This is a genomic window from Pseudomonas baetica, assembly GCF_002813455.1.
Taxonomy (GTDB): domain Bacteria; phylum Pseudomonadota; class Gammaproteobacteria; order Pseudomonadales; family Pseudomonadaceae; genus Aquipseudomonas; species Aquipseudomonas baetica.
Window position 1 is genome coordinate 2,123,520 of the sequence record NZ_PHHE01000001.1, and the last position, 230,686, is coordinate 2,354,205.

The window sequence follows — 230,686 nt, forward strand, 5'->3', positions numbered from 1 at the left end:
CCGGCGTCTCGTACGGATGACTGAGCTTCAACGCCGCCACAACAGCAACAATCAACTCATCCGCAACAACAAGCTCAACCTTCCATTCCTCAACCTGCTCGACCTGCCCTGCCTCACCAATAAACGGCTGACTCCCGTCCAAAGGCCGAAACTGACCCAAACCAAGCACCTGCCACGCACAGTGGTCATAGTCACCGATCTGCCCACCACCGGCAGCGAACACAGCCCCTTTGACCACCTCGACATGACTGTCAGGAACAAAAAACGCCAGCTTGTACACAGGCCTTAGTTCACCCAGACGCGAGCGTTACGGAACATACGCATCCAAGGTGCGTCCTCGTTCCAGTCTTCCGAACGCCACGAGTTCTGCACTGCACGGAACACACGCTCCGGGTGCGGCATCATGATCGTCACACGGCCATCACGGCTGGTGAGACCGGTAATCCCGCGCGGCGAACCGTTCGGGTTGGCCGGATAACGCTCGGTGACCTTGCCATGGTTGTCGACGAAACGCATCGCCACACAACCCGACAGATCCGCTTCCAGCAGCGCTTCTTCGCTGGAGAATTCGGCGTGACCTTCACCGTGAGCGATGGCGATCGGCATACGCGAACCGGCCATGCCCTGCAGGAAGATCGAGTTCGACTCCTGAACCTGAACCATCGCCACGCGCGCTTCGAACTGCTCGGAGCGGTTGCGCACGAAGTGCGGCCAGAACTCGCTGCCCGGGATCAGCTCGTGCAGGTTGGACATCATCTGGCAACCGTTGCACACGCCGAGGGTGAAGCTGTCGTTACGTTCGAAGAAACCCTGGAACGCATCGCGGGCGCGGCTGTTGAACAGTGCCGACTTGGCCCAGCCTTCACCGGCACCCAGTACGTCGCCGTAGGAGAAACCACCGCACGCCACCAGACCTTTGAACTCGTTCAGGTCGACACGGCCGGCCAGAATGTCGCTCATGTGCACGTCGATCGCGTTGAAACCGGCGCGGTCGAACGCGGCCGCCATTTCCACCTGACCGTTGACGCCCTGCTCACGCAGCACGGCAACCTGTGGGCGGATGCCTTTCTTGATGTAAGGCGCGGCGATGTCCTGGTTGACGTCGTAGCTGAGCTTGACGCTCAGGCCCGGGTTGTCTTCTTCCAGCAGCACGTCGAACTCTTGTTCGGCGCAGTCGGCGTTGTCGCGCAGACGCTGGATCTGGTAGCTGGTCTCAGCCCAGGTACGCTGCAGCAAACGACGCTGGCCTTCGAACACAGTGTCACCGTTGAAGGTGATGTTGATCTGGCCGTTGTTGATTGGCTGACCGATCACCGACACGCAATCGCCCAGACCGGCAGCGCTGAACTGCGCGAGGATGTCCGGCGTGGCGTCCTGACGAACCTGGATCACGGCGCCCAGTTCTTCGTTGAACAGGATCGCGGCGATGTCGGCCGACGTTTCAGCCAGACCGTCGAGGTTCAGGCTCAGACCGCAATGACCGGCGAAGGCCATTTCCACCACGGAGGTCAGCAGACCACCGTCGGAACGGTCGTGGTAAGCCAGCAGGTGACCGTCGGCGTTGAGGCCCTGGATCACGGCGAAGAAGGCTTTGAGATCTTCAGCATCATCGACGTCCGGCGCTTGCGAGCCGAGCTTGCCGTGCACCTGAGCGAGGATCGAAGCGCCCATGCGGTTCTGGCCGCGACCGAGGTCGATCAGGATCAGGTCGGTGGTGCCCTTGTCCATGCGCAGTTCCGGAGTCAGGGTCTGACGGATGTCAGCCACTGGCGCGAAACCGGTCACGATCAACGACATCGGCGAGGTCACGGTTTTTTCTTCGCCGTTATCGTTCCAGCGGGTGGCCATGGACATCGAGTCCTTGCCCACCGGAATGGTGATACCCAGCTCAGGGCACAGTTCCATGCCGACCGCTTTCACGGTGTCGTACAGACGCGCGTCTTCACCCGGGTGGCCAGCGGCGGACATCCAGTTCGCCGACAGTTTGATGTCGGAGAGCTTGTTGATGCGCGAAGCGGCAATGTTGGTCAGGGTTTCGCCGATGGCCATGCGGCCCGACGCCGGGGCGTCCAGCAGCGCCAGCGGAGTACGCTCGCCCATCGCCATCGCTTCACCGGTGTAGACGTCGAAACTGGTGGCGGTGACAGCAACGTCAGCCACCGGAACCTGCCACGGGCCAACCATTTGGTCACGGGCGACGAGGCCGGTGATGGTGCGGTCGCCGATGGTGATCAGGAAGCTCTTGCTCGCCACGGCCGGGTGATGCAGAACGCGTTCGATGCTTTCGCTGATGTCGAGGTTCGACGGATCGAAGTCATCGCCCAGCTCGGCTTCACGCACCACCGAACGGTGCATGCGCGGCGCCTTGCCCAGCAACACTTCCAGTGGCATGTCCACCGGGTTGTTGCCGAAGTGGCTATCGGTCACGGTCAGTTGCGGCTCGGCGGTGGCTTCACCAACGACGGCAAACGGGCAACGCTCACGTTCGCAGATCGCCTGGAAGCGCGCGAAGTCTTCAGGGCCGACGGCCAGAACATAACGCTCCTGGGATTCGTTGGACCAGATTTCGTGCGGGGCCATGCCCGGCTCGTCGTTAGGAATGTTGCGCAGTTCGAAACGGCCACCGCGCTCGCCGTCGTTGACCAGTTCCGGGAAGGCGTTGGACAGACCGCCCGCGCCGACGTCGTGGATGAAGCTGATCGGGTTTTTGTCACCCAGTTGCCAGCAACGGTCGATGACTTCCTGGCAGCGACGTTCCATTTCAGGGTTTTCACGCTGAACCGAAGCGAAGTCCAGATCCGCCGAGCTGGTGCCGGTGGCCATGGAGGAAGCCGCGCCGCCGCCCAGACCGATCAACATCGCCGGGCCGCCAAGCACGATCAGCTTGGAGCCAACGACGATTTCGCCTTTCTTGACGTGTTCTTCGCGGATGTTACCCATGCCGCCAGCGAGCATGATCGGCTTGTGGTAACCGCGAACTTCGTCACCGTGCGGGGTGGTGATCGACTGTTCGAAGGTACGGAAGTAACCCGTCAGGGCCGGACGACCGAATTCGTTGTTGAACGCGGCGCCGCCGAGCGGGCCTTCGATCATGATGTCCAGCGCCGTAACGATGCGCTCAGGCTTGCCGTACGGCACTTCCCACGGCTGTTCAAAGCCCGGGATCTGCAAGTTGGATACGGTGAAACCGGTCAGGCCAGCCTTTGGCTTGGCGCCACGACCGGTTGCGCCTTCGTCACGGATCTCGCCGCCGGAACCGGTGGATGCGCCCGGGAACGGGGCAATCGCGGTCGGGTGGTTGTGGGTTTCAACCTTCATCAGGATGTGCACCGGCTCCTGCACCGCGCCGTACTGGCGGGTTTCAGGATTCGGGAAGAAACGGCCGGCAACGTTGCCGACGATCACCGAAGCGTTGTCCTTATAAGCCGACAGAACGCCTTCGCTGTGCATCACGTAGGTGTTCTTGATCATGCCGAACAGGCTTTTTTCCTGGTTCTCACCATCAATATCCCAACTGGCGTTGAAGATCTTGTGACGGCAGTGCTCGGAGTTGGCCTGGGCGAACATCATCAGTTCGATGTCGTGCGGGTTGCGCTTGAGACCGTTGAAGGCGTCGACCAGGTAGTCGATCTCGTCTTCGGCCAAGGCCAGACCCAGCTCGGTGTTGGCTTTTTCCAGCGCGGCGCGACCGCCGCCGAGGATGTCGATCGCCGTCAGCGGCTTCGGCTCGGCGTGGCTGAACAGACCGGCGGCCTGCTCAAGGTTGCCGAGGACGATTTGCGTCATGCGGTCATGCAATACATCAGCAATCTGCTGGGCTTGGGCGTCGCTGAACTGACCGGCCACGTAGAACGCAATACCGCGCTCCAGGCGCTGGATCTTGCTCAGACCGCAGTTGCGGGCGATGTCGCTGGCCTTGCTCGACCATGGCGAGATGGTGCCGAAACGTGGCAACACCAGAAACAGACGGCCGGTCGGCTCTTGTACCGGAACACTTGGACCGTACTTCAGAAGGCGCGCAAGCACCTGCTGTTCGTCGCCGGTCAGGACGCCGGTGACTTCGGCGAAGTGAGCGAATTCAGCATACAGGCCACTGACAGACGGAACCTTCTGGCTCAGTTGCTCAAGGAGTTTGCTGTGGCGAAAGGCAGAAAGGGCAGGAGCGCCGCGCAGGATCAACATCTTCGGGACAGCCTCGGGAAGGGGTGTGCTTTGAGGCCGTGCATTCTAGCCTAAACCGACCTCAACATCACCCGAAACGCTACGCACGGTTGCACTCGGGTGTCGATCTGTGTTTCTGCCTCGAGAGTCAAATTTATGCAGCATCTGAGTGCGGCTTATTTTTACTGTAACAAAATGCCTTTCGGCCCTATTACTGCGGGGTTTCGGTCGGTTTTGTGATCTCTAGCAGACAACCCCTTAACTGTCGAGATATGGCGCCCGCAGTCCTTTGCGTATACTGCGCAAATGTTTTTCCCAACGGCTTTGCGTCCGCGGTACGCCAAATGGCTGATCGCAACCGGACTCTTCCTGGTGCTCGGTGGCTGTGTTGATAAACCCAACACACTCGAGCGCGTAAAGGAGGATGGCGTGCTGCGGGTGATTACCCGAAACAGCCCCGCCACCTACTTCCAGGATCGCAGCGGTGAAACCGGCTTCGAATACGAGCTGGTGAAGCGCTTTGCCGACGATTTGGGTGTGGAGCTTAAAATCGAGACCGCCGACAACATCGACGATCTCTTCAACCAGATCGGCAAGCCGAACGGCCCGGTGCTGGCTGCCGCAGGACTGGTCAGCAGCGACCAGCGCAAGCAGCAAGTGCGGTTCTCCCACTCCTACCTCGAAGTCACGCCGCAGATCATCTATCGCAACGGCCAGTCGCGGCCGACCGACGCCGGTGATCTGGTCGGCAAGAAGATCATGGTGCTCAAGGGCAGCACCCACGCCGAGCAACTGGCTGAGCTGAAAAAGAAGTATCCCGGCATCGAATACGAGGAATCTGACGCCGTTGAAGTCGTCGATCTGCTGCGTATGGTCGATGAAGGCCAGATTGACCTGACCCTGGTCGATTCCAACGAAGTGGCGATGAATCAGGTGTATTTCACCAATATTCGCGTGGCCTTCGACCTCGGCGATGCGCGCAGCCAGAGCTGGGCGGTGGGCCCCGGCGAAGACAACAGCCTGCTCAACGAGATCAACAGCTATCTGGACAAGGTGCAGAAGAACGGCACCCTGCAACGCCTGAAAGACCGTTATTACGGGCATGTCGACGTCCTCGGCTACATGGGCGCCACGACCTTCGCCCAGCACTTGCAGCAGCGTCTGCCCAAATACGAACAGCACTTCAAGAATTACGCCAAGAAAGAGAAAGTCGACTGGCGTCTGCTCGCCGCCATCGGTTATCAGGAATCGCTGTGGCAGCCGACGGTCACCTCGAAAACCGGTGTGCGCGGTTTGATGATGCTGACCCAGAACACCGCGCAGGCAATGGGCGTATCCAATCGCCTCGATCCGAAGCAGAGCATCATGGGCGGCGCCAAGTACCTGGCTTACATGAAAGATCAGCTCGACGACTCAATCAAGGAACCGGACCGGACGTGGTTTGCCCTGGCCGCGTATAACGTCGGCAGCGGCCATCTGGACGACGCGCGCAAACTGACCGCCAAGGAAGGGTTGAACCCGGACAAGTGGCTGGATGTGAAGAAAATCCTGCCGCGCCTGTCGCAGAAGCAGTGGTACAGCAAGACCCGCTACGGCTACGCCCGGGGCGGTGAGCCGGTGCATTTTGTGGCGAACATTCGTCGCTACTACGACATTCTCACCTGGGTGACCCAGCCGCAGCTCGAGGGCGATCAGGTGGCCGAGGGCAACCTGCATGTTCCGGCCATCGACAAGTCGAAACCGGCTCAAGAACCCGCCCCGCTCTAACCAACACCCCAAAAACAAATGTGGGAGCGAGCCTGCTCGCGAAGGCGTCGTGTCAGTCGACATCATCTTTGACTGAATACACCGCTTTCGCGAGCAGGCTCGCTTGTATGGTAGGACTTGAAGGGAGGAGGAGGGACAAGGCTCGATTCTGACTGTTGACGCAGCACAGACCGTGGGAGATTTCGCCCCTCCTCCTTTCACCCAAGCGCCGATAAAGAATGTAGTGGTCAACTAATCCCGGACACGACGTTAAGTTTTTTCTCGGCCTGAGCTGGGGCCAGTCCGTTGTTGAATTGGTGCGGTCTAATCCAGTTGTACCGATGCATCAGGTAATGACTGATGTCGCGGTGCGCTTCTTGAGCTGTCATGTAGCCCACGGTCGGTATCCATTCAGTTTTCAAGCTGCGAAACACACGCTCCATCGGCGCGTTATCCCAGCAGTTTCCACGACGGCTCATGCTTTGGCGCATGCGGTAACGCCAGAGCCGTTGGCGAAACTGGCGACTGCCATATTGCGAGCCCTGATCCGAGTGAAACAGAAGCCCTTGAGGCCTGCCACGCTGTTCGTAAGCCATGTCCAACGCCTTGATGACCAGATCCGCATCCGGCTTGTTCGACAGCGCCCAGCCCACCACTCGGCGCGCGTAAAGATCCATAACGACAGCCAGGTAATGCCATTTCCCTTGAGCCCAGATGTAGGTGATGTCGCCACACCAGACCTGATTCGGCGCCGGCACATCAAACTCTCGATTCAATATGTTCGGAATGTCAGGCCGCTCAACCGTCGCTTGTTTGTAGGCATGTGATCCAGGTTGTTTACTGACCAACTCCAGTTCCCGCATCAGGCCTCGCACCTTGAACCGCCCAATTTGCTCGCCGTCTTCCTGCATCATCGACACGATGCTGCGGCTACCGGCGGCGCTTCGACTTTGCGTAAACAGTTCGTTAACCAGGCTGCGCAACCGAAGCCGCTCAACGTCTGGAGTTCGGCGCCTGAGACGATGGGCGTAGTAACACGAACGAGTGACGTCAAAGACTGCGCAAAGCCAATCAACCGGCTCTTGGGGGCTCAGTTGATCAATCAGCGCGTGCGCTCGTGCTCTTCCGACATCAAGAGCGCGGTAGCCTTTTTTAAAATGGATTTCTCCCGCTCAAGTCGAGCGATTCGAGCTTCCAATTCCTGGATTTTCTGTTGCTCTGGCGTCAGCGCTTTACTCTGCGGAGTAACGCCAGTGCGCTCCTGCTGAAGCTGATTAACCCAGCGGCGCAACGCGGACTCAACCACACCAAGCGAGCGGCTGGCTTCGATATGGCTATAGCCTTGATCGAGCACGAGGCCTGCGGCCTCGCGTTTGAATTCAGCGGAAAAAGAACGACGTTGTTTGGTCATCAGACACCTCTATCTGGCGAGCATTCTCGCCTAAATGGGTGTCCGGTTTCATTAGACCACTACAGAATGCATCTGGCTAGACCGACGATAGGAACAAGCCTGCGCCTCTGGGTGAACCCTTCAAGTGCTCAAACCTTATCCCGGAGGAAATCCTGTGGCAATGCCAGTCGCTCTATCAAATCCGATCGTTGGCGTGGATGTCGCCAAAAATGAACTGGTGATTTATCAGGCCGATAGCGATCTGCTTGAAGCGATTCCCAATACCAAAACATCCATCAAGCAGTGGCTGAAGGCCTTGCTCGTCCCCGTGTCTATTGCCATTGAGGCAACCAACATCTACCACCTGGAATTCGCTGATTTGGCCTATGCGGCCGGTTGCACGATTTACATGGTGGGCGGCTATGAACTCAAACACTACCGCGAAGGCGTGAAGATCCGCGCCAAAACCGACGCCTTGGACGCCAAGCTGCTGGCCCGTTACCTGAAGAACGAAGCCGAGGAGTTGCACCCCTGGACCCCGCCATCACCGCTGTACCGCCAGCTCCTGAGCCTTTTCCGCCGCCGCGCGGCTTTGGTCCAGGCAAGGGTCGGCCTGGTGCAGAGCTGGTCGAATGAGCCGCTGTTGAAGGCAGCTTTTGCTGAACAAATAAAATCCATGCAGCGGCTTGAAACGATGATCGAAAAGACGATCAACGATCAGCTCAAACAAGCCGGTTTGCTCGGCCAATTGAAGCGTTGCCTGAAAGTTGAGGGCATTGGATTTCTGACCGGAGCGCGCCTGCTCACGGCGTTTCAGCGGGGAGAATTTAGCAACGCGGATGCGTTTATCGCCTTCCTGGGCATGGATTTACGGGTATCGAAATCAGGGCAAAAGGACGGTCGCCGCAGCTTGACCAAGCGCGGAGACCCCGAGGCCCGCCGACTTTTGCACAACGCAGCGATGTCGGCTAGCCGTACGATAGCCTGGAAAGGGTTTTACGAAGCCCAGAGAGCACGGGGTTTCAGCACCACGCAGGCGTTGGTGATGCTGGCTCGCAAACTTGCTCGGGTGGTATTCGCCTTGCTGAAAGGGCAAAGCGAATATCAGACAAAAGTCAGTTGAGGGCTTCCCCTCAACCATAGAATCTCCCACAGGTGGGGCTGTGTTGCCGCTTAGTGTTTTGCAGCTGCGAGAATCAACGCTTTCATCTCGGACACTGCGGACTTGAACCCCACGAACAGAGCATGCGCCACCAACGCATGGCCAATGTTCAGTTCATTGATGCCCTTGATCGCCGCCACCGCCTCAACGTTGTGGTAGTGCAGGCCATGGCCGGCATTGACGATCAGGCCCTGGGCCAGACCAAACGCAACACCATCCGCCACGCGCTTCAATTCTTCGGCAACTTCAGTCGGTGTTTCGGCGTCGGCATAACGCCCGGTGTGCAGTTCGATGGCCGGCGCACCGACGCGCTTCGAAGCGGCAATCTGGCGCTCATCGGCGTCGATGAACAGCGACACTTCGCTGCCGATCTTCGACAGACGCTCAACCGCAGCCCTGATCCGTTCCTCCTGCCCCGCTACGTCCAGACCGCCCTCAGTGGTCAGCTCCTGACGGGTTTCCGGAACCAGGCAGATGTGCGCCGGCCGGATGCGCTCGGCGAACGCCATCATTTCTTCGGTGACGCCCATTTCGAAGTTCATGCGGGTTTGCAGCACATCCTTGAGCAACAGCACGTCGCGCTCCTGAATGTGTCGGCGGTCTTCACGCAGGTGCACGGTGATGCCGTCGGCGCCCGCCTCTTCCGCGTCCAGCGCCGCCTTGACCGGATCCGGGTAGCGCGTGCCACGGGCCTGACGCAGGGTGGCGACGTGGTCGATGTTCACGCCAAGAAGAATGCGATTGCTGGTGGTCACGGGTGCGCGCTCCTGAAGGAAAAGATTCGGCGCACAGCATACGTGAGATCAGGGCTTGCGAAACAGCTCGCGACTGACAAGAGGACGACCGCCCAAATGAACCGCCAATGCCTGACGCATCAAGCGCTTGGCGGCGGACAGTGCGCCGGGCGCGGTCCAGTCGGCTTCGGACATGGCCAGTAATTCGGCGCCATTGAACAGGCCGGGTTGCAGCAGGTAGACACGCTCAAGCCCGGCATCGACTTGCAGCCGATAGAGGCCGTCCGGCGCGACAGGTTCGCCGTGAATATCGCTGTTCATGGAAAAGCCGTAGCCGAGATCATCCAGCAGGCGCCATTCGAACGAGCGCAACAGCGGCTCCAGCGCTCGGCCTTCAGCCAGGGCCAGCAAGGTCGCAGCGTAATGATCAAACACGGCCGGATGCGGGTCTTCGGCGGGCAGCAAGCGGATCAGTAACTCATTGAGGTAGAGGCCACTGAACAGGGCCTCGCCAACCATCCAGGTCGCGTTGCCGGCACTTTCCATGCGCCCGACATTCTTCAGCTCGCCCTTGCCACGAAACTCTACTTCCAGCGGTACGAACGGTCGCGCCAGCGTCCCGGCCTTGCCCCGCGCACTGCGCAACACCGCCCGCAGCCGACCTTGCGGCGTTAGGAAATCGACCAACGCGCTGGTTTCGCGGTAGGCGCGAGAATGCAGAACGTAGGCGGGTTGGGCGGGAGGTGGGGTTTGCGACATTGAGTTCTCGATGAAGAAACGCAGCTTTGTAAACAACCCAAAACCAAATGTGGGAGCGGGCTTGCTCGCGAATGCGGTGTAACAGTCAACATCAATGCTGAATGCTACACCGCATTCGCGAGCAAGCCCGCTCCCACAGGGGGTTCTGGTGTACTGGAAAACCGGTATTTACAAGTCGCCGTAACCCAGCGAACGCAGTGCGCGCTCGTCGTCGGACCAGCCGCCCTTCACCTTGACCCACAGGTTGAGCATGATCTTGGAGTCGAACAGCAGCTCCATGTCCTTGCGCGCTTCGGTACCGATGCGCTTGATGCGCTCGCCCTTGTCGCCAATGATGATTTTCTTCTGCCCGTCACGCTCGACGAGGATCAGCGCGTGGATGTGCAGGGTTTTGCCCTGCTGCTTGAACTCTTCGATTTCGACGGTGATCTGGTACGGCAGCTCGGCGCCCATCTGACGCATGATTTTCTCACGCACCAGTTCGGCGGCGAGGAAACGGCTGCTGCGGTCGGTGATCTGGTCTTCCGGGAAGAAGTGATCGTTTTCCGGCAGGTGATCGGCAATCACCTTTTCCAGCGCATCAAGGTTGTGACCGTGCTGAGCGGAGATAGGGATGATCTGCGCGTTCGGCAGCTGTTCCTGCAACCAGCTCAGGTGCGGCATCAGCTCGGCTTTGTCTTCGATGCGGTCGGTCTTGTTCAGCGCGACGATCAGCGGGCCGGTCACGTACTGCACGCGCTCCAGGACCATCTGGTCTTCTTCAGTCCACTTGGTGCGATCGACCACGAAGATCACCACGTCGACGTCTTTCAACGCCGCCGAAGCGGTCTTGTTCATGTAACGGTTGAGCGCTTTTTCGCCACCTTTGTGCATGCCGGGGGTGTCGACGTAGATCGCCTGCACGTCACCTTCAGTCTTGATCCCGAGCATGTTGTGACGGGTGGTCTGCGGCTTGCGCGAGGTGATCGCCAGCTTCTGGCCGAGGATGTGGTTCAGCAGCGTGGACTTGCCCACGTTGGGACGGCCGACGATGGCAACGTAGCCACAGCGAGTTGCGTTTGTATCAGTCATTGCCATTCTCCACGCCTAGGGCAATCAGTGCTGCGGCGGCCGCTACCTGTTCGGCAATACGACGACTCACACCTTGACCTCGGCTTTTTTCATTCAGTAAGACAACTTCGCACTCGACGAAGAAGGTTCGGCAGTGCGGCTCACCCTGGATGTCCACGACCTCGTAACGAGGCAGTTCGCAACCGCGCGATTGCAGGTGTTCCTGCAGGCGGGTCTTGGGATCCTTGTTGGTGTCGACCAGCGTCAGGCCTTCGAACTCGCCGGTCAGCCAGGCCAGTACGCGCTCGCGGGCGACGTCCATGCCGGCGTCAAGGTAGATCGCACCGATCAACGCTTCGAGGGCATCGGCCAGAATCGATTCGCGACGGAAACCGCCGCTTTTCAATTCACCGGAACCCAGACGCAGGTAATCACCCAGGTCAAAACCGCGCGCCAGTACAGCCAGCGTCTCACCTTTCACCAGACGTGCGCGCAAACGCGACAACTGGCCTTCGCGGGCCAGCGGGAAGCGATCGAACAGCGCCTCGCCAGCGACGAAGTTGAGGATGGCATCGCCGAGGAATTCCAGGCGTTCATTGTTGCGCCCGGCAAAACTGCGGTGCGTGAGGGCCAGGAGCATCAGCTCCTGATCCTTGAAGGTGTAACCGAGCTGTCGCTCGAGACGGCTTAATGAGGCGCTCACGGTTTACCCACGCTGATATCAAAGCTGGATTCCACCGCCATCGCCGGGATACGGCGCAGGCCTGGGACAATTAACGCTGTGTTCAAAAATTACGTCCTGAATATCGTGGCTTCATGCCCTGAAGTCGATTGTAGCGACTCCAGAAATGCATTCGGCGCTGTGGTCAACAGCGCCGTGTGTGATTACTTGATCAGGCCAACCCGCGAAAAATTCGGCAGGTGACTGAGTTTCGGTTCCGGCCAGCTCATCCAGACCGCGAAGGCCTTGCCGACGATATTCCGGTCGGGAACCATGCCCAGCAGATCCTTGGGAATGTTCGGGTCATCCCAGTAGCGACTGTCGTTCGAGTTGTCGCGGTTGTCGCCCATCATGAAGTAGTGCCCGGCCGGCACGGTCCACGAATGGTCCGGGGTGGCGCGGTAGCGGCTCATTTCCTTGCGGATCAGGTGCTCGGCAGCGCCGAGTTTTTCCTTGTAGAGCTCTGCGCTGCCCAGCGTGCCCGGCTCGGAGCCGACCAGTTGCTCGGCAATCGACTCACCATTGACGAACAGACGCTTGTCAGCGGTATAACGAATGGTGTCGCCCGGCAGGCCAACGACACGCTTGATGTAGTTGACGTTCGGGTCGCTCGGGTAGCGGAACACCATCACATCGCCGCGCTGCGGATCACCGACTTCGATGATTTTCTTGTCGATCACCGGCAGGCGGATCCCGTAAGAAAACTTGTTCACCAGAATGAAGTCGCCGACGTCCAGGGTCGGTTTCATCGAGCCGGACGGAATCTGGAACGGCTCCACCAGGAACGAACGCAGCACCAGTACGATGAACAACACCGGGAAGAACGACTTGCCGTATTCGACCAGCAGCGGCTCTTTGTTCAGCTTCTCGACCACCACGACGTCGGGCTGGCTGACACTGCCTTGATAAGAGGCAATGGCGGCACGCCGACGCGGTGCAAGAATCAACAGATCGAGCAACGCCAACAGGCCGCAGACGAACACGGCGATGACCAGCAACAGCGGGAAATTTAGTGACATAGGACCTAACTATCCAACCTGAGCACTGCAAGGAAGGCTTCTTGTGGAATTTCCACGTTGCCGACCTGCTTCATGCGTTTTTTACCGGCCTTTTGCTTCTCGAGCAGTTTCTTCTTACGGCTGACGTCACCGCCGTAGCATTTGGCCAATACGTTCTTTCTGAGCGCCTTGACGGTTGTCCGTGCGACGATCTGACCGCCAATGGCGGCCTGGATGGCCACGTCGAACATCTGACGAGGAATCAGTTCTTTCATCTTCTCGGTCAATTGGCGACCTTTGAAGTGCGAGTTGTCACGGTGCACGATCAACGCCAGGGCATCGACCTTGTCGCCGTTGATCAGCACGTCCAGTTTCACCAGATTAGCCGATTGGTAACGATCGAAATGGTAGTCCAGCGAAGCATAGCCGCGGCTGGTGGATTTCAGGCGGTCGAAGAAGTCCAGGACCACTTCGTTCATCGGCAGGTCATAAGTGACTTGCACCTGATTGCCGAGGAACAGCATGTCGACTTGAACGCCACGCTTCTCGATGCACAGGGTGATGACGTTACCCAGGTGTTCTTGCGGCACGAGGATATTGGCGCGCACGATTGGCTCGCGCATGTCTTCGACGGCCGAGACATCCGGAAGCTTGGACGGGTTGTCGACGTAAATCGTTTCACCGGTTTTCAGCACCAGTTCGAAGATTACGGTCGGCGCCGTGGTGATCAGGTCCAGGTCGTATTCGCGCTCGAGACGCTCCTGGATGATTTCCATGTGCAGCATGCCGAGGAAGCCGCAACGGAAGCCGAAGCCCAGCGCGTCGGAGCTTTCCGGGGTGTACTGCAGCGACGAGTCGTTCAGGGTCAGCTTCTGCAGCGCTTCGCGGAAATCTTCGAAGTCGTCGGAGCTGACCGGGAACAGGCCGGCGTAAACCTGTGGCTGAATGCGCTTGAAGCCCGGCAGTACCGGAACATCCGGGGTCGAGCTCAGGGTCAGGGTGTCACCGACCGGCGCACCGTGAATGTCCTTGATGCTGGCAATGATGAAGCCCACTTCGCCGGCCTTGAGGTCAGCGGTGGCGGTGTGTTTCGGGTTGAATACACCGACGCTGTCGACCAGGTGGATCTTGCCGGTGGACTTGACCAGGATCTTGTCGCCCTTCTTAACGCGGCCATGACGCACGCGCACCAGGGAGACAACGCCCAGGTAGTTATCGAACCAGGAGTCGATGATCAACGCTTGCAGCGGATCTTCGATGTTGCCGGTTGGCGCAGGAATGGTCGTTACCAGACGCTCGAGCACCTCGTCGACACCCAGGCCGGTCTTGGCGCTGCAGGTGACGGCGTCAGTGGCGTCGATACCGATGATCTTCTCGATTTCGTCTTTGACGCGATCAGGATCAGCCTGTGGCAGGTCGATCTTGTTCAGCACCGGCATGACCTCAAGGCCCTGCTCGATCGCGGTGTAGCAGTTGGCCACGGACTGGGCTTCTACGCCCTGACCGGCATCGACCACCAGCAAGGCACCTTCACACGCGGCCAGGGAACGGCTGACTTCGTAGGTGAAGTCGACGTGCCCCGGGGTGTCAATGAAGTTCAGCTGGTAGGTGACGCCATCTTTGGCTTTGTAATAGAGGGTAACGCTGTGGGCCTTGATGGTGATCCCGCGTTCACGCTCCAGATCCATGGAATCCAGTACCTGGGCTTCCATTTCACGCTCGGCCAGGCCGCCGCACATCTGGATGAAGCGATCGGCCAGCGTCGACTTGCCATGGTCAATGTGGGCGATGATGGAGAAATTGCGGATATGACTCAAATCACTCACGGATCAACACTCAAAAAGGCTGCAGGCATGGCCCGCCGAAAAATAGCCGGGAATTGTACCTGATACACGGCGCAAGCGTCACGTTCGCCTGTCACCCGGATTGCATGCAAAAACGCCCCGATCTGTTGATCGAGGCGTTTTCAGGGTTCAAGCGCAGGATGAAAGCTTGTTCATCACCCGGCTCGTCGCAGCAGCCAGACACCCGCCAGCGCACACACACCGGCCGGTACCAGCACCGCAAACAGTGGCGAGAAACCGAACACCAGACTCGACGGGCCGAGCAAATCCTGGACGATGCGGAAGGTGAAGCCCACCAGCACGCCGGTGAATACCCGCTGACCGAGGGTCACCGAACGCAGCGGACCGAAGATGAAGGAAATCGCCATCAGCACCAATGCTGCGGTCACCAACGGCTGCAACACCTTGACCCAAAATGCCAGCCAGTAACGGCCGTTGCTCAGGCCCTGCTCCGACAGATAGTGGATGTAGCCCCACAGCCCGCTGATCGACAGTGATTCCGGCGCCATGACCACGGTGCTGAGCAGTTGCGGGCTCAATGCCACATCCCACTGCTCGCTCGGGGCATTGACGACTTCAGTGCTGCGCTCATGGAAGAGCGTGGTGGCAACGTCGGTGAGCTGCCAGTTAGTGCCGTCGAACTCGGCCTTCTTGGCAAAACTCGAACTCAGCAGATGGCGTTCCTTGTCGAAGTGATAGCGGGTCACGCCATACAACAGACCGTTGGGTTGAACGGCGTTGATGTGGATGAACTCCTCACCCTGACGGTGCCACATACCGTGCTTGGCGCTTTGCGCGTCGCCGCTGCCCTGCGCCAGAGAGCGATTGGCCTGAGCCATGCTTTCGGTGGCCGGGGCGACGTATTCGCCAATCAAAACGCCGGCCAGCATCAGCACCAGCATCGGCTTCATCACCGCCCAGACGATCCGGCCGATCGACACGCCAGCGGCGCGCATGACGGTCAGTTCGCTGCTGCTGGCCAGACTGCCGAGGCCGATCAGGCAGCCAATCAACGCGGCCATCGGCAACATTTCGTAGAGCCGGCGCGGCGCGGTCAGCAGAACAAAACTCAGCACGTCGACCAATGTGTAGGTTTCGCTGACGTCACCCATCTCATCGATAAAGGCAAACAGGGTCGCCAGACCGAGAATGATTGCCAGCACGGCGATGATCGCCATGAACACGCTGCTGCCGATGTAGCGGTCGAGTTTAACCACGGGCCACCTCCAGCGTTGCAGCGCGACGGCTGGCCATCTTCAGGCGCAGCGGCTCCCAGTACAACAGGCCGAGGCCAATGACCAGGAAGATCGCATGCACCCACCATAAGCCGAGCGCCGGTGGAATCTTGCCTTTTTCAAGGGCGCCGCGGGCGGCAATCAGGATGGTCAGGTAAGCCATATAAAGAAGAATCGCCGGCAGCAGCTTGAGGAAACGCCCTTGACGTGGGTTGACTCGCGACAGCGGCACCGCCATCAGGGTCACGATAAATACCAGCAACGGCAGGGACAGGCGCCATTGCAGTTCGGTCTTGGAGCGGATGTCGTCACTGCCCAGCAGAGACGACGTCGGCATGGCGTCACGGTCGGTGACTTCTTCGCTGACGTCCGGCTTGGGCAGCAATACGCCATAGTTTTCGTAATGAATGGCGCGGTAATCGGCCTGGCCCGGGCTGCCGTCGTAGCGGTAGCCGTTATCGAGGATCAGGTAGCGATTGCCATCGGGGCGGACTTCCTGACGGCCCTTTTCGGCCACCAGCACGGAAATCCCACGGCCTTTCTGATCGGCGCCGAGGTTCTTCTGCGAGATGAACACGCCGCCCAGATTGACGCGATCGTCGCTCAGGGTTTCGGTGTATGTCACCCGGGTTCCGTCACGCAGGGCCTGGAAGCGACCCGGCTCGAGGGTGTCGAATTCGGTCAGGGCGTCCTGCTTGTTCAGCAGCAACTGGAACTGATTGGCGCCTTGCGGGGCCAGGCCCAGGCTCAACCAGGCCACGACCAGTGCCACCAGCGTTGCCGGAAACAGGGTCATGCGAAACAGCTTCTGCTGACTCATGCCCGTGGCCGAAAGCACGGTCATTTCGCTTTCCAGGTACAGGCGACCGTAGGCCAGCAGGATCCCGAGGAACAGGCCCAGCGGCAGGATCAGTTGCATGAAACCCGGCAGGCGATAGCCCATGATCAGGAACAGCGAGCCCGGGTCGAGCTGACCGGCAGCGGCCTGAGCGAGGTATTTGATGAAGCGACCGCTCATGATGATGACCAGCAGCACGGCACTCACGGCACTGAGGTTCAACAGGACTTCGCGGGACAGATAACGGAAGACGATCAAACCAGACACTCCAGGGTTGTCAGGCTAAGGCGGCCAAACAAGCAAACACATCGACCGGCCCGCAACGCAGAGCCGTCGAAAAAAGATGCGGCATTATCCTGTGATTGAGGGCGCCTGTCACTGCGCACACTCATCCATGCGTGCAATCCTTTGAAGATCGTCCAACCTAGGGGGCGTTCTCAATTAGTTTTCACACCGCGCCGGGTCTGCTGTTGTGCAGGGCAAGGCGCGAGAAGCGTGGTTTGGTCATTCCAAATAAGCTTCGAGCAACGCAGCCCTGCACAACAGCAGGCCCGGCCCTTCGGGTTGTGCCTTAAAGCCGGCCAGTCTGCGTTGCAGGCCTTGGAAAGGGAACAACCATTTCCAGCGGCCTGCGCCTTGCCTGGCTGGCTTTAAGGCGACAACGCGGTGTGGAAACTAATTGAGAACGCCCCCTAGGGTTGTCAGGCGCGGGGAGCGAGGTTCAAACTGCGGCCCTTGTCGCAGGCTTCGGCCTGCGCCTCTTCTATCTATAAGCAGGCGACTGCGGACACCGTCGAACGCCTGCGTGTTGACCATTCATTCAGGGATCCGGACATGGAACTGGTTGTAAAAAGCGTTAGCCCAGAAACGTTGAAAACCGCCACCCTGGTGGTTGCCGTCGGCGAAGGCCGCAAACTCGGTGTCGCCGCCAAACAGGTCGACGAACTGAGCGGTGGCGCGATCAGCGCCGTACTCAAGCGTGGCGATCTGGCTGGCAAGGTCGGTCAAAGCCTGCTGCTGCACAGCCTGCCAAACCTCAAAGCCGAGCGCGTGCTGCTGGTCGGCGTGGGCAAGGATGAAGAACTGGGCGACCGCCCGTTCCGCAAAATCGTTGCCGGCATCCTCAACACCCTCAAAGGCCTGGGCGGCAGCGACGCCGTGCTGGCGCTGGATGAAGTCATCGTCAAAGGCCGCGACAGCTACGGCAAGACCCGCTTGCTGGCAGAAACCCTGGTGGACGGCGAATACACCTTCGACCAGTTCAAGAGCCAGAAAGCCGAACCGCGCGCCCTGAAGAAAATCACCCTGCTGACCATCAAGGCTGCACAAGCCGAAGTGCAGCGCGCCGTGAATCACGCTACCGCGATTGCCAATGGCATGGCGTTCACCCGTGATCTGGGCAACCTGCCGCCGAACATCTGCCACCCGACCTTCCTTGGCGAGCAAGCCAAGAATCTGGGCAAAGAGTTCAAGGATCTGAAAGTCGAAGTGCTCGACGAGAAGAAGATCAAATCCCTGGGCATGGGCTCGTTCTATGCCGTCGGCCAGGGCAGCGAACAGCCGCCCCGCCTGATCGTCATGCAGTACAACGGTGGCAAGAAATCCGAGAAGCCGTACGCGCTGGTTGGTAAAGGCATCACCTTCGACACTGGTGGTATCAGCCTGAAACCGGGCGCCGGCATGGACGAAATGAAGTACGACATGGGCGGCGCTGCCAGCGTGTTCGGCACCCTGCGTGCCGTGCTTGAGCTGAAACTGCCGATCAACCTGGTGTGCATCCTTGCTTGTGCGGAAAACATGCCGAGCGGCAATGCGACCCGTCCGGGCGACATCGTCACCACCATGAGCGGCCAGACCGTGGAAATCCTCAACACCGACGCCGAAGGCCGTCTGGTGCTGTGCGACGCCCTGACGTACTCCGAGCGCTTCAAGCCGCAAGCGGTGATCGACATCGCCACCCTGACCGGCGCTTGCGTCGTTGCCCTGGGCGCGCACACCTCGGGCCTGCTGGGCAACAACGACGAGTTGATCAATCAACTGCTCAGCGCCGGCAAGGCTGCCGACGACCGCGCATGGCAACTGCCGTTGTTCGATGAGTACCAGGAGCAACTGGACAGCCCGTTCGCTGACATCGCCAACATCGGCGGGCCGAAGGCCGGCACTATCACCGCCGCATGCTTCCTGTCGCGCTTTACCAAGAACCTCAACTGGGCGCACCTGGACATCGCGGGCACCGCATGGACCAGCGGCGGCAAGGACAAGGGCGCCACCGGCCGTCCGGTGCCACTGCTGACCCAATACCTGCTGGATCGCGCCAAAGCCTGAAACCGATGACTGCGGGCGGCGCTTCTTTTTTGCAGCGCCGCTTTCAGCTCAGGAACCGCAATGACCAAAGTCGACTTTTATATCCTGCCCAGCGCCGATCCCTCGGCACGCCTGGACTTTGCCTGCAAGCTCACCGAGAAAGCCTGGCGCATGGGCCACCGCATCTACCTGCATTGCAGCGATGCCGCCCAGCGCGAAGATCTCGATGCGCGGCTGTGGGCGTTCAAGGGCGAAAGCTTCGTGCCCCACGGCCCGGCCGACAGCGAACCGGAAGGTTTGATTGTGTTGGGGTTGGGCGATGACTGCGGCGAGCATCAGGATTTGCTGGTCAATCTCGACCTGAAAGTCCCGGCCTTCGCCAACAAATTCGCCCGTGTGGCGGAAGTGGTGGTCGAAGATCCGACGATTCGCGCGGCTGCGCGGGAGAGTTTCCGTTTCTACCGCGAACAGGGCTATCCTCTGCAAGATCACCGTTTACAGCGACTCTGAGCATTCCTATGGACACTCCGAAACCGCAGCAAAAGTCCGCACACCTGTTGGACGATCTCGAATCGATCCGCCAGTTGCTCGGCGATGACAACCTGCAACCGCCCCTGCTGACCGACACGGTCGATGACGGTGAACAGGAACAGATTCCGATGTTGTTCGAGGCAATCGGCTCCGAGCCAGCCGCCGTCGAACCACCACCGGCTCCCGCCCCGGCACCTGCAGCGCAACCTGCAGCGACCGTCGACAAAGGCCCGGATGCCCTGCTGCACCTGGACAGCGAACTGCGCGCCGCCGCGCAATTGATCATGCAAGACGTGATCGACGACTTCGCGCCGCACATCGAGACCGAAATCAAACGCCGCCTCGATGCGCGGATGGAACGGTTGCTCAGCCAGTACGAATAACCCCCCCGATCCCTGTAGGAGCTGCCGCAGGCTGCGATCTTTTGACTTTGGTTTTAAAAAAACAGAATCAAAAGATCGCAGCCTTCGGCAGCTCCTACAGAAAGCTTGCGTCCACCCGCCCCTCCCCCGCTCGCCCTCGGCCCCATGCCCCGCTATACTTCCCGGCTTTTCCTGAATAAATGCCAATAGGGTCCCGCCGCGCATGGATAAGACCTACCAGCCGCACGCCATTGAAACTTCCTGGTACAACACCTGGGAGTCCGAGAACTATTTCGCACCGCAAGGCGCGGGCGATTCCTACACCATCATGATCCCGCCGCCGAACGTCACCGGCAGCCTGCACATGGGTCACGGTTTCAACAACGCGATCATGGACGCCCTGATCCGTTTCCGCCGCATGCAGGGTCGCAATACCCTGTGGCAGCCGGGCACCGACCACGCCGGTATCGCCACGCAGATGCTGGTGGAGCGCCAACTCGAAGCCCAAGGCCAGAACCGCCACGATCTGGGCCGTGAGAAATTCCTCGAGAAAGTCTGGGAGTGGAAGGATCAGTCCGGCGGCAACATCAGCCGTCAGATCCGCCGCCTCGGCTCATCCGTGGACTGGAGCCGCGAGCGCTTCACCATGGACGACGGCCTCTCGGAAGCCGTTAAAGAAGCCTTCGTGCGCCTGCACGAAGACGGCCTGATCTACCGCGGCAAGCGTCTGGTCAACTGGGACACCAAGCTGCACACGGCGATTTCCGACCTCGAAGTGGAAAACCACGACGAGAAGGGTTTCCTGTGGAACCTCAAGTACCCGCTGGCTGACGGCGCAAAAACCGCTGAAGGCAACGATTTCCTGATCGTCGCGACCACCCGTCCGGAAACCATGCTCGGCGACTCCGCCGTCGCGGTTAACCCGAACGATGAGCGCTACAAAGCCCTGATCGGCAAGTTTGTCGAGCTGCCACTGGTTGGCCGCCGCATCCCGATCATCGCCGACGATTACTGCGATCCTGAGTTCGGCACCGGTTGCGTGAAAATCACCCCGGCCCACGATTTCAACGACTACGAAGTCGGCAAGCGCCACAACCTGCCGCTGCTGAACATCTTCGACAAGAACGCCAACGTGCTGCCAGCAGCGCAGGTGTTCAACCTCGACGGTACGCTGAATGACAGCATTGACGGCAAGATCCCGGCTGAATACGCCGGCCTTGAGCGTTTCGAAGCGCGCAAGCAGATCGTAGCCGCGTTCGACGCCGCCGGCCTGCTGGTCAGCGTCGACGACCACGGCCTGAAAGTGCCGAAAGGCGACCGCTCCGGCACCATTATCGAGCCGTGGCTGACCGACCAGTGGTACGTGTCGACCAAGCCTTTGGCCGAGCCTGCGATTGCTGCTGTCGAAGACGGCCGCATCCAGTTCGTGCCGAAACAATATGAAAACATGTACTTCTCGTGGATGCGCGACATCCAGGACTGGTGCATCAGCCGTCAGTTGTGGTGGGGCCACCGGATTCCGGCCTGGTACGACGAGTCTGGCAAGGTCTACGTCGGTCGCGACGAAGCCGAAGTACGCGCCAAGCACAACCTCGGCCCGGACGTTGCACTGCAACAGGATAACGACGTACTCGACACTTGGTTCAGTTCGGGTCTGTGGACGTTCTCCACCCTCGGCTGGCCGGAAAAAACCGAGTTCCTGAAAAAATTCCACTCCACCGACGTGCTGGTCACCGGTTTCGACATCATTTTCTTCTGGGTCGCCCGGATGATCATGCTGACGATGCACTTGATCAAGAACGAGGACGGTACCCCACAGGTTCCGTTCAAGACTGTGTATGTGCACGGTCTGGTGCGTGATGGCCAGGGCCAGAAGATGTCCAAGTCCAAGGGCAACGTCCTTGACCCGCTGGACATCATCGATGGCATCGAGCTGGAAGAACTGGTGCAAAAGCGCACCTCCGGCATGATGCAGCCAAAACTGGCGAAGAAGATCGAGAAGCAGACCCGCGACGAGTTCGCCGACGGCATCGCCAGCTACGGCACCGACGCCCTGCGCTTCACCTTCTGCTCGCTGGCGTCCACCGGTCGCGACATCAAGTTCGACATGGGCCGCGTCGAAGGCTATCGCAACTTCTGCAACAAGATCTGGAACGCTGCGCGTTATGTTCTGGACAAGGGCGAAGACTGCGGCCAGAACGGCGAAGCCTACGAGCTGTCGCTGGCGGATCGCTGGATCATCTCGCAACTGCAACGCACCGAAGCCGAAGTGACCCGTCAACTCGATCAGTTCCGTTTCGACCTCGCCGCGCAAGCGCTGTACGAGTTCATCTGGAACCAGTACTGCGACTGGTACCTGGAACTGTCCAAGCCTGTGCTGTGGGACGAAAACGCTCCGGTCGAGCGTCAGCGCGGCACTCGCCGTACGCTGGTGCGCGTACTGGAAGTGGCGTTGCGTCTGGCACATCCCTTCATGCCGTTCATCACTGAAGAAATCTGGCAGCGCATCGCGCCGCTGGCCGGCATTCAGGGCAAGACGATCATGCTGCAACCTTGGCCAGTGGCCAATGAAGAGCGCATCGATCCGGCAGCCGAAGACGACATCGAATGGCTCAAAGCGCTGATGCTCGGCACGCGTAACATCCGTGGCGAAATGAACATCGGCCCGGGCAAGCCACTGCCGATCTACCTGAAGAACGTCAGCGTTGAAGACCAGCGTCGCCTGACCGAGAACGAAGCGCTGCTGAAGAAGCTCGCGCGTCTGGAATCGATCACCGTTCTGGCCGCTGGCGAAGAAGCACCTCTGTCCGCTACCGCTCTGGTTGGCGAGATGGAAGTGTTGGTGCCCATGGCCGGCCTGATTGATAAGGGTGCCGAACTGGCGCGCCTGGACAAGGAAATCCTGCGTCTGCAGGGTGAAGTCCAGCGTGTTGGCGGCAAACTGTCCAACGCCGGTTTCGTTGACAAGGCCCCAGCCGAAGTCATCGAGAAAGAACGCGCCAAACTGGCCGAGGCTGAACAAGCCTTGGGCAAACTGGCCGAGCAGCACGCGCGGATTTCCAGCCTGTAACGGTAAACCGCAATGAAAAAGGGAGGCCCGCAATGGCCTAATGCTGATCAGTTAAGCCCTTTTGCTTGACCTTTGGCCGCAAGAAATCAAAATCCGATGCCTGAATAGGCATCGGATTTTTTTATGCGTCTGGCTCGGGCACTGGAACTCACCCACAACTTCGTCTCGACTCCCAACTCCCTCGAAGGGTTGGACTCGTTGCTTGATCCATCTCTGGTCGAACAGGCATTGGAGCAGGCCGGTGTAGCCACTTTGCGCAGGCGACGCTTACCTTTGGAAATGATGCTTTGGTGCGTCATCTCCATGGCGTTTTTTCGACGCATGTCGGCGTGGGATGTGGTCAGTCGCATGAACATCATGCTGCCTGGGCAACGTCCGCTGGTCGCGCCCAGCGCCGTAGTCCAAGCCCGTCAGCGGCTGGGCAGCGAGGCCGTACGACAAGTCTTCGATCTGACTCAGAAAAGCTGGCATGAAGCGGCCAGTCATCCGACCTGGGCCGGGTTGCGCTTGCTGGGTGTCGACGGCGTCGTCTGGCGTACGCCCGATACACCGGAAAACCGTGCGCGTTACGACTCCGCCAGCAACCAGCATGGCGATACTGGTTTTCCTCAGGTGCGCATGGTTTGCCAAATGGAATTGACCAGTCACTTACTGATTGGCAGCGCGTTTGACGGCTATCGCAGCAACGAGATGAAACTGGCGGAGCAACTGATCGAAACCACCCCCGATCACTCGCTGACGCTGTTCGATCGCGGCTTTTATTCCTTGGGGTTGCTGCATCAATGGCAGCAAGCAGGCATCGAGCGACATTGGTTGATGCCGCTGAAAAAAGGCTCGCAGTACGAAGTGCTTCAGCGTTTGGGGCGCCACGATGCTGTGGTCTCGTTGAGTACTTCGCCGCAGGCCCGCAAGCAATGGCCTGGATTGCCGGAGCGCCTGACTGCGCGGCTTCTGAGCAAAACCGTCAAGGGCAAGGTTTGTCAGATACTGACGTCGATGGCCGACTCATTACGCTTCCCGTCCGACGAAATCGTCGATCTCTACAGCCAGCGATGGGAGATCGAGTTAGGGTTTAGAGAAATGAAGCAGACCCTGCTGAACAGCAGCTATACGCTGCGCAGCAAGACGCCCGAAATGATTGAGCAGGAACTGTGGGGCGTGTTGTTGGGCTACAACCTGTTGCGTTATCAGATGGTGGAGATGAGCCGCCATTGTCCAGGCATCCATCCATGCGAACTGAGCTTCACCGCGTGCACTTGGGCGATCTTGGGGTTTATCAACGGCGTTTCTGCGGATCGTTCGGGGAACATCCCCAAATATCTCGCAGAGTTGCATGCCTCAGCCCCGCATTATGTCCTGCCACATCGACGCGAGGAGCGCATTTATCCTCGGGCAATCAGGCTCAAATCGCCGAAGTATCCGATCAAAAACAAAAATGCCAGTCAGCTTAACTGACTGGCATTACCCGCAATGGCCTCCCTTTTTTGTATCTGTTGTCCCGTCCTGAATAAGGTTTACACCTTCTGACCCATTCTCAGGAGGGAGTAATGAATACGGGAGAAAGGCGCAGTCAGCGTGATTACACGCTGACCTTTAAATTGTCGGTCGTCGATCAAGTCGAAAAAGGTGAGCTGAGTTATAAAGAGGCTCAAGAGCGTTATGGCATTCAGGGTAAAACGACCGTACTGAACTGGTTACGCAGGCATGGTCGGCAGGACTGGAGTCAAGGCGCGTCCATTCGCTCCAAGAGACCCCGTTCCATGGATAAGCCCGATAAACCGCTGACACCCGAACAGCGAATCAAAGAGCTTGAAGAAAAGCTTGCCCAAGCCAACCAGAAAGCTCAGTTTTTCGAAGCCGTCGTTGATGTTTTGAAGAACGACTTCGGTGTTTCTGTCGTAAAAAAGCGATCCGGCAAGTCCTCTCCCAAGAGCAGATCCAAGGCCTGAGCATTAGTCGGGCTTGCCAATTCATGGGGATTTCCCGTCAGGCTTATTACAAGCGCAACCGGGCGTGTGATGCCCGGGCCCGTCATGCTCAGGAAGTGATGGGATTCGTGAGGGAAAAGCGACTCAGGCAACCGCGCCTTGGCACCCGAAAACTTCACAATCTAATGCGCACTGAGCCAGAAATGTCCGTAAAGGTTGGTCGAGACCGTTTATTCAATATCTTGCGAGATCGGCGCGAACTGGTTCCTCGCAGGCGGGCCTATCACAAAACAACAGACAGTCATCATCGCTTTCGCCGGCATCCAAACCTGCTCAAAGATGGGCCGATTCAGGTAGTCGCCAAGGCACCAGAGCAAGTATGGGTTGCGGACATCACCTACTTACCAACGCAAACGGGTGTGGCTTATCTGAGTTTGATCACCGATGCGTACTCTCGAAAAATCGTGGGTCACCATGTCCATGAAAGCTTGCACACCGAATCGGTGATCCAGGCGTTCAACAAAGCCCTGAAGCAGCGGACAACGGAACAACACTTGGTGCACCACTCGGACAGAGGCGTTCAATACTGCTCCGAGCTTTATCAGCGGCTGCATGCCAAGTACGTGTCCCGTCCTGAATAAGGTTTACACCTTCTGACCCATTCTCAGGAGGGAGTAATGAATACGGGAGAAAGGCGCAGTCAGCGTGATTACACGCTGACCTTTAAATTGTCGGTCGTCGATCAAGTCGAAAAAGGTGAGTTGAGTTATAAAGAGGCTCAAGAGCGTTATGGCATTCAGGGTAAAACGACCGTACTGAACTGGTTACGCAGGCATGGTCGGCAGGACTGGAGTCAAGGCGCGTCCATTCGCTCCAAGAGACCCCGTTCCATGGATAAGCCCGATAAACCGCTGACACCCGAACAGCGAATCAAAGAGCTTGAAGAAAAGCTTGCCCAAGCCAACCAGAAAGCTCAGTTTTTCGAAGCCGTCGTTGATGTTTTGAAGAACGACTTCGGTGTTTCTGTCGTAAAAAAGCGATCCGGCAAGTCCTCTCCCAAGAGCAGATCCAAGGCCTGAGCATTAGTCGGGCTTGCCAATTCATGGGGATTTCCCGTCAGGCTTATTACAAGCGCAACCGGGCGTGTGATGCCCGGGCCCGTCATGCCCAGGAAGTGATGGGATTCGTGAGGGAAAAGCGACTCAGGCAACCGCGCCTTGGCACCCGAAAACTTCACAATCTAATGCGCACTGAGCCAGAAATGTCCGTAAAGGTTGGTCGAGACCGTTTATTCAATATCTTGCGAGATCGGCGCGAACTGGTTCCTCGCAGGCGGGCCTATCACAAAACAACAGACAGTCATCATCGCTTTCGCCGGCATCCAAACCTGCTCAAAGATGGGCCGATTCAGGTAGTCGCCAAGGCACCAGAGCAAGTATGGGTTGCGGACATCACCTACTTACCAACGCAAACGGGTGTGGCTTATCTGAGTTTGATCACCGATGCGTACTCTCGAAAAATCGTGGGTCACCATGTCCATGAAAGCTTGCACACCGAATCGGTGATCCAGGCGTTCAACAAAGCCCTGAAGCAGCGGACAACGGAACAACACTTGGTGCACCACTCGGACAGAGGCGTTCAATACTGCTCCGAGCTTTATCAGCGGCTGCATGCCAAGTACGGCATCACCTGCTCAATGACCGATGGCTACGACTGCTACCAAAATGCATTGGCTGAGCGTGTGAATGGAATTTTGAAAAACGAGTTAATGCTGCATCGGCCCAAAGATTTTGCAGATGCCATCCGGATGGTGGACGAGTCGGTGCAGATCTATAACAACGAGCGGCCTCATCTGTCGCTGAAATACAAAACGCCCGATGCGGTGCATCGGGCGTTTTGAGGTTGAAACAGGTGTAAACCTATTTCAGGACTAGACACTGCTATTTACTCAGGGCATGTCCCACCCTCTGGGTTCATCACGTCGACTTTTACTAATGCTCTTTGCGACACCCCAATAACATTTCCATCACGTATCACTGAATACCGGGCATCTAACGATCCGCTCCCAATCGGTTTGATCTTCGTTGCGTAGGGCTCGACATTGAGATCCACGAACCGCTCTCCGACAATGGAATCGATCATGTGGACAACCTTAAAATCGGTCCCCGGGACAGGCTGCAATCCGTTGGTGGTCGAGTAACCCTGCGTCACCAACTCGATGACGTCCCCAATCATAATGGACTTTTGAATCTCAATACGAACAGGAACACCCGTGACAGGACTGGGCTCACTGAAACATGAGATGTATCCAAACCGGTTCGCGCTTGGAAAGGTGGCATCACTCAATGCAATCATTAACATCACTCCTTGAAAGTGTCCTGGATTCGACAAAATCCCAGATCGAGTAAAACCAAATTTTCGAGCGCCGCCAACTGTTACTTATGACAGGTCAAAGAGACTATTTTGGAATAAAAAGTTTGCTTTACCCCCGCCATTCACTCGTTTGGTCGCGCATGGTTTAGATGTGGGACAATACCCGCCACTTTCAGCCATACCCGAATCGACCACGCCCATGAACGCCCCCCGTACACCCAAACCTGCGCGCAAGAAGCCTGACTCCGCGACCCCGGCCAAGACCGTCGAGCCGCGTGAAAAGGCCAGCCTGCACCCACGCAATCGCCATCAGGGTCGTTACGACTTCCCGGCGCTGATCAAAACCACGCCGGAACTGGCGAAGTTCGTGATCATCAACCCGTACGGCAAGGAAAGCATCGACTTCGCCAGCCCCGACGCGGTACGCGTGTTCAACCGGGCGCTGCTCAGGTCGTTCTATGGCATTCAGCATTGGGACATCCCGGCGGACTACCTCTGCCCACCAGTGCCGGGCCGTGCCGATTACGTGCACTTCCTCGCTGACCTGCTGGCCAGCATGAACGACGGCAAGGTTCCGCGTGGCGCGATTGTCAACGTGCTGGACATCGGTATGGGTGCCAACTGCGTTTATCCGCTGATCGGCAACAGCGAATACCGCTGGCACTTCCTCGGCTCGGAAATCGACCCGACGGCCGTTGCAGCGGCCAAGGCGATTGTCCAGTCGAACGACCTGAGCAAGGTCATCCAGCTGCGCCAACAGGAGAATCGCAAGCACATCCTGATCGGTTTGCTGGAACCGGGCGAACGCTTTGACCTGACCATGTGCAATCCGCCGTTCCACGCTTCAATGGATGAAGCGACCAAGGGCAGTGAGCGCAAGTGGCGGGCACTGGGTAAAGCCGACCCGAAACGCAAACTGCCGGTGCTGAACTTCGGTGGCCAGTCGGCCGAGTTGTGGTGTGAAGGTGGCGAAGCACGTTTCGTGACGCAACTGATCGCCGAGAGCGCGAACTTCCAACACAAAGTGCTGTGGTTCAGCACACTGGTGTCGAAAGCTTCCAATCTGCCGGCCATCGAAACCGCGCTGAAGAAGGCTGGCGTGCTGGAAAGCCAAGTGGTGGAAATGTCCCAAGGGCAGAAACAGAGCCGCTTCGTCGCCTGGACCTTCCAGACCAAGTCTGAACAGCAGATCTGGCGCCGCGAGCGCTGGACGCGCTAAACATCGCATAGACCGACGCAGGTCAATTGTGGGAGCGAGCCTGCTCGCGAAGGCGGAGTGTCAGTTAACTTAAATATCGACTGACACAGCGCTTTCGCGAGCAGGCTCGCTCCCACATTGGATGGCGTGGCATCGCCAAATCGCAGACACAAAAAAACCGTGCCCGGATCGCTCCGGAGCACGGTTTTTTTTATCGCTGCGTCTTACTTGTTCACAGCGTCGGTCAGGCCTTTGGCCACAACCAGCTTGATCACTTTCTTTGCAGGGATTTCGATGGCAGCGCCAGTCGAAGGGTTACGGCCAGTGCGGGCAGGACGCTCGGTCACTTTCAGCTTGCCGATACCTGGCAAGGTGATTTCGCCGCCGTTTTCCAGCTGATCGGCAACGATTTGGCCCAGTTGGTCCAGAGCGTTACGCGCGGTGGTTTTCGGCGCGTCGATAGCTTCAGCGATGTCGGCGATCAGTTGGTCTTTAGTAAGAGCCATGTAGTGTTCCTTCCCTATCAAATTCATATGGATTGCAGAGTGCAGTGTCAGCCATCGAGCCCGATCTTCTGGATCTGGCACCCTCGGCGATAACCACGACGAGTCGGGTTATAGATACCGAAATCAGGGTTTGGTTCGACCTGACAAATGCTGATTGCACGCTTAACGCAGTGACTTCGCGTAAGACCGGGCAAAACTAGCACAGAGACGGGGAAATATCCGCCTCTAGCTACCCATTTGGTCAGCTTTATTGCTCTAAACCGGTAAAAAACCGCATAAGGACGAGTACCTGCCCCGGATTTGCCCTCCACCCCGCGCCAAAACCAGTGGTTGCGGTACACTGGGCGCTTTTTCGGGGGAGCCTGCCCTCCTCCCTTCCAACAGCCGAGAAGCCCATGCCGATCCGTCATTGCATCGTCCACCTGATCGACAAAAAACCCGACGGCACGCCCGCAGTTCTGCACGCTCGTGACTCCGAACTGGCGGAGTCCGCGGCCATCGAGAACATGCTTGCCGACCTCAACGAGAGCTACAACGCCAAACAGGGCAAAGCCTGGGGTCTGTTCCATCCGGAATCCGGCGCGTTCCCGTTCAGCGGCTGGCTGAAGGAGTACATGGAAGGCGGCAAGGACTTCACCGCGTTCAGCAAAGTGGCGGTCGAGCACCTGCAGAAGCTGATGGAAGAGTCGAACCTGTCGGTAGGCGGCCACGTGTTGTTCGCCCACTACCAGCAAGGCATGACCGATTACCTGGCGATCGCCCTGCTGCACCACAGCGAAGGCGTGGCGGTAACCGATTCGCTGGATGTGACGCCGTCGCGCCACCTGGACCTCGGCCAATTGCACCTGGCAGCGCGAATCAACGTTTCCGAGTGGCAGAACAACAAGCAGTCCAAGCAGTACATCTCGTTCATCAAGGGCAAGAACGGCAAAAAGGTGTCGGAATACTTCCGCGACTTCATCGGCTGCCAGGAAGGCGTCGACGGCCCGGGCGAGACCCGCACCCTGCTCAAGGCCTTCAGTGACTTCGTTGAAAGCGAAGACCTGCCGGAAGAGTCGGCCCGCGAGAAAACCAAGACCCTGGTGGATTACGCCAGCAGCCAGGCCAATCTTGGCGAACCGATGGGCCTGGAAGAACTGTCGGAGTTGATCGACGAGGAACGCCCGAAAGCCTTTTACGATCACATCCGCAACAAGGACTACGGCCTGTCGCCGGAGATTCCGGCGGATAAACGCACCCTCAATCAGTTCCGCCGCTTCACCGGTCGCGCCGAAGGCCTGTCGATCAGCTTTGAAGCGCACCTGCTGGGCTCGAAGATCGAGTACGACGAAGAGGCCGGCACCTTGGTGATCAAGGGCTTGCCGACGTCGCTTACCGACCAGCTGAAGCGCCGCAACTGATGCTCGGCAACGTGCTGAAGAAGGTCGCGCTGGTTCTGCTGGTGGTGGTGGTCTATCAGAACTGGGGCAAGATCGAGCGGGTGTTTAATCCGGCGCAGATGGTTTCCGAGCAGACCCGCGCTCAGGCCAGTGTCGTGCTGTACGCCACTGACTGGTGCGGCTACTGCAAGCAGACCAAGCGCTTTCTCGACAGCAAGGGCATTCCTTTCAAGGAATTCGATATCGAGAAGGATGCCGAAGCGCGCAAGGCCTACGAGGCGCTCGGCGGACGCGGGATTCCGCTGATTGATGTCAACGGTACGTTGATTCGCGGGTTTGACCCGGACGAGATCCTCGCTGCCCTGAGATAACCAATGTAGGAGTGAGCCTGCTCGAGAAGACGGCTGATCATTCAACACTGTTGTTGTCTGACACAGCGCTTTCGCGAGCAGGCTCGCTCCCACAATGGATCTTTAGCGGGCTTCGATGCGGAAGCCGAAGCGCGGGAAGTGCACATGCACCACACCGCCACGCTCGTCATCGCGACGTATGATCAACTCTTCACTGCCAGCAAACAGCAACTCACCCACCACCGGATCAACCCCGTAATCCGTCGCAGCAATCGCCACTTGTTGCCCAGCCTTGAAGCCATTCGGATCTACGAACTGCTCGTCAGGCAATGCCGCTGGTGTCGAGTTGCGTGCAACCTCCAGCGCCTCTTCGGAGGTCATTTCGCTTGCCGCGCCATGGCCGAACCCCAGCACTCGGCCCAACCACGCGGAGACAGCCGGATACTCATCCACCAGCGGCGCGGTGACGTGCGTGGCCTTGAGGAACCACAGCGGGTGCGCCAGCGCAAAGTCGGCAATCGATGGCTCACCGAACAGGAAGTCGCCCTGCTCGCGCTGGAGCTGCTGCTCCAGACGCGCCATGATCGTCGGCCACTGGTGCTTGGCCTGCTCGGCAGATAAACGCGTGGCGCTGCCACCGCTGAACAGCCCGGCACGGTCGGCCAGAAACGCCTTGATCGCCTCCGGCGGCAACTTGCCGAAACGCACCGCTACCGATTCCGGCTGGAACACCAGACTGACGGCATGTTGGAACACCACCGAGTCAGCCCACGCGGCGAAACTGGCGGCGATCATTTCCTGTCCTTCAGGGAAGAACGACGGCTGGGCTTTTTCCTGCTCCAGTCGGCGGGCGATCAAGGACGTGTCGCAATAGATGTCGGCGCCGATCTGCAGCACCGGCGTCTTGCGGTAGCCGCCAGTCAGAGCGGTCAGATCCGGTTTCGGCATCACCGGCGAGATATGCACCGAGCGCCAGGACAAGCCTTTGAAACCCAGCAGCAGGCGGGCCTTTTCCGCGAATGGGGACGTCGGGTAGTGGTGCAGAATCAACTCGGACATACTCGGCTCCGCCGCTCAGATAGTGAGTTGGCAGCTTAACGCGCATTTGCTTAGCAGCCTACAGATCTGCCTGATGGGAACCCATCAGGCAGATTGATAAGACGCCACCAGGCATTCCTTGGCGCTCTTGCGCAGTTTTTTGATCAACCGTTCCTGGCGCAACGCATCGCTTTTGTCGCGACAAAGCTCGGTGTAGACCAACGCCATGGCCGGGCTGGAGAGGAAGAACCGTGCGCCCTTGCCGCTTTGATGCTTGGCGAAACGGCGGACGGGATCGTCGCTGATCCCGCAATACAACGAACCATTGGCCGCGCGCACGAGGTAGACGAACCAGGACTTGCTCACAGGCTCGACAACTTCGACAGATTTTTCGCTAAGGCTGGTCACTTTGGGATCAAGGTGTGTAGGAAACAGGCCGCGATCTTATCAGCGACCGGCCTGAAATGCCTTCAGTCCCTTCAGCGCCTGAGCACGAACAGCGTTGCGCACCAAAGGCGTCCACCCGAGTAACACGCCTTTGAACCCCAGAGCCTGACGCGACCAGCGCCACAGATCGAAGTGATCGTGGTGCTCGCAAATCTTGCCGTCACGAAACACGAAGCGCGCCTGGATATCGTTGACCACCACGTTGCCGGTCTGGCTGAACAGATAGGTCGCCACCCAGTGCGCGCCACCGCTACGCTCATCGGCACGGACGTTGTCGAAGGTCAGTGAGAAGTCCTTGGCGCGGGTGGTGAGCATGCGCCACATGTCGCCGGCATCGCGCCCGCGCAGCTCGCCGAAGGCCGGGTCGCTGAACACCACGTCGTCGGTGTAGCACGCAGCCATGGCCTCGGCATCGAGTCGCTGGAAGGCCTGGTAGAAGCGGGTGATCAACGCGGCGTGGGCTTCGCTCATGGGCAAACTCCGGAAAGTGGACAGATTGCCAGCACGATAATCTGCAACGCCGGGAAACACTATCGGCATTCGCACAGCGAATACCCGCAGTACACAAATCCAGTGTGGGAGCGGGCTTGCTCGCGAATGCAGTGGGTCAGCCAACATTGAGGGTGACTGATACACCGCATTCGCGAGCAAGCCCGCTCCCACCTTTTGAAATCAGTGGATTCAGATTTTTTCGCTTTGCACTTGCACGAACAGTGCACGCCCGGCACCCAGGCCGGCGAGGATCGCGCCACAGCCAATGATGCCGAAAATCCAGCCCACCGCATTCCAGCCGCCCGTCCAGTCATGCACCACGCCGACTGCGAACGGCCCCATCGAAGCCAGCGTGTAACCGAAGCCTTGAGCCATGCTCGACAAGTTTGCTGCGACATGGGCGTCACGCGAGCGCAGTACGATCAACGTCAGCGCCAGACTGAATGCACCGCCCTGCCCCAGACCCAGCAGAATCGCCCAGCCCCACAGGCCTTCGATCGGCGCATACAGGCAACCGAACAGACCGCCGAGGGTCAGCGCCATCACGACCACGATTGCCAGACGCTGATCCTTGCCGCGGGTCGCCAGCCACGGAGCGGCCAGCGAACTGGCGAGCTGGATGATCACTGAGCCGGAGAGCACCAGACCGGCCTGTGTCGGCGTCAGGCCACGGCCAATGAGGATCGATGGCAGCCAGCCGAACACGATATAGGCCAACGACGACTGCAAACCCATGTACAAGGTCACCTGCCACGCCAGCGGATCACGCAACAGACCGCGCACGCGGTAAGCAACGTTGTGCGCACCGTGCTTTTGCCCGACTTGCGGCAGCCAGAACACTGCGGCCAACAGCGCCGGGATTACCCAGAAGCCCAGGCCCAGCGCCCAGTTGTTGTCGAAGTGTTCGCTCAACGGCACGGTCGAACCCGCCGCCATTGCCGCGCCCAGGCACAGGGCCATGGTGTAGACGCCGGTCATGGTGCCGGCGTGTTTGGCGAAATCGCGCTTGACGATGCCCGGCAGCAGCACGCCGATAATGCCGATGCTCGCACCGCCCAGCACGCTGCCGGCGAACAGACCTATCTCACCGAAGTTGCTGCGCAGGATGATCCCGCCGGCGAGTGTCAGCAGGATGCCAAGCACCACCCGTTCGGCGCCGAAGCGCCGCGCCAGAATCGGCGCCAGCGGTGCGAACAAGCCCAGGCACAGCACTGGCAGAGTGGTCAGCAGACCGGCCTGCGCGGCAGACAAGCCTAGGCTTTTCGACACTTCGCTGAGCAGCGGCGCCATGCTCGACAGTGCCGGACGCAGGTTCAGCGCCACCAAAATCAATCCCAGCAGCAACAGCCACGGGCGCCGGACCAGCGGGTGACTTTGCTGCACTTGCTCGTCATCCGCCTCGGCATCGATCAGCAGCTCTTCAAGCTCTGCCGTGCGTTTCGGGGTTGTGGATAACTCACTGCGGGACATGGACTTCTCGGTTTCAAGGTTCATTGATCAACTGCCTCGATAAAGCTTTGGCCCGCTCCGGGTCACGTTGTTCGACGGCATCGAGCAACTCGATGTGCAAGTCGAACACTTCCTGGCGGCGCGGGACGATGTTCAGGGTCTGACGCAATTGCGCGCCGACGATGCTGGAGAAATAGCGATACAGCTCGCTGAGGGTCGGGTTGTGTGCGGCGTCGACCAGTCGGCGGTGGAACACCAGATCGCAGGCGATGTAGGTGTCGAGGTCGCCGTGGTAGTGGCTGCCGCTGGTGCCGAGTGCTTCACGCAAGGCGACCAGATCCTCATCCGTGCGGCGCAACGCCGCCAGGCCAATGGCCTCGACTTCAAGGATATGCCGGGTCTCGCGCGCCTGTTCCAGCGAGCAACGGGACAACGCCTTGAGCGTGTCCAGCGGATCAACCACCGCGCGCAGATAACTGCCGTCGCCCTGACGGATCTCGATCAACCCGGAAAACGCCAATACGCGCATGGCTTCGCGCACGGTGTTACGGCTGATGCCCAGCTCGGCGCACAGCTCGGGTTCGGTCGGCAATCGCTCGCCGACCTGCCAGGTGCCGCTGTTGATGCGCTGACGCAATTGATCCAAGGCCTGATCGACCAAGGACCGCTTAACAAGAGGAGAAATGTCTGACATAGGATTCGCCCTTTCATCCAATCATAGGATGAATTTTCCGACATGGTAGTCAGACCCGTGTAGGACGGCAACCACCTAGGGTGAATGGGAGGGAAATGGAGCGGAATTTTCGATTAGTCAAAATTACCCTTTAAGGGTAATTTCAGGGACAGGGTTTTGGTTTCTTATGGAGAAGAACACGCCCCATTACGACTTGGCGGTGATCAAGGCTGAGGTCCGGCGGCTTGGAAAAAAAGCCTTTACCAAGACCTCGGCAGATTCAGGCGAGTATCTCGGCTTTAGCATCAGCGAGATGCAAGAGATCGTTTTCGAATTGCAGAACAGGATGTTGTACAAATCGATGACCAGCTACGACGATCATCGGGTCTGGCAAGACGTGTATCACACCCATTCACAAGATCTGGAGATTTACATCAAGGTGACCTACCGCCCCGGTGGCGGCCCACCGGTAATCTCCTTCAAGGAGAAAAACCCATGAAAACCCAGCAATGTGTCAGCTGCGGTGCACGTGAGGGAATGAGACATTTTGCAGGGCGCGGCGAAACCCTGAGTGTCAAAGGCATGGAGCGCCGTGTAGATGATCTTTCTGGTTGGGAATGCCAGCAGTGCGGAGAGGTTGAGTGGGATCACGATACCGATAGCGCGGAACGTTATTGTGATGCAGGGGATGAGCTGGTTTTCGCTGCCAGGCAAATGATCGGCGCCGAGATGAAGCGTATTCGGCGCAAATTGCACCTTACGCAAAAAGAGACGGTGCAACTGCTGTCCGGTGGAGGGCATAACGCGTTCTCTCGCTACGAACGCGGCGAAATACTACCGCCCAAGGCGTTGATGCTGCTGATGCGACTATTGGATCGTTACCCGTACTTGCTGACCGATGCGAAAATTCTCGGTGAAGGTGCAGACTTGAGAGGCTTCAAGCACACCATCCACAAAGAACACGAAACCCTCACCGTATCCTGACCCCAAAAAAACAAACCCGGCACAAGGCCGGGTTCGTTTTACTCACAAACCATCAATGCAAAATCTGACTCAAGAACAACTTCGTCCGCTCATTCTGCGGATTGTCGAAGAAGTCATTCGGCGCCGCCTGCTCAACGATCTCCCCCTTGTCCATGAAGATCACGCGATTGGCCACGGTGCGGGCGAAGCCCATTTCGTGGGTCACGCAGAGCATGGTCATGCCGTCTTCGGCCAGGCCGATCATGGTGTCCAGAACCTCTTTCACCATCTCAGGGTCGAGTGCCGAGGTTGGTTCGTCGAACAGCATGATTTTCGGTTTCATGCACAGTGCGCGGGCGATCGCCACACGCTGCTGCTGGCCGCCGGACAGTTGCCCCGGGAATTTATGCGCCTGCTCCGGAATGCGTACGCGCTCCAGGTAATGCATGGCGATTTCCTCGGCCTTGCGCTTGGGCATCTTGCGCACCCACATCGGCGCCAGGGTACAGTTCTGCAAAATGGTCAGGTGCGGGAACAGGTTGAAGTGCTGGAACACCATGCCGACTTCACGACGGATCGCTTCGATCTGTTTGAGGTCATTGGTCAGTTCCACGCCATCCACAACGATGCGGCCCTGCTGGTGTTCTTCCAGACGATTGAGGCAACGGATGGTGGTCGACTTGCCGGAACCCGACGGGCCGCACAGGACGATACGCTCGCCCTGTTTTACGTTGAGGTTGATGTCTTTCAGCACGTGGAACTGGCCGTACCACTTGTTGACGCCCTGCATCTGAATGATGCCTTCAGGACCCACAGGCTTTTTGATTGCTTCGCTCATTTACAGAGAACTCCTAACGCTTGTGGCCAGTGTCGAGCTTGCGTTCCAGATGCATGGAATAGCGCGACATACCAAAACAGAAAATCCAGAACACCAGGGCGGCGAACACGTAGCCTTCGGTGGCCATGCCCAGCCATTTCGGATCGGCAGCGGCTTGCTTGACGCTGTTGAGCAGGTCAAAGAGGCCGATGATGATCACCAGACTGGTGTCCTTGAACAGCGCAATGAAGGTGTTGACGATGCCGGGGATCACCATCTTCAGGGCTTGCGGCAGAATCACCAGGCCCATCGAACGCCAATAACCGAGGCCCATCGCGGCAGCGGCTTCGTACTGTCCTTTGGGAATCGCTTGCAGACCGCCACGCACCACTTCGGCGACGTAGGCCGACTGGAACAGGATCACGCCGATCAGCGCCCGCAGCAGCTTGTCGAAGTTCATGCCTTCGGGCAGGAACAGCGGCAGCATCACCGAGGACATGAACAGCACCGTGATCAACGGCACGCCACGCCAGAACTCGATGAAGGTCACGCAGACCACACGAATCGCTGGCATGTTCGAACGTCGACCCAGCGCCAGCACGATGCCAAGCGGCAAGGCGCCAGCGATACCGACGGTGGCGATCACCAGAGTCAGCATCAAGCCGCCCCATTGGCTGGTCGCGACGGTTTGCAGGCCGAATACGCCGCCGTGCAGCAGGCACCAGGCGACAATCGGATAGATCACCAGAAAGCTCAACCCGTACACCGCTTTACGCGGGAAGCGCGAGATGAACAGTGGCGCCACGCCGATCACTGCCAGCCACACGGTCAGGTCCACGCGCCAGCGCAGGCCGGTCGGGTAATAGCCATACATGAACTGACCGAAGCGTTGCTGGATGAACACCCAGCAGGCGCCCTCCTTGGTGCAATCGGCCTGGGTGGTGCCGACCCAGTTGGCGTCGAGGATCGCCCACCCCAGAATCGGCGGAACGATCAGGTAGATCAGGTAGAACGCGAACAGCGTCAGCAGGGTGTTGAGCCAGCTGGAGAACATGTTCGCGCGCATCCATGCCACTACGCCGATGCTACTGCTCGGTGGGGGCATGTCGGGTTTGAAAGTATGAGTACTCATGCGCTTTTCCTTACCGCTCGATCAGCGCAATGCGCTTGTTGTACCAGTTCATCAGCAGGGAAATGCTGATACTGATCGCCAGGTACACGCTCATGGTGATCGCAATCACTTCGATCGCCTGACCGGTCTGGTTGAGCACGGTGCCGGCGAACAGCGAAACCATTTCCGGATAACCGATACCGGCGGCCAGCGAGGAGTTCTTCGCCAGGTTCAGGTATTGGCTGGTCAGCGGCGGGATGATCACCCGCAGCGCCTGGGGAATTATCACCTTGCGAAGGGTCGGGCCTTCACGCAAACCGAGCGAACGGGCCGCTTCGGTCTGGCCGTGGCTGACCGACTTGATCCCCGAACGCACGATCTCGGCGATGAACGCCGCGGTGTAAACGGTCAGGGCCAGGGTCAAGGCCAGCAGTTCCGGGATAAGCACCCAGCCGCCAACGAAGTTGAAGCCCTTGAGTTCGGGCATTTCCCAGTGCAGCGGAGCGCCGAAGATCAGCGCGCACAAACTCGGGATCACCAGCAGAATCGCCAGACCTACCCAGAACTTGTGGAACGGCTCACCGGTCGCTTCAAAGCGTTTGTTGGCCCAGCGGCACATCAGCACGATGCCGACGATGGCCACCACTACGCTGATCACGAACGCCCAGAAACCATCAGCTGCCAGCGCGGCCGGCATGTTCAGGCCACGGCTGCTGACAAAGAAAGTGTCGCCGAAGTTGTGGCTGTTCCGCGGTCCCGGCATGGTCAGGAACACCGCGAAGTACCAGAACAGGATTTGCAGCAGGGGCGGAATGTTGCGGAAGACTTCCACATACACGGTCGCCAGCTTGCTGATGATCCAGTTCGGCGATAGACGCGCGACACCAATGATGAAGCCCAGCAGAGTCGCCAGGATCACGCCGATGATGGTCACCAGCAATGTATTGAGCAGACCGATCACAAACACGCGGGCATAGCTGTCCGCTTCGGTGTAGTCGATCAGGGTTTGAGCGATGCCGAACCCGGCACTGCGCTCCAGAAAGCTGAAGCCGGAGGTGATGCCCCGGTGTTCAAGGTTGGTTTGTGTGTTATCGAACAGGAACCAGCCCAGGGAGACGACTGCCACGATGGTGACGATCTGAAATACCCAGGCGCGCACTCGCGGATCGCTGAGGCTGAGCCTCTGCTTTGGTGCGCCGATTGATTTTTGCATGAAGTGCCCCGGAAAAAATGGAACAAGAACATCACCCGGCGGTTGGCCCGCCGGGTGATAGAACCATTAGCGCACTGGTGGTGCGTACTGAATGCCGCCGTTGTTCCACAGGGCGTTCAGGCCACGGTCGATTTCCAGCGGAGTGTTCTTGCCGAGGTTTTTCTCGAACACTTCACCGTAGTTGCCGACCTGCTTGACGATCTGCACGACCCAGTCCTTCGGCAGTTTCAGGTCTTTGCCGTATTCACCGTCAGCACCGAGCATACGAGCGACGTCCGGATTCTTGGTGGACTTGGCTTCAGCTTCGACATTCTTCGAAGTGATGCCGGCCTCTTCAGCGTTGAGCATGGCGTAGCCAGTCCAGCGCACTACAGCCAGCCACTCGTCGTCGCCGTTACGCACGACCGGACCCAGTGGTTCCTTGGAAATGGTTTCCGGCAGAACCACGTAGTCTTTCGGCGAAGCCAGTTTGCTGCGCTGGGCGAACAGCTGGGATTTGTCGGAAGTCAGCACGTCGCAACGACCGGATTCCAGCGACTTGGCGCTTTCATCGGAGGTGTCGAAAGTGATTGGGGTGTATTTCAGACCGTTGCCGCGGAAGTAGTCGGAAACGTTGAGCTCGGTGGTAGTACCGGCCTGGATGCAGATGGTTGCGCCGTCCAGCTCTTTGGCACTCTTCACGCCCAGCTTGTTGTTTACCAGGAAGCCGATGCCGTCATAGTAGGTAATGAAGCCCGGGAATTTCAGGCCCATGCCCGCATCACGGGAGCTGGTCATGGTGGTGTTGCGCGACAGGATGTCGATCTCGCCGGACTGCAGCGCGGTGAAGCGCTCCTTGGCGTTCAACTGACTGAATTTGACCTTGGTTGCGTCGCCGAATACGGCAGCAGCTACTGCGCGGCAGAAATCAGCGTCGATGCCGAGGATCTTGCCGGTAGCGTCCGGAACCGAGAAGCCCGGCAGACCGTCGCTCACGCCACACTGCACGAAACCTTTCTTCTGCACGGCATCCAGGGTTGCACCCGCCTGAGCGAACCCGCTGACGCCGAGTACTGCTGCTGCAGTCACGATCGCCAGAGTGGATTTCAACATCTTCATTCAAACCTCCAGTTTTGCTCTTGTTGTGTCGGAGCTTGAGTCCAGTCGCACCCTTTTGAGGCGGTGTTGACCCTAGTTGGCTTTTTATTGGGTCAACCGACGTAAAGACCTTCGCTATGAGTGTTTCAGGAGAAAATCCACATCATGGACAACTCACTTCTCACCAATTGGCCGAACGGGCTGTAGCCCTTTCATATTCGCTAAGCCCATGGCGGCCATTGGCGAACATCCATTACCGGATTCTTTGCATCCCATCGTCAGGCGTTCACTGATAGTGTTACCGCCAGGCGCGAGATCGATTGCACGACTACCTCATAGCAAAGCCCGTACCACACAGGGCACTGATGCGATTGAGCGACAGGTCAATAGCAAAACTTGTAGCCTTGCGACATCTTCTTAACGGATCAACCGGGCGCGCACGCAAATCACGCACTCATTGAGAGCGCCCGCACATAATTGGAGCAGCCATGACTGAGCCCTTGATTCTTCAGCCTGTTAAGCCCGCAGACGCTTGCGTGATCTGGCTGCACGGCCTCGGCGCCGACCGCTACGACTTCCTGCCAGTGGCCGAAGCCTTGCAGGAAAACCTGCTGTCGACGCGCTTCGTGCTGCCTCAGGCACCGACACGTCCGGTCACCATTAATGGCGGATATGCCATGCCGAGCTGGTACGACATCAAAGCCATGAGCCCGGCGCGAGCGATCGACCGGGATGAACTGGAAGTGTCCGCCGGGCACGTCATCGAATTGATCGAGAACCAGCGCGCCAGCGGAATAGACGCCTCGCGGATTTTCCTCGCCGGTTTTTCCCAGGGTGGCGCCGTGGCCTTGCACACCGCTTTTCTGAAATGGCAGGGGCCGTTGGGTGGCGTCCTGGCATTGTCGACGTATGCGCCGACGTTCAGCGATGAACTGGAGTTATCCGCCAGCCAGCAGCGCATTCCGGTGCTGTCGCTGCACGGTCAGTTCGATAACGTCGTGCAGAACTCGATGGGCCGCAGCGCCTACGAGTACTTAAAGAAGCATGGTGTCACCGTGACATGGCAGGAATACCCAATGGAGCACGAAGTGTTACCCGAAGAAATTCGCGACATCGGCGTGTGGTTGAGCGAGCGATTGCGCTGATTCATCAGTCACAAACCGCCCTTTGATCCCTCCCACTACGCCGCGCCCGATTCTTGCATTACACTGGCCGGCGTACATTCCTTAACCAATTGATGAGATGACCGTGCTCAAAGCACTCAAGAAGATGTTCGGTAAAAGCGAGGCTGAGCAGCTCGCGCCAGTTCCCAGTGCGCCGTCGCACGCCCCCGGTCATCGCAGCGATGCCCGCCAGGCCGACCGCCCCGCTACCGTAGCGGCACCGAAACAAGACTCACAACCGGCCGCCGTCGCCACTTCAGTAGCAGCGCCTGTTGCAGACAGCGTCAGCAGCGAAGCGCCGAAACCGGCCAGACCGCGGCGCGAACCGAAGCCCAAGGCTGCGGTTATCCCGTGGAAACTCGAAGACTTCGTCGTCGAGCCGCAGGAAGGCAAAACCCGCTTTCACGATTTCAAACTGTCCCCGGAACTGATGCACGCCATCCAGGACCTGGGCTTCCCGTATTGCACGCCGATCCAGGCGCAGGTGCTGGGCTTCACCCTCGCCGGCAAAGACGCCATCGGCCGCGCGCAGACCGGTACCGGCAAGACCGCCGCGTTCCTGATCTCGATCATCACCCAACTGCTGCAAACGCCGCCGCCGAAAGAACGCTACATGGGCGAACCCCGTGCACTGATCATCGCGCCGACCCGTGAGCTGGTGGTGCAGATTGCAAAAGACGCCGCTGACCTGACCAAGTACACCGGCCTCAATGTGATGACGTTTGTCGGCGGCATGGACTTCGACAAGCAGCTCAAGCACCTCGAAGCGCGCCATTGCGACATTCTTGTGGCAACGCCGGGCCGTCTGCTCGACTTCAACCAGCGCGGCGACGTGCACCTGGACATGGTCGAAGTGATGGTGCTGGACGAAGCCGACCGTATGCTCGACATGGGTTTCATCCCGCAGGTTCGGCAGATCATTCGCCAGACCCCGCCGAAAAGCGAACGTCAGACGCTGCTGTTCTCCGCGACTTTCACCGAAGACGTGATGAATCTCGCCAAGCAGTGGACCACCGACCCGTCGATCGTCGAGATCGAATCGCAAAACGTGGCCAACGAAAACGTCGAGCAGCACATCTATGCCGTGGCCGGTGCCGACAAGTACAAACTGCTCTTCAACCTGGTCAACGATAACGGCTGGGAGCGGGTGATCGTGTTTGCCAACCGCAAGGACGAAGTACGCCGCATCGAAGAACGCCTGGTGCGTGACGGCATCAACGCTGCGCAACTGTCCGGCGACGTGCCGCAGCACAAACGCATCAAAACCCTGGAAGGCTTTCGCGAAGGCAAGATTCGCGTATTGGTCGCCACCGATGTCGCCGGTCGCGGCATCCACATCGACGGCATCAGCCACGTGATCAACTTCACCTTGCCGGAAGTCCCGGACGACTACGTGCACCGCATCGGCCGTACCGGTCGCGCTGGCGCCGACGGTGTGTCGATCAGCTTCGCCGGCGAGGACGACTCCTACCAGTTGCCGTCCATCGAAGAGAAGCTCGGTCGCAAGATCAGCTGTGAAACGCCGCCAACGCATCTGCTGCGGGCGGTTGAGCGTAAGCGTGCGCAGTAAGCGACGCAAATAAAGAGAAGCGCAGCCGGCAACGGACTGCGCTTTTTTTTTGCCCGGCATTTCATCAGGTCTTGCGAGAAAGAACTAAAAGTCCATAATGGACAAATTAGTTTAGATGCACAGTCCGGAGTCCGCCATGTCCAGTACGCCCTACGTGATCGACCAAGCCAAAGCCCATGAGCTGCTGGCACGCATCGACGTGCCGCAGATTCTGCGCAAGCTGTTTAGCGATCTCGCCGCCGGTCACGCCGTGCAGCCGGCGCAGCAACTGGTGGAATTCCCGCAGGGCGCCGGTGACTTCATCAATTACTTGGGTGTGTTGGCCGAAGATGGCGTGTATGGGGTGAAGACTTCGCCGTACATCGTTCGCGAGCAGGGCCCGTTGGTCACCGCGTGGACGTTGCTGATGTCGATGCAGACCGGCCAGCCGCTGCTGCTCTGCGATGCAGGCGAACTGACTACGGCGCGCACGGCAGCGACCACGGCGGTGGCCGTCGACGCCCTCGCCCCGCTGGATACGCGGCGGCTGGCGATTATCGGCAGCGGCAAAGTTGCGCAGGCGCATCTGCATTACGTGAAGTCGCTGCGCGATTGGCAAAGCATCAGAGTGTATTCGCCGAGCCTGCAGGAGGATCCTGAAACTCAGGCGCGGCTCAAAGCCCTTGCTCCCGAACTGACGATTGCCACAAGCCGTGAAGCCGCCCTCGTGGAGGCCGACGTGATCATGCTCTGCACCTCCTCCGCAGTCCCGGTGCTCGACCCGGCAACATTGAGTAAACCCGCGCTGATCACCTCGATCAGCACCAACGCCCCTCGCGCCCATGAAGTACCGCCGCAGAGCTTGGGCGACATGCAGGTGTTCTGCGACTACCGTCTGACCACGCCGGGGTCGGCGGGCGAGATGCTGATTGCCGTTGAACAGCATGGCTGGAGCAAGGATTCGATTGTGGGTGACCTCGCCGATCTGCTCAGCGAAAAAGTGCAACGGCCCGGCTACGACCGTCACGTGTTTTTCCGCTCAATCGGCCTGGGTCTGGAAGACATCGCCCTGGCCAATGCGGTTTATCACTTAAGTAACTGACACCACAAATCCCCTGTGGGAGCGAGCCTGCTCGCGAATGCGGTCTGACCCTCACTGAAAATGTCGACTGATACACCGCCTTCGCGAGCAAGCCCGCTCCCACAGGGAGATCAGCGGACGCCTCGATAATGCATACACACTGGAGAACTTCATGAGCCAGGCAGATTTCATCATCATCGGCGGCGGGATCGCCGGCGCTTCCACCGGTTTCTGGCTGTCGCCGCACGCCAAAGTGATTGTGCTCGAACGTGAATCGCACCCGGCCTATCACTCCACCGGACGCTCCGCCGCACTGTTCACCGCCGCTTACGGCACACCGCAAGTGCGCGCGCTGACCCAGGCTAGTCGGGAGTTCTTCGACAATCCACCGCCCGACTTCTGCGAACACCCTTTGCTGACCCCGCGCGGTGAAATGACCGTGGACTTCACTGGCGACGCCGCCGAACTGAATAACCAGTACTTCAGCGCCAAAGCCACAGTGCCACAGATGCAACTGCTCAGTGCCGATGAAGCCTGCGCGCGGTTGCCGATCCTGCGTCGGGAAAAGGTCCACGGCGCGATTTACGATCCCACCGCCTGCGACATCGACACCGACGCCCTGCATCAGGGTTACCTGCGCGGCATTCGCCGCAATAAAGGCGAAGTGCATACCGATTGCCACGTGTTAAGCCTTGATCGCGACGCCAACGGTATCTGGCAGGTGCAGACCAATGGCCAGACCTTCAGCGCTCCGGTGATCATCAACGCCGCCGGCGCCTGGGCCGACAAGGTCGGTGAAATGGCCGGCGCCCGATCGCTGGGCCTGCAACCGAAACGCCGTGCCGCGTTCATTTTCGCCGGCCCCGAAGGCGTGGACATTCACCGCTGGCCAATGCTGGTCAGCCTCGACGAATCGTTCTACATGAAGCCCGACGCCGGGATGTTCCTCGGCTCACCGGCCAATGCCGACCCGGTCGAACCCCACGACGTACAACCAGAAGAACTGGACATCGCCATGGGCATCTACCAGATCGAGGAAGCCACGACCCTGACCATCCGCCGTCCGACCCGCACCTGGGCCGGCCTGCGCAGTTTCGTGGCTGATGGCGACTTGCTCAGCGGGTTCGATCCGCAGGTGTCCGGGTTGTTCTGGGTCGCGGCGCAGGGCGGCTACGGCATCCAGACCTCACCGGCGATGGGCCAGGCCAGTGCGGCGCTGGTGCGCGGTCTGCCGCTGCCCGAACCACTGCGCGAGTTCGGCCTGGACAGCAACATGCTCTCCCCTGCCCGCCTCATCTGATCCGTCGTCGGGATGACGCGTCCAACCGATTGCGGCACACTCGCAGCGCCCCCTGTTCACGGGGGCGCTGACGCTGCCTGGAGCTCCACTGTCATGACCGCCCCCGAACTCGACCCGGCACTGGATAACTTCCGTGCCATCGCCGATGCCATCGCCACGCTGTTTTTCCCCCACGCCGAAGTGGTGCTGCATGACTTGCGCACACAGAGGGTCGATTACATCGCCAACAATCTGTCCAAACGCGAAATCGGTGACGAGTCGTCGCTGGAAGACATGCTCAGCGAAGACGTGAGTGAGCGAAACATCGGCCCGTATGAAAAGCTCAACTGGGACGGCCAGAAGATCCGCAGCCTGAGCACCGTGCTGCGCGACCACGAAGACCTGCCGCTGGCCGTTTTGTGCATCAATCTGAATATTTCGCTGTTCGAGAATGCCAAGGCAGCGCTGGATCTTTTCCTCTCACCGAGCAAACTGATTCCGCAGCCGGACTCGCTGTTTCGCGATGACTGGCAAGAGCGAATCAACACCTTCCTCCATGCCTGGCTACGCGAGCGACAGCTGAGCCTGAATCTGCTGACCCGCGATCACAAAAGGGAACTGGTGCTGGCGCTGCACGCCGAAGGCGCGTTCAAGGGCAAGAGCGCCTCGAACTATGTGGCCAACGTGCTGAACATGGGGCGGGCGACGGTGTACAAGCATTTGAAGGAATTGAAGGGCTGAAGATCTGCAGTGATTGATCTGGCCCCATCGCTGGCAAGCCAGCTCCCACAGGGATTTTGATGTACACAAAATATGTGTACGACTCGATCACTGTGGGAGGGGGCTTGCTCCCGAAGACGAACGATCAGTCGCCGTAGATATCGGACTTGAAGTACTTCTCGGAAATCTTCAGATACTCGCCACTCGCGCGAATCCCGTCGATCGCGGTGTTCAACTCGCTGACCAATTCTGTATTGCCCTTGCGCACCGCAATCCCCGCGCCCTCACCCACGTACTTCGGATCCTTCAACTCAGGCCCGACAAACGCATAGCCCTTGCCACGCGGCATTGTGAGGAAGTCATTCAGCGGAATGGTGTCGGCAAAAATGGCATCAAGCCGCCCGGCTGCCAGGTCCATGTAGATTTCTTCGTTGTTGCTGTAGCGCTTGACGTTGATGCCCTTGGGCTCGAACACCTCAGTGGCATAGCGGTCGGTGGTGGTCGCGCGCTGCACGCCGACGTTCTTGCCCTTGAGGCTGGCGTACTGATCATCGACTGTGGCGCCTTCCTTCATTACCAGCCGCGACGAAGTGAAGTAGTACTTGTGGGTGAAATCCACCGACTTCTTGCGGTCTTCGTTGATCGTCATGGACGACAGGGCCATGTCGATTTTCTTCACCTTCAGCGATGGAATCAGACCGTCGAATTCGCCTTCGACCCACACGCATTTGACCTTCATCTGCGCGCACAGGGCGTTGCCGATGTCGTAGTCGAAACCGACGATCTCGCCTTTGTCGGTCTTCGAGGCGAAGGGCGGGTAAGCGGCTTCGATGCCGATGCGCAAGGTTTTCTCGGCGGCGAACACGCTGGTGGAGGCCAACAGGCTGAGGGCCAGACCGGTGATGAGGGGGAGTTTCTTCATGTTCGTTCTCTCGCGGGTTGTTGTTGGTTTGGCAAGAAAGAGCTGAAACGGAGGGAAATGCTTTTTGTACTTATAAATCCATATTGGACTTATATGTATAGACAGTCAATCGGGCAAAGAGATAGGTTTTTGGTGTTGCAGATGGCCTCTTCGCGAGCAAGCCCGCTCCCACACGGGATTTGTGAACGACACAGATCCAATGTGGGAGCGGGCTTGCTCGCGAAGGCTGACTAAAGGGCGCTACAGGGCCTACTTTTTCCAGCGATCCGCAGCAGCATGATCACTGTCACGCCCTTCAACCCAACGCGGGCCGTCGCTGGTGTTTTCTTTCTTCCAGAACGGTGCACGGGTTTTCAGGTAATCCATGACAAAGGCGCAGGCATCGAACGCAGCCTGGCGATGGGCACTGGCGGCACCGACGAAGACAATCGGCTCGCCCGGTTCCAGTGCGCCGATGCGGTGCAGCACTTCCAGCTTCAGTAACGGCCAGCGCTGTTCGGCTTCCACGGCAATTTTGCCAAGGGCTTTTTCGGTCATGCCTGGATAGTGTTCAAGGAACATCCCCGCCACATCCAGCCCATCGTTGAAGTCACGCACGTAGCCGACAAAACTCACCACCGCACCCACGCCAACATTGGCCGCATGCATCGCGTTGACTTCAGCCCCCGGATCGAATGGCGTGGCCTGCACACGAATCGCCATGGCTCAGCCTCCGGTCACGGTGGGGAAAAACGCCACCTCGTCGCCATCGACCACCGGTTCGCCGAGCTGGCACAAGTCTTCGTTGCGCGCGCACATCAAGTTCTGCTCGCTCAACACCTCGGCGCCGTCACGTTGCGCGAGCAGTGCGCGCACGTCATCGACGGTGGCGAAATCACCTTCAACCTTTACCGAATCCACGCCCAGCGCTTCACGGTAACGGGCGAAAAACTTCACGGTTACGTTCATGGCTGCTCCGCCTGAAAATGCCCGCTCTTGCCACCGACCTTCTCCAGCAAACGCACGCTTTCGATGGTCATGCCGCGATCCACGGCTTTGCACATGTCATAGATGGTCAGCGCGGCGACGCTGGCAGCGGTCAGGGCTTCCATCTCGACCCCGGTCTGCCCGGAGAGCTTGCAACGGGCGACGATGCGTACGGCGTCTTCGCCTTCAGCGCTGAGTTCGACTTTGACGCCGGTGAGCATCAGCGGATGGCACAGGGGAATCAGATCGCTGGTTTTCTTCGCCGCCTGAATGCCGGCAATGCGCGCCACGGCAAACACGTCGCCTTTCGGATGGCCGCCGCTGACGATCATCTGCAGGGTTTCGGGGAGCATGCGCACCAGCGCTTGGGCCGTCGCCTCACGGAACGTCACGGCTTTTTCGGTGACGTCGACCATGTTGGCGCGACCTTGGGAATCGAGATGAGTCAGCACGGGATTACTCCTGATCAGGAGCGTGGATTGTAAACCTGTGGGTCAAATTTCCGCACGCACGAATATCCGAACACTGAAGAACCTTGTGGGAGCGAGCCTGCTCGCGAATGCGATGCATCAGGCAACATCGATGCTGACTGACACACCGCATTCGCGAGCAGGCTCGCTCCCACATTGGCTATTGTGTTCAGGCATAAAAACCGGGCGGCTGTTGGGCCGCCCGGTTCTGTTGGAAGGATTACAGATGCGATTCGGCGTATTCGGCCAGAATCGAGCGAGGCACCCCTTGCAGGGTGATGTGCACACCGTTGGGGAAATCCTTGAAGCGTTCGGTCAGGTAGGTCAGCCCGGAGCTGGTCGCGGACAGGTAAGGGGTGTCGATCTGCGCCAGGTTGCCCAGGCACACCACTTTGGAACCGGCGCCGGCCCGGGTGATGATGGTTTTCATCTGGTGCGGCGTAAGGTTCTGGCATTCGTCGATCAGGATCAGGCTCTGCTGGAAGCTGCGACCGCGAATGTAGTTGAGCGATTTGAACTGCAACGGCACTTTGCTGAGGATGTAGTCAACGCTGCCATGGGTGTTTTCGTCATCCATGTGCAAGGCTTCGAGGTTGTCGGTGATGGCGCCTAGCCAAGGCTCCATTTTTTCCGCTTCGGTGCCCGGCAGGAAGCCGATCTCCTGGTCCAGACCCTGCACGCTGCGGGTGGCGATAATGCGGCGATAACGCTTGCTGACCATGGTCTGCTCGATCGCAGCGGCCAGCGCCAGAATGGTTTTACCGGAACCGGCCGCGCCGGACAGGTTGACCAGATGAATGTCAGGATCCAGCAACGCATACAGCGCCAGGCTCTGATAGATGTCGCGCGGCTTGAGGCCCCACGCTTCCTGGTGCAGCAGCGGTTCCTGATGCAGGTCGAGGATCAGCAGCTTGTCTTCCTGGATTTCCTTGATCCAGCCGACAAAGCCCTGCTCATCGATAATGAACTCGTTGATATGCACCGCCGGCAGGTTGTCGATCAGTTGCACCTGATGCCAGGTGCGGCCGTGATCCTGGCGGGTTTCGACCTTGCTCACGCGGTCCCAGAAAGAGCCGGTCATGTTGTGATAGCCGTTGGGCAGCAAGGACACGTCGTCGACCAGTTGGTCGGTGCTGTAGTCCTCGGCGGCGATCCCGCAGGCGCGCGCCTTGAGGCGCATGTTGATGTCTTTGGTGACCAGCACCACAGGTTTTTGTGGGTCGCGAGTGTGCAGGTCGATCAACTGGTTGATGATTTTGTTGTCGTTCAGGTGCTCGGGCAGAATCAGGTTCGACTCGGCCTTTTTGCTCATCAGAATTGACAGCAAGCCCTTTGGCCCGCTCTTGCCGCGCTGGATCGGCACACCCAGTTCGACGTCCTCGGGGGAGGCGTCACCCAGGGTCTTGTCGATCAGCCGGATCGCCTGACGGCATTCGGCAGCAACGCTGTGATGTCCGCTCTTGAGCTTGTCCAGCTCCTCAAGCACGGTCATCGGGATCGCGACGTGGTGTTCTTCGAAGTTAAGCAGGGCGTTTGGATCGTGAATCAATACGTTGGTATCGAGTACATAAAGGATTGGCTGGCTGGAAGAAGGGCTACGTCCGTGATCATCCATACTCGGTCACCTTTGTGGGAGCCATTCGACGCAATACCTTGACAGTGCTGCGCCTCGAAGTGACTGCCGAATTCACCTGTGAGGGCTCAGGTGAACTGCACACAAAATGGGTCTTGGAAGACGCCACCTGTGTTGCAGGTTTCGGCGGTCTGTCTTCGTAATACTCCAAAACCCATGACATAAAAAAGCACTTTGACGGTTTTTTTAAGTTTATTTTGCAAAGTGACGAAAAGCCCTTGGCGGACTCCTTCGACACCGTTAGAGTCGGAAGTCCACCTGCATCGATTCCCTCAAAAAAATTGCCCCAAGCCCAATGTTTACGGGCTTTCTTCGTTTCTCAGCGAAACGCATCCTGACAGTCTTCCCAGCCGATCCCGCTTTGCGCGGTCTGCGTGATCAGCCACGGCATCGCGGTCTTCACCGCGTCCTGTTTCAGGTTGAAATTGATCACCCCGTGGCGCCACAACAGCATCAGGGTCAGCACCCGCTGCGCGCTCTGTGGGCCCTTGAGCTTACCCGCGCCATCCTGGGCATCAATGTCCCACAGCGCCACTTGCAGACCCTGGCTGTTGAAGAAGCCTTGCGCGTCGCTGCGGCGCTGCCCATCTGGCGGACGGAACAGCGGCACATAGTTTTCCGGCAGTTTGTTTCTCACCAGATCAGCGCTGCGCCGCACCGAGTCCTGCCAGTCCTGCCAATGGCTGTGGGAACGGAACTCCCAGCCCTGCACGCCGACGCACTGTTTGGAGAACCCGGCTTGCAGGCTACTGACCGAACGATCGGCCAGCCGCGCCTGAATATCCTTGCCCAATACGAAGAACGTACCGCTCAGGTTAGATTTGCGCAGGTACTCGGTGAGCCAGTCAGTGTTGTCCGGTTGCACATTGGCGGCGCTGTCGAAGCTCAGCAGGAACAGCCGGTCATGCATCTCCTCGCCGTTGCGCTCGTAGTCGCCAAAACGATCGAATTCGTTGCTGGTCTGAGGCGACAGCGCAGCCTTGCGCATCAACTCGTCCAGATAGAGCAAATGGAAGATCCGGCTTGGCTCGGCCCACTTGGTGTAATAGCTGTCATCGCTGACCACGAACTTGGCGGCTTGCTCGCGCAGAGTCGGCAAGTCTTCAACGAGGAAGCAGAACGAGGCGTCCTGATCGCAGCTTTGCTGGGCGAAGTTGTAGTTGGCCAACAGCCGCTGCCAGAGGCGCTGACGCAGACTGTTAACCGCATCGATATTGACCGTGCGCAGGCCCAGACGCTGGGCCAGTGCCGCCTCGTCCATAGACTCGGTACCGAGCAGGCCACGGGCGAACATGAGAATTTCCGCCCGGGACGCAACGTCGAACAGGGTCGGGCTGGTCAGTTGCTCCGGCCAGGTGCTGCGATCCAGCGTCGCCACATCGCCCGGCGCCGCGACGGCACCGAAGCTCAACAGCCACGCGGTGAATAAAAGAACAATGCGCAATGGGGTGTCTCCGTAACAAAACCCGGGCGGCACTATAGCTGATCCCACTCGGTTCCCTCAGCAACACCGATCCCGATGTGGGAGCGGGCTTGCTCGCGAATGCGGTGCGTCATCCAACAGATGGGCAGGCTGATACGGCCCCTTCGGGAGCAAGCCCGCTCCCACAAGGGGATTGTGGCAGGCCGTCGATCACCTATCACGCTCATAGCTGGAGTCATCAAGGACAACCCCCTAGAATCGCCCCCACGATTAAAGGAGACGACTTCATGCTGATGGTGATTTCCCCCGCCAAGACCCTCGATTACGACACGCCGCCGGCGACCCAGCGCTTCACCCAGCCGCAGTACCTCGACCATTCTCAGGAGCTGATCCAGCAATTGCGCGAGTTGTCGCCAGCGCAAATCAGCGAGTTAATGCACGTCTCCGACAAGATCGGCGGGCTCAACGCCGCGCGTTTTGGCAGCTGGACCCCGGCGTTCACGCCGGAAAACGCCAAGCAGGCCCTGCTCGCGTTCAAGGGCGACGTCTACACCGGACTCGATGCTCAGTCCTTCAGCGAAGCCGATTTCGATTACGCGCAAAAACACCTGCGCATGCTCTCCGGCCTGTATGGCCTGTTGCGTCCACTGGACCTGATGCAACCGTATCGTCTGGAAATGGGCACCAAACTGGCCAACGCTCGCGGCAAGGACTTGTATGCCTTCTGGGGCACGCGCATCAGCGAGTGGCTGAACGAAGCCCTGGCCGATCAGGGTGACGACGTGCTGCTCAACCTGGCGTCCAACGAGTACTTCTCCGCCGTCAAACGCACTGCCCTGAACGCGCGGATCATCAATGCCGACTTCAAGGATCTGAAGAATGGTCAGTACAAGATCATCAGCTTCTACGCGAAGAAAGCCCGTGGCCTGATGAGCCGCTTCGTGATCCAGGAAAGAATCAACGATCCAGCCCAGCTCAAGCAATTCGATGTGCAGGGTTATCGCTACAGCGCCGAGCAATCGAAACCGGACAATCTGGTATTTTTGCGCGACCACGCCCCCGAATAAAGCATGCCCATTGCACGACTCTTTCTATAAGGAGTCGTGCAGCTCGCACGATGTCAAAAATCCCCCGCCTGTTTTCGCCATTTTTATGGCGCCAAAATAATACCCCCATCTTTTCTAATATTAGTTTCACTCGACACTGATCATTTTTTTCAGTAGTGGCACCTAAATTTTTTCACCGTAGTGGCACAAAACTATCTAATGTGATTATTCGCCTGTTATTAAAGGTCGAAAACGAAAGTGCTATCAAATTGAGACCAGTGCCATCTACGACAATATTTCAAGAAATTTCAGATTTCGCGATGAGCGGGCAGGAACTTCGTCCAAATGCATAGCTCATACCACCGGTAACGATTCTCGCCGAGTTTGTACGAGATAACTTACGTTAGGCAGATAGCCATGTAACCAAGTTGTCACAGCAACTTGCCTAGATGACTAACCAGTCTGAAAACAACTAGATGGACAGGAGATAGGCACTATTTATATCCCCTGCAAGGCCATGGCCGCGCCCCCACAAACGTGCTCGCCTGAGCACCCAACCGCTTGATCTAAAAGGCCAAAGTCTGACATCAAGCGCGTAAGAACGACTGCGCCAAGATCTTCAAACATGAAGATTGGCTGCAAAACAGGGCAAGTCATAACAACAAGGCCTGGTTGCGCACATCTTGAGTGCACTTATTTAGACACTCGGAACTTAGTATGCCTGCACACGGCATTGTGGCGCCTGCATGCCGCACTTTCGAGTGCACTAGTGAACGCTGAACACCATTAACTCCGGCCCTTTAACGGCCTGATATATACAGAGGTAATTGCGATGCGCATCAGCATATTTGGTTTGGGTTACGTTGGCGCAGTATGTGCCGGTTGCCTGTCTGCACGCGGCCATGACGTGGTTGGCGTCGATGTTGCCAAAGACAAGATCGACATGATCAACGCTGGCAAATCCCCCATTGTTGAACCGGGTCTGGGCGAACTTCTGCAACAGGGTATTCAGACCGGTCGTCTACGTGGCACGACCAACTTCGCCGAGGCGATTCGTGACACCGACCTGTCGATGATCTGCGTCGGCACGCCGAGCAAGAAGAACGGCGACCTGGAACTGAACTACATCGAAGCGGTATGCCGTGAGATCGGTTTTGTCCTGCGTGAAAAATCCACCCGCCACACCATCGTCGTGCGCAGCACCGTGCTGCCGGGCACCGTCGCCAATGTGGTCATCCCGATCCTCGAAGATTGCTCCGGCAAGAAGGCTGGCGTTGATTTCGGCGTCGCGGTCAACCCAGAGTTCCTGCGTGAATCCACCGCCATCGCCGACTACGACCTGCCACCGATGACCGTCATCGGCGAGTTCGACAAGGCTTCGGGTGACGTTCTGCAATCGCTGTACGAAGAACTCGATGCGCCGATCATCCGCAAGGACATCGCTGTCGCCGAGATGATCAAGTACACCTGCAACGTCTGGCACGCGACCAAAGTGACCTTCGCCAACGAGATCGGCAACATCGCCAAAGCCGTCGGCGTCGATGGCCGTGAAGTGATGGAAGTGGTCTGCCAGGACAAGACCCTCAACCTGTCCCAGTACTACATGCGTCCGGGCTTCGCGTTCGGCGGCTCGTGCCTGCCAAAAGACGTGCGCGCGCTGACCTACCGTGCAGGTTCTCTGGACGTCGAAGCGCCGCTGCTCAACTCGCTGATGCGCAGCAACGAATCGCAAGTGCAGAACGCTTTCGACATCGTTGAAAGCCACGACAAACGCAAAGTCGCCCTGCTTGGTCTGAGTTTCAAGGCCGGCACCGACGACCTGCGCGAGAGCCCGCTGGTAGAGCTGGCCGAAATGCTGATCGGCAAGGGTTACGACCTGAGCATCTACGACAGCAACGTCGAGTACGCCCGTGTTCACGGCGCGAACAAGGACTACATCGAGTCGAAAATCCCGCACGTATCGTCCCTGCTCAACGCGGACTTCGATTCGGTGATCGACAACTGCGACGTGATCATCCTCGGCAACCGCGACGAGAAATTCCGCGCGCTGGCTCAGCAAGCACCGCACGGCAAACAGGTCATCGACCTGGTCGGCTTCATGGCCAAAGCCACCGACGCTGGCACCCGTACCGAAGGCATCTGCTGGTAAAGCAGCCCTGTAGGAGCTGTCGAGTGAAACGAGGCTGCGATCTTTTCGGGAACACCAAAATCCCAAGCGAAAGATCAAAAGATCGCAGCCTTCGGCAGCTCCTACATGTCCTTGCAAGTTTTTGTAAGCCTGCCTTAACCCCATCGGGCCCGGCCCGAGATAGAGACGGATGCAGATTATGCACAGGCTAAAGCACGGCCTACTTCAGGCCGCCGGTTGGCTGTTTTACCTAAGTTTGTTGATGGGCCTGGCCTTGATGCTGCCCACGTCCACATTCGACTCCGAGTCGAAGGACTTCATTTTCCTGATTGGCGCCGTGGGTATCTGGCGCTACTCGATGGGTGCAACGCACTTTGTGCGAGGCATGATTTTTCTCTACATCGTCTACCCGCATCTGCGCCGTAAAGTGCGCAAGCTGGGTAAGGCGGCGGATCCGTCGCATGTGTTTCTGATGGTCACCAGTTTCCGTATCGACGCGCTGACCACGGCGCAGGTCTACAGCTCGGTGATCCGCGAAGCCATCGACTGCGAACTGCCGACCACCGTGGTCTGCTCGATCGTCGAAATGTCCGATGAGCTGCTGGTCAAGGCACTGTGGGCACGGATGAATCCGCCGGAACGCGTGAAGCTCGACTTCGTGCGCATTCCCGGCACCGGCAAACGTGATGGCCTGGCCTACGGTTTCCGCGCGATCTCCCGTCACCTGCCGGATGACCGCGCCGTGGTCGCCGTGATCGATGGCGACACCGTGCTCGGCGAAGGCACCGTGCGCAAAACCGTGCCGTGGTTCCAGTTGTTCGGCAACGTCGGCGGCCTGACCACCAACGAGTTCTGCGAAGTACGCGGCGGCTACATCATGAGCGAATGGCACAAGCTGCGTTTCGCCCAGCGTCACATCAACATGTGCTCGATGGCCCTGTCCAAGCGTGTGCTGACCATGACCGGGCGCATGTCGGTGTTCCGTGCCACCGTGGTCACCAACCCGGAGTTCATCGCCGACGTTGAAAGCGACTCGCTGCAACACTGGCGTCTGGGCCGTTTCAAGTTTTTGACCGGCGACGACAAGTCGAGCTGGTTCAGCCTGATGCGTCTGGGTTACGACACCTTTTACGTGCCTGACGCGGCGATCAACACCGTTGAACACCCGCCGGAAAAGAGCTTCATCAAGGCCAGTCGCAAACTGATGTTCCGCTGGTACGGCAACAACCTGCGACAGAACTCCCGCGCCTTGGGCCTGGGTGTGAAACGCCTCGGCGCCTTCACCTCGGTGGTGCTGTTCGACCAGCGCGTGTCGATGTGGACGTCGCTGCTCGGCCTGACCGTGGCGCTCATCGCCAGCTTCAAGTACGGCACCGCGTTCATCCTGGTGTACCTGCTGTGGATCGGCATCACCCGCCTGATCCTGACCTTGCTGTTGTCCTGCTCAGGTCACCGCATCGGCCCGGCTTACCCAGCGATTCTGTATTACAACCAGATCGTCGGTGCGCTGGTGAAGATCTACGTGTTCTTCCGCCTCGACCAACAATCCTGGACTCGCCAGCCCACTTCCCTGACCCGTGATCTCGCCAGCTTTCAACGTTGGTTCAACACCTGGTCGTCTCGGACCATGACCTTCTCCGCCGGCAGCATTTTCGTCGCCGTGCTGCTGATGATGGTCTGACCGCCCCCTTATTGAATTAACAAGGAAATCGCCCCTATGAATACCGCCGTCAACGCCAACGTAGTGCATGAATCCGAAGCCCAGCGCCAACACGCCCGCGTGAAAATCCCGGCCAAACTGCGCTTCTTCGGTCCCGACCGGACGCCGATGGAAGCGCGGGTCCTCGACCTGTCCGCCGGTGGTCTGGCGTTCAACGCCGGGCAAATGCCGCTGACCATCGGCGAGGTGTACAAGGCCCGCCTGCAATTCGTCATCGACAACCTCGGCCTGGCCATGGACGTTGAACTGCAAGTGCGCTCCTTCGACCGCCAGACCGGCCGTACCGGCTGCCAGTTCCAGAACCTCGAGCCGCAGGATATTTCCACCCTGCGCCACTTGATCACTTCGCACCTGGCCGGCGACATCGTCAGCATGGGTGAGGTGCTGGCAACTCTGCAGCGTGACAACTTCACCAAGGCGCGCAAGGTCAAGGACGGCGGCAGCGGCATGACCCCGTTCGGGCGTTTGAAAGCAGTGACCTTCAGTGCCGGTATTTTTGCGGTCGGCCTGGTTGCAGCGGGTTTCATTTTCAAATCGGTGTACGGCATGTACTTCGTCAGCCATGCGCAGGCTGGCCTGGTCAGCGTACCGGGCATGAACATCACCATGCCGCGTGACGGCACCGTGCAGAGTCTGGTCAAGTCCGACGGCGTCGCCGCCAAAGGCGCACCGCTGGCGACCTTCAGCACCAGCATGCTCGACGTGCTCAAAGGGCATCTGGAAGAAGACCAACTGTCCCCGGCCAAGGTTGAAGAACTGTTCGGCAAGCAAATGACCGGCACCCTGACCTCGCCGTGCGATTGCACCGTGGCCCAGCAACTGGTGGCCGACGGTCAATACGCCAGCAAGGGTGACGTGATCTTCCAACTGGTACCGCGCAACACCCAGGCCAATGTGGAAGCGCGCTTCTCCTATCGCCAGTTTGGCGACGTGCGTCCGGGCACCCCGGTGAGCTTCCAGATCGCCGGCGAAGACAAGATCCGCACCGGCAAGATCGTCAGCAGCACCAGCCTGAAAAGCGCCGACCTGTCCTCCGATATCCGCGTACAGATCCAGCCTGACGAGCCGCTCGACAGCAGCCTCGCCGGCCGCCCGGTGGAAGTGAACAGCGACCGTGGCCCGAACCTGAACTGGCTGATCGACAAAGCCATGGCTGCCGGTCTTTAAGTCGAGGACATGCCTGTGACTACTCATATCTTCAACACACCGCCGACCCTGTGGGAGCGAGCCTGCTCGCGAAAGGGTCAGCACGGTCTGTCTGATGTACCGAGTCGACTGCTTCGCGAGCAGGTCGGATCGCCGCACCGTCGCTCCCACATGGGACTAGTGGTGTGCTCGCTGGCATTGGCAGTCAGTCTCGCCGGTTGCGCTGGCCTGCCCGACCAGCGTCTGGCCAACGAAGCGCTCAAGCGTGGCGATACCGCCACCGCTGCGCAGAATTATCAGCAACTGGCCGACCTGGGTTACAGCGAAGCGCAAGTCGGCCTCGCCGATATCCAGGTCGACAGCCGCGACCCCGCGCAGATGAAACAGGCTGAAGCGACCTATCGCGCAGCGGCCAGTGTTTCACCGCGTGCTCAGGCACGTCTGGGTCGCTTGCTGGTGGCCAAACCGGGTTCGACCGAAGCCGAGCATCAGGAAGCCGAAAGCCTGCTGAAAAAAGCCGCCGCCCATGGCGAAGGCAACACGTTGATCCCGCTGGCGATGCTGTACCTGCAATACCCGCACAGCTTCCCGAACATCAACGCGCAGCAGCAGATCGATCAGTGGCGCAAATCCGGCTACCCGGAAGCAGGTCTGGCGCAAGTGCTTCTGTATCGCACCCAAGGCACTTACGACCAGCACCTGGATGACGTGGAAAAGATCTGCAAAGCCGCGCTCAACACCACCGACATCTGCTACGTCGAACTGGCCACGGTCTATCAGAAACGTGCCCAGCCGGAGCAACAGGCCGAGCTGATCAAGCAGATGCAGACCGGTTACAGCCGTGGCACCGTCACCGCTCAACGCGTCGATTCGGTTGCCCGTGTGCTGGCCGATTCGACCTTGGGCAAGACCGACGAAAAAACCGCGCAGTCGTTGCTCGAGCCGATCGCTCCAGGCTACCCGGCGTCGTGGGTCACCCTCGCGCAATTGCTTTACGACTTCCCCGAACTGGGCGACGTCGACCAAATGATGAAGTACCTGGACAACGGCCGCGCCGCCGACCAGCCGCGTGCCGAGCTGTTGCTGGGCAAGCTCTACTACGAAGGCAAAGTGGTTCCGGCTGATGCGAAAGTCGCCGAAGAACATTTCCAGAAAGCCGTTGGCCGTGAAGTCGCCGCCGACTATTACCTCGGCCAGATCTATCGCCGTGGTTACCTGGGCAAGGTTTACCCGCAGAAGGCCCTCGACCACCTGCTGACCGCTGCGCGCAACGGCCAGAACAGCGCCGACTTCGCCATCGCCCAGCTGTTTTCCCAAGGCAAGGGCACCAAGCCCGACGCACTCAATGCTTATGTGTTCAGCCAACTGGCCAAGGCGCAAAACACCCCGCAAGCCGATGAACTGGCGACCACCCTCGCCGCGCAGTTGCCGCCCGAGCGTCTGGCCGAAGCCCAGCGCCTGCTGCAACAGGAACAGGCCAGCCGTGGCGCCCTGAATCAGAACACGCTGCAACTGCACGCCCTGCAAGAAGAAGACGGCGAGGAAAAACTATGAAGCTCAATCCATTCGTGAAGGCCGGTATTGGCCTCACCTTCGCCCTGATCTGGTCTTGCCCGACACTGGCCGCGATGACTGAAAGCAAAAACTTCGGCCTGGAAGTGAAAGTCACCGGCCAGTCCGAAGACGACCGCGACCTCGGCACCGCCAGTGGCGGCGACGTCAACGGTGTCGGCCTCGACCTGCGTCCGTGGGTCTACGGCGAAAGCGGCGCGTGGAGCGCCTACGCCATGGGCCAAGCGGTGACCTCGACCGACATCATCGAGACCGACACCCTGCAGCAGTCCGACAGCGACGGCACCCAGACCACCGACTACGGTGATCGCAAGACCAAGAAAAACTACTTGGCGATGCGTGAGTTCTGGGTCGGCTACAGCGGCCTCACCCCGTACCCGGGCGAGATGCTCAAGTTCGGTCGCCAGCGCCTGCGCAATGACGACGGCCAGTGGCGCGACACCAACATCGAAGCGCTGAACTGGACCTTCGACACCACCCTGTTGCGCGCCAACGCCGGTGTTGCCGAACGCTTCAGCGAATACCGCACCGACCTCAAAGAGCTGGCACCCAAAGACAAGGATCGCCTGCACGCCTACGCCGATGCCGCTTACCAGTGGACACCCGGCAACTGGGTCGGCATTCGCGGTCACCACACCCACGACGACGGCAAACTGGATTATCCTGAGCCGGGCGTGGCCGCTGATTCGCTGGACAAGAAAGAGAACGGCGACATCAGCTGGCTCGGCCTCACCGCTGACAGCGACGCCTACAACTGGCGCAACACCAACACCGTCAACTACTGGGGCAGCATCACCGGCATGAGCGGCGACCGCGACACGGTCAACGCGCTGAACGCCGATGGCTCGCGCCCGGCGCAAGCCAAGCGCAGCGATGATGTGAATGGCTGGGCCACCGACATTGGTGTGCGTCTGCGCCTCGATCCGCAATGGCAGGTCGGCGCCGCGTATGCCCGCGCCAGCGCCGATTACGAACAGACCGGTCTGGAGAGCAACCGCTCGAACTACACCGGCACCCGTTCGCGGGTTCACCGTTTCGGCGAAGCCTTCCGCGGCGAAATGAACAACATGCAAACCGCCACCCTGTTCGGTTCGTGGATGCTCAACGACGAGTACGACGCCAGCCTGATCTACCACAAGTTCTGGCGTGTCGACGGCAGCAAACCAGTGGGCAGCAACGGCATCAACGCCGTTGAGAACAACACCGACGACGTCACGGGCGCGATCCTTTCCAGCACTTCTTTGCCATTGCAGGACGGCAACAAGGATCTGGGTCAGGAGATGGATCTGGTCGTCACCAAGTACTTCAAGCAAGGCCTGTTGCCGGCGGCGTTGAGCCAGTCGATCGATGAGCCTTCGGCGCTGGTGCGTTTCCGTGGCGGTGTGTTCAAGCCGGGCGACGCCTATGGCAGCCAGGTTGATTCGTACATGCACCGCGCGTTCATCGACGTGATCTGGCGCTTCTGATGCAAACCGCCAAGGGAGTGCCCGACATGCACCATGCAAGGAAAGGCTCGCTCAGCCTGTTGGCCGGCGCAATGCTGCTGGCCTCGGCTGGCGCCTTCGCCACGGTCGAACCGGCCAAGCCTGTGACCACCGCCAAAGAGTTGCAGCAAGCCAAGACCTACACCGTCAGCAGCGCACCCACCGAGGCGCTGAACCTGGCCGCGCCAAAACTGCCGGACATCTCCGGCTACACCGCCGAAGCCGCCGCCGCGAAAATCGTGCGCAGCAAAGCGGGCAAGATCAGCGTGCGCCGGATGATGCAGGAAGACGCCCTGAAGGACTTCATCGGCGGCGACAACAAGATGGCTGAATGGGTGGTGCGTCAGCACGGCATTCCGCAGGCAATCTTCGTCGACGACGGCTATATCAACCTCAAGGAACTGGCGCAGAAACTGCCCAAGCAGTACTTCAGCGAGACCTCGCCGGGCGTGTACCTGTCGAAGTTGCCGATCGTGGTCGGCCGTAAAGGCATCCTCGAAATCGACGGCCAGACTCAGGAACTGCGCCTGTCGCAAGAAGCCGGCTCGTTCTTGGTCAACGACGGTCAGCTGTTCGTGCGTGACACCAAGATCACTGGCTGGCGCGAGAAGGAAAACGGCCCGGCGACCTTCCGTTCGCCGAAGGAATTCCGTCCGTTCCTGCTCGCCTGGGGCGGCACCGAGACCTACATCGTCAACAGCAAGATGGCCAGTTTCGGTTACGCCAACAGTAAGTCGTACGGGGTGAGTATTTCCCAGTACACGCCGAACATGGCCAAGGTGCTCAAGCGTTCCGAGCCGACCGGCTGGATCGTCGGCTCCGAGTTCTCGGACATGTGGTACGGCTTCTACTGCTACGAGACCCGCGACTTCGTGGTCAAGGGCAACACCTACAAAGACAACATCGTCTACGGCATCGACCCGCACGACCGTTCACACGGTCTGATCATTGCCGAGAACACCGTTTACGGCACGAAGAAGAAGCACGGGATCATCATTTCCCGCGAAGTGAACGACAGCTTCATCTTCAACAACAAAAGCTACGACAACAAACTCTCGGGCCTGGTGATCGACCGGAACAGCGTCAACAACATCATTGCCTACAACGAGATCTACAAGAACCACACCGACGGCATCACCCTCTACGAGTCCGCCGACAATCTGCTGTGGGGCAACAAGGTCATCAGCAACAAACGCCACGGCATCCGAATTCGTAACAGCGTGAACATCCGCCTCTACGAAAACATTGCCATGGCCAACGGCCTGACCGGCGTCTACGGCCACATCAAAGACCTGACCGACACCGACCGCGACATCAAGCTCGACCCGTTCGATGCGCAAGTGTCGCTGATCGTGGTCGGCGGTGAACTGGCGGCCAACGGCAGCGGCCCGCTGTCGATCGATTCGCCCTTGAGCGTCGAGCTGTACCGCGTATCGATGCTGGCGCCGACCAAATCCAGCGGCATCAGCTTCAACGGCATCCTCGGTGAGCGCCAGGATGAAATTCTCGACTTGCTGGTGCGCCAGCAGAAAGCCGTGCTGATCGACCCTGTCGAACGCCAGACCGAAATGCAGGACTGAGGATAATTTTATGCACCCACACTTGATCAAATTACTCAGCCTGTCGGCCCTGACCGTGGGCATTCTGGCGGCCAGCCAAGGCGCACGCGCCGACGAGGCTGCCGGCGCTACCCCGCCGAAGTTCACCGCCGATCCGTGCTGCAACCTGTGCCCTGAAGCACACGACGCGAAGAACTACACCACGCGTTATCAGCAGAACTTCACCACGTTGGTGCAGGCTCAGGGCGACTGGCTGTTCCGAACCCAGGAAGACTTGCGCACCGAGTTCAACACCACCCCGGCCGGCTACAAGCGCATGCAGCAGTTGCACGATGCGTTCAAGAGCAAAGGTGTGGAGCTGGTGATCGTTTATCAGCCGACCCGTGGTCTGGTGAACCGCAACAAGCTCAACCCGCAGGAAAAAGCCGCGTTCGATTACGAGAAAGCGTTGGGCAACTACAAGACCATGCTCGGCCGTTTCGCCAAGATGGGTTACGTGGTGCCTGACCTGTCGCCGCTGACCAACGAATCGCTGCCAGACACCCTGCCCGCCCACGACTTCTACTTCCGCGGCGACCAGCACTGGACGCCATACGGCGCCCAGCGCACAGCGAAAATCGTTGCCGAGAAGGTCAAGCAGATCCCGGCCTTCGCCGACATTCCCAAGCGTGAGTTCGAGACCAAGAAGTCCGGGCGCATGGGCAAGACCGGCACCCTGCACAATATGGCCGGGCAACTGTGCGGCACCAGTTACGCGATCCAGTACATGGACCAGTTCACCACCGAGCCTAAGGGCGAAGCCGGTGACGGCGATCTGTTCGGTGATTCCGGCAACCCGCAAATCACCCTCGTCGGTACATCGCACAGCGGCAAGAACTACAACTTCGCCGGCTTCCTCGAAGAGGCCATCGGTGCCGACATTCTCAACGTCGCCTTCCCCGGCGGCGGTCTGGAAGGTTCGATGTTGCAGTACCTGGGCAGCGACGAATTCCAGAAGACTCCACCGAAGATTCTCATCTGGGAATTCTCGCCGCTGTATCGCCTCGATCAGGAAACCATCTATCGCCAGATGATGGCCCTGCTGGATAACGGCTGCGAAGGCAAAGACGCGCAGATGTCTGCCAGCACCACGCTGAAGGCAGGCACCAAGCAAGAACTGCTGGTCAACAGCAAGAACCTGAACCTGCAGAACAGCAGCCATCAGGTCGACATCCGCTTCGCCGACACCTCGGTGAAAACCCTGCAAGCCACCCTCTGGTACATGAACGGTCGCCACGAGGACATCAAGATCGAGAAACCGGAAACTTCCGACACCGACGGTCGTTTCGCCTTTGAGTTGCGCACGGACGAAGACTGGGCCTCGCAAAACCTGCTGGCGGTCGAAGTCCAGGGGCCGGAAGCCGGCGCCGCGCCACAGAAAGTCGAAGCGAAAATCTGCAAACGCAACGTATTCCCGGGCGCTGGGCAACAAACCGCTCAGGTCGGGCAATGAGGTCTGCTATGCGAAACTCGAAACTGAAAACTCTTTTAGCGCCGACGCTGCTCGGGCTGGCGATCTTCGCCGGCACCGCGCAGGCCGCCGCACCACTGCGTCCACCACAGGGCTACTTTGCGCCTGTGGATAAATTCAAGACTGGCGACAAAAGCGAAGGCTGCGACGCAATGCCGACGCCGTACACCGGCGCGCTGCAATTTCGCAGCAAATACGAAGGCTCGGACAAGGCCCGTTCGACCCTGAACGTGCAGTCGGAAAAAGCCTTCCGCGACACCACCAAAGACATCACCACGCTGGAGCGCGGCACCGCCAAACGGGTGATGCAGTTCATGCGTGATGGTCGCCCGGAGCAGCTCGATTGCACGCTGAACTGGCTGACCGCTTGGGCCAAGGCTGACGCCTTGATGTCGAAAGACTTCAACCACACCGGCAAGTCGATGCGCAAATGGGCGCTGGGCAGCATGGCCTCTTCGTACATTCGCCTGAAATTCTCCGACTCGCATCCGCTGGCGCAGCATCAGCAGCAAGCGCAGTTGATCGAGGCATGGTTCAGCAAAATGGCCGACCAGGTCGTCAGCGATTGGGACAACCTGCCGCTGGAAAAAACCAACAACCACTCGTACTGGGCAGCCTGGTCGGTGATGGCGACATCGGTCGCGACCAACCGCCGCGACCTGTTCGATTGGGCGGTCAAGGAATACAAGGTCGGCGTGAATCAAGTCGATGCTGACGGTTTCCTGCCAAACGAACTCAAGCGCCAGCAACGCGCCCTCGCCTATCACAACTACGCCCTGCCGCCGCTGGCAATGATCGCCAGTTTCGCTCAGGTCAACGGTGTCGATTTGCGTCAGGAAAACAACGGCGCGCTGAAGCGTCTGGGTGATCGCGTCTTGTCGGGGGTTAAAGACCCGGACGAGTTCGAGAAGAAGAACGGCAAAGAGCAGGACATGACCGACTTGAAAGAGGACATGAAATTCGCCTGGCTCGAACCGTTCTGCACCCTCTACACCTGCCCGGCGGATGTGATCGAGAAGAAGCGCGGCATGCAGCCGTTCAAGACCTTCCGCCTCGGTGGCGACCTGACCAAGGTCTACGACCCGACCCATGAAAAGGGCAACAAGGGTTCGTAAGAATGAATGCAATCCCCTGTGGGAGCGGGCTTGCTCGCGAATGCGGTCTGACATTGAAAAATAATGTCGACTGACACAGCGCCTTCGCGAGCAAGCCCGCTCCCACAGTGAAGTGATGTCGCCCCCTGAATTTTCATGGGGGGTTTGGGGGGGCTTTGGCCCTTGACTGTTGGTTCAAACATGGAGAGATCGGGATGGTATTTTCATCCAACGTGTTCCTGTTTCTGTTCTTGCCGATCTTTCTCGGCATGTACTACCTGAGCGGGATTCGTTATCGCAATTTGCTGCTGCTACTCGCCAGCTACGTGTTCTATGCGTGGTGGCGAGTGGACTTCCTGGCGCTGTTCGCCGCCGTCACGTTGTGGAACTACTGGATCGGCCTGAAAGTCGGTGCTGCCGGCGTGCGGACCAAACCGGCGCAACGCTGGCTGTTGCTCGGCGTGGCAGTGGATCTGTGCATCCTCGGCTACTTCAAATACGCCAACTTCGGCGTCGACAGCATCAACGCGATGATGACCTCGGTCGGTCTGTCGCCGTTCATCCTGACCCACGTGCTATTGCCGATCGGTATCTCGTTCTACATCTTCGAGTCGATCAGCTACATCATCGACGTGTATCGCGGCGACACCCCGGCCACGCGCAACCTGATCGACTTTGCGGCGTTTGTGGCGATCTTCCCGCACCTGATTGCCGGCCCGGTCCTGCGTTTCCGCGACCTTGCCGACCAGTTCAACAACCGCACGCACACCCTCGACAAATTCTCCGAGGGCTGCACACGGTTCATGCAGGGTTTCATCAAGAAAGTCTTCATCGCCGACACCCTAGCGGTAGTTGCCGACCACTGCTTCGCCCTGCAAAACCCGACCACGGGCGATGCCTGGCTGGGTGCGCTGGCGTACACCGCGCAACTGTATTTCGACTTCTCCGGTTACAGCGACATGGCGATCGGTCTGGGTCTGATGATGGGTTTCCGCTTCATGGAAAACTTCAAGCAGCCGTACATCAGTCAGTCGATCACCGAGTTCTGGCGTCGCTGGCACATCAGCCTGTCCACCTGGCTGCGTGACTACCTGTACATCACCCTCGGCGGTAACCGTAAAGGCACGCTGATGACCTATCGCAACCTGTTCCTGACCATGCTTCTGGGTGGTCTGTGGCACGGCGCGAACATCACCTACATCGTCTGGGGCGCCTGGCACGGCATGTGGCTGGCGATAGAAAAAGCGCTGGGCCTGAATACTTCGCCACGCAGCCTCAACCCGATCCGCTGGGCGCTGACCTTCCTGCTCGTGGTCATGGGCTGGGTGATCTTCCGTGCCGAGAACCTGCACGTTGCCGGGCGTATGTACGGCGCGATGTTCAGCTTCGGCGACTGGTCGCTGTCGGAACTCAATCAGGCCAGCCTCACCGGTCTGCAAGTGGCGACGCTGGTGGTGGCTTACGTGACGCTGGCGTTCTTCGGTCTGCGTGATCTGTACACCAACCAGCCTCCGGTCAAAACCAAGCCAGTGGTCAACGTTGAAACCGACGGCCCCGCCGCTGCGACCCCAGGAATGATCAAGGCAGCCCCCGGCGAAAACCCGGCGAGCATCCACGAGCCTGGCTACACCGTCGGCGTCGACGCCCAGGTGCAACCGGCCTACTGGACGGCGGACTGGTCGCGTTACGTGATGCACGGCTTGATCCTGCTGCTGTTCATCGCCTCGATTCTCAAACTCTCGGCGCAAAGCTTCTCGCCGTTCCTTTACTTCCAGTTCTGAGGGATCTGACATGACCCGCTCATTACGCATCTTCTACATCGCCCTGTTCCTGGTGACCCTGCTGGTCTTGGGCTTGTGGTCGGTACGCAGCTTCTTCGGCTTCAGCACCAACGCCGACGCGACGGTGCTCAACGGCCGCTGGACCAAAGCCGTGGAAACCCACTATGACGAAGAGTTTCCGATCAAGCGTCTGGGCACCAACCTCTGGGCCGCGCTGGATTTCAAACTGTTCAACGAAGGTCGTCCGGGCGTGGTGCTCGGCCGCGATCAGTGGTTGTACAGCGATGAGGAATTCAACCCGATCGTCAACGAAGAGCTGAACCTGCAAGGCAACTACGCGCTGGTCGAAGGCGTGCGCCAGACCCTCAAAGAGAAAGGCGTGAAACTGGTGATGGCGATCGTGCCGGCCAAGGTTCGCCTGTACCCGGAACACCTCGGTGAAGTGAAACCGTCGAGCATCCACGCCAACCTTTACGAGGACTTCCACGCACGGGTTGCGGCGGACAAGATCCTTGCACCCGATCTGCTCAAGCCATTGCAACAGGCCAAGCAGAACGGTCAGCAAGTGTTCCTGCGCACCGACACACACTGGACGCCAGAAGGTGCCGAAGTTGCCGCCAACACCCTGGCCAAGACCATCGCCGACAAGTTCCCGCTCAGCGGCGAGCCGCAGCGTTTCGTCACCACGCCGGCGGAAAAGGTCACGCACAAGGGCGATCTGCGTCTGTTCCTGCCGCTTGATCCGCTGTTCGAAAACCTGATGCCGGCGCAAGAGCCGCTGCAAAAGCGCAACACCGTAGCCGCTGGCGAGCAACCTGGTGGTGATGACGCACTGTTCGCCAACAGCGAAGTGCCGGTCGCGCTGATCGGTACCAGCTACAGCGCCAACCCCAACTGGAACTTCGTCGGTGCGCTGAAACAAGCGCTGCACAGCGACGTGGTGAACTACGCCGAAGACGGCCACGGCCCGATCCTGCCAATGCTCAGCTACCTGAAAAGCGATGACTTCAAGAACAGCCCGCCACAGGTGCTGATCTGGGAGTTTCCTGAACGATATCTGCCTGTGAACAACGAAATCGGCGACGCCGACCCGCAGTGGGTCGCAGAGCTTAAACAAGCCGGCGCTCGCCAACAAAACGTAGCCATCAACACTAAATCCGAGACGCCCGACCGGGCGCAAAACTGAAAGAGAGGTACACCATGACTTTCACTACTACTCCTCGCCGTCTCGCTAAAAGCTTCGCATTGGTTGCTGGCCTCAGCGTGCTTTCCGTACCCGCCTTCGCCGGTGGCGACGCTGCCCTCTACGGCCCGACCGCACCGAAAGGCTCGACCTTTGTGCGTATCTACAACGCCAGCAACGCTGAAGTCAGCGCCACTGTCGGCAGCACCAACTTGAGCGACGTTGCGCCACTGGCCAGCAGCGACTTCAGTTTCATGCCGGGCGGCGACTACAGCGCCAAGGTCGGCAGCCAGACCCTGCCGGTAAAACTCGCCGGTGACCACTACTACACCCTGGTCAACAACGCTTCCGGCGCGCCGCAACTGATCGAAGAGCCGCCGTTCAAGAACAAGCAGAAATCCCTGGTGCGCGTGCAGAACCTCAGCGACAAACCGCTGACTCTGAAGACTGCCGACGGCAAGACCGACGTGGTACCGAATGTGGCGGCCAAGGGCCGTGGCGAACGCGAAATCAACCCGGTGAAAGTCAGCCTGGCGCTGTACGAAGGCGACAAGAAAGTCGGCGACGTGAAGCCGGTCGCTCTGGAGCGCGGTGAAGCTGCGGTGCTGTACGTCACCGGTTCCGGCAGCAGCCTGTCGCCAGTCTGGGTGAAACGCCCGGTGTCGACGCGCTAATCAATTTTCCTGCCTGACCCCGTCCCCACTGTGGGAGGGTTGTCAGTTCGGGTACGAAACAAAAACAAGAGTGAAACGACACAACGTTCGTGCCTCTAACCCAATCGATTTTATGGAGTAAACAATATGATTCCGGTGATCTTGTCAGGTGGTAGCGGCTCACGTCTTTGGCCGCTTTCGCGTAAGCAGTTTCCTAAGCAATTCCTCGCCCTGACCGGCGAACACACCTTGTTCCAGCAAACCCTGGAACGCCTGGTGTTCGAAGGCATGGACACGCCGATCGTGGTCTGCAACAAGGATCACCGTTTTATCGTCAACGAGCAGTTGGCCAACCGCAAGCTGGAATGCCAGCGCATCCTGATGGAACCGTTCGGCCGCAACACTGCGCCGGCCGTGGCGCTGACCGCGATGATGCTGGTCAATGAAGGCCGTGACGAACTGATGCTGGTGCTGCCGGCCGATCACGTGCTGGAAGACCAGAAAGCCCTGCAACGCGCCCTCGCCCTTGCAACCGTTGCCGCCGAAAACGGCGAAATGGTGCTGTTCGGCGTGCCGGCGACCAAACCGGAAACCGGTTACGGCTACATCAAATCCACCGCCGATTCGCTGCTGCCCGAAGGCGTCAGCCGCGTCTCGCACTTTGTCGAAAAACCGGACGTGAAACGCGCCACCGAATACGTCGAGTCGGGCGGTTACTACTGGAACAGCGGCATGTTCCTGTTCCGCGCCAGCCGCTTCCTCGAAGAGCTGAAAAAGCACGACCCGGACATCTACGACACCTGCCTGCTGACCCTTGAGCGTAGCGAGCAAGACGCCGATACCGTCACGCTGGACGAAGCCACCTTCGCCTGCTGCCCGGACAACTCCATCGACTATTCCGTAATGGAAAAAACCCAACGCGCCTGCGTCGTGCCGCTGACTGCCGGCTGGAGCGATGTCGGTTGCTGGTCGTCGTTGTGGGAAGTCAACGAGAAAGACGCCAACGGCAACGTCACCAAAGGCGACGTGGTGATCCAGGACAGCAAGAACTGCATGATCCACGGCAACGGCAAACTGGTGTCGGTGATCGGTCTGGAAAACATTGTGGTGGTCGAAACCAAGGACGCCATGATGATCGCCCACAAGGACAAGGTCCAGGGCGTCAAGCAGATGGTCAACACCCTCAACGAACAGGGTCGCAGCGAAACCCAGAACCACTGCGAGGTCTACCGTCCGTGGGGCTCCTACGATTCGGTGGACATGGGCGGGCGTTTCCAGGTCAAGCATATCTCGGTCAAGCCGGGCGCGTGCCTGTCACTGCAGATGCACCACCACCGCGCCGAACACTGGATCGTGGTCAGCGGCACTGCTGAAGTGACCTGTGACGACAACGTGTTCCTGCTCTGCGAAAACCAGTCGACCTATATTCCGATCGCCTCGGTGCATCGCCTGCGCAATCCGGGCAAGATCCCGCTGGAAATCATCGAAGTGCAATCGGGTTCGTACCTGGGTGAAGACGATATCGAGCGTTTCGAAGATATCTACGGCCGCTCCACCCCGATCGAGCGCGGCGTGTCGGTGAAAACCATCGCGCAGTAACGATCGACAACGCTCAGTAAACCAAGAAGCCCTCGCCCAGCCCACTGCGTCCCCTATCCGCAGCGGGTTGGACGGGGGCTTTTTTTGTCCGGATTCTGTGTCGCCGGCAATGGCCTCTTCGCGAGCGCGCTCGCTCCCACACTTGAAATGCATTCCCCTGTGGGAGCGAGCCTGCTCGCGAAGAGGCCCGGTCAGACACCGCAAGTCCCGATGCCCATCGCCAACCTCACCTACGCTTAGGTAGGATGCCTCTCTATCCCTTCGAGGTTGTCCGACATGTTCATCGGCATTTTGCTGGTCATCACCTGGCTGATTCTGTTGCTGCGCTATCCGGCCAAGGCCCTGCCGGTTTCGGTGGCGGCGGCGATTGGCCTCGGTCTGGTCGCCATGTGGGTGGTGTGGCTGGACAACCGCGAGATCAAACAGCTGGCACGGCTTGAACTGCGCATCAGCTATGCGCCCGAACAATGCCCGGCGGATCGGCCGTTGCAACTGAAGATGAACAACGGCAACAGTGTGCCACTGACCGAACTGCGCTGGCGTATTGCAGCCTATGCGCCGGGCGACACGGTCAATCTGGCCGACAATCAATACACTGCCCCGCGTTATCGCGGCCCCGGTGAATTGCAGGCCGGCGGCAGTTGGGAAGATTGCTTGCCGATGCCGCCACTGCGTCCCGGCTATCGCCCACAAACCCTGGAGTTTCGCGCCGAGCGATTGCAGGGTAGTTTCTCCGACTGATTCCCTTCCCCACCCTTTTTGCACAAGGAATGCGCCATGCCCGTTGCGTTGATTACCGGTTGCTCCAGCGGCATCGGCCGCGCCCTCGCCGATGCGTTCAAAACCGCCGGTTTCGAAGTCTGGGCCACTGCGCGCAAGGCTGAAGACGTCGCCGCACTGGCCGCTGCCGGGTTCACCGCGATCCAGCTGGACGTCAACGACGGCGCAGCGCTGGAGCAACTCGGCGAACGCATCAACCAGCAACACGGCAGCCTCGACGTGCTGATCAACAACGCCGGTTACGGCGCCATGGGCCCGCTGCTCGACGGTGGCGTGTCAGCCATGCAGCGCCAGTTCGAAACCAACGTGTTCTCGATTGTCGGCGTCACCCGCGCGCTGTTCCCGGTGTTGCGCCGGGCCAAGGGTTTGGTGGTGAACATTGGCAGCGTTTCCGGCGTATTGGTCACGCCGTTCGCCGGTGCCTATTGCGCCTCGAAAGCAGCAGTGCATGCCTTGAGCGATGCACTGCGCATGGAGCTGGCGCCGTTCGGCATTCGCGTGATGGAAGTACAGCCCGGCGCGATTCAATCGAGCTTCGCCAAGAATGCCGGGCATGAGGCTGAGCAGTTGATCAATGAACAATCGCCGTGGTTTCCATTGCGAGAAGGGATCCGCGCGCGGGCCAAGGCGTCGCAGGACAAACCAACGCCGGCCCTTGAGTTTGCTGCTGTGCTGCTGAAGGCTGTGCAGCAGAGCAAACCGCCACGGCTGATTCGCATCGGCAATGGTAGCCGGGCATTGCCGCTGTTAGCGACGCTGCTGCCCAAAGGGTTGCTGGAATCGACGTTGATGAAGCGCTTCGGGTTGCGCGGCCAACTCTGACACCGCGTTACCGTTCTTCGCGAGCAGGCTCGCTCCCACAGGGATCTTCAGTGCAACGCGAATCCAGTGTGGGAGCGAGCCTGCTCGCGAATGGCAGTACCTCGGTCTGTCAGTTATCCACAGTGTCCTGCCTTACCACCACCGTACAAGTAATCCCCGCCGCCAACAAAACACCCTCCGGCACTTCATCAATGTGAATGCGCACCGGCACTCGCTGTGCCAAGCGCACCCAGTTGAACGTCGGGTTCACATCGGCGATCAGCTCGCGGCTTTCCGGGTTGTCGCGGTCGTAGATGCCGCGAGAAATGCTTTCCACATGGCCCTTGAGCACTTCGCCGCTCATCAACTGCATGTCGGCCTTATCACCGACTTTCACGCGGGGCAATTTGGTCTCTTCGAAGAAGCCGTAAACCCAGAACGAATTCATGTCGACCACGGCCATTTTTGCCTCGCCGATGCGCGCGTAATCACCGCGATGCACGTTGAGGTTGGTCACGTAACCGTCGACCGCCGCGCGTACTTCGGTGCGTTTGAGGTTGAGTTCGGCGGCTTCCAGTTGCGCCTGCGCGTGCTGGTAATCGGCGAGGGCGGCGTCGGCGATGTTGCTGGCGTCGTCGCGGTTTTCCTTGGAGATCACCAGGTTGTCGAGATCGGCGCGGCGGTGGGCGTTGACCTTGCGCATCTCCCACGTCGACTTGCGCGAGGCGACCAGCGACTGCGCCTGTTTCACCGCGATGCGGTAGTGCTCCGGGTCGATCTGCATGAGCAAATCGCCCTTCTTCACCAATTGGTTGTCGCGCACCGGCACATCGATGACTTCACCGGTGACGTCGGCGGCGACGTTGATGATGTCTGCGCGAACGCGGCCATCGCGGGTCCACGGCGTGTTCATGTAATGCACCCACAAGGTCCGGCCGATCCACAGCGCCAGGGCCAGCACCAGCAGGGTCGCGAGCAGGCTGAAAAACTTTTTCATCTGGATGTTCTCAACTCAACGGTAAACAGTCAGCGCCATCGCGCCAAACAGACAGGAAAACAGACTCAGGCGCAGCAGCGCCGGGTGCCAGAAGAAGCGGTACAGATCAAACCCCGACAAGAACCGATCCACCGCCCAGGCCAGCGCCGCAGCGATGAAAAACATCAGGGTCATGGTCGGCATGTACACGCCGTGGAAGGCGATTTCACGAGGCATGGGCAAGTCCTTCGGGCTTGGCGGGAGCAAAAGCGGCCAGCGGTGATTGCGGGTCGAGCAACGAGGTGCGGATGAAGTGCAGATAGCTCTTCACCCGGCGCAACGCTGAGGTATCGAAGTGCGGCGCGAACGGCTCATCGGTGGCCGCCACGCGACTGATCGCATGATCGACCGCCACCAGCGCCCGTTCGAGATTGCTTGAGTTCGGTTGCAAGAACAGCCGCACCAGCGCCCGGCCCATCACACGGATCGCCTGGCGCCACGGTTGCGATTCGGCATAGGCCGGGTGCACCGGCAGAATCGCCTGTTCCTTGCGCAACTCGATGATCGCGTGGCCGACTTCCAGCACCACGAACATCCAGCGCAGCAGATTCTTCTGCACCTTCGGCTCACCGGCCGCCAGACCATAAGCCTGATGCAGCAAATCGCGGGTGCGGCTCTCGAAACTCGACGCCAGGCCTTTGAGCTTGCCACTGATCGCGTAGACCACTTGCCCACGCAGATCCTGCTCCAGCCGCTTCCATAACCAGCGGCTGTTCGGCGGCAGAATAATCGCGCCCGCCGCCGCACACACCAGCATGCCCATGACCATGGCGATGTAGTCGTTGATAAAGGTGTAGGGGTTGTAGATCGTCAGGTTGTCCGGCACCGAACCGGTGCTGAAAAAGATCAGCAGACCGAGGCCGACACCGGCGTATTGCGGCCGCGACGTAAGGAATGAGCCGAGCACGATCACTGGCGCGAGCATCACGCACAACAGTGGAAAACCGTCGATCCACGGGAAGATGAAAAACATCTCGACGAAGCCGATCAGCGCACCAAGGAAAGTGCCGCAAGCCATCTGAAATGCCATGCGTTTCGGGTTCGGCGTGGCAGCGGAGAGGCCCACGGTCGCGGCAGCAATCAGGGTCAAGGTCGCGCCGCTCGGCCACGCGGTGGCGACCCAATAACTGCCCAGCACGATCAGAATGAACGAGGCGCGAATCCCCGAGGCCGCTGCCGCCCACCAGTTGGTTTGCGGGGTGAACGGCTCGTCCCAGCGCTCACGTTCGTGGCGGTGATCGGCCAGGGACGCGTGGGTTTGCGCGTAACCGTGCAGATCATCGACGAAGCGATAGAGCAATTCATACGCGGTGTGGAAATCCAGTTGCTCGGCGTCGCTCGGCTCGCTCTCCTGAAAGATGGCGCGCAGGCTGCGCACTCGTGCCGGCAAACCTTCCTTGTAGCTCGCCAGCGCCGTCGCCAGTCGCGCGGCATCGGGGCTGGTCAGCGCCCGACCGCTGAAGCCGTCGAGCACTTCGGCCAAGTCCTGCAAGCCTGGCCTGATGGCCGCGACAACGTGCTCTTCGCCATTGCCACGCAAGCGCTCAAGCAATTGATGCAGAGCGTTGAAGCGCGTGGTGATACCCATGAACTCGCTGTTCAAACGGCTCAGGCGACCGTTGCGCCGACGCATGTGCGGGTCTTCGAACACGGTGACGCTGCGCAGCCCTTCCAGCCCCACCGCCTCGGCGATGAAACGCACGTTGCTGGCCTCGAAAGATTCGGTTTTGCTGCGCCCGCGCAAGCCATCGGTGACGAACAGCGCGAATACGCCGAAGCGCTGATACAAGGCATTGCGCATCGCCGCGCTGACGGTCTGCGGCAGGATCGCGGCGCTGACCACGGTGGCGCAGAGAATCCCCAGCGAGATCTCCAGCACCCGCCACACCGCCGCCATGAACGCGCCGTCCGGGTGCGCCAGCGCCGGCAAACCGACCATCGCTGCGGTGTACCCGGCCAAGACAAAACCGTAAGCGCGGAAGTTACGGCAACGCGCGGCACCAGCCGAGCAAATGCCGACCCAGATCGCCAGCGAGCCGAGGAACAGTTCGGTATTTTGCGCGAACAGCGCGATCAGCGTGACCATCATCGCCGACCCGGCCAGCGTGCCGAGAAAGCGATAGAAACTCTTGGCGAACACCTGACCACTTTGCGGCTGCATGACGATGAACACGGTGATCATCGCGGTGCGCGGTTGCGGCAATTCCAGGCGCATGGCCAGCCACAGGGTGAGGAACGCGGCGAGCAGCACCTTGAAGATGTAGACCCAGGTCACGCCGTCACTGCGCGCCCAGTCAAAGAAACCCCGACGCCATTCCAGGGAGTAAAGCCAGCGTAGAGGTGCGGGCAAGGGAGTCATCAATTGTGCTCAGAAAAGTCGGGGCGGGCCGGGATCCTGTGGGAGCGGGCTTGCTCGCGAAGGCGTCTTCAGATTCAACATCGATGTCGACTGATACGCCGCGTTCGCGAGCAAGCCCGCTCCCACATCGGGTTTTGTGTTCAACGTAGGAATACCGGGGTTTTCGGGGCCGCTGTCTGTTCAGAGCTCGGCACGTCGTTACCGGCACCGAGGCCACCACCCAGCGCCGTCACCAACTCGGCATGCGCAGTCAACCGCGCCGCCTGCACCTGCTGTTGCACTTGCTGCTGTTTGAACAGCAGTGTTTGCGCGTTAAGCACGTTGAGGTAATCGGTGAGGCCGCGCTGATAAGCGATCATCGCGATGTCGTAAGTCTTCTGCGCGGTGGCCACGGATTCGGCGGCGAACTCTTGCTGCTTGTCCATCGACTCACGGCGGATCAACTGGTCAGAGATGTTCTTCAGCGCATTGACCAGCGTCTGGTTGTAATGCGCCACGGCGATGTCAAAACCGGCCGACGCTTCACCCAGTTCGGCCCGCAGTCGGCCGCCGTCGAAGATCGGCAACGAGATCGCCGGGCCGACGTTGTAGGTGAGTTTCTTGCCGGTCAAAAACTCCAGCGCACCGCCGCCGGTGGCCATGTAGCCGAGGCTGCCGACCAGATCGACGTTGGGATAAAAACCGGCATGCGCCACCTCGATCCCGCGCGCCTGCGCCGCCACTTGCCAGCGACTGGCGACCACGTCCGGGCGTTGGCCGAGCAGTTCGGCGGGCAGCGCTGAAGGCAGTTTCAACGCGGCGCCGAGGGAGAGCGTCGGGCGCTGCAACTGCGCGCCCTCACCCGGGCCTTTGCCCGCCAGTGCGGCGAGTTGATTGCGGCTCAGGGCGATCTCTTCGTCCAGCGCATCCAGTTGCCGATGGGTTTCCGGCAACGGCGTTTGCGCCTGACTGACCTCAAAGTGCGTGCCGATCCCGCCGTCCAGACGCTTCTGCGCCAGCTCGAGAATCTGCTGTTGCTGTTTGAGCGTCGCGGCGACGATGTCGCGCTGGGCGTAATGCAGCGACAGCTCGATGTAGGCGCGCACGATGTTGTTCTGCAACTCCAACTGCGCCAGCCGTGCTTCGGCAGCACTCATGTGCGCCAGATCCACCGCCCGTGCGCTGGCATTGCTTTCGCGGCCCCAGAGGTCAAGGGCATAGCTGAAACCCAGCGCGGCGTTGTTGTCCCACGTGGTGGTGTTGGCCAGTTCGCCCGGACCGTAGAACTGATCGGTCGGCCAGTTGTGGCGCTTGAGCGTCGACTCACCATTGATCTGCAACGACTCGGCCGCTTCAGCGACACCGGCCATGGCTTTAGCCTGACGCACCCGCGCGGCGGCCATGGCCATGCTTGGGCTGCCTTGTACGGCAAGGTCGATCCAGCGGTTCAATTGCGGGTCGCCGTAGGCTTGCCACCATTGCGCGGTGGGCCAGTTGGCGTCACGGGCAGCGTGGGCGATGGCGTCGTCGGTGACCAGCGCATTGGCCTGCAATGCCTTGCCCTGAGGGGCAATTCCATCAGTTGAGATGCAGCCGCTGAGACCCAGGGTAAAAGCCAGAACACTGAGCGGCAAAAGCGCTCTGTTGATGCGACGCGGCACAGCTGCGAATTCCTGAGAAGAGGATAAGGCGGGACATGTTTTATGTAGGAGCCTGCGGCAGCTCCTACAGGGAACGGCGCAATTCTAGGGGGCGACCTGAGCGGCGATAAGCTGGGAATCCTGTGAATCTTTGTTACCGTTAACGAGATAATCCTTAAGTCTGGGGTCTCAGGCCCCGAAACTTCGTGTCACAATTTGCCATCTCCCTTGAGAGCACCCCATGGACACTTTGCAAAACATGCGCGCCTTCAGTTGCGTGGCCGAAGCCGGCAGCTTCACCGCCGCCGCCGTGCAGCTCGACACCACCACCGCCAACGTCTCGCGCGCGGTCTCCAACCTGGAAGCCCACCTGCAAACCCGACTGCTTAACCGCACGACTCGACGCATCGCCCTGACCGAAGCCGGCAAGCGCTATTTGCTGCGCTGCGAGCAGATCCTCGCCTACGTCGAAGAAGCCGAAGCCGAGGCCAGCGAAGCCCACGCCCGCCCCGCCGGCCAGCTGAAAGTCCACACCATGACCGGCATCGGCCAGCACTTCGTGATCGACGCCATCGCCCGCTACCGCAAGACCCACCCGGACGTGACCTTCGACCTGACCATGGCCAACCGCGTGCCGGACCTGCTCGACGAAGGCTACGACGTGTCTATCGTGCTGGCTCGCGAACTGCCAGACTCGGGCTTCGTCTCGCAACGGCTGGGCATCACCTACAGCATCGTCTGCGCCTCGCCGGCCTACGTGAAAGCCAACGGCTGCGCGCAAAAGCCCAGCGACCTGCTCAACCACGCCTGCCTGCGCCTGGTGAGCCCGGTGATCCCGCTGGAAAAATGGGCGTTCGATGGCCCGGAAGGCCAGGAAATGGTCACCATCAACAGCTCACCGTTTCTGGTGAACTCCGCCGACGCGATGAAAACCGCAATCACCAGCGGCATGGGCGTCGGCGTCCTGCCGGTGTACGCGGCCATCGAAGGTTTGCGCAACGGCACACTGGTGCGGGTGATGCCCAACTACCGCTCGCAGGAACTGAACCTCTACGCGATCTACCCGTCGCGGCAATACCTGGATGCAAAGATCAAAACCTGGGTCGAGTACCTGCGCGGCTCACTGCCGGAAATCCTCGCCGCACATCAAGCAGAACTGACCGCCTACGAACTCAGCGGCAGCCTCGCCGGCGCCCGCGTCGCCAACTGACCTTAAACAACCCACAGGACCTGTTGTAGTGGTCAACTAATCCCGGACACGACGTTAAGTTTTTTCTCGGCCTGAGCTGGGGCCAGTCCGTTGTTGAATTGGTGCGGTCTAATCCAGTTGTACCGATGCATCAGGTAATGACTGATGTCGCGGTGCGCTTCTTGAGCTGTCATGTAGCCCACGGTCGGTATCCATTCAGTTTTCAAGCTGCGAAACACACGCTCCATCGGCGCGTTATCCCAGCAGTTTCCACGACGGCTCATGCTTTGGCGCATGCGGTAACGCCAGAGCCGTTGGCGAAACTGGCGACTGCCATATTGCGAGCCCTGATCCGAGTGAAACAGAAGCCCTTGAGGCCTGCCACGCTGTTCGTAAGCCATGTCCAACGCCTTGATGACCAGATCCGCATCCGGCTTGTTCGACAGCGCCCAGCCCACCACTCGGCGCGCGTAAAGATCCATAACGACAGCCAGGTAATGCCATTTCCCTTGAGCCCAGATGTAGGTGATGTCGCCACACCAGACCTGATTCGGCGCCGGCACATCAAACTCTCGATTCAATATGTTCGGAATGTCAGGCCGCTCAACCGTCGCTTGTTTGTAGGCATGTGATCCAGGTTGTTTACTGACCAACTCCAGTTCCCGCATCAGGCCTCGCACCTTGAACCGCCCAATTTGCTCGCCGTCTTCCTGCATCATCGACACGATGCTGCGGCTACCGGCGGCGCTTCGACTTTGCGTAAACAGTTCGTTAACCCGGCTGCGCAACCGAAGCCGCTCAACGTCTGGAGTTCGGCGCCTGAGACGATGGGCGTAGTAACACGAACGAGTGACGTCAAAGACTGCGCAAAGCCAATCAACCGGCTCTTGGGGGCTCAGTTGATCAATCAGCGCGTGCGCTCGTGCTCTTCCGACATCAAGAGCGCGGTAGCCTTTTTTAAAATGGATTTCTCCCGCTCAAGTCGAGCGATTCGAGCTTCCAATTCCTGGATTTTCTGTTGCTCTGGCGTCAGCGCTTTACTCTGCGGAGTAACGCCAGTGCGCTCCTGCTGAAGCTGATTAACCCAGCGGCGCAACGCGGACTCAACCACACCAAGCGAGCGGCTGGCTTCGATATGGCTATAGCCTTGATCGAGCACGAGGCCTGCGGCCTCGCGTTTGAATTCAGCGGAAAAAGAACGACGTTGTTTGGTCATCAGACACCTCTATCTGGCGAGCATTCTCGCCTAAATGGGTGTCCGGTTTCATTAGACCACTACAGCTAAAGCCTTGGCGCAGGATATAGATAGCCCACTTCTCTCCCCCTTGCGACACCTTGCGCGGGAAGCCTCCATGACTACGATAGTGGGTTTGCCGTTGCGCCTACCCAGTCATGACAAACCGCTAATTGCAGCTTTCATACTCCACCAAGATGGCTCGATTGGTTTCTATACCAAGCAGCATCTACACCCTGGCGAAGAGCAATTCTTTAGTGCGGGTAATGGGGGCGATTTGATGCTTATCGCGGACTTACCCATAGCCCTATCGGTGTGTGCTGATTTCAGTCACCCGGAACATTCATCACACGCTGCAAAACAAGGCGCGCAGTTGTATGCCGCTAGTGTGCTCATCGGTGAAACCGGTTATTCACGCGATAGCTCGCTATTGCAGAACTGCTCAAAGCGTCATGGAATGGCCGATAGCGGTGCGTCTGATACACCGCCATCGCTGGCCTCGTAACCTCGGTGAGCTCCTACAGGGCTTGTTTCAACCTAGAAAATCACGCCGACAAGTGCTCATACAAGATCGTAGCGCCCACCAGCATCAGCACCACACCGCCAATGATCTCGGCACGCTTGCCGACCATGGTGCCCAGCATCCGGCCCAGCATCACACCGATAGTGACCATGGTCATGGTCGCCAAACCGATTGCAGCCGCCGCGACCAGAATATTCACGTCTACAAACGCCAGGCCAACTCCTACGGCAAGCGCGTCGATGCTGGTGGCAAAAGCAGTGACAGCCAGAATCAGAAACGAATGCTGACCCGCTTTTTCCTCGGGCTCTTCCTCATCCTGCTTCACGCCGTTGTAGATCATGTGCAAGCCGAGAATCAGAAGCAGCGTGAAGGCGATCCAGTGGTCTCAGCTTTCAACGAAGCTGCTGGCCGCATTGCCAATCGCCCAGCCGATGACGGGCGTGATGGCTTCAATCACACCGAAAATAACACCGGTGCGCAGCGCTTCGATAAAACGGGGTTTGTGCAGGCTGGAGCCTTTACCGATGGCCGCTGCAAAAGCGTCCGTGGACATGGCCAGGGCAAGGAATATGAGGGAAATGGGATTCACGGTTTACTTCCAGTCGGGCTATGAGTCAACGACACATCCACACGCCCAACTTTAGGCATGGATATGTCGCTGGTCTCGCCAACCAAAAGATGTTCGTACCACGGCTGCTGCCGAGAATGTTGATACGAACGCTCCTGAGATAACTCAGCAGCAGGCTACTCCCCAACGAAGGTGGGCATCATACCTGTAAAGGGCATGAAAATATCGTCAAATGGTTCACAAATTTTCGGATGTACAGGAGGAACACTTTCTCTGTGGGAGCTGGACTTGCCCGCGATAAGGACACCTCGATTCTGCAGGTAGATCACCTATACCTTATCGCGGACAAGCCCAGCTCCCACTGGTAAATGCATTGCAGTTCAAGCAATCGAATTGCAGCGCGTAAGCGGTTAAATTGCCATAACCTCACTGCACATTCCGGTACAACATCAATCGCGCGCTTTCATGCAGCCCGAGGGTCAATGCACGCAAGCGACTGAATTCCTCAGGATGCTGACCGGCAACGTCCTCCAACGGTGTTGCCGAGGCCAGGTCGTGCAGCGTCGGTGAAGTACCGTCGTGTTCCATCTGCAGGAGGAAATGCCGGGGCACGCCACCGATCAACGGGAACGTACCTTCGCGCAGTACCAATGGCACGACACGTTCACCCTCCGGCGCAGGTTGCTGAATATCCCGCCCCATGGCGCCGTTGCTGAACGCAATGCCTGCCATACCTGCCACGGTGGGCAACAAGTCCGCCAACCCCACCGCCTCCTCCACCACCTTCGTCCCGATCAAGCCTGGTGCGTGAATCAACATCGGCACGTTGTTGCTCTCCAGCCCCAATCTCTCAAACGCTGGAGGCATGTGCGGGATCTGGCTGATACGGGTATTGTGGTCACCAAACAGGACAAAAATCGTGTTCTCGTAGTAACCGCCCGCCTTGGCCAGTTCCATCAGCCGCCCGATATTGAAGTCCAGCAAGCGCACCGCGTTGTATTGCTCGACGCTGCGCGAGCCCGCTGCCTGAACCTGTTCAAGGCTCAGGTTGCTGACTTCGAAACCGTTATTTTCTTTGGGAATCGTAAACGGCCGGTGATTGCCTGCCGTCTGCAAATAGGCGAAAAACGGCTGGTCCTTGGGCAGCGCGCGCAGGATTCGGTCGCTTTCCTTGAACAGATCCAGATCGGAAATCCCCCAGACATCCACCACAGGCGAACGCCAGTCACGCTCGTCATACAGTCGAATGTCGACAATGCTGCGGCGGATCAGCGCGTTCATGTTGGCCCACCCGGAGTTGCCGCCAATCATGTACAGCTTCTCGTAGCCCTTGAAATCGTTGATCAGCGTATTTTGCCGGGTCAGCATCGGGTGACGGGTCGCGGTTTCCTGACGGGTCACATCGGGCACCCCGGTAATGCTCGCCCATACAGTTTTGGCCGTTCCTGTGACCGGCACATAGAAATGCCGGAAGAACCAGCTTTGCTTGGCCAGCGAATCCAGATTCGGCGTTGGATTAAGCGGGTTGCCGTATGCCCCTACGGCACTGGTGCCCAACGACTCCAGCATGACAAACACCACGTTCGGCGGCCGCGTAGCAGCGACGTTGTAAGGCTGCACACCCTGTTGACGCTTGAAGGTCAGGCTTTGCGGGTCTGGCTCATCGACGCCCAGATAATCAGCGACCACTGGATAATGCTTGCGCACCACATCTTCGTCGTAACGCGATTGCCCGACCTTGAGCGTGTCATACAGGAACAGCACCGGGTTCAAACCCAGCGCGGCAACCTGACTATTGCCGGAAAAGAACGCATCGCTCCAGCGCAGCGGTACCGGGTTTTCCAGATTGAGGTTTTCAACGCGGCCCAGCAGCCCCAACAACGTGGCCATCGTCACGAGCACTGCGCCAAACGCGACGGACCAACGCTTGATCGGTCTGGACGGACGCTCAAGAGTCAGCCGCTCCAGCCCGATGAAGGCCGCGATTATGACCCCGATACCGGCGAGCCAACTCGCGGTGATCCACAGCACCGGGTAGGTTTGCCAAAGCATGTCCCGGGAAATCTGCGCGTCGTCCAGATAACGCATGACGCTGGCGTTGATCCGCACGCCCAGATACGCGTAATGACCGAAATCGACGATGTAAACCACAGTCACTAGCGCCAATGCGAGGGCCAGATACAACCGCGCCAACCAACGTATTGTCTTTACGTTCAGAAGGTTCCAGCGAGGAATCCACAGCAGCACGACGAGGGGTAACGCCAACAGCAAAGCCAGGCGCAAGTCGAAACGAAAGCCGATGCCCAGCGTCTGTGCGACGGTGGTGTCGGTACTCAGGCTGGCAGGATCAACGCCGGAGAAACCGAAGAAAAACACCAGCCGCAACACACTCAGCAGCACGAAAAACAGCACGGTCACGCCCAGCCAATACAGCAAGCGCCGTGATTGCAGCCACCCCATTTTTATCCCCTTGACCGTTGCATTCACAAGCCCGAAACCGGCTTGCCGTTTGATAGCGTTAATGGCTGGCGACTGCGCCAGCGACGATAGATGCCACGCATGACCATCACCACCAGCGCAACGCAGCAATACAACGCCAACAGCGGGTCGATCAGGTAATCCCAATAGTTTTCCGAAGGTTTGGTGCGCACTGCAAACGCCAGTGTCGCGCCTGCCAGCATCACCACACCCAGGCCGTTGCGCAGGTACAACAAGCCAAAAGCAATGGTCGCAACAGCAATGATCAGCGGGTGCGGATTAAAGCCCAGACGATAAGGATCGCTGTAGCTAAGGCCCAATGTGGCCGGGTACAGGAACAATGCCAGCGCAGCAAAAACAATCACCACAACCGCGCCAGGTCGAGCCGTTCCAGGCAGCTTCATACCCAGACGCTGCAAGGTGAGCCAGACAAGGACAATCGTGGTGGTGATCGCCAGATCATCGGTAAAACTGCGCACGTAGGCCGCCAGCGAAAGACCATTGTGGCTGACAAAGCTCAACGCTGAAGCGCTCGCCAGCATGACCAGTCGCCACTTGAGGCTTTGCGTCAGCGGGGCAGCTACAAGAAAGAGCGCCAGACTGAAAAACAGATGGGCTTGCCACAGAGACATCACAGCAGTTGCTCCGCCAGCCAGGCTTCATTGAAGCTGACATGTTTGATAAAGGTGTTGTTCCACGAATACACCAAGTGATAGATGCCTTCAGGGCTGCGGATGAAGTACGGGTATTCGTACTCAAAATCGCAGCCTTGTGGTGAGCAAACGCGCTGATCGAGATTGCTCAGAAACGCCTCCTCCAACGGATGACGGCGCTCACCGCTGGAGGCGCGGAAACCTTCACCGATGATTTCCTTGTAGGCATCAAAGGAAAATGGATTGCCCAGCGGATCGGGGGACTTGTCCAGATCGATCAGCGAGGTCCAGTGATCCATCTGCTCGTCCGTGCCGTAAAGGCTCAATTTGAAACGACCGTCGCGCAGATCATTCAGCGCAACCAACAGCCCACGGTCAGGCGTACCGACGGCGGCCAGCGAAGAATTGGGATTGCTCGGCGCAAGGGGTAGCGGTTCGCTCCAGGTCTGGCCGCCATCTTCGGTGCGACTGGCGAGCACTTTGTGATGCGTATTGCCCGCGTAGCGCAGCAACGCGACCGCGCGCTTGTCATCCAGCGGCACCACCGTTGGCTGCAGGGAGTTCGTGCCGCGGCTGATGCGGAATTTGTCGATCACATCACCATTGGCGCTCAGGTAGAGGTACTCGGCAAATTTGCCCAGAAACTCGTGGTAAACCGGCAGACCAATCGAACCATCGGCATGGAACACCGGTGCCGCACGTACCAAAGTGCTGATGTTCATGAATGGCGAAGTAACCAGTTGACGCGGCTGCGACCAGTTTTTGCCCATGTCTTCAGAAACCATCACGTTGACGGAACTGCCTGCCCAGCCGCCTACGGACACGGAGACATAGAACAGCCACAAGCGCTTGTCTGGTGCCAAAGCAACCACGGGGTTACCGAGTTTACGGATGTATTTACCGGTTCCTTCCTGAGTGGACTGACGCGTCGCCAGCACTTGCTCATCGCCCCACTCGCCTGAGCTCGCATAGAATCGCGAGGCGCGAATTTCGACATCGTCCGCCCCCTCACGAGTGCCCGCGAACCACACTGACATCAGGTCTCCACCCGGCAATGCGGTCACTGCAGAGGAATGCACGAAATCGTCCAGATCAGACGATGCGCAGCGGGTACTGTAGATGGCTTTGGCAGTAGAGCCGGAAACCGGCGTCATGACAGGCGCAACCGCAAAACCGGACAGGCTGTGCTACGGGTGGCTGAACCAGGCACCGAGGAAAATCAGGACGAGCGAGAGGCATGCACTCATCGCAGGTACATTGAAAGGGATCGCTCGCATGGTTAGCCATCACAATCGGGAAGGCAAAATATCTGGGTTCAATCACGCGGCTCTTCGGCAAGTGACCGACGCCGACCCGTGATCATCGACAACGGCAGGTTGTCCTTCACCTGATAGCTTTCGAACAGTGCCGCGGCTATGTGCAGGCACACCACCCACGCCAGGCTGTTAGCCAGCGTTTCATGAATCTGCAGAGGCCAGTCGGCGCCCCACAGGGCATCCACTTCGGTCATTAACCATCCGGTAAAACCGATCGCAAAAATCATCGCCATCATCAGCACCATGACCAGCGCACCCAGCGGCGAGTGGCCCAGCCGATGTTCCGGCTGACGCCTGAGCAGCGAACCAACATGGGCACGCAAGCGAGCAGGCGTCGGCCAGAAATCTGACCAGCGCGCACTGCGCGGCCCGGTAAAACCCCACACCACTCGAACCACCAGCCAGGCGACCGCGTAGTAACCCAGCCAGACGTGCCAATCGCCACCCGCTTCATTGAAGAAGTAATTAGCGACGAAAACACCGGCCAGAGAAATGTGGAACAACCGCACCAGCGGGTCCCACAGGCGTAGGGGCGGCCGAATCATTAGCCTTTGATCTCGGTCTTCACAGCTTTGCCGGTGACCGGATCGTGGTAGATCTCGACTTTGCGTTTGTCTTTGTCAAAACCGTAGATTTCGTAGCAGTTGCCGTCAGTGACTTTGAACTTGCTGATCTCGTAACCCTGAGCCTTGAGTTGCTCCTGGAATTTGCCCTGATCCTGCCAGGTGGAACGTTCGGCGGTGGTGCATTGTGGACCGGCAAGGGCCAGCGGGCTGGCGAGCAGGAAGGGAACCAGCAACAGGACTTTACGCATGGCAGACACTCGTGAGAACTAAGGAGGCGCTACTGTGCGAAACAAAGCTTAGCGAAAGCTTAGGACGCAACAGACCGTTACATATTCTCCGACACAAGGCTCTGCCCGAAGCGCTGGCGTAGCGGCATCATGTGCGCCCTCACCGGCTAAAACCAATACGGAACACCTTATGCGCCTGCTCCTCGTGGAAGATGACCGTGGTGTAGGCCAGGGCATTCGTGTCGCCCTCGGCGGCGAAGGCTATACGCTGGACTGGCTACAGGACGGCGCGAGCGCGTTACATGCATTGCGCAGCGAGCGCTTTGACTTACTGTTGCTCGACCTTGGCCTGCCGCGCCTGGACGGTCTCGACTTGCTGCGCCAGATTCGCGCGGAGCAACAGTCTTTGCCCGTCCTGATCCTGACCGCACGCGACGGCACGCCGGACCGCATCGCCGGGCTGGACGCCGGTGCCGATGACTATCTGGTCAAACCCTTCGATGTGGACGAGCTCAAGGCTCGGGTTCGCGCGCTGCTGCGGCGCAGTCAGGGCCGTGCGCAACCGTTGCTGGAGCACGGGCAAATCAGCCTGGACCCTTCGACGCAGCAAGTCAGCTTCAATGGCGTTGAAATCGCCATGACGCCCATGGAGTATCAGCTCCTCCATCAACTGATGATCCGGCCCGGTAAAGTCGTGACCCGCGAACGTTTGTCGTCGACGCTTTACGGCTGGCAAGACAAGGTGGAGAGCAACACATTGGAGGTGTTGATCCACAACCTGCGCAAGAAACTCTCCGCTGAATTGATACGCACCGTGCGCGGTGTCGGCTACCGGATCGAGACTGCGTCATGAGCTCAGTTCGCGCGCGCATCCTCGTCCCCGTGTTACTCCTGTTACTGTTGGGCGACCTGACCATCAGTTGGTTGGCGTTACGCGATCGCCACACCGAAATTGAAGAGGTGTACGACGCACAGCTGGCGCAAAGCGCGCGCTTGCTGCAAGGCGTTCTGCGTCAACGGCCGCCAGGTGAAACGGACCTTGACCGGCTGTATCAGGCTTTCGACGAAGCCATGAGTCGAGTGGGTGGTGGTGAAGCCGCACATCCTTATGAAACCCGTTTGACGTTCCAGATCTGGCGCAACACGGGCGAACTTCTAGTGCGTTCCGCGGAGGCACCGGAGCTGGACGGCCCGCCCGCTACAGAGGGCTCACATGACTTTCTCAAAGACGGTAATGACTGGTGTGGCTTCCTGCTGGTCGATGCCCAGCAAGGCCTGTTGATCTGGGTCGGCGAGCGTGACGACGTGCGTCAGGACCTGATTCAACGCATCGTTCGCCATACCCTTTGGCCTACGGTGATTGGTGTACCGCTACTCGCCATCGCCATCTGGCTGGCGATTGGCTGGGGGATGCGCCCCCTGCAATTCATGGCCAGCGTCATCCGTCGACGCGAGCCGGAGAGCCTTGAGTCGCTGAACCTGTCGCCACTGCCCCGAGAGCTGGAGCCGATGCAGACCGCGCTAAATCGCCTGTTGATCCAGATCGAAAATCTGCTGGATCGAGAGCGTTGTTTTATCGCGGATGCGGCACACGAATTACGCACCCCACTGACCATCCTGCGCATCCACGCGCAAAACGCCAAACAGGCGCAACTGCCTGAACAACGCGAAGAAGCGCTGGATTATCTGGTGCATGGCGTCGACCGCGCGACGCGCATCGCCAGTCAGTTGCTGACTATGGCGCGCCTTGAGCCGAAGATAAAACACGATGAACTGCAGACCTGCGACCTGGGCAGTCTGGTCCGTGAGGAACTCGCCGAACTGACGCCATTGGCAGCCGAGAAAAAAGTCGAGTTGGTATTCGATGGCGTCGAGGACTTCCGGTTACACAGTGATCCGGCGGCCATCACCGTCGCCTTCCAGAACCTGCTGACCAACGCCCTTAACTTCGCTCCGGCCAACAGTGAGATACGGGTCATTCTTGACCGCGCTCATGACGGCGAGGCCGAGCTGCGCGTCGAGGACAGGGGGCCGGGCATCGACGAAAAAAACGCATCCCGCCTGCTGGAGCGTTTCTACAGCAATGGCCATAGCAATGGCGCAGGGCTGGGATTAGCCATCGTCGAGATGATCGTCAAAAAACTCGACAGCAGCCTGCAAATCGGCAACCTTCCAGATGGCGGGTGTTGTGCGCAGTTGCGGCTTCGGAGCCTGGTAGAACTGAAGGTGCACGCTCCGGGCTGAAATGAGATCAACGGTAGGACCGAATTCATTCGGGAAGGCGGCATTTCTGAAGTCACAAATGCTTTGGATGTACCGGATTTTCGCGAATGAATTCGCTCTTATCAAACAAAAAATAACGCATTGTTTTTGCTCTAAATTCTATCCAGCCATCACCAACTGCATCCCCAGCTTGCGTGCCTTGCGTTCCAAGGCGCGCAGTTGCCGGCTGCGGCTTTTTTCTTCGTAAGCTTCCAAACCTTGCTCAACATACGGCTGTCCCTTGGTCAGCATGGCGTAAATCAGCCGAGCCAGTTGATGGGCGGTTGCTTTGATGGCGCAGCCCGTATCCATTCTGCTTAAGCGTGCCCGGTGGCTGGCACCGATAAAACTTTTGTCGTTTCGGGCGTTAGAAGCCGATTGCTTGAGCGCTTGAGCCGCTCGATTGATGACCTTCGGTGCTCTGCCCGGAAGAGGTTTGCCGCCCGATATTCGGGTTGGCGGCGCGACACCCAACCATGAGCAAAAGTGTTGTGAGGTCGGGAAGCGTGACAAGTCCGGGCCCAACTCGCTGGCCAGCACCAGCGCGGTATCCACCCCGATCGTGGGGATGGCGGTTAAATCCACGCCCATCACCTGGCCCAATGCCTGATGCAGGGCCGTCTGTTGCGCAGCCGAGCGATGAGTGTTGCGAAGCGCTTTACACGCCGCTGGGACTTCTTCCTGACGCACGGGCAGTCGTTCAAGCGCTTGTGCGATGGCCCTGTCGCACTCGGCGATTTGTGTTTCCAGAAAGTCGTAGCACGCCAGTTCCTGACGTAGTGCATGCAGGTGCTCCATGCGCCAATTGCCGTGCAGGCTGCGGGCGATGGTGGCGTGGTCTGCCTTGATACGCCGATCTCGCAAGGCGGCTAGAGCGTGAGGATCGCGCTCACCCTGATTTATTGCCTGGAGGATTTTCATCCCGGTCACGCCGCTAATGTCGCTGATAACATTGGCCAGCTGGATGTTCATCTGGCTCAGGGCTTTCTGCATGCGGTTGATGGTTTTGGCTTGATCGGCGACTTTATTGGCACGTTGCCGTACCAGCGAGCGCATCGAGCAAATTTCATCGGCTGGACGAAAAGCCCCGCTCAACAGGCCGTGCGTCATCAGTTGCCAGATCCACTGGCAATCCAGAACATCGGATTTGCGGCCGGAGGTCTGTCGCGTCGCCCGCGAGTTGACCAGATAAACCTCGAATCCCCGGGCATCGAGCACTTCGAAAAGAGGAATCCAATAAACGCCGGTCGCCTCCATGGCCACCACTTTGATCTTCAACGACTCAAGCCAGTCGGCCAGCGCGATCAGGTCATCGGTGAAGGTCAAAAATTTACGAACAGGCGGATCGGATCGATCAGGATTGACCGCGACCCAATGCTCACGACTACCCACATCGATGCCGGCGCAGTCGTGATGAACAATCTCAAAGCGTTTTTGGTTCTTGCGCGCCATGACAATTCCTCGCAGGATTGAAAAGCGCGCGCGGGGTACACGGTGGCGAAGGGGTTCACTCTCTTATACGAGGTCACGGCATGCCGTGCCTTCAGCGACTCCACGCCGATACCGTGCGGACCACTCTCCTACTCGGGTGCTGTCACACCAGTGCTAATGACGGTCTCTGCCCCGCGCGCGCTCTTCTACTCTAGCCCCAGTTTGCTGCGCGACAGCGCGGCGTCGAAGACGGGGCGGCCCCTCCTACAGAGGAGAAAAATACAACCCGCACGCGGCGAATGCCGCCCCACTCAACAGGATGAGCGCAAGCTCGGCTGCAGCTCTTAAGCTTGATCCACAGATCCCTTCATCGCACGCGCACGCACTGCCAACTTATTTTCAACACACTGCGAAACCTGCAGGAGCTGCCGAAGGCTGCGATCTTTTGATGTTGATGTTTAAAAATCAAAAGATCGCAGCCTACGGCAGCTCCTACATTTCGGGGTTTTCGCGGAAGTTTCCGACAGCTTTTGAAGGTTGTCCGTCGGAAGTGCGGTGGATAGGCTTTGGGTGTCGCTGACGAATCAGCGACCGGACTTGGTCGTCCGGGTTTAGAATGGCGCACTTTTCAAGCTTGCTTAATGGCGAGCTGTGCGTGGGAGGGCTTCGGCCCTGCCGGGTTTCCATTCCCTGGTCGACCAACCCGCGTACAGTTCGCCACCCTTCTGCTTGGTCGCAGCGTCTGGCGAACTCCACATCCCGAATGGAGTTTCATCATGAAAAAGCCAACACCCAATCCGCCCGAAGCGGATAACACCACGCCTTACGAAGCCGCCGGCTCGAAGAAATTCCACGAAGCCGCCGAGCGCGCCCTCGACCACTACCTCAAACCCAACGCCACCACCCTGAGGTTCCACAAACCCAGCACCATGTTCCAGGTCGCCCCGGGGCAAGACAACGAAAGCCTCCTCGTCCACGCCTGCGAATCACTGGCACAAGCCAACATCATGAGCAGCGACATCGCCGCCTACGTCGACCTTCCGCAGCGGCGCACGATTCTCGCGATCCAGCAGATCATCATGCTCGCGGAACTGGCCGTGAACCGCGTCCTGGATAACCACGAAATCCCCCAATCTGCGCCACACAACTAACCCCCTGTGGCAGCGAGCGTGCTCGCGAAGGCGTCAGCCCATTCAACATTTTTGGTGCCCGATATACCGCTTTCGCGAGCAGGCTCGCTCCTACAATTGGATCGTATGCAGTCTGCAAGATATTGGTCGGCTGTCAGGCCGCCATCGCGACGGACCAACCTCCACAGCAAAACAACAGCAAGATCAAAAGATCGCAGCCTTCGGCAGCTCCTACAGAGGAGAAAAATACAACCCGCACGCGGCGAATGCCGCCCCACTCAACAGGATGAGCGCAAGCTCGGCTGCAGCTCTTGATCTTGATCTTGATCCACGGGCGACGTCGGAAGGCTGAGTGGAGGGATTCATCCGGGGGGTAGGCGCGAAGCGCCGTTTGGCGAAGCCAAACACATCGAGAGGAGGTGCAGCGAAGCAAACCGGAGGCGATGCCCCCGGATGGATCCCGGAGCGAAGGCACCCCGAGCCCCAGCGAGCGGGCCGTACGTAGGAGCAAGCGTTTTTTGCTTACTTTTTTAGGCGCTTGTAAAAAAGTGAGTCGCCGTAAGGGCCATCCCTTTCAAGGTCTTTTAGTTTTGGTGCAGCCCAGCTCCTTGATGGTCGGAGTCAGACGTTGCGCACAACCTGTGACCAGAGCGCGTAACAGCGCAGGTTCGGTACGACTGATCTTGTCGTAGAGGGCAGCCAAACTGACAGGAAGATCTTCCAGTTGCCGCGCGGCGGCGTGCAGGGATGGCTTCAAGCCCAATGAAACAAGGGACATCAGCTTGATGATGGTCGAGAACAGTAGCTCACGAGAATACTGCCGTTGCCGATGCTCTTCGAAGACCTGATCAATCCACTCAGGCGCAACGGCCTGCTCCAGCGCCAATTTGGCCATGACACTGGCAGGTGCTTTTTTCTCGAAACGCGCTAGAACATCGGCCCAAATCGTTCGGGTCCTCCTGGCTGAAGTATCAGGGGATTTTACCTAAGACCTTGAAAGGGATGGCCGTAAGGGCGAAACCGCCAGTGGCAACCCCAGAAACAACGGATATGCACACAAAATCCCCCAAACATGGTCGGCCCAAAGGCCGCCAAGACAAGCCAAAACCCACAAAGAAATGTTAGCGTGCTTGGCAATCTCAGAAAGCCAAAGCCGAGCCCAAGCCCAATGAAAAAAACAGTCCTGGCCTTCAGCCGCATCACCCCCCCCATGATCGAACACCTGCAACAAGACTTCGACGTCATCGTCCCCAACCCGAAAAACGGCGACATCAACACCCAATTCAACGAAGCCCTGCCCCACGCCCACGGCCTGATCGGCGTCGGCCGCAAACTCGGCAAAGCCCAACTCGAAACCGCCACCAAACTGGAAGTGGTCTCAAGTGTCTCGGTCGGCTACGACAACTACGACCTCGACTACTTCAATGAACGCGCGATCATGCTCACCAACACCCCGGACGTGCTCACCGAAAGCACCGCCGACCTGGCCTTCACCCTGATCATGAGCAGCGCCCGCCGCGTCGCCGAACTCGACGCCTGGACCAAGGCCGGCCAATGGCAAGCCAGCGTCGGCGCACCGCTGTTCGGCACTGACGTCCACGGCAAAACCCTCGGCATCGTCGGCATGGGCAACATCGGCGCCGCCGTTGCCCGCCGCGGCCGGTTCGGCTTCAACATGCCGATCATCTACAGCGGTAACAGCCGCAAGACTGACCTCGAACAAGAACTCGGCGCACAATTTCGCAGCCTCGACCAACTCCTCGCCGAAGCCGATTTCGTCTGCCTGGTGGTGCCACTCAGCGACAAGACCCGCCACCTCATCAGCCATCGCGAACTGGCCCTGATGAAGCCGAGCGCGATCCTGGTGAACATCTCCCGCGGCCCGGTAGTCGATGAGCCAGCGCTGATCGAAGCCCTGAAAAACAACCGCATTCGCGGCGCAGGCCTGGACGTCTACGAGAAAGAACCGTTGGCCGAGTCGCCACTGTTCCAGCTGAAAAATGCCGTGACGCTGCCGCACATCGGCTCAGCCACCCACGAAACCCGCGAAGCCATGGCCAACCGCGCGTTGGCCAATCTGCGCAGTGCATTGCTCGGCGAACGCCCGCAAGACCTGGTAAACCCGCAAGTCTGGCGCGGCTGAAAAAACGGGCAAGTGCGTAATGGCACTTGCCCGTTAGTTGGTTTAATACACAACTCGAAATTGAACAACAAACCCAATCAAACAACAACATTATAAGCTCTCCGAATTGTCGAATGATCGACAACGCAATGGAGAGCTAACACCTTGAATACCCTGACCACCGACAGACTTATCCGTTACAGCAAAGTCATATTAATGGCTTACATAAGTTTCTTTGGCCTGCTGGTGATGATCCACAATTTCACCGACTATGATTCCAACTACACTTACGTGGCGCACATCCTGAGTATGGACACCACCACGGCCAGTGAAACCATCAAGTATCGGGCCATCGAATCGCCGATGATTCATCACCGGATCTACTGGTTCATTATCACCCTGGAAGTCACGTATACCGTGTTGTGCCTGATAGGCACCTATCAGCTCTATCGCAACATCAACGCCTCCGCCGAAATATTCCACGAGGCAAAAAAGTTCTCGATCATGGGCATACTGGCGGCAATCTTTATTTATTACGTTTGCCTGCAAACCGTGGGGGTGGAATGGTTTGACATGGACACTTCGCAATCATGGAATGCCAAGGACTGGGCACGGCATATCGTTGATTTCATCTTCCCTGTCATGATTTACATCACCTTGAAAGTCGAGCGCTGAAGATCAGCGCTCGTTTTATTTCACGCCAACTTTCCCGAGATCGGCGGTACCACCGCTTTCGGTTTGCGAAACACCAGCACGTTGCCCAGCATCACCAATACCAGACCGACCAGCGCCGGAGCTGTCCACTGGTAACCCTCGGCAAACGCCGAAACGTTCAGCGCCACCACCGGGAACAACACCGTGCAATAAGCCGCGCGCTCCGGCCCCATGCGCCCGACCAACGTCAGATACGCGGTGAAACCGATCACCGAGCCCGGAATGACCAGATACAGCAGCGCACCGACGTAGCGCGGCGACCAGTCCATGTCAAAGGGTATGCCTTTGACCAGACACCACACCGACAGCATCGCCGCCCCATAAGCCATGCCCCAGGCATTGGTGGTCAAGGGTTTGAGGCCAGCCTTCTGTTGCAGGCTCGAGAGCATATTGCCCGCCGAGAAGCACAACGTGCCGCACAGGGCCAGTCCCAGGCCAAGCAAGGTTTGCGGGCTGGCCTGATGGCCGGCGAGTTCCGGCCAGAACAACATGCCTAGGCCGAACAGACCCAGCGCCCCGCCCATCAACACATTGCGGGCAATTCGCTGGCCGAAGAACAGCCGCGCATTGAGCGCGTTCCACAAGGTCGCGGTGGAGAACACCACCGCCACCAGACCGCTGGGAATCCACTGACTGGCGGTGAGAAAGCACATGAAGTTGACGCAAAAAAGGCACAAGCCCTGAGCCACGCAGATCAAATGGCCGCGCCGGTTCATCGGTTGCAAGCGACGGCTGAGCAACAGTAAAACGAACAGCACCAGCGCCGCGAGGCCAAAGCGATAAACGATCGACACTGGAATCGCCACCACGCCCAGTTGCCATTTCAGGGCAATCCAGGTGGTGCCCCAGATCAGCACGGTCAACAGATACAACGACAGATTCATGACGAACACTCCTTGATAGGCCTTGAGTGTCTGCTTCGGCAGGCGGCAAGCGCTTGCATAAACTTGCGCTTTTGTCGGGCGACTGGCGCGCAGCGCGGCGGCTACGGAGTAGGATGCAAGGCGTTGAAGAGATCCGATCATGGCCGCCATCGATACGCTGCAAGTCTTTCAAGCACTTAACCGCTCGCCGAACGCACGCCTTGTGCACAGCGCCGAGCTCGGTGACGGCTTGTCTGCAGCCTTGTGGACCAATCACCACGACGCCCGAGAATACGAAGCACCGAGCCATCACACCCTTTCCTACTACATCGCCGGCGGCACCGGTACGTTTCGCCGAGGGCAACCGGGCCACAAGGGTGGGCCGGACAAGCTGTGCATACTGCCGGCCGACCACGAATCAGGCTGGGTGATCAATGGCGATATTCGCCTGGCGCACCTGTATTTCAGTGCCGAACAATTCGCCCTCGGTTGCGTGACGCTGCTTGATCGTGAACCGCGTGAGATGCAGTTGCGCGAGCAGACCTTTCTCGAAGACCCGCAGCAGGCACAGCGCTTTCGACAATTGCTCACCCTCAATTGGGACGAGCCGGCCGAACGTCTGCTGACCAGCAGCCTTGCCCACGAATTGATCAGCCACACCTTGCTCAGTCAGGTCGGCGCACGTCAGGGCTTGCGCCTCAAGGGCGGACTGGCGCCGCATCAGCGTCGGCAGTTGGTGGAGTTCATCGATGCGCAGTTTGCCGAGCCGATCAGCCTCGGGCAACTGGCCGGATTGTGTGCGCTGTCGGAATACCACTTTGCGCGGATGTTTCGCGTGAGCTTCGGCCTGCCGCCGCATCAGTATGTGCTGGCACGACGCTTGAGCCGGGCGCGAGAGTTGTTGCGCGGCACGACGTTACCGTTGGGGGAGATTGCGCTGGCGTGCGGGTTTGCCAGTGCTAGCCATTTCACCAATCGCTTCAAGCAGGTTTTAGGCGGGACGCCCGGCGAATATCGGCAGGCGTTTTTGCGTTAGGCCTGAAATCTTAAGTGCCTTTCAGGGCCTCTTCGCGAGCAGGCTCGCTCCCACATTTGGAATGCAATCCCCTGTGGGAGCGAGCCTGCTCGCGAAGAACGATGACGCGGTTGCGGATCAGAACTCCAGGGTGCTGGACAGCGAAACCTGCCGCGAATCGCCCATCGACACAAAGAACCGGCTCGCCGCCGAGGTGTAATACGTGCGATCAAACAGGTTCTTCACATTGAGCTGGAACTTGACCTTCTGCCCTTCCACCTTGGTGTCGTAAGTGGCAAAGGCATCGGCCACGGTGTAGCTCGGCAGATCGAAATCACTCACCGCGTTGCCCGCCCGCTCGCCGACATATCGCGCCCCTGCACCGACGCGCAGTTGATCGCCGCCGATCACGCTGCCGAAGTCATACACCGCCGACAATGAGCCGCTGTTCTTCGCCACGTTCTGCAGGCGCTTGCCCTTGTAGGTCGGGTCTTCGGTGACTTCGGCATCGGTGTAGGCATAGCTGCCGATCAGGCTCCAGCGATCGCTGAGTTGACCGGTCAGATCCATTTCCAGACCGCGCGAGCGCACTTCACCCGCCGCGCTGTAAATTGTCGTCGGGCCTTCGGAGTTGGCCACCAGCACGTTGCGTTTCTTGATATCGAACAGCGCGATGTTGCCGGTGATGCGCCCCGGCATGTCCAGCCGCGCGCCCAGCTCCCACGACTTGGCTTCTTCCGGCGCAATACTGCCGTCGAGCACCGTGCTGCTGCCGCTCAGCGGGGCGATGGTCGAATTGGGTTTGAACGATTCGGTGTAGCTGCCGTAGAACGACAGCTCGTCGGTGTAGCGATACACCAGGCCGGCGCGTGGCACCCACTTCTGCCCGTTGCTGTCAGTGTTGGCCTTGAACGGCACGCCCTTGCCGGCGTACTGCTCGTACTCCTGGAAGCGCCCGCCGGCGACCAGAATCCACTGCTCGTTGAGGTGGATCGAGTCCTGCAGGAAGATCGAATCGCTACGCAGTTCATCGGTCTGTGCGCTGTCGGCAGCGCTGACCGTGGTGCCTTCAACCTCGCGACCATAGACCGGGTTGACGTAGCTGAAGGTGCTCAGGCTTTTCTGCCGGATCAGATCGGCACGGTAGATCTTGCGGTATTCATCATCAATGCCAAACACCAGGTCGTGCTGCATGCCCAGTACGTTGACCTTGCCTTCGAGGCTGGCGGTGGTGAAACGATCGGTGCTGATCGCGTTTTGCGTGCCATCCATGCTGCGGGTCAGCGTGCCTTTTTTGGTATCGATGGCGGTCACGCGCACCTGGCTGGCGTCGTAGGTTTCGCGGTTCCAGCTATAGCCGAAGTGAGCCTTCCAGTCATCGTTGAGCTCGTGATCGGCTTCGAAGTGATACAGATCCGAACGCCCTTGCATGTCGTTGAACGGCTCGTCGAGACGTTCCTTGCGCGAGATGTTCAGCGGATGGTTGGTGCGTGGGTCGATCACCGTGCCGCGATCGAACGGCGTGAGGAATTCACGATGCTCGTAGCCGAAAGACAGCTTGGTGCGTTCGCCGAACCAGGCCAGCGAAGGGGCGATCAGTGTTTCGCGATGGGTGCCGTAGTTGCGCCAGTAATCTTCGTCTTCGTGATCGAGCACCAGGCGATAAGCGAACCCGGATTCACCCAGCGCACCGGTGCTGTCGAAGGTGCCGCCACTGCCGTTTTTGCCTTCGCCGTAGGTCGAGCCACGCAGCGTCAGCGCGTTGTATTGCTCAAGTTCGGGCTTCTTGCTGACGAGGTTGACCACGCCGCCCGGGTCCTGAATTCCGTACAGCAAAGACGCCGGGCCTTTGAGCACTTCGACGCGATCAACCGTGGCGTTCATGCCTCGGCCCTGCACGATCGGCATGCCGTCGCGCATGATCGAGCCGTTGCGGTTATCGCCAAAGCCGCGGGTCATCACCGAATCCTGGGTGCTACCCAAAGTGTTGCCCTGGGTGATGCCACTGACGTTGGCCAGCGCGTCATCAAGGTTGCGCGGCGCCTGATCGCGGATCACTTGTGCGGGAATGACATTGACGGTCTGCGGGATTTCCTGAAGCGAGGCCGATGAGCGCATCACCGAACTGGTTTGCGGGGGCTGGTAACTCATCGATTCGTCGCGCAGCGAAGTGATCGTCGTCGCGCCGAGATTCAGCGCACCGGCGGTGGGTTGCGGTTCCAGTGCGAACGTGTGGCTGTCGGTGCGGCGCAAGTTCAGGCCGGAACCTGTGAGCAGACGTTGCAGCGCTTGCTCGGCACTCATCTGACCGTTTACGGCTGGCGCGATAATGCCGTACGGCGCCTCATCGGTGTAAACCACGCTCTGCCCGGTGACGCGGCTGAAGTCGCTCAGGGCTTGCGGCAGCGGTTTGGCGGCCAGAGAGAAGCTGAATTGCTTTTGCGCCTGACTGCTGACGGCTTCAGCGGCGAGCGCAACGCTCATCGGCAACAAGGCCAATGCCGAAAAGCTCAATGCTTGAGCGCCCAACCACTGTTTGACCGAACCCGATTTTGCCCTGGACTTCATTGCTCAATGACCTGTGTAGAACCGCAACGGATGCGAATGACTCGCAGTTTCAGTCACTACACGGATGGGGCTCGGGTTTACCTCACCCCAAAATTGAAAATATTTTTGGAGGATGTGTTGTATGTGCCGACGCCTTCGGGAGCAAGCCCCCTCCCACAAGGGCACCACATTTCAAATTGTGGGAAGGGGGCTTGCTCCCGAAGAGGTCAGTGACCTCAGCGCAAAATAATCAGATGCCCCAGCACCTGATGCTGCTCAAACCCCATCACCCCTTGCAGCGAATTCAGCACCGTCTGCGGGTCCTTACTCGGAAAACTGCCGCTGACCTTGCGCGCCGCCAACTCATCTCTGAGCAACACGATGCGCCCGGGGTAATACCGGCGCAGATCCGCCACCACATCGCCCAGCGTCGATTTGTAGTAAGTCAGCCAGCCCTGACGCCAGGCCAGTTGCGCCTCGCTGTCCACGGCGTGGAGTTTTTTCGCTGCGCCATCGCCGTAAGCCACTTGCTGGCCGGCGGTGAGAATCTGTTGCTCGCCATCACGATCCGCCGTCACCCCGACACGCCCGGACAACACGGTGACCTGCGCCCCATGAGGTTGCAGACGCACTTCGAATTGCGTGCCGAGCACTCGCACCTGGCCCTTCTCAGCCTCGACTACAAACGGCTCGCCCGTGTGCGTGACGCTGAAAAAACCGGCGCCGCGACGCAGGCGCACATGGCGTTCGCCGTGGCTGAAATCCACGGCGATGGCGCTGTCGGCATCCAGCGTCACTTGCGATTGATCGGCCAGGGTGACGGTACGGATCTCGCCGGGCGCCGAGACATAATCGGCACCGAGATCATCAATCCAGCGCTGCGGTTGCCACCCCGTACCGAGGTTGACCATCAACAGCAGACACGCCGCCATCGCCAACGCGCCAGACCAACGCAACAGTGCTGGACGACGCGGGCGATCCATCGCATCGAGGTAACCCTGCAACGCTATCGCCTCTTCATTGGCCAACCTTTGCGCCGGGCCTTCGCTCAATTCCCAGAGCACTTGCGCCTGGGCGTAAGCCTCGGCGTGGGCAGGGTCGGCCCGCAGCCATTGGCTGAACGTCAGTTGATCGCCAGCGCTGGGCCGATCATGCAGCAGGCTCAGCCAGGCAAAAGCCGCCTGTTCCTGAGCGGACGTCGGAATGATTATGTCGGTGGGCTTCACGGTGCTTTCCCTGGCAGGCGTGGCGCGGGTTCGCGCAGGCTGGCCTTGCAGGCCTCGAGGGCGCGCATCATATGTTTTTCCACAGCGCTTTGGGACAGGCCCATGGCTTTGGCGATGTCCGCGTACTTGCGGCCGTGGATGCGATTGAGCAAAAAGATCTGCCGGGTGCGCTCGGGCAAGGCGCGCAAGGCCGCTTCGACATGGCGTAGATCATTGCCGGCTTCGAGCGCTGCCTGTGGTTCGCTGCCCTGGCTGTCCGGCGCCTCCGGTTGCCAGCCTTCGTTGACGCGCAGCCGTGCGCCTTCGCTGCGCAGATGGTCGATGGCGATGTTGCCGGCGCAACGCAACAGGTAGGTGCTGAGTTCTTCAACCTGCACCAACGGTCGGCGCCAGAAGCGCAAAAACAGATCCTGTACCAGATCCGCCGCCGTCGCCCGGCAACCGACGCGTCGATTTACCAGCGCTTCCATTTGCGAGCGCTGCGAGAGGAACACCTGCAGAAAATGTGCACGAGCCCCGCGCGGTTCATCGTCGCGCGATTCCGGTGGCAGGCCAATCAGCACGTCAGCACTGCGCCCATGCCGCGACCGGGCTGGCCAGCAGGCTCAACCCGGCCAACGTCAAGGCCAGACGCGGCCGGTAGGGCAGCAACAGCACCAGGGCCAATGCGCTGAGCATCAACACCGCAAACCAGTCGACCAGACCGAAACTCCAGCCTTTGACGGCCACCGCAGCCCATAGCGACAAGGCCAGCAACAGCCACCCGATGAGTTTCAATCCCTGACGGCGGCGCGCCGAGGATGTGTGCCCGAGCAATTCATCATGGTGCCGAGGCATCGCCAGACACAGCGCGGTGAACCCGGCGTAGCAAAGCAGAAGCGCCAGCAGCATCAACTCGCCCCTTGCTCAAGCGTGACCGGCCGCGCCGTTTCGCGTTGTACTTTTTTCACTCTGACATTACTTGCGCCACGCTGCATTTTCCACGCGGCCCACGCGAGGAACACCCCGGCAGCGAGGCACGTCAGGTCGAAACCGGCGAGCACCCAATCGCCCGACGCAAGTGTTGCGCCGAGATTCCATGGTGTGGTCAGCGCATTGATCAGCGGTACCGCGATAAACAGCACAGCCCCCAGCCCAAGCTGCTCAACCCAGGCCTTACGCCCCGGACGAAGCAGCGCATGCACCACACTCAGCCCCCACATGATGAAAAACGCATTCACTTCCCAATCCGCGCGACCGGCCAACCCCACCGGCAACAGACGATTGGCCAGGAAGAACACCGCCACCGCCGACACCAACCCGGCCATGCTGGCGATGTTCAGCACTTCCACCAAACGCAACTCGAACGGCATGACCCCGCTCTTGGCGTGTTTGAGTTGACGCTTGCCCAGCCAGATCACCAGTCCGGTGCCGATCATGGCCGTGCCGGCCAGACCGCAAATGAAATACAACCAGCGCAACACCGGCCCGGCAAAGTGGCCCATGTGCAGACCATAGAAAGCACCACCCACTGCCATTGCCACAGGCTGTTGCGGGGTGCTGCCGAGCATCTGTCCGGTGACGCCATTGAAGGTCACGGCGTTACCAAAGTCGTGCACGACGCGGTCGCCTGCGCGAGACAACACCACCGACGCATTTTCATCGCCCGGATTGCTTACCGACAGGCGCGTGGTCTGGCCGCCCGACCATTGCTCGCTGGCCTTGGCCAACAGCGGCGCCATGGGTGCCAGAGGCGCGGCAATATTGGCGCGCTCCGGTGTCTTCGAGGCGGGGAAAACCTCATCGAAAAACGCCCTTACGTCGCCGTTGTAGGACACCGCGATGCTCGCCGGCATGACCATCGACATGAAAATCACCAGGCTGCTGTAGGTGATCATCAGGTGAAACGGCAACACCAACACGCCGACAGCGTTATGCCCATCAAGCCAGGTACGCTGGCCCTTGCGCGGGCGGAAAGTGAAGAAGTCCTTGAAGATTTTCTTGTGGGTGATGATGCCGGTGATCAGCGCGACGAACATCACCATCGCCGCGATAGTGGCCAGCCAGCGCCCCCACGGGTAAGGCATTTGTAGCTGGAAGTGGAAGCGGTAGAAGAACTCGCCGCCCATGCTTTCGCGGCCCAGTACTTCGGCACCGGTTTGCGCATCGAGGGTTTTCGACTCGAAACGGCCACGTTCGCCAGGTTTGGCTGGCGATGGCTGCCAACGCACGGTCAGGCCGGGATCACGGGCATCGGGCAAGCTGATCAGCCAGCGTGAGGCACCGGCCGCATGTTGCTGTAGATATTCCTGGGCCAGGGTCAGGCTCGCTTCGGCATTGATCGGCCGCGCCGGGATTTCCGGCTGCATCCAGTGACTGGTTTCGTCCTTGAAGTACGCCAGTGTTCCCGTCAGGAAAATCGCGAACAGCAACCAGCCGAACACCAGCCCGGTCCACGTGTGCAGCCAGGCCATGGCCTGGCGAAATCCTTCTTTCATGCGTATCCCAAGCCCCGCGCCGCGCCAGAGATCGTCGCCAGTACCACACTGGGCACCAGCAAACCGACCCAGGCCGACCACGCCGTTCGGCAGGCAAAGCACCAAAGCACGGCGACCAGATACACCAGAAACGAAATGGTCATGCCGGTCACCACCGCTTCAGCACGGCTCAACGGCAGCCATAGCGTCAGGGTGACGCTGGCCAGCGCTGCGACCAGATAGCCGCCAAACACTGCCGCCAGCACCCGCGAGGTGACGGCCAGACGGTAGGACATGGGGAGTGCGGCAAATTTGGCTTTCATGTTTCGACCCTGAAACGAAAAGCGTTCGGCCGACAAGCCGAACCAACAGGCGAGCAATATTAATGATAAATATTCTCATACGCAAAAGCATCTGATTGCCGGACAGCCTTTCCCACCCCTACAATGCGAACAGTTCTTGTTCTCTAACGTACAAAAGTGCGCCCGGAGTAATACCGTTGCCGTCCGCCCATCCCGTCGAATCGCTCTATCAGGAACATCACAGCTGGCTCACTGGTTGGCTGCGGCGCAAACTCGGCTGTCCGGACAGCGCGGCGGATCTGGCGCAGGACACCTTCATCAAAGTGCTGACCGCACGCGAAGCACCGGTGATCATCGAGCCGCGCGCCTTTCTCACCACCCTTGCCAAGCGCGTGCTGTGCAATCACTACCGCCGGCAGGATCTGGAGCGCGCCTACCTCGACACCCTCGCACAGATGCCGGAAATGGCTGCGCCGTCGGAAGAAGACAAAGCGATCATCCTGCAAACCCTGATGGAGCTGGATCAACTGCTCGACGGTTTGCCACGGCTGGTCAAACGCGCCTTTTTGCTGGCGCAGGTCGATGGCCTGACTTATCCGCAAATCGCCGTCGAGTTGGGCATTTCGGTCGCGACGGTCAAACGTCATCTGAACAAAGCGGCGATGCGCTGCTATTTCGCACTGTGAACCGCGTTCCGGATTTCTCCTCGCAAGTGGCCGAACAGGCTGTGCACTGGCTGATGGAAATGCAGCAAGGCGCCTTCACCGCGCGCCAGCAACAGGCGTTGCAGCAGTGGCTGGACGCCCACAGTGAACATCGCCGCGCCTGGGAACACATTCAGCGAGTCAACCAGCGCATGCGCGGTATTTTTTCGCCGCTGGCGCATGCGGTGCTGAATACACCGAAGTCCGGTAGCCGCCGTCAGGCGCTGAAGCTGCTGCTGATTCTTGGCGCCGGCTCCGCCGTCACCTGGGGCATGCGCGAGCACAACCCGTTGCCGTCGCTGCTCGCCGATTACCGCAGCCCGCTGGGTCAGCGACGCAAGATTGCGTTGGGGGCGGGCAGTCAGTTGCAACTCAACACGGCCAGTTCAGTGGATGTAGAGAGCGGGCAAGGATTGATCCGTTTGCTTGAAGGCGAAATCCTCCTGACCGCTGCCCAACCCTTCGAAATACGCACCGCGCAGGGGATTCTGAAAACCCCAGGCGCACGCCTGAACGTACGGCAGTTTGCTGATCGCACGCAGGTGGCGCTGTTCGAAGGTCGGGTTGAACTGACCGCCAATGGACGCGCGCCGATGTGGCTGCCCGTCGCCCGGCAACTGAGCTTCAGCTCGACGTCTGTCAGCGAAGCCGGACCTCTGGACGCCAACAGCGGCGCCTGGGCCGAGGGCATGCTGGTGGCGGCGCACATGCGTCTGGGTGATTTCCTCGATGAGCTGGGACGCTACCGCCGCGGCCAGCTCAATTGCGACAAGAAGGTCGCCGATCTGCTGATCTCCGGGACTTATCCACTGGACGACAGCGAGCGAATCCTCGATCTGCTGGAAATCAGTTTGCCGGTGAAGGTGAGGCGTTTTACCCGTTATTGGGTCAGCGTCGAGGCGCGGGTGTAACCGCAAGGTCAAAAGATCGCAGCCTGCGGCAGCTCCTACACGGGATTTGTGTACACCCTGTAGGAGCTGCCGCAGGCTGCGATCTTTTGCTCTTCAAAAAAAATGAGCCGTTTTTCAGATCTGGCGTGACAGAGAAGGAAAGCCCCCCTTGATTCAACCTTCTCAGGACCCTCCACCATGCACCCCACCCGCCTCACGCCACTGGCCCGCAGCCTGCGCAACCTTGTCTTCGGCGCCAGCCTGAGTTTCGGCGCCCTGCCCGCCGCGCTGGCTGCCGACGCCAAGGCTTATCACATTGCGCCGTCGTCGCTGGAAAACGCCCTCAACCAGTTTGGCCGTGAAGCCGGGGTGCTGATCTCGTTCGGCTCGCAAGTCACCAGTGGCGTGCAAAGCCGCGGCCTGGAGGGCAGCTACACCACCGAGCAAGGTTTGAATGCATTGCTCGAAGGCACTGGCCTGCAAGCCCGCGCCGAGGGCGATAACGCCTTCAGCCTGCAACCGGCGGGTGACACAGCGCTTGAGCTGGACACCTCGAAAGTCGTCGGCGACTGGCTCGGCGATGCGCAGCAAATCAACGTTTTCGAACACCCTGGCGCCCGGGACGTGATCCGCCGGGAAGACTTCGAACGCCAGGGCGCCACCCAGGCGCGCGACGTGCTCAACCGCATCCCCGGCGTCAACGCCCCGGAAAACAACGGCACCGGCAGCCACGACATGGCGCTGAACTTCGGCATTCGTGGTTTGAACCCGCGCCTGGCCGCACGCTCGACGGTGTTGATGGACGGCATCCCGGTGCCGTTCGCGCCCTATGGCCAACCGCAGTTGTCATTCGCGCCGATCAGCATGGGCAACATGGATGCGGTGGACGTGGTGCGCGGCGGTGGCGCGGTGCGTTACGGTCCGCAGAACGTCGGTGGCGTGGTCAACTTCGTGACCCGGGCGATTCCCGACGAGCCGACGGTCAAGGGTGGTTTCCAGACCGAAACCAGCCCGTCGTCGAGCCACGATGGCTTCAAGACCAGCGCCAATCTGCTGGCCGGCGGCACCAACGCCAACGGTCTGGGCGGCGCTTTGCTGTACTCCGGCACTCGCGGCGGCGACTGGCGTGAGCACAGCGACACCGAGATCGACGACCTGATCCTCAAGGGCAAATACCAGCTCGACGAGGCCAACAGTTTCAACGCCATGGCTCAGTATTACGAAGGCAAGGCTGACATGCCCGGCGGCTTGAACGTGGCTGATTACGATGCCGATCCGTACCAGTCGACGCGGCCGAAAGACCAGTTCTGGGGCCGGCGCACGATGTTCAATTTCGGTTACCGCTATCAGGAAGATCGCCGCGAGTTCACCGCCAACACCTTCTTCACCAAAACCCTGCGCAGCGGTTATCTGGATCAGGGCAGCTTCCTGTCGCTGTCGCCACGCGAGTATTGGGTGCGCGGCTTCGAAACCCGCTTCGCCCAGGGTTTCGACCTCGGCCCGACCAGCCATGAAGTCGGCGTCGGCTATCGCTACATCAACGAGGCGGGCCACGAACTGCGCTACCGCACGCCGATTGCCAGCAATCAATACCCGACCACCGACAGCCGCAACGACCGCGATACGCGCGGCGGCACCGAAGCCAATGCGTTCTTCGTCGACGACCGCATCGATATCGGCAAGTGGACGATCACCCCGGGCGTGCGCTACGAGATGATCGAATCGCAGCAGACCAACAACCTGACCAACGTCAAATACAAAGGCGACTACAACACCGCGCTGCCGGCGTTAAACGTGCTGTATCACCTGACCGACAGTTGGAACCTGTACGCCAACACCGAGGGTTCGTTCGGCAGCGTGCAATACAGCCAGATGCCCAACCGCGTCACCAGCGGCGAAGTGAAACCGGAAAAAGCGCGCACCTGGGAACTCGGCACCCGTTACGACAACGGCGCGTTGCGCGCAGAGATCGGCGCGTTTCTGATCAACTTCGACAACCAGTACGAAAGCAACCAGACCAACGATTCGGTGATCGCCCGTGGCGAAACCCGCCATCAAGGCATCGAGACCAGCGTCAACTATGCGCTGGACGACTTGAGCCCGGCGCTGGCCGGTTTCGATGTTTACGCCTCTTACGCCTACGTCGATGCGACCATCCGCGAAGACGGGCCGAACAAGGGCAATCGCGTGCCGTTCTCCTCAAAACACAAAGGCACGATTGGCGTCGGTTACACCGAGGGGCCGTGGAAACTCAATTTCGATAGCAGCTTCCAGAGCGACCAGTTCGCCGACAACGCCAACACGTCGAAAGAAAGCGCCGACGGCAGCACCGGCAAGATCCCCGGCTACATGCTGTTCAGCAGTCGCGCGGGCTATGACTTCGGGCCGCAATTGTCGGATCTGAATGTGGCGGTGGGGGTGAAGAACATCTTCAACACGCAATACTTCACGCGTTCATTCGATGACAACAACAAGGGCAAGTATGTCGGGGAACCGCGCACGGTTTATGTGCAGACTTCTGTAGCGTTCTGAGGATTGAGAAGCCCCTCACCCTAGCCCTCTCCCAAAGGGAGAGGGGACTGATCGTGGGATGCTTGCGAGGTACGCCGACCTGTACGTGCTGTGCCGAATCCATAATCGACTCGACCTGAAACCGCTTTGCCGAATCCATAATCGACTCGGTCTGTCAGGTCGATGTACAACGCCAGACACCTCGGTCGGCCCCCTCTCCCTCTGGGAGAGGGCTGGGGTGAGGGTTCTCGGCTACAGTGAAATATCAAACCAACTTCACAAGGATCGTGAAGCATGCAAACCCGCTCCACCCTCGCCCAATTCGCCCGCCAGCTCCGCGTCAACCAAACCGATTGCGAACACCTGCTCTGGCAAAAACTCCGCTCCCGCCAGATCGCCAATCTGAAATTTCGCCGGCAGTTTCCGTGTCCGCCTTACGTTCTGGATTTTTACTGTGCGGAGTTGAAATTGGCGATTGAGCTGGACGGTGGTCAGCACTTTGAAACGCAGGGACTGATTCATGATCAGCGCCGGACACGCTATCTGAATCAAAAGGGGATTGAAATTGTGCGTTTCAGTAATCTCGAGGTGATCCAGCAGATGGACGATGTGCTGGAGCAGATCATAAGAATTGCAGCGAATCGAAAAATACCCTCACCCTAACCCTCTCCCAGAGGGAGAGGGGACTGACCGGGGGATGCTTGCGAGCTACGCCGACCTGATTCTGCTTTACCGAATCCATAATCGACTCGGTCTTTCAGGTCGATGTAACCCGCAACACACCTCGGTCGGCCCCCTCTCCCGGAGGGAGAGGGCTGGGGTGAGGGGGCGCTCTCTTATGCCCTGCGCAAATAACTCCACAAACAAAAACGGGCCTGCTTCCGCAGGCCCGTTCTCATTGGGTGGCTTATGAAATCAGCGTATCAACTGTTGATCGCTGCCTGTTCATTCTCAAGAAATTCTTCCTCCAGCAGTGCGTCATTCGTCTTGCTGAATGGCACCACCGCAGCACGTGGTTTGCCGCGCAATTTGCCAAACAGGTGCTCCAGCGCGTGCTCCAGTTTTTCGGCTGCACCGTCGATCGCCTGTTCCAGCGAATCGGCTTTGTGGGTGACGGAAATCGGTTGATGGCCTTTTGGCCGCGCTTCCAGTTGGCAGCGCAAGTCATGAGGACCAGGTTTGTCGCCGTTCTCGTCGCTCAGGTGGACTTCGACACGGGTCAGGTCTTCTTCATAACGTTCGAGCGTGCTCTCAATGGTTGTACGTACCCACTCCTCCAGTCGTTGACTACTTTGAATATGGTTATCGCTGTTGACTTGGATTTGCATAGTTCATCCCTTATTTCAGCTAGCTCGCGAGAGGCCGTAGACATATTTTCTTGACCTCTTGGTTACAACAATCGGCCCGACCGGCGAACATTTCAACCCCTGAAAAAAGATAAATATTCATTCGCAAAAAAAGCCGGACAACCGGGCACAGCGCTGGTAAGGTCGGGAGTTGGGTCGCCTGGTCGCCCTGCAAAATTCACTCACAATTGCCCGTCGTTCAACGGGTGCAGACTGCGAAAAATCCCCGCCTCCTCCACCAGCCAGTCATGCACCGCACGCACGCCCGGATGGCTCAACGCCCCCGGCGCATAGAGCAACACGTAGCGTTTGTGATTGGGCACCGACAGGCCGAACGGCACAATCAACGTGCCCCGCTCCAGTTCATCGTTGAGCAGCGTGCGTCGGGCAATCGCCACGCCCATGCCGGCGATGGCGGCTTCGATGGTCAGGTGATTGCGATTGAACGTATGCCCGCGCCGCACATCGGCCCCTTCGAAGCCGATAGCGTTCAAATAGAATTCCCACTCCGCGTATTCATAACTGCCGCGCCAGGCGGTGATGTCGTGCAGCAACGGAAAATGCACCAGATCCGCCGGCCCGTGCAGCGGTGGGCGGCCACGCAACAGGCTCGGCGCGCAAACCGGGAAAATCTGTTCATCGAGCAAGGCTGTGGATAACAGTCCTGGATAGCTGCCGTCATTCAAGTCGATGGCCAGATCAAAATCGCCCTCGTGCAATGGCACGCTGCTGTCCTCAGCCACCAGTCGTAGCTGGATATCCGGATAACGCTGTTGCAGTCGCGGCAATCGTGGCGTCAACCACTTACTGAGGAACGAAGGAATCGACCGCACGCGCAGAATTCCGCTGATCATCCCCGCATCCAGTCGGCGCAATTCGGCGTCGATGCTGCCGTAGGCTTCGTTGACCGTCATGGCCAGCCGCTGCCCTTCTGCACTTAACTCGACCCCGCGAGCGCGGCGGTGAAACAGGCGAAAACCGAGGCGCTCCTCCAACTGGCGGATTTGCTGGCTGACCGCGCCCGGCGTGATGTGCAGTTCTTCCGCGCAACGGGTGAAGGACAGGTGCCGCGCGGCACAGGAAAACACCTGCAGCCAGACGTAAGTCTGGGCATGCAATTGACGACTCATCGTTTAGTCCTGCTAAAGGCTGTCTTAGGAAGTTTCGTTGGTCACTGAAGATCAAGGTGGGCAGTATCGCCGACATTGCGCTTGTCCTACAAAAAATGGCGGCGATTTCCTACTCCATTGCTTGTAAGGCTTTAGCATGGCTATCAGTGTTTTCGATCTATTCAAAGTCGGCATCGGTCCGTCCAGTTCCCACACCGTAGGCCCTATGCGCGCCGCCGCGACTTTCGCCCAGGCGTTGATCGATCAACGGTTGTTGAACGATGTGCGCCGCGTTGAAATCCGTTTATACGGTTCGCTGTCGGCCACCGGCGTCGGCCACGCCACCGACCGCGCCACGGTCATGGGCCTGATGGGCGAATGGCCGGACAGCATCGATCCGTCGACCATTGATCCGCGCATCCAGCAACTGCGCGAAAGCGGCCAACTGTCGCTGGCCGGTCAACGCTCGATTGCCTTCAACTGGCAAAGCGATCTGCTGCTACTCGACGAAAGCCTGCCCTACCACCCCAATGCCATGTCGCTGACAGCCTTTGGCGAAACCGCCGAGCTGTTTACACAAACGTACTACTCGGTCGGTGGTGGTTTCATCATCGAAGCGGCGGAGGCAGAGTCGGGCGTGGCCCCGAGCGGCGACGTGGTGTTGCCGTACGATTTTTCCAGCGCCGCCGAACTGCTGTCGCTGTGCAAAAAACACAATCTGCGGGTCAGCGAATTGATGATGGCCAATGAACGCGCATGGCGCACTGACGCACAAATTCGTCAGGGGCTGCTGCACATCTGGTCGGTGATGCGCGAATGCGTTGAACAAGGACTGCGCCACGAGGGCATTCTGCCCGGTGGTCTCAATGTGCCGCGCCGTGCCGCAAAACTGCACCGCAGCCTGTTGGAAATCGGCAAGCCGAATGTCATCAGCTCGACGCTGTCGGCCATGGAGTGGGTCAACCTGTTCGCCCTCGCCGTCAACGAGGAAAACGCCGCCGGTGGACGCATGGTCACTGCGCCGACCAACGGCGCGGCCGGGATCATTCCAGCGGTTCTGCACTACTACATGAAATTCAATCCGGACGCGTCCGACGACGACGTCGTCGCGTTCTTCATGGGCGCTGCGGCGGTCGGCATTCTGTGTAAGAAGAATGCCTCGATCTCCGGCGCCGAAGTCGGCTGTCAGGGCGAAGTCGGCTCAGCCTGCGCAATGGCGGCCGCAGGCCTTGCCGAAGTGCTCGGCGCCACCCCGGAACAACTGGAAAACGCCGCCGAAATCGGCCTGGAACACAACCTCGGCCTGACCTGCGACCCGGTCGGCGGGTTGGTTCAAGTGCCGTGCATCGAGCGCAACGCCATCGCCGCCGTGAAAGCGATCAACGCGACACAGATGGCCCTGCGCGGCGACGGCAACCACTTCATCTCCCTCGACCGGGTGATCCGCACCATGCGCGATACCGGCGCCGACATGCACGACAAATACAAAGAAACTTCACGGGGCGGCCTGGCTGTCAGCTGGGTGGAGTGCTGAGGAGCATTCCCCGACCGTCCGCAATACGTGAGCCCGAGCAAGAATAATAACGAGGCGATACCGATGACCGATGTACGTACACCTGCTGCCGAAAACCTCGCTGTAGATCTGGCACGCAACGCAGAAACTGCCCACAAGGGCTGGAGCAAATTCGACACCACCTGGATGCTCGGGTTGTACGGCACCGCCATCGGTGCCGGTACGTTGTTCCTGCCAATCAACGCTGGCGTTGGTGGTTTCTGGCCGTTGTTGATTCTCGCCGTGCTGGCATTCCCGATGACGTACTTCGCTCACCGTGGGCTGACCCGTTTTGTCTTGTCCGGCCGTTCCGGCGACATCACTGAAGTGGTCGAAGAGCACTTCGGCATCGGTGCCGGCAAGCTGATCACGCTGCTGTATTTCTTCGCGATCTTCCCGATCCTGCTGGTGTACAGCGTGGCGCTGACCAACACCTTGAGCAGTTTTCTCGAACATCAATTGCACATCGCCCCGCCGCCACGGGCGATTCTCTCACTGGCGTTGATTCTCGGCCTGATGGCGATCGTGCGTTGCGGCCAGACCGTGATCGTCAAAGCCATGAGCGTGCTGGTTTATCCGTTTGTCGCTGCGTTGCTGCTGCTCGCCCTCAGCCTGATTCCGAACTGGAACGGCGCTTTCTTCGCCAGCGCTCAAGAGGCAATGCCGATGTCGGTGTTCCTCAAGACGATGTGGCTGGCGATTCCGGTGATGGTGTTCTCGTTCAACCATTCGCCGATCATTTCGGCCTTCGCGGTTGACCAGAAACAACGCTACGGCGACCAGGCCGAACGCAAGAGCAGCGGCATCCTCGCCATGGCCCACGGCATGATGGTGATCACGGTGATGTTTTTCTGCTTCAGTTGCGTGCTGGCGCTGTCGCCGGCGGATCTGGCGGCCGCAAAGGCGCAGAACATCTCGATCCTGTCGTACCTGGCCAACCACTTCCAGACCCCGGTCATCGCCTATGCCGCACCGCTGATTGCGCTGGTGGCAATCACCAAATCCTTCCTCGGCCATTACATCGGCGCCAGCGAAGGCTTTCAAGGCATGATCGCTAAAAGCCTGCGCAGCCGTGGCCGGGTAATGTCGGCGAGCTGGCTGAACCGTGCGACCGCGCTGTTCATGATCCTCAGTTGCTGGGCCGTGGCCACTTTCAATCCAAGCATTCTCGGCATGATCGAAACCCTCGGCGGCCCGGTGATCGCCTGCCTGCTGTTCCTGATGCCGATGTACGCCATCCGCCGCGTGCCGGCCTTGCGCCAGTATTCTGGCCAGGCATCCAATGTGTTCGTGGTGCTGATCGGCCTGATTGCACTGTCTGCGATCATCTACTCGTTCCTGCCCTGAAAACGGGCCACAAAAAAAGGCGAGCCACGCGGCTCGCCTTTTTTATCCCCGTGTTCATTGTTCGACAATTTTCCCGGCACAGCCCTTGCTACACCCCTGTAGGAGCTGCCGCAGGCTGCGATCTTTTGATCTTTGTGATCCTCATGACCGAAATCAAAACACCGAAGATCAAAAGATCGCAGCCTGCGGCAACTCCTACATGAAGCAACCACACAGGCCACGGAATGGCCGATGGTCTGGATGGACGAACCAACCCGATCACGGCCGGTCAACAACTGCACGTTCAATCAGGCGGTGACGCATCATGGACAATCCTTTTCAGATCATTACCGATGCCTTTGCGCCGGACTATCAGATCAACCTGAGCATTCAGGGCCTGGACGGCAGCATCATGCTGACCCTGTCCAACAGCGGCCGGATCGTGGCCAAACGGATGATCAGCGCCGAACAGCGCAATGACCCGAAACGCCTCAAACTGCTGGTGCAAAGCATTCAGTTTGGCATCGCGATTGAGCAGGGCCATAGCGCCATGGCGATTCTCGAAGCCATGACCAACGGCGACGGGCTGACCCCGCCACCGCCTCAGGTCAAAGGCCAGCCCCGGCCAGTCGCGGGACTTTAAAGTTCGCCCTTCTCCACTTCGGGATGCTCACCGGAACCGGCACCGAGCTTGCGTTGCGGTTTTTCGATCTTCACCGAGGGGAATTGCGACGAAGCGTAACGCACCACCAGAATCGAGAACGCCAGCAGCAGAATGCCGCCGCACAGATAAATGATGCCCATGTCCGGCGGGTTGTGGTGCGAGACGTTGGAGATCAGCAGTCGGGTCAGCGCGGTGATCGCCACGTAGATCAGGAAGCGCACCGGCATGTGGTTGGTCTTGAAGTAAATCCCGACCATCGCGCCCAATTCGAGATAGATGAACAGCAACAGGATGTCATCGATCTTGATATGCCCTTCTTCGAGCATGCCGAGAAACTCCATCACCGCCGCCCACGCCGTCACCGCACCGATAGCGAACAGCGCCAGATAATGGAAGGTTTCGACGAACAGGTTGCCCAGGGACTCGGCCAGTTGATGCACGTTTTGCCGCAGTTTCTCGGCCCAGTTGATTTTCACGATGTTGTTTCCTTAGCCCGATGCGAGCGGATGATGCGTGTTGGACGTGACGGTTTTCTGCACGCGCCTGATTTCATGCAGAAAAGAGGCCATGCCATCATGGCGAGCCGCCACAAAACCTGCGCCGTGGCGTTTGGTCGCAGGGCACCGTCCTGAGCCAAATCCTGTGGGAGCGAGCCTGCTCGCGAATGAGGGCGACACGGTCGATCTGACAAACCCGAAATCCGGTCTACATTGAAAAGCCACTACCCAAAGCGTAGGGATTCGCTTATCCTTTTCGCTGTATATAGATACAGTAGTCGCAAAGACAACTAAATGTGAAGGCATGTGAGGTGGTGAATGGCCGTCGAAGTGGTATACCGCAGCAGCCGAGATCTGGAGCGCTTGTTCATGGATAAAGCCGAAGCTGACCGTCATGACAAAATGCTCGAACTGGCCGAATATCTGGCCGATGTGCTGCAAAAAGCCGTTCCGTCGCTGACTGAACAGCAAGTGGAAGAAGCCGGGATCTACATGGCGAAGAACCGCGATGTGTTCGCCCGGGCGTTCAAGAGCCAGCCAGATGCCCTGTCGGAGCTGATCAATGCGCCGGCAGAGCCTGTCGAGCAGGCTGAGGTAGCAGACGATGCCGAAGCGCCGGTTAAACCGGCCAAAGCGGCGAAGGCCGCGAAGTAATCGATGCCCGAATTGAATAGGCCCTGAGTCGAATGGCTCAGGGCCTTTTTCATGCCTGTGAAACTCAGCGATACAAAACTTTTTCCGCCAACTCATCGGCCACCCGCGCCGGCGAGCGTTTTTCCGCCTGCGCATGGGCAAAGACTTCGGTCAGCCGTGAACTGATTTTCGACAGGTGCGCGGTAATGGTGGTCAGCTCCTCGCCGCGATGTTTCAGCGAGACGTAAATCAGGCTACCGGCATTGATCACATAGTCCGGCGCATAAAGGATGCCGCGCCGCTCCAGTTGATCGGCAACATCCAGATGCGTCAGTTGATTGTTCGCCGACCCGGCCACCGCCGAGCAGCGCAGTTGCGTCACCGAGTGACTGTTGAGCACTCCGCCGAGTCCACACGGCGCAAGAATGTCGCACGGTGTGCTGAGCAACGCGTCGTTGGCGATCGGGTGAGCGTTGAGCTGCTCCATCGCCAGTTGCACCTTGCCGTGATCGATGTCGCTGACCAGTAGCTCGGCCCCGACGGCGTGCAGTTGTTCGGCCAGCGCGAAACCGACATTGCCCAACCCCTGAATCGCTATGCGCAAACCTTCCAGATTATCGCTGCCCAGTCTGGCCATGGCGGTTGCGCGAATCCCGGCGAACACCCCCATTGCCGCGTGCGGCGCAGGATCGCCGGCCGAAGTGGTGCTGGTGACATGCTGGGTCTGCTGTGCGATGCAGTCCATGTCTGCGACCGAAGTGCCGCTGTCGATGGCGGTGATATAGCGGCCGTCGAGCTGATCGATGCAACGGCCGAAGGCTTCAAACAGCGCCCCGCGATTTTCCACATGCACCGGCCGCACAATCACCGCCACGCCACCGCCTTGGGGCAAGCCCGCCAACGCGGCTTTGTAGCTCATGCCCTGGGCGAGACGAATAGCGTCTTCGACAGCCGACTCGTCATTGGGATAGGCAAGGTAACGGCACCCGCCCAGGGCCGGCCCCAGACGACTGTTATGAATGGCAATGACCGCCTTCAACCCGGAGACCGGGTCAACGCTCAGGTGCAGCGATTCCAGGCGAGTGCTTTGCATGAGCGCAAACATCGTTGGGCTCCCGAATCACTTCTTGTAGAACGCCAGTATAGGCTTGCGTCCGAAAATTGCTGGAGCGCACCGGAATAAGCGCCCCGCGGATGATGGCTTTGCGGAATAAACACAGACGCGCATGGCCCGGCACTGGACGAATGCCACGGACGGGGCTAAAACGAGGCATTCCCCGGAGATTGTCATGAATCCGCGCCAACGTTTTTTCGAGTGTCTGCACCGTTCACCGCCCGCGTTGTTGGAAGCCGCGTTGTGGATGGCCGCCGAGCACGAAAAAGCGATCGATCCCGAGGCGCTGCTACAAGACTTCAAGGAGCTGCAGCAACGCGTCAGTTTCGGCTTGCCAATGCTGCCGGTCAGCGAGCTCGCGCAGCCGTTACTGCGACGCATGATTGAGTTGGGTTTTGCCCAGGATGACTTTCTGCCACTGCGCCCCCAGGCTGCGCTGTTGCATAAAGTGCTGCAGACCCGTCGCGGCCAGCCGCTGGCGCTGGCGCTGATTGCTCTGGAGCTGGCGCGCGGTCTGGAGATTCCACTGGTCGGAGTCAATTTCCCCGGGCACTTCCTGCTACGGGTGCCTGGTGCCGATCACTTGCTGGATCCGTGCGGGGGGCGACGCCTGTATCCCAATGACTGTCGCGAACTGTTGCAACGTCAATACGGGGCGCACATGAAACTCAACGCCGAGCATCTGCTCACGGCTACGCCCGTGCAGATGCTCCAGCGCCTGTCACGTAACCTGCGTCAATTGCACCTGACCCACGATGACTTTATCGCATCGCTGATCGACGCCGAGCGTGTACTCGAACTGGGTAATGCCGGCGCCGCCGATTACCTGGCCCGGGCCAGTCTGTATCAGCGGCTCGACTGCCCGAATGCCGAACGCTTCGACCTGGAGCGTGCGCTGTTGCTCAGCGAAGATCCGATACAGCGCCTGCGCCTGACCGAGCGGCTCGGGCATCTGCCGCCCAATTCGGTTGTTCACTAATCCCCTGTGGGAGCTAGTCTGCTTGCGATGCAGGCGACTCGGTCTCAAGGTCAGACCGCGTTATCGTTCTTCGCGAGCAGGCTCGCTCCCACAGTGGTCGCGGTTATTTCAGCAGGCGACCGCACCTGAATGATCAACAGCGCGGCAATGACGGCCGGAATCGCGCAGAAGAAGAAAATCTGCTCCACCGGAATGTGCATCGCCAGCAGCAGACTGCCGAACAGCGGCCCGAGAATCGAACCGAAACGCCCCACCCCCAACGCCCACCCCGTGCCGGTGGCACGAACGTGCGCCGGGTAGAAGTTACTGGCGAACGCATTCAGCGTCAGTTGCCCGCCAATAATGCAAAAACCCGCAGCAAACACGCAGGCCACCAGATAACGCGGGTTGTCGTGATTAAGCCCCAGCAGAATCGTGCACAGCGCCGCGCCCGCGAGCACACCGGACAACAGACGCACTTTGCGTTTCAAGCGGTCGGCGAACCAGGCCATGCAGATCGCGCCCAGCGTGCCGGCAAACAGAAACATCGACGTCACCAGATTGGCCTCGTTGAGTTTCAAGCCACTTTCCAGCAGCAACGACGGCAGCCAGCTGATCATGAAATACAACAGGATCAGACTGACGAAAAACGTCGCCCAGATCAGCAAGGTAGGGCGCGCATAACCGTTGCGGAACAACTCCACTACCGTCAGCTTGCTGCCCTGCTCCCGCTCGTTCTGCTCGACATAAGCGGCCGGCGGTTGCCAGTCCGGCAGCATCCGCGCGGTGACTTTGCGCAGACGTGCGTACGGCGGTGCATCACGCAGCAACCGCGGCAGCGATTCCGGCAGCATCCACCAGAGAAACGGAAACAGCAGCAACGGCGTCACGCCGCCGGCAAGAAACACCGCTTGCCAGCCGAATTGATCGATGAACCCGGCGGCAACAAAACCACCCGCTGCACCGCCGAAGGAGAAGCCGCACGCGGCCAGTGTCACCATCAGTGTGCGCAGGCGCGGCGGCGAATATTCCGACATCAACGCCATGGCGCTGGGCATCGCGCCGCCCATACCGATGCCGCAGATGAAGCGCGCGACCATCAACGTATTCAGAGAGTCGGCAAACACCATCAGCACCGTCAGGCTGGCGTAGATCAGCACGCAAGCGAGCAGGATGCGACGTACACCGAAGCGGTCGGCCAGCGGCGTGACGACGAGAGAACCGATCGTGAGGCCCAACAGGTTGGCGCTGAACACAGGCCCGAATGCTGACTTTTCCAGACCCCAATCCTGGGCCAGTGCCGGCACCACATAGCCGAGCACCTGGGCGTCATAGCCATCGGTGACCAGCAACAAGGCGAGCAGGATCAAAAGCAACCACTGATAGCGGGACACAGGACGGGCGTCGAGTGCCGCCCGGAAGCTGGCAATCTGGTTGTGCATCGCAAGGTACCTGTTTTGTTTTTATGATTTTTTTTGCGTGGATCAACGCCGAACCTTGTGGGAGCGAGCCTGCTCGCGAATGCGGTGTGTCAGGCAAATGAAGGGTGGCTGACACTCAGCATTCGCGAGCAGGCTCGCTCCCACAGGGAGTATTACGGTATATCTGGCTGGTTGGCCGGATGCGCCTTGATGAACGCCGGATGTTCGACAGCCAACGCCGCCACGCGACAGATCCGTGGATAAGCCTCCAGCGAAACATTGAACCGCTCTGCCGCGTACAACTGCGGGATCAGGTAAACATCCGCCAGGCACGGCCACTCACCGAAACAGAATCCGCTCTCACCAATCAACTGCTCCACCGTCGCCAGTCCCTGGCTGATCCAGTGGCTGATCCACTCGACCACCTGCGGCTCTTCATACCCCGACTGACGCAGGCGATTGAGCACGCTGACGTTGTGCAGCGGATGCACATCGCAACCGATCACCGCCGCGACGCCGCGCACGTGAGCGCGGGCAGCGAGGTCTTCGGGCAACAGCGGCATCTGTGGATAACGTTCTTCCAGATACTCGATGATCGCCGGCGACTGGATCAACAGTTCGCCTTCGTCAGTACGCAAGGCCGGCACCCGCCCCTGCGGATTGATCGCCAGATACGCCGTTTGCCGATGCTCGCCACCGGACGGCGCGATCAGATTGACCGGCAACGCCTGATAATCGAGGCCCTTGAGCGCCAATGCGATCCGCACCCGGTACGACGAGGTCGAACGGTAATAGGTATAGAGATCCATAAGCCGCTCCTGTCAGCGCGCCGCCAGCACTTTGCCGCGGCATTCGCCGAAACCGATGGAGGCAAAACCGTCGCGGGCGCAGCGAGCGCGCAGGATGATTTCGTCACCGTCCTCAAGGAATTTACGCACTTCGCCGGACGCCAGTTCGATCGGCTTTTTACCGCCCTCGGTGATTTCCAGCAGGCTGCCGAACTGACCGTTTTCAGGGCCGGACAAGGTGCCCGAACCAAACAGGTCACCGGCCTGCAACTGGCAACCGTTGACGCTGTGGTGCGCGACCATCTGCGCTACGGTCCAGTACATGTAGCGGGTGTTGCTCAGGGTCAGGCGATGGGCTGGCAGGTTCTGTTCGCGCATCGCCTCGGTGAGCAGCAGCACTTCCAGTTCGATGTCGAAAGCGCCTGCAGCTTGATCGCGCTGGTCGAACAGATACGGCAGCGGCTGCGGATCACCTTCAGGACGTGCTGGCTGTGCAGTGCGGAATGGCTCCAGCGCTTCAGCCGTGACCACCCATGGCGAAACGCTGGTGATGAAGCTTTTGGACAGGAACGGACCCAATGGCTGGTATTCCCAGGCCTGGATGTCGCGGGCTGACCAGTCATTGAGAAGACAGAAACCGGCGATGTGTTCAGCGGCATCGCCAATCGCAATCGACTCGCCCATCTCGTTGCCCTGGCCGATCCAGATGCCCAGTTCCAGCTCATAGTCCAGACGTGCGCACGGGCCGAACGTCGGCTCGCTCGCGCCGGCCGGCAGGGTCTGGCCTTTCGGACGACGCACGTCAGTGCCCGACGCACGAACGGTGGAAGCCCGACCGTGATAACCGATCGGTACATACTTGTAGTTCGGCAGCAACGGGTTGTCCGGGCGGAACAGTTTGCCAACGTTTTGCGCGTGTTCGATGCCGACGTAGAAGTCGGTGTAGTCACTGATGCGCGCCGGCAAATGCATCTGGCAATCGGCGGCCAATGGCAGCAGTTTTGCGCCTTGTGCTTCGATGTTGCCGCGCAGGGTGCTGCCTTCGCTGAACAGTTCCAGCAGTCGCTCGCGCAAGGCAACCCGGGCTTCGCGCCCCAGTTCAAAGAACGCGTTCAGTTGTCCGCCGTGCATGGCTTCAACCGCTGTGCGAGCAACGCCGTCGAACAAACCGGCCTCAAGCGCCACTTGCAGATCGAAAATGTGATCGCCGATGGCGACACCGCTACGCGGCTCGCCGCCTTCAATGCTGAACACGCCCAACGGCAGGTTCTGCAACGGGAATTCGGCGTGGCCGTTGGCCGAAGCGACCCAACTGCGGGTGATGGAAGTCTGAGTCATGGGTTATCTCCGGGTCGGGTCGAACGTGGCGGGCAGCGTGGCCCAGCAGGCGTCATAAGTGGATTGCAGTTGCGGGCAGTCGAGGGCGAAACGGCTCGGGCGCAACACCTGACTGGTCTCGAACATGAAGGCCATGGTGTTGTCGATTTTCGAAGGTTTGAGCTCGGCGTTGATCGCCTTGGTGCAGGTCTCACCGTCCGGGCCATGGGCGCTCATGCAGCTGTGCAGCGAGGCGCCGCCGGGCACGAAACCTTCAGCCTTGGCGTCGTATTCGCCTTGAATCAGGCCCATGAATTCGTTCATCAGATTGCGGTGGAACCACGGCGGACGGAAGGTGTTCTCCGCCACCATCCAGCGTGGCGGGAAGATCACGAAGTCGAGGTTGGCCAGACCGTGCACGCTGGTCGGCGACGTCAGCACGGTGAAGATCGATGGGTCCGGATGATCGAAACTGACCGTGCCGAGGGTGTTGAAACGGCGCAGGTCATATTTGTAAGGCACGTTGTTGCCGTGCCAGGCGACCACGTTCAGCGGTGAGTGATTGAGTTCGCTACCCCACAACTGGCCGAGGAATTTCTGTACCAGTGTGGTCGGCTGCTGCAGGTTTTCGTAGGCGGCGACCGGGGTCAGGAAGTCACGCGGATTGGCCAGACCGTTGCTGCCGATGGGCCCCAGATCCGGCAGACGCAGCGGCGCGCCGTGGTTCTCGGCAACGTAACCGCGAGCCTGAGGATCGAGTAGCTCGACACGGAATTTCAGACCGCGCGGCAACACGGCGATTTCCAGCGGCGCCACTTCCAGCACACCCAATTCAGTGGCAATACGCAGCCGCCCGAGTTGCGGCACCAGCAGCAGCTCACCGTCGGCGTTGAAGAACACGCGCTCCATCGAACGGTTGGCGGCGTAGGTGTAGATGCTGATCCCGGCGGGTTTTTCGGCAGCGCAGTTAGCCGCCATGCTGACCAGGCCGTCGATGAAATCGGTCGGCTCGCTCGGGATGTCCAACGGGTTCCAGCGCAGGCGATTGGGGGTCACTTCACCCAACGGACCGCCCGCCAGTTGCCGCTCCAGTTTGACGAACGCCGGGTGGTTGGCCGACGGCTGGATCCGGTACATCCAGGTACGCCGCGCTTCACTGCGGGTCATGGTGAACGCGGTACCGGAGAACAATTCGGTGTAAAGGCCGTAGGGAGCTTTTTGCGGGGAGTTCTGGCCAACGGGCAGCGCGCCGGGCAACGCTTCAGAGCTGAATTCGTTGCCGAAACCGGACTGATAAGCCAGCGTCGACGCGGTTGAATCGAGGTTCATGGAGCCTCCTGAACAGGGAGTCGGCAATGGCCCATCGCTCTGGCTCAGAGGTTTCGGCACGCCGGGGTTGTTATTATCGTAATTCGATTACGCATAACGTAATTTGCTCGCCATCCAGCGTCAAGCTATAAAGACGCCCATTCGTTTTCGGATCCCGGCAACACCATGGAAAAAACCAGCGACAGTAACGGCAAACAGAAAGTCCGCTCCGCCGAAGTCGGCACCGACATCCTCAAGGCCCTGGCCGAGTTGTCGCCGTCCACTTCGCTGTCGCGTCTGGCCGAACATGTGCAGATGCCGGCGAGTAAGGTGCATCGCTATTTGCAGGCGTTGATCGCCTCGGGTTTTGCCGAGCAAAACGCCGCCACCAACCATTACGGTCTCGGTCGTGAAGCGCTGCGCGTGGGCCTGGCCGCACTCAACAGTATGGACGTGCTGAAAGTCGCCGCCCTGCCACTGGCCGAGTTGCGCGACGAACTCAACGAAACCTGTTTTCTCGCGGTGTGGGGGAATCAGGGAGCGACCGTTGTGCACATCGAACCGGCGGTGCGTGCGGTGACAGTGGTAACGCAACTGGGTTCGGTGTTGCCGCTGCTCAGTTCCTCGACCGGCCTGGTGTTCAGTGCCTACCTGCCGCATCGGGAAACCGACGAATTGCGTGAGCAGGAAATCGCCGTTGCCGATCATCCGCTGGCCGATGGCAAGGCTTATGCCAGCTTGTGCGAACAGATCCGCGAACGCGGCCTGCATCATGTGCACGGGTTGCTGATGCCGGGTGTGGATGCGTTGTCAGCGCCGGTGTTCAATGCGGTCGGGCAGATCGCTGCGGTGTTGACCATTGTCGGCCCGACCTCACTGTTCCACGCCGACGAAAACGGCCCGGCGGCGCAACGATTGCTCGATGCGACGCGGGCCGTGAGTTGGCGCATGGGTTACGACGCGGCGAACTGATTGACGCTGTTGGCCGCATCCGCTTATCGGGCGGTCAACGCACTGATGTCTTACTACGGCTCGTGACTTGATCTTCTATCAGTTCCTTGAGGAAATCGATCAACTGTTGATCTGGCGTTTTCAGCCCCATTGTTTCGGTAACAAACTGCGCGGCAGTTCGCGCATCTCCGACAATGCTGAGAAACGTTCGCTGAGCGCTTGTGACTTTCTTCGCGGCGCCGCCAGCCGCACTCGCCTTGCCAAGGGTGAACAGGCCGATCAATGCCTCCTTGCCATGGCCCAAGGCTGCCGAGTAATCACCGCGCTGGTACGCGTGCGCTCCGTCATAAAGGCTTTTCATTAACTGAACCGCCACCACGACAGTCCCTACGGGCGGTACCAGAATGCTGACGATATTCGCCACCCTGATCACATTCTCATAGATCAGACCGGTAATGACCTCCGTCAAACTGGTAGTTTTTTCGTCGATATCGTTCAAAACACGGCGAATTCTGTCAGTGTGCAGTTCTCGTAGATCACTCACCCTGCCTGGGTAATAGGGCTTGATCGGAGCAGGAGCATCAACTTTTGCCATTGTAGTGTTGAAAAACTTATCAACCACTTCCTTGTCGATCAACTGAAGGCGATCCAAGTAATACTCTCTGAATGGACTTAAACGATATTGAATGCCGGTAAAGAAATCTTTGACCGCCCGAAACGAAACCCTGTCCGGAGCATCGGGGGTATACATCAAATCAAGAAACCCATTACCGTTCTTTATCCGAAAGATGTAGGCCCCTTCGACAAAACGACTACTAAAATCGGTCAACCCCGTATTGATGTGAAGTTTGTACAAACCTTCATCTAAAATACTATGTACAGCATTTTCATTACCACGCCCCTCACCGACACGGTCAATTATTCTTTGCAGCGCGATGAGAAGCCCATTTGACAGTTTCCCATCAACAAAGCCGGACACTGCATCATAATGCATCTGGCAATGAATTTTTTTTGCGTAGACCGCTCGCCTGAACGCGTAATCCGGGCGGTCTGGCTTCAGATACTCACCCTTGAGCATCTCTGTATATCTATCGCCGGGACGAAATGTTTTCGACAACTGGGATAAGTCCCGGATATCCAGTTCTTTAATTTCCGGATGTCCACCGATCATGTAATAGTACGGATCAAATTTTGTTGCGAAACTGGGATGGCTTGTTTCAAACGAAAGCCCTTCAATCAAAAGATCCGTCAAGCTTCGACGAAAGCTTTCAGCCTGCACAATAATTAAATCCGGATCGATATTGACATTTACCTGACGGGATCCAAGCTCTAGCTGAAGTACCTCCTTCACTGCATCGTAAGTAAATTTTTCAAATGAAGGAAAACCATTTTCCCTTGCTTCTATGGTCGAAATCGCTCTTAACTCCGTATGTAACCGAGCATATCGTCTGCGTCCCTCGACACCCAACTGCCCATAATGATTAGGGGCAATAGCCTTATGCCAGACCACCTCATTCTGATAAGCAACGTTTATATAATCGAATAGTGTTCCGATGCTGCCATTAAACAACTCAGCATGTCGGGTACCGATTTTATACTCATAGCGCAGCGGTGCACGGTTTGCGCCCTGCAGAATTCCGGCATCCTGCAAAGCGTCTGGTCTTATCAACGACGCAGCATAGTCACGATCAGCGCCCAGAGAGGACTCAAACCATTTCTTCATGTCGAAAGCGTTTGCAAACTTTATGAACTCAAATGCTCCTGCAGATGTTCTGAGAAATATAAAGTACGCCTGACTTTCCCGCACATTGAAAACAATCACGTCCTTCAGGGCTGACTCTAAGTACTCCAGCTTCACACCCCGGATAAACACCGATGGATCGCGGCCCATCGCGCGTTGAATGATTTCGGCGTCTGCATCAGAGTAATATCCGGACTGGTGAGCGATGAACAACGCAAGCTCCATCTTGCTGTACAAGTGACTCCAATAGGCTTGCTGAAATTCGCGTGACGGAGCTGCCGGTATATTAGCGGTAAACTGCAGCCGCATATTGCGGTTGACTAACCATTGCTCAAGGGCTGCGACAGAAAGCCTGCTGCCGACAGGCGCGCCCTTGATCGTCAGCTTTGCTCGGAAACCTTCGTCGTGCAGGCCGAAAGCAATGAATTCCGTCAGGGTCCGGGTATCTTCCTGTTCAATAGTGCGCCCACCCACCTGCATTGAGTAGAGGCTATGCACTTCAATTTTTTCAGAGTCCAGTGGTTCACCAAATGCACTATTGGTCCAATCGGAAAACGCACGCCTGACATGTTCCTGAAACGAGAAACAGGAATCAAAAACTGCCTGATATTCTGTATCGTAATTATTCTTAGAGTCTTCAAGCGCTATATAGCGACGCTGAATCTCATGAGTGGACTTCAGCAACCAGAGCGGCCAATCCAAGCGCCTCAGCGCATCAAAAACCCGCGTCAAACGGAGTTCTATATCACTGAGCAAAACAAACAGACTCTGATTTTCCTGTAGCTGCTCAGTTAACGGGCGTTCAGAGCGACCACGGTCATGCATCAATATCGAAAGTGTTTCAAGCTGACCTTGCAAATGAGCGCCGGCGCTGAGTGAAAAAACACCTTGAGTGACTTTTGGATATTTGACCTGGGTATCAGACACGCCCAAACGAGAGAGGAGCTCTTTATGCAATTGAAGATTGCTCGCAAAAAATTCGAACCCTTTATCCGGGGTATGCAACACATAGTCGGTATTGTCATTGAGCAAATTCATCTGCGAATGCGTGCGCGCCGCATTGTCGAGAATGATACTGGGGCCGCGAGCAGTCAGATATTCCTGTTCCGGTACCACCACCGCGCGATAAACCCCATCGCCGCTGTCCATGCTTAACAGGTCTGAATATCGACTAGCCAGAGCCTCCCTGATACCCATCGTCATCACGGCAAGCGATAGTTCCGCTGCCAGCATCTGAGCGTAGGCTTTTTTAAATTCCTGCTGATTGGTCATCCCTGCCTGCCCAGAGGAATCTGTCGCCGGAGCCGCCCAATAGTTGTTCAGTTCCGAGCGAAGACTGGCCTCAAAAGACCCAAGGGTTGCGGTAACGACACTTTCAACATCGACAATACTGAAACCTGCCACCCTGAATTTATCACTGAAGGTATCCGGAAGGTAATAAACCCCATCGCCCTCGCCGCCCAAATAGTTTGGCACCGTGTTTGTGTCGAGGCAGTAGATCAACACATCTACAAGCGTTCCAGAAGGTCGCCGTTCAATCTGATAATCATCACTTATAACATTGATATACACCTTATCAAGGTCCACCGCTTTCTTACGCCGCTGCAATTCATTTTGCAAAGCCAGACGGGCAACGAAACGCACGGTCGGTATTTTATCGACGATAACAGAGAGGTGTTTCTGCGCCTGAAGCGCCTTATCCCACTCCTCCGTCCAAGTGACTTTATCACCCTCAGAACCGAGCATTAAACTATTATATGTTTTTTGCATTTTACGCCTTTCCCGTCCAGATTCTCGGCAGCGACATGCCACCTCAAGATTCAGCGCAAGATAGAGACCTTTGCAAAAAACAAGAAGAACAGCTGCATTTCAAGCTATATACATTGCAGCTTTTCTTAATATCATGAAAAACATGGCAACACGTTCAATTTCCAACATGCAACAACTTTAAATCAGGCCGATCGATTTCGCCTTGGCGACTGCTTGAGTTCTACGGGCGACACCGAGTTTCCCGTTGATTCTTCTTGCATGGGTTTTTACTGTATGTAGCGAAATATACAGTTGCTCGGCAATTTGCTGATTTGATTCACCGCAGGCAATCAAGCTCAACACTTCGAGTTCCCTACGGCTGAGTATCGACTCATCCGCCGAATCAACTCGTGAAGTTGCCTGCGGTATCATCGGGGCTACTATGGGGTGTTTCTGACGCAGCCGCCACTCACGCAAGGCCTGATGCAACTGACAGCGTTCCACCAGAACTTGCGCTTGCTGGAAGGCGTGCTGCGCCAGTGATACATCGCCACTCGATGTGGCGAGTTGCGCGATGACCAGGTGTAATTCGGTTTGCAGATTCAGCATGCCCCTGGCCTGCGCCTGTTTCAACGACTGCTCGATCTGCGACAGGCAGTCGTTGTTCGCGTGTAACTTCACACTGGCACAGGCCAGCAAATACTCGATACGGTCAATAAGCTCCAGTGTCGCGGGGGGCGCCTGAAGGGCCTGCGGTCCACGGTAATGACGCAGCAGTCGTGTCAACGTCTCGTGCGCCAACTCAGCCCGCCCTTGTTGCAGCCAGAACTGACTGCTGACCTGTAACAGCACACCGCGATAAACCGTATCCGGAATCTGCCTTTGTTGCATCACTCGTTCCGCCTCACGCAGTCGCTCGAACGCCAGTGCATAATCGCTGCGGTTGGCCGCTAGCTGCGCCTGCCCCAGATAGCCGTATAGCACGCGTTTGTCCTGGCTGCTCAGGCAGGCTTCCCGGCCAGACTCAAACAACGCTTCAGCCGCCTCATCCTGTCCCATGCACAATGCCAATCGACCGCGACGCAGAGCGATGCGCCCGAGCAGTGGTACCGGCCGCTGCGCGCGCTGGCAGAGTAATAGTTCGACACCGGCGAGCAGACGATCGGCGCGAGCCGGGGCGCCACGCTGCTCCAGCAGTTGCGCATGATCGAGCTCCAGCAGGCCCTCGAACAGCAACGATCCTTGTGCCCGCGCCAGACACAGCGCCACGCGGCTGATAGCGTGAGCCTGTTCCAGTTCGCCACATAGCAACGCCTGTTGGGTCTGCGCCGACAAACACAGCAAGCGCGCCGGCCAGGCGTCGACGGCAAGCTCCGCCAATGCTTGCTGGAAGTGTTCGCGTGCCGGCGCCATTTGCCCTTGTAAATGCAACAGCCAACCCTGTTGCGCCTGCCAGCGCGCGATCAACTGCCGCTCCTGCTGTGCCGAGGGTTGCGGCAGGAACCGCCGCAGATGCGCCATGCACTGCGCCGCTTGTTCGAAACGTCCGGCAAACAACAGTGCAGCCGTCATCAACCCGACCAGTTGCGGAGTCGCCAGTGTCAGCTCTTCACCGCGCAACTCATGCAGGCGCAACATCAACACGACCGTCTGCTCCTCAAACAGATCCTCGAAACTGAAGTTCTGCAAAAGGCTGACCGCTGCTTCGTATTCTTCGGCCAGCAATGCGTGTTCAAAAGCGCTGCGCCAATCCTGCACCGAGGTAAACCATTGGCAGGCCCGACGATGCCATGAGCGCCCAGCCGGCCAGTGTTCCTCGCGCATGACCTGCGCCAGCGGTGGAAAAATCTGCAGCCACTCGCCCGACTCACGCAACGGTTCGATAAAACAACCGCGCGATTGCAGCTCGCGCAAGTAATGCCCGCCCTCGCCAGCCCCAAACAAGTGTTCGCAAAGATCAACGTTGAACTGTGGCATATGCGCGAGCACCCGCCATGCCTCGGCCAACTCCGGCGAGAGATTGACGAACAGTTCGTGTTGCAGATAATCGGGCAGCGTGTCGACGCGTTGCTGTGGCGGGTTGCCTTGCGCCCAGTCGCACTTTTGCAGCAGCGCCATGCGCACGCCAGCACACCAGCCGCCGGTGCGCTGGACGATACGCCCGGCGACATGCACCGCCTGATCAGGCGACAAGTGCCTGAGCGCCTGAGCAATCTCTGCCTGCGTGAGCGCCAGCGTCGCGCTTTCGCATTCAAACAATTCGCCGTCGAGCAGCAGACGCGGCCAATTACAGTGAGGACGCCGGCGGGTGCCGATCCACCAGGTCAACGCCGGATGACTTAACCCCAACAAGCGATCAAGCAGCGCATCCAGCGCCGGATCGGGCTGACGGCAATAATCGTCGAGCACCAACCAGGTCGGCTGCGCGCAACGCGCCAACGCCATGGACAGCGTCGTTTCGTCACTGTCGGCCAGCCCAAGCAAATGCGCCAGACGCCGACAACACTCACTGACAGTCAACGCGCCCCCTGCCAGGGGCAGCCAGTGCACCACGCAATGTGCAGGCGCCTGCAGCATGCACTCTGTGAGCAGCGCACTTTTACCGCTGCCAGCGGGGGCGCAGAGCAACTTGACCCGCGCCAGCGACTCCAGCAACGGTGCGCTCAGTCGCGGGCGCGGCTGGTGATGGGAAGACAGCCGGGGCAAAAATCCCGGACGATCCAGACACGCAGTCATAGCGGTCATCACAGTGGGCCTTTTTATAGTTATGCGGCAACCCTAGACCTCTCCCGAGTACTTGTTGATGAATATTCAGCACGCTGATCGAGACCCATAAAAAAGGCGACCATGCGGTCGCCTTTTGTTCAGCCTATGTATCGAAAGCGTTACCGCACGCCCTCTGCCCGCAGGGCCGACGGCGTGTAATCGGCAGCCTTGGCTTCGAAGCCGAATTCGAAACTGTGCTTCTCTTCGTTCTTCATGCCCAGGGCAATGTAGCGGCCGGCGATGATGTCGTAGAGCGCTTCGAGGGTGTAGGCCTGAGCCTGGTGATCGTAGTAGTACTGCGCGTGGCCTTCAGCGACACGCCACAGTTGCCCGCGACCGTCATAGTGGTCGGCGAGCGCCACTTGCCAGCTGTCCTCGTCGATGTACATGTGGCGCTTGGCGTAGATATGCCGCTCGTTTGGCTTGACCGTGCCGATCACCTCCCAGACCCGGTGCAATTCGTAACGGGTCAGGTCCTGGTTGATGTGGCCGGCCTTGACGATGTCGTCGTACTTGAGCTTCGGCGAATCGAGTTTGTAGCTGTTGTACGGAATGTACATTTCTTTCTTGCCGACCAGTTTCCAGTCGTAGCGATCCGGGGCGCCGGAGAACATGTCGAAGTTGTCCGAGGTACGCAGGCCATCGGCTGCGGTGCCCGGCCCGTCATAGGCCACTTGCGGGGCACGGCGAACGCGGCGCTGACCGGCGTTGTAGATCCACGCCAGACGCGGTTCCTTCACCTGATCAAGCGTTTCGTGCACCAGCAGCACGTTGCCGGCCAGGCGCGCCGGGGCCGTTACCGACTGCTTGAAGAAGGTCAGCACGTTGGCGGCTTTTTCCGGATCGATATCCTTCATCAGTTGCGGCACGGCGATCTCTTCTTCGAAGCGGATCGGCGTGTAGCTGCCGTTGGTCTGCGGCGTGACCTGAGTGATGATCCGGCGCAGATTGCCGCCGTGGTAACGAGTGATGTGGTTCCACAACACTTCGACGCCGTTCTTCGGAATCGGGAAAGCGTAATAGCGATTACCGGTGAAATTGGCCAGACCGTTGCCGTCGTTGATGCTGGTGACATTGAGCGCGCTGCGCTTGGCCGACTCATAGATTTCCGGCGGCACGGCGACGGTACGGTGGGTCGGATAAACCGGGATCTTGTAGGTTTGCGGGTAGCGTTTGAACATCGCGACCTGGCCGTCGGAGAGTTTGCTTTTGTACTGGTCGACGTTGGCTGCGGTGATGGTGAACAACGGTTTTTCACTGGCGAACGGGTCGGCAAGGAAGCCTTTGCTGTCCACCGCCCCGGCGTTTTTCGGGATGCCGCCGGTCCAGGCCGGAATCGAGCCATCGGCGTTGCCGGCCTTCTCGGCGCCGAGCGGCGTCAGGCTGGTGCCGAGTTTGTTGGCCTCCTCCGCAGATACCGCGGCCATCACGTTGGCCGCCAGCAGACTCAGGGCCAGCACACCGCATTGCAGAATCATTTTGCGCATTGCTTTCATCCTTCTCGGGCAGATCAGAAGTTCACGCCGAAGCTCAGGGCGACGAAGTCACGGTCTTCGAGGACGTTGTAATCGCCGCCGAAAAAGTCGGTGTAGCTGAGGCTCGCGGTGTAGGTGTTGCGGTAGTCGGCATCGACGCCGACGCTGATCGCTTTCGCGCCTTCGTTGAACAAGCCGTTGGGGCCGTAACCGGCGACGTCATGCGACCACGACAGGTTGGGTTTGAGATTGATGCCGCCGATCACGTTGGCGTAGTCGAGGATGGCCCGGGCGCGGTAGCCCCATGAGGTCGAGGTGACGAAGCCGTCGGTATCGCCGCCGAAACCGTATTGGCCGTACACCGAATCGCGGCCATAACGCAGCTTGCTCCGTGACTCCAGACCGCCGACCCGCACCACCGCCGCTTCACCGACAACGGTCAGGCGTTCGGCGCCCAGGACCTGATCGAAAAAGTGCGTGAGGGTGCTCTGAATCTGCGTGACTTCTTTGCGCCGGTAACCCTTGTTGTCAGAGCCCGGACTGGTCGCGATCGGAGATGCCGCACCACCGGCAATCGGGTTGAGCAACGCCAGGGTCAGGTCGTTGGTGCTGACCTGCACCGGGGCGTTTGGCCGGTAGCTGATTTCGCCGGTCCACGCGGTGCCGGTGGGCAGCGTGGTGGAGAAACTCGCGCCGTACAGACGAATGTCTTCCGGGTATTCGAGGTAATACTGGCCACGCCCGAGCATCACGCTCTGCGCCAGGCCCGAACCGCTGCCCGGCGCCAAGCCATTGGCGATGCCGACCATGCCCGGCAAGGCCGCCAGTGTCGAAAGCCCTGCCGTGGTGGTGCCCACCGTCGGCGTGCGGCTGTGGTAATTCATGAAATAGAGGCCGTACTCGGTGTCGTCACCGAGCCAGCGCAACGCCGTGCCCCACTGCCCGGAATCCCGCGCATCGCGGTCGCCACCACGAGGGATCACCACGCCTTCGCGAGTGACCTGAATGCCTTGGCCAAAAGCTGTGGTCAACGGCACCAACGGCGCAATCGCCGGGCTGCCGACGGTGTAGCCGCTGTTGCAACCGTCCGCCGCCACATCGACGCCGAAGAACGTACCGCAGTTGTCGAGAACGGTCTGATCCCACTCCAGTTGATAGAAGCCTTCGACGGTCAACTGATCCGTCAGGCCTTGGGATCCGAACAGCATGTTGACCGGAATCAGCCCTTCCTTGATCTCTGCGCCGGGGCGCCGGAACGCCGACACGTCGATCGGGTTGATGCTGTTGATCGAGTTGCCGATGAAAGTACTTTCACCCCAGCTCACCACTTGCTTGCCAGCGCGCACCGTGCCCGGCAGATCGGCGATGGAATAGTTGTGATAAACGAATGCATCGAGAATCTGCGCGCCGGACGACTTGGCGCCTTCCTTGCGGCCCTTGTCGCTGATCTGTTTGAACTCGCGGTCTTCGTCCTTGAGCTCGAAGTCGTACCAATACTTGCCGCGCACGAACACACCGGTGTCGCCGTACTTCAATTCAAGGTCGTGAATGCCTTTGACGATTTTCGAGAAAGTCTCGCCTTTCTTGAAGTTCAGGCGCCCGTCATCACCGGTCGAGGATTGCCCGGTGCCACCGTTGACCGTGCCAACCAGCGACTTGTCGGCATCACGCATGCCCCAACTCGCACCGACCGACAGCGACGAATCGAACGTACCCTCGATTTCGCCGATGTTGAACGAAACCGCTTGCGCCTGGGCACAGCAACCCAGAGCCACCGCGGCTGCCAGCGCCTGCGGTGTGAAGATGGCGCGCATTGTTTTCGTTGTCATGCGTCTTCCCCGGTGAGTGACAGAAGGCCCCACCCTACTGCCGGGTGACCGGGTCGATAAGCGCACCAAGGAGGTATTTGTGTTGTCGCTCGAAAGGATGAACGCCCCTGCGAGACGCGGCTTTGCGCGGGACATGAGTCGGCTGGATAGTCGATCATCAGCGCAGCGCAGCGCATGGCGCAGGGGGTGCGCGGCAAACTGTTACATGCCCCGTAACAGTGCATGTCTGGAATCGGTATTTTTCCTACGGATTCAAATCCGTATTCTGAACGGGCTTTCACGGGATACGTCGAAAAGCACCCAGCCTTGGCTACTGAGCAATTCAGGTCACTGCTGACAGATTTCAGATGAATCGATGATTCGGTTTATCGCCCCGGTGTTCACTGACGTTGATTTGTAGCTCCTTGATCCAACGTCTTACCTTGGCCGCTGCGTTTGCAGCGGCCTTTTTTATGGCTGTTGAAAAAGGCATCCCTACGAACTGTAAAAACACTCCGAGAAAAGCGTCGGACCTTTCCTGCTGCGCAGAAGAATCCTCCTCACTTCGTTATTAGTCTGCGAAAAACCTCTCAAAACAACGCCTTGTTACTTACGAGCTTCTCGGATTTTGCAACAGCAATTCTGATGTAACTTGAAACACCTCAAATATTCTCCGGTGACACGGAAGTCACTATCGCCCGCGCCTACTTTCCAGCGAGCTGCCACGTAATTCAAAAGGACATGAATATGCAAAGACCTCCACCCTTGATACTTGATGCAACACATATTAATGCACCCGCCCCTGATCATTACGACCCCTTCAAGGAAAGCAATCAGGGCTATTCCTATAGCGGCATGTTTGGGCCGGCAGGCGCCACCCATAAAACCCGCGAATTAATGTACGAAACTCAAGTCGCCCTGGAACAGGAGTTCAGTGCCAAGTCCATCTTATTGCCTCAATCCATTGAGAATGAACTCGCTGCAACACGGTTGGAACGGTCAACCAGTCCACTACCACCCGCGGCAGCAATAGTCCGCGAACTGGATGTAAGAAATACCCTCATTCAACACAAGTCCGCTCAACTTCACGAGCAGATCACTATTGCCAATCGTTTTTTTGGAAGTGATCCGCTGGGTAAAAACTTCAATGATTTTCTGAATCAGGCCTCGGCTATCCGGCGAACGAACCGCGCAGGCCCGCCCGTGCGAGAGCTATGGAGTCAGTCCTATCGGGCCGCCCATGAAGCGAGGCTGTTAAACCAGACTGTCCAGCTTCTCAATCAACAGCAAATCAACGTGCAGAACTGGCTGTCCGCCGTGCTGGCCAATGATCAGGCGCAAGCGGCTGCCGCTGCGCAAGAAGCCCAGCGATTGGCGGCAGAACGTGCGCGGATCGCAGCCGAACAACAACGGCAGAGAGAACTTGCCGAAGCAGCACGCCGAGAGCAGGAACAAGTCCGGGCTCGGGAACAGGCAAGGCTTGCCGCACTCGCAGAGAAACAACGCCGGGATGCTGAACAGGCTCGCCTGGCCGCTGAAGTGGCGCGGATCAATGCCGATGCTGAAGCTCGGGAAAGAGAGCGGATTGCGCAATTGAGGATCGCATTGGCTGAAGCACAAGCCAACGCTGAAACAGCCGCACGGGTGTTCGCCGCTGAGCAGGCTCGCCTTCAAGCGGAAATGGAACTGCGCATTGAGGCGATACAAAAGCAGGTTCAAGCAGATAAAAAGAGCATGGAACTTCGCCACAAAGTCCTTGATACCGCGACCGCCTTAGCCAAACGCCAAGCTCATCTGGCGACATTAGAGAACCAGCAGCAATTGGGAAATGAACCTGGGCTGCACGACATTGAACCGGACTTTACGACTGAGGCTGACGCTCAAAATCTGGGGCACCATTCGCCAGAGATTCAACGTGTTTATGCTGCGTCAGGAGTAGTGGCTTCAACCAGCCCGCATTTCTCCTTTGCTTCGACAGCCATACGTCTTCCCCCGGCGACGTCTTCCGCAATTCTCAATGCACTGCGCTCAGGTTTACTGACCGTAAAAGCATCTGGCGCCGCGCTGTTCGGCAGCCCGGTGTTGATAGGTTTCGCGGCTTTATTGATGCCGTCACGCCTGGGAAACGGCGAGCGGTTTGCCATCAGCGTTCCATTTTCCGAGTTGTCGTCGGAGTCTGCGCAGACACTGCGCGATATAGCCGACCGACAAGGCACGCTGGAGATGCCGGTAGGCTTGGGCGTCCGCCCACTCGGCGCTGGCGCGGAAGTATTCGTCGCCTCAACCGATGACTTTCATATTCGCTCGAGCGTGCTGGTTCTGAATGCGGCTTACGACTTGCTGAATGATGTTTACGAGGCCGCGCTCCCGGATTCGCCAACCGACTTCCTGACCTGGACACCCGCCATCTCTCCGGGTAACAGCTCGACCGAATCGCCAATGGTTGAAACCGAGTCGACCGCATATTCCGGCGCACCGATTGTCCCGGTTGAGGGGCGTCTGGATCTGCATCCGATTCTGGTCGAGGGCTGGGAACGATTCATCATTGTGTTTCCGGATGACTCGGGGATTGCGCCGCTTTATGTGGTGTTTAGCAGTCCGTACGCGGGTGGTTATGTCAAAGGTAAATACAGCGGTAGGATTTACAACCCAGAGCTGTCTGGTGGACCAATACTTGATCTGGATTGGCGCACGGCGGCGATCACAAAAGCTGGAATCAATGCAGTGAAACTACATGTAGCGAGGTTCAACCAATCAGATGCTAACGACATCATGATTCAAGGATTAGAACGAATTTTGAACGAGAACTTGAATCCCACTGACACTGATCTGCGCTACTACACTCACGAATTGAGAGAGCTTGAGCGATACAGAAATTTTGGCTATAGCGATGACTCATCCCCCTCTGATGAGTCTCCGATATGGAACAATGCGCATACCGCGACACTAGAGGACTACAAACTCGGCAGCGAATTGACCTTGCTCTACAACGAAGAGGCAATCAACGCAATGAACGCTCAAGATGAACGAGAATATCAAAACGACCTGAGGAGTTTCGGCCAATGAGCACTGTCGAGAAAATTATAAAAAACGAGTCGGTGGCAGATGTTATTTCTCTCTTTGCACTAGCTTTTCACCCCATGCGCATCGATCAAATGTATGCAAGATATCGAAAGGACAAAGTTCCCCACGCTGTCTTTGTAGACACGTACAACTCGCTCTTTAGAGACGGGGTATTGGCCTATGATGAAAATGGAAAAACGATCAAAGGTCCTAATTGGAAACCGCCGGCATTCATGACAGACAAACGCTACGAATAAAACACAGAAAAACTACCCGACTGCGATTTACATCAGTCGGGTGGCCGAACTACTCAAGCGAATACTTCTGCAAATTCGCCATCATCTCCTTCAGCGCCTCAATATTGTCCTTCGGATGCGCCGCCCCTTCGAAATCACAAATCTGCTGCCAATGCGCCGCCACATCCTCCGGCGAAAACCCCACTCGCGGATCAAACCCGGCGCCCAGACTGCGCTCCCAACGCACCTTGCCCATCCAGCCGCCACCGACTTCGAAAAGCCCGGAAGTCTCCTGGCACTGTTCGCTCGCCAGGTACACCACCAGCGGGCTGACCAGTTCCGGCTTCAGTTGCTCGAACACTTGCGGCGGGATCAGGCCTTCGGTCATACGCGTACCGCCAGTCGGCGCGATGGCGTTGACCAGGATGTTGTTCTTGCGCCCTTCGATGGCCAGCGTGCGGGTCAGGCCATAGAGACCGAGCTTGGCCATGCCGTAGTTGGATTGGCCGAAGTTGCCGTAGATGCCCGAGGTCGAGGCGGTGAAGATCACCCGGCCGTAGTTTTGCTCGCGCAGGTGCGGCCAGGCGGCGCGGGTGACTTTGTAGGCGCCTTCGACGTGGACGCGGTACACCAGATCCCAATCGGCATCGTCCATTTTGTGGAAGGTCTTGTCGCGCAGAATGCCGGCGTTGTTGACCACCACATCGACACGACCGAAGACGTCGAGGGCGTTTTGCACCAGTTTGTCGCCGTCGGTGACCGAATCGTGATTGGCTTCGGCGATGCCACCGGCTTCGCGAATTTCCGCCACCACGCGGTCGGCGGCGGAGGCGTTGGAGCCCTCGCCCTGGGTCGAGCCGCCGAGGTCGTTGACCAGCACTTTGGCACCCTGCTTGGCGAACAGCAGTGCGTGAGCCCGTCCGAGGCCACCACCGGCTCCGGTGACAATCACGACTTTATCTTCGAAACGCACAGACTCATTCATCGCGGCAACTCCAGCAGGCCAAGGGACAGTTGTTCCGAGTGTCAGGCACGGGGCTTTCGGTCACAACGAACACGGCTGGGGCTGAATGGTGCGCGATAAGGCTGGGGGATGATGTGCAGCGCAAAATCAAAAGTCAAAAGATCGTTAGGAACACGCGACCTTGCGCGGTAGCAGCGCAAAACGATCACGAAATGCCAGGTAGTGCTCAAGCACCTGCACCGGCGCCTCGGTCTGCGGATAGTGACCAATGCCCGGCAACAGCACGGTGTCTGAATCGGCAATCAGCTGGCGATAACGCTCGACCATGTGCGCACCCGAGATCGGATCAACTTCGCCAACGATCACCCGCAACGGCACTTCGCCGCGCTGCATTGCCGCCACCCAACGATCACGCTGCACCCGCCGCTGGGGAATGTAGCTGATCAGTTTATGCATGATCCGTGGGCCGCGATTGCTGTCGACCAGGCTCCAGAAATCATCCAGTTCACTTTCACTCGGGCGGGTCTGCGGACCGAAGATCTGGCGGAAGCTTTTCACCAGCGCGTCGCGGGTAAAGGCCCGGCCGATCATCCAGCCCAATGGGCTGAGCAGCAGCTTTTGCACCAACACCGGACGATGGGTTTCCGGGAACAGTCCACCGTTGAGGAACACACAACTGGCGACCTCGATCTGCTTTTCGTAATGCCGGGCGAGCAGTTCCTGCGCGACGCTATCGCCATAGTCATGGGCGAGGATATGCAGCGGTTGCTCGACCTGCACATGCGCGAGCAATGCCTGCTGCAAATCCGCTTGCTCCAGTAGGCTGTAGCGGTGATTGACCGGTTTCGCCGAATCGCCGAAACCGAGCATGTCGCAAGCGATCACCCGATAACGCTGGGCCAGTGGCTGCCACAGGTAATGCCAGTCCCAACTGGCGGTCGGGAAGCCGTGGATCAGCAGCAGCGGCTCACCCTGCCCCGCTGTCCAGTAACGGATCGGCTGGCCACGAAAGACAAACGTCTGGCTGCGTTTACGCCAGACACACAGAGGAATCTCGGCAAGAGGCATTAGAGTTTATATCCGGGGTCTTGTTTATCGAGTTTGCGCAGCAGCGCGGGCCAGGCCAGCGCGCCGCCCATGCCCTGAGCGCTTTTAGTGACGCCGGCGATCATCGCCTTGGCGCCCGCCAGAATTTGCGGTTCGATGGCGATGAGTTCAGCGCCACCGGTCTGCGCCATCACCTGGATGTCGCAGGCGCGCTGGAAGGTGAACATCATCAGAAAGGTGTCGGCGATGGTGCCGCCGCAGGTCAGCAGGCCGTGGTTGTGCAGCATGAGGAAATTGTTCTCGCCCAGATCGGCCTGCAGGCGCGCCTTCTCTTCGTGGTTCAGCGCCACGCCTTCATAGCCGTGATAGGCCAGGCTCGATAGCACGAACAATGACTGCTGACTGATCGGCAACACACCCTGCTTCTGCGCCGACACCGCCACGCCCGAGGCGGTGTGCGTATGCAGCACACACACGACATCGTGCCGCACTTCATGCACGGCGCTGTGGATGGTGTAGCCGGCCGGGTTGATTTCGTAAGGACTGTCCATGAGTTTGTTGCCGGCCTGATCAACTTTTACCAGGCTCGACGCGGTGATCTCGTGGAACATCAGACCGAACGGATTGATCAGGAAATCTTCGGTGCCCGGCACCTTGGCGGAAATGTGCGTGAAGATCAGATCGTCCCAGCCATGCAAGGCAACCAGACGATAACAAGCGGCGAGATCGACACGGGTCTGCCACTCGGCGGCGCTGACCTGGTCTTTGACATTAAGGGACGACTGGACGGGGGCTACGCTCACTGTATGCACCTCTGCGTTCTTATTGTTTTGTACGTGTCAGCAGTCTAGTCAGGCGCAGTCGATCGCGTAGTTGCATTGCCAGCCAGCTTGATGACTGAGCGGGTCAGCAACGTAAACACCTTGGATCCATGTCAAAGCAACGACGCCAATAATGGCGCGGCGAACAGATTGAGCAAACCGGTCAGCACCATCACCAGCCCCGCCACCGAGCCTTCTTCGCCACCCACTTCATGGGCTCGACTGACCCCGGCACCGTGCGCGCCGACACCGAACAGCGCGCCCCGCGCCAGGGCACTGCGCAACGGCAGCCACTTCAAGAGCACGCCGCCGAGCATTGCACCGAACACCCCGGTGAACATCACAAACACCGCCGTCAGTTCCGGCACGCCACCGAGGTCCTGCGCCAGCGGCATGGCGAACGGCGTAGTGATCGAGCGCGGCACCAGTGACATCGTCACCGAACTGTCCAGCGCCAGCGCCTTGGCCAGACCGAACGAGGTGGCGATCGATGCCGCACTGCCGGCCAGCATGCCCAGTAACAATGCCGACCAGTGCCGCATCAACAAACGCCGCTGCTGCCAGATCGGCACGGCGAAAGCGACCGTGACCGGGCCGAGTACCAGCATCAACCAATGAGTGTTGCTGGAGTATTCGGCGTAAGCGGTGTGCAGCGGCACGGCGAGTGCCAGCAGCAATGCCGGCACCAGAATCAGCGGCGACAACAGGTAACGCCCGGTACGCCGATAAATCCAGCGGCTGAACAGATACGCCAGCAAGGTGAAGGCAAGCCAGAACATCGGCATCAGTTCAAGCTTCATGGGAACGCCTCAGGCGCACGGCCACTTCCACGGTGAAGGCGGTCACCAGCATCACCATCAACGTGCTGGCGGCGATGACCAGCAGAATCCGCCAGCCGTCATTGCGCAACAACGCGCCGTAGTCGAGCAGACTCATCAGCGCCGGAATAAAGAACAACAGCATCTCGGCCATCAACAAGCCCGCCCCCAGTTGCAGAGCTGCCGGTTTGACCCAGCCAAAAGCGAACGCCAGCAGCAACAGCGCCATGCCGATCACCCCGCCGGGAATCGGCAGGGTCAGCCAGAGGGCAAGTTGGCAGCCGAGCAGGTAGAGGCCGAGCAACACGGCGAGCTCGGCGACCAGACGGGAAAGATGTTTGAGGTTTGAGGCGTTCATGATGGGCTCCTGACAGGCGCTTATTTTACGAAGCGGCCTGCCATCCCAGAAGCGAATTGTTAGACTCGCAGCCATTCCAAAAAGGAATCAGGCCAATGGAATTCAAACAGCTGCGCAGTTTTGTCGAAGTCATGCATCAGGGCGGGTTCACTCAAGCGGCGAAAACCCTGCACATCAGCCAGTCGGCAGTGAGCAAACAAGTCGCGCAGCTGGAGCAGAGCCTCGGCACGCCATTACTCGAACGATTGGGCTCACAGCTGCGCCTGACGGCGGCTGGCAGCGTGGTATTGCAACGCGCTGAAGGCATGTTGCGTTTGCGCAATGAGTTGCTCGTTGAGCTGGACGACCTCAGTCATCTGGCCCGTGGCGAACTGCGCCTCGGTTTGCCGCTGCTGGGCAGTGATGCGCTGTTCGCCGGGCTGTTTGCCGAATACCGGCGGCGCTACCCGAATATCAGCATTCAGTTGCTTGAAGGCGGCAGCCGCAACATCGAACAAGCGGTGTTGAGCGGCGAACTGGAGTTGGGTGGCAGTCTGCTGCCGAAAGATCCGCAGTTCGACTTCCAGCCATTTTGCGATGAGAAACTTGATGCGTTGCTGCCGGCGGATCATCCGCTGGCCGATCGGGGTGAGATCGGGCTGGAAGAACTGGCCGACACGCCGTTCCTGCTCTATCAGCGCAGCTTTGTGCTCAACGACCGCTTGCTCCAGGCCTGTCAGCAACTGGGCTTTACGCCGAAGGAAGGCGGCCGTAGCGGTCAGGCGGATTTTCTCGCAGCGCTGGTGGCGGCCGGGCAAGGCGTGGTGCTGTTGCCCAGCGTGGTCGCGCGCGGTCTGGTACGGCCTGGCGTGGTGCGCCTGACCTTACGCGCGCCGGACTATTTACGCTGGGACATCGCCTTCATCTGGCGTCAGGGCGCCTACCTGTCGAAAGCCGCGCAAGCCTGGCTGGCCCTGTTGGGCGAGCGGCCGATCAGCCCTTGAGCGCGCCGATCAGATCCGCCAGCCATGGCTCGGCGTCGGTTTCCGGAGTGACGCTTTCGCTGGCGTCGATACGCAGCATGTCCTGCACCTCGCGCAGCCCCAGTTCGCTGAAGAACAGCTCACGCATTTGCACGCCACCGCCGCAGAACGTATCGCCATAGCTGGCGTCGCCCAAGGCAATCACCGCACCCGGCATACCGCGCCACGCTGCCGGCAATTGATCACGGATAGTCGAATACAGCGGTTGCAGGTTGTCCGGCAACTCGCCCATGCCAGTGGTTGACGTCACGGCAAGGAACGCTTCAGGTCCGAAGGACTGGATATCGGCGAGGCTGGCGCGTGAGTTGTAGAAGGTTTCAAAGCCAGCGGCTTTCAGCAGGTTCTGGGCGTGGCGGGCGACTTCTTCGGCGGTGCCGTAGACCGAACCGGAGAGAATGGCGACTTTCATCAATCTGATCCTGAAACTGAAAAAAAGAGCGCAGATAGTAACAGTCCCCAAGGCTAAGCTGCGATTGGATCTCAACTGGCAGCGATGGCCAGTAGACAGCGCCTACGGTTCTTCTAGAATGCCAGCCAACAACAATGCTGAAGGTAATCAAGGATGATCAACGCCAGCCTGCTGCAAATGGTGATCAACGCGTCGAACGATGGGGTTGTCGTCGCAGAGCAAGAGGGCGAGCAGGATGCCATCCTGATTTACGTCAACCCGGCCTTCGAACGCCTGACCGGCTACTCCAGTGAGGAAATCCTCTACCAGGACTGTCGTTTTCTGCAAGCCGGTGACCGTGATCAGGCAAGCCTTGGGCGGATTCGCGAGGTGTTGCGCAACGGCGGGTCATGCCGGGAAATCCTGCGTAACTATCGCAAGGACGGCACACCGTTCTGGAATGAACTGTCGCTGTCGACGGTAAAAAATGCCGCCGATGGCCAGACGTATTTCGTCGGGGTGCAAAAGGATGTGACCGTTCAGGTCAAGGCTCAGCAGCGTGTGGCGCAACTGGAAGCCCGGGTCGCCGCGCTGGAAACAGAGCTGGCGGGTCTGAAATCGACGAACGGCGCAAACAAAACAGCGAACTAACGGTCATTAACTACAATCACCAATGACTTTGTAACTATTACTTTCGAGTTAATCATGCAGCGCGATGCCCTCCTGACCCAGGATGAGCTGGATTTCATCCAGACCATGCAGCACAACCCGCAGCTCAATGTGCGGGATGCAACGTCGAGTCTGCTGGTTAATGGTGGTTCGCAGATCCGTGACTTGCTGACGCGTCTGGCGGCTCACGAGCAAGTGACGATTCAGGCCAGCTTCGAAAATCAGCAGATGACCTTTCCGCTGCATCTGGTGGAAGACGAGTTTCATGCGCTGCATCTGCGCCTGGGCGTACCGAGCATTTTCGAAGACGGGCCGATGGTGCGCCCATGGCGACTGACCCTGGAAGAACCGGTGGCGCTGGAAAACGCCAAAGGCCAACCGGGCACGATGTGGGTTCACGAGGTTTCGCACAAAGGCGTGCTGCTGGAAATGCGCAACAAGACCAAACCACCCAAGCACTTCGCATTGTGGTTCAGCCCTTCAGGTTATGAGCGGATTTCCCTGCGCGGCAATTTCGAACGAGAAACCGAAAGCGGTTTCTACGCTTACGAATTGAGCCAGACCGATGCGGACGAAACCGAGCGTCTGCGCCAGTTCATCCTGCAACAACACCGCCTGACCCACCCTGCCCTGCACACCTGACGCTCAGGTATCGAGTTTGCCCGTCAGTATCTGCATCAGACGCTTACGCATGGTCGCCCCTTCATTACCAACGCAACCGATCGACGTTCCGCTGAGGCTTTCCTGCGCCAGATCGGACGCATCTCCCGCCAACAACAACTGGCAATCCAGACTCAACGCCAAACGGTTCAAACGCCGTGGCAATTCCGGGCTCGGCGCATGGTTGGAGAACAGCACCAGCGCCTGCGGTTTGATCCTTTCGCAGACCAGCGTCAATTCATCGAACGGCTGCCCGGTGGTCAGCACCCGCACCCCCGATTCACTGGTGCTGAGAAACAACGCCGCCACCAGCAGTTCCAGCTCACGACACTGACCGGCCAAGGCGCTGACAATGATCTTGCGCGTCTGTGAGCCGCGTAACGCAATGATTCGCTGCAATACCCGCGTGCGCAGGTAACCATCGAGAAACAGCCATTCGCTGGTTTGCCCAAAGGCGTCCTGACGCTGCAGCAATTGCCGCCAGAGCGGCATCAGAATGTCCTGAAACACCACTGGCAAAGCATACGAAGAGAAGATCTGACCATAAACCCGGTCCAGTTCAACGTCATCAAAGGCGCTGACCGCTCTTTGCAACTGGTGCTGCCATTGCTGGTAGTCGGACTGCACCAGATCATCAGGAATGATGTGTGCCAACACTTTCAACGGATCGGTTTTAGCGAGGATCTTGCCGATCTTGCTGACCGCGACACCTCGGTCGATCCACTCGACGATGCTGCGAACGCGATCGATATCGGTCATCGAATACAAGCGATGCCCACTTTCGGTGCGCGTCGGCTCAATCAGACCATAGCGCCGCTCCCATGCGCGCAGCGTGACCGGGTTGACGCCGGTCAGTCGTGAGACTTCGCGAATGGGAAACAGATCTTCGCGCTCAAGCGCAACGGTTGCCTGCGAAGCAGGGCTTTCGTCCGTCATGACAGGCATGGGGCGGTCAACGTCCAAGTGGATTTTGGATCCCATTCTAACCCCGATGCACCATTTGGGTTCAAGCGATGATCTGCGACGAAAGTCTCTGGTTTAATTGCGAAAATCAGGAATAATCCTTGCTTGTTAAAAAACGCGGGCCACTACCCCGGCCCTCGTACTGCAAAGCTCTTACCCGGAGCGACGCACTCGAAATACGGAGATACACAATGTCTACTTCCCCCGTCACGCTGATGGTTGCCCGTCGCGTCGCCGATGGCCGCTACCAGGATCTGATCGCCTGGCTGCGCGAAGGCGAGCAACTGGCCACTGACTTCCCCGGGTATCTCGGCTCCGGCGTGCTGGCTCCGCCGCCCGGCGATAACGAATTCCAGATCATTTTCCGCTTCGTCGATGAACAGACGCTGCATGCGTGGGAGCACTCGGCTTCACGTACCGCCTGGCTGGACCGCGGTTCTGACCTGTTTGCCCATCCCAAGGAGCATCGCGTCAGCGGCATTGAAGGCTGGTTCGGCGCAGGTACCGTGGGTGCACGCCCGCCGCGCTGGAAACAGGCTGTGGCGATCTGGCTGGCGTTCTTTCCGGTGTCGCTGCTGTTCAATTTTGTCCTCGGCCCGCTGCTCGCCGACATGAGCCTGTTGGCGCGGGTGCTGATCAGCACGGCGTGTCTGACGCCGCTGATGGTTTACCTCTTTATTCCGCTGTCGACGCGGTTGCTCGCGAACTGGCTGAACAGCACGCCGGTGCGCCAGTTGCCAGTGACGTCTTCCGCACAGAATCGATGATCTCTGTGTGGGAGCGAGCCTGCTCGCGAATACGGACTGACCTTCAACATTGATGTCGACTGAGACAGCGCTTTCGCGAGCAGGCTCGCTCCCACAGTAATGGGGACAGCCGACGATAGGTGGGCAAGCCATGTCGCTGTTATAGTTTTTGCTCCCACCTCGATGCGAGCCGTTCATGCCTGATTCCTCCGCCCCGATCCTCATCACCGGTGCTGGCCAGCGTGTCGGCCTGCATTGCGCGCAGCGGTTACTCGAGGACGGCTATCGCGTCATCTTCACCTACCGCAGCGAACGCCCCGGCGTACAGACGCTACGAGATCTGGGCGCCGTCGGCCTGTTCGCGGACTTCTCCAGCGAAGCCGGGATTCTCGCCTTCATCAACGAACTGAAAACCCACACCGACCGCCTGCGCGCCATCGTGCACAACGCCTCCGAGTGGCTGGCCGAAATTCCGGACAGCGAAGCCGAAGCGTTCACGCGCATGTTCAACCTGCACATGCTCGCGCCGTATCTGATCAATCTGCACTGTGGCGAATTGCTGCAGCGCTCGACGCCCGCCGACATCATCCATATCAGCGACGATGTCACTCGCAAAGGCAGCAGCAAGCACATCGGTTATTGCGCCAGCAAAGCCGGACTCGACAGCCTGACCCTGTCGTTCGCAGCGCGTTATGCGCCGGCAATCAAGGTCAACGGCATCGCGCCGGCCCTGCTATTGTTCAACCCCGACGACGACGCGGCGTACCGCGCCAAGGCGCTGGCCAAATCCGCACTGGGCATCGAGCCCGGCAGCGAAGTGATCTATCAGAGCCTGCGCTATCTGCTCGACAATCCGTATGTCACCGGCACTACCCTGACCGTCAACGGCGGACGGCACGTCAAATAACCCCGCCAGCGAGGATGTTCCATGACCCGTTCCCTGCCCGAAAACTACCGTGAGATCCTCATCGGCCTCGGTGAAAATCCCGACCGTGAAGGGTTGCTCGACACCCCGGTGCGCGCGGCGAAGGCCATGCAATACCTGTGTCACGGTTATGGGCAGAGCGTCGATGAGATCGTTAATGGCGCACTGTTTGCCTCGGACAGCGACGAGATGATCATCGTCGCCGACATCGAGTTGTACTCATTGTGCGAACATCACCTGCTGCCCTTCATCGGCAAGGCCCATGTGGCTTATATTCCGACAGGCAAGGTGCTGGGGCTGTCGAAGATCGCGCGACTGGTGGACATGTTCGCCCGGCGCCTGCAGATTCAGGAAAACCTCACCCGGCAGATCGCCGACGCGGTGCAGCAAGTCACCGATGCCGCTGGCGTCGCGGTCGTCATCGAGGCCAGACACATGTGCATGATGATGCGCGGTGTCGAGAAACAGAATTCGACCATGAACACCTCGGTCATGCTTGGCGCCTTCCGCGACTCGAGCAACACCCGCCAGGAGTTCCTGCAATTGATTGGACGGAGCAAATAAATGTCACAACTTCAACCGGGAATGGCGCGCATCCGGGTCAAGGATCTGCGCTTGCGCACCTTTATCGGGATCAACGAGGACGAGATCCTCAACAAGCAGGATGTGCTGATCAACGTCACCATTCTGTACGCCGCGCAGGAAGCGGTGCGTGATAACGACATCGACCACGCACTCAATTACCGCACCATCACCAAGGCGATCATCGCCCACGTCGAGGGCAACCGCTTTGCGCTGCTTGAACGACTGACCCAGGAATTGCTCGATCTGGTGATGAGCAACGGCTCGGTGCTGTATGCCGAAGTCGAAGTCGACAAGCCCCATGCGCTGCGTTTTGCCGAGTCGGTGTCGATTACCCTCGCGGCCAGCCGCTGAGCGTGTCTGGCGCATTGGTTGCCAGACTTTTATCATCCGCGCCACGAATTGACTGCACAGAGCCCATCATGACCGAGCAACAACGCCTCGAACTCGAAGCCGCCGCCTTCCGCCGGCTCGTCGCCCATCTGGACAGCCGCAAGGACGTGCAAAACATCGACCTGATGAACCTCGCCGGGTTCTGCCGCAACTGCCTGTCGAAGTGGTACAAGGCCGAAGCCGACGAGCGCCAGATCGAAGTCAGTCTCGACGACGCCCGCGAAGTGGTTTACGGCATGCCGTACGCCGAGTGGAAAGCCCGATTTCAGCAAGAAGCCAGCGCCGAACAACTAGCGGCGTTCGCCAAAGGAAAACCCAATGAGTGATCTGAACACCCTGCGCGCCAGCCTCAAGAGCGGCGAACACGTTTTCGCCGACACCCTGGCTTTCATCGCCAACGGTTACGACTACCAGCCTCAGGCGTTCAACAACGGTGGTGTGGAAAACGCTGCCGGGCAGAACGAAGGTTCGTGCAAGACCCTGGGTCTGGCGCTGCTGGAAGGCCTGAGCGATGAAGAAGCGCTGCTGGCGTTCGGCGAGCATTACCGCTCCGTGGTGGCGACGCCTGAGGGCAGTGATCACGGCAATATTCGGGCGCTGATCAAGCATGGCCTGGCCGGCGTGAAATTCACCGCGCAACCCCTGACCCGCCGCTGATTCCTCCAGCCACACACAATCCCTGTGGGAGCGGGCTTGCTCGCGAAAGCGGTGTGTCAGTCACCACAAATAGTGCCTGACACGACGCCTTCGCGAGCAAGCCCGCTCCCACATTGGGTATGTGGCGTAGCTGAAATCGCGGGCACAAAAAAACCGGCCAATCTCTGGCTAATGCCAGTCAGTTAAGCTGACTGGCATTTTTGTTTTTGATCGGATACTTCGGCGATTTGAGCCTGATTGCCCGAGGATAAATGCGCTCCTCGCGTCGATGTGGCAGGACATAATGCGGGGCTGAGGCATGCAACTCTGCGAGATATTTGGGGATGTTCCCCGAACGATCCGCAGAAACGCCGTTGATAAACCCCAAGATCGCCCAAGTGCACGCGGTGAAGCTCAGTTCGCATGGATGGATGCCTGGACAATGGCGGCTCATCTCCACCATCTGATAACGCAACAGGTTGTAGCCCAACAACACGCCCCACAGTTCCTGCTCAATCATTTCGGGCGTCTTGCTGCGCAGCGTATAGCTGCTGTTCAGCAGGGTCTGCTTCATTTCTCTAAACCCTAACTCGATCTCCCATCGCTGGCTGTAGAGATCGACGATTTCGTCGGACGGGAAGCGTAATGAGTCGGCCATCGACGTCAGTATCTGACAAACCTTGCCCTTGACGGTTTTGCTCAGAAGCCGCGCAGTCAGGCGCTCCGGCAATCCAGGCCATTGCTTGCGGGCCTGCGGCGAAGTACTCAACGAGACCACAGCATCGTGGCGCCCCAAACGCTGAAGCACTTCGTACTGCGAGCCTTTTTTCAGCGGCATCAACCAATGTCGCTCGATGCCTGCTTGCTGCCATTGATGCAGCAACCCCAAGGAATAAAAGCCGCGATCGAACAGCGTCAGCGAGTGATCGGGGGTGGTTTCGATCAGTTGCTCCGCCAGTTTCATCTCGTTGCTGCGATAGCCGTCAAACGCGCTGCCAATCAGTAAGTGACTGGTCAATTCCATTTGGCAAACCATGCGCACCTGAGGAAAACCAGTATCGCCATGCTGGTTGCTGGCGGAGTCGTAACGCGCACGGTTTTCCGGTGTATCGGGCGTACGCCAGACGACGCCGTCGACACCCAGCAAGCGCAACCCGGCCCAGGTCGGATGACTGGCCGCTTCATGCCAGCTTTTCTGAGTCAGATCGAAGACTTGTCGTACGGCCTCGCTGCCCAGCCGCTGACGGGCTTGGACTACGGCGCTGGGCGCGACCAGCGGACGTTGCCCAGGCAGCATGATGTTCATGCGACTGACCACATCCCACGCCGACATGCGTTGAAAAAACGCCATGGAGATGACGCACCAAAGCATCATTTCCAAAGGTAAGCGTCGCCTGCGCAAAGTGGCTACACCGGCCTGCTCCAATGCCTGTTCGACCAGAGATGGATCAAGCAACGAGTCCAACCCTTCGAGGGAGTTGGGAGTCGAGACGAAGTTGTGGGTGAGTTCCAGTGCCCGAGCCAGACGCATAAAAAAATCCGATGCCTATTCAGGCATCGGATTTTGATTTCTTGCGGCCAAAGGTCAAGCAAAAGGGCTTAACTGATCGGCATTAGCCAATCTCTGGCCGGTTTTTTTATGCCTGCGATCTTAGAACGAAGCGTTCTGCAGACCATCCAGATAGCGCTCGGTGTCCAGTGCTGCCATGCAGCCGGCGCCGGCCGAGGTGATGGCCTGGCGGTAAACGTGGTCAGCCACGTCACCGGCGGCAAAGATGCCTTCGACGCTGGTTGCGGTGGCGTTGCCGTCACGGCCGCCCTGCACGACCAGATAACCGTCTTTGAGGGTCAACTGGCCTTCGAACAGCGAGGTGTTCGGAGTGTGGCCGATGGCGATGAACACGCCGTCGACTTTGATCTCGTCGAAGCTGCCGTCGTTGTTCTTCAGACGCGCACCGGTCACGCCCATATTGTCGCCCAGTACTTCGTCGAGGTTGGCGTTCAACTTGAGGATGATCTTGCCTTCGGCCACACGGGCGTTGAGCTTGTCGATCAGGATCTTCTCGGCGCGGAAGGTTTCGCGACGGTGGATCAGGGTCACGGTGCTGGCGATATTGGCCAGATACAGCGCTTCTTCAACAGCGGTGTTGCCGCCGCCAACCACTGCAACAGGCTTGTTACGGTAGAAGAAACCGTCGCAGGTCGCGCAGGCGGAAACGCCTTTGCCCATGAACGCTTCTTCCGACGGCAGGCCCAGGTAACGAGCGCTGGCGCCGGTGGCGATGATCAGCGCGTCGCAGGTGTAGGTCGCGCTGTCGCCGGTCAGGCTGTATGGCTTGGAAGCGAAGTCCACCGCGTTGATGTGATCAAAGACGATCTCGGTTTCAAAACGCTCGGCGTGCTCGCGCATGCGCTCCATCAGTACCGGGCCGGTCAGGCCGTGGACATCGCCCGGCCAGTTGTCGACTTCGGTGGTGGTGGTCAGTTGACCGCCAGCCTGCATGCCGGTGATCAGCAGTGGCTTGAGGTTGGCACGGGCGGCATAGACCGCAGCGCTGTAACCGGCAGGGCCGGAACCGAGAATAATCACTCGCGAATGACGGACTTCAGACATGACCTGCTCCTGTTGACCGGGCCGAAAAACTGGCGCGGAACGCCGGACTGCCGGCGGGAATAAAAAAGGACCGTGGAAAACCTTGGGGAAGGCTTGAGCTCGACAGTCCTATAAAAAGTTGGGTGCAGCGTATCGAGGGGGGCAAGATTAAGGAAATACGGTTTAACAATCCAGCTCATAGGTGGTCTCTATGCCGACACACTGACGAGATGGACGTCTTTGTTACAGTGGATGTCGATCACTCTGCCGCGCTTTCGCACGTAGTGCAAAGCCGGTAAGGTCGGCGCGTTTTCCCTTGCTCGGAGCACCTTATGCCCGCACCCGTTCTGTCCGGCCCGCAATACCTGCGCGAAGGCCTCAAACTGGTCCTTAGCCCCAGCCTGCGATTGTTTGTGCTGCTGCCGCTGGCCATCAACCTGGTGTTGTTCGTCGGATTGATCTATCTGGCCGGCCACCAGTTCAGCCTGTGGGTCGATACGCTGATGCCATCGCTTCCCGAATGGCTGAATTTCCTCAGTTACATCCTGTGGCCGCTGTTCGTGGTACTGGTGGCGTTGATGGTGTTTTTCACCTTCACCATGCTCGCCAACATCATTGCAGCGCCCTTCAACGGCTTCCTCGCGGAAAAAGTCGAAGTGGTGGTGCGCGGCACCGATGACTTCCCGGCGTTCAGCTGGGGCGAACTGGTCGCGATGATCCCGCGCACCCTCGCTCGGGAAATGCGCAAACTCGGCTATTTCCTGCCGCGTGCCATCGGCCTGTTCATCCTCTCGTTCATCCCGGTGGTGAACATCGTTGCCGCGCCGCTGTGGCTGCTGTTCGGTGTGTGGATGATGGCAATCCAGTACATCGACTACCCGGCGGACAACCACAAACTGGGCTGGAACGAGATGCTCGCCTGGCTGCGCGAGAAGCGCTGGCAGAGCATGAGCTTTGGCGGGATCGTCTATCTGGTGTTGCTGATCCCTGTGGTCAACATCCTGATGATGCCCGCGGCTGTGGCTGGCGCGACGTTGTTCTGGGTGCGTGAGCGCGGCGCGGAGAACCTCGTCACTCAACGCTGAGCCGGTCTCAAACAGTCGGTCACAAATCCATCATCCGAACGTCACAAGCACGACATGGCCTCAGCCGACACTGAGGCCATGACGACAGCTCTACACATCACTCTGATCAGCGAAACCTTCCCACCGGAAATCAACGGCGTGGCCAATACCCTTGGCCGCTTGTGCGACGGCTTGCGCGCGCGCGGGCATCGGGTCGAACTGGTGCGCCCGCGCCAGGCCGACGATCCACAGCGCTGTGAGGACGATGCCTTGCTGCTTTGCCGGGGCTGGCCGTTGCCGGGCTATCCGGGGCTGCAATGGGGTCAGTCGTCAATGCACAAATTGCTGCGACGCTGGAAGCGTCAGCGCCCGGATGTGCTGTACATCGCCACGGAAGGCCCGCTGGGCCTGTCGGCATTGCGCGCGGCACGGCGCCTGGGGATTTCAGTGGTCAGTGGTTTTCACACAAATTTCCAGCAGTACACCAGTCAGTACGGCCTCGGTCTCCTGACACGGATGCTGACCCACTACCTGCGCTGGTTTCACAACCGTTCAGCGCTGACGCTGGTGCCGAGCATCAGCCAACGGCTGGAGTTGGAGCGCAGGCACTTCGAGCGTTTGGCGTTGTTGTCGCGAGGTGTCGACAGCCAGTTGTTCCACCCGGCCAAACGACTGAACGCTCTTCGAGAGCAATGGGGACTGGGCGAGCGGGATATTGCGGTGATTCACGTAGGAAGGCTCGCACCAGAGAAAAACCTTGGCTTGCTCAAACGCAGCTTTGAAAAACTGCGCAGCACTTATCCACAGCGCAATCTGAAACTGATCGTGGTCGGTGACGGGCCGCAACGCCTGGCACTGGAAAAGGACCTGCCGGAGGCGATCTTCTGCGGCTCACAACGCGGTGAAGCCTTGGCGGCGCACTATGCATCGGGTGATGTGTTTCTGTTTCCGAGCCTGACGGAAACCTTCGGCAATGTGGTACTCGAAGCACTGGCGTCGGGGCTTGGCGTGGTGGCTTACGATCAGGCAGCGGCGGCGCAGCATATTCGTCATGGATACAACGGCGTGCTGGCGATGCCGGGAGATGAGGAAGCGTTTTGCGATGCGGCGGCGTGGTTGCTGGAGGAAGATGAGACTTTACGTTGTGTGCGCTTGAATGCGCGGCAGCATGCGAGTCGCCAGGGCTGGGCGGCGATTATCGAGCAGTTTGAAGGTCATTTGCGTGGGGCTTGTGTCGGGGAGCAGGTTGTCCCGGATGCACAGACATTGCCTTGATTACCGCTGACGTTAAGCCGTCTTCGCGAGTAAGCCCGCTCCCACATTGGAATGCATTTCAATTGTGGGAGCGGGCTTGCTCGCGAAGGGGCCTATGAAGGCGCCCGTTAAACCAGCGTCATCAACGCCTCGCGGCTGAACGGCAGAATGTCCTGCTCACGCCCTTCGCGCACTTTCTGCGCCCAGTCCGGATCGACCAGCAGCGCGCGACCCACCGCCACCAGATCAAACTCCTCTTTATTCAGACGCTCCAGCAGGTTCTCCAGACTGGCCGGTTGCGCGACCTTGTCGGTGTTGACCATGAACTGCAGGAACTCGCCATCCAGGCCGACGCTGCCGACAGTGATGGTCGGTTTGCCGGTGAGCTTGCGCGTCCAGCCCGCCAGGTTCAGCTCGGAGCCGTCGAACTCCGGCTCCCAGAAACGCCGCGTCGAACAGTGGAAAATATCCACACCGGCCTCGGACAACGGCTTGAGGAACTCGCCCAGCGCCTCCGGTGTTTGCACCAGACGCGCGGTGTAATCCTGCTGCTTCCACTGCGAGAAACGGAAGATGATCGGGAAGCCCTCACCGACCGCTGCGCGCACCGCTTGAATCAACTCAATAGCGAAACGCGAACGATTGGCCAGGCTGCCGCCGTATTCGTCGGTGCGCTGGTTGCTGCCTTCCCAGAAGAACTGGTCGACCAGGTAGCCGTGGGCACCATGGATTTCGACGCCATCCATGCCGATGGCTTTGGCGTCTTTAGCGGCCTGAGCGAACGCAGCGATAACGTCCTGAATGTCCTGTTTGGTCATGCCGTGCACGACGACCTGACCGTCCTTGAGTTTTTCCGTCAGGCCGTACCCCGGCACGCTGGCGTCCGGCTCGGTGCCGATACGACGCACGCTGCCGACGTGCCACAGTTGCGGAACGATCTTGCCGCCTTCGGCGTGTACGGCATCAACGACTTTTTTCCAACCGGCCAGCGCGGCCTCACCGTAGAAGTGCGGCACGTTCGGGTAGCCGTTGGAGGCCTTGTGGCCGACGGTGGTGCCTTCGGTGATGATCAGGCCCACACCCGCCGCCGCGCGACGACGGTAGTACTCGATGACTTTAGAGTTCGGCACGCCGCCCGGGGAAAACGAACGGGTCATTGGCGCCATGACCACACGGGTCGGCAGTTCGAGGGCACCGAGGTGGAACGGTTTGAACAAGGCTTGAACCGGCATTGGAAGGCTCCACAAGGAATGTCTTTATGACGGCGATAATATGGGCCGACGAAGCCATTGAACAGCACTATTGATTTGGGTGATTAAGGATTAAAAGACAGAAAGCAAAAGATCGCAGCCTTCGGCAGCTCCTACAGTTGATCTCATGTAGGAGCTGCCGAAGGCTGCGATCTTTTGATCTTGATGTTCAGCTCAGCGCTTTTTCAATCGCATGAACAATGGTCGGATCATCCGGCGCCGTGCGTGGCGAGAATCGCGCCAGCACCCGGCCGTCCTTGCCGAGCAGGAACTTCTCGAAATTCCAGGTGATATCACCGGGAAACTCCGCGCCCTCGCCCGCCAGCAGACGGTAGAGCTGATGACGATCGTGGCCGTTGACTTCGAGCTTGCTCGACAACGGGAACGTCACGCCATAGTTGAGGCTGCAGAATTCCTGAATTTCCTGTTCGCTGCCAGGTTCCTGGCCGGCAAACTGGTTGCACGGCAGGCCCAGGACGCTGAAGCCTTTGCCTTTGAATTGCTGATAAAGGTTTTCCAGCGCTGCGTACTGAGGCGTCAGGCCGCATTTGGAGGCGACGTTGACCACCAGCACGACTTGGCCCTTGAAGGGCGCCAGCGGTAGCTCCTGACCATCCAGGGCTGTCAACTTAAGGTCGTGAAAAGCACTCATGACGTACTCCAGGATTCCCGTGTTCTTCTCGAAACAGCCACTTGGCGAGACCACCAAGGACAGCCGCGGACTAAAAAGGCGCCCGCGGGCGCCTCTCCAGTTCTCGAAAGCTTAGCGCAGAAAATCAGTGCTGATGGCCACCTTCGCCATGGACGTGACCATGAGCGATTTCTTCCTGGCTGGCGTCACGGATAGCAACGATCTTCACTTTGAAGTTCAGACGCTGACCGGCCAGTGGGTGGTTGCCGTCGACAGTGACGTCGTCGCCGTCCAGGTCACGGATGGTGACGATTTGCATTTGGCCGTCCGGCGCCGAAGCGTGGAACTGCATGCCGACTTCCAGCTCGTCAACGCCTTCGAACATGCTGCGGCTCAGAGTGCTGACCAGTTCGGCTGCGTATTCGCCGTAAGCGTCTTCCGGTTCAACGGAGACTTCCAGTTCGTCACCAACAGCTTTGCCTTCCAGGGCTTTTTCCAGGCCCGGGATGATGTTGCCTGCGCCTTGCAGGTAAACCAGCGGAGCGCCGCCGGCGGAGCTGTCGATGACCTCACCAGCGTTGTTGGTCAGGGTATAGTCGATGGAGACAGCCTTATTGGCGGCGATCAGCATGGGGCGAGACCTTTTGCATAAGAATATAGAAAGGCCAAGTTTAGCGAAGCAATCGCGCGAAAGCGAACACAACCCGGACAAACGGGATTCAACGATCACAGGCTTGCATCAAGACGAGGACGCTCATTGGGTGGCCGAGCTTTCCTGTGGACACACGCAACACCTGCGCCACCAGCCGCCATGGCAATCGCGAGCGTGGGTATTGGACCCGGGGCAACGTATTGAAAAAATAGGCCAACCCTTTGCCTGCGGTTGGTGCGCACAAGGCTCGGTTAGCGATAACCTTGGCGACTGAATTTCGGCTGATCGTCAGCTATAGGCGACGGCCATTGCCATGCACCCTTAGAGAATTCGCATGCAAACTTTTTTTATCGCACCCACCGATTTTGGCGTGGGCCTGACCTCCATCAGCCTCGGGCTAGTGCGTACTTTGGAGCGCGCCGGGCTGAAAGTCGGCTTCTTCAAACCGATTGCCCAGCCGCATCCGGGCGACACCGGGCCTGAGCGCTCCACTGAACTGGTGGCACGTACCCATGGCCTGAGACCGCCGCAACCGCTGGGCCTGGCCCATGTCGAGCGGATGCTCGGCGACGGTCAGCTCGATGAGTTGCTGGAAGAAATCATTACCCTGTATCAGCAAGCGGCTGTCGGCAAAGACGTGCTGGTGGTTGAAGGCATGGTGCCGACCCGCAGCGCCAGTTACGCGGCGCGGGTCAATCTGCATTTGGCCAAAAGCCTCGATGCCGAGGTGATCCTGGTCTCGGCGCCGGAAAACGAAGTGCTCGCCGAACTCTCCGGCCGCGTCGAGTTGCAGGCGCAATTGTTCGGAGGCCCGAAGGACCCGAAAGTCCTTGGCGTGATCCTCAACAAGGTCAAGACCGACGAGAGCATGGACGCCTTCGCCACGCGCCTGAAGGAACATTCGCCACTTCTGCGCAGCGGTGATTTCCGCCTGCTCGGCTGCATCCCGTTCCAGCCGGAACTCAACGCGCCGCGCACCCGCGACGTCGCCGACTTGATGGGCGCGCAAGTGCTCAATGCCGGCGACTACGAAACCCGACGCATGACCAAAATCATTATCTGCGCGCGAACCATGCGCAACACCGTCGAGCTGCTCAAGCCTGGCGTGTTGGTGGTAACGCCGGGCGATCGCGACGACATCATCCTCGCGGTCAGCCTCGCGGCGATCAACGGCGTGCCGCTGGCCGGCCTGCTGCTGACCAGCGACACCCTGCCCGACCCGCGCATCATGGACTTGTGCCGTGGCGCGTTGCAGGCCGGTCTGCCGGTGTTGTCGGTGAGCACCGGCTCCTACGACACCGCCAACCTGCTCAACGGCCTGAACAAGGAAATCCCGATCGACGACCGCGAGCGCGCGGAGATCATCACCGATTTTGTCGCCAGCCATCTCGACGCCAACTGGCTGCACCAACGCTGTGGCACGCCACGGGAAATGCGCCTGTCGCCAGCGGTGTTCCGTTACCAATTGATCCAGCGCGCCCAGGCGGCGAACAAACGCATCGTCCTGCCCGAAGGCAGCGAACCGTTCACCGTGCAGGCGGCGGCCATCTGTCAGGAACGCGGGATTGCCCGTTGCGTGTTGCTGGCCAAACCCGAGGACGTCGAAGCCGTGGCCCGCGCGCAAGGCATCGTCTTGCCGCCAGGCCTGGAAATCCTCGATCCGGACCTGATCCGCGAGCGCTACGTCGAGCCGATGGTCGCCCTGCGCAAGACTAAAAGCCTCAACGCGCCAATGGCCGAGCAGCAACTGGAAGACACCGTGGTGATCGGCACCATGATGCTCGCACTGGACGAAGTCGACGGGCTGGTTTCGGGTGTGATCAACACCACCGCCAACACCATTCGCCCGGCCTTGCAGCTGATTAAAACGGCGCCAGGCTGCACGCTGGTGTCGTCGGTGTTCTTCATGCTGTTCCCGGAAGAAGTGCTGGTCTACGGCGACTGCGTGATGAACCCGCACCCAAGCGCATCGGAGCTGGCCGAGATCGCCCTGCAAAGCGCCGACTCGGCGGCCGCGTTCGGCATCACCCCGCGCGTGGCGATGATCAGTTACTCCAGCGGCGAATCGGCCACAGGTGAAGAAGTCGAAAAAGTCCGCGAAGCCACCCTGCTCGCCCACGAGCAACAGCACTCGTTGCTGATCGATGGCCCACTGCAATACGACGCCGCCGCCAACGCGGAAGTCGCCCGGCAACTGGCTCCGAACAGCCAGGTGGCCGGTCGCGCCACCGTGTTCGTGTTCCCCGACCTCAACACCGGCAACACCACCCACAAAGCCGTGCAGCGCAGCGCCGACTGCGTCAGCCTCGGCCCGATGCTGCAAGGCCTGCGTAAACCGGTGAACGACTTGCCGCGCGGCGCGCAAGTCGATGACATCGTCTACACCATCGCCCTCACCGCGATTCAAGCCGCCAACCGACCTATGGATGTGTAAATGCTGGATTTTCTACCTGCACCGCTGCGCGGCGTGATCGCCTCACTGTTGTTGGCGCTCAACACGATTCTGCTCTGCTCGTTTCTGTTCTGCGTGGCGCTGATCAAAGTGCTGCCATTCAGCCTCGCCCGACGCGCATCGCTCTGGCTGATGAGCCACACCCACGAAGCGTGGATCAGCAACAACAAAGGCTGGATGAACCTGGTGCGCCGCACCCGCTGGCACCTCAGCGGCCTGCAGGGTCTGGACTACAAACACTCGTATCTGATCACCAGCAACCATCAGAGCTGGGTCGATATTCTGGTGCTGCAATACGTGCTCAACCGGCGCATTCAGCCGCTGAAGTTCTTCCTCAAGCAGGAGCTGATCTGGGTGCCGGTGATCGGTCTGGCGTGGTGGGCACTCGGCTTCCCGTTCATGAAACGCTACTCCAAGGCCTACCTGGCAAAGCACCCAGAGAAGAAAGGCAAAGACCTGGAAACCACCCGCAAGACCTGCGCGAAATTTCGCGACAACCCGGTGGGGATTTTCAACTTCGTCGAAGGCACACGCTTCACTGAAGACAAGCATGCCCAGCAGCAATCGCCGTTCAAATACCTGCTCAAGCCCAAGGCCGGCGGCATTGCCTTTGTGCTCGATGCCATGGGCGAACAGCTGGAATCGATCGTCAACGTGACCATCCACTATCCGGCCGGGCGTCCGGGATTCTGGGACCTGCTGTGCGGCAATGTGCGGGACGTAGTGGTGCACTTTGAAGAGCTGAAGATTCCCCAGCAATTCATTGGCAAGAATTACGATCAGGACGGCGAATACCGCCTGCAGTTCCAGGGCTGGATCAATCAGCTGTGGCTGGACAAGGATGCACTGCTGGAACAGATGCACCGCGAATATCCAGCCAAACACTAACCCCCTGTGGGAGCGAGCCTGCTCGCGAAAGCGGTGGATCAGCTTGCAAAGATGTTGAATGAGATAACGCTTTCGCGAGCAGGCTCGCTCCCACAGTTTTGATCGCCGTATGCCCGAATAAAAAAAAGCCCGCCGATGATTGCTCATCGGCGGGCTTTTTCTTGCCGCTAGAAGCTTGTCGCAGCTTCAGTGCTTAGATCGCGCCACGTTTACGCAGCAGATCCAGCACTTGCTTGACGCTTTCTTCCAGCGTCAGCGACTGGGTGTCGATCACCAGATCGGCATTGAGCGGCACATCGTACGGGAAAGACTCGCCCGGAATGTTATCGCCACCCGCCGCATACAACCCTTGCGGATCACGCTCGGCACACACGGTCGGCGAAGCCTGCACATAAACCGTCAGCAGACGATCCTTGCCAATCAGATCCTTGGCCTGTTCGCGGCCTTCGGCGCTAGGCGCGACGAATGCCGCCAGCGTCAGCAGGCCCGCCTCGTTGAACTGACGCGCAACATGCGCAGCACGGCGCCAGTTCTCGGTACGGCCGGCGCGATCCTGTGGCAGACCTTTATTGAGGTCGTGACGCAGATTCTGACCATCGAGCACAAACACTGCGCGGCCCATGTCGAACAACTTGCGCTCGACCGCATACGCCAACGTGCTCTTACCCGCGCCCGACAGACCGCTGAACAACACAGTGGCCGGTTGCTGGCCGAAACGCTGAGCGCGCTCTTCAGTGGCAACATGCGCCAGTTTGCCGTGGTGCGAAGCCGTGCCGTGAGCCAGCGGCTGAGCGACGATCATGCCGGCACCGACGGTGCCGTTGGTCAAACGGTCGATGATGATAAATGCGCCGGTGGTGCGGTTGCTCTCGTAACCGTCGAGGGCGATCGGCGCATCGAGCGCGATCTTCACCTTGCCGATTTCGTTGAGCTGCAACGCGCTCGCCGGGCCTTCTTCAAGGGTATTCACGTCGACCTTGTTGACGATGCTGGCAATCGAGCCCGGCACGTAACTGGTGGCGCGCTTGATGTCGTATTTCTTGCCCGGCAGCATCGGCTCTTCAGCCATCCACACCAGCATCGCTTCGAAGCTGTCGGTGACCGGCGGCACGTTGTCGGCATGCACCAGCAGGTCGCCACGGGAGATGTCGATTTCGTCTTCCATGGTCAGCGTCACCGCTTGACCGGGGCCTGCGTGTTCCAGTTCACCTTCGAAGGTGACGATGGATTTCACGCGGCTGCTCTTGCCCGACGGCAACACCACGACTTCGTCGCCCTTCTTGACGATGCCACTGGCCAGGGTGCCGGCGAAACCGCGGAAGTTCAGGTTCGGACGGTTGACGTACTGCACCGGGAAACGCAGATCGGTGAAATTGCGGTCGCCCGCCACTTCCACGGTCTCGAGGATTTCCATCAGCGACTGGCCGGTGTACCAAGGCGAGCGCTCGGATTTGTTCACCACGTTGTCGCCCTTGAGAGCCGACATCGGCACGAAGTGCATGCTGGTCGGCTTCATCTTCAAGCCTTCGGCGAACTTCAGGTAGTCGGCCTTGATCGACTCGAACACGCCCTCATCGAAGTCTTTCAAGTCCATCTTGTTGATGGCAACAACGATGTGTTTGATCCCAAGCAGCGAGGCGATAAAGCTGTGGCGACGGGTCTGGGTCTGCACGCCGTAACGGGCATCGACCAGAATGATCGCCAGGTCACAGGTGGACGCACCGGTGGCCATGTTGCGGGTGTACTGCTCATGGCCGGGGGTGTCGGCGATGATGAATTTGCGCTTGGCGGTGGAGAAGTAGCGGTAGGCGACATCGATGGTGATGCCCTGCTCACGCTCGGCCTGCAGGCCGTCGACCAGCAATGCCAGGTCAATGTCTTCGCCGGTGGTGCCGACTTTCTTCGAGTCGCGGGTGATCGCTTCCAGGTGATCTTCGTAGATCATCTTGGAGTCGTGCAGCAGGCGCCCGATCAGGGTGCTCTTGCCGTCATCGACGTTACCGCAGGTCAAAAAGCGCAGCAGCTCTTTACGTTCGTGCTGGCCCAGGTAGGCGAGGATGTCCTCGCTGATCAAATCAGATTGATGCGACATGACAGCCCCTTAGAAATAGCCTTGACGTTTTTTATCTTCCATGGAGCCGGCGCCATCGTGGTCGATGACACGGCCCTGGCGCTCGGAAGTTCGCGTCAGGAGCATTTCCTGAATGATGTCCGTCAGGCTTTCGGCCTCGGACTCCACCGCGCCCGTCAACGGGTAGCAGCCAAGGGTGCGGAAACGCACTTTCTTTTTGACGATGTGCGCTTTGTCTTCATCGGACAGATGCTCAAGGATGCGCTCGTCGTCGATCATGATCAGCGTGCCGTTCTTCTCGATCACTTCGCGCTCGGCGGCGAAGTACAGCGGCACAATCGGGATGCCTTCGAGGTAGATGTACTGCCAGATGTCCAGTTCGGTCCAGTTCGACAACGGGAACACACGAATGGATTCGCCCTTGTTGACCTTGCCGTTGTAGACGTTCCACAGCTCTGGACGCTGATTTTTCGGATCCCAGCGGTGCTTGCTGTCGCGGAACGAGTACACGCGCTCTTTGGCGCGGGATTTCTCTTCATCACGGCGGGCACCGCCGAACGCTGCGTCGAAACCATGCTTGTCGAGTGCCTGCTTCAGGCCCTCGGTCTTCATGATGTCGGTGTGCTTGGCGCTGCCGTGGGTGAACGGGTTGATGTTCTGCGCCACGCCGTCCGGGTTGATATGGGTGATCAGATCCAGGCCCAGTTCTTCGACCATCTTGTCGCGGAACTTGTACATCTCCTGGAATTTCCACCGGGTGTCGACGTGCATCACCGGAAACGGCAGTTTGCCCGGGAAGAACGCCTTGCGTGCCAGGTGCAGCATCACGGCGGAGTCTTTACCGATGGAGTACAGCATCACCGGGTTGTCGAACTCGGCGGCCACCTCGCGGATGATGTGGATGCTTTCCGCCTCCAGCTGTTTCAGATGCGTCAGTTTGTCGACCATGGCTACTCACGAAAGCTTTCTTATGAACGGCCAGCGGGCCGTGTTCGAGCGGGGAATCCTAGCACAGCGACCTCTTCTAATCAGGACGCCAACTAGATCGAAAGGGTATATGAATATGCCCACTCGTTTGGGCGCACAGCCGCTTTTCCTGTGGGAGGGGGCTTGCTCCCGAATGCGGTGTGTCATTCGACGATGATTTCGAATGACACACCGCATTCGGGAGCAAGCCCCCTCCCACATTGGAGAGATGTTTAACCTCAGATCGGATTCGGGCAATCGATGAAGATGTGCTCGAGGGCAAAGCGCTTCGCCAGGTAATCGCCCAATGCCTGGACGCCATAGCGCTCGGTCGCGTGATGGCCGGCGGCAATGAAGCTGATGTCGTTTTCCCGGGCGCTGTGGAACGTCTGCTCGGAGGCCTCACCGCTGAGAAACAGATCGACACCCGCTGCCACACCGTGATCGATATAACCCTGACCGCCTCCGGTGCACCAACCGACCCGGCGAATCATCGCGCTGCCTTCGACCAATAGCGGCTCACGACCCATGACTTCCTGGACCTTGCGGGCAAAATCGCGCGGGGTCATCGGCTCGTTAAGCGAACCGACGAGACCTACGATTTTCAGGTTGTCCGGGTCCAGAGGGCCTTCGACGGTGATGTCCAGTTGACGGGCCAACTGCACGTTGTTGCCAACGTCCGGATGCAGATCCAAGGGCAGGTGATAGGCGAGCAAACTGATGTCGTGCTTGAGCAGGGTCTTGAGTCGGCGCTGCTTCATGCCGGTGACGCACGGGTTTTCACCCTTCCAGAAATAACCGTGGTGCACCAGTATCAGATCGGCTTCAGCTTCGACAGCGGCGTCAAGCAAGGCCTGGCTGGCGGTCACGCCGCTGACGATGCGCATCACCTGCGGACGCCCCTCGACCTGCAAGCCGTTGGGGCAATAATCGGCAATTTTCGCACTGCCAAGGTAACGGTCGGCTTCTTCGACGAGGGTGCTGAGGGCGACGGCCATGAAAGACTCCTAAATATCCCGTTCAGAGGCACGCGCGGCCTCGTATAATGCGCGACATTATGGGCGGTCTGACCCCGCCTGCAACTTTTCCAGGACGTGCTTAATGCTCAAGGCGCTACGTTTTTTCGGCTGGCCGCTGTTGGCCGGTGTGCTGATCGCTCTGTTGATTATTCAGCGTTACCCGCAGTGGGTCGGGCTACCGAGCCTCGACGTCAACCTGCAACAGGCTCCGCAAACCACCAGCGTGCAGCAGGGGCCGGTGTCCTATGCGGATGCGGTGACGATCGCCGCGCCGTCGGTGGTCAACCTCTACACCACCAAAGTCATCAACAAACCGGCTCATCCGCTGTTTGAAGACCCGCAGTTCCGCCGTTTCTTCGGCGACAACTCGCCGAAACAGAAGCGCATGGAGTCGAGCCTCGGCTCCGGTGTGATCATGAGCCCGGAAGGCTACATCCTGACCAACAACCACGTGACCAGCGGCGCCGATCAGATTGTCGTGGCGCTCAAGGATGGCCGCGAAACCCTCGCCCGAGTGATCGGCAGCGACCCGGAAACCGACCTCGCCGTCCTGAAAATCGACTTGAAAACCCTTCCGGCAATCATTGTCGGCCGTTCCGACAACATCCGTATCGGCGACGTCGCGCTTGCCATCGGTAACCCGTTTGGCGTCGGCCAGACCGTGACCATGGGCATCATCAGCGCCACCGGGCGCAATCAACTGGGCTTGAACAACTACGAAGACTTCATCCAGACCGACGCAGCGATCAACCCCGGCAACTCTGGTGGTGCGCTGGTCGACGCCAACGGCAACCTCACCGGTATCAACACCGCGATCTTCTCCAAGTCCGGCGGTTCACAAGGCATCGGTTTTGCCATCCCGGTGAAACTGGCGATGGAAGTGATGAAGTCGATCATTGAGCACGGTCAGGTGATTCGTGGCTGGCTGGGCATCGAAGTGCAGCCACTGACTCAGGAGCTGGCCGAGTCGTTTGGCTTGTCCGGGCGGCCGGGGATTGTCGTGGCGGGGATTTTCCGCGATGGCCCGGCGCAGAAGGCCGGCCTGCAGCTGGGCGACGTGATCCTCAGCATCGACGGCGAACCGGCCGGTGATGGCCGCCGTTCGATGAACCAGGTGGCGCGGATCAAACCGACCGATAAAGTAACGATTCAGGTAATGCGCAACGGCAAGGAAATCAAGCTTACGGCTGAAATCGGACTGCGCCCACCACCCGCACCGGTGCAGGAAAAAGAAAAATAAGACTTTATTCGCGTCATCGGCGCGAATAACAGACATTCTCAACAGGCATGTTATATTGTTTCAATTTAATCATTGGAACAACATAACATGTCGTCTCGAAAAAAGGCCTCGCTGTTCAGCCTGACCCTGGGTTTGCCCCTTGCCTTGCTGGGTGAACCGGCCTTCGCCGAAGAACCGCAGCCGCTCGAACTTGAAGCGATCAGCGTCACCTCCGACTACGAATCCGCCACCGGTCCCGTCAAAGGCTACCGCGCGACCCGCTCGTCCAGCGCCACCAAAACCGACACCGCGATCCGCGATATTCCCCAGGCCATCAGCGTGGTGCCCGCCAGCGTGCTCAAGGATCTGGGCAGTACCAGCGTCGAACGCGCACTGGACTTTGCCGGCGGCGTTTCGAAGCAGAACAACTTCGGCGGTCTGACCCTCTACGAATACAGCGTGCGCGGCTTCACCACCTCGGAGTTCTACAAGGACGGCTTCAGCGCCAATCGCGGTTACCCGGCCACCCCCGACGCCGCCAACATCGAGCGCATCGAAGTGCTCAAAGGCCCCGCCGCCAGCCTGTATGGCCGAGGCGATCCGGGCGGTACGGTGAACATCGTCACCAAGAAACCGCAACCTGAAGCCTTTACCACCCTGCAAACCAGCGCCGGCAGTTGGGATCGCTATCGCACCGCGCTGGACGTCAACACGCCACTCGATGAACAGGGTGATGTGCTCTCGCGGATCAACCTCGCCGTCGAGGACAACCACAGCTTCCGCGATCACGTCGACAGCCAGCGCGTGTTCGTCGCGCCCTCGATCAGTTGGCAACTCAATCCCGACACATCGCTGCTGGTGGAAAGCGAAATCGTCCGCCACAACTCCACGTTCGACCGTGGCATCGTCGCGCCGAACAACAAGTGGAGCGGCGTTTCGCGCTCGACCTTCCTCGGCGAACCCAACGACGGCAACATCAACAACCACAACAATCTGCTTCAGGCCACCCTCGAACATCACCTCAATGACGCCTGGAAACTGCGTCTGGCCAGCCATTACAAGGAAGGCAAACTCTGGGGCGACGCGTCCGAGAGCCGGGCGCTGAACGCCGATGGCCATACGCTCAACCGACGCTATCGCGAGCGCGACACCCGCTGGCACGACAGCATCACCCAACTGGAATTGCGCGGTCTGTTCGACCTCGGCCCGTGGCAACACGAATTGCTGATCGGCAGCGAGTACGAGAACTACCGCAAGAACGAGCGCGTCACCACCATCGCTGGTGGCCCTTACGCGATCGACCTCTACAAGCCGATCTACGGCCAACCGAAACCCAACGGCGCCCGCTCCGGTACCGACCTTTTCGAACACGTCGAAAGCCATGCGCTGAACCTGCAGGATCAAATCGTCTTCAGCGACAAACTGCGCGGAATGATAGGCGCGCGCTTCGAGCACTTTGATCAACGCATCGACGATCACACCCGCAACGCCAAAAGCCAGCAGACCCACGACGCCCTCACCCAACGCGCCGGCCTGCTCTATCAGTTGACGCCGAACACCGGCCTGTTCGCCAACGCCTCGACCTCGTTCAAACCGAACAACGGCCTCGATGCCTCCGGCAAATCCTTCGATCCGGAAGAAGGCGTCGGTTACGAAATCGGCATCAAGAACGAACTGTTCGACGAACGCCTGAGCAGTACCCTCGCCTTCTTCCACATCGACAAGGAAAACGTCCTCGCCCTCGACCCGGGCACCGACACCAGCCGGGCCATGGGCAAGGCACGCAGTCGCGGTTTCGACTGGCAAGTGACCGGGCAAGTAACCGATGCAGTACGGGTGATCGGCGCATTCGCCTACATCGACGCTGAAGTGACCAAGGGCGACGCGGCGATCCCGACCGGCAGCCGTATCCTCGGCGTGGCCAAACGCAGCGGAAGCCTGCTCGGTGTGTACGAGTTTCAGGATGGTCATTTACGTGGCTCGGACGTCGGCGCGGCCTTCACCTATGTCGGCGATCGCTCCGGTGAGGCCGGCGGTGATTTTGAAATGCCGGCCTATCACACCGTCGATCTGCTGGCCCATTACAAGGCCAGCGACAACGTCACCGTTGGCCTGAACCTGAACAACCTCTTCGACGAAAAATACTATGAGCGCTCTTACAGCAATTACTGGGTCAACCCCGGCGAGCCGCGCAATTTCACCGTCAGCCTGACACTCAACCTGTAAAAGGACGTCAACATGCACTACCGCAAAACCCTGCTGATCATCGCCGCACTGTTCGCCACTCAGGCCTCGGCCCATGGCCTGTGGACCGAACAACGACGCGGTAACATCGAAGTGATCTACGGCCATGGCGCCGAGGACAATGCCTTCAAGGCGCAGAAAATAAGCGGCGCCTGGGCCTATGATGCCGGCGGCAAAATGATCCCGGTCAGCGTCGAGCGTCTGGCCGATCACGCACGCCTGAAACCGTTGAAAACACCGGCGGTGATGGCTGTGGCGCTGAACAACGGCATGTGGTCGCAAACCGCTGACAAGAAGTGGATTAACCAGGGACGCAGCAAAGTCCCGGGCGCGGTCGAAGCGACGGAGACCTTCAAGTACAGCCTGGCGATTTATCAGCCCGGGGCGAAGTTGCCCAAGCTCGATCAGATCAAACTGCTGATTCTGCCGGAAGTTGATCCGCTGACGGTCGGGCCGGGCAAGTCATTGCCGGTGCGCGTGTTGCTCGATGGCAAACCGGCGGCGGGGGTGAAGTTGATCGGTGACTATCGCAGTGCGCCGAATACCCTGAGCACCGAGACCGACAAGGACGGTCGTGCGCAGGTGTTGGTGCGTAATGAAGGGCTGAATGTGATTGCGGCGCAGGTTGAGGTGCCGGTGAAGGACAGCCCGGACGTTAACAGTCGCGGCTTGTTCACCTCGCTGACCTTCCTCGGCGAGCCGCATCACGAGTAGGACATTGCTATTGGTGGCGCTCCATTCGCGAGCAAGCCCGCTCCCACATATGACCGTGCTCCATCTGAAGAGACGCGGTTAAAGGTGGGAGCGGGCTTGCTCGCGAAGGCGGTTTAGAGCTCGCCCAGACCTTCGATCAACGCCTGATTCTGCTCCGGCGTGCCAATCGAAATACGCAGGAACTGGGCAATCCGTTCCTGCTTGAAGTGCCGCACGATCACGCCCTGCTCGCGCAATTTGGCCGCCAACCCTGCCGCATCGTGTTGCGGATGCCGGGCGAAGATGAAGTTCGCCGCCGACGGCAGCACTTCAAAGCCCTTGGCCTGCAACTGCGCAACCACCCACTCACGGCTCTCGATCACCAGACGGCAAGTCTTGTCGAAGTACTCGCGATCCTCGAACGCCGCTGCCGCACCGACATTCGCCAATCGATCAATCGGATAAGAGTTAAAGCTGTTCTTGATCCGCTCCAGCGCCTCGATCAAGTCCGGATGCCCGACCGCCAGACCGACGCGCAAGCCAGCCAGCGAACGGGACTTGGACAGGGTCTGCGTCACCAGCAGGTTCGGATAACGATCCACCAGACTGATCGCCGTCTCGCCACCGAAATCGATGTAAGCCTCATCCACAACCACTACCGAATTCGGGCTGGCGATGAGAATCCGCTCAACCGCATCCAGCGCCAGCAGGCAACCGGTCGGTGCGTTCGGATTCGGGAAAATGATCCCGCCATTTGGCTTTGCATAGTCCGCCGGGTTGATCTGAAACTGCGCATCCAGTGGCACCGCATCGAACTTGATGCCGTACAAACCGCAATACACCGGATAGAAGCTGTAGCTGATGTCCGGGAACAGGATCGGCTGATCGTGTTGCAACAAACCGTGGAAAATGTGCGCGAGCACTTCGTCCGAACCGTTGCCGAGGAACACCTGATTGCTCTGCACGCCGTAGTACTGGGCAACCGAATTTTTCAGCAGGTCGCTGTTCGGGTCCGGGTACAGGCGCAGGTTATCGTTGAGCTCGGTCTGCATCGCCGCCAAGGCTTTTGGCGATGGGCCGTACGGGTTTTCGTTGGTGTTGAGCTTGACCAGTTTGGTCAGCTTCGGCTGTTCGCCCGGCACGTAAGGCACCAGATCCTTGACGAACGGGCTCCAGAATTTGCTCATGCTCAGTTCCCCTGCTTGTCGTCAATGATGCGGTATTCGGCGCTGCGCGCGTGGGCACTCAGCGATTCGCCACGGGCCAGCACCGAAGCGGTCTTGCCCAGCTCGGAGGCGCCGGCCTCGGAGCAGAAGATGATCGACGAACGTTTCTGGAAGTCGTACACGCCCAGCGGCGAGGAGAAACGCGCCGTGCCGGAAGTCGGCAGCACGTGGTTCGGGCCTGCGCAGTAGTCGCCCAGCGCTTCGGAAGTGTGACGGCCCATGAAGATCGCGCCGGCGTGGCGGATCTGTGGCAGCCAGGCTTGCGGGTCAGCGACCGACAGCTCCAGGTGCTCCGGCGCAATGCGGTTGGCGACTTCAATAGCCTGGGCCATGTCACGCACATGAATCAGCGCGCCGCGGCCATTGATCGAGGTTTCGATGATGGTTGCGCGATCCATGGTCGGCAGCAGTTTGTCGATGCTCGCGGCGACCTTGTCGAGGAACTCGGCGTCGGGGCTGACCAGAATCGCCTGGGCGTCTTCGTCGTGCTCGGCTTGGGAGAACAGGTCCATGGCGATCCAGTCGGGGTCGGTCTGGCCATCGCACACCACGAGAATTTCCGAAGGACCGGCGATCATGTCGATGCCGACCTGACCGAACACGTGGCGCTTGGCGGTGGCGACATAGATGTTGCCCGGCCCAACGACCTTGTCCACTTTCGGCACGCTTTCGGTGCCATAGGCCAGAGCCGCTACCGCTTGCGCGCCGCCGATGGTGAACACCCGATCGACGCCGGCAATGCACGCCGCCGCCAGCACCAGTTCGTTGATTTCACCGCGCGGAGTCGGCACGACCATGACCACTTCGGTCACACCGGCAACCTTGGCCGGAATGGCGTTCATCAACACCGACGACGGGTACGACGCCTTGCCGCCCGGCACGTACAGGCCGGCGCGATCCAGCGGGGTAACCTTCTGGCCCAGCACGGTGCCGTCGGCTTCGGTGTAGCTCCAGGAATCCTGCTTCTGCTTTTCGTGGTAGCTGCGCACCCGGGCCGCGGCTTTTTCCAGTGCTTCGCGCTGCGGCACGGTGATGCGGGTCAGGGCCAGTTCCAGACGCTCGCGCGGCAGGATCAGGTCAGCCATCGAGGCAACTTCGAGGCCGTCGAACTTCTGGGTGAACTCGACCAGGGCCGCGTCACCGCGCTCGCGAACGGCCTTGATGATGTCCAGCACGCGCTGATTGACCGAGTCGTCAGACACACTTTCCCAGCTCAGCAGATGATCCAGATGATGCGCGAAATCCGGGTCAGCAGCGTTGAGTCGGCGAATTGCAGTCGGTGCGGTCATAGCGAGAGCCTCATAGGAATGGCAAAAACTCAGGCGCCCTAACTTAGCAGTCGTTTCCGCTTGGGCACCTGAGATTCTGGCTATGAGGCGGATAGACGGGCGCGACTCAAGGTCGCGCAGGTAGATCAGCCGCGGTGTCGCGATTCCACTGCGTTGCGCAGGGTATCGATCAACGCCTGGATACGGGCGTGTTGCATTTTCATCGAAGCCTTGTTGACCACCAGGCGCGAGCTGATCGTGGCGATCAGTTCCTGAGGTTCCAGGCCATTGGCGCGCAGGGTGTTGCCGGTGTCGACCACGTCGATGATCTTGTCGGCCAGACCGATCAGCGGTGCCAGTTCCATCGAGCCGTAGAGCTTGATGATATCGACCTGACGGCCCTGCTCGGCGTAGTAACGCTTGGCGACGTTGACGAACTTGGTCGCCACGCGCAGACGGCCCTTGGGCTCGGGCGCGCCGATCTTGCCGGCGGTCATCAGTTTGCACTGGGCGATCTGCAGGTCCAGTGGCTCATACAAGCCTTGGCCGGTGTATTCCATCAACACGTCTTTACCGGCCACGCCGAGGTCGGCCGCGCCATGTTCGACATAGGTCGGCACGTCGGTGGCGCGCACGATCAGCAAGCGTACGTCGTCCTGCGTCGTGGGAATGATCAGCTTGCGGCTCTTGTCCGGATTCTCGGTCGGCACGATGCCCGCTTCAGCGAGAAGCGGCAGGGTGTCGTCAAGGATGCGGCCCTTGGACAGTGCGATGGTCAACATGGGAAACGTCAGTCCTTATCAAGGTACTCATGTCCGGTCGCAATCGGCGCCGGACACACATCGAGGTTTTCACGGATGAAAACCTCGATTCGAAACGAATTCAGTGGACACGTCCCTGTGTCCCGATGCAGCAATCAGCCCGGAACGCGACGGATCTTGGCGCCCAGCATCTGCAGTTTTTCTTCGATGCACTCATAACCACGGTCGATGTGGTAGATGCGGTCGATCAGGGTATCGCCTTCGGCCACCAGCGCCGAGATCACCAGACTGGCCGAAGCACGCAGGTCGGTCGCCATCACTGGCGCGCCCTTGAGGACTTCAGTACCGGTAACGATGGCGGTGTTGCCTTCAACCTGGATCTTGGCGCCCATGCGGTGCAGTTCATACACGTGCATGAAACGGTTTTCGAAGATCGTCTCGATCACTGCACCGGTGCCTTCGGCGATGGCGTTGAGCGAGATGAACTGCGCCTGCATGTCCGTCGGGAATGCAGGATACGGCGCAGTGCGCACGTTGACCGCTTTCGGACGCTTGCCGTGCATGTTCAGCTCGATCCAGTCTTCACCGCTGGTGATTTCTGCGCCGGCTTCACGGAGTTTCTCCAGAACGGCTTCGAGAATGGTCGGATCGGTGTCCTTGACCTTGACGCGACCGCCGGTAACGGCAGCAGCCACCAGGTAGGTACCGGTTTCGATACGGTCAGGCATGACCTTGTAGAAGCACGAACCCAGACGTTCGACGCCATCAATGGTGATGGTGTCGGTGCCAGCACCGGAAACCTTGGCGCCCATGGCATTGAGGAAGTTCGCCAGGTCAACCACTTCAGGCTCGCGCGCGGCGTTCTGCAGCACGCTGCGGCCCTTGGCCAGAGCGGCAGCCATCATGATGTTTTCGGTACCGGTCACACTGACGGTATCGAAGAAGAAGTGCGCACCGCGCAGGCCGCCTTCAGGGGCCTTGGCCTTGATGTAGCCGCCTTCGACGTCGATCACCGCGCCCATGGCTTCAAGACCACGGATGTGCAGGTCAACCGGACGCGAACCGATGGCGCAACCGCCAGGCAATGCGACTTCGGCTTCACCGAAACGGGCAACCATCGGGCCCAGTACCAGGATCGACGCACGCATGGTTTTCACCAGTTCGTACGGAGCGATCAGGGTCTTGATGGTGCGCGGGTCAATTTCGACGCTGAGTTTCTCGTCGATCACAGGCTCAATGCCCATGCGACCGAACAGCTCGATCATGGTGGTGATGTCGTGCAGGTGCGGCAGGTTGCCGACAGTGACCGGGCCATCGCACAGCAACGTGGCAGCCAGGATCGGCAGGGCGGAGTTCTTTGCCCCGGAGATGCGGATTTCGCCATCAAGACGAACGCCGCCGGTAATAATCAATTTATCCATAAGAATCTCGACGCCCTTAGGCTCAGGTGCGCTCGGCCCAGGCCGCGCTGCTGAAAAATTTCATAGTGACCGCATGGATGCTGCCATCGGTGATCCATGGGTTCAAATGGGCATAGATCTGCTGCTGACGCTTCACCGGGCTCAACGCCGCCAGTTCATCGCTAATCACGTTCAGCTGGAAATTGCAGCCTTCGCCCTCAACTTCTACCAACGTTCCGGGCAGCTTTCCTTCAAGGAAGCTCTTCACTTCTACGGCCTGCATGCTCAACCTCAATCGGCGCCCTGTGCGCACGGGTCGGACATCATACAAAAAAGCCCCGCGCCTGCGAACCCCGCATGGCAGGACTCTGACGGGGGGCTTCTTTATTGATGCGGGTTCAGGATTGCGCCAACAGTTCAGTCAGTTCACTGACCTGAGCGATTTCGCGCATGTCTTCGGGCATCGCGCGGATGCTGACGGCCTTGCCGGCCGCTTGCGCATCCCGCATGAAGCACAGCAGCAGCGACAAGCCGACGCTGCTGGACTTCTTCACGGCCGAGCAATCGATGACCAGCGAGGAAGCCTTGCTGGACTTGATCAGCGCCTGACCTTCCTTGCGCAGGTCGGGACCTGTGCGGTAGTCCAGCACTCCGCTGAGCAATAGCTCGTCGACATCACTCATACGAACTGCCGCCTCATTCATTGCGCTGGCTTCTCGGCAGCTTGCTCGGTGGTTTCCTTGGCCTTGGCCACTTCACCTGCCCAGTTATTGATGGTCTTGTCCAGATCATTGCCGTTACGCTGCATCGCGTCGGCGAACTGATCACGGAACAACTTGCCAATGTTGATGCCGTTGATGATCACGTTGCGCAGTTTCCACTCGCCGTTGATCTTCTCCAGCGTGTATTGCACAGGATAGATCGCGCCGTTGCTGCCCCGAACAGTCATGCCGACGCTGGTGCGGTCGCCCGACTCATCCTTGGCAGGATCGACGGTGATGCCCTGATTGTTGTATTCAAGCAAGGCGTTGCCGTAGAACTGGAACAGGCCTTTCTTGAAGTTTTCCTGGAAGGTCTGCATCTGCGCAGGTGTTGCCTTGCGCGAGTACTTGACCGTCATGATGCTCTTGGAAATGCCTTCGGCATCCACCACCGGGCCAACAATAGTGTTCAGTGCAGCATAAAAGTCGTTCGGATCCTGCTTGTACTTCTCTTTATTGGCCGACAGATCAGCGAGCATCCGGGTCGTGGTGTCCTGAATCAGATCGTGCGCCGACTGTGCCGCCACAGCGGTACCCATCAGCGGCAATGTCGCGAGCAACACCAACAGGCCACGTCGCAAGGTAGAGATCATTCAAAAGCTCCTCATTTGGCGTCTTTGCTAACGGTATTGAGCAGGAATTTACCAATCAGGTCTTCCAGTACCAGTGACGACTGCGTGTCGTGGATGGTTCCGCCATCCTTGAGGCGGGCATCTTCGCCGCCCACGCTGATACCGATGTACTTCTCGCCGAGCAAACCGGCCGTCAGGATAGACGCTGTGGAGTCAGTCGGCAGATTGTCGACCTTTTTATCCACTTGCAGGGTCACACGACCGGTGAAGCTGTCGCGATCCAGATCGATCGCCGTGACCTTGCCGATGGTCACACCGGCCATGGTCACTTTGGCTCTGACCGTCAAACCGGCGATATTGTCGAAGTAGGCGTAAAGTTTATAAGTGTCGGTGGTCGAAGTCGGAGACAGGCCACTGACCCGCAGAGCAAGCAGCAGCAAAGCCAGAATCCCTGCCAGCAGGAACAGGCCGACACCGATTTCCAGGGTGCGGTTTTGCATCAGAAATCTCCAAACATCAAAGCGGTCAGAATAAAGTCCAGGCCGAGCACTGCCAGCGAGGCAAACACCACGGTCTTGGTGGTGGCACGACTGATCCCCTCGGAAGTGGGCTCACAGTCATACCCTTGGAATACGGCGATCCAGGTCACGACAAAGGCGAAAACGATACTTTTGATGACTCCGTTGAGCACATCACTGGTGAAGTTCACGCTGTTTTGCATGTTCGCCCAGTAGGAGCCTTCATACACTCCGAGCCAGTCGACAGCCACCCACGAACCGCCCCAGATGCCCACCACGCTGAAAATCATCGCCAGCACCGGCAGGGAAATGAAACCGGCCCACAGACGCGGGGCAATAATGTACTTGAGCGGGTCGACGCCGATCATTTCCAGGCTGGAAAGTTGTTCGGTGGATTTCATGTTGCCGATTTCCGCCGTCAGCGCCGAACCGGCGCGTCCGGCGAACAGCAGCGCCGTCACCACAGGCCCGAGCTCACGCAACAGCGTCAGCGCAACCATCTGCCCTACCGCCTGCTCCGAACCGTAGCTCGACAGAATGCTGAACCCCTGCAGCGCCAGCACCATGCCGATAAATATACCGGAGACCACAATGATCACCAGGGACATGACGCCGACCGAATGCAGTTGCTTGACCAGCAAACCAAACCCGCCGCTGATACCACCGCGGCCGAGCAATGCGTGAAACAGGAACAGCGTTGCCCGACCGAACACCGCAATGGCGTCGATCGCCGCTTCGCCGAACCGGCGTACGCGTTCTATTAATGACATTTTGCGCATCAGCGCTTCCCCAGAAGATCTGCGCGGTAATCCGTCGCTGGAAAATGGTACGGCACCGGGCCATCGGGGTTGCCGGTCATGAACTGACGGATACGCGGCTCGTCCGAGTTCATCAATTCATCCGGCGTGCCCTGCCCCAGTACCTGACCATCACCCACTACATAGATGTAGTCGGCGATGCTCGCGGTTTCGGCCAGATCGTGAGAAACCACGATGCTGGTGATCCCCAGCGCATCGTTGAGCAGACGAATCAAACGCACCAGCACGCCCATGGCGATCGGGTCTTGACCGACGAACGGCTCGTCGTACATGAGAATCTGTGGATCGAGCGCAATTGCCCGGGCCAGGGCCACGCGACGCTTCATGCCGCCGGACAGCTCATCGGGCATCAGCTCGATCGCGCCACGCAGGCCCACCGCCTGCAATTTGAGCAGGACGATGTCGCGGATCATTTCTTCCGGCAACTCGGTATGAACGCGCAGGGGAAAAGCGACGTTCTCGAAGACATCGAGATCGGTGAACAGCGCGCCGCTCTGGAACAGCACACCCATGTGCTTGCGCGCATCGAACAGATCGCTGCGCGACAGCTTCGGCAGGTTCTGGCCGTTGACCCAGACTTCGCCGCTGTCGGGACGCAACTGTGCGCCCATCAACCGCAGCAGCGTGGTCTTGCCACACCCGGAAGGCCCCATTATGCCGGTGACCTTGCCGCGCGGGATGCGAATATCGACGTTATTGAAAATGCTGCGCGCACCGCGCTTGAAGGAGACTCCCTTCAGCTCGACCGCGTAGGCGTTATCGGCACTCATCTAAACTCCTTGCGATGCAGCCTCTCACTCGGACGCCTGGCTTTATTTAAAAAGCACGTACATCCCGGGCAGGCCGAACTGGCGGCGAACTATATCACTGCAAACGCCAAGCGCCCAAGCCTGAACCCCGCCGCTTTCAGCGATATGACAGGCGTGCAGGCAGTTTTTTGGAGTTTTGGTAACGAGGAATGACAAAGCACGACGATGTTACGTGAGGCTTTTCAACTTAACCGCTATAATCGCCGCCTTTTTCATCGGGCTATACGATTTCTGACATGAGCCAATCCAGTGACCTGATTCAATCGGCACAACGCACCATTCGCCTCGAAGTGGAAGCCGTACAAGGCTTGTTGCCCCATATCGACGCCGATTTCGTACGCGCTTGCGAGATGATTCTGGCCAGCAAGGGCCGTGTGGTCGTGGTCGGCATGGGCAAGTCCGGGCACGTCGGCAACAAGATTGCCGCCACCCTGGCCAGCACCGGCACCCCGGCATTTTTCGTTCATCCGGCCGAAGCCAGTCACGGCGACATGGGTATGATCACTCGCGACGACGTGATCCTGGCCCTGTCCAATTCCGGCTCGACCAACGAAATCGTCACCCTGCTGCCACTGATCAAACGTCTGGGCATCCAGTTGATCAGCGTCACCGGCAACCCCGCCTCGCCGCTGGCCAAGGCCGCTGAGGTGAATCTCAACGTTCACGTCGAGCATGAAGCCTGCCCGCTGAACCTGGCCCCGACCTCTTCGACCACCGCCGCTCTGGTGATGGGCGACGCACTGGCGGTTGCCTTGCTGGAAGCGCGCGGCTTCACCGCCGAAGACTTCGCTTTCTCTCACCCGGGCGGTGCCCTTGGCCGTCGCCTGTTGCTGAAAGTGGAAAACGTCATGCACGCCGGACAGGAGTTGCCACAGGTACAACGCGGCACCCTGCTCAAGGATGCGCTGATGGAAATGACCCGCAAGGGCCTCGGCATGACCGCCATCATCGAAGCCGACGGCAAGCTCGCCGGGATCTTCACTGACGGCGATCTGCGCCGTACGCTCGACCGCAGCATTGATATCCGCACCGCCACCATCGATCAGGTGATGACCGCACACGGCAAGACTGCCCGCCCGGAAATGCTCGCGGCCGAAGCCCTGAAAATCATGGAAGACCATCGAATCAACGCACTGGTCGTCGTGGACGAAGGTGATCGCCCGATCGGCGCCTTCAACCTCTCCGATCTGCTGCGCGCAGGAGTCATGTAAATGAACACCGATCTGCTGCAACGCGGCAAAGCGATCAAACTGGCGGTTTTTGACGTTGACGGAGTCCTCACCGACGGGCGCCTGTACTTCCTCGAAGACGGCAGCGAATTCAAGACCTTCAACACCCTCGACGGCCAGGGCATCAAAATGCTGATGAACGCCGGGGTACAGACCGCCATCATCAGCGGTCGCAAGACTCCGGTGGTAGAACGCAGGGCGAAAAACCTCGGCATCCCGCACCTGTTTCAGGGCCGCGAGGACAAATTGGTGGTTCTGGACGGCCTGCTTGAACAACTCGGCCTAAGCTATGAACAGGTCGCCTACCTCGGTGACGACCTGCCTGACCTGCCGGTGATTCGCCGGGTCGGTCTGGGCATGGCGGTCGCCAACGCTGCTGCCTTCGTGCGCGAACATGCCCACGGCATCACCCTGGCCCGTGGTGGCGAAGGTGCTGCACGCGAATTCTGCGAATTGATTCTGCGCGCCCAGGGCCGCCTCGATGCGGCCAACGCCGCGTACCTGTGAGCCAAACCATGTTTAGCAAAAAATTTCGTAATTTCCTGCTTTTCGGCTGCATTGCTGCGATATTCGCGGCGGTCGGCTACTGGAACATCAGCCCGGAACGCTTTCTCGACAAGCCGCCAGTGACCTCGGTGGAGACGCCTATCGACTGGTATGCAACCAACACGCATACCGTGCAATACCTGCCAGACGGCAAAGTGCAGTATGAAATGACCTCCGACAAGGCCGAGCACATCAAGGCGACCGACATCACGCTGGTGACCAAACCTGACCTGAACATGTACCGCGGAACGGATTTCCCGTGGCACGTGACCAGCGAACGCGGTGAGGTCAATTCCGGCGGCACCGAAGTCGAGCTGATCGATTCAGTACGCATCAAGCGCACCGATGAAAAGAACCGCGCCACCTTGATCACCTCCACTCGCATGACGGTGTTCCCGCAGCAGGAATATGCGCAGACCGAGCAACCCGTTAGAATCGACGGCGCTGGCGGTGTATCGACTGGCGTTGGAATGAAAGCGTACCTGAAGGACAGCAGGATACACCTGCTATCGAACGTAAGAGGACAGTATGAGGCTCGTTAAAACCCTCCCTATTTTGCTCAGTCTGGGCGCAGCACTGGGAAGCGTGAGCGCCTGGGCTCTGCCGAACGATCAATCGCAGCCAATCCGCATTCAGGCCGACGATGCCCAACTGGACGACAAGAATGGCGTTGCCACCTATAAGGGCGATGTGATCATCACCCAGGGCTCGATGATCGTTAAAGGCAACACGGTGACGATCACCCGCACCCCGGCCGGTGACATCGACGTCGTGACGTCGGTGGGCAACCTCGCCTACTTCGAGCAACTGCAAACCGCTGGCGACAGCAAACCCGTTCAGGGCTGGGGCGTGACGATCCAGTACCACGCTGCGCAAAACCGCGTCGTGCTGATCGACAAGGCCAAGGTTGTCGACAAGGACAACAACACCACCCAGGGCGAGAAAATCGTCTACGACACCGTGAAGAAGCTGGCCAGCGCCGGTCGCGCCACCGGCAGCAAGGTCACCGAAGCGCGTCCGCGCATCGACATGGTGATCCAGCCGAAGAAGAAAACCGACGAGAAAACCCAGTAATGGCAACTCTGAAAGCTCAGCACCTGGCCAAAGCCTATAAAAGCCGCCAGGTCGTGCGTGACGTCAGCCTGTCGATCGACAGCGGTCAGATCGTCGGCCTGCTCGGCCCTAACGGCGCCGGCAAGACCACCTGCTTCTACATGATCGTCGGCCTGGTGCAGGCCGATCAGGGCCGCGTGCTGATCGATGATCTGGACGTCAGCCATCAGCCGATGCACGGCCGCGCCAAGGCCGGTATCGGCTATCTGCCGCAAGAAGCGTCGATCTTCCGCAAACTGTCGGTGGCCGACAACATCATGGCCATCCTCGAGACCCGTCAGGAACTCGACAAGGCCGGTCGTCGCAAAGAGCTGGAAAGCCTGCTGCAGGAATTCCACATCAGCCACATCCGCGACAACCTCGGCATGAGCCTGTCCGGTGGCGAGCGCCGCCGGGTGGAAATTGCCCGCGCCCTGGCCACCGCACCGAAATTCATTCTGCTCGACGAACCGTTCGCCGGTGTCGACCCGATTTCGGTCGGCGACATCAAGCAGATCATCCACCACCTCAAAGCCAAAGGCATCGGCGTGCTGATCACCGATCACAACGTGCGTGAGACGCTGGACATCTGCGAAACCGCTTACATCGTCAACGACGGTCAACTGATCGCCGAAGGTGACTCCGCAACCATCCTCGCCAACGACCTGGTGAAGGAAGTGTATCTGGGCCACGAATTCCGCCTGTAAGCATATTGGTGCCGGGAGAGCCGCCCGGGCGCTGTATCGATTCAAGCAGAATTTAATACGCTTTAATTGTTACAGCGCTCTAGGCAAACACTTCAGTTTCAGGCATATAATTTGCTTAAGTTTGGCGCTTCGGCGCCCTGTAGTGGATGGCGCATGCGCGCCGGCGAATAAGGTGTTAAGCCCCTGCCATGAAACCATCGCTAGTCTTGAGAATGGGCCAGCAGCTGACGATGACACCGCAGCTGCAACAGGCCATCCGCCTGCTCCAATTGTCGACCCTGGATCTGCAACAGGAGATCCAGGAGGCTCTGGAATCCAATCCGATGCTCGAACGCCAAGAAGAAGGCGACGACTTCGACAACTCCGATCCACTGGCCGATAACGCCGAACAGAAGCCCAACACCGAGATTCAGGAACCGTCCTATCAGGAAGCCGCCCCGACGGTGGATAACCTTGAGGACGGCGAGTGGAACGAGCGCATCCCCAATGAGCTTCCGGTCGACACTGCCTGGGAAGACGTCTACCAGACCAGCGCCAGCAGCCTGCCCAGCAGCGATGACGACGAGTGGGACTTCACCACCCGCACTTCCGCCGGCGAAAGCCTGCAAAGTCACCTGCTGTGGCAATTGAACCTCGCGCCGATGTCCGACACCGATCGCCTGATCGCCGTGACCCTGATCGATTGCATCAACAATCAGGGTTACCTGGACGAAACACTCGACGAGATCCTTGAGGCGTTCGACCCGGAACTGGACATCGAACTGGACGAAATCGAAGCCGTCCTGCACCGCATCCAGCAATTCGAACCGGCCGGCATCGGCGCCCGCAACCTCAGCGAATGCCTGCGGCTGCAATTGCGTCAGCTATCGGCCAAGACCCCGTGGCTGGCTGAAGCCAAACGCCTGGTCAGCGATTACATCGACCTGCTCGGCAGCCGCGATTACAGCCAGTTGATGCGCCGCATGAAGCTCAAGGAAGACGAGTTGCGGCAGGTCATCGAACTGGTGCAGAGCCTCAACCCGCGTCCGGGCTCGCAAATCGAGTCCACTGAAGCTGAATACGTCGTACCTGACGTGATCGTGCGCAAGGACAACGAACGCTGGCTGGTCGAGCTCAATCAGGAGTCGGTGCCACGCCTGCGGGTCAACGCACAGTACGCAGGTTTCGTGCGCCGTGCCGATACCAGCGCCGATAACACTTTCATGCGCAATCAGTTGCAGGAAGCACGCTGGTTCATCAAGAGCCTGCAAAGCCGCAACGAAACCCTGATGAAAGTGGCCACGCAGATCGTCGAGCATCAGCGCGGCTTCCTGGAGTACGGCGACGAAGCGATGAAGCCTCTGGTTCTGCATGACATCGCCGAAGCCGTTGGCATGCACGAATCGACGATTTCACGGGTGACCACGCAGAAATTCATGCATACCCCGCGCGGTATCTATGAATTGAAATACTTTTTCTCCAGCCACGTCAGCACCTCCGAAGGCGGCGAATGCTCGTCCACGGCGATCCGCGCGATCATCAAAAAACTGGTTGCCGCGGAAAATCAGAAAAAGCCGTTGAGTGACAGCAAGATCGCTGGTTTACTGGAGGCACAAGGCATTCAGGTGGCTCGCCGCACCGTCGCCAAGTACCGCGAATCCCTCGGGATCGCGCCTTCGAGCGAACGCAAGCGGTTGATGTAAGCCACGTTACAGCGTTCCAGTGGCAGGCTATCCGGCCTGCCGCTTTATGCACTGGCAACGAAGGAGAAGCTGTATGCAAGTCAACATCAGTGGACACCAACTGGAAGTGACCGAACCTCTGCGCGCTTATATCGGCGAAAAACTCGAACGATTGGAGCGCCATTTCGACAAGATCACTAACGTGCAAGTCACGATGTGTGTCGAAAAACTGAAGCAGAAAATCGAAGCCACGCTGCATATTCCCGGCAATGAAGTCGTCGCCAACGCGGAACATACCGATATGTACGCGGCGATCGACTTATTAACCGACAAGCTGGATAAACAACTCAAAAAGCATAAGGAAAAGACCCAAAGCCTGCTCCAGGGCGCCACCGGTCGATAACCCCCCACTCCATGATCCGACTTGAAAATATCCTGACCCCCGGCCGTTCCCTGGTGAACGTGCCGGGCGGCAGTAAAAAGAAAGCCCTCGAACAAATTGCCAATCTCATCGCCCGCGAAGTGCCGGCGCTGGAAATGCAGGATGTCTTCGAGGCCCTGATCGCACGTGAGAAACTCGGCTCCACCGGTTTCGGCAACGGCATCGCCATTCCTCACTGCCGTCTGAAGGGATGCACTGAGCCTGTCAGCGCCTTGATGCACCTTGAAGCCCCTATCGACTTCGACGCTATCGACGGCGCTCCGGTTGATCTGTTGTTCGTCTTGCTGGTGCCGGAAGCGGCGACCGATGCGCACCTGGAATTGCTGCGCCAGATCGCCAGCATGCTGGATCGCAAGGACGTGCGCGATAAATTGCGTAGTGCTTCGAGCAACGAAGCCTTGTATCAGGTCGTCGTGGACGAACAAAGCGGGCATTAATTCATGCGCTTGATCATCGTCAGTGGCCGTTCCGGCTCGGGCAAAAGTACTGCCCTGAATGTCCTTGAAGACAACGGCTACTACTGCATCGACAACCTGCCGGCCGGCCTGCTGCCGGAACTGGCCGAACGCGCCCTGATTCATACCGAACTGACCCAGCCGCTGGTGGCAGTTTCGATCGATGCGCGCAACCTGCCCAGCCATCTCTCGCGCTTCCCCGAGCTGCTGGAAGAAGTCCGCAGCCGCCATATCCAGTGCGATGTGCTTTATCTGGATGCCGATGAGGAAACGCTGCTCAAGCGCTTCTCGGAAACCCGCCGACGCCATCCGTTGAGCACTGCCAATCGCTCGCTGGCCGAAGCGATCCATGATGAAACCGCCCTGCTCGGCCCCATTGCCGATCTGGCCGACCTGAAGATCAACACCACCCATCTGAACCTGTACCAGTTGCGTGACACCATCAAGCTGCGCTTGCTGAATCAGCCTGAGCCCGGAACGGCGTTTCTGGTTGAATCGTTCGGCTTCAAGCGGGGCATGCCGGTCGATGCGGATCTGGTATTCGATGTGCGCTGCCTGCCTAATCCTTACTGGAAGCCGGAACTGCGTGCGCAATCGGGCCTCGATGCGCCAGTAGCGGAGTACCTGGCGGCACAGCCGGAAGTTGAAGAAATGTTTCAGGACATTTTCACCTACCTGCACAAATGGCTGCCACGTTTCGCCGCCAGCAATCGCGCCTACGTCACCATTGCCATTGGCTGCACCGGCGGGCATCACCGCTCCGTCTACCTGACCGAACGCCTGGGTCAGGCCCTGCAGAAAACCCTGAAGAACGTCCAGGTTCGCCACCGCGACCTCACTTAAAGGATTCACACCGCGATGCCTGCTCTGGAAATCGAAATCATCAATAAACTGGGTTTGCATGCCCGCGCGTCGGCGAAGTTTGTCGGGGTAGCGGGGCAATATCCGGATTGCACGATCAGAGTGGGCCGCACGCCGGAGACCACGGTCGATGGTAAAAGCATCATGGCGATGATGATGTTGGCTGCGGGCAAAGGCACCAAAATCTATTTGAGTACCGAAGGCCATCAGGAGCAGGAAGCATTGGATGCGTTGGTGGCGTTGATCAACAACTACTTCGATGAAGGTGGCTGACAGCCAAAATCAAAAAGTCGCAGCCCATGTCGCACCAATCCCCTCGTAGGAGCTGCCGCAGGCTGCGATCTTTTGATCTTCAACCCAACGCCGTATCCATCACCATCATCAGACAAAACCCGATCAACAGACCAAGACTGGCCAGTTTGTCATGACCATTGCGTCGCGACTCGGGAATCACTTCGTGGGTCACCACCAGCAGCATCGCCCCCGCCGCCAGTGCCAGACCTAACGGCAACAACACCTGCGCCAGACTGACCAGCCACGCGCACAACAGCGCAAACACCGGCTCGACCAGACCTGACGCCGCGCCGATCAGAAACGCCTTGACCCGCGACATCCCCGCCCCGGCCAGCACCAGTGCGATCACCAGACCTTCCGGCACATCCTGCAATGCGATACCCATGGCCAGACTGTCAGCGTCCGGCATGCCACCGCCGGCCGAAACGCCGACGGCCATGCCTTCCGGGATGTTATGAGCAATGATGGCAAACACGAACAACCAGATCCGCGGCGGAATCACAGGATGTTCGACGGTACCGACGAGCATCTCCGGTGAGGCGCCAGAGACCTTGCGATCGACCAGGTAGAGGCCGAACGCCCCGAGCATGATGCCAAAACAGATCAGACCGCTGGCCGCCCAGGGGTCAGGCCGAGGCTTTCAGCAGCGGCGATGCCCGGCACGATCAGCGAAAACGCCGTCGCCGCCAGCATCACCCCGGCTCCAAAACCCAGCAAGGTGTCGCTGAGTGCCTGCGGCATGCGCCGGATCACCAGCACCGGCACCGCCCCAAGCGCCGTGCCGAGGGCGCAGATCGCCCCCCCCTGCAATGCCCGTGACAGCCTGGGCTCCAGATCCAGCCATTCCAGGCCATGGGCGACCAGCAAAGTCAGGCCCGCCAACAGCAACAACGCCCCCACTGAGTAACGAAACATACGCCCACTTCCGATCGCCAGTGTCTCAGTGCCCATAGTCTGCCTTGGATTGTTTTTATAGAAGACTTAAACCAGTGCAGCCTGATAGCGCGCAGCAACTTCAGGCCAATTGATCACGTTGTAAAACGCGTTGATGTATTCCGGGCGACGGTTCTGGTAGCGCAAGTAATAAGCGTGCTCCCAAACGTCGAGACCGAGGATCGGCGTGTTGCCGTTCATCAATGGGCTGTCCTGATTGCCGCTGCTTTCTACGATCAGCTTCTTGTCCGGAGTCACACTGAGCCAGGCCCAACCGCTGCCGAAACGGGTCAGCGCAGCTTTGGTGAATGCTTCTTTGAAACTGTCGAGACCACCCAGTTGCTCGTCGATTGCCTTGGCCAGCACACCGTCCGGCTTGCCGCCGCCACTTGGAACCATCACTTCCCAGAACAGCGAATGATTGGCGTGACCGCCGCCCTGATTGATCACCGCGGCGCGAAGCTTGTGCGGCAACTGCTGAACGCTGGCGACCAGTTTTTCCACTGGCCACTCTGCGTATTCAGTGCCTTCTACCGCTGCATTGAGATTGTTGATATAAGTCTGATGATGCTTGGTGTAGTGGATTTCCATGGTTTGCGCATCGATGTGCGGTTCCAGGGCATCGTAGGCGTAAGGCAAGGCAGGCAAGGTAAAAGCCATTTCAATGGACTCCATGGTGATGTGGGGCAGGCGCACGACGTGCATTGCCGGTATCCGGATGCAGCAGGCGCTGGGTGCGTGGGTATTCGCCGTGCTCGCCGATGAAATTCAATAACTCGACGTAAGTCTTGCTGCTTTGGCGCAAGGCCGCCTCGCGCAGCGCCAGGCGCAAACGCTCGTCCTGCATGGTCTGCAACAACCGCTGGTGGATGGCGCAGAGATATTCGGCGCTCTCCTCCGGCTGATTCAGGCGCAGGTGCAGATCCGCCAGGTTGTGATGGGAGATGACGCAGGCCGCCACCGCTTCGTCGGCATCCGCCCAGCGTTCGAACAACACTTGCGCCAGGGCCAGGGCTTGCAGGTAAGCCTCACGAGCGTCGATCAGCTCGCCCAGCATGAAGCAGCGATTAGCCCGTTCGATCGTGCGTTTCCAGTGCTCCATGGTGAGCCTCCAAAGCGGTTGCGGAGATTACACGCCGCCAGCGGTGAGTTTCTCGGGGTTGAGCAACTCTTCCAGCTCGCTGCGCGACAGGTCGGTGTGTTCCAGCGCGACGTCGATGACAGGGCGGCCCTGCTTGTAGGCCTGCTTGGCGATTTCGGCGGCTTTCTGGTAACCGATGATCGGGTTGAGCGCGGTGACCAGAATCGGGTTGCGCGACAGCGCTTCCTTGAGCCGCGACTCATTGACCTTGAAGCTGGCGATGGCCTTGTCGCCGAGCAGGCGGCTAGAGTTGGCCAGCAGTTCGATGCTGCTCAACAGGTTCTGCGCGATGATCGGCAACATCACGTTCAATTCGAAATTGCCCGACTGGCCGGCGATGGTGATCACCGAGTCGTTGCCGATCACTTGGGCGGCGACCATGGCGGTCGCTTCCGGGATCACCGGGTTGACCTTGCCCGGCATGATCGACGACCCCGGCTGCAGCGCCTCAAGCTCGATTTCGCCGAGACCGGCCAAGGGACCGGAGTTCATCCAGCGCAGGTCGTTGGCGATTTTCATCAGCGACACAGCGATGGCCTTGAGTTGCCCGGAGACCGCAACGGCCGTGTCCTGCGAGCCGATCAGCGCGAACAGGTCTTTGCCTTCGGTGAACTGCACGCTGGTGAGCTGGCTGAGCTGGCGGCTGAAACGCGCGGCGAATTCAGGATGCGCATTGATGCCAGTGCCGACTGCCGTGCCGCCCTGCGCCAGCGATTGCAGGCTTGGGAGAAGATCCTGGAGATGACCGATGTTGGCCTTGAGTTGTTGCGCCCAGCCGTTGAGTACCTGGCTCATGCGCACCGGCATCGCGTCCATCAAGTGCGTGCGCCCGGTTTTGACGTGGTGATGAACTTGCCCGGCCTTTTGTTCGATGACTTGCACCAGATGCAGCAGCGCCGGCAGCAACTGTTCGTGCAGGGCCAACGCCGCACTGACGTGGATGGTGGTCGGGATGATGTCGTTGCTGCTCTGGCCGCAATTGACGTGATCATTCGGATTGACTGGCTCATCGAGAAGACGGCTGGCCAACGTGGCGATCACTTCGTTGGCGTTCATGTTGGAGCTGGTGCCGGAACCGGTCTGGAAGATATCCACCGGGAAATGCCGCATGAAATCGCCTTCGAGCAAGCCTTGGGCGGCATCGCTGATGGCTTTGCCCTGGGCAGCGCTGATCTGGTTGAGTTCAACGTTGGCCCGGGCGGCAGCGGCCTTGGCGAGAATCAGCGCGCGGATGAACTGCGTCGGCATCGGCTTGCCGCTGATCGGAAAGTTATCCACTGCGCGCTGGGTTTGCGCGCCGTAGAGAGCGTCCACCGGCACCTGCAGTTCGCCCATGCTGTCGCGCTCAATACGAGTCTTGGTCATCAGTAAATCCTTGCACCAGTTCAATAAGAGGAATCGAGGGTTGCAACTCGCAGGTCGCCAGTTGCCAGGTGTAACGCTGCCAGCGTTTGAGCCGGCAATTGCACAGCGACAGGCGCTCCATTTCACGCAATGGGCGCCAGGCTTGATCGAGACAGAGGCTGCGCCAGTGCCACGGCAACGCAATGTCGGTGGCTGTGTCGAGCAGCAATCGGAAAGAGGTTTCAGCGATCGTCCACGGGGAAGTTGCCGTACAGCAGGCCAGATACCGACCTTCAGCCAAGTAGTGTTCGATCAGGCGCGGTTCGTCGGGATCCATCGCGCAACGGATCTGGCGACTCATCCAGCGCCAGCTTTCGAGATACGGCTGCTCGTGCAAGGCAGAACTCATGATTCGGGGCCTGTCCGATAATGAGATTTATTATTAGATGATAATGAGAAGCAAAACAAGAGTGCCTGGTTACACAGGCTCCATTGTGGGAGCGAGCAGGCTCGCGAAGGCGTCGCGTCAGTCGCCGCTGTGGTCGGCTGTTAAATCGCTTTCGCGAGCAGGCTCGCTCCCACAGGGTTTTGTGTGGAGCCAAGAAAAAAGGCGCGCCACCCGATGAGGTGGCGCGCCTTTCTTGTCTGACCGCTGGGACTTAGCTGCCCGCGACGGTCATCCGTTCGATCAATACCGAACCGGTGCGGATGTTGCTGCGCAACTCCAGATCATTCCCCACCGCAACGATCTGCTTGAACATGTCGCGCATGTTGCCGGCGATGGTCACTTCCTGCACCGCGAACTGGATTTCGCCGTTCTCGACCCAGAAACCCGCCGCCCCGCGCGAATAGTCGCCGGTGACCATGTTCAGACCATGGCCCATCAGCTCGGTCACCAACAGCCCACGACCCATACGGCGCAACAAAGCGGCCTGGTCTTCATCGCCATGGGTGACAAACAGGTTGTGTACACCGCCGGCGTTGGCGGTGCTCGGCATGCCGAGTTTGCGCCCGGAATAAGTGCCAAGGATGTACGAGACCAGCTCGCCCTTCTCGACGAACGGTTTGGCGTAAGTCGCCAGACCGTCACCGTCATACGAAGCACTGCCCATGGCACGCATCAAGTGCGGACGCTCGTCGATGGTCAGCCATTCCGGGAACAGCTTCTGCCCCAGCGTGCCTTCCAGGAACGAAGATTTGCGATACAGGCTACCGCCGGAAACAGCTGACAGGAAGCTGCCGAACAAACCGCCTGCCAGCTCTGCGGAAAACAGCACCGGCACTTCGCAAGTCGGCACCGGACGCGCGCCCAGACGGCTCGCCGCCCGTTGTGCAGCGCGTTGACCGATGCTCACCGGATCCGCCAGCAAAGTGCCCTGACGGCTCACGTCATACCAGTAATCGCGCTGCATCTGGCCATCGGCCTCGGCGATCATCACGCAGCTCAGGCTGTGCCGGGTCGATGCGTAGCCGCCGATGAAACCGTGGCTGTTGCCATACACACGGCAGCCCTGGTGGGTACTGAGCGTGGTGCCGTCGGCGTTCTTGATGCGCGCATCGGTATCGAAAGCCGCCGCTTCGCAAAGCAAAGCCTTCTCGATGGCTTGTTCCGGGGTGATGTCCCACTCATGGAACAGGTCGAAATCCTGCAGGTCCTTGGCCATCAACGCCGCATCGGCCAGACCCGAGGCTTCGTCCTCAGAGGTGTGCTTAGCGATGGCCAGCGCCGCCGCAACGGTTTCGCGAATCGCATCGGGACCGGTGGCGGACGTGCTGGCCGAGCCTTTGCGCTGACCGACATACAGCGTGATGCCAAAGCCCTGATCACGGTTGAACTCCACCGTTTCGACCTCGCGCTGACGCACCGAAGTCGACAGGCCCTGCTCCAGCGACACCGCGACTTCGCAAGCACTGGCGCCCTGCCGCTTGGCTTCAGCAATGATCTGCTCGACTTGCTCTTGCAGTGCCGGCAATGCCTGCGGGCCGACGCTTTCAACTGCACTCATGCTGTTCTCCACTCAAATTCTGCTTTCGGCTGGGGCCATCGAGCGACCGGGCCGGACAAGCGGCCCCCGACTGGTTATCATGGCGGCGTTTCTTTGCGGACTGCCACCATGGTTGATTCTTACGACGACTCCCTCGATACGGGAGAAAAAAGCAAATCTCAGGTCAAACGCGAGCTGCATGCTCTGGTTGACCTTGGCGAGCGCCTTACAACACTCAAGCCCGACTTGATCGCAAAACTGCCGCTGACCGACGCCATGCGCCGTGCCTTGGCCGATGCGCCCAAACACACCGCGAACATCGCGCGTAAGCGGCACTTGCAGTTCATCGGCAAACTGATGCGCGATCAGGACACTGACGCGATTCTGACGCTGCTCGATCAACTCGATGCCTCGACTCGTCAGTACAACGAGCGTTTCCACAATCTCGAACGCTGGCGTGATCGCCTGATCGCGGGCGACGACGCCGTGCTGGAGAAATTCGTCGTCGAGTACCCGGACGCCGATCGCCAGCAACTGCGTTCCCTGATCCGTCAGGCTCAGCACGAGGTTGCGCAAAACAAACCTCCTGCCTCGAGCCGCAAGATCTTCAAGTACATCCGTGAGCTGGACGAGACTCAACGCGGTCTGCGTTGATACCTCGCCCCTGTAGGGGCTGCCGCAAGCTGCGATCTTTTGATCTTGTTTTAACAATCAAAGTCAAAAGATCGCAGCCTTCGGCAGCTCCTACACGTTTGTTTATGCGCCCGTCCCCCCCACGGTGATCGCATCGATTTTCAGCGTCGGCTGGCCAACACCCACCGGCACCGACTGCCCATCCTTGCCGCACGTGCCCACACCGCTGTCCAGCGCCAGATCGTTACCGACCATCGACACCCGGCTCATCGCCTCGGGACCGTTGCCGATCAACGTTGCGCCTTTGACCGGTGCGGTGATCTTGCCGTCCTCGATCAAATAAGCCTCGCTGGTGGAGAACACGAACTTGCCGCTGGTAATGTCGACCTGACCGCCGCCGAGGTTGGCGCAGTAGATACCTTTCTTCACCGACGCAATGATTTCCGCCGGATCGCTTTCGCCGCCAAGCATGTAGGTGTTGGTCATCCGTGGCATCGGCAGGTGCGCGTATGATTCGCGACGACCGTTGCCGGTGCGGGCCACGCCCATCAGGCGCGCGTTGAGCTTGTCCTGCATGTAGCCCTTGAGTACGCCATTTTCGATCAGCGTGGTGCATTCGGTCGGGGTGCCTTCGTCGTCGACGCTTAGCGAGCCGCGACGACCGCTCAGGGTGCCGTCATCGACAATGGTGCAGAGCTTGGACGCGACCATTTCGCCCATACGCCCACTGTAGGCGGAACTGCCCTTGCGGTTGAAGTCGCCTTCCAGACCGTGGCCGACCGCTTCGTGCAGCAGCACGCCAGACCAGCCCGAACCCAATACCACCGGCAAAGTACCGGCCGGCGCTGGAATCGCTTCAAGGTTCACCAGCGCTTGACGCAGTGCTTCACGGGCATACCCCATGGCACGGTCTTCAGCGAGGAAATAACGGTAGTCGGTACGCCCGCCGCCGCCATGGCCGCCGCGCTCGCGACGACCGTTCTGCTCGACGATCACACTGACGTTGAAGCGCACCAGCGGACGCACATCGGCAGCCAGGCCACCGTCGGTGGACGCCACCAGAATCCGCTCCCAGACCCCGGCCATGCTCACACTGACTTGCTGGATACGCGGATCGAGAGCGCGAGTGGCGACGTCGATGCGCTTGAGCAACTCGACTTTCTCGGCACGCGTCAGCACTTCCAGTGGATTGTCCGGCGCATACAACTGGGCGACGTCCTGAGTGCTGAACGCCTGCACCGTACCGTTTTGCCCGGCGCGGGAGATCGAACGGGCCGCGCGCGCCGCAGCGCCGAGGGCTTCAAGAGTGATCGCGTTGCTGTAGGCGAAACCGGTTTTCTCACCGGACTGCGCACGCACGCCGACCCCCTGGTCGAGGTTGAAGCTGCCTTCCTTGACGATGCCGTCTTCCAGCGCCCAGGACTCGGAGATCTGGCCCTGGAAATACAGGTCGGCAGCATCGATGCCCGGGCCGGCCAGGTCGCCGAGCACGCCTTGCAGGCTCTCGATCGTCACGCCGCCGGGCGCCAACAGGTGATCACTGACTGAGGACAACAACTCGCTCATAGGTTTACGCCTTAAATTCATGTTCTGAAGCAGGTCGCTGTGCGCCCTGCGAGAAAAACCGCCGATGACGCGTCACCGGCATTCGCGTCCTGATGGACGCCTGTTCATCGCTATCGCGTTCGGCCAACAACACCGCCTCGCCTTGATCCTGACTGGTCAGCACGCGGCCCCACGGGTCGACAATCGCCGCATGCCCAAAGGTTTCCCGCGGTCCCGGATGGATCCCGCCCTGCGCAGCCGCGAGCACATAACACTGAGTCTCGATGGCCCGCGCGCGTATCAGCACATCCCAATGCGCCGCACCGGTCACCGCGGTGAAGGCTGACGGTGCGGTAATCAACTCGGCACCGGCAGCGCGCAATTCGCTGTACAGCTCCGGGAAGCGCAGGTCGTAACACACGGTCAGACCGACTTTGCCAACCGGTGTATCTGCAACCACCACGCCACCGCCATAAGCATAGTCATCGGATTCGCGGTAACGCCCGCGATTGTCCGCCACGTCCACATCAAACAGGTGCAGCTTGTCATAGCGTGCAACGGTTTCGCCCTGATCATTGACCAGTAGCGAACAAGCATGGGACTTGGCCTCCGGTTGATCGACGGGCGGCAACGGCAACGTGCCGGCCACTATCCATAACTTGAGGTCGCGGGTGGTCTGTTTCAACCACGGCAGGATCGGGCCTTCGCCCATTGCTTCGGCACGGCCGATGTCGGCGATGTCGCGACGGCCCATGGCGGCGAAGTTTTCCGGCAGTACCGCCAGCTTCGCGCCACCGGCCGCGGCCTGCTCAAGCAGGCGTCGGGCCTGGGCCAGATTGGCCAGCACGTCACTCTGGCTGACCATTTGAATCACCGCTAAAGACATGGCCGCTCCTGCATGGGGGATAGGATCATGCTACTCAAAAAGGCTTGTCGAAAGTGATTTTCGGCTCTTTCCACGGGCCTTTTACCGTGTATTTAACACTGGCAAAGCGTGCCACGCGGTCACCGATCAGCTTGTCGATCAGGAACAGGGCACCGCCGACCGCCGGCGCACCGACGATCAGCGCGGCAATTGGCAGGTTGTTGGTCACCGGCAAGGTAACCAGCAATTTGGCATCAACCTGATCGCCGACCAGATCCAGCTTACCGTTCAACTCAATGTTGCTCGACGGCCCGGTGAGGCGAATCGGTTCGCGAGTGTTGTAGACGCCATGGTTGGCCACCAACAGGCCTTTGACCCGGTCGTAACTCAGGCCTTTGCCGAACAGGTCGGAGAAATCCAGACGCAGGCGACGGCCAATCGAGTTGAAGTTGAGCAAACCGAATACGCGCAACGCCTGCGCACCGCCCTCCACTTCGACAAACTGGCCCTTGTTCAGTGACGCATCAAGTGTGCCGGAGAAACGCTTGGTCGCCAGCCACGCCGGTGAGCCCGGCCAGCGGCCGTCGACGTCCATGTGGAACTCTTCGCTGGTCACGCTCGGGGCAAAGCCCCAGCCCTTGAGCACATCGGCGAGGTTCTTGCCGCCAATCCGCCCCTTGTACCAACTGCTGGTGGATCCCGGCGAGCCTTCCCAGCCACCATTGCCCTGCAACAGAATGCCTTTGAGCCCTAGATCCAGGTTGTTCAAGGCGATGCCTTTGGCAGTCGGACGAATCTTCAGCGACCAGCCGCCAACCAGATCCTGCCCCTGGAACAGTTGATTGATGGTGATATCCAGCGCCGGAATTTTCGTCGGATCAACCGATGCCAGTGGATCGGGTGCATTCTCGTCCGCCTGCACCGTCGGATCCGGCGCAGGCAAGCGCACGTATTGCAGATTGACCGCAATCGGCACGCCTTTGGCGTCCGGCAGATTGGCGGTGCCTTTGGCCTGTTGACTATCGAGCGCCAGGGTCCAGGCTGCGGGCTTGCGGTTCAACTGCACGGCCGCCTGATCCAGAGTAGTGCCGAACGCGGTCAGTTTACCCACCTTGAAGTCAGCACCACTGAGCAGTTGTTTGGCATTGCCGCCCGGATCCTGCCCGACATACTTGTTGGCCAGATCCTGCCACGGTGCGACATCCAGCTCCGACAGCACACCGCGGATCCGCAGACCTTTGCCAGCGGGCAGCACGGCTTCGCCAGCACCGAGGAACAACTCGCCACGACCGTCGGCAAAATTGGTCGGCGGCGCGGCAAACGTGAAGTTCGCCAGTTGGTCGTAATTGACCCAGTAACGTCGCTCTTGCCCTTGCAGCGTCATGCGGAACACCGTGTCACGCCCGACATCCGCCGCCATGCCAAACGGTGCTGGCAGATCCACTGCGACGCCCTTCATGCCGGAACTGACCATCAATTGGCTGTCCGCACCATCAAGATTCAGTTGTAGCTGGTACGCAATCGTCCCGGACACCGGCAACGGCTGGGTGACGCCCAGCCAGTCGGTGAGCTTTTTCACCTCGACCTGTCCCGACGCGGCGACCCGGGTCTTGAGCTTGTTGGCACTGCCGTCGGCGAAGATTTGCGCAGTCACCGGTTTGTCGAACGCCCGCGCGCTGATGTTCTGCCCGCTGAGCCCCTTGGTGCTGTCGAAACGGAAGTCCCCCTTGAGTTGGGTCAGTTCCAGCTTCGGCTCAGCCAGTTTCAGTCGTGCATTGGCGGTCTTGAAGTCGACCAGAATTTTTGGCTGGTCGCCGCCCTTGTCCAACGGAATATCCAGTTTCAACTTGCCTTGCAGATCGCCCGCGCCTTCCCAACCTGCGAAGGTTTCACCGGTGCCGATCGGCGCATCCTGAAGAATCTTCAAGCCATCGCCCAGCCCACCGGCAAACGCGCCATCGAGATACATGTGGGTATGCTGACCGGCAGGCACATGGGGAATATTGACGAAAACGTCGCTGACCTGAGTGTCGAGCAACTTGCCCTTGTTAGCCCAGATCCGCACCCCGCTGCCTTCGATGAACACATCACCGCTGACATTGCTCACATGCGGCCAGCCCGGCTGGAAGGCCAGTTCGGCATCGTGCACCTTGAAAAACAGGCTGATGCTGCGACCGGCCTCCCCGGCGTTCTTGCTCAGCGAACCCTGGTACTGGAAGAAGCCCTGATCCACCGCCCCCTTGAGGATTGCGGTGCGTAACCACTCATCGAGGGCTGGACTGAGGACTTCGGGCAAGTACTTGGCGGTGTAGCGACCATCGCCTTCGACCAGACCGACCCGCAGGTCCATGTAGTCTTCCTGGCTGTGGTCGAAGTGCAGGCGGATCAGGAAATCACCGGCAATCTTGCCCTCTTCGCCCAGCACTTTCAGATAGGGCGCAATCAGGGTGAAACCATCTTTATCAAGCTTCCAGGTCAACCGCGCGTTGGCCTGAATGTACTGCCATGGCTTGGCGAAAATCGGATCGAGGTGCAGGACAAAATCCTTGCTGTCCATGCGCAACTCGCCACCGTCGAGATTGCCACTGAGACTGCCGCTGACATTTCGCGCCGCCGGAGCGCCGTGATAGGCATCGAAACCGACGCTGTCGAGGTTCGCGGCAAAACCGAATTTAGTGCCGTCAGTAGCGTTCGGGCGGAAATCCAGCAACACTTTGCGCAGCCCGCCCGTCACTTTCAGGCGCTCGACCACCGTGGCGAAACCTTGCGGCAACGGCCCCAACGCATTGAGTAACGGGGTGATCGGCGTCAGATCGAGACGATCCGCCTGCAAGTGCCAGAGCTCATCGACCTTGTCAGAGGCCCGCGTCTGCTGCACCTGGACGTGCGACTCCCAACGGGTTTCGCCGAAGTTCATCGCCAGCGAATCGAGCGTGACGGTCGCACCTTGGGCGTTATTTTCGTAGTAAGCATTGAGTGCCAGATTGTTGATCTGGATCGGCTTGCGTTCGGCGTAGGCGCCGGTCACTTGCGGCGCGTTCAAACGCAGCGCCGCACTTTGCAAAGTGCCTTGAGCCCAGTTCACCCAGAGCTCGCCGCCGGCCTTGATCTCGGAGAAATTCCATTGCCGGGTCAAGCGCTCCGGCAGCCACTTCGACCAGTCGCTTTGCGGCAGGCTGGCGTAGCCTTCCACTGTGCTGTCCTGCCACTGGCCGGGGCGGATTCGCGTGCGCAAGTTCAACGCAACCGGTTGGCCATCAGGCAAGGTCAGACGGGCATCGAGACGCTGACGGCTGGCACCGGTTTTCAGATTGAGGCCGACGTAGGTGAGGGTCATCGGCGGGTGATCGAGCGGCTGCAAGGTCACCTGACTGTCGAGCACCGACAGTTGCTGAATCATTTGAGAGCGATTGAACAGTTGCTCCGGATCGAACGGTTGATCCTTCTGCACCGGCAAGCCTTCCAGCACCCAACTGCCGTCCTCGGCTTCCTTGAGGCTGATTTTCAGCCCGTTGAGTTCCAGATGGGCGATACGCACCTGGCGGGCCAACAGGCTGGCCCACAGATCCGGCACCGCACGCACCCGATCAAGACGCAAGGCATTGGCACCGTCGCCGACCATCACATCATGGGCGAGCAGGATCGGCGCGAATCCGCTCCAGTTACCTTCCAGCTCGCCGATCTGCAACGGCATGCCGAGGGCGGCACTGGCCTTGTCTTCGATGTCGGCGCGGTATTCGGCCACTAGCGGCGTCAGTTCACGGCCCAGACTGACGTACAACGCCATCAACACCAGAACCAACGCGCACAAGCCCAGCCCCCAGCGGGTAATAGCGGCCAAAATGCGTGTCAGACGGTCCATGTCAGTTGGCTCCCATGGCAAAAATACTGCGAAAAGCTGAGGCCAGCCGCGGTGGAAATAAGGTGATGCAGGGGTTCAGAGCAGCACCACGTCATATTGTTCCTGGGAATACATGGTTTCCACCTGGAAGCGTATGGTGCGACCGATAAACCCTTCAAGCTCGGCGACGTTACCGGACTCTTCATCAAGCAGCCGATCGACCACTTTCTGGTTCGCCAGCACGCGATAACCCTCGGCCTGATAGGCCCGGGCCTCACGCAGGATCTCGCGGAAAATCTCGTAACAGATGGTTTCCGCAGTCTTCAGTTTGCCGCGCCCCTGACAGCTGCTGCACGGTTCGCACAGCACTTGCTCAAGGCTTTCGCGGGTGCGTTTGCGGGTCATCTGCACCAGACCCAACTCGGTAATCCCGATGATGTTGGTCTTGGCGTGATCGCGCTCCAGTTGTTTCTCGAGGGTTCGCAGCACTTGACGCTGGTGCTCTTCATCTTCCATGTCGATGAAGTCGATGATGATGATCCCGCCCAGATTGCGCAGGCGCATCTGCCGGGCAATCGCGGTGGCCGCTTCCAGGTTGGTCTTGAAGATGGTTTCTTCGAGATTGCGATGGCCGACGAATGCTCCGGTGTTGACGTCGATGGTGGTCATGGCTTCCGCCGGATCGACCACCAGATAGCCGCCGGACTTCAGCGGTACTTTGCGCTCCAGCGCTTTCTGGATTTCGTCTTCAACCCCGTACAGATCGAAAATAGGCCGTTCGCCCGGGTAGTGTTCCAGACGATCAGCGATTTCCGGCATCAGTTCGGCGACGAACTGTGTGGTTTTCTGAAAGGTTTCCCGAGAATCGATGCGGATCTTCTCGATCTTAGGGCTGACCAGATCACGCAATGTGCGCAAGGCCAGACCCAGATCTTCATAGATAACACTCGGCGCACCGATGGTCTTGATTTGTTCGTTGATTTGATCCCACAGGCGTCGCAGGTAGCGGATGTCCATGAGGATTTCATCAGCCCCGGCGCCTTCGGCGGCGGTCCGCAGAATAAAACCACCCGCTTCTTTGATGCCTTCTTTGGCCACACAATCGCTGACCACTTGCTTGAGGCGTTCGCGCTCGGCTTCGTCTTCGATTTTCAGGGAAATGCCGACATGGGCCGTGCGCGGCATGTACACCAGATAGCGCGACGGGATCGACAATTGCGTGGTCAATCGCGCGCCTTTGGAGCCGATCGGGTCCTTGGTGACTTGCACCACCAGGCTCTGGCCTTCATGAGCCAGCGCGCTGATGCTCTCCACTGCCGGCCCCTCACGCAGGGAAATTTCCGAGGCATGAATGAACGCTGCACGGTCCAGGCCGATATCGACGAACGCCGCTTGCATACCCGGCAGCACCCGGACAATCTTGCCTTTATAAATGTTGCCGACGATCCCGCGTTTTTGCGTGCGCTCGACGTGGACTTCTTGCAGCACACCGTTTTCGACCACCGCCACGCGCGACTCCATCGGCGTGATGTTGATCAGAATCTCTTCACTCATGGCAGGATCTCGTTCAGGCATGTTCACGATAATGGCCGCATCTTGTTCGTACGACGCTCATTGCGCGTTCAGGTTTTGCCAACAGGGTATGCCGAAATCGCTCAGCAGTTCTGCGGTTTCGCACAAAGGTAACCCGACCACCGCCGAATAGCTGCCGTTGAGCCCCGCGACAAACACCGCCCCGAGGCCCTGAATGCCGTAGCCACCGGCCTTGTCCCGGGGCTCGCCACTGGCCCAGTAGGCCTGGGCTTCTTCGCGACTGATCGGCCGGAACCGCACCAGACTGCGCACCACCCGCGACTCGCACCGCTCACTTTCAAGCACTGCGATGGCAGTCAGCACTTCGTGCTCCTTGCCAGACAACATCATCAGCATGGCGCATGCATCGGTGGCGTCCACCGGTTTACCAAGAATTTTGCCGTCGAGTACCACAGCGGTATCGGCCCCCAGTACACAGAATGCCTGCTCGGAAACGACCGCGCGCTGCCCGGCCTCAGCCTTGCCATGTGCAAGGCGTTCGACATAGGCCGCTGGCGATTCTTCGGGTAACGGGGTTTCATCGATGTCCGCGCTGATGGCGGAGAACGGAACGCCGATCTGCGTGAGTAACTCACGTCGACGCGGCGACCCGGAGGCGAGGTAAAGCGGCTTCATCAAAACATCTCCCTGTTCAGTGCCCTGCTTCACCGGATCAATTGATTTTGTAGCGGCGGCGCAATCCACGCAGGGCGAAGCTGACCCAAGGCCAGAGCAAGGCGCTGACCAGTGCCGGCAGCACCAGCGCCAGGGTCGGCTGACGGTTGCCGGTCAAGGCACTGAGCCACAGCTGCACCAGTTGCGCGAGACCGAAGATCACCAGGATCACCAGACACTGCTGCCACATCGGGAACATACGCAGGCGCTGCTGCAATGACAGCACCAGGAACGTGATCAGCGTGAGGATAAGCGCGTTTTGCCCAAACAGATCGCCTTGCAGCACGTCTTCGGCCAGACCCAGGCAAAACGCCGTGACCATACCGACCGTTTGCGGCATGTATAACGCCCAGAACGTCAGCAGCAAGGCCAGCCATAGCGGGCGCAGTATTTCCATGAAAATCGGTAACGGCGAGACACTGAGCAACAGGCCGATAACAAACGTCAGCCAGACCATCCAGCCATTTCGAGAGGCTTTTACACCGACCATTATTCTCGTCCCCCAGTGGTGGCTGGCGCCGTGACCGGCGGCTTGGCGGGTGGCTTGCTGGCTGCTGGCGCAGAGGCCGGAGGCTTTGTCGCTGTCGGTGCAGTGGCAGGCGGTTTGCTCGCGCCAGGTTTGACCGGCGTCGCGGCGGGCGCTGTGGCGGCCGGTACCGGTTCGGCCGTCGGCGTTGCGGCAGGCGCAGGCATGACCAACGGTCTCGAAACGTTGACCGGCTGCATCGGGCCGCCACCATGAGCATCCAGAGCTTCTTGAGCCTGCGCGGCGTCGTTGGCGCGTTCCTCGGCGGTGCGCGAGTCACTGAACACCAGCAACAGGTAACGACTACGGTTCAATGCGGCGGTCGGCACGGCGCGGACGATTGCAAAGGGCTGGCCGGAGTCGTGAATCACTTCCTTGACCGTCGCCACAGGATAGCCGGCTGGAAAACGCTGGCCGAGGCCAGAGCTGACCAGCAGATCGCCTTCCTTGATATCCGCCGTGTCGGCTACGTGACGCAATTCCAGGCGCTCCGGGTTACCGGTACCGCTGGCGATCGCCCGCAGACCGTTACGGTTCACTTGCACAGGAATGCTGTGGGTGGAGTCGGTCAGCAGCAGTACACGGGAGGTGTACGGCATCAACTCGACCACTTGCCCCATCAGACCGCGCGCATCAAGCACCGGCTGACCGAGGACCACGCCATCACGCTCACCTTTATTGATGATGATGCGATGCGTGAAGGGATTGGGGTCCATGCCGATCAGCTCGGCCACTTCGACCTTCTCATTGACCAACGCGGAGGAATTGAGCAACTCGCGCAGCCGAACGTTCTGCTCGGTAAGGGCGGCAAGCTTCTGCATGCGCCCCTGCAACAGCAGGTTCTCGGTCTTGAGTTTTTCGTTTTCGGCGACCAGCTCGGTGCGACTGCCGAACTGGCTGGCGATACCGTCCCACAGCCGTCCGGGCAGGTCGGTGATCCAGTAGGCGTCCATCAGCACCAGCGACGCTTGTTTGCGAGCGGGCTTGAGCAGGTCGAAGCGGGCATCGACCACCATCAGCGCGACCGACAGCACGGCCAGCACCAACAGGCGCACGCCCAACGAAGGGCCCTTGGCGAAAAGCGGTTTAATAAGCCGCTCCTCCCAGGCAAATGTTCTGTTTATTCATACGGCATCAAACCGGCCTGGATGAAGACTGACAGAAGATAAACGCCAACAGGCAGCACTGCAAAGTGCTGCCTGTGCGCTCACCCACGTATTGCATTCGGCGAGTTATTCGCTCGAAAGCAGGTCCATGGTGTGCTTATCCATCATTTCCAATGCACGGCCACCGCCGCGAGCAACGCAAGTCAGCGGATCTTCGGCAACGATCACCGGCAGACCGGTTTCCTGTGCCAGCAACTTGTCGAGGTCACGCAGCAGCGCGCCACCACCGGTCAGCACCAGGCCACGCTCGGCGATGTCGGAAGCCAGTTCCGGCGGCGATTGCTCCAGCGCGCTTTTCACGGCCTGAACGATAGTGGCCAGGGACTCTTGCAGAGCTTCCAGCACTTCGTTGGAGTTCAGGGTGAATGCGCGTGGCACGCCTTCGGCCAGGTTGCGACCGCGAACGTCGACTTCGCGAACTTCGCCGCCCGGGTAGGCCGTACCGATTTCCTGCTTGATGCGCTCAGCGGTGGATTCACCGATCAGGCTGCCGTAGTTCCGACGCACGTAGGTGATGATCGCTTCGTCGAAGCGGTCGCCGCCAACGCGCACGGACTCGGCGTAAACCACACCGTTCAGGGAGATCAGCGCGATTTCGGTAGTACCACCACCGATATCGACGACCATCGAACCGCGCGCTTCTTCTACCGGCAGGCCGGCACCGATCGCGGCAGCCATTGGCTCTTCGATCAGGAACACCTCACGGGCACCGGCACCAAGGGCCGATTCGCGGATGGCACGACGCTCAACCTGGGTGGATTTGCATGGAACGCAGATCAGCACACGAGGGCTAGGCTGCAGAAAGCTGTTTTCGTGAACCTTGTTGATAAAGTATTGCAGCATCTTTTCGCAGACGCTGAAGTCGGCAATCACGCCGTCCTTCATCGGACGAATGGCAGCAATATTGCCCGGCGTGCGGCCGAGCATGCGCTTGGCCTCGGTGCCGACAGCAACGACACTTTTCTGGTTACCGTGTGTCCGAATGGCCACAACCGATGGCTCATTCAGGACGATACCGCGCTCGCGCACGTAAATAAGGGTGTTGGCAGTGCCCAGGTCAATGGAAAGATCGCTGGAAAACATGCCACGCAGTTTCTTGAACATGGGAAAGGGACCCTAGGCAACGCGTGGGTAAAAAAGTGCGGCAAACTCTAACAACGACAGGGATTTTGGGCAAGGCGCCAATATGTTAAATTGGCCGCTTTTCTGTGCACCAAGCCCCACAATCGCGGCCTTATGACCGTAGAAGTGCGGTAGTGTTCCGACAATCTAACACACGGACGCCGTCCGTTCTGTTTTCCACTGGAGAATCCCGATGGCGCTAGAACGCTCCGACGTGGAAAAAATCGCTCATCTGGCCTGCCTTGGCCTCAATGATGCCGATCTTCCGCACATTACTTCCGCCCTCAACAGCATTCTCGGGCTTGTCGACGAAATGCAGGCTGTTAATACCGACGGTATCGAGCCTCTGGCCCACCCGCTGGAAGCCAGTCAGCGCCTGCGCGCCGACGTTGTGACCGAGACCAATCATCGCGAGGCCTATCAGTCCATCGCACCAGCGGTCGAAAACGGCCTGTATCTGGTTCCGAAAGTCATCGACTAAAGGGAAAGAGCCTGTAATGCATCAAATGACTCTGGCCGAGATCGCCCGCGGTCTCGCCGATAAAAAGTTCTCCTCCGAAGAGCTGACCAAAGTCCTGCTGGCGCGTATTACCCAGCTCGATCCGCAGCTCAACAGTTTCATCAGCCTCACCCAAGAGCTGGCCCTCGAGCAGGCGAAAGCCGCCGACGTGCGCCGGGCCAACGGTGAGAGCGGCGCCCTGCTCGGCGCGCCGATCGCTCACAAAGACCTGTTCTGCACCCAAGGCATCCGCACCAGCTGCGGCTCGAAGATGCTCGACAACTTTAAAGCGCCATACGACGCCACCGTGGTCGCGAAACTGGCTGCTGCCGGTGCCGTGACTCTGGGCAAGACCAACATGGACGAATTCGCCATGGGTTCGGCCAACGAGTCGAGCTGGTACGGCGCCGTAAAAAACCCGTGGAACCTGGAACACGTGCCGGGCGGTTCGTCCGGTGGTTCGGCAGCCGCCGTTGCCGCTCGTCTGTTGCCAGCGGCCACCGCCACTGACACCGGTGGTTCGATCCGTCAGCCGGCGGCGTTCACCAACCTCACCGGCCTGAAACCGACGTACGGTCGTGTTTCGCGCTGGGGCATGATCGCTTACGCCTCCAGCCTCGATCAGGGCGGCCCGTTGGCACGCACTGCCGAAGACTGCGCAATTTTGTTGCAAGGTATGGCCGGCTTCGATCAGAACGACTCCACCAGCATCGACGAACCTGTGCCTGATTACTCGGCGAGCCTCAACGAATCGCTGCAAGGCCTGCGCATCGGTGTGCCGAAGGAATACTTCAGCGCCGGTCTCGACCCGCGCATTGCCGAGCTGATCCAGAACAGCATCAAAGAGCTGCAGAAGCTCGGTGCGGTGATCAAGGAAATCAGCCTGCCGAACATGCAGCACGCGATTCCGGCGTACTACGTAATCGCCCCGGCCGAAGCTTCTTCGAACCTGTCGCGTTTCGACGGCGTGCGTTTCGGCCATCGTTGCGAGCAGCCGAAAGACCTGATCGACCTGTACAAGCGCTCCCGTGGCGAAGGCTTCGGGCCTGAAGTACAGCGCCGGATCATGGTCGGTGCCTACGCACTGTCCGCCGGTTACTACGACGCCTACTACCTGAAAGCGCAGAAGATCCGTCGCCTGGTGAAGAACGATTTCATGGCTGCCTTTAATGAAGTCGACATCATCCTCGGCCCGACCACGCCGAACCCGGCCTGGAAACTCGGCGCCAAGAACAGCGACCCGGTCGCTGCCTATCTGGAAGACGTCTACACCATCACCGCCAACCTCGCGGGCCTGCCGGGCCTGTCGATGCCGGCCGGTTTTGTCGACGGTCTGCCGGTCGGCGTGCAGTTACTCGCGCCGTATTTCCAGGAAGGTCGCCTGTTGAACGTTGCCCACCAGTATCAGTTAAACACTGACTGGCACACCCGCACCCCAACCGGCTTCTGAGGAGACACACATGCAATGGGAAGTCGTGATCGGGCTGGAGATTCACACTCAGCTCACTACCCGGTCGAAAATCTTTTCCGGTAGTTCCACCACCTTCGGTTCCGAGCCGAACACCCAGGCCAGCCTGATCGACCTGGGCATGCCGGGCGTATTGCCCGTGCTGAACCAGGAAGCCGTGCGGATGGCGGTGATGTTCGGTCTGGCGATTGATGCCGAGATCGGTCAGCACAACGTGTTCGCGCGTAAAAACTACTTCTACCCGGACCTGCCGAAGGGCTACCAGATCAGCCAGATGGAATTGCCGATCGTTGGCAAAGGCCACCTGGACATCGCGCTGGAAGACGGCACCGTCAAACGTGTCGGCATCACCCGCGCACACCTGGAAGAAGACGCCGGCAAGAGCCTGCACGAAGAATTCAACGGTGCCACCGGCATCGACCTGAACCGTGCTGGCACGCCGCTGCTGGAAATCGTCTCCGAGCCGGACATGCGCAGCGCCAAGGAAGCCGTGGCTTACGTCAAGGCGATCCACGCGCTGGTGCGTTATCTGGGCATCTGCGACGGCAACATGGCCGAAGGTTCGTTGCGTTGCGACTGCAACGTGTCGATCCGTCCGAAAGGCCAGGTTGAGTTCGGCACGCGTTGCGAGATCAAGAACGTCAACTCGTTCCGCTTCATCGAGAAGGCGATCAACTCCGAGATCCAGCGTCAGATCGAGCTGATCGAAGACGGCGGCAAAGTGATCCAGCAGACCCGTCTTTACGATCCGAACAAGGACGAAACCCGTCCGATGCGTTCGAAAGAGGAAGCCAACGACTACCGTTACTTCCCCGATCCGGACCTGCTGCCGGTGGTCATCGAAGAGTCGTTCCTCGGTGAGGTGCGCGCCACCCTGCCGGAACTGCCACCGCAAAAACGCGAACGCTTCCAGAGCCAGTTTGGTCTGTCGGCCTACGACGCCAACGTGCTGGCCACCAGCCGTGAGCAGGCGGATTACTTCGAGAAAGTCGCAGCCATTGGTGGCGACGCCAAACTGGCAGCGAACTGGGTCATGGTCGAGTTGGGCAGCCTGCTCAACAAGCAAGGCCTGGACATCGACGAGTCGCCGGTTTCCGCTGAACTGTTGGGCGGCATGCTGCAGCGCATCAAGGACAACACCATCTCCGGCAAGATCGCCAAGGTGGTGTTCGAAGCGATGGCCAACGGCGAAGGCAGCGCCGACGAGATCATCGAAAAGCGTGGCCTCAAGCAAGTGACCGACAGCGGCGCGATCTCCGCGGTGCTGGACGAAATGCTTGCGGCCAACGCCGAGCAAGTTGAACAGTATCGTGCGGCTGACGAAGCCAAACGCGGCAAGATGTTCGGCTTCTTCGTCGGTCAGGCCATGAAAGCCTCCAAGGGCAAGGCCAACCCGCAGCAAGTGAACGAACTGCTGAAAAGCAAGCTCGAAGGCTGATCACAATGGAGCCAGATCCAAAGCCTGGCTCTATTCCCTGTGGGAGCGAGCCTGCTCGCGAAAGCGTCATGACGTCCAATAGAGATATTGAATGTGACGGCCTCTTCGCGAGCAGGCTCGCTCCCACATTGTTATTTGGGAGCTTTCGAATGAAACGTCTGCTCGGCGCCTGCGCCCTGCTCTCTCTACTGGCCGGTTGCGCCAGCACCGACATCATCGACCCGCACGGTTACGACCAGAGCGGCGTCGCCTCCTATTACGGAGCCAGACACCACGGTAAACGCACCGCCAGTGGCGAAGCGTTCAACCAGCATGCCCTGACCGCTGCCCATCGCCAGTTGCCGTTCGGTACACGGGTGAAGGTCACCAATCTGAAAAACGACAAATCCTGCGTCGTGCGTATCAATGATCGCGGCCCGCACACCCGTGGCCGCTTGATCGATGTTTCACGCGAAGCGGCCGAACAACTCGGTATGCTCAGCAGCGGTACCGCACGGGTTCGCGTGCAGGCCCTCGACGATTGATGGAGCGCCGACCATTTTCGGACTAACCGATTTACCGTTGATCAGCGTGATCGAACTGCTTGCCGGGCTGTGCCTGCTGATCCTTGGGGCAGAACTGATGGTGCGGGCGGCGGTGCGTCTGGCCGCGCGACTGAATGTGCGACCACTGATCATCGGCCTGACCATCGTTGCCCTTGGCAGCAGCGCACCGCAGATGGCGGTGAGTCTGCAAGCCGCAATGGCCCACAACCCGGACATCGCGGTCGGCAGCGTGGTCGGCAGCAGCATCTTCAACATCCTCGTGACCCTCGGTTTGTCGGCGCTGATCATTCCGCTGCGCGTGTCGCGGCAACTGGTGCGCCTCGACATTCCACTGATGATCGGCGCCTGCCTGCTGGTGTTCGTTCTGGCCTGGAATGAGGAAATCGGTCGTATCGACGGCATCCTGCTACTGGGCGCACTGGCGCTGTACCTGGGTTTGCTGCTGCGCCAGTCACGGCATTCGACACGACCACACTCGGAACACGGCGAAGCAACGCAGACGTCCTGGATCGGCAGTTCGCTGATGATCGTCGTCGGTCTGGCCATGCTGGTGTTCGCCGGGCACCTGCTGCTGAGCGCTGCCGTTGTAGTGGCGACCGATCTCGGGTTTTCCGAGCGGGTCATTGGCCTGACTGTGGTGGCCGTCGGCACTTCCCTGCCGGAGCTCGCCACGTCGCTGATCGCGGCCTTGCGCGGGCAACGGGATATCGCCGTGGGTAACGTGATCGGCGCCAACCTGTTCAACCTGCTTGGCGTGCTGGGCATCACCGCACTGATCGCGCCGACACCACTGTCGGTCTCACCCAATGCGCTGGATTTCGACTTGCCGGTGATGCTCGGCGTCGCCGCGTTGTGCCTGCCGGTGTTCTATTCCGGCTACCGCGTGACCCGTGCCGAAGGTCTGCTGTTGCTTGGTTTGTATCTGGCGTACGGGCTGCACGTGGTGTCGTTCACCACCGGCTTGCCACTGGCCGGCAAACTCGAGCGGCTGATGCTGTTTTATGTCTTGCCGGCGCTGCTGACGTTTCTGCTGTTCACGTCAGTCATCGCCTGGCGCCGCCAACACCACAAAAAGGATGTGCCATGACCGAATCGAAGAAGTCCGGGGTTGAAGTCCGCCGTGAGGTAATGGGCGATGCGTTTGTTGATCGGGCGCTGGGCAACGCCACCGCGTTCAGCCAGCCGTTGCAGGACTTCGTCAATGAACACGCCTGGGGTGGCGTGTGGAATCGCGAAGGCCTGCCGCTGAAAACCCGCAGCCTGATTACGCTTGCTGCACTGACGGCGTTGAAGTGCCCGCAAGAGTTGAGGGGGCATGTGCGTGGCGCTCTGAACAACGGCTGCACGGTGGATGAGATTCGCGAGGCGCTGCTGCATTGCGCGGTGTATGCGGGTGTGCCGGCGGCGATCGATGCGTTTCGCGCGGCGCAGGAAGTGATCGATACCTACCAGAAGCCTGAGTAATTCAGCGTTTGCGAAATCGCTTTCGCGAGCAGGCTCGCTCCCACATTGGAATGCGTTTCAAATGTGGGAGCGAGCCTGCTCGCGAAGAGGCCTGAAAGAACAACCCAAGCTTCAGGCTAGATCCACCCACCCCACTGCAACAGAAAGATCCCGACGTTGGTGGTAATCGCCGCCATCAACGTGGTCAACACGATAATCGCCGCCGCCAATTCATGATTGCCCTGCGCCGCCCGGGCCATGACAAAACTGGCCGCCGCCGTCGGGCTGCCGAAGTACAGAAACAGAATCCCCAACTCCGCCCCGCGAAAACCGCATAGCCACGCACCGAGCGTCGCCAGCACCGGCAGACCGATCATCTTAACCAGACTGGAGCTGAGCGCCATCTTGCCGCTCTTGCGCAGCGCCGCCAGCGACAAGGTGCCGCCGATACAGATCAGCGCCAGCGGCAAAGTGGTTTGCGCCAGATACTGGCCGGAGGTTTCCAGCCACCCCGGCAGGCCGATCTTGAAATAGGCAAACGGCGCCGCCGCGATCACGCTGATGATCAGCGGATTGCTGAACACGCTTTTGCAGATGCTCCACGGATCAGACTTGATCACCGGGCTGTACACCGCCAGCACAATGGTCGAGAGCGTGTTGTAGAACAGGATCACCAGCGCCGCGAGAATCGCCCCGAGGGAAATCCCGTAGTCGCCGTACATGCTCGCGGCCAGTGCCAGGCCGATCACCCCGTTGTTGCCGCGAAACGCGCCTTGGGTGTAGATGCCGCGATCTTCGCGCGGACACTTGAGAATCGCCCAGCCCCAAGCAACGGCGAAGCTCACCAACGTGGCCAAGGAAAAGTAGATCAGCAGCGCCGGTTGCAGGGCGGCGTGCAGATCAGCATGCAGGATGCCGAGGAACAGCAGCGCCGGCATGGTGACGTTGAACACCAGCGACGAGGCCGTGTGGATGAAGTTGTCGTTGATCCAGTCGATGCGCTTGAGCAGCACACCGAGAAACAGCATGGCAAACACCGGCGCGGTGATGTTCAGGGTTTCGAGGAAGATTGCCAGCATGCCGGGGAGCCTTGGGTGAGCGTCGTCAGGGGGCTAATGATAAGCCACAAGACCTCCGGCGTCTGTGGGATCGCCTTCGCGAGCAGGCTCGCTCCCACATTCGATCGCATTCGCACAGACAGAACGCGATCGAATGTGGGAGCGAGCCTGCTCGCGAAGAACGATAACCCGGCCTCAGGTAATCGGCGCCGGATTAAACAACGTAATGTCGTTATGCAGCTTGTGCTTCTCCGCCCACGTCTGCTGCTTGCCGCTCGCCACGTCCAGGTAGTAGTGGAACAACTCCCAACCCAACTCCTCGATGGTCGCCCGGCCGGTGGCAATCCGCCCGGCGTCGATGTCGATCAAGTCAGGCCAGCGCTGCGCCAACTCGGTACGCGTCGAGACTTTCACTACCGGCGCCATCGCAAGCCCATAAGGCGTGCCGCCCGGTGGTGAACACGTGCAGGTTCATCCCTGCCGCCAACTGCAACGTGCCGCAGACAAAATCACTCGCTGGCGTCGCACAGAAGATCAAACCTTTCTGCTTGAAGCGCTCGCCCGGGCCCAGCACGCCATTGATCGCGCTGCTGCCGGATTTGACGATCGAACCCAGCGACTTCTCGACGATGTTCGACAACCCGCCCTTCTTGTTGCCCGGCGTAGTGTTGGCGCTGCGATCCGCTTCGCCCTTGGCCAGATAACGGTCGTACCAGTCCATCTCGCGCACCAGTTCCTCGGCGACGGTTTTGGTCTGGGCGCGGGAGGTCAGCAGATAGATCGCATCGCGCACTTCGGTGACCTCGGAAAACATCACCGTCGCCCCCGCCCGCAACAGCAAGTCCGAGGCATAACCCAGCGCCGGGTTGGCGGTGATGCCGGAAAACGCATCGCTACCGCCGCACTGCATGCCGAGGATCAGCTCGGACGCCGGCACGGTTTCCCGGCGGCGCTGATCAAGCTTCTTCAAACGGACTTCGGCCAGTGCCATGATCTGCTCGATCATTTCGGTGAAACCGTGACTGGAATCCTGCAAGCGATACAGCCACGGCTCGCTGAGATCCACCGAAGTATCGTCCTCGTGCATCACCTGGCCGGCCTGCAATTTCTCACAACCCAGACTGATCACCAGTGCCTCGCCACCCAGGTTCGGGTTGCGCGCCAGATTGCGCACCGTGCGAATCGGGATGTAGGCGTCGGTGGCGGTAATCGCCACGCCACAGCCGTAACTGTGGGTCAGCGCCACGACGTCATCGACGTGCGAGTACTTCGGCAGCAGTTCTTCCTTGATGCGTTTCACCGCGTGATCGAGCACGCCGGTCACGCATTGCACGGTGGTGGTGATGCCGAGAATGTTGCGCGTACCGACGGTGCCGTCGGCGTTGCGGTAACCCTCGAAGGTGAAACCTTCCAGTGGCGCCTGGGCGTCCGGCACCTCGGTGGACAGCGGCAAGCTGTCCAGCGGTGGCGCGGTCGGCATGCGCAGTTGATCTTCCTTGACCCAACTGCCCCGGCGGATCGGCTGCAAGGCATAACCGATGATCTGGCCGTAACGAATCACCGGGCCGCCCTCGGGAATATCCTCGAGGGTGACCTTATGGCTCTGCGGCACGAAATCCAGCGTCACCAGGCCATCGGCGAATTCAGTGCCGGCCGGTACGCCTTGGTCGTTGACCACAACCACGACATTGTCCCGCTCGTGCAGGCGGATGTAGCGCGGCGAGTCGGAATGTTCAATCAACTGCATGACGCCGCTCCTCAGGAATGCGCTTGAGACAATTTACCGCTGGCTTCAACACCGCCGTTGGTTGGCGGCTCTTTGAGTACCACACGTTTGATCGGGCCAACGATGACCAAGTAGCTGAACACCGCCACCAGTGCATTGGCACCGACGAACACCAGCGCCCATTTGAACGAACCGGTGGAGCTGATGATGTAGCCAATCACGATCGGCGTGGTGATCGACGCGATGTTGCCGAAGGTGTTGAACAGGCCACCGCTCAGACCGGCGATCTGTTTAGGCGAGGTGTCGGAAACCACTGCCCAACCCAGTGCGCCAACGCCTTTGCCGAAGAATGCCAGAGCCATGAAGCCCACGACCATCCATTCAACATCAACATAGTTGCAGGCCACGATGCTGCTGGACACCAGCAGGCCGGCGATGATCGGCGCTTTGCGGGCGAAGGTCAGCGAGTGGCCCTTGCGCAGCAGGTAATCGGAAATCACCCCGCCAAGCACACCACCGATGAAGCCGCAGATCGCCGGCAACGACGCGATGAAACCGGCCTTGAGAATGGTCATGCCACGCTCTTGCACCAGATACACCGGGAACCAGGTCAGGAAGAAGTAAGTGATGCCGTTGATGCAGTACTGGCCCAGATACACGCCAAGCATCATGCGATTGGTCAGCAACTGACGGATGTAATCCCACTTCGGACCGTCGGACTTTTTACCCTTCTGATCCATGTCGACCATGCCGCCGTTGTCGGCGATGTGCTTGAACTCGGCGTCGTTGATGCGTGGATGTTCACGCGGGCTGTAGATCACTTTCAGCCAGACCAGCGAGAACACGATGCCGAGGATACCCATGACGATGAACACGTGCTCCCAACCGAAGGAATACACGATCCAGCCCATCAGCGGTGCAAACAACACAGTGGCAAAGTATTGCGCCGAGTTGAAGATCGCCGACGCAGTGCCGCGTTCGGCGGTCGGGAACCAGGCGGCAACAATGCGCGCGTTGCCAGGGAAGGACGGCGCTTCAGCCAGGCCGACCAGAAAGCGCAGCATGAACAGCGCAACAATCGCCGTGGACATGCCGAATTCACCGACAAAGCCTTGCAGCACGGTGAACAGCGACCAGGTGAAAATGCTCAGGGCGTAGACTTTTTTCGAGCCGAAGCGATCGAGCAGCCAGCCACCGGGGATTTGCCCGGCCACGTAGGCCCAACCGAATGCGGAGAAGATGTAGCCGAGGGTGACTGCGTCGATGCCCAGGTCTTTTTGCAGGCTGGAACCGGCGATCGCGATGGTGGCGCGGTCGGCGTAGTTGATCGTGGTCACCAGAAACAGCATGAGCAGGATCAAATAGCGGACGTGAGTCGGCTTTTGAGTCGATTGCATGTAGATGTACTCCCACTGATTATTTTTATGCGCGGGTGAATCTGTTGTGTTTCCCGGTGTTCCGGGTTCCCTGTAGGAGCTGCCGCAGGCTGCGATCTTTTGATCTTCGGCGTCATCCGAGACGCCAGAGAATCAAGATCAAAAGATCGCAGCCTGCGGCAGCTCCTACAGGGGTATTGCGTGGATCAGGAACCGACGTAGGCGGTTTTCACCACCGTGTAGAACTCTTGCGCATAACGTCCTTGCTCACGTGATCCATAGGACGAACCCTTACGGCCACCGAACGGAACGTGGTAATCCACGCCCGCTGTCGGCAGGTTGACCATCACCATCCCGGCCTGGGAATGGCGCTTGAAGTGGTTGGCGTACTTCAGCGACGTGGTGGCGATACCGGCCGACAGACCAAACTCGGTGTCGTTGGCCATCGCCAGCGCGGCGTCGTAATCGGCGACGCGGACGATGTTCGCCACCGGGCCGAAAATCTCTTCGCGGCTGATGCGCATCGACGCTTCACTGTCGGCAAACAGGGTTGGCGCAAGGAAGTAACCTTCGGTGTCGCAGGTCACCAGACCGCCGCCGCTGACCAGACGCGCACCTTCGGACTGACCGATGTCGATGTACTTCATGTCCTGCTCAAGCTGCGCTTGCGAAACCACCGGGCCGATGTCGGTGCCGGATTTCAGCGCGTGGCCGACCTTGATCGACTTCATGCGTTCGGCCATGGCCTCAACGAACTTGTCATGAATTCCGGCAGTGACAATCAACCGGCTCGACGCCGTGCAACGCTGACCGGTGGAGTAGAACGCGCTCTGCACCGACAGCTCGACCGCTTGCTTGAGGTCGGCGTCGTCGAGAATGATCTGCGGGTTCTTGCCGCCCATTTCCAGCTGAACCTTGGCCTGACGCGAGACGCAATTGACCGCGATCTGCCGACCGACACCGACGGAGCCGGTGAAGCTGATGCCATCGACTTTCGGGCTGTTGACCAGAGCTTCGCCTACCACACGACCGCTGCCCATCACCAGGTTGAACACACCGGCCGGGAAGCCTGCACGGGAGATGATTTCGGCCAGCGCCCAGGCGCAGCCCGGTACCAGATCGGCAGGTTTCAATACCACGCAGTTGCCGTAGGCCAGGGCCGGGGCGATTTTCCACGACGGAATGGCAATCGGGAAATTCCACGGGGTGATCAGACCGACCACACCCAGTGCTTCGCGGGTCACTTCAACGTTGACGCCCGGGCGCACCGACGGCACGTAGTCGCCGGACAGACGCAGGCATTCACCGGCGAAAAACTTGAAGATGTTGCCGGCGCGGGTCACTTCGCCGATGGCTTCGGGCAGGGTCTTGCCCTCTTCCCGGGCCAGCAGGGTGCCGAGCTCCTCGCGACGGGCGAGGATTTCCGTGCCGACTTTATCCAGCGAATCGTGACGGGCCTGAATGCCCGAAGTCGACCACGCCGGGAACGCTGCGCGGGCAGCGTCGATGGCGGCGTTGACTTGCGTCAGATCAGCCTTGGCGTAATCGCCAATGGTGTCGCTCAATTCGGACGGGTTGATGTTGGCCGAGTAATCGGCGCCGGCGACCCATTCACCGTTGATGTAGTTGTCGTAGCGTTTTGCAGTTGTCACAGGGGCAGCCCTCAAATCTCAAAGCCTTCACGCAAAAAGCCGCTGATTGCTCAGCGGCCTCGCTTTTTATCGGGTGTTACTGCGCACCTTGCTTGTCGATCAGCGCGGCGAGCATTTCGTACTCTTCGCCGGTCAGATCGGTCAGCGGCGCACGCACCGGGCCTGCGTCATAGCCGGCGATTTTCGCGCCTGCCTTGACGATGCTCACGGCGTAACCGGCCTTGCGGTTGCGGATGTCCAGGTACGGCAGGAAGAAATCGTCGATGATCTTGCCGACGGTGGCGTGATCTTCGCGGGCGATGGCGTGATAGAAGTCCATCGCGGTTTTCGGAATGAAGTTGAACACCGCCGAGGAGTAGACCGGCACGCCCAGCGCCTTGTAGGCAGCGGCGTAGACTTCGGCGGTCGGCAGACCACCCAGGTAGCTGAAGCGATCACCGAGGCGGCGACGGATCGACACCATCAACTCGATATCACCCAGACCGTCCTTATAACCGATCAGGTTCGGGCAACGCTCGGCCAGACGTTCCAGCAGCGGCGCGGTCAGGCGGCAGACATTACGGTTGTAGACAACCACGCCGATTTTGACCGATTTGCATACCGCTTCAACGTGAGCGGCAACGCCGTCCTGGCTGGCTTCAGTCAGGTAGTGCGGCAGCAGCAACAGGCCTTTGGCGCCCAGACGCTCGGCTTCCTGTGCGTATTCGATGGCCTGGCGGGTCGAACCACCGACACCGGCGAGGATCGGCACGCTGGTTTCGCAGGTGTCGACGGCAGTCTTGATGATTTCCGAGTATTCGCTGGCGGCCAGGGAGAAGAACTCACCGGTGCCACCTGCTGCGAACAATGCCGAAGCGCCATACGGGGCCAGCCATTCCAGCCGTTTGATGTAGCCCGCGCGGTTGAAATCGCCCTGCGCGTTGAAATCGGTCACCGGGAAGGACAGCAGGCCGGCAGAGAGGATGGACTTCAGTTCTTGTGGATTCATTATTCGAACACCCTGGGTAGCAATATTTTTGTGAGTGGATCGTTCAGCGCTCGCTGAAGTTGTAGGTCATCGTACAACTTAAAAGATAACCGTCAACTGCATTTCATCGCTGACGAGCATTTTTTGTCGGACAAGATTCTTTCTTGACGTAGGAAATTTCTCGACTAGTATCCATTTAGCTGTATATGCATACAGTTAAATCAGAATCTACCGACGACATATCAAGGAGAAAGAAATGTCCGGTCTACACCCGAAACCTCAGGAAAAACCCCAACCGGTCATCGCCAGTTTCGATGATCTGTTCACTGCAACCGGCATCCCCATCAACCCCGATAATCGGCTGGTGCTGCACATCGCCGACGCTCACAGCGATGTCGAACCGGTCACCGACCTCCCCGGTAACGCCTTGAAAGGCAGACCGCAGGCCCGCTTCGAGGGCGGTGAACACACAGCCATTGGTGATAACACCCTGCTGCGTTTTGTCGAAAATGCCCAGCCGATCCTCGCGAAAAACGTGGCACTGCATCTGCTGAACGGCCTGGCGCTCACCTACGGCCAGATCCTCGCACTGGGCGGTGATTTCTACGGAATACCGGAGCGCCCGGTCAGTGAAGGCGCAACACCGGTGGATCGCCTGCAACGCTTCAACGCGGCCTTCGACTCTCTCGCCGTCCTGCCTGCCGCACGAGCCGAGGCCACGCAGATTCTCGCGGTCATGCAAAAGGAGATCGACGCGGTTAAACAGGCCATCAAAGACGGTAAACAACCGCACGAGGCGTACGACGCACTAGGAGATACGTTGTCGGAAGAGTGGAACAAAATTACCGGCGGCGGCAGTTTCGTCTCGGCCCTGTTCCCGCTCGGGCGTTACCTGAAACTGGCGGCGAACAACGCCGACCATTTCGGCGAATGGGCGAAGCTGGCCTACATCGCCGGACACACCGCGGCCCTGCAAACGGCCATCGCCGCTCGCGCCAACCACGATGAACTGCAACTGGAACGCGCCTACGCTATGAATGCATTCGCCGACCACTTCCTCACCGACCTGTTTTCCTCCGGCCACTTGCGAGTACCGCGCAAGGAACTGGCAGCCGTAGTGACGCCGAGTGATCTAGGCTCGCTGATCACCCGTTTCATGCACGACGAGGACAGCAAATTCGGTCTCAAGGTGCGCAACGGCCATGGCGATCAGTGGCGGGCTTACGGAGACAAGCGCTACTTCGAGGCGAGCGATGCCGACAACCGCTCTCAGGTCAATCAAGCGGTGCAGGCTTCGGCAGATGAGGTATTCGCCACCTACCTCAGCGGCACCCTGCCTGCTCCGTCCACATTCGCCGCATTGCAGCGTTTGCCGGACCTGCCGGCGGTGTTGAATCTGGCGAATAACTTCTCGCCACTGTTCCGCACCGCGGGCAGCAAAGTGTTACGGCGCAAGGACGTCAACAACCTCAACGACACCGCGACCGTCGACGACTGGTGGGGCTGGAGTACCTATCTGCTGCTCAAGGACTACCAACCGACCGGCAACGTCAATTAAGGAGAATCACCATGACGATCAAACTGAAACTGGAACTGGCCTCGGGCCAATCGCTGAAAGGCGCGCCGCTGGAGTTGTTGGCCAAAGGCCTGCCGATCGCCAGGGCGACAGTGGATGCGCAAGGTTACGCGACCTTTGATACCAAAGCCGCCGCCGGCCCCCTCACCGTAAGGGTCGACCACTCAATCCTTTCCCGTCACTGACACCACCCTCCCCGTGTAGAGCTGCCACAGGCAGCGCCTACACGGGGTCTTTGAAACAGCTGGAAATGAACAGTTTAAAACCTCTCCTGCGAAAGTCTCTTACCGTGCAAAACCGCCGTGAATGAATCACGGCTCACCTCGCACGGAGCGCGAACCCTCATGAATTTTGCCGCACCCACACTCCCGCCATTTCTGCCTCATTCGCCTGAAAAAGCCATCGTAAACCTCTCGGCACTGAGCGATGACCTGATCGTTCAGGTCCCGGACTCCAGTGATTTTGCGGCGAACTGGAGCGTCTACGCGATTCTTGGCGACGACCCCGAAGAGCCCGAATGGGCAGGCGAAGAAGTGCAGACCGGCACCTGGGATGACGCCGAGGATGAAATGGAAAAACTCACGGGCATTGAACTGCAGATTCCGAAAGAAGTACTGAAGGCGTACCTGAACACGGAAATCGAACTGCGCTACAAATTTCAGGATGAATCCAGCATGGAGCCGTGTTCAGCGCCGCTGATGCTGCGTATCGAGGCCTGATTCCTGACGCGCCTGTTGGTCGGGCGCGCCTTTCACAAGACTCGACCGTTCGTCGGGACTGGTATTTCTTACAGGTGCTTTGCTTTCGCGATCCGGATGTTAATCAGGTCGAGCCGATATCAGCTCGTTTTGACAACCAAAAGGATCTTGAACATGACAAATAAAAGCTTCGCGATAACAATGCTGCCCGCCCCTTTGCTCATAGAAGCGAACGATGGTGTTCTCTACGTTCATAACCTGGTTGATCCTGCCCATGGGGAAGTACCAGTGTACCCAGGCGCAGCCAAAGGCGACGCGATTACACTGACAGTGAGTAACTCAGACGGCATCAATGAATGGGAAGGAAAGGAAGTCCTGTCCTCTGCAACTATCGAAAAGCCTATTCTCTTTAAAATCCCGAAAGCGCCGTTTGAAAAAATGCTCGATGCTAAAAAGAGCGCTGTACTGCAGTACTCCGTCAAGCATGCAAATGGCAATCAAGCAGCTTCATTTCAAACGCCAATCGAGCTTAAAAACTAACTGAACGTTCAACCCTGCGCCTGCGCCTCTTCATGGGCCTGGCGCAGTCTTTCACGGCTGTTGGTCAGGTGCAGACGCATGGCCGCACGCGCCGCATCGGAATCCTGACGGGCGATGGCCTCGTAGATTTCTTCGTGCTCGCGGCTCAGACGATTCATGTAGTGCTGCTGATCGTCATGGGCCAGGCGTGCGGAATTCAGCCGCGTGCGCGGAATGATGCTGGTGCCCAGGTGCGTCATGATGTCGGTGAAGTAGCGGTTGCCGGTGGACAAGGCGATTTCCAGGTGGAACGCGAAGTCCGAGGCGACAGCGTCGCTGGCGTGGGCAACGCTGTCGTTCAGCGCATCGAGGGCGGCGCGCATGGTCGCCAGTTGCTCGGGGCTGCGGCGTTGCGCGGCGAGGCCGGCAGACTCCACTTCAAGGCTGATGCGTAACTCGAGAATGGCCAACACGTCACGCAGGGTGACGACGGTGGCCGGGTCGATGCGAAAGCCGCTGGGGCTCGGCGTATCGAGTACGAAAGTGCCGATGCCGTGGCGGGTTTCCACTTGGCCGGCGGCCTGCAAACGGGAAATCGCCTCACGCACCACGGTGCGGCTGACGCCATGGGCTTGCATGATCGCCGACTCAGTGGGCAGTTTGTCGCCGCGCTTGAGCAGGCCATCGCGGATCTGCTCGCTGAGCACCGTGACCAGTTCCTGAGCCAGGCTGCGGCGCTTGCGCGGAAGGCGCGGGGTGTCGATCAGATTTTCCATGGTGTGCATCTTGTCTCGAAAATTCGGCTTGCGGGCATCATAGCTCAAGCGGGTTGTACGATCACCGGTCGACTCACATCGGCCCTGTAGGAGCTGCCGCAGGCTGCGATCTTTTGATCTTGTTTCAGAAAATCAAAGTCAAAAGATCGCAGCCTGCGGCAGCTCCTACAGGGGATGCGTGTGGGATCACGCGGTCACGGCTTGCTCAACCAAATGGCCGCTGTCGATTCGTACATGCCGTGGATGGAAGCGCTTCAGACTGCTGCGATGGCCGACGCTGACGATGCTCAACCCCGGTATCTGATCAATCAGCGCCTGATACAGCGTCGCTTCGTCTTCCTCATCCATCGCCGACGTGGCTTCGTCCATGTACAGCCATTGCGGTGCGTAGAGCAGCGCGCGGGCAAAGGCCAACCGTTGCTGTTCACCCGGCGACAGCATGCGCTGCCAGTGATTGGCTTCATCCAGCCGTGCCACCAAGTGCGGCAAACGGCAGGTTTGCAGCACTTGCTCGTAGCGTTCAGGGGAATAGGTGTCCGCCGATTGTGGATAACTCAGCGCCTCGCGCAGTGTGCCGATTGGCAGATACGGTTTCTGCGGCAGAAACAGATAACGCGCCGCCGGCAGGCGAATGTTGCCGTGCCCCGCCGGCCACAAATGCCCCATTGCCCGCAACAGCGTCGACTTGCCACTGCCGGATCGGCCGCTGAGCATGACGCGCTCGCCCGGTTCGACGGTCATGTCGGCGTTGGTCAGCAGATGACGACCGTCGGCCAGATCCAGTCCGAGGTTATCCACTTTCAACTCGCTGCCCTGATTCTGCACACCGATGGCCGGGGCACGCTCTTCGTTATCGGTCATGGCCTGACGGAAGCTCAGCAGACGATCACAGGTAGCGCGCCAGGAAGCGAGGCTCTGGTAAGCATTGATGAACCAGCTGAAGCTTTCCTGAACGTTGCCGAATGCCGAGCTGATCTGCATCAGCTCACCGAGCTCGATCTTGCCGGACAGGTAACGCGGCGAAGCCACGATAAACGGAAAGATGATGGCCGCCTGACTGTAACCGGCGGTAAAGAACGTCAGGCGCTTGGACACTTTCATGATGTCCCAGAAGTTGTGCCAGACATTACCGAAGCGGGCGCTCAAGCGGCGATTCTCGTTTGGTTCGCCGTTGTACAACGCGATGCTTTCGGCATTCTCGCGAATTCGCACCATGGAAAAACGCAGGTCGGCTTCGAAACGTTGTTGCTGGTTATTCAGACCGATCAAGCGACGACCGATCAAATGCGTCAGCCAACTGCCCACCACCGCATAAACCAGCACACACCAGAACATGTAGCCGGGAATGGTGACGCCGTACACTTCAATACTGCCCGAAACGCCCCACAGAATAATCGAGAACGACACCAGACTGACGATATTGCGCAGCAGCCCGATGCCCAGCTCGAGGGTGTTGGAGGTGAAGTTATTGAGATCTTCGGAAATCCGCTGATCCGGGTTATCGGTGTAACCGCCCTGTTCCAGGTGGTAGTAATTCTTGTCGGCAAGCCAACGCGAGAAATGCTTTTCAGTGAGCCAGGCACGCCAGCGAATGGTCAGCATCTGCGTCAAGTAGAGCCGATACACCGCACCGACAATGGCCACCGCCGCAATGCCGCAGAAATACAGAATCAAGCGCCAGAACGCCGCTTCATCCTTCTTTTGCAGGGCGTTGTAAAAATCCTTGTACCAGGTGTTGAACCACACCGAGATGCCCACACTGAGCAACGACAGGGCGATCACCGCAATCAATAGCGTCCAGGCCTTGCCCTTCTCTTCGCTGCGCCAATAAGGCGTGATCATCGCCCACACTTTGCGAAAAAACTGCCCGCGCACAGCATCGTTGACCGCGGAATATTCAGCGTTCTGATTCATGGAAAAGGCTCGATATAGAAAAGAACAGACACGCACCGATCATAGATGATCGGTGCGTTTTATCGCGAGGGCTGGCGATAGTCGTTCAGCGCAGGTTCAGCGACGAACCGGGCGCTTCTGCAGTTTGCGCTGCAGCGTGCGGCGGTGCATGCCCAGAGCGCGGGCAGTGGCGGAGATATTGCCTTCGTGCTCGGTGAGCACACGCTGAATGTGTTCCCACTGCAAGCGGTCAACCGACATCGGGTTTTCCGGCACCAGACTGTCGAGGTCGGCGTGCTCGGAGAGCAGCGCGGCCAGCACGTCGTCGGCATCGGCCGGTTTGCACAGGTAGTTGCAGGCACCGCGCTTGATCGCTTCGACCGCAGTGGCAATGCTCGAATAACCGGTGAGGATCACCACGCGCATTTCCGGGTCCAGCTCCAGCAACTTCGGCAGCAGCACCAGGCCGGAGTCGCCGTCCATTTTCAGGTCCAGCGCGGCGTAGTCCGGCAGATCAGCCTGGGCGATGGTCAGGCCCTCTTCGGCGGAACCTGCGGTACTCACGCGAAAGCCGCGGCGGGCCATGGCGCGCGCCATGACTCGGGTAAACGTTGCGTCGTCGTCGACCAGCAGCAAATGCGGCAGTTCTTCGCCTTCGACTTGGATTTCGTCACTCATGTTGGTCTCCTCGGGCGCCATGGGGCAGACGCAGCTCGGTGAGCGTGCCGCCTTCCTCATGACTATAGAGTTTCACTGAGCCGCCGGCGCGTGTCACGCTGGCCTTGCTCAAAAACAGGCCCAGGCCGAAACCTTTGCCCTTGGTGGTAAAAAACGGTTTGCCGATCTGTTCGGCGATGGCCAGCGGCACACCGGCGCCGTGATCGCGAATGCTGATGGTCACGGTTTCCGCGTCCCAATCCAGCGTCACTTTCAGGTTTTCCGGGCAGGCATCGGCGGCATTGTTCAACAGGTTCAACAGCGCCTGAGTCAGATCCGGCGGCGGTGCCATACGCGGTACCGTGCCTTGGCCGAGACGGTGGAAGCGATAACTGGCTTCCGGGCGCATCAAGTGCCAGCGGTTCAGCGCTTCGTCGAGCCAGACCGTGACGTCCTGCATCTCCACCGCCAGACGCCGGTTGGCTTCGGCGGCGCGCACCAGTTGTTGCAAGGTCTCTTTGCACAACTTGACCTGATCCTGCAGCACCTTCAGATCGTCCTGCAGCATCGGATCCGGATGATCCTGCTGCATCTCTTTGAGCAGCACACTCATGGTCGCCAGCGGCGTACCCAGTTCATGGGCGGCACCGGCGGCTTGCGTGGCGACGGCCAGCAATTGCTGGTCACGCAGGCCTTCTTCACGGCGAATCGCGCGCAATTCTTCCTGACGGCGCAACTCTTCAGCCATACGCGCAGCGAAGAACGTGATCACCGCTGCCGCCAGGGCGAAGCTCAGCCACATGCCATAGACCTGCAGATTCTCGCGGGCCACCGGCAGGGTTTCCAGCGGGTAGAACCGTGTCAGCATCACGGTGTACAAGGCCAGCGCGATGCCGGACAGGATCACCGAATAGCGCCATGGCAGCGTCACCGCAGCAATGGTCAGCGGCACCAGATAGTAGGAAACGAAGGGATTGGTCGAACCGCCGGAGAAATACAACAGGGCGCTGTGGATCACCAGATCACAGGCCAGTTGCAGGGCGTATTCGAGCTCGGTCACCGGCCACGAGGTACGCAGGCGCACCGCGGTGAACACGCAAAGCAGTATCGAGCAGCCGAGGGTCATCGCCAGTTGCACCCACGGCAACGGCAACAGCTCCAGCCAATAGGCAAGGCCTACGGAACCGGCCTGCGCGGCGAGCACCAGTGTGCGGATGAAAGTCAGCCGCCAGAGGTTCTGGCGAGTGGCGGAAGTCAGTTGTACGGGGGCGAGCATGAGCTCTCCTGATGAGCGCTCCAGGCGGATCGCACGGAGTATAACCAAGCCGCGGCCTCCAGAGGCGAAAGTGCGGCAAACGACCACATGGCGAAAATATTTGCGGCGGCTATAAGAGCGCCTTCGCGAGCAGGCTCGCTCCCACAGGGGAACGCATTTCAAAGGTGGGAGCGAGCCTGCTCGCGAAGGGCTGCGCAGCAGCCCCGGCCATCTGTATAGAAGTTGTAACTGGGCGAACCGGATCATAAAAGCTAGAGTCAGATGGTTTCACGCAGGCCCGAACCAACACCTGCGCCCTCATCAAGGAGCCTTCATGCACACATTTCGCCGCAGCGCCGCCCTTCTCGCCCTGACCGTCGGCAGCGTCGCCAGCCTTCCGGCCCTGGCTGCCGATGAGCTGCACTACAACCAGATTGCCCTGCGCGCCGAAGTCAGCCAGGAAGTGGCCCGCGACCTGATGATCGTGACCCTCTACACCGAAGAGCAAAACACCGACCCGGCCAAACTCGCCGCCGACGTCAGCACCACCATGAACAAGGCACTGGCCCAGGCCAAGCAAGTCAAAGACATCATCCTGCGCCAGGGCAGCCGCAACAGCTACCCGATCTACGACACCAAGGGCCAGAAAATCACCGGCTGGCGTGAACGCGCCGAACTGCGCCTGGAAAGCGCCGACTTCGCCGCCCTGTCCAAACTCACCGGCGAATTGCTGGGCGAGCTGAAAATGGGCGGCATGGACTTCGCCATCGCCGACCCGACCCGCAAAGCCAGCGAAGACCAATTGCTCAAAGAAGCCGTCACCGCCTTCAAGGCCCGCGCCCAACTGGCCACCGACGCACTCGGCGGCAAGGGCTACAAAATCGTCAACCTGAACCTCAACAGCAACGGCTACCCACAACAGTACCTGCGCGCCCCGATGATGATGAAAGCTGCCGGCATGGATTCCGCGCCGGTGACACCTGAAGTCGAAGCGGGTACCAGTCAGGTAAGCATGACTGCTGATGGCTCGATTGAAGTGCTGATGCAGTGATGTAATGTGGGTTGAATGACAAACCGGCGATCAGACAATGATCGCCGGTTTTTTTTGTGCTTGGGATTTGTGGTGCTTGGGCTGTCGCCATCGCGAGCAGGCTCGCTCCCACAGTTGGAATGCGTACTCCTGCTCGCGAAGAACGATGACGCAGTAGCCCTGGGGATCAGGTTTGCGGATCAACCCGATCCAGCGCCCGGCTCACCGCCAGTTCGGCCAGCATGACGATCTGCTGAATCCCCAGCACCGTATTGCGCTGCGCGCCGCCCAACTCGTTGGCGAAGTTGCTGGCTGCGGCACTGGCCGAGGCCAGTGATTCACAAGCGTGAGCGAGCAGGCTTTCAGTGTCGACGTTGGGGCAAACCATGAACATCGTGCTGGGTTGGCGCGGTTTCTTGGGTTGGGGACAGAGATAGAAATCGAGGGCGCGTTTGATGGCTTCGCGGTTTCGGGCGAGGTCTTCGGCGCGGTGGGCTTCTTCGAGTGGGGTTTCGAGGGGTGGGTCGGGGATCAATTTATCCATAGAGCATTTCCTTACGAATGACGCCATTCATTTCCGATCTCACTCGAGAAACGAGGTGGCAACTATGTACGGAGTGAGATTACCGGTAAGGAAACCAACCCGGCCGAACCGAAGTCCGCCCGTACATAGCCGCCATAAAGAACTGCCGACAGCATGAACTGGCGGCGATTATGGAGCGGCTTTCGCAGGTTTCCAAATTCAATAACCGGGAATCTCACCTCCCGATCGCAGAGTCTTCTGCGACAACCCAAGCCTAGAGAGCGCACGTCCGACGGACAACCTGAAAACCTTGTGGGAAGGTTCTGGTGATTTCACACACCTCTAAACACAGCAAAGTAATCGGGTGACTGTATGGGCCTCTTCGCGAGCAAGCCCGCTCCCACAGTTTCAACCGAGTACACCTGCCAGACATTGGCCGGCTGTCAGGCCGCCATCGCTGGCAAGCCAGCTCCCACAAGACAGCGAAAGCCAGATCAAAAGATCGTCCGATCGCGGCCCGAGCCTTCGGCAGCTCCTACAGAGGAGACAAGTACAACCCGCACGCGGCGCATGCCGGCCCACTCAACACAATGAGCGTTAGCTCGGCTGCAGCTTTTGATCTTGATCCACGGGCGACGTCGGAAGGCTGAGTGAAGGGCTTGATCCGGGCGTGGGAGCGCAGCGACCGTTTGGCGAAGCCAAACACAGCGGGAGGAGGTGCAGCGAAGCAAACCGGAAGCGATGCGCCCGGATCAATCCCGTAACGAAGGAACCCCGAGCCCCAGCGAGCGGGCCGAACGCCGGGGCAAGCGTTTTTTGCTTACTTTTTTTGGCGCTTGTAAAAAAGTGAGTCGCCGTAAGGGCCATCCCTTTCAAGGTCTTTTAGTTTTGGTGCAGCCCAGCTCCTTGATGGTCGGAGTCAGACGTTGCGCACAACCTGTGACCAGAGCGCGTAACAGCGCAGGTTCGGTACGACTGATCTTGTCGTAGAGGGCAGCCAAACTGACAGGAAGATCTTCCAGTTGCCGCGCGGCGGCGTGCAGGGATGGCTTCAAGCCCAATGAAACAAGGGACATCAGCTTGATGATGGTCGAGAAGGGGGTGTCAGAAATTTTGTGTTCGGGCATAACATGAGTAAGAGGTGCATGTATGCCAACCAAAAAGAAACCCCTGCGTGACCTACCAAAAATCCCCAAGGAGCTGCTCGAAGAGTTCGGTGAGGGGCTGATTACCGCAGAGGCTATTGAAGACGCTTCTGCGGCCTTCAAGAAGGCCTTGATTGAGCGAGCATTGAGTGCCGAGCTCGGTCACCACCTGGGGTATCCGCCGGGCGCGCAGCGCCCAGAGGATGAAACCAACCAGCGCAATGGCAAAACGGGCAAGACGATTTTGACGGGGGATGGCCCGCTGCGGCTGGAGATTCCCCGTGATCGGGATGGCAGTTTTGCCCCCATTCTGATCCCCAAGCATGAGCGGCGTTACACCGGTTTTGATGACAAGATCATCGCCATGTATGCCCGAGGCATGACCGTTCGAGAAATCCGCGCTTTCCTCTCTGAGCAATACGGGACGGACGTTTCCCATGACTTCATCAGCTCAGTCACGCACGAGGTGATGGAGGAAATTGGTGCGTGGCAACAGCGACCGCTTGAGCCGATGTACCCAGTCATTTTCTTCGATGCGCTGCGGGTCAAGATCCGAGAAGAAGGCCTTGTCCGCAACAAGGCGATTTACTTGGCGCTGGGTGTTTTACCCGATGGAACGCGCGATATTCTTGGTATCTGGATCGAAAACACCGAGGGTGCGAAGTTCTGGATGAAGGTCTTCAACGACCTCAAGACCCGCGGCGTAGAGGACGTGCTGATCGCCGTGACTGACGGTCTCAAAGGCATGCCAGAGGCGCTAAGCGCAGTATTTCCGGCAACAACGCTGCAAACATGCATCGTCCACTTGATCCGCAACAGCCTCGATTACGCGGCGTGGGACAAGCGCCGTGAGCTGGCCAAGGCGCTAAAACCGATCTATCAAGCCATCAACGCAGAAGCGGCTGAGGAAGCACTGGATGCCTTTGAAAATGGCCCTTGGGGTAAGCAATACCCAACGGTGGTGGCGGCCTGGAGACGAGCCTGGGATCGAGTGATTCCATTCTTTGTCTTCCCGCCTGCCATTCGAAAAGTGATCTATACGACCAACGCTATCGAAAGCATCAACGCTCAGCTACGCAAGATCATCAAGACCCGGGGCCACTTCCCGACGGATGACGCAGCGACCAAGCTGATCTGGCTTGGGCTGCGTAACATCACGGCAAACTGGGGCTCGGCGGCTCATGACTGGAAGAGTGCGATGAACCAATTTGCGATTCTGTACGGAGATCGATTTATCAGGCCGACCTGGTAAAACCCGGCCTGCCTGACGGCAGGCCATTACCGGCCCGCACACAAAAAATCTGACACTCTCGTCGAGAACAGTAGCTCACGAGAATACTGCCGTTGCCGATGCTCTTCGAAGACCTGATCAATCCACTCAGGCGCAACGGCCTGCTCCAGCGCCAATTTGGCCATGACACTGGCAGGTGCTTTTTTCTCGAAACGCGCTAGAACATCGGCCCACATCGTTCGGGTCCTCCTGGCTGAAGTATCAGGGGATTTTACCTAAGACCTTGAAAGGGATGGCCGTAAGGGCGAAACCCTAAGTAGCCGTTACCGCAGCAACGGATATGTACCCAACAAAAGCCGCCACATATACCGAGATAGAAACTTCCCCAAGAAAAACGATATTTCCGAAACCCCACAATTCCCCGCTAATCTCAACCCAAAACCACCTCCATACCCCCGGGGACTCCATGCCAAGATCCACCCTCAAACCGCTCTTGATCTCCCTGGCCCTGGCCACAACCACCCCGATAGCAAACGCAGCCACAACCCTGGTCTACTGCTCCGAAGCCAGCCCCGCAGGCTTCGACCCCAGCCAATACACCAGCGGTACCGACTTCGACGCCTCCGCCGAAACCGTCTTCAACCGCCTCACCCAATTCCAGCGCGGCGGCACCGACATCGAACCCGGCCTGGCAACCAAATGGGACGTCTCCAACGACGGACGCCAATACACCTTCCACCTGCGCCAAGGCGTGAAATTCCACACCACGCAATACTTCACCCCAACCCGCGACTTCAACGCCGACGACGTGCTCTTCACCTTCCAGCGCCTGCTCGACCCGGAGAACGCCTTCCGTAAGGCCTACCCCGCCGAGTCCCCGTACTTCACCGACATGGGCCTGAACACCACGATCAAATCGGTCGAAAAACTCGACGAGCAAACCGTGCGCTTCAACCTCAACAACGTCGACGCCGCCTTCGTGCAAAACCTCGCCATGAGCTTCGCCTCCGTGCAGTCGGCCGAATACGCCGCGCAACTGTTGAAGGAAGGCAAAGCCGCCGACCTCAACCAGAAACCGATCGGCACCGGCCCGTTCGTGTTCAAGCGCTATCAAAAGGATTCACAAATCCGCTACGCCGCCAACAAGGCCTACTGGAAACCCGAAGATGTAAAAATCGACAACCTGATCTTCTCGATCACCCCGGACGCCGCCGTACGCCTGCAAAAACTCAAGACCGGCGAATGCCAGGTCAGCGGTTACCCGCGCCCGGCCGACATCGAAGTCATGGAAAAAGACCCGAACCTGCGCGTGCTCAAGCAGGCCGGTTTCAACCTCGGTTTCCTCGCGTACAACACCACCCATCCGCCGTTGGATCAACTCAAGGTGCGCCAGGCCCTGGACATGGCCATCGACAAACCGGCGATCATCAAAGCCGTTTATCAAAGCGCCGGCCAGTTGGCCCAGAACGCCTTGCCACCCGCGCAATGGTCTTTCGACCCGAACATCAAAGACGCGCCGCACGACCCGGCGAAAGCCAAGGCGCTACTGAAAGAAGCAGGAGTTGCACCCGGTACAACCATCAATCTCTGGGCAATGACCGTGCAGCGCGCCTCGAACCCGAATGCGCGGATGTCGGCGCAGATGATCCAGCAGGATTGGGAGAAGATCGGCATCAAGGCCAACATCGTCAGCTATGAGTGGGGCGAGTACATCAAGCGCGCCAAGAACGGCGAACACGACGCGATGATCTACGGCTGGACCGGCGACAACGGCGACCCGGACAACTGGCTTGGCGTGCTGTACAGCTGCGCAGCAGTCAAGGGCAGCAACTACGCCAAATGGTGCGATCCGGCCTACGACAGACTGGTGCAACAGGCCAAGGTGTCAACCGACAAGACGCAGCGGGTAAAACTGTATCAACAGGCGCAACTGATCCTTAAACAGCAGGTGCCGATCACGCCGATTGCCAACTCCACGGTGTTCCAGCCACTGCGTAAAGAGGTCACGGACTTCCGTATCAGCCCCTTCGGTTTAACCCCGTTCTATGGCGTGGGTATAAATAAGTAACACCAAGCCCCAAGGCGGCGCGCACAACGTGACCGACGCACCGTTTTGGGGCTTCATTTGCACCGTAAAAACCACCCGCAAACGGTCAAATGCGTCAGAAGTTATACAGATGCGACATTAAGGTACGTTCGTGCCACCGTTTGAGGCCGCCGACCGCTGTGGATCTTGCATTGGGTATGGCGCCTGCATAAGTATCCGCAGGCACGACTCACGAGGTCGTACCTCAAATCAAAAAATGACAACAAATCATGAGGCCAACATGCTTAAACACGCGGTCATTCCGTTTTTAGTCGGCGCAGGCTTGTTAGCCTCCGCACCTTTCGCATCCGCTGCGACTAACCTGGTGTTTTGCTCCGAAGGGAGCCCGGCCGGTTTTGATCCGGGCCAGTACACCACCGGAACCGACTTCGACGCCTCAGCCGAAACCATGTTCAACCGTCTGACCCAGTTTGAGCGCGGCGGCACCGCCGTGATTCCTGGTCTGGCGACCAAGTGGGACATTTCCGAAGATGGCCTGACGTACACCTTCCACCTGCGCGAAGGCGTCAAGTTCCACACCACCCCGTATTTCAAGCCGACTCGTGAGTTCAACGCCGACGACGTGCTGTTCACCTTTAATCGCATGATTAACAAGGATGACCCGTTCCGTAAGGCGTACCCGACCGAATTCCCGTACTTCACCGACATGGGGATGGATACCAACATCACCAAGATCGATAAAGTCGACGACCACACCGTCAAGTTCACTCTCAAAGAAGTGGATGCCGCGTTCATCCAGAACATGGCCATGAGCTTCGCGTCGGTGCAGTCCGCCGAATACGCAGCGCAACTGTTGAAAGAAGGCAAGCCTGCCGACATCAACCAGAAACCGGTCGGCACTGGTCCGTTCGTGTTCAAGAGCTACCAGAAAGACTCCAACATCCGCTTCACCGGGAACAAAGAGTACTGGAAGCCTGATGACGTGAAGATCGACAACCTGATCTTCGCCATCACCACCGACCCGTCGGTACGTATTCAGAAGCTGAAAAAGAACGAGTGCCAGGTCACCCTGTTCCCACGTCCGGCCGACCTGAAAGCGCTCAAAGAAGACAAATCGCTGAAGATGCCTGACCAGGCTGGTTTCAACCTGGGCTACATCGCTTACAACGTGATGGACAAGGTCAAAGGCAGCGACGAGAAAAACCCTCTGGCTGACCTGCGCGTTCGTCAGGCGCTGGACATGGCCGTCAACAAGCCGCAGATCATCGATTCGGTTTACCAGGGCGCGGGCCAACTGGCCGTCAACGCCATGCCGCCGACCCAGTGGTCTTACGACACCACCATCAAGGACGCCAAGTACGATCCTGAGAAAGCCAAGCAGCTGCTCAAGGAAGCCGGCGTCAAGGAAGGCACCGAGATCGTTCTGTGGGCGATGCCGGTACAGCGTCCGTACAACCCGAACGCCAAGCTGATGGCTGAAATGCTCCAGTCCGACTGGGCCAAGATCGGCTTGAAAGTGAAGATCACCAGCTATGAATGGGGCGAGTACATCAAGCGCTCCAAAGGTGGCGAGAACCAGGCCATGATCATTGGCTGGAGCGGTGACAATGGTGATCCGGACAACTGGCTGAACGTGTTGTTTGGTTGCGACTCGCTCAGCGGCAACAACTTCTCCAAGTGGTGCGACAAGAAGTTCGACGGCCTCGTCAAAGAAGCCAAGCGCACCACCGACCAGGGCAAGCGCACCGAACTGTACAAACAGGCGCAACACGTCCTCAAAGATGCAGTCCCTATGACACCTATCGCTCACTCGACGGTGTATCAACCCATGCGCGCCAACGTGCAGGACTTCAAGATCAGCCCATTCGGCTTGAACTCCTTCTACGGCGTCAGCGTCAGCAAATAAAAAACCACAGCGGCGACGTTTTCAGCGTCGCCGCTGTTTTTTCTGCCGACTAGCTAGGAATTTGCCTACATCCGTTTCCGTCACGCTTTACCAGCGTGATACAGGACGTGTTGCCTTTTCCTACGAGTCTTTAGGACTCAGCGCATTTACTGCCAGACCCACGGCCCCTACCGTCGGGTTCTGACCAGTGACTGTGCGGGCTATCGGTTTTGCTGTGCGTACTGGTTTGAGCTCGATGCAGCCTCAACGTCCCTGGACGGGATCGCGGCGCATCGAAACAACACTACAAAAAGAGGGAGCGTCATGCGCCATACCTTGGTTTTTTCCGCATTGCTGGGCGCCGGCCTGTTGGCCGCCACGTCCGCCAGCCACGCCGCCAGCAACAGTCTGGTGTTCTGCTCCGAGGGCAGCCCGGCAGGTTTTGATACTGCGCAATACACGACGGCCACCGATAACGACGCCGCCGAGCCGCTTTACAACCGTCTGGTCGAATTCGAAAAAGGCGCGACCAATGTCGTACCTGGTCTGGCGACCAAGTGGGATATTTCCGAGGATGGTCTCAAGTACACCTTTCACCTGCGTGAAGGTGTGAAATTTCATACAACGCCGTACTTCAAGCCAACCCGCGATTTCAACGCCGACGACGTGCTGTTTACGTTTAATCGCATGCTTGATGCACAGCAGCCGTTCCGTAAGGCTTATCCGACCGAATTCCCCTATTTCAACGGGATGAGCCTGAACAAGAACATCGCCAAGGTCGAAAAGACCGGGCCGCTGACCGTGGAGTTCACACTCAACAGCGTCGACGCTGCGTTCATCCAGAACATCGCCATGAGCTTCGCCGCCATCCTGTCCGCCGAATACGCCGACAAGCTGCTGGCCGAAGGCAAACCGAGCGACATCAACCAAAAGCCGATCGGTACCGGGCCGTTCGTGTTCAAGAGCTATCAGAAAGACTCGAACATCCGTTACACCGGTAACCCGCACTACTGGGATCCGAGCCGGGTCAAGCTGAAGAACCTGATCTTCGCGATCAACACCGACGCCTCGGTGCGCGTGCAAAAACTCAAGGCCGGCGAATGCCAGATCACCCTGCATCCGCGCCCTGCCGATGTTGAAGCACTGAAGACCGATCCCAAGCTGCAACTGATCTCCAAACCGGGCTTCAACCTCGGTTACATCGCTTACAACGTCCGCCACAAACCGTTCGACCAGCTCGAAGTGCGTCAGGCGCTGGACATGGCGGTGAATAAACAAGGGATTCTCAACGCTGTTTATCAAGGCGCCGGCCAACTGGCCGTCAACGCCATGCCGCCGACCCAGTGGTCCTACGACGACAGCATCAAAGACGCCGCCTACAACCCGGAAAAAGCCAAAGAGCTGCTCAAGGCTGCCGGCGTGAAAGAAGGCACCGAGATCACCCTGTGGGCGATGCCGGTGCAGCGTCCGTACAACCCGAACGCCAAACTGATGGCCGAGATGCTCCAGGCTGACTGGGCGAAAATCGGTCTGAAAGTAAAAATCGTCAGCTACGAATGGGGCGAGTACATCAAGCGCACCAAGAACGGCGAGCATGACATCAGCCTGATCGGCTGGACCGGTGACAACGGTGATCCGGACAACTGGCTGGGCACGCTGTACAGCTGCGACGCCATTGGCGGCAACAACTATTCCATGTGGTGCGATCCGGCTTACGACAAGCTCATCAAAGAAGCCAAAGTCGTCACCGACCGCGACCAGCGCACCACGCTCTACAAACAGGCCCAGCAGTTGCTTAAACAGCAAGTGCCGATCACGCCTGTCGCCCACTCGACGGTCAACCAGCCGTTAAGCACCCGGGTTGAAGGGTTCAAGGTGAGCCCCTTCGGCCGCAACGTGTTCTCGGGTGTCAGTATCGATTAACCCAACCGATTAGCCGCAACGCTGAGGGGGACCGTCTATCCCCCTCACGCAAGCGCTTTGCCTAAATTCGCCAATCCGGCTTTTGGCAAACGTTTGCGATGTGTGAATAAGTTCTAAACCAATAACCGGCCAACCCAAAAAAGCCGGCATAAAAAGAAAGTAAAGGAGCTTCACCCATGAAACTGAGCAGCACCGCGATACTGGCCCTGGCCATCAGCAGCATCACCGCCACGGCTTATGCGGAAACCCAAAGCCAGGCGTTCACTCCGGTGACCGTCAACACCAAGAGCGCCCAGGCTGAAGCGACCGGCTTCGTCGAAGGACAGTCAATCACCGGTACGACCCGTAACTGGTACGCTAACGAACAACTGAAACGCGACGGTAAATTCGCCTATAAAAAGAATGGTTCGCTGGCCGAAACCGACCGCCGGATCAACTGGGTTCAGGGCACCATCGTCAAGTACAACTCTGGCTTCACCGAGGGCACCGTCGGTATCAGCACCGAAGTGGCAGCGTACAACGCTGTAGCGCTGGAGCGTGACCGCAAAAATCTGGCATCGGGCAATGGTGGCGCACCAAAGACCGGCGACGGCTCCGGTAACAACCGTACCCTGACTCACAAGAACAACGGTGAGGCCGTCGATCAGTGGAGCAAAGTGGGCCTGGCCAACATTAAGGCGCGCGTTTCCAACACCACGCTGACCGCCGGACGCATGGGTTTCAGCAGCCCGCAAGTCGACGTGATAGGCAACCGTGCGCTGCCTTCGAGCTTCGAAGGTGTTGCCCTGCACAGTAAAGAACTGAACAACCTGTCCTTCGACCTGGCCACGTTCGATCGCGTATCGCCGCGTTCTGAACAAAGCCTGCAAAAATTCCGCGCGGAATACGCCAACGGCCGTGTTGAATCCGACAAGGTCAACACCGCCGGTATCAGCTACCAGCCACTGGCCAGCCTGAAAACCAGCCTGTGGGGCACTCAGGTTGAAGACCTGTGGAACCAGTACTACTTCGGCGCCACTCATGAGCTGGGTGACAGCAATGTCCTCGCCCTGACCACCGGCCTGAACTACTACAAAACCGTCGACGAAGGCAAAAAGCTGCTGGGCGACATCGACAACGACACCTACTCACTGTCGTTCGGCCTGACCCACCAGGCGCACAACCTGACGTTCTCGTACCAGCAAGTGAACGGTAACGAGTACTTCGACTACCTGCACGAAACCAACGGCATCTACCTGGCCAACTCCCTGCTGTCGGACTTCAACGGCCCGAACGAGAAGTCCTTCCAGGTTTCCTACGCCATCAACATGGCCGAATACGGTGTGCCAGGCCTGAAGTTCAACATCTATCAGGCTCGCGGCTGGGGTATCGACGGTACTCATTACGACGGCAATAAAGGCGTGGCCAAAAAAGGCTACGACGGCATCCAGGAACAGGATGGCGAGCACCACTATGAATACGGCATCGGTGCGACCTATGCAGTACAGAGCGGTCCGCTGAAAGCCACCACCATTCGCGGCACTTACACCGCGCACCGTGCGAGCGAGTTCCAGTCCGACGGCAGCATCAACGAGTTCCGTCTGGTAACCACCATTCCATTCAACATCCTGTAAAAAACGCCAACCGACGGCTGACTCATGATGAGTCGGCCGTTCGGTTTTTTGTCTTCAACCGATTGCAGAGGGTGATCGATGAAAATGCTTCCCCTACGTGCGGCCGTCGCTGCCGCGTTGTTGAGCGCCGCCATCGGCGTCTCGGCCAAACCCTTGGTGGTCTGCACCGAAGCCAGTCCGGAAGGCTTCGACATGGTCCAGTACACAACTGCAGTCACTGCCGATGCGGTGGCCGAAACCATCTTCAATCGACTGGTGGACTTCAAGCCAGGCACCACCGAAGTGGTACCGGCGCTGGCCGACTCCTGGGAAATCAGCGATGACGGTCTGACGTACACGTTCCACCTGCGCAAAGGCGTCAAGTTTCACACCACCGAATACTTCAAGCCGACCCGCGACATGAATGCCGACGACGTGCTCTGGAGCTTCCAGCGTCAGCTGGACCCGAATCACCCGTGGCACAAACTGTCGAGCGTGGGCTTCCCGTACTTTGAAAGCATGGGCTTCAAGGAACTGCTGAAAAACGTCGAGAAAATCGACGACAACACGGTCAAGTTCACCCTGACCCGCCGCGAAGCGCCGTTCCTCGCCGACGTGGCCATGCCGTTCACGGCGATCTACTCCGCCGAATACGCCGATCAGTTGCTCAAGGCCAACAAGACTGGCGACCTGAACAACAAGCCAGTCGGCACCGGCCCGTTCATCTTCCAGCGCTACGCCAAGGACGCCCAGGTGCGCTTCAAGGCCAACCCGGACTATTTCCGTGGCAAGCCACCGGCCGACGCGTTGATTCTGGCAATCGCCACCGACAACAACGTGCGCCTGCAAAAGCTCAAGGCCAACGAGTGCCAGATCGCGCTGTATCCGAAACCGGATGACATCCCGAGCATCAAGAAAGACAGCAACCTGAAAGTCGAAGAACTGGACGCGATGACCGTGTCCTATATCGCCATGAACACTCAGCACAAGTACATGAGCGACGTGCGCGTGCGCAAAGCGATCGACATCGCTTTCGACAAGGAAGCCTACGTCAACGCGCTGTTCGGCAAAGGCAACGCTTCGGTCGCGGTCAACCCGTACCCGCCGACCCTGCTGGGTTACAACCACGACCTGAAGAACCCGCCACGTGACCTCGACGCCGCCCGCAAGCTGCTCAAGGAAGCCGGGGTTCCGGAAGGCACCGTGTTTACCCTGTTTACCCGTAACGGCGGCGGCCCGACCAACCCCAACCCGATGCTCGGCGCACAGATGATGCAGGCTGACCTGGCGAAAGTCGGGATCAAGATCGACATCCGCGTGATGGAATGGGGCGAGATGCTCAAGCGCGCCAAGGCCGGCGAGCACGACATGGTGTCGGCCGGATGGGCGGGCGACAACGGCGACCCGGATAACTTCCTGACGCCTATGCTCAGTTGCGAAGCCGCCAAGAACGGCGAAAACTACGCGCGCTGGTGCAACGAGAAATTCCAGGCACTGCTCGACGAAGCACGGGCTAAAGTAGATCCGGCCGAACGCGCGAAACTCTACGAGCAGGCTCAGGTCCTGTTTAATCAGGATCAACCGTGGATCAGCATGGCCCACACCCGCATGTTTACCGCAATGCGTAACAACGTAGAGGGCTACCACATCAGCCCTCTGACAACTAATAACTTCGCCACTACCCAGGTGAAGTAGATAAGAAACTCCCGGTGCCCCTGAACCCAGGGACACCGGGCACGCCTAACCGGCTGATGAGGTACCACACAAGATGTTTAGTTTTATTGCCCGCCGACTGGGGTTGTTGATCCCCACGTTTTTCGGCATCACCCTGCTGACTTTCGCGTTGATTCGCATGATCCCTGGCGACCCCGTGGAAGTGATGATGGGCGAACGTCGGGTCGACCCCGAAATGCACGCTCAGGCAATGGAACGCCTTGGTCTGAACAAACCGCTGTATGCCCAGTATCTGGACTACATCGGCAAACTGGCCCACGGCGATCTCGGCGAATCCCTGCGTACCCGTGAGAGCGTCTGGACCGAGTTCACCTCCCTCTTCCCGGCGACCCTGGAACTGTCCATGGCCGCCCTGCTGTTCGCCGGCATTCTGGGCCTTCTGGCCGGGGTGATCGCGGCACTCAAACGAGGATCGCTGTTCGACCACGGGGTGATGGGCATCTCCCTGGCGGGGTATTCGATGCCGATCTTCTGGTGGGGCCTGATCCTGATCATGTTCTTCTCGGTGAGCCTCGGCTGGACGCCGGTGTCCGGGCGGATCGACCTGCTGTACGACATCGAGCCGCGCACCGGTTTCATGCTGATCGACACGCTGCTGGCCGATGACGTCGGCGCCTTCTTCGACGCCCTGCATCACCTGATTCTGCCGGCCATCGTGCTCGGTACCATTCCGCTGGCGGTGATCGCGCGGATGACCCGTTCGTCGATGCTCGAAGTACTGCGCGAAGACTACATCCGCACCGCCAAGGCCAAAGGCCTGTCGCCGTCACGCGTGGTGTTCGTCCACGGTCTGCGTAACGCACTTATTCCGGTTCTCACCGTGGTCGGCCTGCAAGTCGGCACGCTGCTGGCCGGTGCCGTTCTGACCGAAACCATTTTCTCCTGGCCCGGCATCGGCAAATGGCTGATCGAAGCCATCGGCGCCCGGGACTACCCGGTGGTGCAAAACGGCATCCTGTTAATCGCCTGCCTGGTGATTCTGGTCAACTTCGTAGTGGACATCCTCTACGGCTTTGCCAACCCACGCATCCGTCATCAGCGCTGAGATCATGACCATGACCACTCCAACTCCAGCGGTAGCAGTCGATCAAAGCCTGCTGTATCCGTCCCCGTACAAAGAATTCTGGCAAGCCTTCTCCAAGAACAAAGGTGCCGTTGCCGGCCTGCTGTTCATGTTGCTGGTGATTTTCTGCGCGCTGTTCGCCCCTTGGGTCGCGCCGCACAATCCGAGCGAGCAATACCGTGACTTCCTGCTGACGCCACCGGCGTGGCTGGAAGGCGGGCAGATGCAATTTTTGCTCGGCACCGATGAACTGGGTCGCGACTTGCTGTCACGTCTGATTCAGGGTTCGCGGCTGTCGCTGCTGATCGGCTTGTCGTCGGTGGTGATGTCGCTGATTCCGGGGATCCTGCTCGGTCTGTTCGCCGGTTTCTTCCCGAAAATGATTGGCCCGACCATCATGCGTCTGATGGACATCATGCTGGCCCTGCCGTCCCTGCTGCTGGCTGTGGCGATTGTCGCCATCCTCGGCCCTGGCCTGATCAACACCGTGATTGCGATTGCTGTGGTGTCCCTGCCGTCCTACGTGCGTCTGACCCGTGCCGCCGTCATGGGCGAACTGAACCGCGACTACGTGACCGCCGCGCGCCTGGCCGGTGCCGGTCTGCCACGCCTGATGTTCATCACCGTGCTGCCGAACTGCATGGCACCGCTGATCGTTCAGGCCACCCTGAGTTTCTCTTCGGCGATTCTCGATGCCGCCGCACTGGGCTTCCTCGGCCTTGGCGTGCAACCGCCAACCCCTGAGTGGGGCACCATGCTGGCCTCGGCCCGCGACTACATCGAACGCGCCTGGTGGGTGGTGAGCCTGCCGGGTCTGACCATTTTGCTCAGCGTGCTGGCAATCAACCTGATGGGCGACGGTCTGCGCGATGCGCTCGACCCGAAACTCAAGAACGCCGCCTGAGGAGATTCCCATGTCACTGCTAGAAATCAAGAATCTCAACGTGCGCTTCGGCGACAAAACCGCTACGCCCGTTGTCGATGGCCTCGACCTGAAAGTCGACAAAGGCGAAGTACTGGCGATCGTTGGCGAATCCGGGTCGGGAAAATCGGTGACCATGATGGCGCTGATGGGGCTGATCGAGCATCCCGGTATCGTCACCGCCGACTCGCTCAGCTTCGACGGCAAAGACATGCTCAAACTGAGCAATCGTCAGCGTCGGCAAATCGTCGGCAAAGACCTGTCGATGGTGTTCCAGGACCCGATGACCGCGCTCAACCCGAGCTACACCGTCGGTTTCCAGATCGAAGAAGTGCTGCGCCTGCA

The 230,686-nt window shown here is 59.1% G+C and carries 205 protein-coding genes, 8 pseudogenes and 1 riboswitch (2 of these 214 only partly in view); of the genes and pseudogenes, 102 read left to right on the plus strand and 111 right to left on the minus strand.

Annotated elements, in window-relative coordinates; all coding sequences use genetic code 11:
- Together ATI02_RS09715 and purL are read right to left on the minus strand one after the other, a co-directional pair.
- Positions 1-280: the 5' portion of a YqfO family protein gene (locus ATI02_RS09715; RefSeq protein WP_100846146.1), read on the minus strand. Its footprint begins 32 nt before the window's first position; only the first 280 of its 312 coding nucleotides appear in the window; it begins with the start codon at positions 278-280; its stop codon lies beyond the left edge, outside the window.
- A gap of 5 nt (positions 281-285) precedes the next feature.
- The gene (gene purL / locus ATI02_RS09720; protein WP_100846147.1) at positions 286-4,182 is read right to left on the minus strand and encodes a phosphoribosylformylglycinamidine synthase; all 3,897 of its coding nucleotides are present in this window, start codon (positions 4,180-4,182) and stop codon (positions 286-288) included.
- Between the two features lie 285 nt (positions 4,183-4,467).
- On the opposite strand from purL, the gene mltF reads away from it, so the two are divergent.
- Positions 4,468-5,928, plus strand: coding sequence for a membrane-bound lytic murein transglycosylase MltF (gene mltF / locus ATI02_RS09725; protein WP_095188839.1), 1,461 nt, complete (start codon positions 4,468-4,470; stop codon positions 5,926-5,928).
- A gap of 227 nt (positions 5,929-6,155) precedes the next feature.
- On the opposite strand, the gene ATI02_RS09730 is transcribed toward mltF, so the two are convergent.
- Positions 6,156-7,318, minus strand: a protein-coding gene (locus ATI02_RS09730; RefSeq protein ID WP_100846148.1) for an IS3 family transposase whose coding sequence is annotated in 2 segments (ribosomal slippage) — positions 6,156-7,063 and positions 7,063-7,318 — 1,164 coding nt in all. Because the reading frame shifts where the segments join, the coding sequence is not laid out codon by codon here.
- A 160-nt stretch (positions 7,319-7,478) separates the two neighbouring features.
- Here ATI02_RS09730 and ATI02_RS09735 point away from each other — a divergent pair.
- Positions 7,479-8,420, plus strand: coding sequence for an IS110 family transposase (locus ATI02_RS09735; protein WP_100846149.1), 942 nt, complete (start codon positions 7,479-7,481; stop codon positions 8,418-8,420).
- Positions 8,421-8,470: 50 nt separating this feature from the next.
- On the opposite strand, the gene pdxJ is transcribed toward ATI02_RS09735, so the two are convergent.
- From pdxJ to lptF, 8 genes are all read right to left on the minus strand, one after another.
- The gene (gene pdxJ, locus ATI02_RS09740; RefSeq protein WP_064382428.1) at positions 8,471-9,214 is read right to left on the minus strand and encodes a pyridoxine 5'-phosphate synthase; all 744 of its coding nucleotides are present in this window, start codon (positions 9,212-9,214) and stop codon (positions 8,471-8,473) included.
- A gap of 48 nt (positions 9,215-9,262) precedes the next feature.
- On the minus strand, positions 9,263-9,952 hold the full coding sequence (gene recO, locus ATI02_RS09745) for a DNA repair protein RecO (RefSeq protein ID WP_095188838.1): 690 nt from the start codon (positions 9,950-9,952) through the stop codon (positions 9,263-9,265).
- 168 nt (positions 9,953-10,120) lie between these two features.
- Positions 10,121-11,023: a GTPase Era gene (era, locus tag ATI02_RS09750; RefSeq protein WP_003221935.1), complete on the minus strand. Its 903-nt coding sequence runs from the start codon at positions 11,021-11,023 to the stop codon at positions 10,121-10,123.
- Positions 11,016-11,705, minus strand: coding sequence for a ribonuclease III (gene rnc / locus ATI02_RS09755; RefSeq protein ID WP_095188837.1), 690 nt, complete (start codon positions 11,703-11,705; stop codon positions 11,016-11,018). The genes era and rnc overlap by 8 nt, the downstream gene beginning before the upstream one ends.
- Before the next feature lie 182 nt (positions 11,706-11,887).
- The gene (gene lepB / locus ATI02_RS09760; protein WP_095188836.1) at positions 11,888-12,742 is read right to left on the minus strand and encodes a signal peptidase I; all 855 of its coding nucleotides are present in this window, start codon (positions 12,740-12,742) and stop codon (positions 11,888-11,890) included.
- Between the two features lie 5 nt (positions 12,743-12,747).
- Positions 12,748-14,547 (minus strand): translation elongation factor 4, encoded by a 1,800-nt coding sequence (gene lepA / locus ATI02_RS09765; protein ID WP_095188835.1) that lies wholly within the window; start codon positions 14,545-14,547, stop codon positions 12,748-12,750.
- Positions 14,548-14,720: 173 nt separating this feature from the next.
- On the minus strand, positions 14,721-15,782 hold the full coding sequence (gene lptG, locus ATI02_RS09770) for an LPS export ABC transporter permease LptG (RefSeq protein ID WP_095188834.1): 1,062 nt from the start codon (positions 15,780-15,782) through the stop codon (positions 14,721-14,723).
- A complete protein-coding gene (gene lptF, locus ATI02_RS09775) occupies positions 15,775-16,896 on the minus strand; it encodes an LPS export ABC transporter permease LptF (RefSeq protein ID WP_100846150.1) in 1,122 nt (373 codons plus the stop codon). The genes lptG and lptF overlap by 8 nt, the downstream gene beginning before the upstream one ends.
- A gap of 576 nt (positions 16,897-17,472) precedes the next feature.
- Here lptF and ATI02_RS09780 point away from each other — a divergent pair.
- The 7 genes and pseudogenes from ATI02_RS09780 (at position 17,473) to ATI02_RS09810 (ending at position 26,733) form a co-directional block, all read left to right on the plus strand.
- Complete coding sequence (locus ATI02_RS09780; RefSeq protein ID WP_100846151.1) at positions 17,473-18,963, plus strand: leucyl aminopeptidase; 1,491 nt, start codon at positions 17,473-17,475, stop codon at positions 18,961-18,963.
- Between the two features lie 60 nt (positions 18,964-19,023).
- Positions 19,024-19,452 (plus strand): DNA polymerase III subunit chi, encoded by a 429-nt coding sequence (locus ATI02_RS09785; RefSeq protein WP_100846152.1) that lies wholly within the window; start codon positions 19,024-19,026, stop codon positions 19,450-19,452.
- An 8-nt stretch (positions 19,453-19,460) separates the two neighbouring features.
- Positions 19,461-19,856: a DNA polymerase III subunit chi gene (locus ATI02_RS09790; protein WP_095188830.1), complete on the plus strand. Its 396-nt coding sequence runs from the start codon at positions 19,461-19,463 to the stop codon at positions 19,854-19,856.
- 202 nt (positions 19,857-20,058) lie between these two features.
- Positions 20,059-22,905: a valine--tRNA ligase gene (locus ATI02_RS09795; RefSeq protein ID WP_095188829.1), complete on the plus strand. Its 2,847-nt coding sequence runs from the start codon at positions 20,059-20,061 to the stop codon at positions 22,903-22,905.
- 123 nt (positions 22,906-23,028) lie between these two features.
- The gene (locus ATI02_RS09800) at positions 23,029-24,360 is read left to right on the plus strand and encodes an IS4 family transposase (protein WP_100845361.1); all 1,332 of its coding nucleotides are present in this window, start codon (positions 23,029-23,031) and stop codon (positions 24,358-24,360) included.
- Between the two features lie 92 nt (positions 24,361-24,452).
- Positions 24,453-25,456, plus strand: a pseudogene (locus ATI02_RS09805) (IS3 family transposase); the annotation flags it as partial.
- A gap of 54 nt (positions 25,457-25,510) precedes the next feature.
- A protein-coding gene (locus tag ATI02_RS09810) for an IS3 family transposase (RefSeq protein ID WP_095190254.1) occupies positions 25,511-26,733 on the plus strand; the annotation gives its coding sequence in 2 pieces (ribosomal slippage) (positions 25,511-25,862 and positions 25,862-26,733; 1,224 coding nt in all).
- A gap of 44 nt (positions 26,734-26,777) precedes the next feature.
- Here ATI02_RS09810 and ATI02_RS09815 read toward each other — a convergent pair.
- Positions 26,778-27,188, minus strand: coding sequence for a hypothetical protein (locus tag ATI02_RS09815; RefSeq protein ID WP_100846153.1), 411 nt, complete (start codon positions 27,186-27,188; stop codon positions 26,778-26,780).
- Between the two features lie 217 nt (positions 27,189-27,405).
- On the opposite strand from ATI02_RS09815, the gene rlmF reads away from it, so the two are divergent.
- A complete protein-coding gene (gene rlmF / locus ATI02_RS09820; protein ID WP_100846154.1) occupies positions 27,406-28,425 on the plus strand; it encodes a 23S rRNA (adenine(1618)-N(6))-methyltransferase RlmF in 1,020 nt (339 codons plus the stop codon).
- Between the two features lie 203 nt (positions 28,426-28,628).
- Here the strand turns inward: rlmF and ATI02_RS09825 are convergent, their stop codons facing one another.
- Entirely contained in the window at positions 28,629-28,910 is a 282-nt protein-coding gene (locus tag ATI02_RS09825; RefSeq protein WP_003221909.1) for an HU family DNA-binding protein, read from the minus strand.
- 395 nt (positions 28,911-29,305) lie between these two features.
- Between ATI02_RS09825 and yejK the strand changes: the two genes are divergently transcribed.
- The gene (gene yejK / locus ATI02_RS09830; RefSeq protein WP_100846155.1) at positions 29,306-30,310 is read left to right on the plus strand and encodes a nucleoid-associated protein YejK; all 1,005 of its coding nucleotides are present in this window, start codon (positions 29,306-29,308) and stop codon (positions 30,308-30,310) included.
- On the plus strand, positions 30,310-30,660 hold the full coding sequence (locus tag ATI02_RS09835; RefSeq protein ID WP_095188825.1) for a glutaredoxin family protein: 351 nt from the start codon (positions 30,310-30,312) through the stop codon (positions 30,658-30,660). Before yejK ends, ATI02_RS09835 begins: the two co-directional genes overlap by 1 nt.
- Before the next feature lie 102 nt (positions 30,661-30,762).
- On the opposite strand, the gene ATI02_RS09840 is transcribed toward ATI02_RS09835, so the two are convergent.
- The 5 genes from ATI02_RS09840 to ATI02_RS09865 form a co-directional block, all read right to left on the minus strand.
- On the minus strand, positions 30,763-31,698 hold the full coding sequence (locus ATI02_RS09840) for a glutathione S-transferase family protein (RefSeq protein WP_100846156.1): 936 nt from the start codon (positions 31,696-31,698) through the stop codon (positions 30,763-30,765).
- A gap of 84 nt (positions 31,699-31,782) precedes the next feature.
- On the minus strand, positions 31,783-32,085 hold the full coding sequence (locus tag ATI02_RS09845) for a GIY-YIG nuclease family protein (protein WP_095188823.1): 303 nt from the start codon (positions 32,083-32,085) through the stop codon (positions 31,783-31,785).
- Positions 32,086-32,124: 39 nt separating this feature from the next.
- Positions 32,125-32,595 carry a nuclear transport factor 2 family protein gene (locus tag ATI02_RS09850; protein ID WP_100846157.1) on the minus strand — a complete coding sequence of 157 codons (471 nt, stop codon included), beginning with the start codon at positions 32,593-32,595 and terminating at the stop codon, positions 32,125-32,127.
- 210 nt (positions 32,596-32,805) lie between these two features.
- Positions 32,806-34,110 carry a CynX/NimT family MFS transporter gene (locus tag ATI02_RS09860; RefSeq protein WP_100846158.1) on the minus strand — a complete coding sequence of 435 codons (1,305 nt, stop codon included), beginning with the start codon at positions 34,108-34,110 and terminating at the stop codon, positions 32,806-32,808.
- On the minus strand, positions 34,100-34,759 hold the full coding sequence (locus ATI02_RS09865) for a FadR/GntR family transcriptional regulator (RefSeq protein WP_100846159.1): 660 nt from the start codon (positions 34,757-34,759) through the stop codon (positions 34,100-34,102). Before ATI02_RS09865 ends, ATI02_RS09860 begins: the two co-directional genes overlap by 11 nt.
- Positions 34,760-34,925: 166 nt before the next feature.
- Between ATI02_RS09865 and ATI02_RS09870 the strand changes: the two genes are divergently transcribed.
- Together ATI02_RS09870 and ATI02_RS09875 are read left to right on the plus strand one after the other, a co-directional pair.
- Positions 34,926-35,237, plus strand: coding sequence for a type II toxin-antitoxin system MqsR family toxin (locus ATI02_RS09870; protein WP_095188819.1), 312 nt, complete (start codon positions 34,926-34,928; stop codon positions 35,235-35,237).
- Entirely contained in the window at positions 35,234-35,722 is a 489-nt protein-coding gene (locus ATI02_RS09875; protein WP_095188818.1) for a type II TA system antitoxin MqsA family protein, read from the plus strand. Before ATI02_RS09870 ends, ATI02_RS09875 begins: the two co-directional genes overlap by 4 nt.
- Before the next feature lie 52 nt (positions 35,723-35,774).
- Here ATI02_RS09875 and ATI02_RS09880 read toward each other — a convergent pair whose 3' ends face one another.
- The 4 genes from ATI02_RS09880 to ATI02_RS09895 form a co-directional block, all read right to left on the minus strand.
- Positions 35,775-36,539 carry an amino acid ABC transporter ATP-binding protein gene (locus ATI02_RS09880; protein WP_008080191.1) on the minus strand — a complete coding sequence of 255 codons (765 nt, stop codon included), beginning with the start codon at positions 36,537-36,539 and terminating at the stop codon, positions 35,775-35,777.
- A gap of 13 nt (positions 36,540-36,552) precedes the next feature.
- Positions 36,553-37,650, minus strand: a complete 1,098-nt coding sequence (locus ATI02_RS09885) for an amino acid ABC transporter permease (RefSeq protein ID WP_047299835.1) — start codon at positions 37,648-37,650, stop codon at positions 36,553-36,555.
- A 10-nt stretch (positions 37,651-37,660) separates the two neighbouring features.
- Positions 37,661-38,842, minus strand: coding sequence for an amino acid ABC transporter permease (locus ATI02_RS09890; protein WP_042557769.1), 1,182 nt, complete (start codon positions 38,840-38,842; stop codon positions 37,661-37,663).
- 66 nt (positions 38,843-38,908) lie between these two features.
- Positions 38,909-39,940 (minus strand): amino acid ABC transporter substrate-binding protein, encoded by a 1,032-nt coding sequence (locus ATI02_RS09895; protein ID WP_042557768.1) that lies wholly within the window; start codon positions 39,938-39,940, stop codon positions 38,909-38,911.
- Positions 39,941-40,407: 467 nt separating this feature from the next.
- Here ATI02_RS09895 and ATI02_RS09900 point away from each other — a divergent pair, with 467 nt between their 5' ends.
- The 5 genes from ATI02_RS09900 (at position 40,408) to ATI02_RS09920 (ending at position 45,732) form a co-directional block, all read left to right on the plus strand.
- Positions 40,408-41,064, plus strand: coding sequence for an alpha/beta hydrolase (locus ATI02_RS09900; RefSeq protein ID WP_100846160.1), 657 nt, complete (start codon positions 40,408-40,410; stop codon positions 41,062-41,064).
- A gap of 97 nt (positions 41,065-41,161) precedes the next feature.
- Complete coding sequence (gene rhlB / locus ATI02_RS09905) at positions 41,162-42,652, plus strand: ATP-dependent RNA helicase RhlB (RefSeq protein ID WP_095188815.1); 1,491 nt, start codon at positions 41,162-41,164, stop codon at positions 42,650-42,652.
- A 136-nt stretch (positions 42,653-42,788) separates the two neighbouring features.
- The gene (locus tag ATI02_RS09910) at positions 42,789-43,733 is read left to right on the plus strand and encodes an ornithine cyclodeaminase family protein (protein WP_100846161.1); all 945 of its coding nucleotides are present in this window, start codon (positions 42,789-42,791) and stop codon (positions 43,731-43,733) included.
- A 151-nt stretch (positions 43,734-43,884) separates the two neighbouring features.
- Positions 43,885-45,012 (plus strand): NAD(P)/FAD-dependent oxidoreductase, encoded by a 1,128-nt coding sequence (locus ATI02_RS09915; protein WP_100846162.1) that lies wholly within the window; start codon positions 43,885-43,887, stop codon positions 45,010-45,012.
- 93 nt (positions 45,013-45,105) lie between these two features.
- A complete protein-coding gene (locus ATI02_RS09920) occupies positions 45,106-45,732 on the plus strand; it encodes a helix-turn-helix transcriptional regulator (RefSeq protein ID WP_100846163.1) in 627 nt (208 codons plus the stop codon).
- Positions 45,733-45,856: 124 nt separating this feature from the next.
- Here ATI02_RS09920 and ATI02_RS09925 read toward each other — a convergent pair whose 3' ends face one another.
- From ATI02_RS09925 to ATI02_RS09955, 6 genes are all read right to left on the minus strand, one after another.
- Positions 45,857-46,633, minus strand: a complete 777-nt coding sequence (locus ATI02_RS09925; protein ID WP_100846164.1) for an L-arginine-binding protein AotJ — start codon at positions 46,631-46,633, stop codon at positions 45,857-45,859.
- 249 nt (positions 46,634-46,882) lie between these two features.
- Positions 46,883-47,335: a molybdopterin synthase catalytic subunit MoaE gene (gene moaE, locus ATI02_RS09930; protein ID WP_016771590.1), complete on the minus strand. Its 453-nt coding sequence runs from the start codon at positions 47,333-47,335 to the stop codon at positions 46,883-46,885.
- Between the two features lie 3 nt (positions 47,336-47,338).
- Positions 47,339-47,581 carry a MoaD/ThiS family protein gene (locus tag ATI02_RS09935; protein WP_100846165.1) on the minus strand — a complete coding sequence of 81 codons (243 nt, stop codon included), beginning with the start codon at positions 47,579-47,581 and terminating at the stop codon, positions 47,339-47,341.
- On the minus strand, positions 47,578-48,051 hold the full coding sequence (gene moaC / locus ATI02_RS09940; protein WP_064118405.1) for a cyclic pyranopterin monophosphate synthase MoaC: 474 nt from the start codon (positions 48,049-48,051) through the stop codon (positions 47,578-47,580). The genes ATI02_RS09935 and moaC overlap by 4 nt, the downstream gene beginning before the upstream one ends.
- Positions 48,052-48,289: 238 nt before the next feature.
- Entirely contained in the window at positions 48,290-49,684 is a 1,395-nt protein-coding gene (locus ATI02_RS09950; RefSeq protein WP_100846166.1) for a PhoH family protein, read from the minus strand.
- A 337-nt stretch (positions 49,685-50,021) separates the two neighbouring features.
- On the minus strand, positions 50,022-51,146 hold the full coding sequence (locus tag ATI02_RS09955; RefSeq protein WP_100846167.1) for a polysaccharide deacetylase family protein: 1,125 nt from the start codon (positions 51,144-51,146) through the stop codon (positions 50,022-50,024).
- A gap of 266 nt (positions 51,147-51,412) precedes the next feature.
- On the opposite strand from ATI02_RS09955, the gene yaaA reads away from it, so the two are divergent.
- The 15 genes from yaaA to ATI02_RS10040 all read left to right on the plus strand — a co-directional run bounded on the left by yaaA (position 51,413) and on the right by ATI02_RS10040 (position 71,202).
- Positions 51,413-52,192 (plus strand): peroxide stress protein YaaA, encoded by a 780-nt coding sequence (gene yaaA / locus ATI02_RS09965; protein WP_095188807.1) that lies wholly within the window; start codon positions 51,413-51,415, stop codon positions 52,190-52,192.
- Positions 52,193-53,003: 811 nt separating this feature from the next.
- A complete protein-coding gene (locus tag ATI02_RS09970; RefSeq protein ID WP_095188806.1) occupies positions 53,004-54,320 on the plus strand; it encodes a nucleotide sugar dehydrogenase in 1,317 nt (438 codons plus the stop codon).
- Positions 54,321-54,498: 178 nt separating this feature from the next.
- Complete coding sequence (gene alg8 / locus ATI02_RS09975) at positions 54,499-55,980, plus strand: mannuronan synthase (protein ID WP_420875217.1); 1,482 nt, start codon at positions 54,499-54,501, stop codon at positions 55,978-55,980.
- Between the two features lie 36 nt (positions 55,981-56,016).
- Positions 56,017-57,186: an alginate biosynthesis protein Alg44 gene (locus ATI02_RS09980; RefSeq protein ID WP_100846170.1), complete on the plus strand. Its 1,170-nt coding sequence runs from the start codon at positions 56,017-56,019 to the stop codon at positions 57,184-57,186.
- Positions 57,187-57,195: 9 nt separating this feature from the next.
- Positions 57,196-58,719, plus strand: a complete 1,524-nt coding sequence (gene algK / locus ATI02_RS09985) for an alginate biosynthesis TPR repeat lipoprotein AlgK (protein WP_192886525.1) — start codon at positions 57,196-57,198, stop codon at positions 58,717-58,719.
- Entirely contained in the window at positions 58,716-60,203 is a 1,488-nt protein-coding gene (locus ATI02_RS09990; RefSeq protein ID WP_100846172.1) for an alginate export family protein, read from the plus strand. Before algK ends, ATI02_RS09990 begins: the two co-directional genes overlap by 4 nt.
- Positions 60,204-60,229: 26 nt before the next feature.
- Positions 60,230-61,801, plus strand: a complete 1,572-nt coding sequence (algG, locus tag ATI02_RS09995; protein ID WP_100848452.1) for a mannuronan 5-epimerase AlgG — start codon at positions 60,230-60,232, stop codon at positions 61,799-61,801.
- A 10-nt stretch (positions 61,802-61,811) separates the two neighbouring features.
- The gene (locus ATI02_RS10000; protein WP_100846173.1) at positions 61,812-63,272 is read left to right on the plus strand and encodes an alginate O-acetyltransferase; all 1,461 of its coding nucleotides are present in this window, start codon (positions 61,812-61,814) and stop codon (positions 63,270-63,272) included.
- An 8-nt stretch (positions 63,273-63,280) separates the two neighbouring features.
- Complete coding sequence (locus tag ATI02_RS10005) at positions 63,281-64,405, plus strand: mannuronate-specific alginate lyase (protein ID WP_100846174.1); 1,125 nt, start codon at positions 63,281-63,283, stop codon at positions 64,403-64,405.
- Positions 64,406-64,599: 194 nt separating this feature from the next.
- Positions 64,600-66,165, plus strand: coding sequence for an MBOAT family O-acyltransferase (locus tag ATI02_RS10015; protein ID WP_100846175.1), 1,566 nt, complete (start codon positions 64,600-64,602; stop codon positions 66,163-66,165).
- Between the two features lie 10 nt (positions 66,166-66,175).
- The gene (locus ATI02_RS10020) at positions 66,176-67,351 is read left to right on the plus strand and encodes an alginate O-acetyltransferase (protein ID WP_100846176.1); all 1,176 of its coding nucleotides are present in this window, start codon (positions 66,176-66,178) and stop codon (positions 67,349-67,351) included.
- 14 nt (positions 67,352-67,365) lie between these two features.
- Positions 67,366-68,022 carry an alginate O-acetyltransferase AlgF gene (locus ATI02_RS10025; protein WP_038357614.1) on the plus strand — a complete coding sequence of 219 codons (657 nt, stop codon included), beginning with the start codon at positions 67,366-67,368 and terminating at the stop codon, positions 68,020-68,022.
- A gap of 126 nt (positions 68,023-68,148) precedes the next feature.
- A complete protein-coding gene (locus ATI02_RS10030) occupies positions 68,149-69,600 on the plus strand; it encodes a mannose-1-phosphate guanylyltransferase/mannose-6-phosphate isomerase (protein ID WP_100846177.1) in 1,452 nt (483 codons plus the stop codon).
- 276 nt (positions 69,601-69,876) lie between these two features.
- Complete coding sequence (locus ATI02_RS10035; protein WP_095188796.1) at positions 69,877-70,341, plus strand: multidrug transporter; 465 nt, start codon at positions 69,877-69,879, stop codon at positions 70,339-70,341.
- Between the two features lie 36 nt (positions 70,342-70,377).
- Positions 70,378-71,202, plus strand: a complete 825-nt coding sequence (locus ATI02_RS10040; RefSeq protein WP_100846178.1) for an SDR family oxidoreductase — start codon at positions 70,378-70,380, stop codon at positions 71,200-71,202.
- Between the two features lie 109 nt (positions 71,203-71,311).
- On the opposite strand, the gene ATI02_RS10045 is transcribed toward ATI02_RS10040, so the two are convergent.
- The 4 genes from ATI02_RS10045 to ATI02_RS10060 all read right to left on the minus strand — a co-directional run bounded on the left by ATI02_RS10045 (position 71,312) and on the right by ATI02_RS10060 (position 76,216).
- Complete coding sequence (locus tag ATI02_RS10045) at positions 71,312-72,178, minus strand: efflux RND transporter periplasmic adaptor subunit (RefSeq protein WP_100846179.1); 867 nt, start codon at positions 72,176-72,178, stop codon at positions 71,312-71,314.
- A gap of 15 nt (positions 72,179-72,193) precedes the next feature.
- Entirely contained in the window at positions 72,194-72,394 is a 201-nt protein-coding gene (locus ATI02_RS10050) for a DUF1656 domain-containing protein (protein WP_095188793.1), read from the minus strand.
- Positions 72,384-74,576 (minus strand): FUSC family protein, encoded by a 2,193-nt coding sequence (locus tag ATI02_RS10055; RefSeq protein ID WP_100846180.1) that lies wholly within the window; start codon positions 74,574-74,576, stop codon positions 72,384-72,386. Before ATI02_RS10055 ends, ATI02_RS10050 begins: the two co-directional genes overlap by 11 nt.
- Positions 74,577-74,716: 140 nt before the next feature.
- Complete coding sequence (locus tag ATI02_RS10060; RefSeq protein WP_100846181.1) at positions 74,717-76,216, minus strand: efflux transporter outer membrane subunit; 1,500 nt, start codon at positions 76,214-76,216, stop codon at positions 74,717-74,719.
- A gap of 220 nt (positions 76,217-76,436) precedes the next feature.
- On the opposite strand from ATI02_RS10060, the gene ATI02_RS10065 reads away from it, so the two are divergent.
- A complete protein-coding gene (locus ATI02_RS10065) occupies positions 76,437-77,405 on the plus strand; it encodes a LysR family transcriptional regulator (protein ID WP_095188789.1) in 969 nt (322 codons plus the stop codon).
- 32 nt (positions 77,406-77,437) lie between these two features.
- Here ATI02_RS10065 and ATI02_RS10070 read toward each other — a convergent pair.
- A protein-coding gene (locus tag ATI02_RS10070) for an IS3 family transposase (RefSeq protein ID WP_095191983.1) occupies positions 77,438-78,600 on the minus strand; the annotation gives its coding sequence in 2 pieces (ribosomal slippage) (positions 77,438-78,345 and positions 78,345-78,600; 1,164 coding nt in all).
- A 73-nt stretch (positions 78,601-78,673) separates the two neighbouring features.
- On the opposite strand from ATI02_RS10070, the gene ATI02_RS32000 reads away from it, so the two are divergent.
- Complete coding sequence (locus tag ATI02_RS32000) at positions 78,674-79,123, plus strand: carbon-nitrogen hydrolase family protein (RefSeq protein ID WP_107647010.1); 450 nt, start codon at positions 78,674-78,676, stop codon at positions 79,121-79,123.
- A gap of 40 nt (positions 79,124-79,163) precedes the next feature.
- Here the strand turns inward: ATI02_RS32000 and mntP are convergent.
- The 6 genes and pseudogenes from mntP to ATI02_RS10100 form a co-directional block, all read right to left on the minus strand.
- Positions 79,164-79,730 (minus strand): annotated as a pseudogene (gene mntP / locus ATI02_RS10075) (manganese efflux pump MntP).
- A gap of 5 nt (positions 79,731-79,735) precedes the next feature.
- Positions 79,736-79,906, minus strand: a riboswitch (yybP-ykoY riboswitch).
- A 229-nt stretch (positions 79,907-80,135) separates the two neighbouring features.
- Positions 80,136-82,169 carry an LTA synthase family protein gene (locus ATI02_RS10080; RefSeq protein WP_100846182.1) on the minus strand — a complete coding sequence of 678 codons (2,034 nt, stop codon included), beginning with the start codon at positions 82,167-82,169 and terminating at the stop codon, positions 80,136-80,138.
- A 23-nt stretch (positions 82,170-82,192) separates the two neighbouring features.
- On the minus strand, positions 82,193-82,822 hold the full coding sequence (locus tag ATI02_RS10085) for a hypothetical protein (RefSeq protein WP_100846183.1): 630 nt from the start codon (positions 82,820-82,822) through the stop codon (positions 82,193-82,195).
- Positions 82,819-84,117, minus strand: a pseudogene (locus ATI02_RS10090) (sialidase family protein). Before ATI02_RS10090 ends, ATI02_RS10085 begins: the two are co-directional and overlap by 4 nt.
- Positions 84,118-84,155: 38 nt before the next feature.
- Positions 84,156-84,701, minus strand: coding sequence for a cytochrome b/b6 domain-containing protein (locus ATI02_RS10095; protein WP_100846184.1), 546 nt, complete (start codon positions 84,699-84,701; stop codon positions 84,156-84,158).
- Positions 84,701-84,970 (minus strand): PepSY domain-containing protein, encoded by a 270-nt coding sequence (locus ATI02_RS10100; protein ID WP_027900126.1) that lies wholly within the window; start codon positions 84,968-84,970, stop codon positions 84,701-84,703. Before ATI02_RS10100 ends, ATI02_RS10095 begins: the two co-directional genes overlap by 1 nt.
- Positions 84,971-85,139: 169 nt before the next feature.
- Between ATI02_RS10100 and ATI02_RS10105 the strand changes: the two genes are divergently transcribed.
- Positions 85,140-85,802, plus strand: a complete 663-nt coding sequence (locus tag ATI02_RS10105) for a response regulator (protein WP_100846185.1) — start codon at positions 85,140-85,142, stop codon at positions 85,800-85,802.
- Positions 85,799-87,193, plus strand: a complete 1,395-nt coding sequence (locus ATI02_RS10110) for an ATP-binding protein (RefSeq protein WP_100846186.1) — start codon at positions 85,799-85,801, stop codon at positions 87,191-87,193. Before ATI02_RS10105 ends, ATI02_RS10110 begins: the two co-directional genes overlap by 4 nt.
- A 138-nt stretch (positions 87,194-87,331) precedes the next feature.
- Here ATI02_RS10110 and ATI02_RS10115 read toward each other — a convergent pair whose 3' ends face one another.
- On the minus strand, positions 87,332-88,663 hold the full coding sequence (locus tag ATI02_RS10115) for an IS110 family RNA-guided transposase (protein WP_095191980.1): 1,332 nt from the start codon (positions 88,661-88,663) through the stop codon (positions 87,332-87,334).
- A 755-nt stretch (positions 88,664-89,418) separates the two neighbouring features.
- Here ATI02_RS10115 and ATI02_RS10120 point away from each other — a divergent pair.
- Entirely contained in the window at positions 89,419-89,793 is a 375-nt protein-coding gene (locus ATI02_RS10120; protein WP_095188788.1) for a DUF6124 family protein, read from the plus strand.
- Between the two features lie 571 nt (positions 89,794-90,364).
- Here the strand turns inward: ATI02_RS10120 and ATI02_RS10130 are convergent.
- Positions 90,365-90,667: pseudogene (locus ATI02_RS10130) on the minus strand (IS4 family transposase); the annotation flags it as partial.
- A 273-nt stretch (positions 90,668-90,940) separates the two neighbouring features.
- On the opposite strand from ATI02_RS10130, the gene ATI02_RS10135 reads away from it, so the two are divergent.
- Together ATI02_RS10135 and ATI02_RS10140 are read left to right on the plus strand one after the other, a co-directional pair.
- Complete coding sequence (locus ATI02_RS10135; protein WP_100846188.1) at positions 90,941-91,915, plus strand: 2-hydroxyacid dehydrogenase; 975 nt, start codon at positions 90,941-90,943, stop codon at positions 91,913-91,915.
- A gap of 144 nt (positions 91,916-92,059) precedes the next feature.
- The gene (locus ATI02_RS10140; protein ID WP_095188786.1) at positions 92,060-92,569 is read left to right on the plus strand and encodes a DUF2165 family protein; all 510 of its coding nucleotides are present in this window, start codon (positions 92,060-92,062) and stop codon (positions 92,567-92,569) included.
- Between the two features lie 20 nt (positions 92,570-92,589).
- Here the strand turns inward: ATI02_RS10140 and ATI02_RS10145 are convergent, their stop codons facing one another.
- A complete protein-coding gene (locus tag ATI02_RS10145; protein ID WP_095188785.1) occupies positions 92,590-93,492 on the minus strand; it encodes a DMT family transporter in 903 nt (300 codons plus the stop codon).
- A gap of 139 nt (positions 93,493-93,631) precedes the next feature.
- Between ATI02_RS10145 and ATI02_RS10150 the strand changes: the two genes are divergently transcribed.
- Entirely contained in the window at positions 93,632-94,507 is an 876-nt protein-coding gene (locus tag ATI02_RS10150) for an AraC family transcriptional regulator (RefSeq protein ID WP_100846189.1), read from the plus strand.
- Positions 94,508-94,624: 117 nt separating this feature from the next.
- Here the strand turns inward: ATI02_RS10150 and ATI02_RS10155 are convergent, their stop codons facing one another.
- The 6 genes from ATI02_RS10155 to ATI02_RS10180 form a co-directional block, all read right to left on the minus strand.
- The gene (locus ATI02_RS10155; RefSeq protein ID WP_100846190.1) at positions 94,625-97,054 is read right to left on the minus strand and encodes a TonB-dependent siderophore receptor; all 2,430 of its coding nucleotides are present in this window, start codon (positions 97,052-97,054) and stop codon (positions 94,625-94,627) included.
- A gap of 215 nt (positions 97,055-97,269) precedes the next feature.
- Positions 97,270-98,259 (minus strand): FecR family protein, encoded by a 990-nt coding sequence (locus ATI02_RS10160; protein ID WP_100846191.1) that lies wholly within the window; start codon positions 98,257-98,259, stop codon positions 97,270-97,272.
- Positions 98,256-98,822 carry an RNA polymerase sigma factor gene (locus tag ATI02_RS10165; protein ID WP_095188781.1) on the minus strand — a complete coding sequence of 189 codons (567 nt, stop codon included), beginning with the start codon at positions 98,820-98,822 and terminating at the stop codon, positions 98,256-98,258. The genes ATI02_RS10160 and ATI02_RS10165 overlap by 4 nt, the downstream gene beginning before the upstream one ends.
- A 1-nt stretch (position 98,823) precedes the next feature.
- Complete coding sequence (locus ATI02_RS10170; protein WP_100846192.1) at positions 98,824-99,150, minus strand: DUF3325 domain-containing protein; 327 nt, start codon at positions 99,148-99,150, stop codon at positions 98,824-98,826.
- Positions 99,150-100,736, minus strand: coding sequence for a PepSY-associated TM helix domain-containing protein (locus ATI02_RS10175; RefSeq protein WP_100846193.1), 1,587 nt, complete (start codon positions 100,734-100,736; stop codon positions 99,150-99,152). The genes ATI02_RS10170 and ATI02_RS10175 overlap by 1 nt, the downstream gene beginning before the upstream one ends.
- Entirely contained in the window at positions 100,733-101,038 is a 306-nt protein-coding gene (locus ATI02_RS10180) for a DUF3649 domain-containing protein (RefSeq protein ID WP_095188778.1), read from the minus strand. The genes ATI02_RS10175 and ATI02_RS10180 overlap by 4 nt, the downstream gene beginning before the upstream one ends.
- Before the next feature lie 176 nt (positions 101,039-101,214).
- On the opposite strand from ATI02_RS10180, the gene ATI02_RS10185 reads away from it, so the two are divergent.
- From ATI02_RS10185 to ATI02_RS10200, 4 genes are all read left to right on the plus strand, one after another.
- Positions 101,215-101,703 carry a sigma-70 family RNA polymerase sigma factor gene (locus ATI02_RS10185; protein ID WP_100846194.1) on the plus strand — a complete coding sequence of 163 codons (489 nt, stop codon included), beginning with the start codon at positions 101,215-101,217 and terminating at the stop codon, positions 101,701-101,703.
- On the plus strand, positions 101,700-102,632 hold the full coding sequence (locus ATI02_RS10190; RefSeq protein WP_100846195.1) for a DUF4880 domain-containing protein: 933 nt from the start codon (positions 101,700-101,702) through the stop codon (positions 102,630-102,632). Before ATI02_RS10185 ends, ATI02_RS10190 begins: the two co-directional genes overlap by 4 nt.
- A 177-nt stretch (positions 102,633-102,809) precedes the next feature.
- Positions 102,810-105,143 (plus strand): TonB-dependent Fe(3+) dicitrate receptor FecA, encoded by a 2,334-nt coding sequence (gene fecA / locus ATI02_RS10195; RefSeq protein WP_100846196.1) that lies wholly within the window; start codon positions 102,810-102,812, stop codon positions 105,141-105,143.
- 273 nt (positions 105,144-105,416) lie between these two features.
- A complete protein-coding gene (locus ATI02_RS10200; protein WP_100846197.1) occupies positions 105,417-105,785 on the plus strand; it encodes an endonuclease domain-containing protein in 369 nt (122 codons plus the stop codon).
- A 260-nt stretch (positions 105,786-106,045) separates the two neighbouring features.
- Here ATI02_RS10200 and ATI02_RS10205 read toward each other — a convergent pair whose 3' ends face one another.
- Both ATI02_RS10205 and ATI02_RS10210 read right to left on the minus strand, forming a co-directional pair.
- Positions 106,046-106,450: an HPF/RaiA family ribosome-associated protein gene (locus ATI02_RS10205; protein WP_095188774.1), complete on the minus strand. Its 405-nt coding sequence runs from the start codon at positions 106,448-106,450 to the stop codon at positions 106,046-106,048.
- Positions 106,451-106,650: 200 nt separating this feature from the next.
- Positions 106,651-107,598 (minus strand): LysR substrate-binding domain-containing protein, encoded by a 948-nt coding sequence (locus ATI02_RS10210; protein WP_095188773.1) that lies wholly within the window; start codon positions 107,596-107,598, stop codon positions 106,651-106,653.
- Between the two features lie 136 nt (positions 107,599-107,734).
- Here ATI02_RS10210 and ATI02_RS10215 point away from each other — a divergent pair, with 136 nt between their 5' ends.
- The 3 genes from ATI02_RS10215 to ATI02_RS10225 all read left to right on the plus strand — a co-directional run bounded on the left by ATI02_RS10215 (position 107,735) and on the right by ATI02_RS10225 (position 111,098).
- The gene (locus ATI02_RS10215; RefSeq protein ID WP_100846198.1) at positions 107,735-109,111 is read left to right on the plus strand and encodes an L-serine ammonia-lyase; all 1,377 of its coding nucleotides are present in this window, start codon (positions 107,735-107,737) and stop codon (positions 109,109-109,111) included.
- Between the two features lie 63 nt (positions 109,112-109,174).
- On the plus strand, positions 109,175-110,476 hold the full coding sequence (locus tag ATI02_RS10220; protein WP_100846199.1) for a serine/threonine transporter: 1,302 nt from the start codon (positions 109,175-109,177) through the stop codon (positions 110,474-110,476).
- Between the two features lie 304 nt (positions 110,477-110,780).
- Positions 110,781-111,098: a DUF3509 domain-containing protein gene (locus ATI02_RS10225; protein ID WP_100846200.1), complete on the plus strand. Its 318-nt coding sequence runs from the start codon at positions 110,781-110,783 to the stop codon at positions 111,096-111,098.
- On the opposite strand, the gene ATI02_RS10230 is transcribed toward ATI02_RS10225, so the two are convergent.
- Positions 111,095-111,595 carry a phosphate-starvation-inducible protein PsiE gene (locus ATI02_RS10230; protein ID WP_095188769.1) on the minus strand — a complete coding sequence of 167 codons (501 nt, stop codon included), beginning with the start codon at positions 111,593-111,595 and terminating at the stop codon, positions 111,095-111,097. The genes ATI02_RS10225 and ATI02_RS10230 overlap by 4 nt on opposite strands.
- Positions 111,596-111,934: 339 nt before the next feature.
- Here ATI02_RS10230 and ATI02_RS10235 point away from each other — a divergent pair.
- Positions 111,935-112,189, plus strand: a pseudogene (locus ATI02_RS10235) (YebG family protein); the annotation flags it as partial.
- A 145-nt stretch (positions 112,190-112,334) separates the two neighbouring features.
- On the opposite strand, the gene ATI02_RS10240 reads toward ATI02_RS10235, so the two are convergent.
- Entirely contained in the window at positions 112,335-113,354 is a 1,020-nt protein-coding gene (locus ATI02_RS10240; protein ID WP_100846202.1) for a Leu/Phe/Val dehydrogenase, read from the minus strand.
- Positions 113,355-113,538: 184 nt separating this feature from the next.
- Here ATI02_RS10240 and ATI02_RS10245 point away from each other — a divergent pair, with 184 nt between their 5' ends.
- Positions 113,539-114,342 (plus strand): SirB1 family protein, encoded by an 804-nt coding sequence (locus tag ATI02_RS10245; protein WP_100846203.1) that lies wholly within the window; start codon positions 113,539-113,541, stop codon positions 114,340-114,342.
- A 50-nt stretch (positions 114,343-114,392) separates the two neighbouring features.
- Here the strand turns inward: ATI02_RS10245 and ATI02_RS10250 are convergent, their stop codons facing one another.
- From ATI02_RS10250 to hmgA, 4 genes are all read right to left on the minus strand, one after another.
- The gene (locus ATI02_RS10250) at positions 114,393-115,763 is read right to left on the minus strand and encodes an MFS transporter (protein ID WP_100846204.1); all 1,371 of its coding nucleotides are present in this window, start codon (positions 115,761-115,763) and stop codon (positions 114,393-114,395) included.
- 152 nt (positions 115,764-115,915) lie between these two features.
- Entirely contained in the window at positions 115,916-116,551 is a 636-nt protein-coding gene (gene maiA, locus ATI02_RS10255; RefSeq protein WP_100846205.1) for a maleylacetoacetate isomerase, read from the minus strand.
- Between the two features lie 12 nt (positions 116,552-116,563).
- On the minus strand, positions 116,564-117,868 hold the full coding sequence (fahA, locus tag ATI02_RS10260; protein WP_095188763.1) for a fumarylacetoacetase: 1,305 nt from the start codon (positions 117,866-117,868) through the stop codon (positions 116,564-116,566).
- Between the two features lie 3 nt (positions 117,869-117,871).
- On the minus strand, positions 117,872-119,176 hold the full coding sequence (gene hmgA, locus ATI02_RS10265) for a homogentisate 1,2-dioxygenase (protein ID WP_100846206.1): 1,305 nt from the start codon (positions 119,174-119,176) through the stop codon (positions 117,872-117,874).
- A 165-nt stretch (positions 119,177-119,341) separates the two neighbouring features.
- On the opposite strand from hmgA, the gene ATI02_RS10270 reads away from it, so the two are divergent.
- Positions 119,342-120,127 carry an IclR family transcriptional regulator gene (locus ATI02_RS10270; protein WP_095188761.1) on the plus strand — a complete coding sequence of 262 codons (786 nt, stop codon included), beginning with the start codon at positions 119,342-119,344 and terminating at the stop codon, positions 120,125-120,127.
- A 34-nt stretch (positions 120,128-120,161) separates the two neighbouring features.
- Here ATI02_RS10270 and ATI02_RS10275 read toward each other — a convergent pair whose 3' ends face one another.
- From ATI02_RS10275 to ATI02_RS10290, 4 genes are all read right to left on the minus strand, one after another.
- Positions 120,162-123,617: a DUF6543 domain-containing protein gene (locus tag ATI02_RS10275; protein WP_100846207.1), complete on the minus strand. Its 3,456-nt coding sequence runs from the start codon at positions 123,615-123,617 to the stop codon at positions 120,162-120,164.
- Between the two features lie 177 nt (positions 123,618-123,794).
- A complete protein-coding gene (locus ATI02_RS10280; protein WP_100846208.1) occupies positions 123,795-126,341 on the minus strand; it encodes a helix-turn-helix transcriptional regulator in 2,547 nt (848 codons plus the stop codon).
- A 140-nt stretch (positions 126,342-126,481) separates the two neighbouring features.
- Positions 126,482-127,849 (minus strand): DUF1329 domain-containing protein, encoded by a 1,368-nt coding sequence (locus tag ATI02_RS10285; RefSeq protein ID WP_100846209.1) that lies wholly within the window; start codon positions 127,847-127,849, stop codon positions 126,482-126,484.
- Positions 127,850-127,872: 23 nt separating this feature from the next.
- On the minus strand, positions 127,873-129,666 hold the full coding sequence (locus ATI02_RS10290; protein WP_100846210.1) for a DUF1302 domain-containing protein: 1,794 nt from the start codon (positions 129,664-129,666) through the stop codon (positions 127,873-127,875).
- Between the two features lie 726 nt (positions 129,667-130,392).
- Here ATI02_RS10290 and ATI02_RS10295 point away from each other — a divergent pair.
- A complete protein-coding gene (locus ATI02_RS10295) occupies positions 130,393-132,711 on the plus strand; it encodes an S-type pyocin domain-containing protein (protein WP_100846211.1) in 2,319 nt (772 codons plus the stop codon).
- A complete protein-coding gene (locus ATI02_RS10300) occupies positions 132,708-132,965 on the plus strand; it encodes an immunity protein (protein ID WP_100846212.1) in 258 nt (85 codons plus the stop codon). Before ATI02_RS10295 ends, ATI02_RS10300 begins: the two co-directional genes overlap by 4 nt.
- Before the next feature lie 49 nt (positions 132,966-133,014).
- Here ATI02_RS10300 and ATI02_RS10305 read toward each other — a convergent pair whose 3' ends face one another.
- The 5 genes from ATI02_RS10305 to ATI02_RS10325 form a co-directional block, all read right to left on the minus strand.
- Entirely contained in the window at positions 133,015-133,929 is a 915-nt protein-coding gene (locus tag ATI02_RS10305) for an SDR family oxidoreductase (RefSeq protein WP_100846213.1), read from the minus strand.
- 144 nt (positions 133,930-134,073) lie between these two features.
- A complete protein-coding gene (locus ATI02_RS10310; protein WP_100846214.1) occupies positions 134,074-134,976 on the minus strand; it encodes an alpha/beta fold hydrolase in 903 nt (300 codons plus the stop codon).
- On the minus strand, positions 134,976-135,758 hold the full coding sequence (locus tag ATI02_RS10315) for a class II aldolase/adducin family protein (protein ID WP_093436071.1): 783 nt from the start codon (positions 135,756-135,758) through the stop codon (positions 134,976-134,978). The genes ATI02_RS10310 and ATI02_RS10315 overlap by 1 nt, the downstream gene beginning before the upstream one ends.
- Positions 135,759-135,889: 131 nt before the next feature.
- Positions 135,890-136,576, minus strand: a complete 687-nt coding sequence (locus ATI02_RS10320; RefSeq protein WP_095190895.1) for an LrgB family protein — start codon at positions 136,574-136,576, stop codon at positions 135,890-135,892.
- Positions 136,566-136,952, minus strand: coding sequence for a CidA/LrgA family protein (locus ATI02_RS10325; RefSeq protein ID WP_095190894.1), 387 nt, complete (start codon positions 136,950-136,952; stop codon positions 136,566-136,568). Before ATI02_RS10325 ends, ATI02_RS10320 begins: the two co-directional genes overlap by 11 nt.
- Before the next feature lie 95 nt (positions 136,953-137,047).
- Between ATI02_RS10325 and ATI02_RS10330 the strand changes: the two genes are divergently transcribed.
- Positions 137,048-137,935 carry a LysR family transcriptional regulator gene (locus ATI02_RS10330; protein WP_095190893.1) on the plus strand — a complete coding sequence of 296 codons (888 nt, stop codon included), beginning with the start codon at positions 137,048-137,050 and terminating at the stop codon, positions 137,933-137,935.
- Here ATI02_RS10330 and ATI02_RS10335 read toward each other — a convergent pair.
- The gene (locus ATI02_RS10335; protein WP_100846215.1) at positions 137,925-138,383 is read right to left on the minus strand and encodes a flavodoxin; all 459 of its coding nucleotides are present in this window, start codon (positions 138,381-138,383) and stop codon (positions 137,925-137,927) included. The two genes, ATI02_RS10330 and ATI02_RS10335, sit on opposite strands and share 11 nt — an antisense overlap.
- A gap of 153 nt (positions 138,384-138,536) precedes the next feature.
- On the opposite strand from ATI02_RS10335, the gene ATI02_RS10340 reads away from it, so the two are divergent.
- Entirely contained in the window at positions 138,537-139,013 is a 477-nt protein-coding gene (locus ATI02_RS10340) for a PAS domain-containing protein (RefSeq protein ID WP_095190891.1), read from the plus strand.
- Between the two features lie 54 nt (positions 139,014-139,067).
- Positions 139,068-139,673: a hypothetical protein gene (locus ATI02_RS10345; RefSeq protein WP_095190890.1), complete on the plus strand. Its 606-nt coding sequence runs from the start codon at positions 139,068-139,070 to the stop codon at positions 139,671-139,673.
- 3 nt (positions 139,674-139,676) lie between these two features.
- Here ATI02_RS10345 and ATI02_RS10350 read toward each other — a convergent pair whose 3' ends face one another.
- Entirely contained in the window at positions 139,677-140,636 is a 960-nt protein-coding gene (locus ATI02_RS10350) for a MerR family transcriptional regulator (RefSeq protein ID WP_095190889.1), read from the minus strand.
- A gap of 209 nt (positions 140,637-140,845) precedes the next feature.
- Between ATI02_RS10350 and ATI02_RS10355 the strand changes: the two genes are divergently transcribed.
- The 6 genes from ATI02_RS10355 (at position 140,846) to ATI02_RS10385 (ending at position 143,957) form a co-directional block, all read left to right on the plus strand.
- Complete coding sequence (locus ATI02_RS10355; RefSeq protein WP_100846216.1) at positions 140,846-141,421, plus strand: antibiotic biosynthesis monooxygenase; 576 nt, start codon at positions 140,846-140,848, stop codon at positions 141,419-141,421.
- Between the two features lie 175 nt (positions 141,422-141,596).
- Positions 141,597-142,307, plus strand: a complete 711-nt coding sequence (folM, locus tag ATI02_RS10365) for a dihydromonapterin reductase (RefSeq protein WP_100846218.1) — start codon at positions 141,597-141,599, stop codon at positions 142,305-142,307.
- A 21-nt stretch (positions 142,308-142,328) separates the two neighbouring features.
- Positions 142,329-142,889, plus strand: coding sequence for a GTP cyclohydrolase I FolE (gene folE / locus ATI02_RS10370; protein ID WP_100846219.1), 561 nt, complete (start codon positions 142,329-142,331; stop codon positions 142,887-142,889).
- Entirely contained in the window at positions 142,890-143,261 is a 372-nt protein-coding gene (gene folX / locus ATI02_RS10375) for a dihydroneopterin triphosphate 2'-epimerase (RefSeq protein ID WP_095190885.1), read from the plus strand.
- Between the two features lie 68 nt (positions 143,262-143,329).
- A complete protein-coding gene (locus tag ATI02_RS10380) occupies positions 143,330-143,626 on the plus strand; it encodes a DUF1244 domain-containing protein (protein WP_100846220.1) in 297 nt (98 codons plus the stop codon).
- Positions 143,619-143,957, plus strand: coding sequence for a HopJ type III effector protein (locus tag ATI02_RS10385; protein WP_095190883.1), 339 nt, complete (start codon positions 143,619-143,621; stop codon positions 143,955-143,957). The genes ATI02_RS10380 and ATI02_RS10385 overlap by 8 nt, the downstream gene beginning before the upstream one ends.
- A 178-nt stretch (positions 143,958-144,135) precedes the next feature.
- Here ATI02_RS10385 and ATI02_RS10390 read toward each other — a convergent pair whose 3' ends face one another.
- Together ATI02_RS10390 and trxB are read right to left on the minus strand one after the other, a co-directional pair.
- Positions 144,136-145,467 (minus strand): IS4 family transposase, encoded by a 1,332-nt coding sequence (locus ATI02_RS10390; RefSeq protein ID WP_100846221.1) that lies wholly within the window; start codon positions 145,465-145,467, stop codon positions 144,136-144,138.
- Between the two features lie 120 nt (positions 145,468-145,587).
- A complete protein-coding gene (gene trxB / locus ATI02_RS10395) occupies positions 145,588-146,550 on the minus strand; it encodes a thioredoxin-disulfide reductase (RefSeq protein WP_095190882.1) in 963 nt (320 codons plus the stop codon).
- A gap of 311 nt (positions 146,551-146,861) precedes the next feature.
- Here trxB and cysZ point away from each other — a divergent pair, with 311 nt between their 5' ends.
- Entirely contained in the window at positions 146,862-147,614 is a 753-nt protein-coding gene (gene cysZ / locus ATI02_RS10405) for a sulfate transporter CysZ (RefSeq protein ID WP_100846222.1), read from the plus strand.
- 54 nt (positions 147,615-147,668) lie between these two features.
- Positions 147,669-148,868: a glycosyltransferase family 4 protein gene (locus ATI02_RS10410; protein WP_095190880.1), complete on the plus strand. Its 1,200-nt coding sequence runs from the start codon at positions 147,669-147,671 to the stop codon at positions 148,866-148,868.
- 107 nt (positions 148,869-148,975) lie between these two features.
- On the opposite strand, the gene ATI02_RS10415 is transcribed toward ATI02_RS10410, so the two are convergent.
- The 3 genes from ATI02_RS10415 to ATI02_RS10425 all read right to left on the minus strand — a co-directional run bounded on the left by ATI02_RS10415 (position 148,976) and on the right by ATI02_RS10425 (position 151,359).
- Positions 148,976-150,079 (minus strand): NADH:flavin oxidoreductase, encoded by a 1,104-nt coding sequence (locus ATI02_RS10415; protein WP_100846223.1) that lies wholly within the window; start codon positions 150,077-150,079, stop codon positions 148,976-148,978.
- Between the two features lie 187 nt (positions 150,080-150,266).
- Positions 150,267-150,749 carry a glutathione peroxidase gene (locus ATI02_RS10420; RefSeq protein WP_095190878.1) on the minus strand — a complete coding sequence of 161 codons (483 nt, stop codon included), beginning with the start codon at positions 150,747-150,749 and terminating at the stop codon, positions 150,267-150,269.
- Positions 150,750-150,873: 124 nt separating this feature from the next.
- Complete coding sequence (locus ATI02_RS10425) at positions 150,874-151,359, minus strand: FKBP-type peptidyl-prolyl cis-trans isomerase (protein ID WP_100846224.1); 486 nt, start codon at positions 151,357-151,359, stop codon at positions 150,874-150,876.
- Between ATI02_RS10425 and ATI02_RS10430 the strand changes: the two genes are divergently transcribed.
- The 3 genes from ATI02_RS10430 to ATI02_RS10440 are packed head-to-tail and all read left to right on the plus strand — an operon-like array spanning position 151,328 to position 154,720.
- Entirely contained in the window at positions 151,328-151,654 is a 327-nt protein-coding gene (locus tag ATI02_RS10430; RefSeq protein ID WP_095190900.1) for a DUF3565 domain-containing protein, read from the plus strand. The genes ATI02_RS10425 and ATI02_RS10430 overlap by 32 nt on opposite strands.
- 60 nt (positions 151,655-151,714) lie before the next feature.
- On the plus strand, positions 151,715-153,814 hold the full coding sequence (pta, locus tag ATI02_RS10435; protein ID WP_095190876.1) for a phosphate acetyltransferase: 2,100 nt from the start codon (positions 151,715-151,717) through the stop codon (positions 153,812-153,814).
- A complete protein-coding gene (locus ATI02_RS10440) occupies positions 153,815-154,720 on the plus strand; it encodes a 1-acylglycerol-3-phosphate O-acyltransferase, YihG family (protein ID WP_100846225.1) in 906 nt (301 codons plus the stop codon). It abuts the gene before it with no gap.
- A gap of 193 nt (positions 154,721-154,913) precedes the next feature.
- On the opposite strand, the gene cysN is transcribed toward ATI02_RS10440, so the two are convergent.
- The 3 genes from cysN to ATI02_RS10455 form a co-directional block, all read right to left on the minus strand.
- Positions 154,914-156,812, minus strand: a complete 1,899-nt coding sequence (gene cysN, locus ATI02_RS10445; RefSeq protein WP_095190874.1) for a sulfate adenylyltransferase subunit CysN — start codon at positions 156,810-156,812, stop codon at positions 154,914-154,916.
- Positions 156,813-156,821: 9 nt separating this feature from the next.
- A complete protein-coding gene (gene cysD / locus ATI02_RS10450; protein ID WP_100846226.1) occupies positions 156,822-157,739 on the minus strand; it encodes a sulfate adenylyltransferase subunit CysD in 918 nt (305 codons plus the stop codon).
- 257 nt (positions 157,740-157,996) lie between these two features.
- A complete protein-coding gene (locus ATI02_RS10455) occupies positions 157,997-158,755 on the minus strand; it encodes a Nif3-like dinuclear metal center hexameric protein (RefSeq protein WP_095190872.1) in 759 nt (252 codons plus the stop codon).
- Between the two features lie 103 nt (positions 158,756-158,858).
- Between ATI02_RS10455 and algW the strand changes: the two genes are divergently transcribed.
- The 3 genes from algW (at position 158,859) to ATI02_RS10470 (ending at position 162,953) form a co-directional block, all read left to right on the plus strand.
- Positions 158,859-160,016: a Do family serine endopeptidase AlgW gene (gene algW / locus ATI02_RS10460; protein ID WP_095190871.1), complete on the plus strand. Its 1,158-nt coding sequence runs from the start codon at positions 158,859-158,861 to the stop codon at positions 160,014-160,016.
- Positions 160,017-160,103: 87 nt separating this feature from the next.
- A complete protein-coding gene (locus tag ATI02_RS10465; RefSeq protein WP_100846227.1) occupies positions 160,104-162,221 on the plus strand; it encodes a TonB-dependent siderophore receptor in 2,118 nt (705 codons plus the stop codon).
- A gap of 12 nt (positions 162,222-162,233) precedes the next feature.
- A complete protein-coding gene (locus ATI02_RS10470) occupies positions 162,234-162,953 on the plus strand; it encodes a DUF4198 domain-containing protein (RefSeq protein WP_095190869.1) in 720 nt (239 codons plus the stop codon).
- 113 nt (positions 162,954-163,066) lie between these two features.
- Here ATI02_RS10470 and hisC read toward each other — a convergent pair whose 3' ends face one another.
- From hisC to ATI02_RS10520, 10 genes are all read right to left on the minus strand, one after another.
- Positions 163,067-164,119: a histidinol-phosphate transaminase gene (hisC, locus tag ATI02_RS10475; RefSeq protein ID WP_095190868.1), complete on the minus strand. Its 1,053-nt coding sequence runs from the start codon at positions 164,117-164,119 to the stop codon at positions 163,067-163,069.
- A 2-nt stretch (positions 164,120-164,121) separates the two neighbouring features.
- Entirely contained in the window at positions 164,122-165,447 is a 1,326-nt protein-coding gene (hisD, locus tag ATI02_RS10480) for a histidinol dehydrogenase (protein WP_100846228.1), read from the minus strand.
- A 125-nt stretch (positions 165,448-165,572) separates the two neighbouring features.
- Positions 165,573-166,208 (minus strand): ATP phosphoribosyltransferase, encoded by a 636-nt coding sequence (gene hisG, locus ATI02_RS10485; RefSeq protein WP_007912384.1) that lies wholly within the window; start codon positions 166,206-166,208, stop codon positions 165,573-165,575.
- A gap of 134 nt (positions 166,209-166,342) precedes the next feature.
- Positions 166,343-167,608, minus strand: coding sequence for a UDP-N-acetylglucosamine 1-carboxyvinyltransferase (murA, locus tag ATI02_RS10490; RefSeq protein WP_095190866.1), 1,266 nt, complete (start codon positions 167,606-167,608; stop codon positions 166,343-166,345).
- Positions 167,609-167,630: 22 nt separating this feature from the next.
- Positions 167,631-167,870, minus strand: a complete 240-nt coding sequence (locus ATI02_RS10495; RefSeq protein ID WP_007912386.1) for a BolA family protein — start codon at positions 167,868-167,870, stop codon at positions 167,631-167,633.
- A 115-nt stretch (positions 167,871-167,985) separates the two neighbouring features.
- A complete protein-coding gene (locus tag ATI02_RS10500) occupies positions 167,986-168,291 on the minus strand; it encodes an STAS domain-containing protein (protein ID WP_095190865.1) in 306 nt (101 codons plus the stop codon).
- Entirely contained in the window at positions 168,288-168,941 is a 654-nt protein-coding gene (locus tag ATI02_RS10505; RefSeq protein WP_095190864.1) for an MlaC/ttg2D family ABC transporter substrate-binding protein, read from the minus strand. The genes ATI02_RS10500 and ATI02_RS10505 overlap by 4 nt, the downstream gene beginning before the upstream one ends.
- Positions 168,942-168,952: 11 nt before the next feature.
- Complete coding sequence (gene mlaD / locus ATI02_RS10510) at positions 168,953-169,420, minus strand: outer membrane lipid asymmetry maintenance protein MlaD (protein ID WP_095190863.1); 468 nt, start codon at positions 169,418-169,420, stop codon at positions 168,953-168,955.
- Positions 169,420-170,217 carry a lipid asymmetry maintenance ABC transporter permease subunit MlaE gene (gene mlaE / locus ATI02_RS10515; protein ID WP_100846229.1) on the minus strand — a complete coding sequence of 266 codons (798 nt, stop codon included), beginning with the start codon at positions 170,215-170,217 and terminating at the stop codon, positions 169,420-169,422. Before mlaE ends, mlaD begins: the two co-directional genes overlap by 1 nt.
- Positions 170,217-171,026: an ATP-binding cassette domain-containing protein gene (locus ATI02_RS10520; RefSeq protein ID WP_100846230.1), complete on the minus strand. Its 810-nt coding sequence runs from the start codon at positions 171,024-171,026 to the stop codon at positions 170,217-170,219. Before ATI02_RS10520 ends, mlaE begins: the two co-directional genes overlap by 1 nt.
- Before the next feature lie 275 nt (positions 171,027-171,301).
- Here ATI02_RS10520 and ATI02_RS10525 point away from each other — a divergent pair, with 275 nt between their 5' ends.
- From ATI02_RS10525 to ATI02_RS10570, 10 genes are all read left to right on the plus strand, one after another.
- Positions 171,302-172,276 carry a KpsF/GutQ family sugar-phosphate isomerase gene (locus ATI02_RS10525; RefSeq protein WP_095190860.1) on the plus strand — a complete coding sequence of 325 codons (975 nt, stop codon included), beginning with the start codon at positions 171,302-171,304 and terminating at the stop codon, positions 172,274-172,276.
- Entirely contained in the window at positions 172,277-172,801 is a 525-nt protein-coding gene (locus tag ATI02_RS10530; protein WP_095190859.1) for a KdsC family phosphatase, read from the plus strand.
- An 8-nt stretch (positions 172,802-172,809) separates the two neighbouring features.
- Entirely contained in the window at positions 172,810-173,382 is a 573-nt protein-coding gene (gene lptC / locus ATI02_RS10535; RefSeq protein ID WP_100846231.1) for an LPS export ABC transporter periplasmic protein LptC, read from the plus strand.
- The gene (gene lptA, locus ATI02_RS10540) at positions 173,369-173,914 is read left to right on the plus strand and encodes a lipopolysaccharide transport periplasmic protein LptA (protein WP_100846232.1); all 546 of its coding nucleotides are present in this window, start codon (positions 173,369-173,371) and stop codon (positions 173,912-173,914) included. The genes lptC and lptA overlap by 14 nt, the downstream gene beginning before the upstream one ends.
- A complete protein-coding gene (gene lptB, locus ATI02_RS10545; RefSeq protein WP_007953572.1) occupies positions 173,914-174,639 on the plus strand; it encodes an LPS export ABC transporter ATP-binding protein in 726 nt (241 codons plus the stop codon). The genes lptA and lptB overlap by 1 nt, the downstream gene beginning before the upstream one ends.
- A 188-nt stretch (positions 174,640-174,827) precedes the next feature.
- Positions 174,828-176,321: an RNA polymerase factor sigma-54 gene (locus ATI02_RS10550; RefSeq protein ID WP_100846233.1), complete on the plus strand. Its 1,494-nt coding sequence runs from the start codon at positions 174,828-174,830 to the stop codon at positions 176,319-176,321.
- A gap of 73 nt (positions 176,322-176,394) precedes the next feature.
- Positions 176,395-176,703: a ribosome hibernation-promoting factor, HPF/YfiA family gene (gene hpf, locus ATI02_RS10555; RefSeq protein WP_095190855.1), complete on the plus strand. Its 309-nt coding sequence runs from the start codon at positions 176,395-176,397 to the stop codon at positions 176,701-176,703.
- Between the two features lie 11 nt (positions 176,704-176,714).
- Positions 176,715-177,179, plus strand: coding sequence for a PTS IIA-like nitrogen regulatory protein PtsN (gene ptsN / locus ATI02_RS10560; RefSeq protein WP_095190854.1), 465 nt, complete (start codon positions 176,715-176,717; stop codon positions 177,177-177,179).
- Positions 177,180-177,182: 3 nt separating this feature from the next.
- The gene (gene rapZ, locus ATI02_RS10565; protein ID WP_095190853.1) at positions 177,183-178,040 is read left to right on the plus strand and encodes an RNase adapter RapZ; all 858 of its coding nucleotides are present in this window, start codon (positions 177,183-177,185) and stop codon (positions 178,038-178,040) included.
- A 15-nt stretch (positions 178,041-178,055) separates the two neighbouring features.
- Positions 178,056-178,331 (plus strand): HPr family phosphocarrier protein, encoded by a 276-nt coding sequence (locus tag ATI02_RS10570; RefSeq protein WP_008085079.1) that lies wholly within the window; start codon positions 178,056-178,058, stop codon positions 178,329-178,331.
- A gap of 79 nt (positions 178,332-178,410) precedes the next feature.
- Here ATI02_RS10570 and ATI02_RS10575 read toward each other — a convergent pair.
- The 6 genes and pseudogenes from ATI02_RS10575 to pmbA all read right to left on the minus strand — a co-directional run bounded on the left by ATI02_RS10575 (position 178,411) and on the right by pmbA (position 183,776).
- A pseudogene (locus tag ATI02_RS10575) lies at positions 178,411-179,303 on the minus strand (ZIP family metal transporter).
- A 30-nt stretch (positions 179,304-179,333) separates the two neighbouring features.
- On the minus strand, positions 179,334-179,945 hold the full coding sequence (locus tag ATI02_RS10580) for a superoxide dismutase (RefSeq protein WP_100846234.1): 612 nt from the start codon (positions 179,943-179,945) through the stop codon (positions 179,334-179,336).
- A gap of 1 nt (position 179,946) precedes the next feature.
- Entirely contained in the window at positions 179,947-180,387 is a 441-nt protein-coding gene (locus ATI02_RS10585; RefSeq protein ID WP_095190850.1) for a DUF2753 family protein, read from the minus strand.
- Positions 180,388-180,414: 27 nt separating this feature from the next.
- On the minus strand, positions 180,415-181,791 hold the full coding sequence (locus ATI02_RS10590; protein WP_100846235.1) for a class II fumarate hydratase: 1,377 nt from the start codon (positions 181,789-181,791) through the stop codon (positions 180,415-180,417).
- On the minus strand, positions 181,772-182,179 hold the full coding sequence (locus ATI02_RS10595) for a FagA protein (protein ID WP_095190848.1): 408 nt from the start codon (positions 182,177-182,179) through the stop codon (positions 181,772-181,774). Before ATI02_RS10595 ends, ATI02_RS10590 begins: the two co-directional genes overlap by 20 nt.
- A 250-nt stretch (positions 182,180-182,429) precedes the next feature.
- Entirely contained in the window at positions 182,430-183,776 is a 1,347-nt protein-coding gene (pmbA, locus tag ATI02_RS10600; RefSeq protein WP_100846236.1) for a metalloprotease PmbA, read from the minus strand.
- A 108-nt stretch (positions 183,777-183,884) separates the two neighbouring features.
- Here pmbA and yjgA point away from each other — a divergent pair, with 108 nt between their 5' ends.
- A complete protein-coding gene (gene yjgA / locus ATI02_RS10605) occupies positions 183,885-184,409 on the plus strand; it encodes a ribosome biogenesis factor YjgA (RefSeq protein WP_007915377.1) in 525 nt (174 codons plus the stop codon).
- Between the two features lie 102 nt (positions 184,410-184,511).
- On the opposite strand, the gene tldD is transcribed toward yjgA, so the two are convergent.
- From tldD to mreB, 8 genes are all read right to left on the minus strand, one after another.
- Positions 184,512-185,954, minus strand: a complete 1,443-nt coding sequence (tldD, locus tag ATI02_RS10610; RefSeq protein ID WP_064387936.1) for a metalloprotease TldD — start codon at positions 185,952-185,954, stop codon at positions 184,512-184,514.
- Positions 185,955-185,958: 4 nt separating this feature from the next.
- The gene (locus ATI02_RS10615; RefSeq protein ID WP_100846237.1) at positions 185,959-186,819 is read right to left on the minus strand and encodes a carbon-nitrogen hydrolase family protein; all 861 of its coding nucleotides are present in this window, start codon (positions 186,817-186,819) and stop codon (positions 185,959-185,961) included.
- 34 nt (positions 186,820-186,853) lie between these two features.
- Positions 186,854-190,660 (minus strand): YhdP family protein, encoded by a 3,807-nt coding sequence (locus tag ATI02_RS10620; protein WP_100846238.1) that lies wholly within the window; start codon positions 190,658-190,660, stop codon positions 186,854-186,856.
- A 75-nt stretch (positions 190,661-190,735) separates the two neighbouring features.
- On the minus strand, positions 190,736-192,193 hold the full coding sequence (gene rng, locus ATI02_RS10625; protein ID WP_100846239.1) for a ribonuclease G: 1,458 nt from the start codon (positions 192,191-192,193) through the stop codon (positions 190,736-190,738).
- 57 nt (positions 192,194-192,250) lie between these two features.
- Complete coding sequence (locus ATI02_RS10630; protein ID WP_100846240.1) at positions 192,251-192,847, minus strand: Maf family protein; 597 nt, start codon at positions 192,845-192,847, stop codon at positions 192,251-192,253.
- Positions 192,848-192,884: 37 nt separating this feature from the next.
- On the minus strand, positions 192,885-193,376 hold the full coding sequence (gene mreD, locus ATI02_RS10635; protein WP_095191341.1) for a rod shape-determining protein MreD: 492 nt from the start codon (positions 193,374-193,376) through the stop codon (positions 192,885-192,887).
- On the minus strand, positions 193,376-194,503 hold the full coding sequence (mreC, locus tag ATI02_RS10640) for a rod shape-determining protein MreC (RefSeq protein WP_095191340.1): 1,128 nt from the start codon (positions 194,501-194,503) through the stop codon (positions 193,376-193,378). Before mreC ends, mreD begins: the two co-directional genes overlap by 1 nt.
- A 141-nt stretch (positions 194,504-194,644) precedes the next feature.
- Positions 194,645-195,682 carry a rod shape-determining protein MreB gene (gene mreB, locus ATI02_RS10645; RefSeq protein WP_002555108.1) on the minus strand — a complete coding sequence of 346 codons (1,038 nt, stop codon included), beginning with the start codon at positions 195,680-195,682 and terminating at the stop codon, positions 194,645-194,647.
- A 211-nt stretch (positions 195,683-195,893) separates the two neighbouring features.
- On the opposite strand from mreB, the gene gatC reads away from it, so the two are divergent.
- The 6 genes from gatC to ATI02_RS10680 all read left to right on the plus strand — a co-directional run bounded on the left by gatC (position 195,894) and on the right by ATI02_RS10680 (position 201,114).
- Positions 195,894-196,181: an Asp-tRNA(Asn)/Glu-tRNA(Gln) amidotransferase subunit GatC gene (gene gatC, locus ATI02_RS10650; RefSeq protein WP_007901429.1), complete on the plus strand. Its 288-nt coding sequence runs from the start codon at positions 195,894-195,896 to the stop codon at positions 196,179-196,181.
- 16 nt (positions 196,182-196,197) lie between these two features.
- Positions 196,198-197,649 carry an Asp-tRNA(Asn)/Glu-tRNA(Gln) amidotransferase subunit GatA gene (gatA, locus tag ATI02_RS10655; RefSeq protein ID WP_095191339.1) on the plus strand — a complete coding sequence of 484 codons (1,452 nt, stop codon included), beginning with the start codon at positions 196,198-196,200 and terminating at the stop codon, positions 197,647-197,649.
- Between the two features lie 10 nt (positions 197,650-197,659).
- Entirely contained in the window at positions 197,660-199,105 is a 1,446-nt protein-coding gene (gatB, locus tag ATI02_RS10660; RefSeq protein ID WP_007915352.1) for an Asp-tRNA(Asn)/Glu-tRNA(Gln) amidotransferase subunit GatB, read from the plus strand.
- Between the two features lie 149 nt (positions 199,106-199,254).
- Positions 199,255-199,629, plus strand: coding sequence for a septal ring lytic transglycosylase RlpA family protein (locus tag ATI02_RS10670; RefSeq protein WP_095191337.1), 375 nt, complete (start codon positions 199,255-199,257; stop codon positions 199,627-199,629).
- Between the two features lie 46 nt (positions 199,630-199,675).
- A complete protein-coding gene (locus tag ATI02_RS10675) occupies positions 199,676-200,737 on the plus strand; it encodes a calcium/sodium antiporter (protein ID WP_100848453.1) in 1,062 nt (353 codons plus the stop codon).
- Positions 200,734-201,114, plus strand: coding sequence for a carboxymuconolactone decarboxylase family protein (locus ATI02_RS10680; RefSeq protein WP_100846241.1), 381 nt, complete (start codon positions 200,734-200,736; stop codon positions 201,112-201,114). The genes ATI02_RS10675 and ATI02_RS10680 overlap by 4 nt, the downstream gene beginning before the upstream one ends.
- Positions 201,115-201,230: 116 nt before the next feature.
- Here the strand turns inward: ATI02_RS10680 and ATI02_RS10685 are convergent, their stop codons facing one another.
- The 5 genes and pseudogenes from ATI02_RS10685 to kdgD all read right to left on the minus strand — a co-directional run bounded on the left by ATI02_RS10685 (position 201,231) and on the right by kdgD (position 207,893).
- The gene (locus tag ATI02_RS10685) at positions 201,231-202,172 is read right to left on the minus strand and encodes an AEC family transporter (protein ID WP_100846242.1); all 942 of its coding nucleotides are present in this window, start codon (positions 202,170-202,172) and stop codon (positions 201,231-201,233) included.
- A 174-nt stretch (positions 202,173-202,346) separates the two neighbouring features.
- Positions 202,347-203,898, minus strand: a pseudogene (garD, locus tag ATI02_RS10690) (galactarate dehydratase).
- A gap of 11 nt (positions 203,899-203,909) precedes the next feature.
- Entirely contained in the window at positions 203,910-205,274 is a 1,365-nt protein-coding gene (locus ATI02_RS10695; RefSeq protein ID WP_095191332.1) for an MFS transporter, read from the minus strand.
- Positions 205,275-205,459: 185 nt separating this feature from the next.
- Positions 205,460-206,905 carry an aldehyde dehydrogenase family protein gene (locus ATI02_RS10700; RefSeq protein WP_100846243.1) on the minus strand — a complete coding sequence of 482 codons (1,446 nt, stop codon included), beginning with the start codon at positions 206,903-206,905 and terminating at the stop codon, positions 205,460-205,462.
- A 76-nt stretch (positions 206,906-206,981) separates the two neighbouring features.
- Positions 206,982-207,893, minus strand: a complete 912-nt coding sequence (kdgD, locus tag ATI02_RS10705) for a 5-dehydro-4-deoxyglucarate dehydratase (RefSeq protein WP_042557640.1) — start codon at positions 207,891-207,893, stop codon at positions 206,982-206,984.
- 235 nt (positions 207,894-208,128) lie between these two features.
- Between kdgD and ATI02_RS10710 the strand changes: the two genes are divergently transcribed.
- The 4 genes from ATI02_RS10710 (at position 208,129) to ATI02_RS10725 (ending at position 210,686) form a co-directional block, all read left to right on the plus strand.
- Positions 208,129-209,430: a phospholipase gene (locus tag ATI02_RS10710; protein WP_100846244.1), complete on the plus strand. Its 1,302-nt coding sequence runs from the start codon at positions 208,129-208,131 to the stop codon at positions 209,428-209,430.
- 11 nt (positions 209,431-209,441) lie between these two features.
- Complete coding sequence (locus ATI02_RS10715) at positions 209,442-209,633, plus strand: hypothetical protein (protein WP_100846245.1); 192 nt, start codon at positions 209,442-209,444, stop codon at positions 209,631-209,633.
- A 159-nt stretch (positions 209,634-209,792) separates the two neighbouring features.
- Positions 209,793-210,167 carry a hypothetical protein gene (locus ATI02_RS10720; protein WP_100846246.1) on the plus strand — a complete coding sequence of 125 codons (375 nt, stop codon included), beginning with the start codon at positions 209,793-209,795 and terminating at the stop codon, positions 210,165-210,167.
- A 153-nt stretch (positions 210,168-210,320) separates the two neighbouring features.
- Positions 210,321-210,686: a hypothetical protein gene (locus ATI02_RS10725; RefSeq protein WP_095191327.1), complete on the plus strand. Its 366-nt coding sequence runs from the start codon at positions 210,321-210,323 to the stop codon at positions 210,684-210,686.
- A gap of 8 nt (positions 210,687-210,694) precedes the next feature.
- Here the strand turns inward: ATI02_RS10725 and ATI02_RS10730 are convergent, their stop codons facing one another.
- The 4 genes from ATI02_RS10730 to ATI02_RS10750 all read right to left on the minus strand — a co-directional run bounded on the left by ATI02_RS10730 (position 210,695) and on the right by ATI02_RS10750 (position 215,267).
- The gene (locus ATI02_RS10730) at positions 210,695-211,441 is read right to left on the minus strand and encodes a FadR/GntR family transcriptional regulator (protein ID WP_177435553.1); all 747 of its coding nucleotides are present in this window, start codon (positions 211,439-211,441) and stop codon (positions 210,695-210,697) included.
- Positions 211,442-211,627: 186 nt separating this feature from the next.
- Complete coding sequence (locus ATI02_RS10740) at positions 211,628-213,355, minus strand: ABC transporter ATP-binding protein/permease (RefSeq protein ID WP_100846247.1); 1,728 nt, start codon at positions 213,353-213,355, stop codon at positions 211,628-211,630.
- A 96-nt stretch (positions 213,356-213,451) separates the two neighbouring features.
- Complete coding sequence (locus ATI02_RS10745) at positions 213,452-214,012, minus strand: response regulator transcription factor (protein WP_003221630.1); 561 nt, start codon at positions 214,010-214,012, stop codon at positions 213,452-213,454.
- Complete coding sequence (locus ATI02_RS10750) at positions 214,005-215,267, minus strand: ATP-binding protein (protein WP_100846248.1); 1,263 nt, start codon at positions 215,265-215,267, stop codon at positions 214,005-214,007. Before ATI02_RS10750 ends, ATI02_RS10745 begins: the two co-directional genes overlap by 8 nt.
- Positions 215,268-215,580: 313 nt before the next feature.
- Between ATI02_RS10750 and ATI02_RS10755 the strand changes: the two genes are divergently transcribed.
- Complete coding sequence (locus ATI02_RS10755) at positions 215,581-216,297, plus strand: SIMPL domain-containing protein (RefSeq protein ID WP_100846249.1); 717 nt, start codon at positions 215,581-215,583, stop codon at positions 216,295-216,297.
- A gap of 166 nt (positions 216,298-216,463) precedes the next feature.
- Here the strand turns inward: ATI02_RS10755 and ATI02_RS10760 are convergent, their stop codons facing one another.
- Together ATI02_RS10760 and ATI02_RS10765 are read right to left on the minus strand one after the other, a co-directional pair.
- Entirely contained in the window at positions 216,464-216,820 is a 357-nt protein-coding gene (locus ATI02_RS10760) for a DUF6124 family protein (protein WP_100846250.1), read from the minus strand.
- A gap of 869 nt (positions 216,821-217,689) precedes the next feature.
- Positions 217,690-217,896 (minus strand): annotated as a pseudogene (locus ATI02_RS10765) (IS4 family transposase); the annotation flags it as partial.
- A 52-nt stretch (positions 217,897-217,948) separates the two neighbouring features.
- Here ATI02_RS10765 and ATI02_RS10770 point away from each other — a divergent pair.
- Positions 217,949-219,196 (plus strand): IS256 family transposase, encoded by a 1,248-nt coding sequence (locus ATI02_RS10770; protein ID WP_095191982.1) that lies wholly within the window; start codon positions 217,949-217,951, stop codon positions 219,194-219,196.
- 26 nt (positions 219,197-219,222) lie between these two features.
- Here the strand turns inward: ATI02_RS10770 and ATI02_RS10775 are convergent, their stop codons facing one another.
- Positions 219,223-219,411 carry a hypothetical protein gene (locus tag ATI02_RS10775; protein WP_107647047.1) on the minus strand — a complete coding sequence of 63 codons (189 nt, stop codon included), beginning with the start codon at positions 219,409-219,411 and terminating at the stop codon, positions 219,223-219,225.
- Between the two features lie 230 nt (positions 219,412-219,641).
- Here ATI02_RS10775 and ATI02_RS10780 point away from each other — a divergent pair, with 230 nt between their 5' ends.
- The 8 genes from ATI02_RS10780 to ATI02_RS10815 all read left to right on the plus strand — a co-directional run.
- Positions 219,642-221,243 (plus strand): ABC transporter substrate-binding protein, encoded by a 1,602-nt coding sequence (locus ATI02_RS10780; protein ID WP_100846251.1) that lies wholly within the window; start codon positions 219,642-219,644, stop codon positions 221,241-221,243.
- A 259-nt stretch (positions 221,244-221,502) separates the two neighbouring features.
- On the plus strand, positions 221,503-223,128 hold the full coding sequence (locus tag ATI02_RS10785) for an ABC transporter substrate-binding protein (protein WP_095190931.1): 1,626 nt from the start codon (positions 221,503-221,505) through the stop codon (positions 223,126-223,128).
- A gap of 303 nt (positions 223,129-223,431) precedes the next feature.
- Complete coding sequence (locus ATI02_RS10790; protein WP_100846252.1) at positions 223,432-225,030, plus strand: ABC transporter substrate-binding protein; 1,599 nt, start codon at positions 223,432-223,434, stop codon at positions 225,028-225,030.
- Positions 225,031-225,206: 176 nt separating this feature from the next.
- Positions 225,207-226,643 (plus strand): OprD family porin, encoded by a 1,437-nt coding sequence (locus ATI02_RS10795; RefSeq protein WP_100846253.1) that lies wholly within the window; start codon positions 225,207-225,209, stop codon positions 226,641-226,643.
- Between the two features lie 78 nt (positions 226,644-226,721).
- A complete protein-coding gene (locus ATI02_RS10800) occupies positions 226,722-228,317 on the plus strand; it encodes an ABC transporter substrate-binding protein (protein WP_100846254.1) in 1,596 nt (531 codons plus the stop codon).
- A gap of 73 nt (positions 228,318-228,390) precedes the next feature.
- Complete coding sequence (locus ATI02_RS10805) at positions 228,391-229,401, plus strand: ABC transporter permease subunit (protein WP_008085273.1); 1,011 nt, start codon at positions 228,391-228,393, stop codon at positions 229,399-229,401.
- Between the two features lie 10 nt (positions 229,402-229,411).
- Positions 229,412-230,323 (plus strand): ABC transporter permease subunit, encoded by a 912-nt coding sequence (locus ATI02_RS10810; protein ID WP_100846255.1) that lies wholly within the window; start codon positions 229,412-229,414, stop codon positions 230,321-230,323.
- A 10-nt stretch (positions 230,324-230,333) separates the two neighbouring features.
- A protein-coding gene (locus ATI02_RS10815; protein WP_095190926.1) for an ABC transporter ATP-binding protein crosses the window boundary here: on the plus strand, positions 230,334-230,686 show its beginning. 616 nt of this gene lie beyond the right edge of the window; only the first 353 of its 969 coding nucleotides appear in the window; the start codon lies at positions 230,334-230,336; its stop codon lies off the right edge, out of view.

Coding starts and splice junctions, on each gene's coding strand:
- ATI02_RS10110 (WP_100846186.1), top strand. CDS start 85,799: ATGAGCTCAGTTCGCGCGCGCATCCTCGTCCCCGTGTTACTCCTGTTA.
- ATI02_RS10310 (WP_100846214.1), bottom strand. CDS start 134,976: ATGCCTCTTGCCGAGATTCCTCTGTGTGTCTGGCGTAAACGCAGCCAG.
- ATI02_RS09915 (WP_100846162.1), top strand. CDS start 43,885: ATGAGCCAGGCAGATTTCATCATCATCGGCGGCGGGATCGCCGGCGCT.
- ATI02_RS10390 (WP_100846221.1), bottom strand. CDS start 145,467: ATGCGTCTGGCTCGGGCACTGGAACTCACCCACAACTTCGTCTCGACT.
- ATI02_RS10725 (WP_095191327.1), top strand. CDS start 210,321: ATGACAAATAAAAGCTTCGCGATAACAATGCTGCCCGCCCCTTTGCTC.
- ATI02_RS09795 (WP_095188829.1), top strand. CDS start 20,059: ATGGATAAGACCTACCAGCCGCACGCCATTGAAACTTCCTGGTACAAC.
- era (WP_003221935.1), bottom strand. CDS start 11,023: ATGACTGATACAAACGCAACTCGCTGTGGCTACGTTGCCATCGTCGGC.
- ATI02_RS10150 (WP_100846189.1), top strand. CDS start 93,632: ATGGCCGCCATCGATACGCTGCAAGTCTTTCAAGCACTTAACCGCTCG.
- ATI02_RS09780 (WP_100846151.1), top strand. CDS start 17,473: ATGGAACTGGTTGTAAAAAGCGTTAGCCCAGAAACGTTGAAAACCGCC.
- mreD (WP_095191341.1), bottom strand. CDS start 193,376: ATGGTCGGTGTAAAAGCCTCTCGAAATGGCTGGATGGTCTGGCTGACG.
- ATI02_RS10350 (WP_095190889.1), bottom strand. CDS start 140,636: ATGCCTGTCATGACGGACGAAAGCCCTGCTTCGCAGGCAACCGTTGCG.
- ATI02_RS10180 (WP_095188778.1), bottom strand. CDS start 101,038: ATGAAAGCCAAATTTGCCGCACTCCCCATGTCCTACCGTCTGGCCGTC.
- ATI02_RS09920 (WP_100846163.1), top strand. CDS start 45,106: ATGACCGCCCCCGAACTCGACCCGGCACTGGATAACTTCCGTGCCATC.
- ATI02_RS10170 (WP_100846192.1), bottom strand. CDS start 99,150: ATGCTGCTGGCGCTTCTGCTTTGCTACGCCGGGTTCACCGCGCTGTGT.
- ATI02_RS09950 (WP_100846166.1), bottom strand. CDS start 49,684: ATGGATGATCACGGACGTAGCCCTTCTTCCAGCCAGCCAATCCTTTAT.
- ATI02_RS10420 (WP_095190878.1), bottom strand. CDS start 150,749: ATGAGTGCTTTTCACGACCTTAAGTTGACAGCCCTGGATGGTCAGGAG.
- rlmF (WP_100846154.1), top strand. CDS start 27,406: ATGAACGCCCCCCGTACACCCAAACCTGCGCGCAAGAAGCCTGACTCC.
- lepB (WP_095188836.1), bottom strand. CDS start 12,742: ATGTCACTAAATTTCCCGCTGTTGCTGGTCATCGCCGTGTTCGTCTGC.
- ATI02_RS10115 (WP_095191980.1), bottom strand. CDS start 88,663: ATGGCGCGCAAGAACCAAAAACGCTTTGAGATTGTTCATCACGACTGC.
- ATI02_RS10095 (WP_100846184.1), bottom strand. CDS start 84,701: ATGATTCGGCCGCCCCTACGCCTGTGGGACCCGCTGGTGCGGTTGTTC.
- ATI02_RS10305 (WP_100846213.1), bottom strand. CDS start 133,929: ATGAATGAGTCTGTGCGTTTCGAAGATAAAGTCGTGATTGTCACCGGA.
- ATI02_RS10020 (WP_100846176.1), top strand. CDS start 66,176: ATGACCCGCTCATTACGCATCTTCTACATCGCCCTGTTCCTGGTGACC.
- ATI02_RS09870 (WP_095188819.1), top strand. CDS start 34,926: ATGGAGAAGAACACGCCCCATTACGACTTGGCGGTGATCAAGGCTGAG.
- algW (WP_095190871.1), top strand. CDS start 158,859: ATGCTCAAGGCGCTACGTTTTTTCGGCTGGCCGCTGTTGGCCGGTGTG.
- hisC (WP_095190868.1), bottom strand. CDS start 164,119: ATGAGCAAATTCTGGAGCCCGTTCGTCAAGGATCTGGTGCCTTACGTG.
- ATI02_RS09880 (WP_008080191.1), bottom strand. CDS start 36,539: ATGAGCGAAGCAATCAAAAAGCCTGTGGGTCCTGAAGGCATCATTCAG.
- ATI02_RS09850 (WP_100846157.1), bottom strand. CDS start 32,595: ATGAGCGAAGCCCACGCCGCGTTGATCACCCGCTTCTACCAGGCCTTC.
- ATI02_RS09815 (WP_100846153.1), bottom strand. CDS start 27,188: ATGATTGCATTGAGTGATGCCACCTTTCCAAGCGCGAACCGGTTTGGA.
- ATI02_RS10430 (WP_095190900.1), top strand. CDS start 151,328: ATGGAGACAGCCTTATTGGCGGCGATCAGCATGGGGCGAGACCTTTTG.
- ATI02_RS10695 (WP_095191332.1), bottom strand. CDS start 205,274: ATGCAATCGACTCAAAAGCCGACTCACGTCCGCTATTTGATCCTGCTC.
- ATI02_RS10050 (WP_095188793.1), bottom strand. CDS start 72,394: ATGCCTCGTGAAATCGCCTTCCACGGCGTGTACATGCCGACCATGACC.
- moaE (WP_016771590.1), bottom strand. CDS start 47,335: ATGGCGATTCGTGTGCAGGCCACGCCATTCGATCCGGGGGCTGAAGTC.
- ATI02_RS10760 (WP_100846250.1), bottom strand. CDS start 216,820: ATGGATAAATTGATCCCCGACCCACCCCTCGAAACCCCACTCGAAGAA.
- ATI02_RS10720 (WP_100846246.1), top strand. CDS start 209,793: ATGAATTTTGCCGCACCCACACTCCCGCCATTTCTGCCTCATTCGCCT.
- ATI02_RS09890 (WP_042557769.1), bottom strand. CDS start 38,842: ATGCAAAAATCAATCGGCGCACCAAAGCAGAGGCTCAGCCTCAGCGAT.
- ATI02_RS10380 (WP_100846220.1), top strand. CDS start 143,330: ATGACCGAGCAACAACGCCTCGAACTCGAAGCCGCCGCCTTCCGCCGG.
- ATI02_RS09885 (WP_047299835.1), bottom strand. CDS start 37,650: ATGAGTACTCATACTTTCAAACCCGACATGCCCCCACCGAGCAGTAGC.
- ATI02_RS10220 (WP_100846199.1), top strand. CDS start 109,175: ATGACCGATGTACGTACACCTGCTGCCGAAAACCTCGCTGTAGATCTG.
- ATI02_RS10455 (WP_095190872.1), bottom strand. CDS start 158,755: ATGGCCGTCGCCCTCAGCACCCTCGTCGAAGAAGCCGACCGTTACCTT.
- ATI02_RS10210 (WP_095188773.1), bottom strand. CDS start 107,598: ATGAGTCGTCAATTGCATGCCCAGACTTACGTCTGGCTGCAGGTGTTT.
- cysZ (WP_100846222.1), top strand. CDS start 146,862: ATGCCCGCACCCGTTCTGTCCGGCCCGCAATACCTGCGCGAAGGCCTC.
- tldD (WP_064387936.1), bottom strand. CDS start 185,954: ATGAGCGAGTTGTTGTCCTCAGTCAGTGATCACCTGTTGGCGCCCGGC.
- ATI02_RS10145 (WP_095188785.1), bottom strand. CDS start 93,492: ATGAATCTGTCGTTGTATCTGTTGACCGTGCTGATCTGGGGCACCACC.
- ATI02_RS10105 (WP_100846185.1), top strand. CDS start 85,140: ATGCGCCTGCTCCTCGTGGAAGATGACCGTGGTGTAGGCCAGGGCATT.
- ATI02_RS10775 (WP_107647047.1), bottom strand. CDS start 219,411: ATGTGGGCCGATGTTCTAGCGCGTTTCGAGAAAAAAGCACCTGCCAGT.
- ATI02_RS10215 (WP_100846198.1), top strand. CDS start 107,735: ATGGCTATCAGTGTTTTCGATCTATTCAAAGTCGGCATCGGTCCGTCC.
- ATI02_RS10770 (WP_095191982.1), top strand. CDS start 217,949: ATGCCAACCAAAAAGAAACCCCTGCGTGACCTACCAAAAATCCCCAAG.
- ATI02_RS10740 (WP_100846247.1), bottom strand. CDS start 213,355: ATGAATCAGAACGCTGAATATTCCGCGGTCAACGATGCTGTGCGCGGG.
- mreB (WP_002555108.1), bottom strand. CDS start 195,682: ATGTTCAAGAAACTGCGTGGCATGTTTTCCAGCGATCTTTCCATTGAC.
- ATI02_RS10790 (WP_100846252.1), top strand. CDS start 223,432: ATGCGCCATACCTTGGTTTTTTCCGCATTGCTGGGCGCCGGCCTGTTG.
- alg8 (WP_420875217.1), top strand. CDS start 54,499: ATGCACAGGCTAAAGCACGGCCTACTTCAGGCCGCCGGTTGGCTGTTT.
- ATI02_RS09900 (WP_100846160.1), top strand. CDS start 40,408: ATGACTGAGCCCTTGATTCTTCAGCCTGTTAAGCCCGCAGACGCTTGC.
- mlaE (WP_100846229.1), bottom strand. CDS start 170,217: ATGCGCAAAATGTCATTAATAGAACGCGTACGCCGGTTCGGCGAAGCG.
- ATI02_RS10335 (WP_100846215.1), bottom strand. CDS start 138,383: ATGAAAGTCGCCATTCTCTCCGGTTCGGTCTACGGCACCGCCGAAGAA.
- ATI02_RS09840 (WP_100846156.1), bottom strand. CDS start 31,698: ATGTCCGAGTTGATTCTGCACCACTACCCGACGTCCCCATTCGCGGAA.
- ATI02_RS10585 (WP_095190850.1), bottom strand. CDS start 180,387: ATGGAGCACTGGAAACGCACGATCGAACGGGCTAATCGCTGCTTCATG.
- ATI02_RS09790 (WP_095188830.1), top strand. CDS start 19,461: ATGGACACTCCGAAACCGCAGCAAAAGTCCGCACACCTGTTGGACGAT.
- ATI02_RS09800 (WP_100845361.1), top strand. CDS start 23,029: ATGCGTCTGGCTCGGGCACTGGAACTCACCCACAACTTCGTCTCGACT.
- ATI02_RS10355 (WP_100846216.1), top strand. CDS start 140,846: ATGTCTACTTCCCCCGTCACGCTGATGGTTGCCCGTCGCGTCGCCGAT.
- cysD (WP_100846226.1), bottom strand. CDS start 157,739: ATGGTCGACAAACTGACGCATCTGAAACAGCTGGAGGCGGAAAGCATC.
- ATI02_RS10135 (WP_100846188.1), top strand. CDS start 90,941: ATGAAAAAAACAGTCCTGGCCTTCAGCCGCATCACCCCCCCCATGATC.
- ATI02_RS10520 (WP_100846230.1), bottom strand. CDS start 171,026: ATGAGTGCCGATAACGCCTACGCGGTCGAGCTGAAGGGAGTCTCCTTC.
- ATI02_RS10225 (WP_100846200.1), top strand. CDS start 110,781: ATGGACAATCCTTTTCAGATCATTACCGATGCCTTTGCGCCGGACTAT.
- ATI02_RS09895 (WP_042557768.1), bottom strand. CDS start 39,940: ATGAAGATGTTGAAATCCACTCTGGCGATCGTGACTGCAGCAGCAGTA.
- murA (WP_095190866.1), bottom strand. CDS start 167,608: ATGGATAAATTGATTATTACCGGCGGCGTTCGTCTTGATGGCGAAATC.
- ATI02_RS10570 (WP_008085079.1), top strand. CDS start 178,056: ATGCCTGCTCTGGAAATCGAAATCATCAATAAACTGGGTTTGCATGCC.
- ATI02_RS10250 (WP_100846204.1), bottom strand. CDS start 115,763: ATGCACAACCAGATTGCCAGCTTCCGGGCGGCACTCGACGCCCGTCCT.
- ATI02_RS10800 (WP_100846254.1), top strand. CDS start 226,722: ATGAAAATGCTTCCCCTACGTGCGGCCGTCGCTGCCGCGTTGTTGAGC.
- ATI02_RS10730 (WP_177435553.1), bottom strand. CDS start 211,441: ATGGAAAATCTGATCGACACCCCGCGCCTTCCGCGCAAGCGCCGCAGC.
- yjgA (WP_007915377.1), top strand. CDS start 183,885: ATGGTTGATTCTTACGACGACTCCCTCGATACGGGAGAAAAAAGCAAA.
- ATI02_RS09935 (WP_100846165.1), bottom strand. CDS start 47,581: ATGAACGTAACCGTGAAGTTTTTCGCCCGTTACCGTGAAGCGCTGGGC.
- hisG (WP_007912384.1), bottom strand. CDS start 166,208: ATGTTGACCATCGCACTGTCCAAGGGCCGCATCCTTGACGACACCCTG.
- ATI02_RS10680 (WP_100846241.1), top strand. CDS start 200,734: ATGACCGAATCGAAGAAGTCCGGGGTTGAAGTCCGCCGTGAGGTAATG.
- rng (WP_100846239.1), bottom strand. CDS start 192,193: ATGAGTGAAGAGATTCTGATCAACATCACGCCGATGGAGTCGCGCGTG.
- ATI02_RS10525 (WP_095190860.1), top strand. CDS start 171,302: ATGAGCCAATCCAGTGACCTGATTCAATCGGCACAACGCACCATTCGC.
- ATI02_RS10040 (WP_100846178.1), top strand. CDS start 70,378: ATGCCCGTTGCGTTGATTACCGGTTGCTCCAGCGGCATCGGCCGCGCC.
- folX (WP_095190885.1), top strand. CDS start 142,890: ATGTCACAACTTCAACCGGGAATGGCGCGCATCCGGGTCAAGGATCTG.
- ATI02_RS10530 (WP_095190859.1), top strand. CDS start 172,277: ATGAACACCGATCTGCTGCAACGCGGCAAAGCGATCAAACTGGCGGTT.
- ATI02_RS10280 (WP_100846208.1), bottom strand. CDS start 126,341: ATGACCGCTATGACTGCGTGTCTGGATCGTCCGGGATTTTTGCCCCGG.
- fahA (WP_095188763.1), bottom strand. CDS start 117,868: ATGACTCAGACTTCCATCACCCGCAGTTGGGTCGCTTCGGCCAACGGC.
- ATI02_RS10100 (WP_027900126.1), bottom strand. CDS start 84,970: ATGCGTAAAGTCCTGTTGCTGGTTCCCTTCCTGCTCGCCAGCCCGCTG.
- ATI02_RS10755 (WP_100846249.1), top strand. CDS start 215,581: ATGCACACATTTCGCCGCAGCGCCGCCCTTCTCGCCCTGACCGTCGGC.
- folM (WP_100846218.1), top strand. CDS start 141,597: ATGCCTGATTCCTCCGCCCCGATCCTCATCACCGGTGCTGGCCAGCGT.
- ATI02_RS09860 (WP_100846158.1), bottom strand. CDS start 34,110: ATGAACCTTGAAACCGAGAAGTCCATGTCCCGCAGTGAGTTATCCACA.
- ATI02_RS10750 (WP_100846248.1), bottom strand. CDS start 215,267: ATGCTCGCCCCCGTACAACTGACTTCCGCCACTCGCCAGAACCTCTGG.
- ATI02_RS10245 (WP_100846203.1), top strand. CDS start 113,539: ATGAATCCGCGCCAACGTTTTTTCGAGTGTCTGCACCGTTCACCGCCC.
- lptC (WP_100846231.1), top strand. CDS start 172,810: ATGTTTAGCAAAAAATTTCGTAATTTCCTGCTTTTCGGCTGCATTGCT.
- ATI02_RS10035 (WP_095188796.1), top strand. CDS start 69,877: ATGTTCATCGGCATTTTGCTGGTCATCACCTGGCTGATTCTGTTGCTG.
- ATI02_RS10015 (WP_100846175.1), top strand. CDS start 64,600: ATGGTATTTTCATCCAACGTGTTCCTGTTTCTGTTCTTGCCGATCTTT.
- ATI02_RS10495 (WP_007912386.1), bottom strand. CDS start 167,870: ATGCAGGCCGTAGAAGTGAAGAGCTTCCTTGAAGGAAAGCTGCCCGGA.
- ATI02_RS10080 (WP_100846182.1), bottom strand. CDS start 82,169: ATGGGGTGGCTGCAATCACGGCGCTTGCTGTATTGGCTGGGCGTGACC.
- ATI02_RS10595 (WP_095190848.1), bottom strand. CDS start 182,179: ATGAGTTCTGCCTTGCACGAGCAGCCGTATCTCGAAAGCTGGCGCTGG.
- ATI02_RS10505 (WP_095190864.1), bottom strand. CDS start 168,941: ATGATCTCTACCTTGCGACGTGGCCTGTTGGTGTTGCTCGCGACATTG.
- algG (WP_100848452.1), top strand. CDS start 60,230: ATGCACCATGCAAGGAAAGGCTCGCTCAGCCTGTTGGCCGGCGCAATG.
- ATI02_RS10290 (WP_100846210.1), bottom strand. CDS start 129,666: ATGACAACGAAAACAATGCGCGCCATCTTCACACCGCAGGCGCTGGCA.
- ATI02_RS10440 (WP_100846225.1), top strand. CDS start 153,815: ATGCTGGATTTTCTACCTGCACCGCTGCGCGGCGTGATCGCCTCACTG.
- ATI02_RS10470 (WP_095190869.1), top strand. CDS start 162,234: ATGCACTACCGCAAAACCCTGCTGATCATCGCCGCACTGTTCGCCACT.
- ATI02_RS09990 (WP_100846172.1), top strand. CDS start 58,716: ATGAAGCTCAATCCATTCGTGAAGGCCGGTATTGGCCTCACCTTCGCC.
- ATI02_RS10120 (WP_095188788.1), top strand. CDS start 89,419: ATGAAAAAGCCAACACCCAATCCGCCCGAAGCGGATAACACCACGCCT.
- cysN (WP_095190874.1), bottom strand. CDS start 156,812: ATGTCGCATCAATCTGATTTGATCAGCGAGGACATCCTCGCCTACCTG.
- ATI02_RS10005 (WP_100846174.1), top strand. CDS start 63,281: ATGCGAAACTCGAAACTGAAAACTCTTTTAGCGCCGACGCTGCTCGGG.
- ATI02_RS10320 (WP_095190895.1), bottom strand. CDS start 136,576: ATGAAGCTTGAACTGATGCCGATGTTCTGGCTTGCCTTCACCTTGCTG.
- ATI02_RS10205 (WP_095188774.1), bottom strand. CDS start 106,450: ATGCAAATCCAAGTCAACAGCGATAACCATATTCAAAGTAGTCAACGA.
- ATI02_RS10415 (WP_100846223.1), bottom strand. CDS start 150,079: ATGCCGGTTCAAGCCTTGTTCAAACCGTTCCACCTCGGTGCCCTCGAA.
- ATI02_RS10630 (WP_100846240.1), bottom strand. CDS start 192,847: ATGAAGCCGCTTTACCTCGCCTCCGGGTCGCCGCGTCGACGTGAGTTA.
- hpf (WP_095190855.1), top strand. CDS start 176,395: ATGCAAGTCAACATCAGTGGACACCAACTGGAAGTGACCGAACCTCTG.
- ATI02_RS10045 (WP_100846179.1), bottom strand. CDS start 72,178: ATGAAAAAGTTTTTCAGCCTGCTCGCGACCCTGCTGGTGCTGGCCCTG.
- ATI02_RS10030 (WP_100846177.1), top strand. CDS start 68,149: ATGATTCCGGTGATCTTGTCAGGTGGTAGCGGCTCACGTCTTTGGCCG.
- pta (WP_095190876.1), top strand. CDS start 151,715: ATGCAAACTTTTTTTATCGCACCCACCGATTTTGGCGTGGGCCTGACC.
- fecA (WP_100846196.1), top strand. CDS start 102,810: ATGCACCCCACCCGCCTCACGCCACTGGCCCGCAGCCTGCGCAACCTT.
- hmgA (WP_100846206.1), bottom strand. CDS start 119,176: ATGAACCTCGATTCAACCGCGTCGACGCTGGCTTATCAGTCCGGTTTC.
- ATI02_RS09785 (WP_100846152.1), top strand. CDS start 19,024: ATGACCAAAGTCGACTTTTATATCCTGCCCAGCGCCGATCCCTCGGCA.
- yaaA (WP_095188807.1), top strand. CDS start 51,413: ATGCTGATGGTGATTTCCCCCGCCAAGACCCTCGATTACGACACGCCG.
- ATI02_RS10025 (WP_038357614.1), top strand. CDS start 67,366: ATGACTTTCACTACTACTCCTCGCCGTCTCGCTAAAAGCTTCGCATTG.
- ATI02_RS09835 (WP_095188825.1), top strand. CDS start 30,310: ATGCTCGGCAACGTGCTGAAGAAGGTCGCGCTGGTTCTGCTGGTGGTG.
- ptsN (WP_095190854.1), top strand. CDS start 176,715: ATGATCCGACTTGAAAATATCCTGACCCCCGGCCGTTCCCTGGTGAAC.
- ATI02_RS10410 (WP_095190880.1), top strand. CDS start 147,669: ATGGCCTCAGCCGACACTGAGGCCATGACGACAGCTCTACACATCACT.
- ATI02_RS10000 (WP_100846173.1), top strand. CDS start 61,812: ATGCACCCACACTTGATCAAATTACTCAGCCTGTCGGCCCTGACCGTG.
- rapZ (WP_095190853.1), top strand. CDS start 177,183: ATGCGCTTGATCATCGTCAGTGGCCGTTCCGGCTCGGGCAAAAGTACT.
- ATI02_RS10710 (WP_100846244.1), top strand. CDS start 208,129: ATGTCCGGTCTACACCCGAAACCTCAGGAAAAACCCCAACCGGTCATC.
- gatA (WP_095191339.1), top strand. CDS start 196,198: ATGCATCAAATGACTCTGGCCGAGATCGCCCGCGGTCTCGCCGATAAA.
- ATI02_RS10155 (WP_100846190.1), bottom strand. CDS start 97,054: ATGAAGTCCAGGGCAAAATCGGGTTCGGTCAAACAGTGGTTGGGCGCT.
- recO (WP_095188838.1), bottom strand. CDS start 9,952: ATGTCGCAAACCCCACCTCCCGCCCAACCCGCCTACGTTCTGCATTCT.
- gatC (WP_007901429.1), top strand. CDS start 195,894: ATGGCGCTAGAACGCTCCGACGTGGAAAAAATCGCTCATCTGGCCTGC.
- gatB (WP_007915352.1), top strand. CDS start 197,660: ATGCAATGGGAAGTCGTGATCGGGCTGGAGATTCACACTCAGCTCACT.
- lptB (WP_007953572.1), top strand. CDS start 173,914: ATGGCAACTCTGAAAGCTCAGCACCTGGCCAAAGCCTATAAAAGCCGC.
- pmbA (WP_100846236.1), bottom strand. CDS start 183,776: ATGAGTGCAGTTGAAAGCGTCGGCCCGCAGGCATTGCCGGCACTGCAA.
- maiA (WP_100846205.1), bottom strand. CDS start 116,551: ATGGATCTCTATACCTATTACCGTTCGACCTCGTCGTACCGGGTGCGG.
- ATI02_RS10240 (WP_100846202.1), bottom strand. CDS start 113,354: ATGTTTGCGCTCATGCAAAGCACTCGCCTGGAATCGCTGCACCTGAGC.
- ATI02_RS10550 (WP_100846233.1), top strand. CDS start 174,828: ATGAAACCATCGCTAGTCTTGAGAATGGGCCAGCAGCTGACGATGACA.
- ATI02_RS09875 (WP_095188818.1), top strand. CDS start 35,234: ATGAAAACCCAGCAATGTGTCAGCTGCGGTGCACGTGAGGGAATGAGA.
- ATI02_RS10795 (WP_100846253.1), top strand. CDS start 225,207: ATGAAACTGAGCAGCACCGCGATACTGGCCCTGGCCATCAGCAGCATC.
- ATI02_RS10620 (WP_100846238.1), bottom strand. CDS start 190,660: ATGGACCGTCTGACACGCATTTTGGCCGCTATTACCCGCTGGGGGCTG.
- yejK (WP_100846155.1), top strand. CDS start 29,306: ATGCCGATCCGTCATTGCATCGTCCACCTGATCGACAAAAAACCCGAC.
- ATI02_RS10270 (WP_095188761.1), top strand. CDS start 119,342: ATGGAAAAAACCAGCGACAGTAACGGCAAACAGAAAGTCCGCTCCGCC.
- ATI02_RS09970 (WP_095188806.1), top strand. CDS start 53,004: ATGCGCATCAGCATATTTGGTTTGGGTTACGTTGGCGCAGTATGTGCC.
- rhlB (WP_095188815.1), top strand. CDS start 41,162: ATGACCGTGCTCAAAGCACTCAAGAAGATGTTCGGTAAAAGCGAGGCT.
- ATI02_RS10615 (WP_100846237.1), bottom strand. CDS start 186,819: ATGTCTTTAGCGGTGATTCAAATGGTCAGCCAGAGTGACGTGCTGGCC.
- ATI02_RS10715 (WP_100846245.1), top strand. CDS start 209,442: ATGACGATCAAACTGAAACTGGAACTGGCCTCGGGCCAATCGCTGAAA.
- ATI02_RS09925 (WP_100846164.1), bottom strand. CDS start 46,633: ATGAAGAAACTCCCCCTCATCACCGGTCTGGCCCTCAGCCTGTTGGCC.
- ATI02_RS10670 (WP_095191337.1), top strand. CDS start 199,255: ATGAAACGTCTGCTCGGCGCCTGCGCCCTGCTCTCTCTACTGGCCGGT.
- ATI02_RS10200 (WP_100846197.1), top strand. CDS start 105,417: ATGCAAACCCGCTCCACCCTCGCCCAATTCGCCCGCCAGCTCCGCGTC.
- ATI02_RS10285 (WP_100846209.1), bottom strand. CDS start 127,849: ATGCGCAAAATGATTCTGCAATGCGGTGTGCTGGCCCTGAGTCTGCTG.
- ATI02_RS10275 (WP_100846207.1), bottom strand. CDS start 123,617: ATGCAAAAAACATATAATAGTTTAATGCTCGGTTCTGAGGGTGATAAA.
- ATI02_RS10330 (WP_095190893.1), top strand. CDS start 137,048: ATGGAATTCAAACAGCTGCGCAGTTTTGTCGAAGTCATGCATCAGGGC.
- ATI02_RS10055 (WP_100846180.1), bottom strand. CDS start 74,576: ATGACTCCCTTGCCCGCACCTCTACGCTGGCTTTACTCCCTGGAATGG.
- ATI02_RS10785 (WP_095190931.1), top strand. CDS start 221,503: ATGCTTAAACACGCGGTCATTCCGTTTTTAGTCGGCGCAGGCTTGTTA.
- ATI02_RS10580 (WP_100846234.1), bottom strand. CDS start 179,945: ATGGCTTTTACCTTGCCTGCCTTGCCTTACGCCTACGATGCCCTGGAA.
- ATI02_RS09865 (WP_100846159.1), bottom strand. CDS start 34,759: ATGTCAGACATTTCTCCTCTTGTTAAGCGGTCCTTGGTCGATCAGGCC.
- ATI02_RS10385 (WP_095190883.1), top strand. CDS start 143,619: ATGAGTGATCTGAACACCCTGCGCGCCAGCCTCAAGAGCGGCGAACAC.
- ATI02_RS10325 (WP_095190894.1), bottom strand. CDS start 136,952: ATGAACGCCTCAAACCTCAAACATCTTTCCCGTCTGGTCGCCGAGCTC.
- ATI02_RS10810 (WP_100846255.1), top strand. CDS start 229,412: ATGACCACTCCAACTCCAGCGGTAGCAGTCGATCAAAGCCTGCTGTAT.
- ATI02_RS10345 (WP_095190890.1), top strand. CDS start 139,068: ATGCAGCGCGATGCCCTCCTGACCCAGGATGAGCTGGATTTCATCCAG.
- lptA (WP_100846232.1), top strand. CDS start 173,369: ATGAGGCTCGTTAAAACCCTCCCTATTTTGCTCAGTCTGGGCGCAGCA.
- ATI02_RS10590 (WP_100846235.1), bottom strand. CDS start 181,791: ATGACCAAGACTCGTATTGAGCGCGACAGCATGGGCGAACTGCAGGTG.
- ATI02_RS10295 (WP_100846211.1), top strand. CDS start 130,393: ATGCAAAGACCTCCACCCTTGATACTTGATGCAACACATATTAATGCA.
- ATI02_RS10065 (WP_095188789.1), top strand. CDS start 76,437: ATGGACACTTTGCAAAACATGCGCGCCTTCAGTTGCGTGGCCGAAGCC.
- ATI02_RS09735 (WP_100846149.1), top strand. CDS start 7,479: ATGCCAGTCGCTCTATCAAATCCGATCGTTGGCGTGGATGTCGCCAAA.
- ATI02_RS10685 (WP_100846242.1), bottom strand. CDS start 202,172: ATGCTGGCAATCTTCCTCGAAACCCTGAACATCACCGCGCCGGTGTTT.
- trxB (WP_095190882.1), bottom strand. CDS start 146,550: ATGTCTGAAGTCCGTCATTCGCGAGTGATTATTCTCGGTTCCGGCCCT.
- ATI02_RS10805 (WP_008085273.1), top strand. CDS start 228,391: ATGTTTAGTTTTATTGCCCGCCGACTGGGGTTGTTGATCCCCACGTTT.
- ATI02_RS10425 (WP_100846224.1), bottom strand. CDS start 151,359: ATGCTGATCGCCGCCAATAAGGCTGTCTCCATCGACTATACCCTGACC.
- mlaD (WP_095190863.1), bottom strand. CDS start 169,420: ATGCAAAACCGCACCCTGGAAATCGGTGTCGGCCTGTTCCTGCTGGCA.
- hisD (WP_100846228.1), bottom strand. CDS start 165,447: ATGACCGCACCGACTGCAATTCGCCGACTCAACGCTGCTGACCCGGAT.
- ATI02_RS10340 (WP_095190891.1), top strand. CDS start 138,537: ATGATCAACGCCAGCCTGCTGCAAATGGTGATCAACGCGTCGAACGAT.
- ATI02_RS10745 (WP_003221630.1), bottom strand. CDS start 214,012: ATGAGTGACGAAATCCAAGTCGAAGGCGAAGAACTGCCGCATTTGCTG.
- ATI02_RS10780 (WP_100846251.1), top strand. CDS start 219,642: ATGCCAAGATCCACCCTCAAACCGCTCTTGATCTCCCTGGCCCTGGCC.
- ATI02_RS10300 (WP_100846212.1), top strand. CDS start 132,708: ATGAGCACTGTCGAGAAAATTATAAAAAACGAGTCGGTGGCAGATGTT.
- ATI02_RS10175 (WP_100846193.1), bottom strand. CDS start 100,736: ATGAAAGAAGGATTTCGCCAGGCCATGGCCTGGCTGCACACGTGGACC.
- mltF (WP_095188839.1), top strand. CDS start 4,468: ATGTTTTTCCCAACGGCTTTGCGTCCGCGGTACGCCAAATGGCTGATC.
- ATI02_RS09825 (WP_003221909.1), bottom strand. CDS start 28,910: ATGGCTCTTACTAAAGACCAACTGATCGCCGACATCGCTGAAGCTATC.
- ATI02_RS10500 (WP_095190865.1), bottom strand. CDS start 168,291: ATGAATGAGGCGGCAGTTCGTATGAGTGATGTCGACGAGCTATTGCTC.
- algK (WP_192886525.1), top strand. CDS start 57,196: ATGCCTGTGACTACTCATATCTTCAACACACCGCCGACCCTGTGGGAG.
- ATI02_RS10465 (WP_100846227.1), top strand. CDS start 160,104: ATGTCGTCTCGAAAAAAGGCCTCGCTGTTCAGCCTGACCCTGGGTTTG.
- kdgD (WP_042557640.1), bottom strand. CDS start 207,893: ATGAATCCACAAGAACTGAAGTCCATCCTCTCTGCCGGCCTGCTGTCC.
- folE (WP_100846219.1), top strand. CDS start 142,329: ATGACCCGTTCCCTGCCCGAAAACTACCGTGAGATCCTCATCGGCCTC.
- ATI02_RS09980 (WP_100846170.1), top strand. CDS start 56,017: ATGAATACCGCCGTCAACGCCAACGTAGTGCATGAATCCGAAGCCCAG.
- purL (WP_100846147.1), bottom strand. CDS start 4,182: ATGTTGATCCTGCGCGGCGCTCCTGCCCTTTCTGCCTTTCGCCACAGC.
- ATI02_RS09910 (WP_100846161.1), top strand. CDS start 42,789: ATGTCCAGTACGCCCTACGTGATCGACCAAGCCAAAGCCCATGAGCTG.